We start from the raw sequence: 230,686 nt of genomic DNA on the forward strand, positions 1-230,686 counted from the left end.
TATAGGTCAATGTTATGGCTCCTTTGGCCATAAGATCATCGATTAGAAACTCATCCCTTAAGGCTGTGGTATCGTATTTTTTTACTGCTTCTGGGCTAGAAGCATAGCGTGTTTGATATGTCGTGGACATAATATTTGGATTATTATATTAATACTAATTTTTCGTAATCAACTTATGTACTTTAAAATTGTCGATGGTCATATGGTTCTTTACTGTCCTAAAACCAAAGTATCCTGATAAATATGGATTGGCGTCGTAAAGATCAACCATTAGTACATCGTCCCTATAATATTGAATGATATTGTTATGGGCTATTATTTTTATATGGTATACCTTATTGGGCGTCAATAAAAAGTCAGGTTTTGTATAATCATATTCGGGTAACAGAGGTCTTTCCCCATTACCTACATAACGCCTAAAACGGGTTTTCGAATTATCGTGCCCACCAACTCCCATATAATAAAGTCTTAGGCTATCGTAATTCGAAAATTTTCCACCTCGTTTTCCTGAATTCTCAAACAGATTATCAGGGTGCTCCATATCCTTAGCCATCCAAAAACAGTTCATATCGGAAACACGGTCGTAAGGCCCTCCATTACTGATTATATAGGTATCGTATTCAATAAGAATGGAACCTTCCAATTTTTTTTTAAACCAAATGGTGCACCCCGCGGCATCGGTAATTTCCAATTTGCCATTCTTGATTTCGGTTTTACCACCTTCCATCTGCTCTACAACCCAGTTGTCCCAGTCGTTTGTATCAAAATCCTCTTCATGGATCAACTTGGGAATGACCTTAACGGAATCATTTAAAACGATAACCTTACCCTGTGCACAGGAAATAGCACTAAGGGTAATAGTAAATAGAAGTAAAAAAGTAAATGCACGGGTGACTGACATATATTTTTTCATTAAGATCGATATGTTTTCGTAATCCTTAATCGTTTGAAGAACTAAGGCATACGCAAGTTGGCAAAAAGTATGGTTGGCCACTATAAATCATAGTTCCAAAATTATAAACGATGATTCATTTGAAGAGTAAGGGTTCATATGCAAGTACAAAACCTTGAACCCAGTGAAAAACCAAAATAGAAATAAAAGGTGGATATTATAACTTTTCAATCCTTTAAAAACTTCCTCATGGGAACGACCCTATTAAACTCTTTGATCTTGATGTTACGGTAATAAATCTCGGCCGTTTCAGATTGAAATCCTATAACCCCCTCACTCACTGAAAGATCGGTCGCCATGTTTACGATTTCACCGTTTAGTTTATGGATCACATATTTATTGCCCATAACAATGATCTCGCATTCATTCCATTCTTCGTTGAGTGCATTGTATTTGGCTTTGCCCGACCCATGAAGTTCATTTTTCTTTTGTTCAAATTTCTTACCTCCTTCACTGGGCAAAAGAAAGGTTTTGCCATCTCCCGAATACCAATCCAAAGTGGTCCCAGCGGCCCAAAAATCCCCTGTATGGTTTTTATTGGCAATGTGGTTATATCGAATTTGGTATTCATTACCCTTTGGCCATATCTTATCGTCATAAACATGATAATAACATCCAGCATCATATTGCCATTGATCGAAGTTGTTTGCTATTTTTTTACCCCATTTGTACTCGAATCTAAGTATGTATTTACCGTATTTCTTTTTAGTAAAAAACAGCCCGTGTGTCCCATTTTCACCCGTATTCAAATTCAAACTATCAGGAAAATCCTTGAACACATGAACAATACCATCTTCAATGGCATACACTTTTTTTGCCATTTCCGAATCGCCATTCCTTAGCTTAAGATTCCACCCATCCCAGTTTTCACCATTGAATAAATACACAAAACCATCCTCCTTTAATGTTGTGTCCTGTGCTAATGCAATGTTTGAAGAAAGGCCGAAAAAGATAATTATTAAGCCGGTAATCCAGAGTTGATTTTTCATTTTTTTGTTTATCAATCGATTATTTCAAATTTTCCTTTTAAATGTATGTTTTCCGAAGAACTGCCCACCAAAACTTGGAAAAAACCAGGTTCAACGGTCCAATTCATATGCCTGTCGAGTAACTCCAAATCATCGGGATGCAAAGTAAAATGCATGGTTTTAGTTTCATTGGGTAGCAAAAGCACCCTTTCGAATCCGCGTAATTGACTTTCATACGTCGTAACACTACTCACCTCATCCTTTACATAAAGCTGCACTACTTCATCCCCCTCCCGCTTTCCGGTATTCTTGATTTTGAACGACACCTGGATGTCACTTTCGGAATGCTTGGTTTTTTGATTTATTTTCAGGTCACTATACTCAAAAGTGGTATAACTTAACCCATATCCAAAGGGGTATAACGATCCCAGCACCCTGGTACGGCCAAATCCGTTGGGGCCGACCTCGGGTTGGCTTGCTTGGGAACCGGGTTTAAAAGGAAAGTTCAAAGGAATCTGGCCCACGCTCTTTGGGAAAGTGGTCGTAAGCTTCCCTCCCGGATTATAATCCCCAAACAAGGTTTCGGCAATGACCTCCCCTGCCGAGACACTGGGAAACCATGCCTCAAGAATTGCCGGTATGTATTTATTTTCCCAGTTGATCGTTAACGGTTGCCCGTTTATAAGTACGAGTACTACAGGTTTACCCGTTGCATACAAGGCCTGGACCAATTGAAGTTGCCTACCGGGAAGCCCTAAACCTGTGCGTGACATACTCTCCCCCACTCTTTTATCATCTTCACCGACCACTGCGATGATAATATCGGCGTTTTGGGCTTTTTCCACTGCAGCATCAATCCCTGCCTGTTCTTCCTTTGTCAAAGGAGTCGGGATGATCTCGGTTACAGGCCAATCAGGATCTACTACCTCGCAACCTTTTTCATACACAACGTTCATTCTTCCGTCCCCATAATTTTTTATCCCCTCATACACCGTTACTGCCGGGTTATCCGAAGGACCGTATCGGCTATACATGAAATTCACCTCTTTGGCCAACGGACCAGTTACCAAAACATTCTTGATTTTATCGCTATCCAACGGAAGTAGATTTCCCTCATTTTTTAGAAGAACGAGCGATTCCCTATTGATTTGTTTGGCAAAAACCCCATCGTCTTGGGTATGCACCGTTGTATCGGCTGCTTTCGTATTTTCAACAAAAGGACTATCGAACAACCCCAATTCAAATTTCACCCGTAATATTTCAGAAACCCTAAGATCAATGGTCTTCATCGATATTTTACCTTCATTGATCAACTCCCTTAAGGGTTCTATAAAGGATTCGGGGGTCCTAAAAGTAGTACGTACATTCAAGCCAGCTTCGACTACCTGCCTAACGGCTTCTTTATAATCCTCTGCCACATGGTGTTTGTCGGAAACATATTCCACTGCCTCGCTATCGGAAACAACATATCCCTTAAATCCATATTTTTCACGAAGCAACTCCGTCAAGAAATAATGACTTGCCGTAACTGGCACCCCATCATAATCGTTATAACTGCTCATAACCCCCAAGGGTGATGCTTCTTGAACAACCCTTTTAAAAGGGTACAGATACATTTGGTGCATTTCCCTTGGTGCTACGTGCGGATCGGTTCGGGCGGCCCCGTCACGTGCCCCTTTGGGAACACTATAAACTGCAAAATGCTTTAAGGTCGATGCAACGCCTTCCGATTGGATTCCCAAGGTCATTTGCTTACCCATTTCCGCAATATGGAAAGGATCTTCCCCATAACATTCTAGCACCCTTCCCCAGCGAGGATCACGGGCAACATCCAAAATAGGGGCATAAACATTGGTGTATCCCAAAGCCTTTGCTTCTCGACCTACTATCTGCCCGGCTTTATAAACCAACTCCTTGTTCCAGGTACTCCCGATACCGATTGGCGCTGGGAGCGGCGTGGCTTTTTTATGACAAAGGCCATGTATGCCCTCATTGGTGAAATCCACAGGAATTCCCATACGGGTCTCCTCAACAAACCATTTCTGTACTTTGTTGATGGCATCTGCATGGGAACTGAAAGGGAAGGAATATTGCGTATGTGTTTTTTCCTGGTTCCAAATGGTATTCAAATGCTCATCAATATTACCGATACCGTCTTTCCATACCCTATTTTTCCATTCGGGTGTAGGCAACTCATCTTCCAATACCCTGGCATAACCATATAATGTGGCCATTTGACAGGTTTTTTCATCAACGTTCATCAAAGAAACCAGATTTTTCACCCTATTGGCTATGGGTGCTTTTGAATCCTCATAAACATCTTTGGTTCCATTCTTATTAAAATCGATCCAATCTTTATGGTATATGGGATTCTTCCCCGTTTTCATTCCTATGCATAGGATGAAAACCGTAAAAATCAATATTATTCTAAATTGCTTCATTTTAACAACATTATTCAGTGAAACTAGTATTAATATCTTCAAGACCTACCCCAAATACTTCTCTGGATATTATTTCCAATGCAGCATTATCTCCTTGAAAATGAATAGTGACTTGCTTATGAACCATGGTTTCCCCTGGAATTAGAGCTGCTGCCGGAGACGAGGTTTCCAATTCATAAAAAGGTCCCAATGGAGGAGTACCTGGTTTCGGTGAACCATCATTATAAGCATTGATAACATCCCCCGAATAGGGCTCATCCTGGTATTCCCATGAAGAATTCACAAATCCGTTTGGTGCGTCTTGAACATTATAAGTGACTACTGTTATTATTTTTTGGTCCGCATCATAACTTCCTGCTATGCCTTTTGTACGTTTTGGGTTGATACCGATTTTACTTCGTTTAGTCCCATCTCCTTTTAAAAAGAGAATATTATCATGTGCTCTTAAATATTCCTTGGGGACTTTTCCAAAGTAATCATCCTTTACTTTGGCTCCTAAAAGAGATGGATCACCATCTTTGAACGGAATCACAACTGTAGTTTTGGGAGACGGATTATACATTCCCAATAACCAAATAGATGGTAATCCTGTTTCTGCAATCCATGGGTCATCACCTACATTAGTTATTCTGTTATCCGTTTCATAGGCAACGTAATCAACCTCATCTGAAAGTTTCTCTTTGATGATGTTTTCCACATCGGTCTTATCCAATAGACGAATATTGCGCTCAATTTTCATGCTGAAAATAGTACCATTATAATTCAAAAGTTCACATTGATGTTCAAAACCCACCATATTCTCGGTACGTTTAACCAATTGAAAAGAATCAGTATCTATTGCCGCAGGAGTCTTCCACTCGGAAAAATCGAAGCTACTTCCCGGTTTAAAGAACAATGCGTACTGACCACCTTCAGGTCCCAGCCAAAATCTTTCTTCACCTCCAAAAATATATATTTGATCTTCCAGTTTACCTTTGCGTTCGTCTTCTGATAAAAAACCTGCCCTAACCACTTTTTTATTTATCCACCCAAAACCAATACCCTCAGAAGAATCTGTAGTACTCGTCATCACTCGCCCTTGGTACTGGGGTGCAATGGCAATAGCTCCATTTCCTTTACTCAATACTATGATTTCTGTATGATTTTTCAGAAACGACACGTCCTTTTTGAAACTGCCTTTCTCCTTACAAGCTCCTAACATAACGATACAAATAAAAAGTGATAAATTCTTCATTATTAAAGACTTGACCGATTCGCTTATCCCGAATGACCATATTGATTATTTATAAAGGACTAGTTCGTTTGTTCAATCAACACCAAACTCCAAGGGGCAATCTCATGTTCAATTACAAGTTCCCCTTTCGCATCGGCAAAAAGGAATTCCGTTTTCATGGTATTCGCATAATCTTTCATCACCTTGATCTGTTCCCTGGTCGGTGGTTCCGGTTTCCCCATGGCCTCCCAAAAATTATGGATGTTACCATGGTCTTTATCCATGATTTCGATTTTGAACAAAGTACCAGGGGCTAGGTCTGTAAATGACAATTCAAGCTTTTTGGAAGTACCCTCTTCCCTTTTGTTGGTCCCGGAAGGAACGGCATTGACGTATTCTTCCGGATAATTATATGCCAAGGCCACAATTTTATCATCAGAAGACTTTTTACTTACAAAAACGTGATCATCGTTGTATAACTTTTGATCCCCTAGTTGATGTAACATACGATATGCGTGATAGGAAGGCTTTACCAAGCCTTGAAAATTTATCATCCCGAATCCGCCATGGAAAATACTGGCTGCCCCGCCTTTTTCCTCAAAAATATCGGTAAACGTCCATAAGGACAAGGAATTCGTCAATCCGATACATTCCAAATTACTTCTAACAATATATGCCGCAGAAGGTAGTCGATCGTGCATATGATCCCTACTACTGGGGCTGGTGTTCCATTCGGTAAGATGGATCTCTACATCGGGATAGGCACTTTTGGCAATGGTATTTTTAAGCCATTGCAGGTCTTCTTTTAAAGAATATACGTAACGTGTGAGTCCTTTCCCTTTTCCTGTTTCCGGATTGAACGCATAATCGGTAGGATAAGGATGGGTACTCACAAAATCTACGGGAAGTTTCTCTTTCTTACAGTATTTTAGAAAGTCCTCGATCCATACTCCATGCCATTTTAGACTATTGACATCCTCTGCATTAAAAACAGCATCCGAAACGTCATTATTGGTTATTTCCCCATCAAAGCGTGTATCGGGTACAAAATTACTCGTAGAGGGACCACCGATTTTCAACCGTTCATCGACCGACTTAACGGCCAAGGCCGATTGCTTATACAATTCGAAATATTGCGACTTAGTGCCATCCCAAAAGAACGGATAAAGGTTGGGTTCATTCCATACTTCAAAATACCAGGTCAAAACTTCCTCAATGCCATAGCGGTCCAGACAATGTTGGGTGAACGCCTTGACCAAATCGTGCCATTTCCCAAAAGAATCGTCTGCCGGGGTAATATTGGCCTTCCACCAAAAAACCGTCTTGGAATTCTCGGCGGCCATACTTGTGGGGAAAAAAGCCAATTCAACAAAGGGTTTCACCTTTACATCCAACATCCTATCGAACAGATCATCAATATACTGCCAATTGTAAACGGTTTTCCCCCTTTCTTCAATTATGGGAAACATGTCATCGTGGAAAAGTCCGTGAAAACGAACATACTCAAAACCACAGTTTTCCTGCACCTGCTCCAATTGTTCGAGCCAACCGGCCCTTAAGCCCTCATTGGCACGGCCTGCCCCAACCATCTTGCTCCAATAATGATCAAACTTTTCGCCACTTTCATTGGCATTGATAACAATAGGTTGCTGTGCTACGGCAAACAGTCCGACGAACAGGACAAATGCCATAATCAAAATATTCTCTCTAATCTTACAATTCATTTCCAATGGATTTATTCGGTTATCAAAAGTGTGCTGATCGACTTGGGGTTGACATTCACGGCAAAACGCGCTTCGTTTATTATGATATTCAATGTCTCTTGGGTATCCTTGGGATTATTGACCAATACGGCAACACGCCCATCCTTCAATTTAAACACCGCATGGTTTTTACCTTCTGAGGATTTCAAGTAATGGTCGCCGGGTTGCACAAAATGCGATAGGTGCTTAAATAAATAAAACTCATCCGTATAGGTGACTTTTTTCGCAGTCCTATCCACAACCACCATAGAATTCTGTGGCCAGCCCCATGCACTTTTTCCCGTTTCATCCAAAACCATGTTCCAATACATATGGGACCCCGCTCCATTATTTAAAAAGTGTACAAGGGTGTTCCATGAACTTTCTAAGGAAGTCCAATCGTTTTCATGCTCTCCACACTTATTTTCGGTTTGCATCAATTTGATGCCAGGATACTCTTTATGAATAGTTGGTATGGCCTTTGACCCACCCCATTGGAAACCAATTCCTTTTATGTATTTGCTTGCATCCTTAAATTTTAAAACGGTTCTTACATAATTAGGGTCACCAGAATTAACCGTTCCCAACCATATTTCTGCATCCAGATTATCTGCCTTGAATTGTGGTCCTAAAAATTCACTTATAAAATATCCCATATCTTCTGGTCTCCATGTACAACTTGGCCAGTTAGGTTGATATGCAATTTCATTTTGGGGTTGAATGGAAAACAGTTCTATACCTTCTTTTTTATAAGCTTGTACAAATTTTGAAAAATATAGTGCGTACGCCTTTAAATAGCGCTCTTGCATTTTAAATGCCGTAGCGTTGTTCAAGATTTGGGCTTCTGGATTCATTTTATTCCCATCTAAAGCGTTTCCAAACTCGCCACTTCTCATAGCATAATGGTCATTCACTTTCATCCATGCCGGAGGGGTCCATGGTGATGCCCAAATTTTTAGTTCTGGGTTTACTTCTAATGCAGCTTCTAAATAGGGAATTAAAATGTAGCGGTCTCTATCTATATTAAAATCGCGCATTTCAAAATCTTCTGGAACATCATTGCTAGAATAATAACTCAAGGCATAGTCAGAAGCTCCCAACGGGATTCTGCACATCGAAAAGTTACATCCCTCATCGGAAAACAGATCCTTAAAGACCTGTTTTGAGGATGCTTTGGGCAAGGCCTCCAAAGCATCCCACCCCAATTCATTGAACGCTCCACCTATACCATCGATCTCCTGTAGTAGACTATCGGTATACACCACAATGTCGGTCGCATTGGCAGCCGTTTCTTTGGATAAAAACTTTTTGGCCTTGACCCATCGTTCGGAAGCCGTAGTATATACCATTTCCACTTTTTGGGAAAATGCCGGATTAAACGCAAAAAACATCAATAGTATGACACCATATTTTCCAATTCGCATTGTATTTCTTTTTATTTCCATTTTTTATGATCGGTTTAGCATTTGATACATTATTCCGTGGTAAAAACGGCCGCTGGAAGCCCTTCTTTATTGTATAGATTCGCTCCCTCCGGATAAGACGACCATGCATAACGGACATGGGTAGGATCTGTAATCTCAGGATAAGATACTTCAATCTTATTTTTGGAAATTATATGGGCTTCTGCAGGTTTCCAAACACCATCCACACCCTTGACCTCAAACCATTTTAAAGGCTTGTCTACAGCCACAGTAGCATTTAACAGCTGTTTCTCACCGACTATTAAACCAGAACCCACTTCCTTGAATTCTATTTGAATTTTATCCCCTATTACTTTATAAGAGTTGTAGAGTGGTCCACTTATGACAGGCACATTCATGCCGTAATCATTCTTTAAGGCCCAAAGTGCCAATCGTTTACCTGCATCCATTTTATTATGCGGGTGTACATCTTTTGCCTCCCCTAAATCATACAGCACCGCCATTCCCGTTTTCGGCATTTTGAGTGTCCTCCTTAAATGATCGTTTACCATTGCCCACCCTAAATCAGAGCGTCTATCCGGCACTTTATACGCTGCCAATTGCATCCAGTAAAAAGGCATGGTGCCCTGGCCCCATGCTTCCCTCCAACTTTTGATCAATGCGGTAAAATAAGCTTCATACCGTTCCTCGAAAAAATGTGAATTACTCTCTCCTTGATACCATAAAACACCTTTTACCTTATAAGGAATTATGGGATTGATCATACCATTGTACAGCGTTGTAGGGTTTTGCATATTATTCAACGGATGCTTGCTATTGGGTTTGGATCCCGGCCTGCCTTTGGCTATCCATTTTTCATATTTAACTTCGTACAAGGTATCACTGAAATTATCGGCATCCGCTTTTTTAATGGCGGACTTTAATTCGGACATAGTGGCCTCGTAGTACGCTTTTAGATTTTCATCGGCCAGATACACCTTTTCTGAAATCCATGGTTGAATACGGGTGCCTCCCCAAGAACATTCCACCAATCCTATGGGCACGTCCAGTGCCTTGCGTAATTCTTTTGCGAAAAAATAACCTGTAGCCGTTATTTTACCTATTTGTTCGGGGTTTGCACTGATCCAATGTCCTTCAATATTGGTTTGTGGTTTAAATAACGAGGTGGTTTGAAGAACTTCGATATGCCTAATATGATCATCATTGGCGGTAGCAACTTCATTTCTTATGTATTCCACCAAAGGTTGGTATTGAGGTTCCCTTGCATTGTTTACAAATTTGGAGAGTTCAAAATCCATATTCGATTGTCCCGTGCACAACCAAACCTCACCTGATAAAACATCGTTGATTTCAATGCGGTTTTTTCCTGAAATGGTAATTTTATAGGGTCCACCGGCCTTCGGGGTCTGTAGATCCACACGCCATTTACCGTCCTTGCCGGTTACAACGGTTGCCTTGTTTCCCCAACTGCCTACCACCTCTACTTGTTCCCCTGCATCTGCCCAACCCCAAATAGGGACTTCAGTTTCCCTTTGAATGACCATATGGTCAGAAAAAATGGCATTTAGGGTAACATCGGCTTTTGAAATTTGGGGCAAGAAGACCAATAATACAGTTACAATTTTATAAAATGATCGCCTCATTATTTTAATTTTATAATTATACATTACGCCCCTTGGCACAAAATATGAAGGACAAAGAAATAACTGCAATATGGTGAAAATCAATATTGAAATCGATAACTAATTGCCCATTGATCATAAATAATGGTTCATTGCCATGAATAATGGACCCAAGGCCTCACTACCCATTATGGCCCGTTTACAGGCTACTTGAAAATCATCCCCTAGGAAATGTTGCGTTGTCCATTATCCAATTTATAAATCCATCCAAGTAACCTGCTCCCAATTCCCCTTTACATAATCTTGGGGCGTGCCTGGGGTCGACCTTCCATTTTTTATGACCTCGGCGATCTTTTGTTTTAGTCGCGCTACAATTTCGGGATGCTCAAAATATTGGTTCTTCGTTTCCGAAGGATCTTTGGCTATGTTGTAAAGTTCATATACCGCTTCACCGGGTTCCACTTCTAGAAGAACCGGTTCTAATGAACCCCCGGAACCTCTGAGCAGGTTCAATTTCCAATCCCCTTCCCTGATCGAAAAATGACCGGTAAAAGAATGATGGATAACGGGTCTGTTTTCATCATAGTCGTCGGGACCTTCGTTATTCAATAAAGGGTATAAACTATAACTGTCCTCCCCGGCATTCTCAGGGATGTCGGCTCCGATAATATCGGCTATGGTAGCCAAATAATCGCTTTGGCAAACGGGATGGTAAATTTTTTGTCCCGCAGTGAATTTTTCCGGCCACCGCATTAAAAAGGGTACATGATGGCCACCTTCATAAATATCCCGTTTGCCCCCTTTGAAATTCAATGCACTGTAATGTTGAAAGGTATCCCTTTGATACACATAATTCGTTTCCGCCCCATTATCGGAAGAGAAAATGACCAGTGTATTGTCTTCAATACCATTTTCCTTTAAGGCATTAAGTACCTGCCCCACCCGATAATCCGTTTCCTCCATGAAATCGCCATAGTTACCACAATTGCTACGCCCTTGGAAATCGGGATGGGTACAATGCGGCAAATGGGGACTGGTCATTGGAAAATAAAGGAAAAAGGGCTTTCCGTTCTTGGCATCATCCGCTGATGTATTGATGTATTCCACCGCCTTATCCGCAAGGGTTTCGAGTACATATTCATCGTTGAAGGAAGGGGCTACCTCCACATATCCTCTCTGATGTTCTTCTTGGTAAGGAGGGGTCATCCGGTACGTACGGGGTGTTACATCCATTTTCTTTTTGGTATATAATACCGGTGGATCGATCACTTGGTCATTTTCCAAATAAGTAAGGATTCCATAGTTCATGGATGCCGCTATCCCGAAGAAGTAGTCGAACCCCTTTTCAATGGGCCCGTCTGTAAACGGTTTGGACCAATCCCGGTTCTTGCCGACTTTTCCTTCAAACTCCATTTGTAAATGCCATTTACCTACCATGGCCGTATTGTAACCATTTTCTTTGAGTAAGGAGGCAATGGTCATCCGGTCTTTTTCTATCAAGCAAGGGCCATCGGCTCTTAAGACCCCTTTTTTAAGACTTGTTCTCCAACTGTACCTTCCCGTCAACAACGAATATCTCGAAGGCGTACATACGGCATCACTACTATGTCCGTCAGTAAAAACAACACCCTCATTGGCGATCCTATCCATATTCGGGGTCTTGAATTTGGCATCGGGGTTGAGTGCCCCGACGTCGCCATACCCTTGGTCATCGGTATAAATAATAACGATATTGGGTTTGCTATTGGTTTTTTCGAGCTTAGAAGAACAAGAACAGAGACTAAACAAAGCCCCACAGAAAACAATGGCAATTGTGATTGAACGTAATTTTAACATACGGATTGGTATTAGCTTCATTATAGGAAAATATTTAATTTTTGTAAATCGATCATAAATTTTCAGCGATTATACGGGCCACTTCCTTTCCTTGCTCGGTGGATCCCAATTCATTGTAATGGACGTTCCCGGGTTCTTGGGCCCAAGCTTTACGCTGTGGCAGGGTAAACGCATAAAGGTCGTTTATCTCAATTTCCGGGTATTGCTCCAATACTTCCCTAGCGGCCGTATTGAATTTTATGCTATCGCCACTATATCTCCCTTTTGCATTTTCAGGGACCGGTGTTGTAGTTGCAAAAACCAATTTTGCTTCCGGATAGTTCGATTTCAGGTACTTGCAGATCTTATCAAGATTTTCTTTATAAACTCCAATGGATGACACTTGTTCACCATTTTTATCCAAGTGCTTCCCACTAAGATATTTTAGGTCATGTAGCCCTACATTGAAATGAATCAAGTCCCATTTAAAATTCCATCCTTTACGTAAGTAAGGTTGAAACATGGTGGCGTTCATTTTATCCATATTCGGTATGAATTGTTGACTGGACCCACCATTCTTGTACAAACGGAATACAGTGGCTTTTTCTTCCAAACTTTTCCTTACGGCTGGCGTATAGCCTATTGAAATTGAGTCTCCATATAATAGTACATTGGGTGTTTTCCTTACCGGATGCACATATTTAAAGGCATCTGTCTTATAGACCGTACCTATATCGCCGCATAAGTCGCCCCAAACCGATTTACAGGTTTCATAATCACTTTTCTTGGTATTCATTCCTGCATATGCGGCAGGTGCCATTCCCATTCCCAAAGCACCATACCCCAATAAACTTATAAACCTTTTACGCTCCATTTTCTTATGTGCTTTCTGTCATCATCAGCTTTAACGATGATCCTAACATTCCCTCGGCAATATCCAGTCCTTTTATATGGCCTAAAATCGCTCTATATTTGTTTTATTTTTATTTTCTTGCCCTCATTCCCGATAACCTTACCATCGGTTATGATTTCACAATTACTGGCCTTAGGACCAATTTTTATGGGCATTCCAGTTTCATTCCTTAACCGTAACCCAATGGTTTCCCCTTCGTCAAAAGGTGACATGGACTCACCATGCATAGGGTGTGTATACCCAATTAATATGGCCAGTTCTTTTTTCCTTCTTTTGCCTTGGGCAGATTTCAATACCACCTCGTTATTTGTTCCTTGAACAGTGACCAAGGCATGCACCAATCGGTCTGATTCCGCGGAATCGACAATTAATTCCACATCAACATTACTTCCTTCCACAAACAACAACGGGCCATAATTGGCATCTCCTTTGCAATTTTTCAAAACGGCGTCATCGCCCACCCAATAGGCCCTTTCGGTACCGATAGTCGTACAATTTTCAAGGCGTACCCCAGTGTTTGTCCGTAATTCGAAACCAGCCCGGGTATTTTTTGCCGTACAATTCTTAAAATGGATGTTTTTGATCGGTCCATAAGTACGGAAACCGTCCTCGCATAATGATTTCATATAGCCGGGCGTAACCACATATTTACCTTCACGGTTCTTTGTCCATGTTCGGAAGTTCACATCGTATGCAGGGCCCGATGTTTCTGCAAGAATATCGTCGGTAGAACGCACGACACCCTCTGCGTAGCAATCCTCGAAATACACATTCTCCGCATTTCGTTGCACAAAAAAACAATGTCCAAAAGAACGATTGTACAATTTGCACCTGTAGAGTTTGGTATCGCTCCCAGTGACCAAGAGACCACTGTGCTTTTTGTGGCGAATGACGGTTTCCTTCGCTTTCCCTTTACCGAATAAATCGCCATAACCGTAAGGAAATGAACCTGCAACATACAAGGTAATGTCATTTAGGGTATTCCCTTTTCCTGCCACCTGAAGTACCGTTCCCCCTGGTGAAGTTCCTTCGCCCTTACATCGTAATGTGAGTCCGTTGAAGGTATTATCGCTACCGGTTATCAAGAATTCATCACTATGGATGGGAGGTTTCAAGGCGGTACGCAATTTGGTATCCACCTCAATTTCCACCCCTTCCAAATGGAACACATTATTGTTCCCACTAAAGGTGATATACGAAAATTCGTTTCGCTCATGACGGCCCCACATTGAATCGATGGTCAAATAATCGGTTAACCGATAAACCCCGGGCGCCATTGTTATGACATTGCCGCTTTTGGATGCATATTCGGCCAACTCCCTTACGCTATTGATCTTTATATCCGTAGCATGTAAGGCTGTAGAAATACATAACAGTCCGATAATCAAAATGGTAAGCCGTTTTTTCATTTTAAAAAGTATTTGATACTAAATTTTCTTTTTTTGGGTGTGCTTCTTTTTTCCAAATTCCCTTATCATTAACAAGCCTTTTATGGCCTCAACGTCTGCGTTTCATAAAACCCATAGAAATAACTCCATCTGAATTCCTCCCCTGCTTCAACCTTTATCTCTATATGCGGTTCAGGACACAAGGTTCTGGCCGTACCCCAAAGTCTTAATCTGGATAGCGGTCGGTCCCCTGAGAGTTTTACTCCTGCACCGGTACGAAGATTTTCAATTTTAATATCAAAATCTTCAACACCATTCGTTAATCCCTCCAGATATTTGCACGCGATGGTCTCGTCTCCCTCTAAATCCCTTAAAAAAGTCAATTTATTCCCTTGTAGCTCAAAAGCATCCCCTAGCCCCCTTCCCGTGCCGGAAACATCAACTGGAAAAGTCATTTCAAAATCCTTACCAATAGGCTGATTGTCAATTACAAAGAAATTGTGGTTGAAACCTATGGTTTTAATACGCTTGCTCCCCGTGTTTTTTAAACGATGTTCGATCACCATCTTCGGTTGGCCCGGTATCAGCTGAACGATCTTGGTATACTCATAGGAATATGTTCCACTGTTTATACGCTGCACGAAGCGGACCTCATTCTTCTTTGTAATTAATTTCCATTTGCCGGGATCAACAATGGTATACTGTTTAAAAGGACTATATGCTTCATTAGTAGGTTTTTTAATTATACCTACGCCGAGCTTTACAAAATCGCTTCCCGGATCCACTTCATTATAATTGAAAGGGGAATACGCTTCCACAGGTCCCATAATCGTCGCAAAGGGGGGGGGATCATCATCATCGAACCATTGTCCGAAATACGTATGTCCCTTATATTCCAAACTGGAAATTATGCCCGACCAGTCAAATCTTGTCCCTTTATAGTACCCTATTTCGGCATCCGGCAGAAAAAGTCGGGCCGTAAGGATATCATTGGTGATTTCAGTCTGAGGGTATTTTTCCAACTGACAGTTTCCACTGAACACACCAAGGAACATAACAAAAACAATGCTAACCACCTTCTTGAAAAAACTGCCCATCTTCTTGACCTCTTTATTTCTAACCCGATATAAACCTGATTAATCTATTTCTATTATTTTAATATTCTCTCCTTGGTTACTATCGATTACTCCATTTGTAGTCACAACACAATTATTGGCTTTTTCACCAATAAGAACAGGAAGAAATGTCATATTCTTGATTTTTATGTTTTCTGCAGCTTTTGGAGGAATTGGAGATGCAATTTCCCCTGAACCTGGCATACCATAACCGAGCATGATCGGGATTGCTTTCTTACGATTATCCGTATCCGAGGTTTTAATCGATACTTCATGCCCGATTCCACAAATGGTTGCGACAGCATGGACTTTCATTTCTGATTCACCTGGCATCAAGGTTAAGTCTATCTTTGAAGGTTCGTCCCCAACAAGATAAATCAACGGGCCGTATTTCGCATCACCTTTACAGTCTTTGGTGACCGCATTATTCAAATAGTATCCACGTTCACATGCAATCGCTTCACAATTCATCAATGACACCTTTGCCAAGGCAAAGCCAACCCTCATGTTCTTTGCCACACAATTGACCACGGTCACCCTACCCGTACTATAGGTTCGAAATCCACATTCATTCAAGGACTTCATATAGTCTGGCTGAATTTTTTTCTCCCCCGTATAGCTTGTATAAATGGATGCAAAATTGTTTTCAAAAGCTGGACCCGAAGTCTCAGCAAGCATCTCATTGGTCGATCTAATCTCTCCTTCTGCGTAGCAGTCTTCAAAATAGGTATTATCACCACCTTGGATAAAAAAGGCATGACCGAATGAACGCATATAAACCTTACAGGCATATAATTTGGTATTGTACCCCGTAACCAAAAGTCCACTGTGTTTTTTATGCTTTATAATACTTTTTCGCCCTTTACCGAGGTAATCCCCATAACCATATGGGAATGACCCCTTTACATGAAGGGTGATATTTTTGAGTATATTATTTTTTCCGCCAACAACAAGAGAAGCGGCACCCAGGGCTGTACCCTCACCTATATATTTTATGGTAAGTCCCTGAAAAGTATTATCGCTTCCGGTTATTAAAAACTCACTATTGTGAAGTGGGGCATTTAGCGCTTCACGCAATGAATTATCAACCTCTAATTTTACTCCCTCAAGATTAAAGACATTATTATCCCCACTGAATGTGATAAAAGAATACAATTTACGTTCACTACGAACGCTCATGGAATCGATTGTTAAAAAATCGGTCAAGGGATAAACCCCAGGTGCCATTGTAACCTCATTCCCACTTTTGGATGCATAGGTAACCAGCTCCTGTATACTGTTGATCTTTATCTCTGTAGCATGTACGGCAACTGAAATAAACAACATTGTAATTACAAAAATATTCCGTTTTTTCCCCATTTTAAATATGCATTGACTCATTGCTCTTTTGTTTTCCTTTTACTGGTTTGAGAGACCGTATTGTTTCTTCATCATAGCCCATCAGTCCATGAGCATGTCCCAATTGCCACCAAAGTATGCTTTGTTGATTTTCTCAACATCCAAATTTTTATTTTCGGACATGGTTTTATGCATCAAATCCATATAGATGTAGAACTGTAACCAGTATCCATATTGGTATTTCTGATTTTCCGATTTCGGGTTTTTCATCAAAGCGTACCAAGAAGTATTCAATCCATACGCCTCTGCCACACGGATGGCTTTTTCTGCCTTTTTCCAGATGTCATTGGACATTGTCGTGTGTAGTTTCCTATAATCCCCATAACCCATTTTTGAGGTATTGATGATTTCACATTGGTCATCAATTCCCAGATCCTTGAGTAAAATCGTTCTTTCGAATCGTTTATCCCCATCAATATCCATTTCGATTTTATCCAAAAAACCATTGTTGTCGGTATCCTCATATTTGAATGTACCAAAAGGATGGAATTCTTTTTGCAAACGCTCCCATCTTGGGGTGTACTCATTGTAAAGACCTCCCCAGCCTTGATAGGAATAAGCCAATTGGTCAATACGCCAGCATCCCCATTCGGCACCATATAAATGTAGCCGTCCGTCGAATTTTGAAATATATAAATTCGCATTCCCACTATAATCCAAATCCCATTCGCCCCGATCACCGATGGCATCGGCCTGCTGATTATTGTCCAAACCGCCGTTATTCAGTCCGGTTTTAAAAGGATCAAGGGGGTCGTAAAATTCCACCCTTTCCCAGCGCTCACAATCGTCGTCTTCATCGTATACAAAATAGATCTCATCCCATTCGCCCCGATCATAGGTCAAATCCAATACGTTGTTATGATCCGGATATAATAATTCCGTGATCTTTCTCCAGCGCGAATCAATAAAAAACGAATCGGCCTCTACAACCCTACTGTTTTTAAATTCATGCACCTGATCCATATAATTGAACCCTTTGCCCGTAAAACGGAAGGACATGTCAAAATCAAATTCATTACCGGGAGCATTGTCATTATCCATGTCGTACGTAACTGCGACCAAGCCAGCGTTACCTGTTAAATGCAGCCCTTCCCCGGTGGGTTTATCACTGCCTCCTTTATATCTATCCAGAACACGTACGGCCATATCCGACAGGCCATCGTCATCTTGGTCGAAAAACAAGAAAGGGTTTTCCCAATTTAGACGTACATCATCCATGAAATATGTGGATGCATGTATTTTCAGGAAGGTACTTTGGCCATTATAGTCCTCCATGAAATTAGAACTTCCTTCATGCAACCAAGCCCGTAGTTTAAAGGTATTCCAATCGATATAATTAAAGACATTGTCGTTATCGGTATCCAAAACCCACATATAGTGCTGTCCGGGTCCGGACATCTTTGATACTTCCCGTTCCGAATTTTCCACTAAAACCTGCATGTCGGCTTTTCCATCCCCATCGGTATCGATCCAATCTACGGCCAGATCACCGTAATCCCCGTATTTACCGTCTTTATTTACATCAACCATAACGCAATCGCTATCCGTATCACCTTCAATATCCCCAACTTTTAAATCGTCGTCGTCATCAATCCACTGAACCGGTGTGTTATGAATGGTGATAGTACGGAGGATATCGGGATCACCATCTTGATCCAAATCGATATACGTTGGCTGATAACCTATGGGTGCCGGAGGTAGACGAAAGGGAACCAAGGGCGTATCATTATTCCAATAAGCGTTCTTCGACATTGAACCTTCTTTTTGATCATTGCGGTTTTGGGGTTGCAATGGAACATTCGTTTCCTTTAAATGGGAAAGGATAAACGTAGCAGCATGATCGTTAATTTCCTCCATGGAGGGTGAGATGTCCTGTCCTTTAAAAACATGCCCGGCATTTTTAACCGTCAATAACTGTACATCCGCATTTTTTTCGGCTGCCACATCTTTCATATAAATCGAGTTGATTATCGGAAGCGTTGTATCCTGATCACCATGAAGCAATAAAATAGGCGGACTACTTTCTTTTAAAAGTTCGGTTGGACTAAGCAATCGCGCCAATTCCGGTTTCTCATGTAACGGTGCCCCTAAAAGTCGAACAAAAAGCTTCCCGTCCTCAAAAATGGATCCGGGTCGAATGTCGGGATTCACACATGAGGTAAACGGAAAATACGAGGCCACACATTTAAATTTGGGAGAAACGCCCTTTAATAGTGGATCGCCTTGGAAATCAACATCGTTCCCTAAAGCGGTCACCAAGCTAAGATGCCCCCCTGCAGAGCCACCCCAAATGCCATACCGTTCCATATCCAATTTATATTTTTCAGCATTTTTCAAGAGAAACCGAGCGGCATCCTTAGCATCGACGACGGCATCATAAGCCGTTGAAGAGCCACGGGCTAAGCGGTATTCTATAGTGAAGCATATCACCCCATTATCAAGAAGGGATCGTAAAGTTCCCAAAAATGGCTTTTTCAATATATTGTATTTACTGCCACCTGCCCAACCACCCCCATGGACATGAAGCATCCAGGGATTTCTTTCCTGGATTTTGTCTGGATCTGGGTAGAAAACGGTCATGTTCAATTCCATGCCATCCACCGTTTTGTAGACCACGACCTCTTTATGGCCAAAGGTGTCAAGAATCCCTTGCTCCTTGGCAGTTTGGCTATAGACCATTGATTGACTGCCTATTAAAAACACACCTAATAGAAATATGCTATGTACGAACAGGGTTATTGTAGATTGAATGCGATTTTTCATAATAATGCTCTAAGATTACCGAATAGAATTGCTGTTTAGCCTTTACCTTTCTTCTTTACAATGGTTACGAAACCTATTCCGTTTGGTTCCACAACCTATAGGGATCATCATTTTCCTGCATTTGCTCAAGCAGCAAAGCTTCCATTTCCGCCAATTTATCGGCGTATTTGGGATTTTCAGCCAAATCGGTTTGCATTTCCCCAGTTTTGTGGTGTTCGGGTAAAAATTCATTTGGGTTTTCGGCTAAATTAAACAGTTGGGTTTCCCTAACCGCCCCATCCATGACATCATACTTTATGAGTTTCCAATCCCCTTTTTTCACCGCACGCATGCCCGGTTTGGTGCCACCAGCGTAAACCCCGTACATCACATCCCTTACCGCTTCTTTTTCGCCTTTTAAGACAGGTACAAAACTTTTACCTTCCACTGTTTTTGGAGCTTCAATTCCTGCCAAATCGCATAAAGTAGGTAAAATATCCAAAAGGTATATATTCCCTTTCGCCCTTTTTCCCGCTTCTATTCCCGGGCCTTTTATTATGAAAGGTACGCGCCAAGTATGCTCATAAAGGTTTTGCTTCCCTTGAAAACCATGCCTGCCGATGGCAATACCATGGTCGGAGGTATAAATGATATAGGTATTGTCAAGCTCGCCCATGGCCTCCAATTTCTTCAGGACTTTCCCTAATTGATTATCGATATTTTCGGAACAGGCATATTCCCTACCCAATTCGTTTCTTATGGTACGTTCATCCCTGTTTTTCCAGACCCCACTAACCCGTTCTTCATCCCGAAGATCGGGATGTCCATGAAAAAATGGTTGTTTTTCGAGGTGATTGGGTTGTAACTGCGGTTGCTTATCATTAGCTGGAGGTAGACTGTTTGGGTCTTTATGGTTTACCGCCCCATATTTGGCTAGCAATTCCGGTGTGCCGTTTCTCGTATCATGGGGATGTGAAAAGCCAAAATAAATAAAGAAAGGATCTTTTTCTTTGATGGAATCCCTATCCTGAAGATAATCGAGTACTTGTTCGGCATGCCATGCACTGCCACTTTCCGCTGTACCGCCACGCTTGGTGGCATCATGTACCACCGTAAACTGTTTGTTCGCCCCCGGATAGGAATTTCCCTTTTTACAGGTGCGCATGGTCTTATATCCGGCCCTATTGAATACGGCTCCGATGGTCTGATCATCCAATTCATGTGGATCGGTCTGTTTTTGAAATTCCGCACTTGGAGGCAAATGCCAAAGCGTACGCCCCGTCATGATCATATGGCGTGAAGGGGTACAAACGGCCCCATTCATGGACCCCATATGTCTTGCTTGATCAAAGACCATCCCCTCTTCCGACAGTTTACTGATATTGGGAGTCTCTAAAATGGAATTGGGGTCATAGGTCTGTAAATCGAATGGCGACTGATCATCTACGAGCACAAAAAGAAAATTCGGCCGTTTAGGTTCTTCAATGACCTTTTCCTTGTTTTTACAACTACTGAAAGCCAGCAAGATTACTAGTAAAATGATAAATAAGCCTTGGTTCTTTTTCAATTTAAGTGGATTTTGGTGTTAGTAATTTGAACAACTTCAATTGGTCTTTTAGCACTTTCCATAAGCTATCACCTCAAATACGCTTTGGAAATCTTTTACTTAATTTCCCCAAACCTTTATTTTGTTTTCTCCAACTTTAAGGTTTTGTAACGGTCCGACCATTGGGGTATCCGATTTTCTTATATCCCCAAAATAGTCATTGTCAATGGTAACCGGTGAACCATCCGGATTTTCGAACGGGGTTTCCGTTTGAAAAGCAGCTCCCAACAATGCCGTATTGACCATTTGGGTCTTCACTTTTCCAAAACTCCCATCAACCTTGATATTTAAGTAGTACCCATCGTCTTCTTGGGACAGGCTTATTTCGGGATCAAGTGTCCGGTTCTCAACAAAATTGGTTTCAATAACCGAAGGCAGCGCTTTATTCAAATACAGGTTAGCATCAATGAAAACAGGGAATTTCTGTTTTGTATACGCATTCATACCACCGGGGGATTTCCATTCGTAGGTTGCCGGTGGAAAATCGTCGTATGCATTCAGCCCATAAAATTGTTCGTTCGCCAATGCTTCGTTATTTGCGGCAAAAATATTATTGTAAAACCGGTCATCACCCTGTATGATCGTCATCATCCCCAACACTTGGGTGGAATGTGGGAAATGGTAATGTGTGAATCGATTACTGGCCGCCCGCATTTGTACATTTCCTGCTATTAGATTATTTACAAATGCGCTTCCCTGCGATGCATTGAGAATCCCTCTTTCGGACAATAATATGTTGTTGTCGACAATCATTGGTCCGTGGTTTACCTCCAAGAACAAATCTTGATCTTCATTGTTGAACAAAAGATTGCCGGTTACCCGTGCTCCTTGCGCCTGCCAATCGAGCCAAATTCCCCTATGGTTATCGTGTATGCAATTATTTGCAATAAGGACATCGATGGCCGCATGCAGTTTTATGCCCCCTATTTCCCAACCGGTAAATTGTTTCTTTACATTAATGTTATAGATGTGATTATTGCTTATTTCACTGAACACATTACCCAAATGGCCTATAATACCACCTTGCTCACAGTCCCTGATAGTGTTGTTCCAAACGATATGGGAACCAATATTCTCCTTGGACCAACCCAGTTGCAATGCTTTGAACACCACTTCCCTTTCCCTTTGGGTACCGTGTTTTTTACGGTCACGAGACCATAAGTTATGTCCAGAAGCCCGCTCTTTACCCAATACGATACCAGAACATTTGGAATCGGAAATCAAATTGTCTTCAATAATCCAACCTTTGCTCCAATTTGGACCGATCAAACCTATCTGTTCCGCAGTGGGCGGTGCCCATTGTGTTGCGGCATGGCACATTTTAAAACCGCGGACCGTAATGTAATTTATTCCTGTTTTCTTGGGCCAAAACACGGTAGGCCGCACATTTATTTCAACTAATTCCTTATTCGGATTCATTCCGTTGAAATTAGCATATATGGTCGTCGACTTTTGGTTACTTTCACAATACCATTTGTATTTGGAACCTTCGGTATCCATGGCCCTTTCCAATGGATTTTCAATAAACACTTTCGCCAAACTGTCAATCTCATATAAGGCCTTGCCATTTACATACACCTCTCCCAAGTGGTGGTCCCGACCATAGGTCTTCGTTATCCAGTCACCATAAAGGATTTCCTGATACGGATTAAAGTCCCCAAAAAGTGCATTGTCCAAAACAGCTTTCCATACCGTTCCTTTGTGCTTTTTCCACGTATTAATCACTTCGGAACCCTTGATCCAAACCTCTTCATTTTCGGCGGCGCGATATATTACCCTGTTTCTATCGTTCATTCCGCCATAAGCCGGATCCACCCATTCCCTATACACCCCTTCGTGTACGGTAATCATGTCTCCAGGTTGCGCTATTTTTGCCGCTTTAGATATGGTTTTAAAGGGTGCTTCGATACTTCCGTCATTAAAATCATTGCCTTTTTTTGAAACGTGGTATTCGTGGGCATTTACAAATAACGCCGACATAAGACATAAGACGAGTACTAAATATTTCATTATTGGATATTATTTTTTTGAGTTGTTCTTACCCCTTTGACAATTTTTCCACATTCACATAATACGCACCGATGTTAACTCCGTCATCCAGGGTAAACTCTGTTTTAAGTTTTGTTTCCCCTTTTTTTAAATCAACAGTGAATTCGACGTACTCAGCACTGGGGTCCACTTCTTTGGCGGACTCGTAATCCTGTATGACCAGTTTTGCTTCCCGGACCGTCAAGGATTTACTCTTCTTGCTTTCCGTTACGCTTGTTCCGGGTTTTGCAGGGCGTACAGGGGCTTCTGCATTCATTGGAAGATGTATTTCCTCTGGCCAACGACGTAGCTTAAATGTATAGGTTCCGCTTTCTTCCACTCTCACCAACCAGTAGCCATTATCGACATAACCCGTTCTGATATGCCTTTGATGCCATGGGCTCACCTTATCGGTATGCCAATCGTGGCAATATAAATTTACCGGGTTTTCTGCCTCGTGCCCTATAATGATATAAGGTTGGTCTTTATAACTCGGAGAAATTTCCTCCCACCAAGTATCATAGGCCTTTTTAAACCCTGCCATTTTATCGGGATGTTGATCTGCGATATCCACACGTTGCTCCGGATCGGTTTTCAGATCATACAGTTCGGTTCCATTGATTACCCGCCAATTCTTTTGCATTAAGGCCGTTCTTCGCCATGGTTCCGGATTTTCTATACGCTGTGAATTGGTAATCACGATCCTGTCCTCAAATTCTTCAGAGTTGCCATTGATCAAAGGGACCAAACTTTTTCCATCGAACTTTAAATCTTCTTTTACATTTAAACCACAAAGTTCAACCAAGGTCGGAAACACATCGTAGTGGGCAGTTAACTCATTGATGTCTTTCCCAGAGATGATTCCCCCATTTTTCCAATGGATGAACAACGGTACACGGTGTCCTCCTTCGTACATACTGGCTTTTATGCCACGCATTCCCGAATTGTATCCTTTGGCAATAAAGCCATCCAACCGATCTCCTCCTTTTTCGATTTTCGCCCCTGCTGCCGTACCATTGTCGGTGGTGAAGATGATTATGGTATTATCCATCAATTTTATGGACTCCAAATAATCCATCAGCTTTCCGATATTCTCATCGACATTGGCGATCAACCCATAAAAGGCCGCATTTGGAATATTTTCGTTGTCTTTATAAGGATCCGAATATTTATCGGCAACAAAATAAGGGGAATGTGCCGCATTGGTAGACAAATAACAAAAGAAAGGCTTGTCTTTATTTTCCTGTATATAGTTTTTGGCATTTTCGAACCATACATCGGTACAAAACCCTTTGTATTTCTCCAGTTTGCCATTGTGCATATAGGTATCATCAAAATAGTCATTGTCCCAATAATCCATGGTTTGTTCCTCTCCGCCCCCACCGTGGACCAAAACTTCGTCAAAACCTTTGTCTTGGGGTCGGAATGGGTAATTATCTCCTAAATGCCATTTTCCAAAAATCCCGGTACTATACCCATTTTCCTTAAAAACCTGTGCCATGGTGGTTTCCCGCTCTAAAATTAGGGAACGCCCATTCACGGTATGCCAAACCCCTGCCCTATTCGAATGATGCCCCGTAAGAATCGCGGCCCTTGTCGGGGCACAGGTCGGACTCACATGATAATCGGTAAAGCGGGCACTTTGTGCATGCAGACCATCGATATTCGGTGTTTTTATATATGGATTCCCCAGACTGGCGATATCCCCATACCCTTGGTCATCGACCATAATAAGAATCACATTGGGTTTTTCCTTAGTTTCAGTTTCAGATGAACAAGAAACTAATAAATGAACACAAACAATTAAGAATAAATAAGATGTATTTTTTAGTCTTTTCAAAATGACAATAATTTAATAAAATGAACTCAATAAAATAGAATTTTGAAAACAAGAAACCTTGTAAAATTTCTACCTTCCGAAATTAATTTTTTTGGACTCAATTAATTGTAACTTATAGTTCAATTCATATAAACTATTAACCTTTAGAAAGAGAGTTAACAACTCTAGAAATGGTTGAAGAATTTTATTAAAATTTAAATGTACAATTCATTTAAATATTCTTAGCGCAGGAGCAAACTTGGCTTTTTTCTCTTTTGAAATTCGAATAGTATTAATGACAATAATAGTAAAGTTAAAAATGTATAATACTATTGCAGGGAAATAAATTTTAAGAATACTTGCTGGGGATATAGGGTTCATTATCCCGCCAATAGCTCCTGAAAATATTAAAATCCAATAAGTGAATAATAAAATTGACCAAGTTAGCTCAAAATTTAAAATTGATTTACCAAGTTCATTCACGTTTTTCAGTTTATCTTTTTTTGATATCCAAAAAACTAAAGGAATAATAATTCCTAATATTGGGAAGAACAAAAAACCTAATGACGACAAACTCATTATAATTAAATAACTTTTGTCTTCTTGCATTTTCCAGTCAATTATTTCATCAGGTGTTGTATTCAAAGCAATTGCTAATCTTTTTAGAGAGTCACCTCTGGGTACAGTTTCATTGTTCTCAATTCGTTGAATTGTCCTTAAACTTAATCCTGAATTTTCAGCTAATAATTCTTGAGTCATTCCTTTTTGACGCCTTAAATCCTTTACTCTTTGTGATGAACTCGAACTTTCCATTTTTTTAAAATTTTAATTTAGAGTAAAAGTAGTTTTAGATTAAAGATTATTGTTGCGTCTTTAATACGTCATTTTTACGACATTTATGTCAGGCTGTTGTTTGTTCAAGAACAACAATAAATTATTGCTTTATGGTGTATAAAACTTATTTTAGTTCAAACGAGACTCCAATATCTGCTTAGCTTCCTCTGCTGTTGGGTCTTTGGCTAAAATAATTCCGTTATCATCAATAAGGAACATTCCCCCACCTCCGCCGTCAACGCCGTATTTTTGCCAAATGCCATTTTTCCTGTCGAGTTCCACTAAATTTAACCAATGCCATTTTTCCTTTTCAAGAAACTCAATCAGCCTTGTGGTATTTTTAAATTCTCCTGCTACCCCAACAATTGTAAATCCTTTGTCCTTAAATTCCTCAAATACAGGAACCATTTTTCTACTGTTTGCTATACAGGGGCTACACCATGTAGCCCATAAATCCAACAAAGCAACTTTCCCGTCTATTTTATCCGACAATTTAACCTCATTACCATTCAGGTCTGGAGCAGAAAAATCTATATATTTTTTGCCGACCTTTACATTTTCAATAGCATTAATCAAGGAAAAAGCTAAATCATTATAAGGATGATCAGGGTTAGCTTTTGAAAGTACACTATATGCGTTTTTTGTTGAATTAACATCCAAAGTTTCCTTGTAATAAATCAAGTTTTCCAGTAGAAAAGAATAAGAAACAATCGTTGGGTTATTTTCAATATATTCTTGTTGAAACTTGTTTATTTCATCATATATTGATTTTAATTTTTCTTCTAAAATTTGTGCTTTAGGACTTAAGTGTTGATTAACTTTTCTTAATTCATCAATTTTTTTATAGACAACTATTTTTTGCTCTTGATTTTTTATCTCTTGTAGTTTATCATATAATACTCTTACTTTATCACTATTATATTCATAATTAATATGTAGCGCACTTATGCTATCATTTAGAGGTTTTATCCTTTCAAAAAACCTATTCTTAAGATTTTGCTGATAATTTTTATACTCGGCATTTAAACTCCCGCCCTCAACAACATTTTTATCAAATTCTTCTTCTGGGTAAATGGTCAGATCAATGTTCTCATTTTCCAAAAATACCCGCATTGGCCTGAAAGCACCTTTTTTAACGGATTCGGCAAACGCAAGATTTACAACTTCAGGATTTTTGAGTTGTTCTGTGTAATGAAATGTGCCATTTTTAACCGGAATTTCAATCAATGAATCAAATCTTGAATCTTGATTTGGCTTCAATAATAAAATGGATTTGGTTTCACTATTTATTACTGTTCCATTGAGTTGCAAAACCTGCCTTTCTTTTGGTGAGCAATTGAATAATGAAACTAATATTGGAAAGAAAATTAATTTTGTTAATAAACGCATAACTTCTAGATTTATGAGATAATGATTTTTTCCTAATTTACATTGGATACGTAATTATAGTATACAGCACCATTTATTTCCCCAGAAACATCATAAAACCAGGTTTGGATAAATGCCGGGCCTTTGGGTAGCTCCTTAACCGTAAACCGAACGCCATCGGCATTAGTTGCTGCGTTCTTTGTTTTATCGACATAGACCTTATCACCATTCCATATTTTTATACGTGCACTTGCAATTTGCAAGGCTTTAGCCGACCCAGGTGAAGTCAATGTCGTTTCAGCTTCGATTTCTTTGGGCCAACGTCGAAGATCGAAAGTATAGGTACCTGGTTTATCAAATTCCACAGCGATAAATCCACTTCCTGTAGCTCCTTTTTTAACGTCGTCTTGATGCCAAATTACGGTACCATGAAAGTCATGGGCATGAAGGACCGTTATAGGCTCTTCGGGGTGGCCGATCCCAATGCGTGTATATTCATTGGATCGTTCATCAACAAGTTGCCACCATTTTTCATATGCTTCTTTTAAATCTGAAATAATGTCCTTGTTTTCTGGTTTATGGAATACATCCTTCTGCTGTTTTTCATCGACCAATACATCATAAAGCTCCCAGTCAGCATCCGCACTATTTCTAATTAAGCGCCATTTATGGGTAATTATATTACCTTCCCAAATATCCTTTTTTACGGAAAGTTTTTTATACTTTTCCGGAAATTCCGTCCACATGTCATTAATGGTAACCGTCCTATTCTTGTAATCTTCCGGATCGTTCGAGGGATCATCATCCAAAAAAGGCTTGAAACTTCGTCCTCGGATTTTCAGCTTTTCGGGCCGATCGGGGACATCGTTGAATCCTAGGACATCCATAAAGGTTGGAAGCCAGTCTATATGCGCTGTAAGTGGTACTATTTCCCTTCCTTTACCATCACCTCCAAGCCCTCCATCGGCCCACCGAATAAAGCAGGGCACCCTTGTACCCCCGTCATAATTGGAGCCCTTACCGCCGCGAAGGTAGGTGCCCCCACCATTATCCGTAGTAAAAACAAGTAGGGTATTATCCGCAATTCCACGATCATCCAGGAATTGGAGTAACCGCCCGAAGTTCTTGTCAATATTTTCGATCGTTCCCGTTTTGGCACTTACCCCGTCACGCGCATCCGGTGGCATTACGTGGGGGGCGTGGGCCGTACCCAATGGAATATAGGCAAAAAAGGGTTTTTCCCGCTTGATGTTTTCATCCATGAAATCCATGGCACGATTCATAAAAAAATTTGTCGTAAAGGCCCCTTTGATCCCATCATCCTCATCGGTCATTTCCACCAGAGTATCATTCACCCATATATGAGCGGCATTATTGGTGTTTCCCCAATAATCGGGCTGTTGCCCGGTACCTCCTCCCTTAATCCAAGCAACATATTCAAAACCCCTGTCTTTAGGTCGAAAAGGGTAATTATCCCCTAAATGCCATTTAAAGAACAATCCGGTAGCATAGCCATTGGCTTTAAAAATATCGGCCATGGTTATTTCATCGGCACGCATCATGTTTCGGCCATTGATCGTATGCCATACCCCCACTACATCACTGGGTCGCCCTGTTAAAAGTGCAGCCCGCGTTGGGGAACAACTTGGGGAAACATGAAAATCGGTCAATCGGACCGATTCTTTCGCAAAAGTGTCGATATTCGGAGTTTGAGGTCCATTGGGATTGTAATATGAAAACGCTTTATGACTTATATCGTCGGGCATTACAAAAATCACATTCGGTCGTTCCTGGGAAAATACCCAGCCTACCATAAATGAGAACACTATACCTATTCCAAATTTTTTCATTTCATTTTCTTATTATGGTTTCCTATCATGGGCCCTGTCCAACTTCGCCTCCAAATGGTTCTTAAGTTTGCTGACCAACTCTGGGTTCCCAGCGGCGATATTCTGGATTTCGGATGGGTCCACTCGATGATCATAGAGTTCAACTTCCCCACTACTATGATGTATAAAACGATAGTTATCCGTTCTTAGGGTCGTTGCTTCTGAAGTATAAGCCACTGCCGAATGTCCTTTCGATTGTGGATTTTGAATGTTCGATACAAGTGAACTGCCGTGTAAACATTCAGGTTTAGGGAGTTCGGTCAACTCGCACAACGTCGGGAATATATCCAGGGATTCCACAATCGCATTACTTTGTTTTCCGGGATTTCCCATTTCGGGATCATAAACGATAAGCGGTGAACGAAGCGATTCTTCAAACAGACTGTGTTTGCCCCAAATAGCATGTTCTCCCAAATGCCATCCATGATCACCCCATAAAACGACTACGGTATTTTTATCGGCACCGGTTTCTTTTAATTTTTTTAGAATATCCCCAACATGTTTGTCCGCATAACTTACACATGCGGCATAGTACTTCTTCAGTTCCAAAGCAAACTCCTTATCTTCCCTGGGATCTTTACCCCAACGATCATAAGCCATAAATTCGTTGGAACCATGCCAAGTTGTTTTCCCTTTGGGTTTTTCAGGGTGTAACGGTAAAGGAATGGTAACTCCATCATAGCGCTCCAGGTACTTTTTTGGAACCCCAAACGGCAAATGGGGTTTAATAAGGCCGATGGCCAAAAAGAAGGGTTCCCTTCCTGACGCCAATTCTTCGAGTTGTTTTAGTCCTTCCTCGGCAATAAGGCCATCTGGATAACTTGTGTCCTTGTCGTCCACCGCCTCCAAGACATCCCGTTGACCGGGCTTCCTTACTTTTCCATACGATAGACCATGCATTGCACCCCGGGGTGTTTTCCATGCACCAACCGGCATTAAATGCCTATCCCAAGCGTTGGGCATTTCAGGTAGGGTATCATTGTCCCAGTCGACTCCCCCACGCCCTCCTGGATGATGGGACACCTTGCCTACCGATACCGTGGTATACCCATTTTTACGAAACCATTCGGGCATACTGGGCATGACTTGATATGGGTTCTTGGCCATATCCATTGCACGGGAAAATAAGGCCTGGTTGGAATGCTTCCTATATTGAACCCCATATTGCCCTGTAAGCATGGTATAACGGGAAGGCCCACAACTAGGTGCACTTACATAATGACGGGAAAAAGGACGTCCTATGGATGCCAAATGATCTATATTGGGAGACTTCACATAAGAAGCTCCAAAGGAATTCAGTTCAGGGCGTAGATCATCAATACAGATAAGCAGTACATTCTTCCGCACCCTTTCCCCTATTTGTGTTTTATCGCCTTTCCCACCGTTGCAGGCTGTGAGAATAAACATAAATACAAAGGATAGATTCTGAACCCTGATTTTTATCATTTTTATTGTTTGGCTTTTTAAAAACTTCTTAGCCCTAAAATTAAACGTCATCCTTAAATTAAAATATAAACTATGGTTCAAGTTCGATAACTATAAAGTCATGTAAAGGAAGTCCTATTACAAAAAGAACCTTGATGGCTTAATAACCATCAAGGTTCAAAAAAAATCATAGGTCTGTTCGACCTGATGCGATAATAGGTTTTATGGTGACGTCAACTTAATTGACCTGTTCAATCAAAACCAAACTCCACGGAGAAAGCACCCTATCTATTTTCAACATTCCTTTTTCATCGGCAGTAAGTATTTCGGTCTTTAAATTTTCAGCGTATTGCTTCATCACTTTGATCTGTTCACGTGTCGGGGGTTCAGGTTTTCCCATTTTTTCCCAGTAATCGTAAATGTTACCGTGATCTTTATCCAAGGTTTCCAACTTAAATTGGGTACCTGGTTTTAAATCGGTCAGTTGCATGGTTAACCGGCGTGTTGAACCTTTCTCGAATTTATCTATCTTTTTAATACTTGAAGGTACTGCATTGTATTGGTCTTCCGGATAATTATAGGCCAAAGCCACGACTTTACCATCACCTGATTTACGGCTCACGAATACATAATCGTTCTTAAACAACTTTTCATCACCTAACTGGTGCAGCATTCGGTAAGCATGATACGATGGCTTTACCAATCCTTGGTAGTTGATCATACCAAAACCGCCGTGGAAGATACTTTCTCCGCCTCCTTTTTCCTCAAAAATATCAGTAAACGTCCAAAAGGCCAAAGAGTTTGCCAATCCAATACAGTCTAAATTCACTTTGGCAATATATGCTGCAGGTGGTAAAAAATCGTGCATGGCATCGCGACTGTTCGGACTCGTATTCCATTCGGTTAAATGAATTTCGGCATTTGGATAGGCACTATTTTCAATCACTTTGTTTAGCCATTCCATATCATCCTTTGTAGAATTCACGTAGCGTGAAAAGTCTTTTCCTTTTCCTGTGGTAGGATTGAAAGGATAATCGGTTGGATACGGATGTGTCGATACAAAATCCACCGGCAATTTCTCTTTTTCACAATACTTCAAAAAGTCTTCTATCCAAGAGCCTTTCCATTGCAAATCGTTGATATTATCCGCTGTAAACGTGATCAAATCCCCATCCCTACTTTCCACTTCGCCATCGTACCTTCCATCTGCCACGAAGTTACTGCTGGAAGGACCTCCTACCTTTAAACGCTTATCTACAGCGCGTACGGCCGACACCGATTGTTTGTACAGTTCAAAATATTGCGACTTGGTGCCATCGAAAAATCCATAATGCAGATTCGGCTCGTTCCAAACCTCAAAATACCATGTTAGCACCTCATCAATACCGTATCGGTCTACACAGTGTTGTGTAAAGGCCTTTACCAAATTGTGCCATTCATCGAATTTGGATTCGTCCGGGGTAATATTCGCTTTCCACCAAAACTGGGTCTTGCTGTTTTCGGCAGCCAATGGTTTTGGAAAAAATGCCAGTTCCACAAATGGCCGTACATTTAAATCGAGCATTCTATCGAATAGATCATCGATGTATTGCCAATTGTAGGTGTACGTGCCGTTTTTTTCAAAAACCGGGAACATATCATCGTGAAAAATCCCATGAAAACGCACAAATTCAAACCCACAGTTTTGTTGTACTTTTTCCAATTGCTCCAACCATCCCGCGCGTAACCCTTCGTTGGCACGCCCGGCCCCAACACTTTTGCTCCAGAAGTGCTCGAACTGTTCCCCTTTTTCTTTTGAACTCACTGAAATGCCCTGTGATACACCCACTTTTACCTGTGCCAACAGTAGTGCAAGTACTAATATTCTTTTCATATTTAGTATTTATAATTTAAAAATGCTTGTTCTTGTTTCGATTTTAAAACCTCTTAATTATTTCGGTTTAAATAGAATAAACTATATTCCTTTTTTACTTAAAATTTTCGCTTAACGTTTGGTACGATTACTTTCATTTACCACATTTTCCGATTTGGTAGCTTCACGTACTTTTCCAATACTTTTTACTTTTAAATGCTCCGTACCTTTAAACTTGATCACTTCTGCTGAAGTTTGATTATCCAATGTAATACCGGTAGCATGCATTTTCGCATTTTCATTGAAATTGCCATAGCCTTCCCATACCGACAACTTGATTGCCATAGTATCCGGGATATATTCCGAAGCCTTTGTTTTTATCACCACATGATGTCCGGTGCCATTTATTTTTGCCAATAAATCATTGGCCATTCCATTTCTACTATCCAGAATGGTCATTTCTACACGAGCATTTTTAGCATTGGTATAAGGAATACAAAACGCTTCGCCATATTTAGCATCGGCACTACAATTGATCAAAACGTCTTCATTTCCAACATTATAGCCTGTTGCCACACAGTCGCGCACCACGCAGTCAATGACCTTATCCCCTGACGTGCTCAACCCCGTACAAATCCCTCTTCGCATTTGGGTAACCGTACAGCCTTTAACGGTGGTATTTAGCGTTTTATGTCCATTATATTCTGGGTACATACGTATGCCGTCCTCGCTAAGGGAGATGATTTCGCCTGGCAAAATTTTACCATCTTCGGCAACTATGGTACCTTCTATATAATTGCCCTTACCTGCATAAAATTTCTTGTCGAACCCATACCCAGATGTTTCGGCAAGCATAGCATCGGTAGTTCGAAGGAGTCCATCGACCTGACAGTTTTCAATCAACGTATTTTCTGCGCCTTGTAAAAATATGGCATGCCCCATGGCTCTCATATGGACTTTACAACCTAGCAGTTTTACATTTTTTGCCGGATATCCTATGCGAATACCATTCATCTTCCGCACATCGTTGCCCCCTAGTCCGTATAAATACCCATACCCCCATGGACTTGAACCTGTTGTTCGCACCTCAACATCCTTTAAGGTCACATTTTCCCCAACTAGGTTGAAAATTTTGTTTTTGCTCTGTCTGCCTGGGGTATCCCCATAAGTTTCAATGTATAAGCCTTCCAAGGTTACGTTTTTCCCAGATATTTCGATGGCACAATACATGCTATTACCGTCATAACTTTTAATTAAATCCGGACGACTGAACAGTTTGGTATCTACCATAAACCTAGCCCCTCTCATATCGAAATAGGAATCATTCCCGGTAATTTCTATAAACCTGATTTTTTCGGCCGAATCGATTTGATAGTTCCCTTCCTTCAACTTTACGTTTACGTTATCTTGATCCAAATATTTTTTAAATTCGGATAGCGTATTTACCTCAATAATTGTTTTCTTATTGTCTGTCGATTGTGCTCGACATGAAAAAAACAACAACAAAACAGAAAACACAATAAGCATTTGTTTAATCATTAATATATATTTTTTAGAATTGTTTGAATTGAATATCCTTAACAATTTCGATTGAAATAACATTTTTCACCTCAACCTTTTTGCCTTCAGTTTTACCTGAGTTGCAGGCACGAATGCCGGCTTTACCAGTAGGTTACATTAGATTATAGACAGACTTAATTCAAAAATTAATTATCTATTCAACTCTAAACCAATCAAAATTGGTAAAGCCCTTACTTTGTTGTATGTTCGGATTCACACAGAATAAACCAACTTTTGCACCAATCCAAACACCTTCTTTAGTATTGAATTCATCACCAATTACCCTAAAGTTTTTATTATCCAGGCTGTATTCATATTGACCAATAGTGTTTCCAACAATCTTTACTCTTAAATAAACATCTTCATTATCTATAGCTATACTTGCGATTACTTCCGCAATTCCATCACACTTATTATTGTCACTTTTTGACATTTCCAATTTAAAACCGGTTTCATTTTTAGTAATATAAAGTGATGTCCAACTTCTACCCATAACAACTAAACCGCCCTTATCACCAACTAAATCACCTTTGAAAGAAACTTTTGTTGTTGCCATAAAATCAGGTCCTGGAAATTTTTGCAGTAATAAATTAGGTGCATAATACAAATTACCTTCCTTAGTAATATTCTGAACGGCATTAAGCCTGATATTCCCATTATCAGAAATTGAATACCACTCATTCTTTGGATTAGCTTGCCATTGCCACTGTAATCCAAACTTTTTTGTATTGAACTCATCAGTAGTTTGAGGTGTTTTTACGGGATATTTTTTACCAACATTCGGCATCTTGTATTCTATTTGTGGCTCACCAATACCGTCTTTATTTATATCTTTACCCATTAGCGGCCAACCATCAACCCATTCTACTTTATTCAGGTGTACAATTCTTCCATTAGGTTTTAATTCCTGAAAATGGGCAAACCATGACTCTCCCGAATCTAAATCAACAAGGCCTCCTTGATGTGGCCCATTGATTTCAGTATTTCCCTTGTGCAAAACCGTCTTTCTTTCATAGGGTCCATAAATATTTTTTGACCGAAGAGCGGTCTGCCAACCTTCTCCAACTCCTCCTGCAGGAGCCAAAATGTAGTAATAGCCATCTTTTTTAAAGAACTTTGGCCCTTCAATAATTGGGTCATTCTCTTTATCCCTATATATTAAAACCCCATTATCTAAAAGTTTTTTGCCATCCTTACTCATTTTATGCAGAATTAAATCATTACCGCATAGTTTACCACGCACCAAATAAGCGTTTCCATCATCGTCCCAAAGAGGACATGGATCTTCCCACATTTCAGAATCAACAACATGTGTTAACTCCCAATCATTTCGTGGATCATCTGTTGTAGCCATAAACAATCCATCGTAAGGAGTACAAAAATAGACATAGAACTTATTGTTATGATAACGGATAGAAGGGGCCCAAGCCCCTTGACCATGAGCCGTTTTATCATATTTTTCTAGAGGTAAACTCTGATAAACATGGTTCACTATCTCCCAGTTCACCATATCTTTTGAATGCAAAATAGGAATACCAGGCATGCAATTAAAACTTGATGCTACCATATAAAAATCGTCTCCAACTTTTACCATGTCAGGATCAGAATAATCTGCATAAATAATGGGATTTTTAAAATTACCATTTCCTAAATCCGGAGTCCATTGCTGGCCCGAAATAGAATTAATTAGCACCAGTTGAAATATAATTATTTGTGCTAGCTTTTTCATTTTCATTATTTTTTTAGTTAAATGCTTATCTATTTAATTCCGATTAAACCCATACTATCAGATTCGATTAAATCGACTATTCGGTCCATATCCTTTGTTTTATACTTATCAATTATTTAAATTGGATATTCTTAACAAACTCATTTGAGTTCACCTGTTTTGCTTGTACTTTTTTACCATCAAGCACTACATTGTCAAATACTATATTTTCAACCAAGTGTTCCTCATCAAACCCTACCAACTCCATACTTGCATGATCCTTAATGATATAGGGCTTCCAATCCAGACCATCTTGAAACCCCGTAAGTGTCGTATCAATAGGTGCTGAAGTTGCCACAATATTTTTAAAAAAGACGTTTTTAATATGGCCGCGCTCTTCTGTTTCTGTCCATCTGGTTTTTCCTATCCAACACGATATCAATCTACGTGCTTCTTCGATTCTTATATTATCAAACGTGACATCACTTATCACGGCATCATCACAATGATAGACTCTTAATGCAGTTTCTCGCCCTACATCGTGAATAACATCACAATCTTCAAAAAGTACATTAGTGATGTTTTCGTGTACTTCGGCACCAATACTTAAAGAATGGGCCAACTCATTCCAAACTACACATTTTCGAGTATGAACATTTTTCACTTCGCCATAACCTCCAAAAGATTTAATCACGACCGCGTCGTCAAAGGTTCTCATAAAACAGTTTTCCACCAAAACATCCCTGCTACTTGTAATATCAACCCCGTCGGCATTTCCTCTCCAACCTATAATTTTTATATTATCAACATGTACTTTGTCACAACTTTGGATAGGGATAGTCCAATGACTTGGGTCAAAAATGGTAACGCCTTCAATGGTCACATTTTTAGCTTTATGGGCTAAAATCGTATATCGTCTTATTTTTTTTGGAATACCACTTTGGTCAATAATTCCACGTCCACGTATGCTTACGTTTTTTCCTTCCAGAATAAAGGTTGGTTGTTTTCTTAAACGACCTCTTACTTCAATTTCTTCTTCATTATCCAGTGTACCACAACGTAAATACGCACCACCAGCAAGATAAATAGTTTGACCATCACTAATGGTTATGTTGGTTACATCATGGATACCTGGACCAAAATAGATGACATTGGGATCTTCGGGACTAGGGATATTTTCTTCAAAAGGATTGGCTAAAATATGTAATGATTCATGCCATTCCCCATTCACCTCAACTGTTACATGCCCTGGTTTGTTTATTTGAAAGGTGATTTTATTTCCTTCGAAATTTGGTTTAATGCCATAGGATGTCGGTAAAATTTTAACCGACTCCACTCTTTCAGGACAATCAATGGAAACGGTAACACTTTCATTCATGTCAAAAGATGCTACAGATACAAATCCATAATCACCTGCCGGTTTTAAGCGGGGAATAGGTTTAGAAGGTGGAATTTTAGTTTTGTATACAGGTACATACTGTTCTTCCACTTTTACAGTAAATGCCTTTGATAATTCAATACCTTCAGGGGCCGGATAAATATTAACCTTGGCTGTCTCTTGTTTGCAGGATGTGATAAGCAGTACCACCAAAATCATCATGAGACCTGGCAATGACACTTTCTTATGAACGGCATTTTGATCCTTAAATCCTGGATATTGATTTTGTTTTATTCTTGCTGACATAGCTATTTGGTTTTCTTATTGGTTTTTAGTTCCCAGCACTTAAATGATTGCTTCAAAATCGCGTAGTGGATATTGTCATGGAATTTCGTTTTCTTATAGGTTTATGCTCATGTCCGTACCGTTGTAAAGGACGCTTTCTGTTTTGCCCCCAATGACTTCGATAACCAAATCCGTAGGGTTATCCTTGAAATGGATAAAATCATCCTTACCATTCGCGATTTCAAGTGTTTTATCGGCTTCGGAATAATGCAGCTTAAGTTCTGAATATTCCCCTTTTTCGTAGTCATAGGATTCGCTATCATCAAAATAAAGGGTGTATTCAGCATCTTTACCGGGATATATTTTCAATCGTAGGGGTTCATCGGTTTCTTCTGTGGCATATTGTACTTTGGGGCCAAACGGAATGATACTTCCTGCCTTTACATACAGGGGCGTTTCATCAAGTTCCGCTTTTACCGTATTGATTTTTCCGCCCTCTATTTTTTCATTGGTCCAGAAATCATACCATTCGCCTTGTGGGAAATACATTTCCTTTTCACGTTTTTGGTATTCGGTCACAATACCGACCATCATGGATTCCCCAAAAAACAATTGGTCCTTGATCCCCCAGGTGTTCTTGTCATTCGGGTATTGATAGGCCAACGGACTCATCAACAGCGCACCTTCGTTAGTCACTTTCCTAGCTTCAGAATAGATATAAGGCATCAATTGATATCTTAAATCGATGAACTTCCGGGCCGTATTTTCAAACTCCTGTCCATACCTCCAAATTTCAGTTTCGGACACGTAACCGTGGATACGGAAAATAGGGCTGAACGTACCGAACTGGAACCAACGGGTCAATAATTCTATGAATTCCGGATTCGTATATTGGCTATCAAAGCTAGGGTTAATAGACTTTGAATCCCTGAAGAAACCTCCGATATCGTGGGTCCAATACGGTACCCCCGCCATGGTAAAATTAAGTCCGGCCGGAATCTGTTCTGAAAGTTGCTCCCAAGAAGCCTCCACATCACCAGACCATGAAGTGGCTCCATAGCGTTGTTGTCCGGAATAGGCAGAACGGGTCAGGTTAAAAACACGTTCGTTGGGAAATTCCGCCCTTCTTCCCTCGTACATCGCTTTGGTCACCAATAGTGAATAGGGGTTTTGAACTTTTGCATAAGGTCCGACAGCGGTATTGACTTTTGTATCCCGAACCCCTTCCGGTTCTGTTCCATCCAACCAAATAGCGCTTACCCCTTTGTGAAACATAGAATCACTTAACATACGGTAAAACCGTTCGCTAACCCCTTCATCATAAATATCCACATAGTTGCTACTTTTGATTTTTTTTAGGTCGTACTTCGCTTCCAAACGCTCGTTCTTTACCTCCGGCCACACAGAAACCATTAACTTCAAGTTCAACACTTTTAACTCATCAACCATGGCATCCGGGTCTGGATATTTAGCTTTATCCCACTCAGGACCTTTGGTTTTCTTTGGCCAATAAAACCAGTCTTGTACTATATTATCAAAAGGAATTTTCCTATTCCGCATCTCATGGGCATTCGCCAATAATTCTTCTTGGTTATGGTATCGCTCACGACATTGCCAAAAACCATAAGCACTTTTGGGAAACATAGGTGCTTTTCCGGTTAAGTTTTGGTATCGTGAAATGACTTCTGCTGGGTTATCTCCCCGCACCAAATAATAATCTATGGCATTCCCTGCCGTACTACTAAAAACGGTTTTGTTGTAATCGGGCTCGTTATAGAATAATTTTCCAGGTATTTTAGCCCCTGTATTCTGGAACACCACTTTATATTCCTTTCCTGCTTCCAAATATTTTTTGCCCGAATATCTTCGCGGCATCCATATGGTGGAGTAGTTGATAATACCATCCCCATCTATGGTCACGCTGATTTCCCCTCGCATACGACCATTGTTATCGCTTAGGGCCATAAAGGTATATTCACCTGTCTTAGTGGGCGTAAAAGTTGTTTCCCGGATGTTTTTCGCGGCCTCTTCCTTTGAAATATGAGCTGCAACATCTTCCTTTTCGCCATTTACGACAATTTCCTTAGTGTTGTTTTTGGTCTGAACATTGCCCAATGAAGCGAACTGGATCTCATTTTGAGGAGTATTGAAATCCGTTAGACTGTAATTATGCCAGTAGATACCATATCCTTTTGTGGAAACCAAGAATGGAATCGCGATCTCTTGATTGTATTGTTGTAGTCGCATGGGGACGTTTCTCCAATTCATGATACCACTTTGATATTGGCCTAAGCCATATAAGGCTTCATCATCGGCTACAAAGGCTTGGGATACGGTATGCCCATCTTCATTATTCGGTTCAATAAAGGTCATTTCATTGGTCTCTGACAGAAGGTTCGTATCCTCCTTGGATGTATACTCGATCGTACCATCGCTATGGATCAAGACTTTTAATGCCTCTGTACGTATGGTTATGCGATCTTCGCTTTCGTATAAATCCCAAGCAACATTTTGGGGCTCCAAGATGGTAACATAATCCGGAAGGGTTGATTCCTGCGTACCTTGTATCTCTTTTCTAACATGAATAATAGCTTTATCAACTATCTCGATATTGATTATCAGGCTATCTTGATGAATCGTTACGGCATGCTCTGATTTCTCAACATTATACTTGAATTTTGATTGACAGCCTACTGCCAATAACACTATTACAATAATACTTAGGGTCGATGTATATCTTACCATAGTTAATTTATTTTTTAGTTTTAAAATGCTTTTTTTCATTGAGGGTGTGTTTATTTTTTTGAGCATACTATCCTGCTTCTATGGTATATTTACATATATGTACCGTATGCGACATGCATGTCCATTACTTTGCTCTTCTTTTTCATTGGTTATTTTCAACTCCAATCGGTGCTTTTTCCCCGTTAACCCACTGGCTAATGTGTAATACCATGGCAAGTGATGCGACGTACTCCATGGGGTAAATAGATTCAATCTTTGCCACTTCCCCCTATCGATTCGGTAATCAATAATTCCGGCATCTGGCCCCGCCGCAATTGCAATTCCGACGGCATTACCTTCAAAAGTCAATTGTAACGTGCTTCCTGGCGATTCACTGATCAACATAGGTACATTCACATAATTGGGTCGAACGCTTTTGCCGTCATTAGGATTCCAATTGGGATCGATCTTCCATCCCTTTTTTAGTTTGATATCGGAAACATCGATGAAAACACCATTCGCGTATGCAAAAACATCCAAAGGGTTAGGTAATGCATGCGCTTTTATCTTATCATCATTGTCTATATGTCCCACAAATGCCTTATCAAGAAACTGAAGCATTGATCGGGCATAAACCCCTTGACCAAAAGGTGATGGATGAAGGTTTTCAAAGTCCTTTTCCCAGGTAAACTCGCCATGATCGATCCTTTCGGTGACTTCTTTTGCCAAGTTGATGGTCGGAATATCATAATGTTCTGCCACCCGATTATGGTTTTTTATCACCTCAGGCACTTTCCCGGCACGGTAGGTCTTCATTTTATCCGGATCTACAAAATGCATCATCACGATATCCATCATCGGGTTGGATTTGAGTAGATGTCTGACAATACCTTCCATTCCCCTTATTTGCTCTGTTTCGGTTCGTTTATTGGTGGCATCGTTTACAGCCGCCTCTTCAAATAACAAATCGATTTCCCCTTTTGACAACACATCCCTTTCCAATCTAAATGCAGCTGGTGTGGTTCCCATAGAAGGGATTCCGGCCGCTATGAACTCAAATTCGGTTTCAGGGAATCTCGTTTTTAAATACGTATAGATACTATCTCGCCAACCGCCATTATGTGTAATCGACCCACCAAGAAAAGCAACGCGACCTTTTTTATTACGCTCAAACTGAATCCTGCTATTATGAAGGCCATTTCCCATCCGATGGAATTTTGAAGCATCCAACAATTTATTTTCAGTACTATGCCTCATGATAAAATCAACCACCATTTTCGGATTGTCAATATCATAATGGTGCCCATTGGATTTTTGGATACCGGAACTACAAGGTGATACCGTTGCAGTCCCCCCTACATGGATGTAATTTTGAACGAGTAATAATGAATTCTCATCTGGGGGTACAACCCCATCTTTTAAACTAACGGTATGTAAAATCGGCACACCTGCTTTAGCCAGTGCATCCAAATTATCGATTGGGTTGTTTTTATAGGCTTTGGCTTCTGCATCTGAATCGAATCCGTATTCGGTCTTTAAAACTTGCCATTCCTTTTTACTTCCTTTGCTAGCTCCAAAACCTCCGGGCCAACTTTTAAAATCACATACTACCGCATCTCCATAAATACAAGCAACCTTTTCAGCGTTTTGTTTCGCCCAGTTGTAGATGAACAATCCTCCCCGACTATGCCCATGTAAAGCGACCTTGTCCTGCAACCCATAAGTCGTTGTTAGGTAATCGTAAAAACCATTCCAAACTTCTACCGCTTTAGGGCTACCAAATTGGTTATTGGTATTTACATAAGCGATATGAAAACCTTTAGTCAGGAGTACACTGTCTATTTCGGCATGATAATCGGGAAAACGGGCCCGCCATAACCATGGATTTCCGGGTAAAGGTTTTTCCGGACGCGTAAGATGTGCTTCCTTACCATCAAACATGAAATTTATACGTTCAAATCCTTTCCATGTGCCTACAGCCACTTCGTCAACGGTGGATTGCCCATAGCCCATTGATAAAGTGGAAAATATTGTAAAAAGAAATACAAATAAACCTCTATTCTTCATCTATTTTTTTACCATTACCTGAATTACATAATATTAGAATCACCCTATTCTACTGTTTAATTAGTACTGAAATATCATTACTCAATCGCCTTTTTATACAATTCCTCCGTTTTTTTTCTCAGTTTTTTCAATATTTCGAGATGCCCTGGGTCATTCACTAAATTATTCTGTTCCGAAGGGTCATTATCCATATCATACAACTCTTCAATCTTTGGATGGTGTTCGTAGTAAACAATATATTTCCAATGGTCTGTACGCACACCTCTGCTGCGATATGATTTATTCGATGCTATTAGATTCTGATTGATTTCGTCCACGTTACCAGTATACCGATTAGAGAACATTTCCGCTAAAAACAAGTCCTCCATAAACACGGCATCACGCCATACGGACATATCCTGTGTCTTGTTCAAAACACCACTAATGTCATTCCCCTGCATACTTACCGGTATTTCCAGACCTGCCATGGAGACTATCGTAGGTGCCATATCAACTGAAGAAATAAGCGCATCTTCACGCCGTTGACGTTTTGATGCCGACACTCGTCCATCGTATATGATAAGCGGAGCTTTTATCGATTCTTCGTATAACAGACATTTATCAAATAATCCGTGTGAACCTTGAAACCTTCCATTGTCGCTGGTATAGATTATGATCGTATTTTCCAATAGCCCCTTCTCTTTTAATTTTTTTACCAAAAAACCCACCTGTTCATCAACGCTGTACCCTTGGGTCGCGAAACGGCGCACTAGTTTCTGATGCATTTCTGGGGTAGACGATCTTTGGCGGTGCAAGTAGACTCCTCTGGCATTTTCTTTTACCACTTCAGGTAATTCAGGGTTATTGCCTTCTACCCAGTTATTTGGGACCGACATATCGGTATTTCTGAACCGTTCAAAATGCGGCATATACATATCCTTGTCCCTATCGTGCTTCACGGCATAAAAACTCACGGACAGGCAAAATGGTTGATCCGAAGGCTGTGTATCAATAAAACGCATCATGGCCTCTCCGGTCCTTAAAGTCCTTCCCGAATTTTCGCGTCCTCCCCTATATATTTCTTGTAGCCCAAGATCGTTTTCGGGCCAAATCACTAACCCTTTATCATCACGGGTTTCACTTCCCACAAAAAAGTCGAAGACCCCTCCCATATGATCCTTGTAGAAATGTTCTTTCGGTGTACTCGGCCGCATAGCTTCTTCTGTAACCGTAAATCCTACTTTTCCAATAAATCCAGTACGGTATCCCGCATTCTTAAGTAGTGCAGGGTAACTTTTTGCAAAATCCGCTTGGGACAAGGTATAATCGTCAGGAGCAACAAAACCAACCCTATGATTTGAATTATAGCGGCCTATCATCATCGTTACACGACTGGGCATGCAAATGGCCACCGCATAAAAAGCCTTATCAAAAGTAACCCCTTGTGCTGCCAACTTGTCGATATTGGGCGTATTGAACTCGGGTTTGCCATAGCATCCCATATTATCCCAACGTTGGTCGTCGGTCATCAAGAAAATAATATTGGGCGGTGTTGTATTCTTTTCTAGATGTGCTTTCCCAAGAACTGAATTAGATTTACATCCTGCTGCTATCGAAACAAGCATGAACAAAGAAATTACAGCAATTATCTTGGTACTATTCATAACTTATAATCTTAATATTACGTTTTCAAATATCAATTTTCAGGAAACCCCTTAAATAAAGGCGGTATGTTTAATAGCTCCTTCTTATTTGGATTCCAAATTTCCATATCCAAGGGTAATAAGCTACCAAATGGCTTAACATCCAAGGCACCTCCTGCTTACTTCACGCACCAAATCCCATGGTTTTAACTTAATGCGGTGCTCCCTCAATTCAATCTTCAAAAACCTGTTCCAATTTTATATAATCGATTGCCAAATCCCCCTGTGAAGGCTTCCAATTTCTCTTGAATATTCGTACCAGGTTATCACCCTCCTTTAACTCAACAATCCCAAAATCAATTTCACGGAAGACATCGGATTCTGGAAAAACAAACTCTCGATACTGATGGCTATTGATCAATATATCGTGGTTCGATTCACCATCGGGAGAAGCATATCGTACAATAAATCGATATTTTGTCGGTTTTGCGACCTGTGCGAGTATGGAAACATGATCGTAGGGGTTATCAAAATTGGTAACATATCCTTTACCACTATACCCTTCTATCCATGTATCCACAATCACATTGTACAATTCCCCTCCTGCGGCAAAGCCATTCTCGGCTTCAAGAAGGAGGGTGGTTTTGGTACGTTTTGCATTCCCCAAGCCTTTTTTTGAAGGAACAATCGGAATGATATCCCCATTTTTGTCATATTCAAGATAATCTGCCATCACCGACCGGGTTTCACTTAAACCACCGGAAAGCCATGCACTGTGATAGAACATGATATCCTTCCCCTTATAGGTGACCGTACCTCCGTGGTTGGTACCACTCTGCCCTTCAAAATCGTCGATGAACACGTCTTTGAATTCATAGGGGCCCAACGGTTTATCGGCTACAGCATAAAACATTTTTTCGGGCCATCTGCGGGGCGTTAAGCCGGGATAAGTCAAATAATACTTCCCTTGGTACTTATGTACCCACGGGCCTTCGAAAACATGGGTCAATTGGGAAGTCAAATCTACATAGGTCTCCGGTTTAATAGACATTAGGTCCTCATTCAATTCTGCGGCGAAACATTTACGGTCGTGTCCCCAAAACAGGTATGGAGTACCATCATCATCTATAAAAAGTGCAGGGTCTTGACCAAATTCCACCCCCTTAACATATCCGAGATCGGTAAAGGGCCCTTCGGGAACATCACTTCGGGCAATACCCGTTCTAAAGAGTCCGATCCCTGCTTCTTTCATACAATAAATAAGGTAGTATTTTCCCCGGTAATAGGCGGCATCCATGGCCCAAGCATGACTCTCTGCCCACTCTACATTCTCCAAATGCAAAATACGCCCGTAATCTGTCCAGTTTACCAAATCGGTAGTGGAAAATGCATGGTAGCCGGTCATTCCATAATGGTTATTGGAACCGGGTTCATCATGGGAGGTATATACCCATAGGCGATCGTCATTCGGCCAAACATGGGGAGAGGGATCGGCCGTAAACACATGTGTAAAAATCGGGTTTTGCGCATGCGTTGTGATCATGAATAACCCCATGATCAAATAGCTGATGATTTCCCTTTTCCTAATTAGTGATTCCATAATCATATCCTTTTATTTTTTTACCAAAACTATGGTTTGTCCCGCTTGGGTGGCTACATCATACAGGTAGGTATCCTTTACATCAAACCCCTTTAAATGGGCTTCTTCCGAAATGATCGGCGCTTTGATCTTTGGAACTTGATAAAATGGGTTTTCATTGTTTCCTTCGGCACTTTCCAATTTCTTTCCATCGTCGAAATCAAGTTCAGTATAGGAACGGATCCTACAAATGCCTCCTAAATTCGATTTTATCGCCGCCTTAACAACTTCTCCGTCTTTCCATTCCAGGGATTCCAATTCGAATCCCCCACGTGCGCGCAATCCGGTAACCTTCCCATCTTGCCATACATCGGGTAAGGCAGGGATCAAATGAATGGCCCCATCATGACTTTGCAGCAACATTTCCGTTAAACCGGAAGTAAATCCAAAATTACCATCAATTTGGAACGGAGGGTGGGCATCCAGCATGTTGGCATAGGTACCTCCTCCTTTTGAGCCCGGCCTGCCCACCAATTTAATCTGGTCGGTCATCATTTTATAGGCATGGTTGCCATCCAACAAACGCGCCCATTGGTTGATCTTCCAGTTCATACTCCAACCCGTTGAAGGGTCGCCGCGGTAAATCAATACGTTTCTTGTGGCTTCTACCAATTCCGGTGTACGGAAAGGCGAAAATTGATTGGAGGGGTGCATGGCATATAAATGGGAAATATGACGGTGTTTGTCATTCGGACTGTCCCAGTCATTGATCCATTCCTGAATTTGGGCATGCCGACCAATTTGGGTAGGGGCCAATTGAGGAAGGGTGGCTTCGATTTTTCGTATGAGTCCCGCATCGGTGTCCAATACTTTTGCCGCTGCTAACGTTTTCGTCAACATATCAAAAATCAATTGACTGTCCATCGTGGTCGCATAGGCAATGTTCACCATGTTGGGCATATGGGCCGGCCGGTTTTCAGGAGATGTCGATGGTGTAAAAACCAACCACCCATGATCCGGTTCCGGCGTTAAAAAGCTTAGGCAAAACTCAGCAGATCCTTTTAAGGCCGGATATACCTCTTGCAAATAACCCAGATCGCCATTATACAGGTACTTTTCCCACAAATGCTGGCTCAGCCACAACCCACCACTTGGCCACATGCCCCAAGTGGCACCGTCTACCGGACCGCAAATACGCCATAAATCGGTATTGTGATGACATACCCAACCTTCGGCCCCGTACATGACTTTTGCGGTTTCCTGACCGGCTACTGAAAGTTCCTTAACCATTTCAATCAATGGCTCATGCATCTCGGTTAAATTAGTTGCTTCCGCAGGCCAATAATTCATTTCGGTATTTATATTTACGGTGTAGGCACTTTTCCAAGGTGGGAAAAGTTCGTTTGCCCATATCCCTTGCAGGTTGGCTGCCTGCCCACCGGGCCGGGAAGAACAGATCAACAGGTAACGGCCATATTGAAAATAAAGGGCGGCCAAAGCGGGGTCGTTGGCCTGGCTAAACCGTTGAATGCGCACATCGGTTGGATGGTCCATCTCATCGGTTTTGCCCAAATCGAGACTGACCCGGTTAAAATAACTTTGAAAATAAGCCGAATGCCCTGCCTTTAACCGTTGGTAGTCTTTTCGTTCGGCATTGGCCATAAAGGCTACAGCGCGCTTATGCGCATTGCCACTGACATCCCGATAGTTGACAAAATTGGTCGCTATGGAAAGGTACATGATAACACTGTTCGCCCCTTCAACGCTTAAACTGTTTTCCGAAGCCTTCAAAGTGCCCCACTCGGGGACGATTTTCAATCTGGATTCGAACCTCACCTTGCCTTCAATGGGGTGCGCATCCTCGGGGGTCCGTTTACTTTTTCGATCGGAGCCCTTCCCGGTCATCACCAAAACATTATCATTTTCGATACCCACCTCAACCACTGCGGGTTCAGGGCGATCCATCGTAGCGTTGAAACTGATTTTACCTTTTCCATTGGCCGTTAATTTCATGACAATTACATCATCGGGAAAAGAAGTGAAAATTTCACGTCGATATTCTACACCATCAACTGTGTATTTTGTTGTATTAATGGCATTTTCAATATCCAACTCACGGTAATAGTTTGAGTAATTCCCATGATTTGCAAAATCCAACCGTAAATTCCCAACGGTTTCATAGGGCATCCCATGCGATGTTTTCGAGATGATCTTGGCATTGGCCAAGTCATGAGCCTCTTTGTAATCTCCGTCAAACAGCAGTTGGCGTATTTCGGTCAAAATTCCCTTCGCTTCCGGATTGTCATTTCGATGGGGGCCTCCTGCCCAAAGTGTACTTTCATTCAATTGAATATTTTCATTTACAGGGTTCCCAAAAACCATGGCACCCAAACGGCCGTTGCCCAAGGGTAAAGCCTCATTCCAATTGGTAGCGGGAGCATCGTACCAGAGTTTCAAATCAGAGGCCTGATTTGGTGTGGTTTGCGCATTGCCCACACGTGAAACCAATATACATAGGCATAGCGAAAGCAAGGTAAAACCGAATGGGTAAATTGTTTTGTTCATCATATCCACTACTTTCATTTAGTTGTTTCGGTTCGTACAATTTTATCTTTTACAACCTCATACAAGTGTACAGTAACATCCCCCTCCTTTAAATTACCAAGGGTTATGTGATGTTCTCTGCCATCTTTTAGATAAACCACGAATTCGTTGGAGTTTTTGGCTTCTATCTTGGAAATGGCACTTTCCCCTTTATAAGGTTCCAATACATGTAAAAACTCGGTTTCCTTTGCATTCACACGCACACCATAAGTCTTTCTATCCGGGTTATTTCTCATTGTCCGTTGTTTTCCCCCGATAGGATAATCGGCAATCAAGGCACTTGCTTTTTTGGGCCATAGCGTGATTACATCCAACTTGTTCCCTTCTTCATCAAATTCAACTATCGCACCTTTATTCAGGTTATACCATTGGGCATTGGCAAAGTATTTATAAGGCGAATCTTTTTTATGGCTCAAGGTATCCAACAACCTTCCTTTCTTTTTTACCCCTTTAATGGTCTGAAACCCAACAGGGTGAACCAACCAATCGTAGTTATGCTTTTTGTTCGAAGTGATGTAATCCGCTATAACTACATAATCATCCGTGACAATTGATAGTCGTCTTTGCAGAATGGGCTCAAAATCCCCATCATAATCGGTATCGTCCCAAGGCGGAAATTTTTCAGCATTCCACGTAGGGATCTTTCGCCATCGCGCCTTTGTTTCCACTACGGTAGCCTGCATCATTTCTCCTTTATAAAACAGCGTTTGCTTTGAAGGCACGGCTTCTTGTTGCAACCCATCCACGATGACCATGTTATGGGTGGCCGATGTCTGTACACATTCTTTATAGCCAGGGTTACCGTACCCAAACCAAACCATTTCAGCACCAAAATATTTATGCCCATTGCGGTCGAGCCCAATCATATTGGTTCTGTCGAAATGCCCATGCCAACCACCATGGGTTCCGTATTTAAAATACGCTTGAATTTGTTCTTCCGGGGTATTATTATTTGCATGAGATCTCAAGGCGACCAATCCCACATTCGGGGCAAATGCCGAAGCTGTTCTTGGATCCCCGACTTCAGGTAACTCTGGAACCCCATACATCAAAGACACCCATGAATCCCTTTTGGTTTTGCTTAAAACCCAAGCTAAATCGTTTAACTTGTAGGCCCTATAGGCCAATTCATAAAACGGATCAGGGGTTTTTAAATTGGAATCATTGGTGGCCACCACATTGGCATTTTCATCCATAAACGGAATGTATGGCGTAACCATATCCTCCAATCCGATCGTATTCTTGGTTACAGGTCCCCAGTTATCGAACTTCATACCTGTAAAACCTTCCCTAACGTTTTCAAAATCCTTACTTTTGAATTTTACGGGAAAACGTCTATGGTATAAATCCCATCCATAATTTTGGAATGCCTGGGCTACCAAACTATAACGTTGCACCACCAAATAGCAATAATTTGCAGTTCCTTCAAACCACCAACCATCATCCATAACCCCTTTTCCTATTTGGTCTGCCATTCCTCCATCGGCCTCGGTCAAATATTCCACCTCGGCTACATCTTGCAAAAACAATGCGGATAGGATCGCACCTGCATTGGCACTTGCTTGGTGATTCATAATGCCTAAAGGATCCATATGCTTTCGGTTCAATTCCAAATAATACCGAAAGGTTGCTTCTATATTTTCCCTGTCCTCAGCCGAGAATTCCGGTTCATTGAAGAGTATATCACAGGCTGCCGCCAAGTGCAAAAAGAAATTACCTTCATGAACTTGTACCCCATAGGTAGCAGCACCTATTGAAAGGTAGCCTTCATCCTTATCGCAAACCTCCTTGATAAATCGTATTGCTTTTTCTTTATAGCTCTCCTTTCCTGTTAATTTCCATGCCAGACACAATCGAAATACTTCTTCACTATCATTGGGCCTGTAATTAAAACTAGACCAGACTTTTACAGGTCTGGGTTTGGTGACAATTTTTCTTTCAGGGACTTTATAAACATCCAGTTCCTTAAGCATGGCATCTAAATTGGCTTTTGCCCAAGGGTAGTTTTTCACTTTCTCCTTAGTTTCGTTGATAATATCATTGGTAACCAATAAAAAAGGATGCTCTTTTGCCCTAACCGAGATAAATTCAAACGTTTCAACACGGTTTCCCAATTCATTTTCAATGGTGATAAAACAGGATTCTTTTCCGCCTTTTGGCATTCTATCACTAATGATAACCTGAAGTTTCCCGGAATAACTTTCCTGTGGCTTAAGGGTGACAATGCTATCCGATAGCATATATTGACATGCCAAGGTTCTTGGGTCATTTATTTTTAAATGAAAAATTTCCGCTACTTGATTCTCGTTTTTTATTTCGAAACCATAGTGAATGGTATCATTGGCCTTGGCCGATTTAGATTGGATGGTATACGTTACCTGTGCTCTTGGGGACTCTTTTGCAATACCCCAAAAGGTTGTCAACCCCATTAAAATCAGTAGATATTTTTTTATTTCAATCATTTAAGTTCTATTCCGTTCTGTTTTTACCATCATTACTTTTGAAAATGCTGTTGTATTAATGCGGAAAGCACGGCAGGATAATTTTGCCCGGTAACGGTACCTCTGTTTTTAGTTCCGGCCCCATGGGTAATCGAATCACCGAAACAGACCAACTTTTGACCCTTTTTCAATAGGGCGTTCATTTTCAAATAATCAAAAACCGTTTCAGCTATAAATCGATATCCTAGCGCCGTAGGATGAACCCCATCCTTGGCACCACTATTTCGCTCATTCCTAAAAAACAGATCCACGTTGTGTTCGGGCAGTCCCATATCACTGAAGATTTGGAAAAGATCAATACACCCTAAACCGTCTTTTCGGGCCAGTTTCTTGATAATTTGCCGCGTGGAATCCATTTTTACATTGGGTATTTCCCGATAAGCGTTTCTGTCGTGTCTTTGAAATAAATACATCGAATCAACGGGAGGGGGGGTCATTAAAACCACCTCTGCCCCCTTAACTTTTATTCTTTGAATGATTTCCTCCAAATTGTGCGCATAGTTTCTATAGTAAATCATTTTTTTGGAATTCAACATATCGTTGGTTCCTACCATTACAATAACCAGATCGGGATTATGTCGTAGCACATCGGCATCCAATCGTTCCAATAGATTTTTGGTATTGTTACCACCTATACCCGCATTGAATACCTGCGCATTAGTGGTTTTAGGTCCAAGCATGGTTAGTATCAAAAGCAAGCAATTTAGGCCTTGTTTCATTTTTCGGTATTTTCCGGTGCCTTATATTCCAAAATCTGACCATCTTCCCTAAGTTGCTTGTCCAAGGCCTCAAAAGGAACATCGTACAGGCTAATCTCCGCATCAAGCGCCATTGCCGCTAGAGTCCCTGCACTTTGTCCCAATATCATGAATACGGGCTCCATTCTAATGGAACCAAAGGCAATATGTGAACTGGAAACCGCTGCCGGGACCAAGAGGTTCTTACACTCTTCCTTTTTGGGCATAATGATGCCCAGGTGAATCTGATACGGCCCTGGTGGCTCTACCCCCAAATCACCTTCGTTCTGTACAAATCCCTCTTTGGTGATGTAACGTTGTGTATTGTGGGAGTCCATGGTATATGATCCCATCCCAATAGGCTTATCGACCTTGTTCTTTCCCAATATCTCATTCTCCGTCATGACGAATTCCCCTAGCATCCGCCTAGCTTCACGTACATAAATTTGATAAGGCCAGTGGCCGTTATCAACGAACTCATCTTTGGCAAGTCCCCACTTTTTAAAATCCTCACGCAGTTCTTTAGGCACGCTTTCATCATTACCCCAAAACCAAAGGAGACCTTTATGGTAATTGATATGCTCTTCCAGGATTTCTTTTCTCTTATCATAAGATGCTTCCGGGTATTCATAGTTCATCCCAATATTATCAGAACTAAACGGCCCCACGTTATTGACGTCCCGCTTTTTATTGGGTATTTTCCCACCACCGAACATGGAATGTCTTCCTCCCCTGAAAACACGTCTTAATAACTCATATTCGGCAGGGTCGTAGTTTTCGGGTTTCTCGAAAGGGACTACATTACCTTCTGCATTGGTCGTACATAATCTATAGTTATATGCCTGAACCCGATGATCACCTTCTCCATTTTCACCAGGATCTTCCGTTGATATGCGGGGAAGCACCCCACTGGTAGAGTCTCCAGGAATAACATAAGGACTAATATTCAATTGCTGAAAATTGTGACTGTGGTGATACTCTCCTTTCTGAACCCCGTTCCATTCTTCGCCATAAACACTATTCGCTTCCCTACCCACGTGATAGCTTACCCCGGCCGCAGCCATTAAGTCGCCTTCGTAAGTGGCATCTACAAATATTTTTGCCTTATAGGTGGTACCATCCAACATGGTAATCGAAGTGATTTTCCCATTTGATGTCTTAACCCCGTTTTCCCTATCCAACCATTTATCGCGTATTACTTTAATATTGTGCTCTTTAACGAAATTTTCAAATATCTGTTCCGCAACATGGGGTTCAAAAGTCCACATGGTTTTATATTCATCATCAATGGCGGTGGTACCTTGGCCTACATTACCATATTCATCTTTCGGCTGCCATCTCCATGCCTCCTCATTTTGATAATGTTTGTATACTTCTTCATAGAATTCTTTTGAAATACCGCCAATAACGCTTTTATTCCCTAGATCGGTGAATCCCAATCCACTAGCCGACAATCCTCCGATATGCTTATCAGGGCAGACAATCAATACCGATTTGTCCATTCGCACCAATTGAACGGCCGTCGAGATAGCGGCGGAAGTCCCCCCGTAAATAACAACGTCGGCATCAATAGTATCTTGTTTTTTTGTTGATGTACATGCTGTAAGCATTGCGCACAATATCAAGATGAAAATGTGTTTTGGTTTACATTGTAATTTTGATTGGTTGATTCTTTTTTTCATATTTATTAGCTTGGATTTAATGATATGGCGTAAACCTAACAGTTATACTCCCTGAACGTAAAGGAGCAACATAATCTATTCCAATGCGGTATGCAGTCTTACCACTTCTCAAATGTTTTACAGGGACTATTTCCGGTAAGATTCCCACAACTTCACCTTCAGCCATTATTTCAACCTTTATCTGCTGATTTTCAGTAGTAATAAGTATCGTATGGTCATCAAGAACTTCATAAGCATCCGAAACCATAACAGCCGTGCCGAAGGTCATGGGTTCGGATGCATTGAAACTGTCCGTGATAGTAATGGTTCCTTTTCCCTTTTTGTTGTTGACCAAGGTTCGTTCCAACTTCTGCAACCCCTCTACTTCATAGGCACGTCGTATGTCCATGATTACCTTATCCTGATCTATGCTGAATTCCGTTTCGGTAATCTTACCTGAAAATTCATTGCCATTGGATTGCAGTGACCCGGCCACTCTCGGTACCGGATGCCCCCAAGAACTACGGGCCTTATTATCTGGCGAAAAGGCACCTGCGGTATACGATGGCGCCCCGATATCCCCTGATATCAAATCGTTGTCGTAGACCAAAACATACGTACCTACATCGCTATGATTGTGATTTTCCGCATTATGTCCGGCCTTAACGGCAATAGAAAAGGGTTCTTGTTGTTTCCCCCTCGAAATCACCATACCAAAATCATCGAAATAGGAATGATCGGGTAATTCCGTTTTTCGTTCAATAAGATTTTCCTCAGGGGTAAAAGCTTTCGGATGTGCCCAGGCGACCAACTGTTCCGCAGCTTCTTCCATTCTAAACTCGGATGGCTTTATGGCCCCATAGTACATGGCGGAAAGCACATTGGCAAAATTGCTCCCTTTTTTTGATATCGTTGATACTCCGTCTGAAAAGGGGGCACACCTTTCGTTCTGTATTTCGAACTTTTCCGGAAAATTCCCAACGTTCTTTAGTTTTTCCGGATTATCGGCTGCAAATAAATTGATTTTACCCCCGGTATAATCATATAAAATCTGAGCCAAATACAGGTAATGTCCAAAACCGTATCCCCAATAACCCAATCCTTCGGAGCAATACCCATCCTCCCCGAAGCCACTGAGATAATATTTCATGCTATTCAAGGCACTACCCACGGCAGCTAGTCGTTCTTCCTCCTTATCGGAAGTTGCGATTGTAGTGAATATGGTGCCACTGGTACAAACGGAATTCCAGTTACTGGTACTTTTGATCCACTTATTGTTTTCATCCAAAATGGAGCAACTTTTTAGGTAAGTATCCACGATACGCCACTGAAGCTGCCCTGCAATTTCCTTCCTCAACGTATCACTGAGTTTATCCCTTAATAATACCTCGGCCATTGCCAGTACCATTCCGAATTTTCTGGCCCCTAAATCAATGGAGACACGCCTACCTTCAAGCACACCGTTGTCTTTATCGTCATGGTTCGGGTGCAGCCATGACTTCATTTCCATGATCGCTTGGATATATACCTTGATCTGCGGTAAAAAACGGCCTTTGTTTTCCAAACACTCCCCCAAAATAAAATGTTCGAGCCTATCCATGGTACGGTAATACCTTGGTTTGTATATGCCTCGGTTTCCTTCAAGATTGGCCCTTCTATAAATTTCATCGGTAATGGGCACTTCCGGTTGTTTGTCCAACACTTCAAGAGCTTCTTTTAAATACGCTTGGCCCGATGTACTGTTCGCAATTTTTTCCCAATACTCCCTGTTGGAAATAGCCGGTGCAGGTTGAAAGGGATGTTTGGGCATTACGGCTTTTAGCATCTCCATTTGCTTTGCCGAAGGATAAATTTTATCGCCATCGACATATTTGAGATATTCCCCAATATCCAAGGTATCAGTCTTTTGGTTTTCGTATCCAAAAGCGAAGGCAAAACTCAGCAAAAACCCGAAACTGATTAAAGACTTTATTTTTTTCCGAATATTCATTCTTGAAGCTTTCATTTAATACTGAAGCAATATATTTATTCCAAAGGGTATAGGTTTTAAATCATAGCCCATGGATTATAAATTATAACCATTATCGTCATTAATGGCCAAAACCTGAACAATTTATAGGATGATTGTACCAATGCAAAAGGTCCATTGGCCAAAAATGCCCTAGCCTTACCATCAGCATTGGGTAGCGATAAAAAAACCCCACTTTAATAAGCGGGGCTTTAGTTAGTATGACTTAGGTTCCAAAATGTCGGTATTATGCTCACGACAATTAAAAAGGGCATGTGTCAACCATAAAATGGGACCATGACATTCTCACCGATGGTACTGATGCTATTATTCTATAGATCGATAAGGCCCCACACCAAACTGCTTTTCTTCCTTATCACTTTTAAGCGTAACCGGGACTTCGTTGTGCAGATACAATTCCCCATTTTTGCGCTCAATAACAACATTCCCTTTTTCTGCGGCCTTAACCGAGAATCCATTGGTTTCCATCTTAGTCCCGTTGCCCATGAAAAGGATGAAATCCCCATTTTTTTGATTCCCGACCAATGCATATACTGCATCTGTAACAGTGCCTTTATATTTTGCCGTTTGATTCTGGGTCGATGAGAAAACCAAATCTTCCCTTCCTGATTTATGCTTTATGTGCAATCCAATGAAATCACTACTGCCATTTTCATCATCAAAGGACTTGATACTAACAATACTTTTCCCTTCACTGGCCGTAAACGGCTCGTATACCGATACAAAAGGATGCTCCCAAGCTTCCCCATGCTGCCTTGCCGCCAAGGTCAAATAAGGTGCCTTATCCACTTCGTAAGGCAAGCCATGATCACCTTTAAAAGCTTTGTTCGGTGGCGATTTTATGGAGAATACCTCCCGCCCCTCGGTGCCTTTCATCCATAGGTTCATATAGACATCGTCTTCCCCATCAGGCATATCGATCTTCCATTCGGCCTGATAGTCGTTCTGGGTACGCACCGACTTTTTATCCCACATATAATCAAAGGCATATAAATGTCCGCCCGCAAAGCCCATTTCCTCACTGGGCGTGAGTATTAGCGGATTTCCATTCGTGTCACTTATTTGCATACTTTGTCCTAGATTGTGATAGAAATAATCGTGGAATTTATCTCCTTTGCGTTGTTTTTTGGAACGGAAAATATCGACATAATACCCCATAGCCTCCCCGGTTTTTACGATACTCACCAATCGGGTTTGATCGCTTTGGGTCTCGGGTTCCAAAAAGTAAACATCGGAATACGTAATGTCTTTATAAAAACCTTGTTTTTTCTCTGACTTCGGGTATTGTCCCATTAGATCAAAGGCATGGTAGCTCAACATCTCGGTATAAGAGGAAACCCCATCGACCATGACGGTATTATGTGCAGGAAACTGAGAGTAAAACTCAAGATATATGGGTTGAAGATAGCCCGCTCCCTTACCCGGATCGGCACCTTGTACAAAACCTTTGCCGTACAGTTCCATATTGATGCCGTTGGCGTGCATGTGGTTACCGAGCGATGCGTTCAACGAAACCATCATTCCGTCTTTTCCTGTCCCCATTCGCTGTACATGCCAACTTACATTCGGTGCATAAAAGGTTTGGGTAATATAATCCTGTATATCTCCCTTTTTATATTTGGGATTCAATTCCAAGGGTTTGCTTGCAAAAAATGAAGAAATTTTCGCCTTTACCTTTCTCCCTTTTTCCGAACCTTCCTTATTTTGGTCAAATAACCGATACATACCGGTAAACTCTTCTTCGAGCTCCTTGTCATTGTTTTTTTGTGCAATACGAATCATATCGCTCATTGCTTCCGGATTCAGTGGTCCATAGTTGGAATCCCCAAATGCAACAGTCTGTCCGTTGGGAAATAAATATTGCGGAAGCATTTTAACCGCTTTGGGCATTACCGGGGTATAGGGTAAAAGATTATGATCGAACGTGTTGTCAAAATCCCTGATAAAATTGGTCAGGTCTTTGGTAACCCCTTGTGAGTAACCCGGACATTCCGCCCAAACCCCATTGGTTTCATCATAACCGTACTCTATAAATTTAGTAAGTGACCATTGTCTTGCCGAAGTAACGTTCAGGATATAATCGATATAATATTCGCGCCCTTTCCCATCTTCATATGCATCATTGTCACGCAGCACCATGGCCGCTTTTAGTATGACCTTTGCTTGATGAAGGTTCCAATTGTTTTGGGGTACACCATTTTTAATAATTTGGTCCGTCCACCTTTTAATGGTGTTGTCGTACATTTCGATTTCATCATTATGTTTCGCTTCAATGTAAGGATGCAAAAAATCATAAAGCTCTGCATTGTCCCGAAGAACACCTTCATGGATCACTTGAAAATTTGTAAACCCAACCAGAGTTTGAATATGGCCATTCAATAAATCGATAGGTTCGCTACGATACGACATGCCTTCCATATAGGTATGGAATATATCATATGATAATTTAGCAAAACGCTCATCATTCTCTAACCAATAGATAAAGGCAGCATCCCTAGCCAGGCCTATAATTTCTTCATTTATAGAATAGATAATACGCCCTGTTTTGGAAATTTCGACCCATTCAAAAGGGTTGCCTTCCTTACTCCTATTCGGTAAATATAGTCCACGGGGGTCATCCATATAAGGTAACACCTCTTCAAGTTTAGGTTTGCCATAAGGTGTCGTATAATCCCTTGAACCCACAAAGCGAACGGTAGGTACGGGTGCTTCCCCATCGGCATGGGAATAATTTATACCATTCACATAAATATTGGTCGACTTGGTCTTCCAATACATCTGTAAACGGGATACGATCCATTCCGGGTCGTCGACATGGCGTTCCACATACGCATCAATGCGCTTATGTATTCCGGCTAGGACTTCTTGGGCCCAAGCTTCCTTTTTTATCGTTTTTTGCAGGGCTTTTTTACCATCTTGGGTAATGTACAATCGAGGATACCCTTCCTCCTGATTTTCAGGAAGCGGAATATGGCTTTCAGATTGTGCTATGGTGAAAAAACCTGTTAGACAAAACAGTAGTAGTAATAGTCCATTTATGTTTTTTATAATCCCTTGCATTCTACCACTATTTTTGTTTTAACGCTTCTTTTATCGCTTCCTTAACCAAAGGTTCCATAACCGCATAACCATCTAGATTTGGATGCACCGTATCCCTACCATATTCCTTTTTCAATCCTTTTTCTTCATTGACCATGGGTGAATAATAATCTAAATACACTATATGGTTCTTTTTGGCGTAAGCTTTAATCAGTGCATTCAGTTCATTGATTTTTTCTATAGGTTCTATGGAAGGGCTCCATGAATAACTACTGGCGGGAAGCAAGGAAGCTAAAACCACTTTTATATTATTCGCTTTGGCCAATTCTGCCATTGAAAAAATATTATCTGCAATCTCGGGAACGGTAATAGGGCCTCTATTTCCTGCAATATCATTGGTACCTGCGTGAATAACGACAACTTCCGGGTTCAAATTGACCACATCGGGTTTAAACCTCACTAACATTTGTGAGGAAGTTTGCCCACTGATTCCACGACCTATATAATTGTTTTCAGTAAAAAATTCGCCATGGAACATCACCCATTTTTCGGTGATGGAGTTTCCCATAAAAACTACCCTATTTTCTTTCTTTCCAGGTGCTTTTAGTTCTTTATTCGCTTTTTTGTACCGTTTAAGATTGGCCCAATCTTCATTGGGCATCAATTGGATTTTAACAACTGAAACCTGAGCATCAGGGGCTTTCTCAGGTAATAAAACCGTTAATTCACCATCGATTAATCTTATTTTTATTTTCTTATCCGGCTCTGTAAGCAACCTTGCCTCCCTTGGTCTAATCGCCCTGTCTATAACCAATTTGCCATCTTCTGGCCACTTAATGACATGTGCCAATAAAAATCCTTCTTCTCCCTCCGTATACGCTCCCCATTCAGGTTTTTCATAAGGTATTGTTTGGGAAAACCCAATACCAATATTTAAAATGCAAACAATTGTAAAAATGACCAGTTTCCTAAAAACATTCATCTTTTTCCGTGGTTATAAATTATTTTGATATAAACGGACAAACAATTCAAAGACCGTCTGTCCGTTCATTCCTTTTATTAATTTGCCAATTCGATTTTTACAACGGAAACTGTAGCGTCCGGGGCCAACACGGGCACGTCAACCAATACTTCCCTTGATGTTGCCAAGGTCTCCAATTCGTTATTGGGATCCGTCAATAAAGTCGCCTTTTTGACCTTTATATCTTTGTGTAGTTTTAAAGTCCCTGTTTCAGGCCAATCGAAAACATGAGCATAAATAACATTTCCTTTTTTGGTATAACGGCCCCACTTTGGTTTTTCATACGGACTGGCAGAAGCCCCGTAAATAGCTTCCCCATTTTTTTTCGTCCACTCTCCCATAGCCTTTAAACGACGAATACTTTCTGAAGGGAACCTTCCAAAACCATCAGGACCGATGTTCAAAAGGAAATTACCTCCTTTAGATACGATATCAACCAACTTTTCAATTAAATCCTCACTACTTTTCCATTTGTTATCGGATGGTTTGTACCCCCAAGAACCGTTCATGGTCATACATGCCTCCCAGTCAGAATCGATACCCGTATCGGGTATTTCCTGTTCCGGGGTGCCAAAATCGCCTGCAAACTCCCCTTCCTTATCCATACCTTCCATTCCATTCCTACCCTTATCAACCCTATTGTTCACAATAATGTTCGGTTGGATTTTACGAATAAATTTATAAAGGTCTTTCCCCATTTCCGTAGTATAATCCGAAATCCAATCGCCATCAAACCAAACGACACCAACATCCCCATAATTCGTCAACAACTCTTCTATTTGGGGTTTCATATAGTTTTTATAATATTTAGGGAATTCCGGGTTAACGACCGATGGATCATCATGCTGTGAAATATTGTAGTTAGGATACAAATTACCCTGTGCCTGTGGATGGTGCCAATCAACGATTGAATAGTAAAAACAAAACTTAATGCCTTGTTTTTTACATGCTTCCGATAATTCTTTTATTATATCGCGCTTAAAAGGGGATTTATCCATTACATCATAATCGGACACTTTGGAATCCCATAATCCAAAACCTTCGTGGTGTTTGGAGGTAATTACGATATACTTCATTCCCGCATCCTTGGCCATGGTTACCCAAGCATCCGCATCGAACATTACAGGATTGAACATTTCAGGAAACTTCTCGTATTCCTCAATGGTATAATCCAGTTTATCCATGGCCCACTCGGCACCTCCACCGGCGATTTTCGTACCACGTTCCCCCCCGATTATGGAGTATGCCCCCCAATGGATGAACATACCGAATTTGGAGTCTCGCCACCATTCCATACGCTGATCGTCATTTAATTTTAAATCCTTTTTCCCTTGGGAATAAACGTTGCCAAATGTCAGCAGGGCAACAATTGCATACAATACCGGTTTAATTATTATTTTCATAGTTTCTTGTTTTGGTTATTTTGTATTTACAGATAATTTATGTTCCACTTGATTTCTCATTACAACAAGATCTAACTTGTCTTTTTCTTTGTTCTTTACGGCAATCGCAAAAAAGTCCTTGATATCCCGGACCTTTTCACCATCGGCCATTAGGATTACATCCCCTTTTTTCAATCCGTTGTTTTTCACTGCTGGACTATTACTCCAAACCGTAAGTACAATAACCCCTTGAGGACTGGTCAACCCATAGGCAGACTGTTCTTCCTGTGAGGAAACACTCTTGAGTTTATTGCGTAGCCAAGCTACAACCGGCTCCTTTGCCTTGCTGCTCTTTTTCGGTATATTGATCTTGGGTACTTCGGGAATTTTTGCAATGGCCTTTAGTTCATGTTTTTGAACCCCGAATTTGTCCATTGGAAAATTCTCAAAACCGATTTTTAACGCAGGGGAATCCTCGGCAACCTTAAAATCAAAAATCGAGGGGTCTATAAATTTCGGATTACCATAGAGGCTATTAAGGTCCCTATCATAAATCTGCGATTTCATCATTGTTTCCTCATTGGGGAATAAATTATAATCCAGTTGTTTTCCCCAACCTTTTAGACCTACATCTTGATACCCTAAAGCCACGATATTATATCTAAAAACATCTTCACTGTTCTGAAACCAAACATGGGGATGTAAGGAGTTGTTGACCATGATATTATTTTCCGCAACCCTATTGAACCCTTCACGCAATTTAAGTCCATTGTTCAACAACAGATTATTGTAGATATAATAGTTGGAAGACCCATCATCCAGGTCAATATCCCACCCATGGTCACAACGAAAACGATTATTTCGGATAATGGTCGTATGCACTGCATCCCACTGCCACATTTTCGGATTCGCCGTGGTAAGGCTATCCATAACTTTGCGGTTCGGATGCCAAAAACGATCCCTACCCCATGAATTGAACGATCCATGGTCACTGGTTTCCAAGACCGTATTGAACACGTCATTATATTCAAGAACATGACCTCCCCAGGTACCGTCCCCGATGTTTATGCCTGCCCTGGGTACATCATAAATACTGTTACGGCGTACCGTAATATCCATGGCCATGGAGATTTGCACTCCGGCCGTTTGCTTTTCCAATCGACCTATTCTGTGGATCAAATTATTTTCGACCAAACATTCCCTGGGGTACAATTCATTTTTGGGTCCGGTTACCGTATCCATTTCCGTCATTGGCACGAACTCCCTATAATTAAAAGAAGGGGACCGTACTGCTGAAGGATCTCCGATAAACGAAATGGCACTGGCCCCGCAGTCGTGAATATGGTTTCCCTTGATTTGTAGGCCTTTATTGTATTTACTGACCATAATTACGTTACCCCCTAAATTTGTGAATTCACTATCGGAAACGCTACAGTTTTCAGTACCTTCAAAGAAAAGGGCCCCACCCCGGTAAATGGTCCAGTCACTTCTTAAAAGAGGCTCGTAATCGTCCATAAACGTACGTTTTGAGCTTTCGAACCGAATTCCACTAATGGAAATGTTCTTAACCGGATTTTCCAAAGTACCGACTACCTGCACTAAATTTTTCAGGGCCGCCACCTCAACTTTAGAGGTATTGGGGGTTCCTTCTTGAGTTGGCCAATAATATAGTTTGTTTCCTTTCTTATCGAGATACCACTCTCCAGGGCTATCGAGCTCTTCAAAGACATTCTCTACCATTCGGAATTCTTCGTGGGGTTCAGAAGGCCTATTGTTTTGATGCCCTCCTTTTAGAATTGGAGTTCCGTCATCTTCCACACCTGTGACCTCAAAGTGAAAACCTCCCCATCTACCTTTGTGCAAAGCATGAAAATAGGTCCCCTCGGGTTGTTTCCAGGAAGCTATGCGCTCTTTTGACAAAGCATCCGCGGCATACCCCTGCCAATAATGGGCATTTTCATCATAGTTTGGATAACGTGCCAAAACTTGGGGTACTCCATCGACCATCAACTGATCGAAATCGGAATTTTCAGGAACGTGTGCTACATAAATATCCTGATTGTATTTTTCCCATTGCAACGATAAGGGTTTCGAACCTTTTATAATGACGTCCGATGCCTTGCTCCCTATTATGGCCAGACCACTTAATTGGGGGGAAAGTAGGATCGGTTCCGATAAATAATATTCCCCTGGAAGCAGTTGGATCACCACCTCGGCATTAAAATCCTTTTGTTTTAATCGACTTGCTTTTTGTATGGCCTCCGATATCGTCGCCAATGGCTCTTCTTTGGTTCTTACCCCCCCTGTCTGCACACTTTGGGAGACAAAAAGTGTTACCCTTTCTTCTTTTGGGGAACAGGATAACATAAGTACCATACTGAATATTAAAACAACTCTTATCTTCATTTTAAATCATATTACAAGGTGGGTTTCCCTTTTAAATAACCTATAGACCGTAAAAAGGCGTCAGCTTCCAACGTTGTTTCGACATAATATTTATCACCTTTTTGTTTCCCTCTATTAAAAAATCCGTGTTCCTGGTTTTCATAAATAAAAACATCACACCTACTCCCTACGGCTTCCATCTTTGCTTTGTAATCATAAGCCGTTGAAACAGGTATATATTTGTCTTTGTCCCCCATGAAAAAAATAGTGGGTGGAGCTCCTTTCTTTATGTTATGTAAGGGCGAAAACCCTAAATAACGGTCTCCGATCCTTTGGTAACCATAACCTTTTTCACTGTTGTCTATTACCGGATTATATAACACCAGGGCACTGGCCTTTGGGCTTATCGACAAATCATCGGTTTCTTCATTGATTCCGGGAAGCAAGGATGTTGCGGCAGCCAAGTGCCCCCCTGCCGAACCGCCAGACGCAACGATTTTATCGGTATCGATACCATATTCATCAGCTTTGGCCTTTAAAAAACGCATCGCGGATTTGGCATCTTTTACAGCTTCAAAGGGGGTGGTGGCATGTTTATTCTTTACCCTATAATCCACCAAAACGGAAATCATGCCTCTTGACGCAAAATATAAGGCTTGGTCCTTAAATTGGTAAATGGAACCTCCATTCCAACCGCCCCCAAAAAAGAACACTATGGTCGGATATTTTTTGTTGGCCCTAAAATCCGTTGGATTGTAAATTTGAAGCTTTAAAGTATCCTCGTTGACTACTTTATAAACAAGTTCATGCGCATATTCATCAATAACCTCCTTTTTCTTTTGGCCATTGACCATACCCACGACGAGCAATAAAAGTATTATATGGATTTTCGTTTTCATAATTCTACTGCGCTATTATAACTTTATCATAGTTTTTTTCCAGCTTAAAATATTGCAGATTCGAATTGTTCCTATTCAATACCGCATTCTTCGTAGCTACTATCCTTCCATCTTCGTATATCGAAATCGTAGCGCGCTTATCCCCTTGCTTATAAGGTAAATTAATGGTAACGGGTTTATTGTTCTGCACCTCATATCCTTCGCCCACCTTTTCAATGGATAAGGTAACGGGGGCACCGGAAGCTATGATTGTCCAGTCTTTGTAATCCATTTTGCTTACTCCGGACAAAAACATGAATTCCAATTTTCCATCGTTTTTTGATGTCCTAATGATCGATAATAATCCTTTTTGATACATCCCGTCAGTTTTGGCTATATCAAGTTCCGATGCATTTACAACTATTCTATCTGAAGATATTTTATCCGATAATGAAACATCTATGATCTGTGTATGTGGATAATCCTTTAAAGCCGAAAATGATACGTTTTCAACCGTATTTGCTTCCCCTTCGACATAGGGGTTAAAAACCACGGAAAAAGGGTTGGCCCAAGCGGCTTCATCCCTTTTTACGATTAAGGTTTGCAACGAATCCTTTAAGATGGACTTTGGTGCAGTCCCTTCGCTTAATGCATTTGAATTAGGTGCTTTTACCTTGTAAATGGTTTGGTTTTCACTTCCCTTAACCCATAACTTCATCACATTATTCGGTTTATCGTCCTCTTTTAACGTAAATACCGCGTTCACATCTTTTGAAGTACTTGCTTTCCTTTTATCCGAAAAGAAATCATAACCCTTTAAATCGCCATGTTCTGAGCTTAAGTCATTTGTTTTTTGAAATTCCAAACCATTGGAACCAACATCTTGAACATCCAATGTTTGCCCTATATTTCGATAAATATATTCATGCTTTTGCTTTCCACCATTTTGTTTCCGAGACCTGAAAACATCCACGACATAAGCTTTATCTGCATTCGTTTTTATTATGGCGGAAAAACGCTGCTGATCGGATACCGTTTCGGGTTCCACAAACGATACTTTTGAAAAGGTCACCTTGTCAAAAACAGTGGATTCACCCGATTTTGGAAAACTATCATCCAACGAAAATGGATGATAGGTACGCATGTTGTTATAATCGGATTTACCATCCACGATTACCGTATTATGGGCCGGCATCCTCGCATAATAATTTCTGAACGTCGGGTGCCAGTAACTTGGGCCTTTACCTGAATCTGGACCCAACACATAATTGTTGGCGAACAGTTCTATTGAAATACCATTGGCGTGTGCATGATTCCCATATGAACCTACAGTGGATAGCATGACCGCATTATTGCCTTGGCCCATTCTTTGGTTGAACATACTGATGTTCGGTGCATAAAATGTTGGCGTCGTTAGGGCCTCCAAATCGGCCTTACTGTCGACTATAGTATCTACATAAAAGAATAAATTGAAAAAATCCTTAGCTTTTCTTTCATATAATCCAGCAGACATAAACTCGGATAAGAACCCGGAGATCAACTTTTCTTTTTCTTTTTGGTGGTACTTTCTATAATTGGCTATTAAAAGTTCGAAATTTTCCGGAGGCAAAATCTTATGTCCACCATCACCTGCCCCTATCATATAACCCGAAGGGAACAAGTATTGGAATGATGATAATACCGCTTTTTCCAAAATAGGGTATTTCGATATTTCATTCCGGTTGGTACCATGATCCAACAAGGTGAATATTTTCAATAGCGTTGTGATAACATGCACAGAATACGTGGGGCATTCGGGCCAAATGCCGGTTTCCTGATCGTAGACGTTCAAAGATTCACTTACCGCTATTTGCCTATCGGTTGAAATCGTAAAAGTATAATCTAAATAATACTCACGTCCTTTTCCGTTTTCGTAAGTCGCATTACTTTCCAAAACCAATGCGATATAGGTTAAAAATCGGGCTTGAAACAAATTCCAGTTATTATCGGGAATACCATTTTTAATGATTTGATCGCCCCACTTTTGGAAAACCGCCGATGCAGTTGATAAGTCCCTGTTTTCAGCTTTAAAATACGCATACAGAAAATCGTAAGTGGTTACCAGCGGAATAACGACGCCTTCATGGATGACCTCAAAAGTGGCCAACCCTGAAATTTTTTGTTGGGTGGAATTTTCTAAATCGATGGGCGCATCCCTGTGATACATGCCATCGATGTACTTAAAAAATACGGGGGCCGCGAATTCCGCATATTTCCGCTCCCCTGTAAACCAATATAAGAAAGCAGCATCGGCTACCAAGCCCATAATCTCGTCATTGATTTTTTCAATGGCGAACCCTGCTTTGGATGGATGGATCCACTCCTTTTTCCCTGTGTCCTTATGTTCTAAGTAAAGGCCTCGGGGGTCATCAAAATAAGGTTCAACAGCTTCCAGTTTTGGCCTTTTGTAATCGGTTGCCCAATCCCTAGTCCCGGAATATCTAACGGTAGGCACCGGTGCCGAACCTTCGGAATGTGAAAAATCACCCCCCTTTAAATACACCTTATCATGCTTGGTCTTCCAGTTCATTTGCAGTCTGGATACCATCCATTCCGCATCTTTCTCCCAATATTGGATATATTTTTCCAACCGCTGCTTCTTATTATCTATCAGCTCTTTTTTCCATTCAACGGTCTTTACGGCCTTTACAAAAGCTTCTTTTTCCTCATTGGTAACATAGACCCTTGGATGCCCCAGCTCCTGCCCCAATAATGATTTTGAGCCCATTAAAAGACAAACCGTCAGTAGTATTGTTTTTATTATCCCTCTCATTTTGTCTATTTGATTTCCAAGTTATATCCTGCCGGATATTCTTTAGCCCCTTTTTTGTTGATTTGAATGATCACCGGCTTGTCCGATGAATAATAGTACTTACCGTCTTCGAATCGCAATGCTGCTGAAACCGCTTCATTGACCGCCTCGATCTTATACTTGCCGTTTTGAAGCAATTTTCCCTTGCCTAAGTATAAATAGTCAAACTTTCCGTTTTTTTTCGAAGTCACCCCTAAAGTCCCTTTGAACTTTAAATTTTTTGCTGGTTTATACACCTTGTTGCCATCAATCGAATTACAGATGACCTGAGTGCTGTGTGTCGACGTGACCTTTAAACTTACCATATCCCCAAAATCTCCGACTTTCGTAATCTTTTCAATTGATTTTTCACCTGTCGCATACGGCTCAAATACCGAAACAAACGGATGTGCCTTTCCATTTAATCCATTTTGGCGTACGATTAAGGTTGGTGTTGTTTCCGGACTTCTATTGATTTGCTTTGGTGTAATATCTTCCCGTAAGGTTGTTGGCGGAGCATCTACCACATAAAGTTCCCGGTTATCCTGGCCCATCATCCATAGGTTTACGTGCAATGCGGGCGATACCGAATTGATATCCCAAGTGGCATTAAAATCCCTGTCATACTCCACTTTACGTTGGTTTTCAAAGAAGCTGTAATGCTTATTGTGGGCCGTTCCCAAGTCATTTACCGCCATTAAAGACAACTCTTGGTCAGAGGCATCTTTAAGGGTAACCGCATTCCCCAGATTATGGTGTAAATAATCGCTGTCATCTTGATCGGACCTGAAGATATCGACATAATAACCAGAGGATTCCGAAGTGCGTACCATCGCTACCACGCGACGTTTTTCTTCGGCGGACACATCGGCAAAAGACACCAGTTCCGAGGTTACTTCGGTATTGTAAAAGCCGTTATCCGCCGTTTTTGGATCCATGGCATTTACCGTGATTTCCCCTGATTTATATCCTGGAATTATGGTATTGGACCCCGTAATCCCCCTGTGATATCCCGCATCCGGAGACCAGTACGATTCGTAAGCCGATGCATCCGGAGCCAAAGCCCACCCTTTACCGTAGAATTGAAACGCCAATCCGTTTTCCGCTAAATGCGACTTTTGGCGTCCGCCATAAAGTGTGAACATCAGGCCGTTTTCTTCATCGTTTCCATTCCTTAAGATCATATGTCTATGAAATTTTGAATAGGCCGATCTGTGATACGGTAACTCACTGCCCGATTCCGGTAAGGTTTGATTCAAGATAATATCCCGCCAATGGGATCCATTCCTATCGTATTGACCGTTCTCCATATTTTTCTTGATGACCGTTGCCATGGTCTTGGCGGTTTTCGTATCGCCTGTCCATGTCGAATAGGTCAATAGCGCTTCAAAAGCCGACATGTTGAATGCCCCACCGCGCATATCGCCAAAAACGACTAAATTCCCACGGGCATCCAACCAACCCAAATTTGCCAAAGCCGCTTTTTCGATAATTGGATTTCCTGCCAGCGTGTTCATGCCGGACTTATATAATAGTAAGCCCATGTCCAAAACCGTCGGGATCATGCCCGAAGCGTACCCTGGGGATTCTGGCCATAAGCCTGTTTCGGTATTGTAATTGGCCATGATCTCGGGTAAACCAGCATAATGATCTCCCGATTTTTCTGTATAAAACGGAATGTAGTACTCCCGCCCTTTACCATCTTCATAAAATTCATTGGACTCCAATACCAACATACTGCCTATGATATTCTTATACCGGTTTACATTCCAGTTTCCTTTCTTACCCCCGCGGACCAAACCGATTTCTATAAAACGTTTAAATACCTCACTGGCCACATCGACCGTTTTTTTGTTGATTTCCTTAAGATGTTCGTGCGGATGGGCGTTTAAGTAATCATATAGAAAATCATAGGTGGCCGCCATGGGAATCTGACGATCGTCGTGGATCACTTCATAATCATAATAACCCATAATCCCCCCAGGTTCATAGCCTCCCTGTCCGCCAGTTGATTCTTCGAGATCTAAGGGCGGATTCATATAATAGGTTCCCAATATCCAAAACCAAAAAATATCGGCCGAAAACTTGGCGTATTCTTCTTCTTGGGTGATGAAATATGCAAATGCGGATTTTTCCGCCAGTTTTAAAATTTCCATATTGTTGGCCCGGATCATATGCCCAGTTTCCTTATACGGGATTTTTACCGGAGTCTTATCGGCACTTGACCGACTGATCCCTAACATGTCGCCAGTTTCGTTGTACGGGATCCTATCTTCCAAGGGCACATTCACATAATCGTTCCATTTACGCATACCGGGCAGACGCACCGTGGGTACAGGGGCATTGCCTTCACCATAATTCCAATCCTGGCCTTTGATATAACATTGGGTATAGCGCTCGCCGTCTTTCCAATACATGGCCAATCGTGAGACAATCCATTCCGGGTCGGTAACATGTAGGTCTACATAGGGGTTTATTTCCTCCAAAAGCATGTGCCATGAGGCTTTGGCCCATGGTTCCGTTTCGATTTTGGCCAAAACCTCCTCCCGATCGCCATCGGCAACCAACAATCGTGGATGGTCTGATGCTTTTTGTGCCTGTATAGCGATGGCGACGATCAAACTAAAGAACAAGGTTATGGGTCTTATGGCTGTCATATTGTTTTTACGGTTAAGGATTATGCGTACTTATAAGGTGTTTTTTAATGCAGGGGAACGGTTTCTATATCGGGGTTTTCCATAGCTTCCAGATATTTTCGCAATATTTCTTGATCCAACTGCGAACTATCCCCATATTGCTTACGCATTTCAACTAGCTGTTCCTTCAACTGTTTTACCACATCGGCATAAGCAGGGTCATCGACCACATTCTTCATTTCATTGGGATCCTTTTTACGATCGTAAAGTTCCCACTCATCCACATCGTAATAAAAATGGGCCAATTTGTATTCTTGGGTAATGATCGCATAATGTCTTTTAACCATATGGATTCCCGGGTATTCATAATAATGGTAATACACGGCATCCCGGGTCCACTCCCCATCATTACCCAGCAATAAAGGAATCAAGCTTTCGCCTTGCATATCCGAAGGAGCTTCAATATGGGCCGCTTCCAAAATGGTTTGGGCAAAATCAAGATTTTGGACCATTTCGGTATTGGTCGTACCCGGTGTAATAACGTTCGGCCATTTGATCAACAGCGGTGTTTTAAATGACTCGTCATAAACAAAACGCTTGTCGAACCAACCATGCTCCCCTAAATAAAAGCCTTGGTCCGAAGTATACACGATGATCGTATTTTCGTCCAAACCGGTTTCCTCCAAATAATCCAATAATCGACCCACATTTTCGTCGACAGAGGCAATACAACCTAAATAATCCTGCATATAACGTTGATACCGCCATTTCATTAAAGCCTTGTCATCCATGGTTGGATATTTTGTCTTAAAATCTTCCATCATGGGTTTATAGACCGAGTCCCATACGGCGCGTTGCTCGGGGTTCATACGCCCCACTTCACGTTCAAAAGCTTCAAGATCCCAGCCCGATTTATCCTTTATGCCCAATTCGGCCATCATTTCAGGATACAATTTGGAATCGCCTGCCCAGTTCATATGCTCCAAAAGGTTCATTTCGGCTGTTTTTGCGGCAGTACCACGACCTTCGTAATCATCGAACAATGTTTCTGGCTCCACAAACGTCTTCTTGGTATATTCCTTAAAATGGCGCGGTGCGGGCAACCATTCCCTATGGGGTGCTTTCTGCATCGAGAATAACATGAATGGTTTATCTTCCTGCCTTCTGTTTTCCAACCAATCCAACGTCATATCCATGATGATGTCGGTAACATAACCTTCCACCGTAATTTGACCTTCATTGGTATTAAAATCGGGATTGTAATATTGACCTTGTCCTGGCAGAATTTTGAACTCATCGATTCCTTTTGGGTTATTCCCAAAATGCAATTTTCCGAACATCGCGGTTTGATATCCGGCCTCTTGCATGAGCTGCGGAAAGGTGGTTTGCGATTCATCGAACGGAAAAACATTATCCACTTTTCCGTGAATATGACAATGCTTACCGGTTAATATCGTGGCCCTTGAAGGCGCACAGATCGAGTTGGTTACCGTGGCATTGGTAAATAAAATCCCTTCATCCGCAATACGATCGATATTAGGCGTTTCGATTAAATGATCGCTATAGGCACTAATGGCCTGATAGGCATGATCATCGGACATCATGAAGATGATATTGGGCCGTTTGGCAGGCAATTCCTTTTTCTCCGCTTTCTGCGCTTCTTTTGACTTACAAGAAACCATTCCCAGTACAAGGAAAACGGACAACATTCTTAATAGATTTGACTTATTCATCTGTTCAATTTGAATTATAGTTTAGTGATCTGCATGGCAAAACCATTATTGCTTTTCACATCGAAATTTAATTTTGACTCGTTTGTTACTTCCATCTCCTCGATTCTGACCTGAGTTCTGGTTTTAACAGTCTCATCATCGGTATATACCTTGGCCATATATTTAGCGCCAGGCTCCAGAAATGAAAAATCAACCAACACTTTACGCTCCATGGGACCGTTGATGCCTCCAATAAACCAATCGTTGCCTTTTCTGCGGGCAATAACCCCCAGTGCTCCAATTTCTGCTTGCAACACTTTGGTCTCGTCCCATGTGGTTGGGACATTATTGAAAAATTCCAACTCAGGCTCATTTCCAATGGTATTGGTGTTGCCCCAAAGTGCATCGTCTTTTATGGGGGCTGCCGGAGCTTTGTCGTACCAGTATAAAAACTGTAATGGACTGAAAAGGCAAACCGTTTTCGCCAATTGAGAGGCATGGGAACCCATTTTATCCACTCTTTTGTTGAAATAACACACCGTATTATCGGCGGCTCCTGCCAACATCCTCGTGAACATGGTGATCAAAGTATGTTCGTTCGGCACGGTTTCCTCATCGCCACGAATACCTTCTTGTGTCAATAAATTAGGGTAAGTTCTAGAAAAGCCCGTAGGCCGGTATTCATCGTGCACATCTACAACCATTTTGTATTCAGCGGCTTTTTTTATGGCTTCATGCATCCAGGTAGTGGCATCTTGGTCCCCAACCCGTACAAAACCATATTTAATTCCGGAAACGCCCCATTCTTTAAATAAAGGCAATATCTCGTCCAACTGTTTTTCCAAAGCCCTACGGTTAACGTACAGCATGACCTTAATGCCTTTTTCTTTGGCATACGCGCAAATGGCCTCAATATCAAAAGGACCTTTGGAACGTTTGGGATCTAAGGTAACCGTTGTAGCATCGGAGGCATCGTCCATTTCGTTGCCATACCAACCGGCATCAAAATGCACATATTGCATATTATGGCTCGCTACAAAATCGATGGCCGCGAATCCACCTTGAGTTGTTAAGGTGCCTTCACGAAGCACCTTTCCAGGGGTTATCCAAGATTCATCTTCAATTTCCGAAGGAGGATTTAAATTTTGAACAATGTAATTGTTCTCTAGTAATTCGCCATAACTACTTCCCATCATGACCACACGCCATGGGGATTGGAAAGGTAGCTTTTTGTGCACCTTGGCCCCTTCAATTTTACTATCGGCTATTACAGCTCCGGTAATGGTGTCTTGTTTTTGCCGGCTTGTTTTACCTTCAAGGGAGGACACTATACTGTATTTCGATGAATTACCTTTGTTGAAACCCAATCGGGCATAATCGACCAATCGTGCTTCCGCCAAGGCAATTTTAACACTATCACCCATCTCAATCAGCAGTGGACGTTCTGCTCCTTCCTGTAACTCGGTCATAGGGATTTTCCGGTATTCCCCTTGTGCGGTAAGTACTCCTTTTTCACGTTTCGGGGTAGACCAAACGGGATAATCCTCCGAAAAATTATAATGGATATTTTCACTTATACCTATTTCCTTTATCGTATTTTGCTCAGGGATTTCATAGGCAAAAGCAACCCCTTCATTATAAGCCCTCGCAATAATATTCAGTTTCGTCTCTCCCTGCTTTAAAAATATTTTTGTTTGATTGTAATGGTTCGGTATGGTACTCAACTCATTGAACCTGGAATTCCAAGTCGTATTTTCCGAGGTATTTTCCATACCTATGACGGAAATTTTACCGGAAAAATCAAGATCTTCCGAAAGCAATTCCAAAACTGAGGTTTGAATGACCTGCTTATTATCATAATACACCGAAAAAGTAACGCTGTTCGTATTTTCATCATCCAAAAACACGATTTTTTTGGATGCGTCCGGTGATTTTATTTCCACTACTTCATGACCAGTGCACCCCAATATTATCGCAAAAAGCGTGCACAGTACTATGGTTTTATTAACAACATTTATATTCACCAATGTTTTCATTTTAATGATTTTTTCAAGTATTTCCATATCCTATCTACTTCAAATCTTACTGATTACGAACCCAAATATGGCTATCCTCCAATAATTCCTTATATCGTATTTCAAACTCTTTCTTCATACTTTCAAAAACCGTAGCCTCCCTTACCGACAAATCTTCGGATTCGTTGATATCTTCCTTCAGATTGAATAGGACAAAGTCGGTAAGCTTGGCACTTTTCACAAGGGCCTCATTCCCATCGTATAAATTATGGATATGGGGTAAGGTGTTATTGTCGACTTCCAAGCGCCCCATGATTTTCCAATCCCCTTTTCGCATGGCTACCCTACGTTCATTGATCGCATCGTAAAAAGCCCAGATCAAAGGTGTACTGCGTGCAAACTCCCCGGTATCCAAAAGGGACTTAAAGGATTCGCCATCCAATTCCCTATTGGGCAACTTGGCCCCTGATAATTCTGCAAATGTTGGTAAAAAATCCAAGGCCGACACTACGGCATCCTTTGTTCCGGAAACCTTGTTTTCCCCTACCCAACTTATAATTCCCGGCACCCTGAATCCGGCTTCATTCGTCCATAATTTCATTCCCTTCAACTCACCGGGAGATCCGTAAGAATGTTTGGCTTTTTCACCATATCGTAATAGGGTTTCAGGACCATTGTCCGAACTAAAGACAATCAGCGTATTACCACTATGGTTTTTTTCCAAATAAGCTATCAATCGGCCTACGGCCCTATCCACATTTTCAACGTTCGCAAAATATTCCGCCTGTTCCCGGGTTTCGGCATAGGGCATATATTTTTCCACCAATTCCTCGGGTGATGCAATGGGTTCATGGGGCTCATGAAAGGCAACTTCCAGAAAAAACGGGTTGTCCCCATCTTTCTTATCCAACCATTGAATGGCTTCATTGACCACAATTTGACTACTGAACCCTTCAATCTCACCCACCTCTTGCCCATTACGAACAAAATTCTTGGGGTTTTTATGACTCGGTGCCGCATTGTTATGGGTAGCCATCCAATGGTCAAAGCCAAAATCATTGGGTTGTGGCTGTTGGTCAGAATTGAACCTAGAGGAACAATGCCATTTACCCACTAAACACGTCGAGTATCCCACAGTTTTCAACATGGCCGGAATCGTTTCCTCATAAGCTTGAAGATGTACCAAATCCCTATTATCCTCACTTTTTTTAAGTCCGGGAATAAAATCATAGACTCCAGCTTTATTTGGACTCCTTCCCGTAAGCATTCCGACACGTGAAGGGGAACAAACCGGTGCGGTGGAATAGAAATTCGTCAGCCTGATCCCCGATGCAGCCAATTTATCCAAATTCTCGGTTTTAATAATTGGGTGACCAAAAGACGACAGATCGCCATACCCCAAATCGTCGCATAACAATACTACGATGTTCGGTTGCTTTGCAATCGTTTCCTTTTTGGATTGTTCCTCTTTTCTTGAAGTTGCACCATTTGGTTTACAAGATACACTCGCAATAACCGTCAGTAGTAAAAAAAACCTAATCAATCTGGGTTTCATATGTATTCGCTTTAAAAAAATCATTGAAAAATAACATTTGATACTTGATGGAATTTCTCCAATATGCCTTGGTATGCCCTCCTGGGCGTTCTATATAATCGTGTGGAATATTCCGTTCCACCAATTTTTCATGTAATCTTTTATTGGCATCGTAGAAAAAATCATCGACACCACAATCGAATAGGAATTTCAGGTTTTTACCGTTTAATAAATGCACCAGATTAATTACGGTATTGCTTTCCCAATTCCCAGGGTTTTCTGCATATGTACCCAATCTTTTAGAAATCTCCCATCGTAAGGGAAATGGTCGGATATCAACCCCTCCGCTCATACTGCCCGCAACACCCCAAATATCGTGATGTTTAAAAGCTAAATAGAGTGCCCCATGGCCACCCATACTCAATCCTGTTATAGCCCTATTTTCCTTATTGGACTTGGTATTGTACGAAGTATCCATTGCTGAAATGAGCTCTTTTGAAATATAGGTCTCATATTGCATTGTAGGATCGACCGGACTATCAAAATACCAGCTTGTTTTATATCCATCGGGACAAACGATTATCACATCGTAGAAATCAGCATAGGTTTTTATTTCCGGGGCTTTCTTCAGCCAATCCTTATGGTCCCCACCTGCACCATGTAAGATGTAGATTACCGAAAAGGCTTTCCCTTTTTCCGAATAGGAATCGGGGGTAATCACCACATTCTTTATGTCCTTGTCCATCACCGAACTATGGACCACAAGGGTGTCGATTCGTGAGGCATAAGAAAATGTCGATATACTTAAAAAAAAGATTAAGCCAATTGTTATCCTGATTTTCATTTTAAACCGTTCCGATTATTTTTTCGTTAAGATTATCTTTTCCAATTCCTCTAAGGTCTTCCCTTTGGTTTCCGGCATCATAAAGGCTACAAACAATAATTGCAACACCATCATAATGGCAAAACACAGGAATACGACTCCGGCCCCTATCATAGGGTGGTTGAATAAAAATGGAATCAAAGAGGGAATGAGAGCAGCTAAAATCCAATGGGTAGAACTACCGAAAGACTGTCCTGAAGCCCTTAAATGATTGGGGAATATTTCTGAAATAAATACCCAGATTACCGCACCTTGACCAACGGCATGTGCCGCTATGAACAAAAACAAAAAGATGGGAACGGCCATTCCTGACCAACCTAAAAAGAATGCCGTCGATACTAAACTTAGTGATATGATATAACCTACCGAACCTATATACATCAAAGTTTTCCTCCCTAGTTTATCAATAAGGAAAACCCCTAACAAGGTAAAAACAAGATTGGTTACACCAATACCCACACTACTTAACAAGGCCGTACTTTCCCCTAGGCCAGCTTCTTCAAAGATTCTTGGGGCGTAATATAAAAATGCATTGATCCCTGAAAATTGATTGAAAAATGCGATTAAAAAAGCTAATGTTAGGGGGAACCTATACTTTTTCATGAAAATGGTCTCCGTAGTATCCGTTTCATCACTATCACTATGAAAAGCCTTTAATTGCTCCTCTACAGGAATATCCGGATTGATCACCGCCAATACTTTTTTTGCTTCTTCAATTTTGTGCTTAGCGTACAACCATCGTGGACTTTTAGGTACTCTCAAAGCAAAAAGAATATAGAGTACTGCTGGTATGGCTTCGACACCTACCATCCAACGCCAGTCATTTTCCCCAATACCACTTAAAAGGTAATTGGACAAAAATGCGATCAAAATTCCAAAAACGATATTGAATTGGTACATCGCTACCAATCGGCCCCTATTTTTCGCCGGGGCTATTTCAGAGATATACGCCGGTGCCGCTATGGTCGATGCACCTACACCGATACCACCTATAAAACGGAATATTGCAAATACCCAAGGACCACTTGCCAGTCCAGAGCCCAAGGCCGAAATAGCAAATAAAATACCAATGACGATCAACGTGTTCTTTCGCCCAAACTTATTTGTTGGTATACCACCGAAAATTGCTCCTATTACCGTACCCCAAAGTGCCATACCCATGACCACCCAACCGTGAAATGCGTCCGATGACTCCCATAAGGCCTGCAATTTTTTATCCGCTCCGGAAATAACAACTACATCAAATCCGAATAAAAATCCTGCCAGTGCTGCGGTAATGGACCATAAAATTATTTTCTTGTTCATTTGTATATTGATCTTTATTGGTTTATAAGTGATTAAAGTTATTCTATTGTAATGGAACTACCATATTCCAAGTTTTTGTACCGTTACCAAAACCTCCAGGGCCATCCATGGTAGCAAAAAATATGTGTGTTGGCTTTCCTTTTTCAACCAAGACAAATGGCCGTTCCAATTGTCCTTGGCGTATGGTTTCACCATTATCCCACTGAATTGTTTTCGTATATGCTTTCGGATTTTCGTCTATGACCCAATCGATACCGTTTTTGGAATGTGCCAAAAGTCCATCGCCCTGCCCCCCGGTTATTTTACCCCGTTGGTCTTTTGCTATCATATGATACCCCGAATCATCGCTCCAAAGATGTGGATCCTCGATTTCCCCAAAACGTTCCATTGAGAATAAGGGTTCGTTTTTTACAACGGAATACTTTCCATCATATTTGGGCGCCGTAGCCACACCAATGGCCATATCACTGTGTTTTATACCATCTTCCTGATAGCTTCTTCCCTTAAAGAGTAAAACCACCGAGCCATCTTCCTTGATCAAGGGAGACGGATTTGAAGTTAAAAAACTATAGAAGGTATTCGGACTAACATCCAAAATAGGGGCATCCAAACGTTTCCATGGACCGTACGGGCTATCGGAAGTAGCCATTCCAACACGCTTTCCCCATCGGCCCGCACTACACCATTTACTGTTTAAATCGAATTCATCGATATTATCTTTTGTAATATCTTCAAAAGGATGCGTAGACCCCATATAATAAAGAATATAGACCCCTTTATATTTTACGATTTTAGGGTTATGGCAAGACCTGCCGTCCCAATATTGTGCTCCTCTCGCCCCTAGGGCCACATCTTGGAATTTATAAGGTCCTTCAGGAACATCCGAGGTGGCATGAACAATCTCTGAAGCGACCATCCAACCCGGATGAAAAGGCAACCATTTTGGCCAACGAGAGGCGTACATATGGTAGATACCGTCGTCCCCTTTAATCACAGAACTCCCCCAAACCCAATAATCTTCCATTTGGAATCCACCATTTATGGGGGCTTCTTTCAGATTAGCTTTAATAGGGTTTTGAGCCAAACATGATGATGTAAATGCTATGAGCACGGCAAAAATCATATGTTTAAAATATTCCCCCATTTTTATCTTATTAACTCTTTTTAAATTCTCTGACCGTTTTTAATATAAAACCACCCTATTCTTTTTTAGAAATACTTATTTCGAGCTTGGATCGTCTATAACCCCTTCTACCACTACTTTAACTACAGTTGCTAATGGATCTGGTGCTGAATTGGGTAACTTTATTACCAGTCCGTTATCTAAAGAATGGGTTTTTATTTGTTTTCCAGAATCCAACAAGCTGGATTTCATTACTTTATTATGTACCTCGGGAACAATCAACTCACCATTTTCAGGCCAGTTGAATACTGAAAAATACAATATAGTATTTCCATTTTCTTTCTTTTGGGTACAACGACCCCAAACGAATTTTTCGAATGGACTAAAGGTCGTTCCGTAAATGGCCTCGCCATTCACCTTGATCCAATCCCCAACCACTTTCAATCTCTCTGCAGATTCAGTGGGAATGACACCTTCTCCCGTAGGACCTACATTCAGTAAAAAATTACCTCCTTTACTGGCAATGTCGATTAAATGGTGTACTAACTCTTCACTTGTTCGCCAATTGTCATCGGCCTTGTTGTACCCCCAATGGTTATTCATGGTCATACAACTTTCCCAAGGTTTTATGGATATTCCTTCGGGTACTTCCTGCTCATTGACCGTATAATCCCCCAAACAAGGACCGACCCTACTATTGATGATACATTTAGGTTGCAATTCCCTAATTATATCCACTATTTTCTGCCCTTGCTGTTTACTTACCAACTCATAGGTATCGAACCACATGACCCCGATATCGCCATAATTGGTCAATAATTCCTTAATTTGGGGAATGGCTTTTCTATCTAGGTAACGCTGTAATTTCTTGTCTTTTTCAATCGGATAATCAATAAGGTTGCTTCTCCATGCAATATTGCCCGCATAACCCGTAGGACAATCCGGATCTTCCCAATCCCGACCCAAGGAATAATACACACAAAAACGCAAGCCCTGTTTTTTACACTCCTCTGCCAGTTCTTTTAGTGGATCCCGATGAAAGGAGGAACCCTTTATGATGTTATGATCGTTTACTTGGGAATTATACATGGCAAAACCATCATGGTGTTTTGAAGTGACCACAATATATTTCATTCCAGCATTTTTTGCGATAGACACCCATTCTTTGGCATCAAATTTTATCGGATTAAAGGTTTTTGCATATTCCTTATACTCTTGAAGGGGGATTTTAGCCGTAAACTGCAACCACTCCGCATGATTCGTTTCCCCCTTCCACTCACCGCCAGCTTTGGAATACACGCCCCAATGGATGAACATTCCGAAACGCGCATCTTGCCACCATTCCATTCGCTGTTCTTGAGTAATATCAGTGCTATCGGAAGTGTTTTGTGCTTTTACAGACCCAAACACTAAAACAAAAAGCAATATAAAGTTCTTTAATTTCTCCATTTGTTTAATTTCAACACTTTAGTTTGTAATTGCCCTTTGCTTTAAACTTCCATCAAAAGACCTTAAAAATAGTAAGTTAAGATGAAGCTATTAAACAAAAAGACATCTGGGCTTCTGTAGGTTATCCCCGAACCCGATGCTCAATAATTTCTTTGGCATCATTGGGACCTGTTTTTTGTTTCCCGGTCAATAAGTAAATCACCATTCCTGCATCCGAAGGATCAAATTCCCCTTTTTTAATACAGGTCAATTGACGTTGGTATAACCAATCCAATTGTTTTTCCTTTTGGGAGGAATCTTTTCGCACTGGCGATGTCTTGATCCAATCGAACATCTCGCGTGGTGCTTTCATGCCCTCGTAGTCCTTACCACCATTCTGATCCACTATACGATCTAAAACCAAACCCATGGGTTCGAATTTGTCTTTGATACCATCCCATGTCCACCCTGTATGTTGTTCCCAATCATAAGGTTTGTTGGCATGGTCATTATTCCAATTGGAATGTGATATAAGCCGAACAAATTTCAACTTGGAAGGATCTGACTTTTCAATGGCACTGCCAACCACATGCATTGGTCCGGCCGCAATAATATATAAAGGGCTATTTTGGTTCGATTTATTGATTTCATCGGTAATCGCGCGAATTGCCTTTTTAGGATGCTCCACTGCTTCGATAAAACTTGAATTCTCAAAGTTGAATACTTTTTTTCCCTCAAGGGCACTGATCAACATCTCTTCCTTTCCATTTGCCTTTTCATGGTTGCTGCCCCATATATGATCACTGAAAGTGTAAACGGTAAGACTATCCTGTAGTCCTTTAGCTTCAAGTAGCGCCAAGGAGAAAGGTGTTGCCGCCCAATCATCATGATCGTGCTCATTACCGTCCGAACTGATAACGATCCTACCTTGTGTATACGGTATCGTTTGTGCTTTTCCAATAAAACAGAACATCCCTAGCAGTATAAGAATAAGTTTATTATATGTTAGGTTCATATTCATATATAGTTATGATTTAGCTACAGCCTTACTTTCTTGAGTTTCGTTCAACTTTTTTAAACGCAATAAGGCTTCCATATAGTAATAATCTGCATAAACTATAGGAATGTCAATCTCCGAGTTTTTAGGATAATGCCCAGTGGAATGTAATAAAAGAGCTTGATTGGCATCTCCACTATAATACTTATCAGAAGATAATATAGTAACTAATTTCGTCGCTGCATCTATATATTTATTCTTTAACCCTTTATCTTCGACAAGGCCAGATAATTCGAGTAACCCACAAGCGGCGACTGCAGCGGCAGAAGCATCTTTCGGCGCATTTGGTATTTTTGGATCATCAAAATCCCAATAAGGTATTCCATCTTCGGGTAAACGGTTTAGGAAATGGTCGGCGACCTTTATCGAAGTATCGAGAAAATCTTTTCTACCTGTTTCCCTATATGCAACGGCAAAACCATAGATTCCCCACGTTTGCCCCCTGGCCCACATAGATTCATCTGCATAACCTTGATGTGTTTTACCTTCAATGAATTCACCTGTGACCTCATCAAAAGACCCGACATGGTAAATAGCACTGTCTGGTCTAACCAAATTTTTCATGGTTACATTGGCATGACTTTCCGCAATATCATATAAATCTTGACTGCCACCGTTCTTGGCCGCCCAAAAAAGCAACTCCAAGTTCATCATATTATCAATAATGGTATTATGCCTAAATTTGTTTACTTGGGAAGGCCATGAAAGTATACTACCTACATTAGGATTGTAAAGCGTGGCCAAAGTATCGGCGGCTGACAACAGTACCTCTTTATATTCAGGGTTACCGGTTAACCTATAACCATTGCCATAACTAAGATATACCATAAATCCTATATCATGGTTTCTTGCAGAGCTGTAGGCTATGGTCTTTAATGGGGCCGTAAATTTCTCAGCCTCTTCCTTTACATACTCATCACCGGAAGCTTCGAAGGCATACCACAAAACACCGGGCCAAAACCCACTGCACCAATCCTGTACATCAACAGTTGCCCAAGTCGTTTGTCCGTTCGGGATATTTCTGGGAAATTGATCAACATCCCCAAGGGCTTTCTCCGTTGTTTTAATCTTTAACACATTTTCGTGTAGTACTTTACTAGGAGAAAAACCTAAGTCCTCTTTTTTTTCAGAGGCACATGAAGAAATCAATAACGAAACAAACAAAATCAATGGCAGCCTTATTCTCATCTGAAATAATTTTCGAACCCTTATGGATTCATTAAAATTTATTAGTAATTAAAAAAGAAAATCGTTTAAACCTCGAGGGTAATTTGAAGCACCCGTAACAAAAAAATTTAAGTTGAAATTCTTGAATACAAGTTTACCGAGATTAGCCTACAGGTGAGATAAAATATCATTCATATCCTATAAAATATCATCCCACTTTATAAGATTTATGATTTAAAAGGACTTTGGAACAATGCAAAGGAATTTTTAGCTGATTCTAGTCAAAAAAATGGAATTGAACCAAAGAACCTTGATAAAATATCATTTTACAACTACATAAACCAGACAAAGGAACAACACCCTTTCAACAAGAAAAAATACCGGATGAAATGAATTAAAACAAAGCATAACACGAGAACTAAAAACCATTTAATATACTGTTTATCTGTTTATTAGATTCATTTTTACGTAATAAGCAATAAGAACTATAGATATATGCCCAGGATGATAAAAAGCCATCGGATTCAATATTGAAAATAAAAAAAGTCGGTGTATTTTAATGTTTTTTGACAAAGTAATCCCAAATGTCCCAAAAGTCTCTTTAACTATAATTTATTACCCGTTTTTATAAAAGAGATTATAATTTATACCCATTGAATGATAATTTATAGACCTTTCCCTTATTTCTAATTAACATTGCCTTAACAATTGTCAAATCAACAGTTCTAGAGCTGTTTTTTTTACAGTAAACTAACTTTATGAACCTTTAAATGAATAATTCTATGATTAAACTAATCTATCAAACAAAACTGAAGCTTTTCACAAAGTTATGCTTCATTGTAGGTTTTTTGGTTTTCGGGACGCACCAAATGCAAGCGGAAACTTTATTTTCCAATTTGGAAAATTCGGTCTTAACGAATGACGAACTACAAGAAACAAATGTAACAGGTACAATTATAAGTAGTGATGACGGAATGCCCTTACCAGGGGTCGCCGTAGTTGTAAAAGGTACAACCACTGGTACCGTAACGGATTTTGACGGTAATTATGCTTTAACCGTGCCCTCTTCCAATGCTATTTTGGTTTTCTCTTATTTGGGATATGTGACCCAAGAAATACAAGTGGGAACAAAAAGCCTGATTAATGTAAACCTGGCCCCTGATACTACTGCTTTGGACGAAGTTGTTGTTGTAGGTTACGGTACTGCAAAAAAGGAGACCTTAACCGGTTCTGTTGAACAGGTCAAGTCTGAAGTTTTTGCGGACATTGCAACAGGTAGTCCCGCCCTTGCCCTGCAAGGTAGAACACCAGGGTTGGTCATAACCCGTAATTCATCCAGGCCTGGTGACGAAAATGTTAATTTCCTTATTAGGGGGGCCTCTTCCGTTAATGGAATAGATCCTTTAATAGTTATTGATGGTATTCCAGCCATTAACACAACCTCATTCACCGATATGAACCCCAATGACATTGAAAATATCAGTGTATTAAAAGGTGGTTCTGCATCGGTTTATGGTTCTAGAGCAGCAGGAGGTGTTATTTTGGTGACCACCAAAAAAGGGAAAGGTGACATCAAGGTCGATATCAGTACGATAACGCGTATGGGTACGATAGGTATAAGACCACCGACACCGACCATGGAGGAATATGGACAATTATACCTTGAAGCGGTAGATGCAGATTTGGTAGCTGGTAAAGCCCCACGTTATTTCTTTTGGGACAACCATGAAACCTTAGAAAGAATTGCCAACGGGGAAGAAGGATATTATGATTTACCCATTAACGGACGAGTGTGGATAGCAGAAGGAAATAGGTTTGATGAAATGTTCGGTAACTCCTACTCCAGTCAACATAACTTTAGTTTATCTGGAGGTAATGAAAAAAGTAATTTCCGTATTTCCGCAGGTTATGATGAAAACGTAGGTGGTTTGAAAATTGCCGATGACTCTTCGGACAGATATAATTTCTCTTTAAATTATAATGTTAATGTTTCTGATAGATTAAGCTTAAATACAAATGTCTCTTATTTTCATAGACATATATCAGGACCTACAGGTGGTTTAGCAAGGGATGCCGCAACCTATGATGCTCCTTTGTTCCCTTCATATAACCAATACGGACAATATTATTCTGTCTTCGGGGGGGTTAATATCGCAGGTAGAAGAAACGCTGTAGCACAGGTAATAGATGGCGGTCGTTCAAATCAAATTGATGAACAGTTTAAAATAGCCGCTTTACTGGATTATAAATTAACCGATCATTTGAATATCACAGCTTCATATGCTATAAGTAAACAAAATAGCGAAGATCAAGAATACGCATTGTCGGTACCCCTATATGATTGGGATGGCAATCTTGCTACTACTATAACCGATGCAAGTAAAACCTATATTGAGGAAGAAACCGGTAACATCACCTATAAAAATTACAAATCCACATTAAATTACGACAATACCTTTGGCGACCATAGGCTTACTGGATTATTAGCTATTGAAGCTGAGAGAAATGAAAATAATGGACTAAGAGCTAAAAGATTTGGTTTTGTAGATTATGGAGTATATGATTTAAACCTCGGTGCCACAGATCAGAACATAGAAACAGAAGGTGGTGGAAACACCTGGGGCGCTTTTGGTTACATTGGCCGTTTAAATTATAATTTCAAAGAAAAATATCTTTTAGAGGTACAAGGTAGACGCGATGGGTCCTCCAGATTTGCGGATGGACAAAAATGGTCTAATTACTTTAGTGCTTCCGGAGGTTGGGTCATCAGTGCCGAAGATTTTCTAAAAGATAGTAATACCATTTCCTTCTTAAAACTACGTGGTGGTTATGGTGAATTGGGTAGTACATCCGGTTTCGGCAATTTTGGCTATTTATCAACAGTTGGTTTTGGAAATACTGTATTTGGACAAACCAATGCCGGACAACAAGTAACAACAAGAGCTAGTAGTTTGTTTAGTGATACTACGACCTGGGAACGTATAGTTACAAAAGAAATCGGTGTAGATTTCAGGTTATTCGACAACCATTTATTCGGTTCTGTAGATTTATATGAAAAAGATAACAGGGACATGTTAGTTAGTTTGGTTTACCCTGATTTACTAGGAACCGGCGCTCCTGTTACCAATTCCGGAACCTTGGAAACCAGGGGATGGGAAGTTCAATTGGGATGGAATGGAAAAGTAGGTGATCTGGATATAAGTGTAGGTGCCAATATGAGTGACTCAAGAAATAAAATTACGGAGTATGATGGTGCCGAAGCTATACAAGCTGGTTTAAATGATGTGGACGATGATGAAAATATTCTAGGAAAACCTATTAACTCCTTTTATTTATATGATACCGATGGTTATTTCCAAACACAAGCCGAAGTAGACGCGTATTATGCCCTATATGGAGGAAAAGATAACAGTATTCTATATGCTCAAGATAATGCTGCAGGATTAGTTCCTGGAGATACGAAAATCATAGATTCTAATGGGGACGGCGTTATCAACACTGATGATTTAACATATCATGGAGATAACAGCCCACATTATGTATATGGCTTTAATTTGGATTTAAAGTATAAGAATTGGGATTTTAGCACCTTTTTCCAAGGTGTATTGGATCAAAGTATACTTAGAACAGGATACTTTTCATCACCTTTCCAGCAAATATGGCAAAACCAAGCAACCACTTGGTTAGGTACCACTTGGACTCCAGAAAATCCTAATGCGGAATATCCAAGATCCACTACACAAAGAAATGTGACGAGTTGGAATTATATCAACAAAGATTTTATGCTACAAAATAACAGGTACATCAGATTAAAATCACTAGTGATAGGATATAACTTTAAAGATCTTAAAATCGGTAAAACACCTATTAACAACTTGCGGATTTATTTTTCAGGAAATGACCTTTTCGAGTTCACCAGTGTAAAGGACGGATATGATCCAGAATTCCAAGAGAGCACCAATAATAGCGTCTATCCATTTATGCGTACATGGGCTTTAGGTCTTAAAGTATCTTTATAAGTTATAGAAACATTTAAACTAAAAAATATACAAATGAAAAAACTAATATATATAATAGTACCATGTTTCATGGTATTCTTCACCTCATGTGAAGATGAATTTATAGACTTAACACCACCTGCTTCTATAACCGATGATGTGTATTACACAGAAGCTGAACACTTTTTAACGGGATCTAATAGGTTCTATCCGTACTTGATGGGTTGGGACGATCAAGGAATATATTCCGATCACGGTTCCGATTTAGTTGGTTATGAAGAAGGAAGTGATATGCAGGAATACGCAAGGGGCGAAACGATAGCATCAGTAGATGATGATTATTATACCGACACCTATGAATATATCCGGGACATAAACCTTTTATTGGAACGTGCAGAGTCTTATGATGGAGAAGAAAGTATCATGGAATATGTAGCTGCCACAAAAATGCATAGAGCTTGGCAGTATTTCTTTTTGGTACAACGTTTTGGAGGTGTACCATTGATAACTACATCTTTAGATGTGGATTCCGAAGAATTATATGCGCCGCGTAATAGTAGATATGAAGTTGTAGCGCAAATTATAGCTGATTTGGACGATGCCATCGCAGGATTACCCAATGAAGCAAATATAGGTTCAGAGGACAAAGGTAAATTTAGTAAAGAAGCTGCCATGGCCTTTAAGGCAAAAGTTTTATTGCATGAAGCTACCTGGATGAAGTATGTGGGAACTACCACTGATGGTGACGGCACTAGTACCGGAGCCGGCAGTGCAGGCTATGATGCCTCGAACATAATACCCTATCTACAGGAAGTGGTTTCCCTTACGCAATCTGTGATGAATTCAGGCACCTTTGAACTATGGGATTATAACGATGTTTTGGATGATTTAAGTTCCAATTTCTTGTTTAATTTAGAAGATGGTGGATCCAATCCTGGTGGATTGGACAAGGCTACGAACAAAGAATTCATTCTTTATGGCAAATATGATTTTACATTTAGGCAAGCTGGAGTTCTAGTAAGCCATGTTTACGAAGGTAGATTAAAGCCCAGTAGAAAAATGATGGATTTGTTTTTATGTGACAATGGTTTGCCCATTGACCAAACCGACAGATTCGGAGGGTATGCTAACACACCCGATGAGTTCGAAAATAGGGATTTACGAATGCGGGCGTATTTCACCTATCACCAAACCCTTGGCGAGATACCTCAGAATGGAGATGTTTTATTGAATGGAGGAACTAATTATGGTTATTTCAATTCAAAATTTATGAGCTGGAATTGGGGAACAACCGATGCCTATAGGGCCACAGAGACCGAATCTTATGACCTACCGTTAATTCGTCTAGCAGAAGTGTATTTAATGTATGCTGAAGCCCTGTATGAATTAAATGGTGGTTTAACTGATGCCGAAATGGATGCGTCGATAAACCTGATTAAGGCAAGGGCCGGATTACCACCAATATCCAATGCTTTTTTAGCCGAAAACAATATGGATATAAATACGGAAATCAGAAGGGAACGTGCTATTGAACTCTATGCAGAGAGCGGATCTAGATATTCCGACTTAAGACGTTGGGGAGTCGCCGAGGAAGAATTAGGTGAAGGCGTATATGGAGCCGTTATAGAAGGTACTATATATGAAGATAATGATGCTCTTTACTCTCCTGAAGATTATAATTATGCCCCTGAGGCTACCACAACTGGAGTTGGTGAAAGAGTTTGTCTTGTAGTGCAACCCGCATCCATACGTAACTTTACGAGGGATAATTATTTATTCCCATTACCTACCTCCCAGCTAAATTTAAATGATAGTCTATTACAAAACCCAGGATACTAAATACAAAAAGATATAGTATAGTTAGTTTGAGTTAGTCTAGTTTAAAGGTGGCTGTAGCACATACAGCCACCTTTTTTATTGGCTATATGTACTCTTTTTACAATTACCCCTTAAATTACCTTCATTTTACCCTTATATATTTTCACCTATTTAACACTCCGAGCTTTGTTCAAGAAATAAATAGCTTATTCATGATAATATACCTATGAATCTTACCACATGAAGGTTCATTGGCCTATTTATATATTACTTTACCAAAGGAATAGGTATTACCTGTAGCTATTTGAATTCCGCATCGGAAAACCCGTCTAAATCAGGGTATTTGTACTTCGCTTAGTCCGCTTTGATGGTACCTTTCTTTTCCTCGATGAATTCTGTTGGTGTAACCCCGAACAGTTCACGAAATGTCTTACTGAAATATGCGGTAGAGTTAAAACCTGACATATGGGTAACCTCTTTGATTGAATACGAGTTTTTGAGAAGTAATTCGGAAGCATAACGCAAGCGTATGGTACGAATAAAATGGCTCGGGTTCTTACCGGTCAAGGAGTTTATTTTTCTATAGAACTGTGATCTTCCTACCCCTATTTCCTTGATGATATCTTCTTGCCTAAAATCTGCATTATCGATATTATCCATTACGACTTTTGTAGCCTTGTCCAAAAATGCCTCATCTATATTATTCGATGTTACCTCACTTGAAGGGAATATTCCACCGATTTCAGAAAACCTTTTTCTAAGTCTTTTTTTAGCTTCGATCAAATTTTTAATTCTCGACCTTAAAACCCGTGTTACAAAAGGTTTGGACAAATAACCATCTGCTCCATTGTCGTAACCCTCAATACGGTCAACTTCAAGACTTCTTGCGGTCAACATGATTATGGGTATATGGCAGGTTTCAAAATCCGTTTTGATCATTTTGCACATTTCAAATCCATCCATAACGGGCATCATTACATCACTTATCACCAAATCGGGAAAATGTTTTTTCACCATTGCCAGGCCTTCTTCCCCATTTTTAGCCTGTAATACCTTGTATTTATCCTCCAAATCATTCTTGAGGTGCAATCTAAGCTCCTTGTTATCCTCAACAAGTAAAATTGTTGGTTTATCTACCTCACTAACTTCTTGTTCAACGGACTGGGCAATAACTTCATCGTCGGCGATATACATATCATATTCAACCGACTTCATTGAATTGATCAAAAATTCATTTTTTATATTCTCCACTTCAACCGGCGCAGCGTCACTGTTCATCGGTAGCCTTACGATGAATTTACTACCTAGATCGGGCTGGCTCTCAACAAAAATTTCGCCCCCATGCAACTCGACCAAAGCTTTGGTGAAGTTAAGCCCGATCCCCGTTCCAGATTTTGTAACATCAATATGGTAAAATCTGGAAAAAATATTTTTCAATTGTTCTTTGTTCAAACCTACCCCGGAATCTTTTACAACGATTTCTACAAAATCACCTAATTTGTTCTTTTTCATTAGACTACGTGGTGAAGTGTCACCATCTTCCATGACCTTTTCTATTGAGACCGAAATCTCCCCTCCGGAGTTGGTAAACTTAAGCGCATTCGATATTAGATTGGTAATTATTTTCTCCACCTTATCAAAATCGAAAAGCATGGGAATTTTATCGGATGGTGCTATAAACCTATAATCGATATCCTTTTTTGTGGCCAGACCAACGAACAAGGAATAGATATCCTCACTAAATTGCACTATGTCACCTTTCTCTAGCTGCAATGGAGCCATACCGACATCCATTTTCCTATAATCCAACAATTGGTTTACCAAGTGCAGTAACCTACGGGCACTTCTTTGAATGGATATCGCCGATTTTTTAACGATTTCAGGATTAGTATCAAGGTTTGATAATATTTTATCGACCGGGTTCAATATAAGTGTTAAAGGTGTTCGGAATTCATGGGATACGTTTATGAAAAACTGGAGTTTCATTTGATCCAGTTCGTGTTGTTGTGTTTCTTGCACCTTTAATGCATAATACCTCATAATACCCCAAATGACAAAAAGACCAAAAGCCAAATAAAGCGCATAGGCCCACCAAGTTTTCCAAGGTGGTGAAAGAATCTGGAACTGAACACTGGCAACCTCAGCTTGCTCCCAATTACCATCTACAGAGGCTTTGACCTCAAGGGTATAATCCCCTGGTTGTAAATTTGAATGGTTAACGACCCTGTTATTACCCATGTCCACGAATTCATTATCCAGTCCTTGCATTTTATAGGCATAATGCACTTGTTCCGGATTATCATAATAAAGGGCCACGAATTCAAAAGAAATATAATTCTCGTTATACTTTAACCTTAGTTTCTCTCCAGAATCCAACGGTTCTTTTATCAATACCCTGCCATTAACAGAGTCTCCTTGTACCACCCTTTTATTATTGAGTTTAAAGCTGGTTATCTGCGGATGTAGCTTTACCTCTGTTGGAAATTTTATATCGTCTGGATCAAAAATATTGAATCCATTGATTCCACCGACTATTATACGGCCATCACTTGTTTTTTCAATAGATTTACTTTGATATTCAGGACCTTGAAGACCATCATGGATATTAAAATTATTCAATTGCCCGGTTTTGGGGTTCAAAAGAGTAAGTCCACTTTTCGTTGTAATCCAAAAATTATAATTATCATCTTCTATTAATCCCACGACAAGATTGTTCGGAAGTCCATCCTTGGAAGAATACGATTTTACCAAATTCAATTCAGGATCCAATTTATAGACTCCGGTATCGGTACCCAGCCAAATGTTTCCCAAATGATCTTCTATGATATCGTTTATCAGGTTGTCCTCAATACCTTTTTCCTTTATCTCGGAAAAGACAATGTCTTCAGGTATTTTATCTTCATATAGGTTTAGGTCAATATAATTCAGACCTAAGGAAGTACCTACCAATAATCGATTTTTAGAATCTATAAACAGGAAAAACACGAAATTACTGGCCAGACCATCCGCTTCTCCCGTTATGTTCTTATAATTATGGAATTTCCTACTAACGGGATCATACAGACTTAATCCCTCCGTTCGTAATCCCAACCACAGTCTTTTGTTCTTGTCTTCCACCCCGGACCAAACCGAATTTTGCCCAAGGGAATAGGGATCTGAAGGCCGATGAAGAAAGCGTTTTACCTGGTGTGTAATAGGATCGAACTTATTTAAACCACCATCCAAGGTACAGACCCAGATGTTCCCATCTTCGGACTCGAAGGTATATAAAATCTTATTTGAACTTATGCTGTTCGCTTTAAAAGGATCGTGGCTGAAATGCTCAAACGAATTTTTTTCCTCATCCAAAAGGTTCAACCCTCCGTTATAGGCACTGATCCATATTTGCCCATGGGAATCTTGCAAAACCGATTGAACCGTCTTCTCATTAAGACCATCCGGAGTATCGGGTTGATAATAATAATGTCCGAACGCATTCTGCGATAAGTCTAATTTACTCACCCCTTTATCGTAACTCCCTATCCAAAAAATACCGTCGCTACCTTTATATATTTCAGAAGGTTTATTGTTGGGTAAAGAAAATGGATCTGAAAAATTATTCACTAAATTCTGTTCCACTTTCACCAAATCCTTATTCAATAAAAATAGCCCATAACCATCGGTTGATGCCCAAATGACCCCATTCCCATCTAGATAAAAATCCCTCACCGGTACATGGTCCTCAGTAAACGATTTGTGTATGAAACTATTATCCTTTCTGTTCCAAAGAATCATGTTAGAGAGGTCGTTCCCGATCCAAAAATCATTATCGGCATCTATAAATATGTTTTTGGGAATGTGGTTCAGCTCATAGGTTCCATCATTCTTTATAAGAATTCTTTCAAAATTATCATGAATGGGATCGTAGCGGTTTAAATGTGCTCCATTGGTACCTACCCATATCACGTTCCCTTTGTCTTTTAGGATAACGTTGACCACATTATTATCCAATGAATTTATGTTGGATGCATCATTGATGTAATAGGAAAATTTAAGGGTATCAACATCACCTTCGAAGTCTTTCAGCAGGATCTTAATGACCCCATTGTTCGTGGCCACCCATAAGGCATCACTTTTCGTATCGTACATGAGGCCATTAATGAATTTCCTTGGGTTGTTGGCCAAAGACAACTGTTTGTAAAGGTCTATACGTATAAAACTATTCTTCTCTTTATTAAAAAGATTGAGCCCATTATTGGTTCCGACCCATAAATTGCCCTTGACATCCTCGGCTATGGCATTGATCCTGTTGTTACTTATTGAGGTGGAATCATTTAGAATGGCTTTATATACCTCGAATTCGTACCCATTGTATTTATTAAGTCCGTCTATGGTCCCAAACCATAGGAAGCCTTCAGAATCCTGGAAAATGGTCAAACAAGTACTGCTCGAAAGACCATCGACCGTATCTAAATTTTCAAATTTGAAGTTGTTGAATTGCCCATGACATAGAAAGTTCGCCAAAAAAAAGAAGACAACTATATTAAATCTCACGCCCATTTATCGTTTGGTTATTGATTTATCAGAATAATCAGTTTTATACTATTATGATCAAAACCATTAAAACCTTAAAATAGCAAAAATTGACTTAAGAAATTGTAGGAAGCATAATAAAATTCAATTCACCCCCCTTAATTTCGAAATGAAACGACTATTCTTAGGTTTATTGCCATGATATATGTGGTTTCAACTATCTATAAATATTGTTTCATTAATAAGGCGGCACCAAGTGCACTGGCATTTCTTACGTTAGGAAATTTAATCTTTTGTTCAGGTAACATTTGGGAAAGACACTCAACGAAAATATCGTTTTTGTTAAAACCACCAGTAATATAAATACTTCTAAGGTTACTGTCCGAATCCAAAATGAGCTGTATACCTTCAAATACTAAATAGCTTATTTCATAAACCAGTTGATGGTATGCCTTTTCAAAACTATCATATCGCTTCAGTTGACCTAAATCGGCCATATAATCTTCTGGGACCTTATTTGGAAAAAATACCTGCCTACCCTCCCTTATGATGTCTTCACATAGTTTTTTGTTCAACCCGACATTCAGAAAGTAATTTTCAGGAAGATCATAATGATCGCAAAAAGCCTTGGTATTTACTTCATGCACATGTCCTAAAAATTGCATTGATGATTTTACTTGTTTCTTCAATGGGGTCATAAAACACAAGCAATTGTTCTTTAACTGATGTGCGGTCAAGGTTTCTTTACTGAACGGGTTCATCGCAATGATCCACGTTCCTGTCGAAAGTAAAACAAAATCATCATCCCCATTGCTTTCCAATATCGGAATCAAAGACGATGAACTATCATGTAAACCAGAGCCTATCGCAATAGGCTCCCCATTGACCTTTGCTTTTATGGCCTCTTTACCATTACAAGGTTCTGGTAACGCAATACCTTCATCTTTCAGCCATTTGTGGTATCGCATATGGTCAAAATCCCATATGGCCGTATGGGCCCCTATAGAGGTATAATCCGCTGTAATTTCTTTGGTGAACAGGTAGCTTAAATACTGGGGGTAATGCAAAATGTATTTCACATTCTTCCAAACATCGGGCTTTTTATTCTTTAGCCATATCATCTGCATACCAGCGTTCAACATACCATAAGCAGGTGAGGCCGTTTGTCTGGAAAATTCCCCAACACCTCCATTTGCATCATAAATAAAGGAATAATCGGCCAACTCCAAAGGTTTTAAATAATTATATAATGGCGTTAACCTTTCACCCTTTTCATTTAAATAAACCAACGAAGCCCCATGTGTAGAGAAGTTAATGGCCTTTATCTTATAGTTCCCTTCTGATTGAATCCTTCTTATTTCGCTTAAAATCCATTCTTCAATAGCATCCAGGTCATCGCAAGGAAAACCGTCATCGTCCTTAACTTCATTAAATTGCCTGTAATTTTGGGAAACCACATTAAAGGAATCATCGAATAAAAATATTTTTTTATTCGTTTTACCTATATCTACGACCGCTATTACCTTTTTCACGTTTTTAATACTTATTGATGAAAAGCCCCCCTTTAACCACTTTTGTGACCAAAGGGAAAGCTTTGTCATCGCTTATAGAATAATCCCGGTACTTAAAAACTAATTCAAACTAACAACTCAACAACGTACCTAGATTATCCCAAAACTTTTCATTCTTTAAAACCATATAATGGCCCGTAATTCTCGCAAGCCCTATAATCTGCGCCTTCAAGATTTTCACCGAAAGCAGACCATGCACTAGGCCTAAAAACATCATTTTCGTCTACATTGTGCATGTTTACGGGTATTCTCAACATAGCTGCCAATGAAATTAAATCGGCCCCTATATGCCCATGGGAAATGGCACCATGGTTTGCACCCCATTTGGCCATTACAGTATATACATCTTTGAAGAAGCCTTTTCCCGTAGTTCTTGGAACGAACCAAGTCGTAGGCCATGTAGGGTCAGTTCTTTCATTTAAAACGGTATGGATATCCTCAGGTAATTCCACACTCCATCCTTCAACCAATTGTAAAACCGGTCCGATTCCTTTTATTAGGTTAACGCGACACATGGTCAACGGCATGGTGCCCTTGGTCAAAAACTGGGATGAAAACCCACCTCCCCTAAAATATTCGGTAGTAGCAGGTGGCCATTTGGTATTATCCAAACATCTTTGAACATCATCTTCCGTAATATCCCAAAAAGCTTTCATGGTCGGGTTGCCTTCAGCATCCAATTGTTGGGCCGTAGCATCCAAGGTTGTGGAGCCAGAGTTAATCAAATGAATAATACCATTTTCAGCAAGACCGGTTAATTTTTTCCCTGTTACACGTTCAACAGATTCCGGACTCCAATAAGTACGTACATCGGAGAACAACTGTGCTTTATTCGTCAATAAATGACCGAACAACATGGATATTGCGTTTAGACAATCGTTTTCCGTTGCGAACACATAGGCCTGACGAATACCGTTCCAGTCAAAAGATGAGTTTAAAATAGACTCGGTAAAATCGGCATTGGGCTGGTAATCCGTCCATTGTCGTTGTCCTTGAAAACCGCCCATAATGGCGTTTCGTCCTTTGGATTCTTCACCGAACCCCATCTCTTTCAACTTGGGGTTGCCGTTCATTAGATCTTTACAGATCAAAGTCATTTTCACGACTTTCTCCCACTCTTCATCTTTTTGTTCACGCGATTTCTGACTTTCAGGACTATTTCTATCTTCACCTTCTTTACAATTTTCTTTGGTCCAAGCAAGTGCTTTTGCATACTCTTCCTGATCGAAAATATTATTTTCCATACGTCGCAAAAGCTCAACAGATTCCACAAACTCTGCTCGAACCCCGAGGTAATCCTGTAAAAAATTCACATCGACCATAGAACCCGCAATTCCCATAGAACTATAACCAATGGACAAATACGATTTCCCTTTCATTTGGGCAACCGCTAAAGCTCCCTTCACGAAACGAATGATTTTTTCCGAAACATCTTGGGGAATGGTTTTATCGCCTCCGTCTTGAACTTCTTTTCCATATATTCCGAAGGCCGGCAAGCCTTTTTGGGAATATCCTGCCAATGCAGCTGCCAAATAAACAGCCCCTGGTCTTTCGGTACCATTGAAGCCCCAAACCGCTTTCGGTATTAAGGGGTCGGTATCCATAACTTCGGTACCATAGCACCAACATGGTGTTACGGTCAATGATACCTCTACGCCTTCCCTTTTGAATTTGTCCGCACAAGCTGCTGCATCTGCAACACCACCGATAGTAGTATCCGCAATAACACATTCTATTTTTTCCCCACTGGGAAAACGCAATGTATCCTGAATTAATTTTGCGGCCGCTTTGGCCATATCCATACATTGAACCTCTAAAGATTCCCTAACTCCTAATTCACGTCCGTCAATTACAGGACGAATCCCTACTTTTGGCAATCTGCCTATTAGTCTACTCATATTCGGATAAGTTTTATGTTTTTTAGGTGAATTGTTCCAATTCAACCAATTGTTCGTTCGATAGTCCTGCTGGTTTAAAACCGGCCGCCCAACACATCATCAACAATTTTGCCCCTTTGTTGGCCACATCCAATAAATCCCAAGCTTTCATGACATCGGGAGCAGTAGCCGTAGCGCCATGTTTTTCCCAAAGTGATATATTCCTTGTTTTAAAAGCTTCTATGGTCACTTTTGCCAATGCCGCTGTGCTAGACAATGCATAAGGGGTACAGTGAATGCCTTTGGGCACGAATACTTTTACCTCAGGACACATCATCCAGATTTGCCTATTCAACTCTTCCTCATCATTGAACAACTCGTGGTGGCTCATACAAATCAATTCCAAAGGATGCGTATGCACTACCGCTAAGTTTTCGGGATGGTACTGTGAATTGAATAGATGAATACTGGCATGTGAAATCAATTCGCAAGTAGGTCCGAAATTATCCTGTTTTCCACCCCATATTATCGAATAAGCCGTTGCATCTTCATTGATATAAAGAATACAGGACACTTCATCAAGTTTATCGACCAAATCGCGTAGATAACATCCGGTACCCGTTATGTAAATAACGAACCCCGCTGCTTCTTTCGGAAAATCGAATGCCACTTCGGTACCGATACCCTGAACTTCTTCTTTTGTAAAAAAAGAGGTCAGATTCATAGATATATTACCGGCATTACGTTCTGCCCATTCGCGCTGCCATAAATAGCCGGCTACTTCTGACACTTTACTTAATTCTGCTTTTACCTGTTTTGGGAGATTCAAGGTTTTCATAATATATATTTAAACTATACACGAACAAAAATACCTTGACACTACCCTTCTTGAAATATGTAAAACACGTATTTTTGTATCTAATTTAAACATTGGGCCAAATGAAACTCGTTAGGGACATTAAATTAGGTGATCCATCGCCCAACAAGCAAAATTTCATCGGTCTTAAGTTGAATCTGTTATGCTGCAGATATTGGTTGTTGGATTTATGGGACTGCCATGATATGGTGTTTCCTTTTTGGAGACTCTATTGGAATAAAAATGAGGGTGGTGAATTAATTCACCAAAATAAGGTGTACACCATGACACCCAACTATATCTATATTATTCCCCCTTTTACATCATTCTCATCCCGGTTTACCAAAAACCATATGTACAATGAAGGAATACATGTTTCCGGAAAACACCTTACGACCAATTACAATGAGAAGGATTATGTGGACAAACATTTGTTTCACTTCTTTGTCCATTTTAACCTAGGGGTGCCTTTCGACAACGTATACCCAGGTGTTTTTAAGATAGAATTAACCGATTATCTTAGAGATAGACTATTGTATTTGACTGAAAGGTTGAAAGTTGAAAATTCTGATTTTAAACTGACCTTTAATATGAAATTGCAGGCTTTTATCAAGGAATCCTTAACCAATATCGGGCCTGAATTATGGAAAGCCATTAACATAGATGAACGGGTTTTAAAGGTTATTCGGTACATCGAAATCAATATTGATAAAAAATTGAGCAACCCCAAAATAGCTGAAATAGCAAATATGGCCCCAAACTCCTTCGCCCGATTATTTAAGGAAGAAATGAACATAACCATCCAAAATTTCATCCAGAACAGAAAAATCGCCAAAGCCTGCGATTTATTTGAGCAAACAAACGACTCAATCGAAGAAGTTTCTTTTAAACTTGGTTTTTCAGACAGATATCATTTCTCAAGGGTATTCAAGACGGTAATAGGCCTAACACCGGCCACTTATAGATCGGGAAGGTATACCTAACCCTGGTCTTTTTTACCTTTTCTTTGATTTTAAATTTGTCCGGAACATCCCATCCTAAAGTCAAATAAAAAGATTTTTTGAGACGAAAGACCATGAAATGAAATCGGCTTAAATCAAGCTCTTTTCAATATCAATGTTTAAATTATTCATATTATTGATTAATATAGATAAACACTCCCTTTATGTGATAAATTAAATTTGTTAAGACTTTTATTATCAAATATTTCAATATCCTCTATTTTATTGAAAATAACTATATCCAGAGATATTTGACAGATCTTTCCTAGAACCTGGTCATTAATTTTAAAACTTAACAAATGAAAGAATTCAAACAATTTATAAACGGAAAATTCGTAAAATCAACTTCAACAGAAACCATAGAGATATTAAATCCGTGTACTGAAGAGGTATTGTCCCTTATGCCCGTGGGTTCGGTAGCAGATGCTAACGAAGCTCTTGATGCAGCTCAGGGCGCACAACACAATTGGAAGTCCCTTACGGCCGTAGAAAGGGCCGGTTATTTACATAAAATGGCAGATGTCATTAGAGAAAACAGAGTGTCCTTGGCCAAAACATTGGCGTCGGAGCAAGCCAAGGTAATTGGCTTGGCACAAGTAGAAATTGACGTTACCGCAGATTACTTTGATTATAATGCGGGTTGGGCCAGAAGAATTGAAGGCGAGATCATTCAAAGCGACCGTAAAAAAGAACACATATTTCTTCATAAAGCACCCATTGGTGTCGCGGTTGGCATATTACCATGGAACTTCCCGTTTTTTGTAATGGCCCGAAAAATTGCCCCTTCATTGGTAACGGGCAATACATGTATAATAAACCCTAGCTCGGTAGCACCGAATACGGTTATGGAATTTGCCGAATTAATAAAAAATATCGGAGTTCCTGCCGGAGTATTGAACTTTGTCTGCGGTAAAGGCAGTATTGTCGGTAATGCCCTTTCAAAAAGCCCGATAACGGGTATTATCAGTTTAACCGGTAGTGTTGGTGCAGGTCAAAAGGTTATGGAAGCCGCGTCAGAAAACATTACTAAGGTTTCTTTGGAATTAGGGGGTAAAGCTCCCGCAATTGTTTGTGCAGATGCTGATTTGGATTTAGCCGTAAACGCTGTTGTTTCCTCCAGGGTCATATTCAGCGGACAAGTATGTAACTGTGCCGAACGGGCTTACGTTGAGGATAGTATCTATGATGAATTCATGGAAAAAGTAACTAAAAAAATGGCCGAACTTAAGGTCGAGGACGCTTTTGCCACGAATGATCCCGATATGAGCAGTATGGTTTCCAAGGATCAAATTGAAAAGGTCGCAGAAATGGTGGAATTTGCTAAAAAAGAAGGCGCGGAAGTTGTGGTCGGAGGCACTCGGTCAGATAAATTCGACAAAGGTTATTTCTATCAACCAACGTTACTTGCCAATGTTAAGCAAGACATGCAAATTATTCAAGAAGAAGTTTTCGGACCGGTATTACCTGTAATGAAATTCACTACCTTAGATGAGGCAATAGCTTTATCAAATGATTGTGAATACGGCCTAACGTCTTCGATATTTTCTGAGAATTTCAATAAGGTTATGCATGCCTGCGAACAATTGGAATTCGGGGAAACCTACGTAAACCGTGAACATTTTGAAGCAATTCAAGGTTTTCATGCTGGATGGAAAAAATCGGGTCTAGGCGGTGCTGATGGCAAACATGGAATGGAAGAATACCTACAGACCAAAGTCATATACGCACAATATAGATAAAAAGCATACCACCAAGCTAAGAAACAAAAAGCACTTGTTAAATTAGAGACCCCCCAATCTACTTTAAAGACAGTGCTTTTTGTCTTTTTGTTTTAGACCTAAATTTAAACCAATTTTAGAATGACCGATACCAATAAAATCCCTGTAGTATCCAAAGAGGTACTTTTGCCTTTTATCATCATTACCTCATTATTTGCTTTATGGGGATTTGCCAATGATATTACCAACCCTATGGTCGCTGCTTTTGGGACCGTGATGGAAATTTCGACCGCAAAAGCCGCATTGGTGCAGTTCGCCTTCTACGGAGGTTACGCGACAATGGCAATACCAGCTGCCCTGTTTGTTCGGAAATACAGCTATAAAAAAGGAATAATATTGGGACTAATACTCTATGCAACAGGAGCTTTGTTATTTTATCCTGCCGCCAAATTCGAGGTTTTCGGATACTTTTTGGTTTCCTTATATATCTTAACCTTCGGATTGGCCTTTTTAGAAACTACCGCAAACCCTTTTATCCTTTCAATGGGAGATGAGCAGACAGCAACAAGAAGATTGAACCTTGCACAGGCCTTTAACCCAATTGGATCTCTTTTCGGCATGTTCGTAGCTTCGAAATTTATTTTGACCGCATTGGATTCCGACAAAAGAAACGCAGCAGGTGAATTGATTTTCAACACCTTGGATTCTGTTGAAAAAGCTGCCATACGAACCCATGATTTGGCGATTATTAGAGACCCATACGTTATCCTTGGTTTTGTGGTTATTGGCATGTTGGTCATTATTTCTATTACCAAAATGCCAAAAAGAGCCCATAAAAAAAACCAAACAAGTGCCATTTCCTCTTTTAAAAGGTTATTTAAAAACGGTAAATACAAAGAAGGGGTAATAGCCCAATTGTTCTATGTGGCCGCTCAAATCATGTGTTGGACGTTCATCATCCAATATGCAGGAAATCTGGGTATTCCAAAAGCTGAAGCCCAGAACTACAATATCGTTGCCATGAGTATATTTCTAATGAGCCGTTTCATAAGCACGTTTCTTATGAAATATGTGAACTCAAGAAAATTACTCATGATATTTGCCCTCTGCGCCATGTGTACCATTACCGGTGTTATATTGATAGAAGGCATCCTGGGCTTGTATCTTTTAGTCGCCACTTCGGCTTTTATGTCTTTGATGTTCCCTACGATTTATGGTATTGCACTCAATGGCCTAAAGGAAGAAGATACGGCTTTAGGTGCCGCAGGGCTGGTAATGGCAATCGTAGGTGGTGCATTAATGCCCATTCTACAGGGAACACTTATAGACATGGGAACCATAGGGCCGTTTTCGGGGGTTAATTTTTCGTTCATACTACCTTTTTTGTGTTTTGCCTTTATTGCTATTTATGGGTATAGAACTTTCAAGGTGCATGATTAATCGCTAATTATCCAATATGAAAAAATATTGTTTGGCTTTAGATTTAAAAGATGACCCTGTATTGATCGATCAATACAAGGCACATCATAAAAAAGTTTGGCCAGAGATCACACAGAGTCTTATTGATTCAGGAATCGAAAATGCTGAAATCTATTGTGTCGGCAATCGACTGTTCATGATTTTGGAAGTAAACGATTCATTCTCATTTGAACAAAAGGAACAAATGGACAATGCCAATAGAAAGGTTCAGGAGTGGGAAGAGCTCATGTGGAAATATCAGCAAAAAATGCCTTGGTCCAAAGAAAATGAAAAATGGGTATTAATGGATAAGATTTACGAATTAAAAGATTGAAAATCAAATGAGAGTAGGCCTGTTCATACCATGTTATATTAACCAATTGTACCCTCAAGTGGGTATAGCTACGCTGGAAGTACTGGAAAAATTAGGAGTGGATGTTTATTATCCTTCCGGTCAAACCTGCTGTGGACAACCATTGGGCAATTCGGGTTACGAGGAAGATGCAAAAGGGGCCTGTCAGGTGTTCGTTGAAAATTTCAAGGAATACGATTACATCGTTGGCCCGTCCGGAAGTTGTATCTATCACGTTAAAAAACATTTCGATATCATAGAACAAACCCCAGATGTCATCAATGTAAGAAATAATGCTTTTGAACTATGTGAGTTTATCGTTAAGATATTGGGGATAACCGATTTAGGTGCCTCATTCCCATATAAGGTTGGTTTACATAAAAGCTGTCACGGTTTAAGGGGGCTTCACTTGGGATCTTGTTCCGAAAGAATGGACGACCATTATTCAACAGAAGAAGATTTATTGGCCCACGTTCAGGGGCTCGAGTTAATGTCCCTGACCCGAAAAGATGAATGTTGTGGTTTCGGAGGAACCTTTGCGGTTTTCGAAGAGGCTATATCAGTAAAAATGGGAAAAGACCGCATTCAAGATCATTTGAACAATGAGGTAGAAGTTATCACCGGTGCCGATCATTCCTGTTTAATGCATTTAGAAGGATTGATCAATAGAAACAAGCAACCAATAAGGGTAATGCATATTGCTGAAATTTTAAATAGCAGTATTTAATTATGAACCACGCACAAAAGGCCGAAATATTCAATAAGAACGAAGCTAAAGTAAATTGGCACGACAAAGCTTTGTGGTATGTTAGGGAAAAAAGGGACAATGCCGCACATGGTGTCAAAGGCTGGGAACAGTTAAGGGATTTGGCATCCGGAATCAAAGCCCATGTCCTATCTAACCTAGATGAACTTTTAATTGAATTTGAAACGAACGCACAAAAAAACGGCATTACCGTACATTGGGCGTCAAATGCTGAAGAACATAATAAGATCATCAATACAATTCTGACCGAAAAGAATGCCAAAAAGGTGGTTAAGAGCAAGTCAATGCTTACTGAGGAATGCCATTTAAATCCGTATTTGGAATCCAAAGGCTTTGAAGTTGTTGATACTGATTTGGGGGAATATATTGTGCAAATAGCAAAAGAAACACCCAGTCACATCGTTCTACCGGCCATTCACAAGACCAAAGAGGAAGTCGACACCTTGTTCCAAGAACATTTGGGCACAAAACCTAGTAATGGAAATCCGGAATACTTGACCAATGAAGCCCGAAAACACCTACGTACAAAATTCTTAACAGCCGATGTTGCCATTACAGGCGTTAATTTTGCCATAGCCGAAACAGGAGGTTTTGTGGTATGTACCAATGAAGGTAATGCTGATATGGGAGCCCATTTGGCAAAAACCCATATAGCATGTATGGGCATAGAAAAGCTTATCCCCAAAGAAGCCCATCTTGGTGTATTTTTACGTCTTTTGGCCAGAAGTGCCACAGGACAGCCCATTACGACCTATTCTTCCCATTTCAACAAACCATCGGAAGGTTCCGAAATGCACATCGTAATTGTGGATAATGGTAGAACGGAACAATTAAGCCGTGAAGATTTCCGATCTTCATTACATTGTATACGTTGTGGGGCCTGTATGAACACCTGCCCTATTTACAGGCGTAGTGGCGGCCATAGTTATGATGCCACCATCCCCGGTCCCATTGGGTCTATATTATCCCCAGGGAAAGATTTGACCAAACATAGCTCTTTGCCTTTTGCCTCAACTTTATGTGGATCATGTTCCAATGTTTGTCCCGTAAAAATCAATATACATGAACAACTGTACAAATGGAGACAGATAATCACTAAAGACATAGAACAACCTGTTGTCAAGAAAACAATTTTAAAGATGACCGGCAAGGTTTTTTCAAAACCCAAGTTTTATGGTCTCGCTGGTCGGTCTGTTCGGTTTATGCTCAAATATGCCCCTAGGTTTTTGGTTTATTCCAAATTGAATGCTTGGGGTAAGGCACGTGAACTCCCCCAAATAAAAAATGGGAATTTTGATCAATGGTATAAAGAAAAAAGAAGTAAATAATGGGCAGGGAAGAAATATTAAATTCGGTACGAAAAAACAAACCGGAATTGTTGCCATTACCAGAGATCAATGTTGATCTCTTTAATGAGGATATAGACCTTCTTAGCGGTTTTAAGGAAAAAGTGGCCCTTGTAGGGGGCACGATCAAGCAATTGACCTCTTCAAAGGATATTGATAATGAGATAATGATGATGTACCCTAATGCCACGAACATTGTAAATCGTACACAAGTGTCGTCTTTAGGAACGGTTTCCATTTCAGAAAAAACACAACCCAAGGATTTGGAGGATGTTGATTTGGCAATACTTCGCGGTACGTTCGGTGTAGCGGAAAACGGAGCCATTTGGATATCGGAAGAACAGCTTTACATTCGGGCCTTACCTTTTATAACCAATGACCTGTTGATTATTTTGGGCAAAAAAGACATTTGCCAAAATTTACATAAGGCCTATGAGCTTATTTCCAAAAGAAAACGCACTTTCGGTTTATTCATTTCCGGACCATCAAAGACAGCCGACATAGAACAATGTTTGGTCATTGGTGCCCAAGGAGCGTTAAGTTTAACCGTCTTGTTAATTTAGGATATAAAATATCATTCCACAGAAAGAAACCCCCAACGTTTTATTATAAAATCAGAACCCAACTCCTTTATGTAGAGTTTAGGAATAATAGGTTGTTTTATAAGATCGGCACATTAATTCCCTCTTAATTTATCTACTTTAGCGTTCGCGTTTTTAGCAATATGCCTATCATAATCCTGGGTATATAGCGTTGCTATGGTACTATATTCCCCTGCCAGTTTATTGTAGTTTGCCCAAGCCTTATCATACGCTTTGATCCACTTCTTAACTTCTTTACCATTACCATTGGCTTCGGCATGTTGCATGTAAACAAGGGTTCTATAAATGGTGTACAATCTTAAGCCGTACTCAGCCGATCCGATGGCATGGTTTTTCGTAGCCTCATTTTGCCAATCAATCGATTTGGCCAGCTTAACTATTTCTTTCCATTTGGCTACGGATTCGTCTTTTTGCGCCAAGTTCCTTTTTTGTTGTAATTCCCCTTTTACCACCATTGGCCAGGCAATGCCTTGATCTCTTGTCCACCAAGGGTTCATGTCCCTGAACGTACTATTCCTTCCCCTTACTACTGCTTGGGCAGAAAGCAAGGCCAATTTCCTGAATTTAGCGATATCATCACCCTTAAGGTGTAACCGTTCCATCGCATATCTATTAAAAATAAATTCCTCACTTTTATCGGTATGTAAGGCCCATTGTGCCATTACCCATGAATTCAAATCGCACCACATTTCATCTTTGATGTAAGGACCATTCCATCCTCCGCCCCTCGACCATGTCCAGATACCGGCATATAATCCAGGTTTTGTTTCAACAAATTCCCTAATACTATTGATTTGCCCTTCGGGCATTCTTGTATGCTCTTCAAAACCTTCAATAACCCCATTGGCGATATAGTTGGGATAGGCTCCTTTTCCTTCGTATTCGCGAGCGGATTGTACTTCTATGATTTGGGGATGGCGCCCTTGACCGATTACCTTACTGAACGCATTGGATCTATGAAAATCACCTTCACAGTGCTTAACACTGATAATCAAATTTTTATGGGGGGCTATGGCATCACTTACTTTTAGGTAATCTTCCAAATTAACATCGAACGCACCCCAAGTCCTAAAGATCAACTGCTTGTTCCTTTTTTCACAAATTTCTTCCTTAAGGATCTGCATTAAGGGAATGATCGTTTTTTCTGGGCTTTTTTTATTATCTATTGCGCCTAAATGATAGGGGGCATCATGCAAATACGTTTCACCGATACGCACTACCAAGCCGTCCAGATCCGGAAATTGATCGAACATTTCATTGATTTGCGCTCGTATCAACTTTTCGGTCAAAGGATCATTCGGGTTCCCAAAGGTTTCCTCGATACCGTATTTTGCTATTAATCGCTTCGGAAACAAAACCAAATCGGACATTGCAAAAATCTTCATATCCTGCGCTTTACAGGCCTTATGCATTTGTTTTATCTGTTTCGCCTTTGCATCTACCCATTTCCTATCTTCCGAACCTTTGGGTAAAATATCTAGATCTACCGATTCCCAATCAATGGCCAAGGCAGGGGATTCGAAAAGGAAATATACTTTCCCATTATAACCCATTTCCTTGATTACTTTTGGGTCGTTATAAACGGACTGATATGGGGCCTCTCCCGGGTTATGGTGTACCATATCCAAGACTAAAGGGGCTGAAATGGTATTCGTATCCTGACCCATTACTTTAGTACCAAAAACAGCTAAGAACACTAAAACCGATATTCCTATTTTTTTAATTTTCATATTTAATAATTTTAACAACTTATTTTCATTTCAGGTATAAAAGCATCATATCCCAACTTACGTATTTTCAACATCATTCTATTTCCAAGGTGTATTCAATTGGGACTATAGTCCCATCTTCTCGAAATGACATTTTTTCAAAACATGCAGATCTACGGTGAAATGAACCTTCATTTAAATCCCCACGATGGTAAAACAAATACCAGTCGCCTTTAAATTCTATCGCTGAAGTATGATTCGGTGCTTTCGGGGCATCTGGAGCTAATTCACCTTTTAATGTAGCATATTTTGGTAATGGCGTTTCTGCCATCCAATACTTCGTAACAGGGCCAACCCTAGCACTAAAATAATATATCCCGTTTCGTTTAAAAACATGCACTGCTTCACTCACTGTTTCTTCAGAAAGTCGAATCCAATCACCATCTAATTCAATCATATTATCTTTAAGCTTAGCTCCCATTATATGAGCCCCTGGATCTCCTATATTGACTTTATGATCATTGCCATAAATGTAAGCTTGCCCATCATCATCAACAAAAACGGTAGGGTCAAATATGGTTGTTATTTCCTTTGTAACAGCTTCTTCCCAAGGGCCAACCGGCGTTCGACTCTTTGCCACACCAATATGTGTTTTATCATATGGAAAGTAAAAATAATACCAACCCTCCCAGTAGGCCACATCCGGCGCATTCATTTGTCCATGAGCCCAGACATATTCCCGTGGTTTTAGTACCACACCGTGATTTTTCCAAGTTTTCATATCAGAAGACTCCAATATCGCATAATCTTGCATCGTACTAAATGAAACAGCACCCTCTACATCCCTGGAACAATACACATAAACTTTACCATTATAGACTTCGGCGGCTGGATCTGCTGCATAGATAAACCCAGCATCTTCCTTGTTTAAAATCGGATTTTGGGCGTTTAAAGCACATATTACTACTAAAAACAATGGGAGAATCATCGATTTCATTGACTAACTATTATATATTTTGTTCATTTCGATAATTTCTAATGTCCTGTAACTTCTGAATTAATGGAGTGTAGTTCTTCCCCCTGTAAACCATACCATGCATTTATTACCCTTGGGTTATCACTAGGCCTGTATTTAATAACTATGGGGTACCAACCCGATTTCAAGGCAACCTTTCCATACCGTTTTCTTGGACCGTGCCATCCACTATTGTCCACAACCAAAGTATCCCCGATATATAAATGATCACCACCATCCGATCGGGTTTCAAACTCATAAATACCATCCTCCTCGGCATGGAAATACCCGGAAAATACCATATTGAACCTTTTCCCTTCCTTATAGTCGGCCAGATCGATACTATCTACCTTTTGCCAAGCCTGACCCTTATTTAATTCTAAATCAGCAACTTTCTTGTATTTCCCTTTAAGGATGAATCTTTTCAATCCCTTTTCTGTTGGCGTTACCCCGACAGGATCCAAATACGATTTTTGGATCACTTTCGTTTTCTTGATGTCGTTATAAATATCCCCTTTATAGGCCCTTGCTTTGATTTCCACGGTATCGGTTACCACGAATGGCCCCGAATATCGCAATGATCCTTTTGTGGGTACAGACCCGTCAGTGGTATAATAAATCTCTACGCCTTCCAACGGATAGGCAAGATCCAACTTAACCTTTGTACTGTCTACCATGGCCAATTCCTTATCCAATCCCTTTACGATAGGGATGTAATAATAAACCCCCATTTCTTCCAATCTAGGGTATTGTTTTTCCACTCTAGTGTTAAATGCCATAAAGTCCTTGCTCTTCTTCGGAGCCCAAGCATTTTCCGCCACTGCGATCATTCTGGGAAAAGCTTGGTATTGCAACCTCTTAAAACTAGGTATCCATTCGGACCAAAGGTTGGCCTGTATACCTAGGACATTGGCTTCCTCCTTTTCTGTAAAACTTTTTGGGACGGGTTCATAGTTATAGATCTTTTCCAATGGATTCCCTTCGTTCAAATAATCGAAATAATAGGCATCGGTAGTAGTGATTATAACATCATTACCTTGCTCTGCTGCTTTCTTAGGCGCTTCCGGGCGCCACCCTCTCCACCACATCACTGTAGCGTCTTTTGTTAAACCACCTTCCACGATTTCGTCCCAACCCAATAATTTCTTCCCTTTGGAATGCAGAAATCGTTCTATATCCCTATTAAAAAAAGATTGTAGTTCATGCTCGTCTTTCAATCCATTATCTGCAATAACTTTTTGACAGTGTGGGCATACTTCCCATGATTTGATGTTGACCTCATCCCCTCCTATATGAATGTATTCCGTAGGAAATAATTCTACAACCTCACTCAAAACGTTCTTCATGAATTCGTAAGTAGTTTCTTTTCCCAAACAAGTTGGATAAGTAAATACGGTATCCCATCCGGATTCTTCATTACATGATAAAAACGGATAATTATCTATGGCCGATTTAAAGTGTCCAGGCATATCAACCTCTGGAATTACGGTGATACACCTATCATCTGCGTAAGAAATAATTTCCTTTATTTGTTCTTGGGTGAAAAATCCGCCATACTTGCGTTCACCATCCACTTCCTTGAATTTTGCCGGATCAATGGTGTACAGATCGTTTTCCACTGCCCTGGTATTGCAAATCGTATCCTGATTATTGGGAATTCTCCACGCCCCTTTTTCGGTCAATAGTGGATACTTTTTTATCTCCATACGCCAACCTTGATCATCGGTAAGGTGCATATGGTAGGTGTTCATTTTATAAAGCGCCAAATAATCCAAGAATTGCTTCACTTCATCCACATCAAAGAAATGGCGGCTAAAATCGTTATGCATACCGCGCCATTCAAACCTAGGTTCGTCCTGTATATCGACACTGGGAACATACCAATCCGTATCAACTAGCCCATTTTGCTCAATTTCCTTCGGCAAGAGTTGCCTTATGGTTTGTACCGCATTGAAAAAACCCGATGCTTCAGTGGCTTCAATAGTGATTTTATCCGGATTCACATGTAAACCATATCCGCCATTCTTAAAACCTTCCTTGGTAATGAAAACGATTCCTTTTTCCAGGATTCCCGAACTTTTTTCCAGTGTAAAACCAGCTGCTTTCCCCAACAGTCCGTTAAGAAAACCTACGGCCTTATCCGAAATACCGTCCGATTGTGCCAATGGTGTTTTCGCACTTATTTCAAAGGAACCCTCACCTAAGGTAAAATTCAAGGGTTTGGGAATAATGGCAATGTCATCTTCCGTAAAACCCGGGTTTGGGGTGTTACAGGAAATTATAAGGATCGTTACCCATAGGGGCAGTAACCTTTGCGCCATTCTTACTGTTGAAGTGATTGATTTTTTCATTTGCTCTAGTTATCGCTGTATAATATATTTTAAGTTCTTTTCCACGGAAGCATCAAAAGCCTCCTTTATGGCTTGAGTTATATTTGCCTTGTAAACACATGCCTAACAGATTATTATCTTATTTCCATTTTATAAATGGTATCTATACGGTCGGCATCCAATGCACCGGTATATAGAAAAAGTCCTTCTTTTACTTGCTTATACCTGATTTTGCTCCCTCCATCGAAACTGGTTACCGATTTAACCTTCTCCTTGAGCTCGGGAATAAAAACATAGGGTTCGGTAGGGGCATCCAGAACGTGCACATACAAGGTCTTGTCCTTTTTGGTAATGGTACCCCATTCCTGTGAGTTGATGACCCCTCCTCTGGTGCCATAGATACTTTCACCATAAGTACCGGTCCATTCCCCGATTTCACTTAAGGTATCAACAAATTCCGGTTGTATTTTACCGTTTGGCATGGGACCTATGTTCAACAGTAAGTTACCGTTTTTACCCGCCGCATTGACCAAAAAGTGGATCAATTTTTTCGTGCTCTTGAACTTTTTGTCATAGATGCTATACCCCCATTTCCCGGCCATGGTAGCACAAGACTCCAAGGGTAATTGGCTAACCTGTACCCCATCACTGTAACCGCCGTGGTTTTCCCCTGGCAGATCACGTTCAAAGGTCTGTACATCTTCCCCGGCAATGGGTTGAATATGATGGTTGTTGGCGATAAGGGTATTCGGACTCAGCTCATGGATCAAACTATAGATTTCGTTATACTTCCAATCTGCTTGCTTTTGGTCCCAATGTCCATCAAACCAAATCATTCCTATTTCCCCATAATTGGTAAGTAACTCCGTTAGTTGCTTTTTCATAAAGCTAACATACTTTTCCCAAGCTTCTTTATCTCCTTTTTTACCTGCTTTGTAATCTTCCCTTTTCCAATCGAGTAGCGAATAATAGAAATTCAGCTTTATACCTTCCTTTTTGCAGGCCTCTGCCAATGCTTTTAACGGGTCTTTTCCGTAAGGCGTAGCATCTACAATGTTAAAATCGCTCGCATCGGTATCGAACATACTAAAGCTATCATGGTGTCTAGTGGTAATCGTAATATATTTCATCCCGGCGGCCTTGGCCAACTTTACCCATTCTTCGGGATCATAATCCTGAGGGTTGAAAAAACCTGCCAAACGCTCGTAGTTGTCAGCTTTTATCTTTTTTATGAACATGACCCATTCACCATCTGCCAAAACGCTGTACACGCCCCAGTGGATGAACATCCCGAACTTCATGTCCTGAAATTCCTTTCGGGCCTGTAAATTACCTTCGGTGGGGGTATAATCCGGCATTGGGAAATCATAGTGTTTTTGGGCATTACTGGTAAATGTAAGTAAACCTAATAGGCAAATAATGGCTATCTTATTCATATTGATTTGTTTTTTTATTTTTCTTAATTAATAACTGGGCTTGGACCCATTTCAAATTCCAAAACACCACCTTTGGTGATTTCTTCGTGAGAAATCCAAAAGCGATTCAATGGTTTTCCATTCAATTTGATTGTTTGTATATAAATATTTTCTTTTGAATTGTTTTGGGCGATAATCCTGAATGTTTTTCCTGGATAATAGTTGCTGTCCAATTTAATTTCGACATCATTGAAAACCGGACTCGTGATTTGGTATTTATTATCCCCCGGATTTATGGGATGAATACCAATGGAAGCCAACACATACCACGCAGACATTTGACCTACATCCTCATTACCGCATAATCCGTACGCATCGGTACCGTAAGCCTTATCACAAATTTTACGGGTATATTTTTGGGTCAAGTGCGGTACACCGGCTTCATTGAACATAAACGGTACATGATGCACAGGTTCATTGGCATGGTTGTAATAATTATTCCAAAGAAAGTCTTCGGGCGTGTTTTCAAAAAAAGTGATCAATTCATTTTTAAAAGCTTCTTCACCACCCATCAAGGTCTTTAACCCATCGATATCGTGGGGTACAAACCAACCTTGTTGAAACGGATTGCTTTCAATACACCCTTGGCCATGAACGGTTTTCCCTTTCCATTCCAACCAAGTTCCGGTGCTATCCTTAGCCCTAAACCAGTTGACTTCATCGTTCCAGATATTCTTATAATTTTTACTTTTTTCGAAATAGGTTTCGGCAATCCCATTTTTGCCCAACGCTTGTGCAAAGGTTGCCAACGCCCAATCGGAATAGGCATATTCCAAGGTTTTGGAAATGTGCTTGTGTGAATACCCTAACTCACCATTTCCTGTGTTGTTCACCGTGTTCAATGAATACTCAAAGGCTTTTTCCACATCGTAGTTACGAATTCCTTTTTGGTAAGCATCGTTAATTACCGAAACTGCAGGATTCCCCAACATTACGCCCGAATAGGAATTCAGCATTTCCCAGCGTGGTAAATATTCGCGACCACTTAACGCTGCCATTTGTAATAGGGAATTGATTTCATCATCGACCAATGCAGGATTGATAATGGTTTGTAACGGAAATTGTGAACGAAACACATCCCAACCACTGAAAATAGTACGGTAAGTAAAATTATCGGTTTGGTGCACTTGTTTATCGGCCCCTATATAGTTTCCGTTTACATCTGAAAAAGCCCGAGGATCGATTAAGGTATGATGAAGTGCGGTGTAAAAAATGGTTTTTTCCCTATCGGTTGCACCGGATACCGCTATGTTTGAAATGGCCGTACTCCATAAGTCACGTGCTTCTTGCCTGGTTTTATCGAATTCCCAATGATCGATATCGTGCTCGAGATTTTCCTTGGCACCTGCGATACTCACGAATGAAATGCCGCTTTTCACCAACACCTGTTCTCCTTCTTTTGTGCTGAAATCGGTATAAAACCCTAAATGCTTGCCTTGCATTTCATTTCTACCTTTAAAAATTTCGGCATTTTTAACTGCATCTTGATAATTTTCCCTTCTGATAAAACGCATCTTTCTAGGCACGTCAGGAATATCGGCACTCCAAATACCATAGTCTTTTAACGGCTTGCTAAATTGGCAGTGGAAATACACCACATAATCGGCGTTACCGGCCCCAGCGCCCCAGCCACCACCTTCCGGGGGACATTTCATCCAGCCTTCAATCGTGTTTTCGTCAACTACCCTGATGTATTGTTCCGTTGATGTACCACCAACGCGACGTGATAAATCGATTTGAATTCGTGAACTGTCATTTTCCGGATAAGTGAATCTGATTATTCCTGCCCTTGGTGCCGCCGTCAATTCTGCCTTTACTCTATAATCGGCTAAAGTCACTGCGTAATAGCCTGCTTGGGTTACTTCGGTATCATGTGAAAACCGAGATCGGTAACCATCTTCCGGGTTTTCAGGAACACCTCTATTCGTATGTAATTTGCCGGTTGTGGGCGTCACTAAAAAGTTGCCCAAATCGCCAAACCAACCTACACCGCTCATATGTGTAAAACTGAAACCTTCGAGTGTTGGATGCTCGTACGAATAGCCCGAACCATTATCACCACCCGTAAAAGTATCCGGACTTAATTGTACCAAGCCAAAAGGGGTTGCGGCACCCGGAAATGTTTTTCCAAAACCATGGGCATCTTTGGATTTTTTCCCATAGGTAATGGCCCCAATAATAGGGTCTATATAATCTACCGGTTGCTTTTCCCCTTCTACGACTATTGCCGCCACTGTATCATCTTTATCCGTTTTTGAGGATGAGCAGGATACAGCAACTATCATACTTAGTATAAAGCAGAAATAAAGCAGCGATTTTCTTTTTTGGATTCCCATATATGCGTTGTGTTCTTTTAGGAACTTAATGTGCTCCCGATTTTTCGGCAACTCCCGACTTATAAATATCGACAGGAACGTCATTCTGTTGTAACTCCCCAGAGGTAGTTCTTCCGTTTTCAACAATTCGTTCTAATTCTTCCGTTAGCCTTTTAACTATTTTAGGATGCTTTTTATATACATTGGTGGTTTCCTCCCAATCCTTTTTCATGTTATACAGCTGTATCTGGGGCAAACCTTCCATTACGGCTTTTTTATCTGTTGGGGCACTCCATCCTCCGGAACCTGGAGTCAATTCCAATTTCCATTTTTTATTTCTAATGGAGAATTTCCCATTAATGGAATGGTGCACCACCAATTTATAATCCGTTTTGGCCTTATTGTTTTTCAATAGCGGAAGAATACTGTACGAATCCACACCATCATCGGCATCCAATTCCACACCGGTGATCGCTGCACAGGTTGCCATTAAACTCGTCTGGCAGATAAGCTGGCTATTGGTTGTATTGGGTTTGATCTTCCCGGGCCATTTGACGATAAACGGGATCCGATGGCCACCTTCCCAAATATCGGATTTGTATCCCCTAAAATCCGCACTGGGGTAATGACCGAATTCTTTTTCCAATTTCCCTGCTTTGGCAACAGGGGCCGAACAGCCATTATCACTGGTAAAGAAAACAAGTGTGTTTTTTTCCAACCCGTTTTCTTTTAGTGACTTTAATACTTTGCCTACCACGAAATCTGTTTCCATTACAAAATCCGCATAACTTCCCATGCCACTTTTTCCTTGCCATTCCTCTGAAGGTACAACGGGGCTATGAGGGGAATTCAGAGCCAAATACAAGAAAAACGGTTCTTTTTTCTTTGTACTTTCCTTGATATAATCTTTGGCATGTTCACCCAAAAACTGGAGCATTTTTATTGGGGCCATATGATCTATAACCTTGTCATCTTTTATAACCGTATTCATTGAGGCGGAGTGATGAAAACCTATATAACCATCAAAACCCCTACTCACTGGCCCATTGGGCACATTAGCTCCGATTGGCGCATTAACCAACTTTTTACCGTTATACATGTCAAAAGGTTTTCCATCATTATCCAAAAAACTAAATCCCAAATGCCATTTACCCATGGCCATGGTAGTATAGCCCGCTTTTTTTAATAAACCGGGCACTGTTGTCAATTCTTTGTCTATCAAAGGTTCAAACTCATTACCGCCTCGTAACACGCCATTTTGTAGTTTTGATCTCCAAGAATACCTACCGGTTAATAAGGAATATCTAGATGGAGTACAAACCGCAGAAGCAGAATGCGCATCTGTAAAAGTCATACCCTCTTTGGCAAAAGCATCAATTGCCGGGGTTAGGATTTTTCCCTTTTCAGGGTTTAAGGCCTGTACATCACCATACCCTAAATCATCACAAATGATATATACGATATTTGGTTTTTCTTGTGCCTTTAACAGTTGCACGCTTAATAACAACATTAAAATCAACCTACATGTATTCATAACTACAATTTTATTTCAATCTTAATTCTAAAATTTTTCCTTTTTGTTCCCCTTTGTCATTGAACAAGGCGGCTTTAAGTAGGCTTTTGGGTTCTGCCCTAAACGCCTTGGTATATACCGCACTATTAATATCAGGTTCCGAGCCATCCAAAGTGTATCTTATCCTATACCCCACGCTCTCCGTTTGCAGGTATACAATTGCTTCTCCATGCAATTGGTCTATAGCATAGGAAGGATATACACTGTACAAACTTTTAGAAACGTTAATACCTTTACGCTCCAATTTGTCAAAATGGTAATCTTCTAAAGCGGTTTGAAAACGTTCCCAATTCTTGGTTTCGGGCAAACTCCATGAAACCTCAGCACTGGCTATTGCCCTAGGGTATAGCATATACTCGCAATGTTCTTGGGTAGGTGTAAACTCCCCCCATAAACTTGCTTGGTTACCCAGTACCAATTCTTTTTGGGCTTCAGTAAGTTCGGCTGCGACCGGCTCATGGCCATAAACCTTTGAAAGCGGTAAAACGACCTTTGGCCCTTCCGGCTCTGTAATGGTCGGCCCCTGCACCTGACTTATATATGAATATTTATAGGATGTCATTATCGTGGGATAGCCTTCTTGGGGGGCGGTTATTTGCGGGTTATACTTTCCCCTTCTCCAAGCCATGATCGTAGCTCCCGGGGCTCCATTTCCACTTAAAATCTCATCCCAACCGATCATGGTCTTCTTTTGCTTTTTTACCAATTTGTGAATACGCTGGATAAAATAACTTTGTAATTCTTCCTCATCCTCCAATCCGTTTTCCGATTTTGCTTTTTGGCAATACGGACACTTTTTCCAGTTCTTTTTATTGCACTCATCACCTCCGATATGCAAATATTGGGAAGGGAACAATGCAGCGACTTCCTTAATAACGTCGTTCAGGAATCCATAAGAATATTCCTTACCTGGACAAACCGTATTGTCAGGGGCTTTACCGCCAACGGCCACCTCAAAATCGGCTTCTGGATCATCATAGCAAAACAGTTCAGGATAGGATGCCACAAGCGCTTTACTATGGCCGGGAACATCTATTTCAGGAATGACCTCGACATTCCTTACCTTGGCATAGGCGATAACTTCCTTGATTTCCTCTTGGGTATAAAACCCTCCAACGGTTTTGGGCTCTTCCGCTGTGGCTTTTTCCCTTTCCCACCATGCAACGCCACTTCTATCCGCTCTCCAAGCTCCTTTTTCCGTTAGCTTGGGATACTTTTTGATTTCGATACGCCACCCTTGGTCATCTGTTAAATGCCAGTGGAATTTGTTCACCTTATACGAAGAAAGAACGTCTATTTGTTTTAGGATAAATTCCTTGGGTTGAAAATGTCTGGAAACATCCAACATGATTCCGCGCCAATGAAACCTGGGGTTGTCCTTAACCTCCATAGCGGGTATATTTACTTCCCCGGTATTTTCCAATGGGAACGTTTGCCGTAAGGTCTGAAAGCCATTGAATAGTCCGGCATAGTCTTTGGCAATGACAACAATAGATTCGGGTGTTATTTCAAGTAGATAGCCTTCTTCTTTTAACGAAGCCTTTTTTTCCAGTTTAAATAGAATGTGTTTTTCCCCTTTATCGGGCCCGTTATAGGAATACACAAGGTTGAGACCTAGATCGGATTGTATCTTTTCAGCGACATAAGGTATGAGTTGTCCCCTGAATTTTTTGGGAACGAATACCTTAGTGGTTTGGTCGAGAACAAACACACCATCGAAAAACTGAACGGATTCGGGCTGTGGTATGAAATTCGGGGAATTCTTTTGTGCTTCCCCGGTTATGGAAATAAGAAATAATGATATAATGAGTACTATTCTGTTCATGATTACAAGTTTTCAGCAATAATTTTCGCAACTTCTTTCCCCTGTTCTTTTTTGCCTAAATCGTTATAATGTACGTTACGGGGTTTAATAAACCAGTCCTTGGCATTGGGTTTGGTAAAGCTGTACAAATCGTTGATGGCAATTGATGGATAATCTGCCAAAACCTCCAAAGCCGCTTTGTTGTACTTTACACTATCGCCCGCAACCCTGCCATCGGCACCTTCATCAGGAACTGCGGTGGTCGTAGCAAAAATCAATTTTGCTTTTGGATATTCCTTCATCAGATATGCACAAATCCCATGTAGGTTTTCCTTATACTTTTCAATGGTGTTTACCTGCTTTCCGTTTTCTAAATCGAGCTTACCGTTTTTTACATATTTTAAATCGTGCAACCCGACATTAAAATGAATAACATCCCAATCGAAATCCCAACCACCTTTCAAGTAAGGCTGAAACATGGTCGTTTTCATTTTTTCCATAAAAGGGATGAACTTATTACTTGATTGTCCGTTTTTATGAAACCTAAACACATTGGCTTTTCCTTCCAATTCGGTTCTTACTGTTGGGGTATAGCCTATTGAAATGGAATCGCCATAAATAAACACATTGGGAAGTTTCTTATCCGGATTTACATATGCAAAGGCTTCACCCTTGTTCGCAAGTTTGCCCCATGCTTCCCTACATACCCCTTCATCGTACTTCCTTCTAAAAAAACCTGTCGATGCGCAGGAAGAAACCCCAATATAAATGGAGGTGGCCCCTACATACTTTAAAAATTTCCTTCTTTCCAATTTAATTCCGTTATGTGTTTATTCCTTACTACTTAATTTTAAAAATGCCTCTTCGGTCGCCAGAGGCAACATATTCATTTTTCTAGCTCCTTTCGGCCCACCGCAACAATTCAATTTTTCAATAGGAACATTGTATAGGCTATCCACTTTTTTCGTATAAACAGGCTTTGCATCCCGATCAGGAAGACCATTCAATATACCTTCGAATTTTTCAAGTACCTGGGCCGATGCCCCTTCTCCAATCAGATTATGGGTTTCATAAGGGTCTGACTGTAAATCGAACACCCTTACAATGCGTTTTAAAGTATCGGTATACACCTTATATCGCCTATCACGAAGCACACGGTCCCTAAATCGGAACCAATTTTCCATTCGATCGTCCTCACCTATTTTTGCCGATAGTCCGCCCATAGCCAATATCCAATCCCGCTTACCGATTACACGCTCCCCTTTCAATACATCGGCAAATGAGTAGCCGCTCGTTTCGGCCTTATTCACGACATTCGCCAGATCAAGTAATGTCGGATATATGTCGGTAAAGTCGATAAGGGCATCGGTCGTGAAATGCATCTTATCGGGGGTCAAGACCAAAAAGGGTGCATTGATCCCGTTTTCGGTTAAAAACGATTTTCCTCCCCGAACATAAACCTCATCCCTTTTTCCGATGATGCCATTGGAGGTACCATTATCGGTGGTGAATATGAGGTAAGTATTATCCAGCAAACCATTAACTTCCAATGACTTCACTATTTTCCCGATAATGAAATCGGTATAACGTACCATCGCCTGATGCTTTTGGTATTTGGTTTTTGCCTCAGGTTCGTGGGGTGTATGCACAAAAGGGGCATGTGTTAAAACCATTGGATAATAAACACAAAGGGGCTTATCCTTGTTCTTTGACATAAAGTCGATGATAAAATCCGAAAAAATATCGGGTCCAAATTCACCTTCATAGGTCTTGCTGCCATTTTTCGTGAAGATATAAGGGTCCCAATACCGATTTTCACTGGGTTTATTACCCGACTCGTACCCCGTCCACATACAATATTCCTGAAAACCCGCATTTTCCATGGCTTTGGGTTCGATCCTAAAATCATTGATCTGCCATTTTCCCGCTATACAGGTGGCATATCCGTCATTTTGCACGGCTTTGGCAAAACTTGGATTTTTATCGGCATCAAAATTCACCCCATGCCCCCAACGGGGTACATCATAATGGTTTATCCACCCATTGGCAAACGGATATTGTCCTGTAATCAAGGCCACCCGACTGGGTGTACACTGTGGCATGGAGTAGGCATTGTCGAATGTAATTCCCGTTTCTGCCAACTTATTGATGTTAGGGGTTTCGATTTCCGTTGCCCCATACGATTCTATCCATTCTTTCCCCAGATCATCGACCATGATAAATACAAAGTTGGGTCTTTGAGGTACCTCCATCTGCTTACACCCTATCATTAGGGGAAGGAGCATTACCAACAACAACTTATATATCTTATTCATGATCGAACTATAATCTTTACCCTTTTGACTTACACCCAATAAAATGAGTGGGCCCCAAATACATTCATAACCCTTTAATTTCCATTTAAGGCTTAAGCATATTAAATCGAAACTACCAAGGTGTTGAACGATTTACCCTCAATGGCTGCCTTTACGACTTCCTCCCCTATGGTAACATTGAGTTCTTGCTTTTCATCCGTATCGTTATACGTCAAAAGGACTACGGTTTTATCGGCTTCATTGTAAAAAGCAATGGTATTGTCGACATCCCCGGCAGCCAATAACTTTACGGAGCCTGGAGCCACATAAGCGCTCAAATGTTTCATTAAGTAGAATTCAGGATTGTACACGATGGCCTTGGTCTTACTGTCTATAGAGATCATTGAATTTTGTTTCCAACCCCATTGGCTTTTGCCCGTTTCATCCAATACCATATTCCAATACATGTACGAATTCGCGCCGTTTTCAAAATAATGCTTCATTAAACCGAAGGTATGTTCAGCCGCCTTCCAATCGTTGGACCCATCACCGCATTCGGTCTCGGTCTGCATCAATCGCATTTCTGGATAAGTGGCATGAACCGCTTTTATCGCCCCTTTACCGGCCCACTGAAAACCGATTCCATCTACATACTCTTTTGCATTCTTATACTCAATAACATCGGTTACCCTTTCCAATTGTGGACGCTCGACGGTACCCAACCAAATCTCCGTATCCAAGTTCTCAGATTTGAATTTAGGCCCTAGATAATCAGCAATGAATATTCCTAAATCTTGAGGTTTCCAGACACAAGACGGGAAATTTTGAGCTGAATTGGGTTCATTCTGTACGTGTACCGCACTAATATCGATACCTGCTTCTTCGTAAGCTTTTACAAATTTCGCAAAGTATAATGCATACGCTTCAAAATATTCCGGTTCTGTAATAAATCGTGACACCAACTCTTCGGTTGAGCTCCATTCTTCTGGTAAATCGTTAAACTCAGGGTTCGACTTGCAGGCATAATGCTTACTGTGCTTCATCCAAGAAGGTGGACACCAGGGTGAAGCCCAAACTTCTACTTCAGGATTTATTTTTTGCGCTTCCTTGATGTATGGGATCAAACGTTCCTTATCCCTATCGATAGAGAAATTTTCCATGGCGAAATCCCCATCGGTTTCGTTATGGCTATACCAGTTAACCGCATAGTCATTGGCCCCTATCGGCATTCTACTAATGTTGAATTTGCAACCGGAATCAGTGTCAAAGAAATCATTTAGGATCTGTTGTTTTTCTTCCGGGGTTACCATATTTAAAGCTTCCCATCCCAATTCATTGAAACAACCTCCGAAACCATCTATAGTCTGTTGCTTTTTACTTAAATCTAAATTGATCGTAATTTTAGCCAACTCCCCTTCACTTGTTCCGGTATATACTTTGGTCTCCCAAAGGTCATCGTTTGTAGAACTTACCCAATCTACCTTTATTTCAGGCTCTTGTTTACATGAATAACTGGCCAATAGAACAAAAATAACTGCGATTTTAAATACTTTCATAACTTATTATTTTACGTTTAATATACCTCTTAGGCGAATATCCTTTGAAGATGCCCCGATCATAATCCTAAAATCCCCGGATTCCACTACCCGGTTCAAATCTTTATCCAGCATGGATAATTTTTCCGGATCCAGCTCAAATGTGATTTGCTTTTTCTCCCCCGCTTTCAATGAAATACGTTGAAACCCTTTCAATTCCTTTATAGGTCTTGACACTGAAGCCAATTCATCCCTGATATACAGTTGAACCACTTCATCCCCATCAAATTGACCGGTATTCTCCACTGTACAGGAAACTTGGACGGAATCATTCTTGGCGATATTGTTTTTACTAAACTCAAGGTCGGTATATTCAAAGGACGAATAGCTCAACCCATAACCGAATGGAAACAAAGGTTGCCCCGTAAGATTATGGTAGTTATCGCCCCTTCCCGTGGGTTTATTATTATAATACAGCGGACATTGGGCCGCATCAACAGGGAAGGTTATCGGTAAACGCCCTGCAGGACTTTCATCCCCGAACAACACATCGGCCAAGCCATTACCCCCATTTTCACCCGGATACCAAGCCATCAATATTCCATCGACATTTGGTTTCCAATCGGCCATGGTAATGGCACTACCTCCAACGAGAACAACTACTGTCGGTTTACCTGTTTTAGCAACGGCGTTAATTAATCTTTCTTGATTTTCCGGTAAATCCAATAGGGCCCTGTCCCTAAATTCGCCCTCATGTATACCGGCAACCACTACAGCCACATCGCTTTTTTTAGCTGCTGAAACTGCATCTGAAATTTGTTTGTCCAAATCATCCACTACGCCATGATCCCATATCATCTTGAACTTGGCATTCCCTGCGGATTCAAAATACTCCAATTTTATATCATATTCCTTACCTGCTTGGAACCTGAACGGTTTTACTACGGTGTTATAGGATTGTTTCTGCCAATTGTCAATAACCAACTCCCCGTCCAAGTAAAATCGATACCCGTCATTTCCTTCAATACCGATATGGACCAAACCTGATTTGGGCGCCTTTAATTTCCCTGTCCATCGCGCAGAAAACCAATCGTAGGGTAAATCCTCATGCGGGGAAAAGAGGGTCCATCCAAATTGGATCTTTTTATCGATTCGCTCCACTTTTGGCGTACCGCTAAGTTTGATATTATCAAAATACGATGCACTCAGGCCGGCCTTTTCTTCTCCATCTTCAACGGTAGAAAGGAATTCTGGGGCAACCACTTTATAGGATTCTTCTTTAAAGGTAACTCCTTCTGCATAGGAAACATTGGCCTCCCCAATTTTATTGACAACCCCATCATATATGGAGACTTTGTCGTTACCGGGACCGCTATACCCCCCTAAACGGGCAGCCTTGGCATCATACCCGATAAGGGCCACTTTGGCCGCCTTTTTCAACGGCAACACTTGATCTTGATTCTTTAACAATACCATGGATTTGGCCGCTGCTGTCCGGGCCAACTCCCTATGGTCTTTGTGACCGTTCCAAAGTGCAGCTTCCTCAACATCCACATATGGATCCTCGAACAATCCCAATTCGAATTTTGCCTTTAGGATACGACTTACCGCTTCGTCTATGGCGGCTAAGTCAACCATCCCTTTTTCATAGGCTTCCCAGAAAAGTGGATAGTGATTGTAATTGGTTTGAAACATGACATCCAATCCCCCTTCAACGGCGTCTTCGGTGGATTCTGCGTAGTTTGCCGCAGTAAAATGTAACACATTGGCCCCTCCCGTTGCTCCCGCATCAGAAATCACAAACCCGTCAAAGCCCCATTCTTCTTTCAACTTTTTTCGAAGTAACCATTCGTTTGAGGTACACGGACTACCATCAACAGAATTATAGGCCGTCATTACAGACCTTGCCCCGGTTTTTTGAAATACGGTTTTAAATGCCGGAAAATAGATTTCCTCCAACAGGCGTTCGTTAAAACTAATAGGGTAACTGTCCCTACCTCCTGCGCCCACATTGGCCACAAAATGTTTTGGCGTGGTAATGACATCCTCACGTTCAAAGGCCCCTATAAAAGCAGATGCCATTTGTGTGGTCAAATAGGGATCCTCCCCATAGGTCTCTTCAACACGCCCCCAACGTACATCCCTGGCGATATTCAGAACAGGTGAAAGTATTTGTCTAATACCCCTGGTCTTGGTTTCTTTTGTTATCGCTTTGGCCACATTCCCCACTAAAGTGGTATCCCAGGTGGCGGCCAAAGCTATAGCCTGTGGATAAGCAGTGGCTCCATCCCGGGCCAAACCATGCAAAGCTTCATTAAACGGGATGATAGGAATGCCCAAACGCGACTCCTCTATAAAGTAACGCTGTATCTCATTGATTTCCTCCGCCATTTGTTTGGTACTTCCCGTTGAACCGTAATCCATAATTTGTTCAGCAGCATTGTCATTCTTTCCTTTGGATGAAATCTGAAACCCGAAAATACCATGTTTCAATTTATCTTTTCCAATGCTTAAATCCCCAGGGATCATGAACATTTGCCAGAACTTTTCTTCCAACGTCATTCGACCCAATAAATCTTCAACACGTTCATCGACTGATAGGTTGGGATTCTTGTAAGCCGGATTTTCATCGTCCCGATTTTGGGAACATGACCAAATACATATTCCAAAAAGGGCGATCAGTGTTATATTAAATAGGTATTTCAACTTATATACTTTTAAATTAATTTGGAATTTATTTTATATGCTCCAACTGTGGCCAATCCTCAACGGTGTCATTCATTTGTTTTTCCCCCTCGGTACTTCTACCGTTATTGATGATTTGTAGTAAATCGGTCCTATATTCGGCGATCACTTCCGGAAATTCGGCTTGGAGGTTGTTCTGTTCTCCCATATCCTCTTTTACATTATAGAGCTGCACTTTGGGCAAAGTGTCCAAAATCGCTTTCTTTACATTCTTACTTGGGTAGCTCCAACCACCGGAACCTAAACAAAAATTGACTTTATAGTCTCCTTTTCTATAGGCGAACTCCCCATCAACGGAATGGTGTACAATACTTTTCCTTAAAGGTTTTTGCGATTTTATGTTCGTTGCCGCAAGGTGACTATAGCTATCAACAGCTACATCATCGGCAAAATCGGCCCCTATTAAATCGGCTACGGTCGCAAACAAATCCGTAGTACAAACCAATTGATCCGATTTGGTGGGTTCAATGGTTCCTTTCCAACTCATGATATACGGTACGCGATGGCCACCTTCATAAATATCGGATTTAAACCCCCTAAAGACATAACTTGGATTATGCCCTTTGGCCTTTAGTTGCTTATAATTGGCTGCGGGGGAGCAACCGTTATCACTGGTGAAAACGATCAATGTATTTTCGGAAATCCCATTTTGTTCCAATGCCTTTGTGACTTCACCAACCACCCAATCAACCATTAAAACAAAATCCCCATATGGGTTATCCAAGCCACTTTTCCCTTGAAACTCCTTGGTGGGAAGAATAGGGGTATGTGGTGCCGGTAACGGCATATAAATGAAAAACGGTTTATCCTTATTTGCATTTTCAGCAATAAAATTCACCGTGCGTTCCGTAATCTCCGGCAGGGCCTCTTCATGGGAAAAATCTTTGGATGTCGGTCCTTTTCTCCAGGTTGCCTGACCTTTTTTGCCCTTGGTGGTATCTGTCGGCACCCTAGTTGGCATGCCATTTTCAACCCATACATAAGGAGGCATATCCAAAGAACCACAAAAGCCATAACTATAATCGAATCCGTGGGTATTAGGTCCGTTTTTAACCGGTATGGTATAATCTACCTCGGGACGGGCCTTTAGATGGTCTATACCCAATGAGTCGGTATTTTCCAAGGTCCAATCCCACCCTAAGTGCCATTTGCCGATATATGCCGTAGCATACCCATTTTCATTCAAAAAATCGGCAACCGTGGTTTCCTCTTGTTGTATGAGTGATTTGGAATACCCGCTTAACACCCCTTTTTTAAGGGTGGTACGCCAATTATAACGTCCTGTCAAAACACCATAACGGGTGGGGGTACAAACCGAAGAACTGGTATGTGCATCGGTGAACATGACGCCTTCTGATGCCAGGTTATCGATGTACTGTGTCTTTATCTTGGAATTCTCATTATACGATGAAACATCGCCATACCCCAGATCATCGGCCAATATATAAATGATATTGGGTTGAACTGGCTCCTTTTTTGACTTGCACGAACATAGTACAACACTGAGTACCGCTATTTTCAGGATCGATTGTATTGACATTATTTCTTTAATAAATGTTCCTTATTCCTTTTGTTCCCTTGTAGCTCCTTATCAAACCCTTCCATCATTTTTTGCAATTTTTCAACGATTTTAGGATGTTCGGAGGCTATATTCCTACTTTCCGAAATGTCTTCCTTCAGGTTATATAAAGCGACCCCGTCTGTGGTAACCCTTAATTTCCAATCGCCTTTTCGCACGGCTTCCAAGGTTGATTCCTTATAGTAATAAAACCCTTCCTTGTAATGGGGTGATTTACTTTTCTTACCGGACAACAATTTCCAGATATTCTTGCCATCGATAGGTTTTTCGGGTAAATCACTATGGGTCAAATAGGCTAATGTAGGTAAGATATCAATCGTTGAAGCAAGCTCGTTGCAAACGGTATTCGCAGGTATTTTCCCCTTATATTGTGCGATCATGGGTTCACGCATGCCTCCTTCATAGGTGTCGAACTTATAACCTCGCAATGGATAGGCGCTACCGCCATGTCCGTTCTTTAAATCCCACGGCCCGTTATCCGAAGTAAAGATCACCAAAGTATTGTCGTCCAAGCCTAAAGTGTCCAAGGTTTTTAAAATTTCACCCACACTCCAATCAATTTCCTCGATTACGTCCCCATACAGACCTCGTTTACTCTTACCTTTAAATGCTTCTGAGGCATGTAAAGGAATATGGGGCATTGAGTGTGCCAGGTATAAAAAGAAAGGGCCTTCTTTATGCTCTTCAATAAACTTCACTGCCTTTTTGGTATAGCGCTGGGTCAATGTGTTTTGATCTACGGGATATTCGATGATTTCGTTTTGCTCGGTTAACGGAACTTTACCTTTCCGCCATTTCTCTTGCCTAAGGCTATCCATGGTCATCCCTTCCCTGAATAAAATGTGTTTTGAAACCTTTGCTTCTGGATAAACCGACATATCGTTGCTATATGGAATACCATAATACATATCGAACCCTTGAGCGGTCGGCATATATTGATCCCTATCCCCTAAATGCCATTTCCCGATACAAGCAGTGGCATACTCTTGGGTTTTAAGCATATCGGCTATCGTCAATTCCTCGTTCGACAATCCCCCGGGTATGTTGGGCCATAGCACTTCGGGCACTCCTATACGGGGAGGGTATGCCCCTGTTAACAACGCCGCCCTCGAGGGTGAACATACTGAGGAGGCAGAATAAAAATCGGTAAATTTCATCCCGTTTGATGCCATCGTATCCAGGTTTGGCGTACTGATCAAAGGGGACCCAAAAACCCCGACATCCTGATAGCCTTGATCGTCGGTGAAGATCAGTATCACGTTGGGTTTTTCTGTTTTCTTTTGGGCCAAGACCAAATGGCTCCAACCAAAAACAAGGGTCAAAAGGATTGCTAATTTTTTCATGTCTGCTATTTTATAATGATTGTAATGTACCATCAAAAGAATATGTTCCGCCCTTTTCAGTTTCAAATTCCATTTGCTTATCCCCATATACCAAAATACACTTGCCACCAGCTTTCGATAATACCTTGACGCCGGTCAGCCGCGAATCTTCCCAAGTAAAATCCAACTCAAAACCACTTCGGGCGCAAACGCCGGAAATACTTCCTTGTGGTAGTGCCTGCGGTAAAGCCGGTAGTAGTTCTATCTTCCCCAATTGACTTTGAATAAGCATTTCCAAGATACCCGAAGCCCCTCCGAAATTCCCGTCGATTTGAAACGGTGGATGTGCATCGAACAAATTGGAATACGAGCCACCCCCGACTTTACCATCCGGTTTTTCGGCAGGACTCAGTAGTTTATGCAATAGTTCATAAGCATGATCCCCATCTTTAAACCTCGACCAGAAATTGATTTTCCAAGCCAAACTCCATCCGGTGCCATTATCCCCTCTGAATCTTAAGGATTGTTTTGCCGCCTCCATGAATTCGGGAGTATCCTCATAGTTGATTTCATTCCAAGGGTGAACCCCCCATAAATGGGATACATGCCTATGATGTACCTCGGGATCGTCCTTATCTTCCAACCACTCTTGTAACTGCCCATGTTTACCAATTTGGTTTGGCGCTATTTGTGGAATAAGGGTTTTTAATTCCGCTGCAAAATCGGTATCCTCACCTAAAATAGCAGCTGCCTCAATAGTGATATCGAACAATGCCCTTATAATCTGATGGTCCATGGTCGGCCCGGCAACCAAACCTCCTATTTCCGGGGAATTGGATGGGGAACTTATTAAATATCCTGTTTGTGGGTCTTTGTATAAATATTGGGAATAGAACAAGGCCGCCTCCCGAATAAGCGGATATCTTTCTTTTAAAAACCCTTTGTCCTGTGTAAACAGATAGTGCTCCCAAATATGGGTACTTAGCCAACCTGCCCCTCCCAACCAAATACCATGGTGTGAAGCATTTACCGGGGCCGCACCACGCCAGATATCCACATTATGGTGTGCGATCCAACCGTCGGCATTGTAATGCGCCTTAGCAACCTTTGCCCCCGTAATCGATAGGTCTTCAATTAAATCGAACAAGGGTTCGTGGCATTCACTTAAATTATACATTTCTACCGGCCAGTAGTTCATTTCCAAATTAATATTCGTGGTGTAACTACTAAACCAAGGGGGAGTTAATTGATCATTCCAAATACCCTGAAGTGTAGCTGGTTTTGTTCCCGGACGACTACTGGCAATGGTCAAATAGCGTGCGTATTCCACATACAAGGCCACCAATTGCGGATCATTGGGATCTTTCCAGAAATCGTAAATCCTTTGGTTGGTCGGATTTGCCGATTTACCGTTATCCCCAAAACTGATCTCAAAACGGTTGAATAACGTTTGATAATCCGCAATGTGTTTCGACTTAACGGCTTCGTAATCGGTATTCGAAACCTTGGCCAAGGTTTCCGGAACTATTTTTTCAGGGTTACCCGACACATCTTCAAAATCGATATAATTCGTTGCAGCGGTCAAATAGACCGTCGCTTTTGAAGCTTCGGTTATTTGAAGTTTCCCTTCGGTGTTTTCAATATTCCCGTCGGTTACTATCTTCAAGGTTGAAACACCTCTTAAAACACCATCCTTCACCTTTACCACCAAGGTTTGCGAATCGTTTGTCGTCACTACGGATTTATCTTCATGGATGGCATCCAACCACAAGTCGAAATTAAGGGCTTTAGCCTTACTCGCCTTTAAGTGTATGGCAATAACTTGATCAGGAAAACTGGAGAATACCTCCCGCTTATAATCCACATCGTTAACCGTATAGGATACCGAACCAACGGCATTATTTAAATTTAGTTCGCGTTTATAGTTTTTGAAGTTGTCATGATCTTTAAAATCGATATAAATATCACCAAACGGCTGATAATGAATTTGTTTTATGGGATCGCTCATAAAATGGTCCTGAGCCAATTTTTGAGCTTCAAGCTGTTTACCCTCAGTTAATAATTCCCTGATTTCCCCTAGATATTCGCCTGCACCTTCGTGGGCATAATCGTGGGGCTGTCCACGCCAAAGGGTTTCTTCATTAAACTGGATATGTTCCTGGGCCACACCACCGTAGATCATTGCGCCTAAACTGCCATTTCCAACAGGTAGGGCTTCCGTCCATTTTGCCGCTGCTTCAGTGTATTGAAGATCAAGGTCTTCTTTTTGTTTTTCCCTATCCTTGGGTTTTGCACAAAAAGTCAACGTAACACATAAAAACAGTACTGGAAGCTTCTTAATCATATCGTTAATTTCAGTTTTCATTGCTTGAACCCTATTAGTTATCAACCATTTATTTCAACATAAAATGGATAGTAGAATTTTAATTCCCCTTCTTTCTCTACATACATTTTCGGCATAATGGTTATTTCACCTTTATTCAATTTTACATTCGGAAATTTTAAGCTGGTTTGCCCTTCACCCTTAAATTCGACGGTTTTGGTCTCATCCCCAATAATCAATTCCAATTTGCCATTCGTATCCATCTCACGATCTAAATGAACCGTAATATCAAAAGATTTAGAGGCATCGATGACGACATCCCAATACATCAATTGCTTTTTTGAACCTTCTTGTTTTTTAAAATGTGCATCGTTTTGATTTAACATTACGGGATTCTCGTACGCCGTACCTATGATAGGCTTAGGGGAATTTAGTATATGCTCGGAAGACTCCATGGAATCGAGCCAATTGTCCATTTCCGATTTTAGTTCGGTCACCATCCCACTATTGTTTTCAGAAATATCATTTTGTTCAAAGGGATCTTTACCCAAATCGAACAATTCGAACTTATCATTACCCTCATCGTCCTTGCCAACACCTACAAGTTTTAGATCTCCTTTTCTGGTAGATACGTTTCGGTACCTTACCGGAGCTGCCCTCGCCCAATATCTGCTGATGTACCGTTCTGGAAGATCTGCGTTAGACTTGGTCAATAAAGGCATTAGACTCCTTCCTTCTATATCCAAATCGGTCGGTATCTTGGCACCGGTCAATTCTGCTATGGTTGGCAAAATATCGTAATGGGCCGCAGGGGTCTTTATATCCCTGGCTTCTTTAAATGCTTTTGGATAGTACCAAAAACTCGGTACCCGTACCCCTCCTTGGAAGACTGAACCTTTTCTTCCCCGCATACCGGCAATATATCTTGGATGCTGCGGACCATTGTCCGTCATAAAAATGACCAACGTATTCTCCTCTAGACCCAAGGTTTCCAATTTATTGAAGAGCAAACGTAGGTTGTCATCGATATTGGTAACCATACCGTAAACCTTCCTGGCATTTTCACGACTTTGCTCCGTTACTTTTGGATATGGCATGCCTTGATCTATCAAGCCCGCATCGGGATCCGTATCCTTATACATATCATAGTACTTTTGTGGTAATTGTAACGGTCCGTGAGGAGCGTTGAACGATAGATAAAGAAAAAAAGGATTCTCTTTGTTATCCTCAACAAAATCCATGGCAGCTTCCGTAAAAACGTCTGAGCAATACCCTTTTGTTTGTACCTGCTTCCCGTTTTTCCAAAGAACGGGATCAAAGTAGCTGCTATCCCTTTTTAAGGTATTGGGCCAATCCCCGTACTGGCCTATGCCTCCTGACAAATGGTTCAAAGTATAATCGAACCCTTGATCTTGGGGACGCATGGGATAATTGTCTCCCAAATGCCATTTGCCGATCATACCTGTTTTATAGTCAGCTTCTTTTAATAACTCGGCAATCGTAACTTCTGAAGGTGCCATCATGGCCCCACCCATATAGGTGTCATGCACCCCAGTACTCATACAGTATTTACCGGTCATAATCGCCGAGCGGGTCGGGGCACAAACCGGATTTACCAAAAACTCATCAAAACGTACACTACGCTTGGCCAAACTATCCAAAACAGGGGTTTTGATATTGGGGTTCCCGTAATATCCCAAATCCCCAAAACCTTGATCATCGGTAATGATCAATATAACATTGGGTTTCGTTGGTGCTTCCTCTTTTTTGGCCTCGGAACAACTTCCAAAAGCCAACAGTAACGCCAAAAGGCATGCGTAAATAATCTGCTTCATGATTAATTATTTTTTGGTGGATATATATACATCTTCAGTCCAAGCTTTTAATTTTTCCAGCATTGTTCCAACCCTTTCAGGATGCTGCCCCGCTACATTATCATTTTCCCCGATATCTTCCTTTAGGTTGTACAATAAAGGCTCGGCATCCTTTTTTTGTAAAATGAGTTTCCAGTCGCCTTGTCGTATTGCTTTTCTACCGGCATACCCCCAAAATAAATCCCGTTGTGGCAAGGCTTCCCCTACAAGGAGGTTATTCTTGACACTAAGACCATCCAATCCTTTTGGGATTTCAGCTCCGACCAAACCCATAATAGTGGGGAAAAGATCCATGGTTAAAATAGTTTCATCATTAACCTGATTTGGGGCGATTTTACCCGGATACCATGCCATGGCGGATACCCGATGTCCCCCTTCCCATAAGGTGGATTTATAGCCTCTTAAATCGCCATTGCTCCCAACTTTTCTTGAAGCACCGTTATCCGAACAAAAGAACACCAAAGTGTTTTTATCAAGCTTCAGTTTTTTTAAGGTTTCCATAACCTCACCAATGCCTTCATCCATAACTTCGACCATTTCTTTATAAATGGCGTTAAGTTCTTCTTCGGATACTTTCTTTTTCTGTTTGGTTCCGTCTTTCCAACCTACATAGCGTTCAGCTTCCGATTTACGCCCTTGAAACGGTCCGTGAGGTGCTTCATGCGGAATGTAGAGTAAAAAAGGTTCGTCTTTATGGCGTTCAATAAAATCCACGGAATGTTTCGTGATCAAATCTGTTGAATACCCTTTTTCATTTTTTATGGTATCCCCTACCCACCAATCTTCGTACCCTTCCTGATCGATATGGGAATGATAGTCCACATTACCCGAAACATAACCGATATACTCATCGAAGCCTTGCTGTATGGGGTTGAATTTGGTTTGATACCCAACATGCCATTTCCCGAACATGCCGGTAACATACCCTGCTTCTTTTATCGCTTCAGCAAACGTTTTTTCACTGGGATCCAAACCTTTGTCACGATCATGTTTGGCCGTTACGACTCCATCTATACCAACACGTTGTTGATATTTCCCTGTCAAAAGGGCCGCCCGTGTAGGACTACAAACGGATCCGTTGGCATGAAAGTCGGTAAACCTGATTCCTTCAGCCGCTAAATTATCCAAGTTGGGCGTATTGATCAATGTACTCCCGTAACATGATAAATCGCCATACCCCATATCATCGGCCATAATAATGATGATATTCGGTTTTTCCTGTCTTTGTGCTGTACAATGGGTCATTGCCAAGGCAAAAAGGAAAAGGATGGGAAGTTTGATAAGTTTATCGATCATAACGGTTTTAGAAAATAGTTCGGCTTAAATCAATCGTTCCAATGTTTTTCAACAATCGCCAATATTTCCGGATTATCAAGATCCGTATCGCCCAAGTTTTCACGTTGTTTTAAAATCTCGGTTTTCATTTCGGCAATGATGTCTTTGTATTTTGGGTCGTTATAGGCGTTATGCAACTCATGGGGATCTTCTTGTAAATCATAGAAATCCCAGAATTGATCTTGTGCGGCCCCCTTAAATCCGTTGCCATAAAAGAATGCCAATTTGTAACGCTGGCCACGGATACCGAAATGCCCCGGTCTGTCTTTCGAATGGTCCCAGTACCGGTAATAGCCATAATCCCTCCAACCGACTGGAGTATTTCCTTTTAAATTCTCACGGAAGCTGCGTCCTTGCATGGTCTTTGGATAATCAATCTGCGCATAATCGGCAAACAGGGCCGAAAAATCGACATTTTCAATAAGGTCCTTATTTCTGGCACCGGCCCTAACTTCTTTTGGGTATCGGATCACAAATGGCATATGAATGGATTCTTCAAAAATCAGGCGCTTATCAAACCAGCCATGTTCCCCCAAGAAATAGCCTTGGTCCGCGGTGTAGATGACCACGGTATTTTCTGCCAGTCCGGATGCTTCCAAATAATCCAAAAGCTTACCGATATTATCATCCACGGCCGCACCCGAACGCATAAAGTCCTTCACCATTTTTTGATACGTCTTATACCTCGCTTCTTCTTGGGTCAATCCTTCCACGGAAAAAGGTAACCCCGGATAATTCATGAAATCTTTTCTTAAGGAAGTGTCTGCCGTAGCTTTTAAATATCGTTTCTTAAGGTTATCCATAGACTGACCTAAAAAAGAACGCCCTGTAGTAGATGCCCCATTATCATAAAAAGATTCGGGAGCAGGAATTTCCTGATCTTTGTACAAATGCGCAAAACGTTCCGGATAATCATAGGGTTCGTGTGTGGCCTTAAAATGGCACATGGCCATAAAAGGCTTTTCCTTATCCCGGTTTTCAATCCAATCAATGGTCATATCCGCAATGATATCGGTGCTATAGCCTTTGTATTGTTTACCACCCCCATAATAATCTTCCCAATTCTCCTTGGTTTTCAAAATAGGATCGTGGTACTCCCCTTGACCCGGAAGCACACAGTAGTAATCGAAACCGGCCGGCTCTTGCTTTAGGTGCCACTTGCCGATGATAGAGGTTTGATACCCCCCTTTTTGCATTTCCTTGGCAATATTGTTATACTGTGGAGATAAGCCCGCATCCAATATCCTGACCCCATTTACATGGCTGTATTGGCCAGTAAGTATGGTGGCCCTACTAGGGGTACAGATTGAATTTGAGACCAAGCAATTATTCAAAACGGTGCCTTCGTCGGCGAGACGATGAAGGTTCGGCGTATGTACATAATCCTCCAAAATACCCCCATATATCCCCCATGCCTGTGAGGTATGGTCATCGGCCATGATGAATAGGATATTAGGTCTTTCTTGTTCTTGTTTTTTTGATTCACCTTCTGTTTTACTTTTACAACTAGTTGCCGAAAAAGAAACCAAAAGCACTAAAGTATAAAGCCTTACCAATGTTTTCATTATTTATTATAAATTTATTCCGTTACTTCCAATTTAACTGTCGCAAAGTTGTCCGATGCGGCACCGATACCGATTTCAAATATTCCAGGTTCAACTACTTTTTCATGTTTTACCGTATCAAAAAAGGATAAATCCTCTGGGGTGATCTCAAAACTTACGGTAGTTGACTTTTTGGGCTTTAAGGAGATTCTTTTGATGCCCCTCAAACTTTTCAAGGGTCTCTTCACCGAACTTTCAACATCCTTGATATAAAGCTGAACCACTTCATCCCCCGTGTATTTGCCCACATTGGTTACTTTAACCGATACTGTGGTCGAACCTGTTGCAGTGATTTTATCTTTTGCTAATTTTAATGTGCCATAACTGAAATCGGTGTAGCTTAATCCGTACCCAAAAGGATAAAGAGCCTCCCCTTCAAAATACCGGTATGTCCTTCCTTTCATACTATAATTGACAAACGGAGACAATTCTTTGACCGTTTTATAAAAAGTAACCGGCAACCTTCCGGACGGGTTGTAATCCCCAAAAAGCACATCCGCTATTGCGGTACCTCCAAGTTCCCCAGGATACCAAGCCTCTACAATGGCAGGTAGGTTTTCATTCTCCCAGTTAACCGCCAACGCACTACCGTTCAATAATACCAAAACAACGGGTTTGCCTGTTGCATGTAGTGCCTTTAAAAGTTCTTTTTGAACCTCTGGCAATTCAATATCGGTTTTATCACCACCGTCAAACCCTTTGGAGTTGACCGGCATTTGCTCACCTTCCACACCTGGCGATATCCCCCCAACAAAAACTATCACTTCGGATTTTTCAGCCAATGCAATTGCTTTTTCAAAGGAAGTTTTATCGGGTGAAGCCCATAAGAACTTCAATTTAGCAGGATACCCTTCATGGAAATACTGAATTTTAACTTGATACGATTTCCCTTTTTCCAATTGAACGGTTTCTTTTACGACCCTTCTTTTTAAATCCTTGGTATTATCCACTAGCATCTTACCATCAATGGCCAAAGTATATCCCCTACTACTTTGTAGTCCTAGGTCGTATTCCCCAGAGACATCCACTTGAAGGCTGCCTGTATATTCCACGGCGAATTTAGCTTCGTTCAATCCTTCAATGGGGTAAAGGTTCCAATTTGAATTGATACCTTCCTCCACTCTGGTGACGACTGGAGTCCCTGAAAATTCGTGATTGTTATAATACTTGGCTTGTAATCCTTTTTTACTTTCAAAGCTTAGGAATGCGGCAGGGATCAATGACATGGCCGGCTCTTTGGAAATCAATTCCGTACCCGCTTCATAATACACTTGTGTGTTTTTGGAAACCTTATTTTGAATCCCTACCAAGGGGGTAAAATATTGTGACGGGAAGCCGTTGTAGTTTCCTAATAGCACTTCCAGATCATTGGCATTGGGACCTATGACCGCAATGGATTTCAAATCTTTCTCAAGGGGTAGGGTATTATTGTCGTTCTTTAAAAGTACCATGGACTTTCGGGCGGTTTCCAAGGCTAATGCCCTGTGTTTTTCCGAACTTACCACGCTCATGGGAATACTTGCATAGGGCACGGACTCCGGAGCATCGAACATTCCTAATTTGAATCGTGCCTTGAATATCCTTTTTAAAGACACATCGATCTCATCCTCAGTAATATCACCCCGTTCAACGGCGCTAATCAAATAGGAATAACGTGAACCACAATTTAAATCACAGCCCGCCTTAACAGCAACTGCAGCGGCTTCTTCTTTGGAGTCCACATAATTGTGGTAATCATGAATATCCCTTATGGCATTACAATCCGAAACAACATAGCCTTCAAAACCCCAATCTTTCCTTAGGATCTCATCAAGTAATTGATGGCTTGCACAGCAAGGCTTACCCATATACCTATTATAGGCCGCCATTATCGAATACGCTTTTCCTTCTACCACAGTAGCTTCAAAAGCCGGTAGATAGGTATCGTACAAATCACGTTCAGTAGTCGTGGCATCAAAAAAATGCCGCTCAGGTTCGGGACCGCTGTGTACGGCAAAATGTTTGGGTGTAGCGACCAATTTCAAATATTTTGGGTCGTTCCCTTGTAACCCTTTCACAAAATTAACCCCCATACGAGCGGTCAAATATGGATCTTCACCATAGGTTTCCTGTCCACGACCCCAACGAGGATCCCGAAAAATATTGACGTTTGGAGTCCAGTAGGTCAATCCTTCATAGCGTTCAAAAGAATTGTTTCGTAACGCTTCATGGTGCTTTGCCCTTGCTTCATCGGATATCACTACGGCCGAATTGTAAATTAGGTCGGTATCGAAAGTAGCGGCCAAACCAATAGCTTGGGGAAAAACGGTTGCTTTGCCGGCACGGGCCACCCCATGCAAACACTCATTCCAATATTCATACGCGGGAACATTCAAACGTGGAATGGCAGGGGCATCATTCATCATTTGTCCTACTTTTTCTTCCAAAGTCATTTTGGATACGAGATCGTCGACCCTTTCCTCAATACCTAGGTTTTCATCTAAAAAAGGATAAGGTGTCTGTTGCGCATTGAGGCCTAATGACCATACCGCTATTACCAAAAGACTAACTACTATCGGGGTTTTCATTTTTAAGGCTTTTTTTTTACTCGAATTGAATCTTTTTGAGTTTATTAGTTTTATTTATAATTCACTGCCACCACCGAAATGGTATTTGCTGGAATATCCACAACCTGCGCCTGGTCGTCTTTTAACCATAGGTCGAAGGTCTTTACGTCATCCGAATCGTTTTTAATGAACAGGTACACGTTTTTATCATCGGCAAGGGTAATGGTATCACCATACCAAGATGCCGATGCCACCCGTTTCATTCCTGGCCGCATGAATCTTCCAAAAAGGGCCATTGCCGCATAATCCGGATTATAGGTTACGGTTTTGTCTTGACGATCGATTTTTATTAGACTGTTTTGTTTCCAACCCCATCCACTCGAGGAATCTTCATTTAAGATCATATTCCAGTAACAGAAGTTGGGCACGCCATGATTAATGTAGGAAGCAACTTCATTAAATCGGGAAAATGCCTGATCAATACTGTTTTTTCCACCATAGCAATTGCCCTCGGTATGTAAGAATTTGATTTCCGGATAAATTGCCTGCATATTCTCAATCTGTCTTGAATTTATATACTGGACACCAATGCCATCAACAGCTTCCCTCCAACTTTTGTTGGCAACGAACTCCAATCCATCCAGTCGTTTGGCGGTACGGAAAGAACCTGCCCAAATTTCGGCCGGTGTATTGTCTTTTTCAAATTGGGGACGCAAATAATCGATTACGAATTCGCCCATTTGTTTTGGGGGCATGTTACAAGAAGGGTATTTAGTGGATATGTCCTGCTCGTTTTGAATGACGATTCTATTGACCGATATACCTTCTTTAGCATAAGCCTCAACATATTTTGAAAAATATTGTGCATAGGCCGCATAGATTATGGGGTCGTCTTTCAAGACATTCTTCTCCGGGAATTCTTCCCCCCTATCCATTAAACCGGATTCTTTCATCCAACCTGGAGGACTCCAAGGGGAAGCAAACAATTCCATATAAGGGTTATACTTATAGGCCATTTTAATGTAAGGGATCACGCTTGTTCTTTCCCTCTCAATGGAAAACCCCTTCATTTCAAAATCATTCGGCACTTCGCTGTAACTATAGGCATCAATTCCAAAGTCGCTGGCCCCTATTGCCGTTCTACAAACCGTGAAATTGGCACCGTTTTTATCGAACAGGTTTTTCATGACATCGTTTTGTTGATCTTCACTTAACGACATCAATGCTTCCCCTCCGATTTCATTGAACGCCCCACCGATACCTTCAATGGTTTGAAACGAAATATCAGGATACATACGAACTGAAATACCTTTTCCTTCAGACCTGGCCTCCATTTCCTTTATGGGGTTCGCAGCTATGTCCTGCCCCTCAATAAGCTCAACATAATAAACCTTAGCCTTGTTTTGGGCGTTGATTGAAAACGATATAATAAAAACCGTTATTACCGTAAAAACAAATTTTCCCATATCCCCGTATTTAATTTTTGAATTTCGCCTTTAATACCACAGGATAACTGTCTCCATTTACGGCCGGCATGGTAATGGTCAAACCTTCATTGGTTTGCTTAAAGTCCATTTTCCTGCCATCGTATAATTGGGTTAAACCTTTTAAAGTCCCCGGACTGACTTCGCTAGATTTTGCAAAAGAAGGAATCACAAACTCACCTCCTTTAGGGTTCATTACGATAATATAAAAATCTTCTCCTTTAGTGGTGTAGCGAACTTCATCATGGGCAAAAGCCGGTGTGGCCGTGGTTCGTTGGTTAAAATGTTCGCCTTTCTTTTGGGCTGCTACGGCATTACTAAGTTCCCCTTCAACGGTTTCCACTTCCTCTCCCCTAACACTTTTCCCGTCACCGAAAACCTTCCATGGGCGTGTGCCATAAATGGCTTCCCCATTGATTTTCAACCAATCGCCAACAATTTTAACGCTCTTTTTAATTTCGTGGGGAATGGTTCCATCAGGATTTAACTCCATACTCAAAAGCAAGTTACCATTTTTACTTACGGCTTCAATGAGCATTTCCAAAATGGTGCGTGCATTGTGTGTTAAATGGCGGTCTTTTTTATAAAACCAATCGGTAAACGTAATTTCTGATTGCCATGGGTCTTCCCTCAAGGTATTACTACCTCCCGATTCCACCTCATTGACCGTACCTTTTTCTTTTCTCTTTAAAAGCATTACGGCATCTATGGTTCCGTTTTCTTCTAGACTATTGTTGTATAATTCCCGCGCTACTTCTTTCCCATATTCCCCATAGGTGAAGTTAAATCCATCATTATACAATAAATCGGGTTTGTAATTCGTAACCAATTCAATATGGCGTTGCAACCAGTTTTTCTTGATATCCTCAATCATTTCGGGAGTGCGGTCTTCCGGTGCCGGACCATATAAATCTTTCGGGTCCAAGCCTTCCCACCATTTGCCTTTACCGTCTTCCTTGGTCAACCGCCCGTCATAAGGTACACCTGCTTTGTCCCCATCCTTATCCGAACCGAATGCCGGTTTCCACCAATTCAAAAAACGATCATCGTGACTGGTAACCCCGAATTTTAAACCGGCTTTTCGGGTTGCCGCCTCAAACTCCCCGATAATGTCTTTTTTAGGACCCACATCCACGGAGTTCCATGGGTGGTGCGAAGAGTCGAACAAATCGAAATGGTCATGGTGGTTCGCCAAAGCCACAATATATTTTGCCCCGTTTTCTTTTGAAAAATCGATTAGTGCCTGCGCATCGAAATTTTCGGCTTTCCATTCATTGATTACATCCTTAAAGCCAAATTCCGAAGGATGGCCGTAGGTTTGTAAGTGATAAGGATAAGCCATTTTACCGAACTTTTGGCGGCCTACATCCTGCATATACATATGGCGGGCATACCAACCGCCCCCTTGTTCGGGAACGGCTTGCGGACCCCAATGGAACCAAATACCGAATTTGGCATCCCTGAACCATTCCGGACATTCGTATTGCTCTGCCAGTTCATCCCATGGCAATTCTTTTTGTTGTGCCATGACCGAACCTGATACGGCCATTAAAAAAAGAAAACCAAAAAACTTAATTCGACTCATAAGTTATAGTTTACTCTTTTGACTTTTTCTTGAAATTGTAATCTTCCGGACTATCGAACAACCCGAATTCGTTTTTATCCAATTGGGCAGGATCACCTGTTTCTTTAATAAGAACCTCCAATTCTTTCAACAAATTTTCCTTGACCGATGCATATTCTTCATTTTCACTTAAATTGGCCAACTCCCACGGGTCATTTTTCAAATTGAACAATTGATAAGTGAAAACTTCATGTTTTGCACTAACTATTAATTTGTAATCCCCCTTTCGAACGGCTCTATGTCCGCCCCAGTTATTTATTTTAGGTTTAAAATTTTCACCAGGCCAAGAATTATAGGCATATAACATACTGCTTCTCACTTCTTTTGCATTCCCTTCGATTATGGGGGTCAAATCTTCTGTCTCAACAGATTCTGGTATTTCGAGTCCTGTTAATCCGCAAAGTGTTGGAAAAACGTCATGTAAATAGGCAAAAGCACTTGTTTTTACGTTTTCAGGAATATTTGGCCCACAAAAAATCAATGGCACGCTAACACTGTGCTCGTATACGTTCTGTTTACCCAATAATCCGTGCTGCCCTAAGGCCAAACCGTTATCACCTGCAAAAACAATAATGGTATTGTCCCCTTTACCAGAAGCTTCCAGGGCTTTTAAAATCCTACCGATTTGGGCATCGGTTGCAGTAATCATTCCATAATAATCGGAAATTTCCTTTTGAACCGCTTCAGGAGTTCTTGGGAAGGGCAATAACACTTCATCCCTAATTCTTTCATCCGCAATCTCAAAAGGGTGTTCTGGCATAAAGTTTTTAGGCAACTCTATATTTTCATTAGGATACATTTCCTTATATTCACTAGGAGGAGTACGTGGATCATGAGGTGCCGTAAAAGCAACATACATTAAAAAAGGATTTTCTTTTTGGTATGTATTTAAAAAGTCGACCGCAGCATCGGCAAATACCTCACTACTGAATTTTTCTTTCTGCTGATAAGGTTCTGACCAACCTGATTCAGGATTATAGTCCTTTACTTTGGTTCCGAAGTGTGTTGTCATACCTCCTAAAAAGGCAGATTTAATTTGATTAAAACCACGTTCTAACCAAATTTCACCATTATGTTGTTTTCCTGTCGCAAAAGTTTCATACCCGTTTTTTTTAAAGTATTCGGGAAAGGTTATTTTGTTACTCTTTCCCCTTTCCTCTTTTGGGAATGCGAATTGCGCATATACATTTGGTTCTATATTGAAATAGTGGCGCCCGGTCATTAACATGGCCCTACTTGGGGAACATACGGCCGCCGTCGTAGCCCCTAAAATATATGAATTCGTAAAAGAAGTACCCCTTTGGACCAAAGCATCCATATTAGGAGTCTCAACATCATATTTATCCATAGCCCCGATGGTTCCACCACGTTGGTCATCGGTAAAAAGGAACAGGATGTTGGGCTTTTCCGCCTCCTTTTTTAGTACAGCCTTTTCTTTACATCCAAAAGACAGTACCACTACCAATGCAGCTACGATCTTAATGGAATACTTAAACAAATTCCCCATTTTTATTTCCCGATTTTTAAATTGCTAATCTTATTTAGAATTTTCCTCCCTGATCATCTTACCCACTTCCAATAAAATCTTTGCCGATTCCTCAGGTACGACCCCATTACCGTCGGGCCCTACGTTGAGCAGGAAATTGCCACCTTTTCCGTTGGTGTCCTTTAATTTTCCATAGACTTCTTCAGGGGATTTCCATAATGTGTCTTTCTTTTTAAAGCCCCAGGAATCATTCATGGTATAACAGGCTTCCCAATTATATTTTACAATGGAATCCAAATGGAATTGCTCTGGGGTCCCAAAATCTTTTTTAAAGAGCTTTCTTTTTGAAACACGGTTATTGATAATGATACTGGGTTTTAATTCCCTTATATATTGATATAAATCGTTTCCGTCTTCAACGGTCCACCAATCAACCCAATCACCATCAAACCAAAGGATATTCGTATCATAGTTTTCTATTAATTCCTTGATTTGGTTTTTCATGTAGGCTACGTATTTCCCTTTTTGCCCCTCATGCATTTTCATCATTCCCCAACCTTTTCCTTCTTCTACGTACTGTGATCCTTCATGCCAATCGGTAATACTATAATACGTACCAAAAACGATACCTTCTTTTTTACAGGCATCTGCCAATTCCTGAACAAAATCCCTACCTTTCATAGGGGTGCTCGCTATGTCGAAATCGGTGTATTTGGAATCGTACAAACAAAAGCCTTCATGGTGCTTGGTTGTAATCACCAAATATTTCATTTGCGCATCTTTGGCCAATTTTACGATTTTATCGGCATCAAAATTTTCCGGCTTCCAAGTGTCCAATAACTTTACATATTCTTCGGACGGGATATTCTGGTTCCCCTGGATCCATTCTGCATAACGGCCTTCGTCATTTCCTTTGTAAATTCCTCCCAACTGGCTATAAAGCCCAAAATGGATGAACATGCCATATTTGGCATCATTGAACCATTGCATACGTTTTTGAAAGTCCTCTTCGGATTCTTCCAGGTAATTTACTTTTTCTATTTTGGATATAGTTTTTTCTTGCTTACAACTACCCAATATCAACACCGTTAGCATAACCAACAGCACGGAGAAAACTCCTTTTATTATATTCATTATCAGTGATTTATATATTATGATTAGGACTATTTGCTCAATCCTTTGGCTTTTAAGAAACGATTTAAGTTCTCTTGGTCCATTGCATCGCTATCCCCATATTTTGAGCGCATAACCTTTAATTGGTCATGCATTTCTTTCCTTACCGCGGTATACGCCGGATCGTTGTAGACGTTATGCATTTCGGAAGGGTCTTCTTCCAAATCATACAGCTCCCATTCATCTATATCGTAGTAAAAATGAATCAATTTATACCTATCCGTTCTAACCCCATAGTGGCGTTTTACACGATGTTCCCCAGGAAATTCATAAAACGTGTAGTACAGGGCGTCCCTCCATTCACTGGCATCGCCTTTCACTAATTTCCTTAAAGACTCCCCTTGTATACTTTCTTCAATATCAACCCCCGCATAATCCAAGAACGTTGGGGCAAAATCTATATTCTGAACCAACTCATCAACGACCGTTCCCGGCTTGATCTCTTTAGGGTATTTCATCAAGATAGGCGTTCTAAAAGACTCTTCGTACATAAAACGTTTATCGAACCAACCATGTTCCCCTAAGTAAAATCCTTGATCCGAGGTATACACTACAATCGTATTCTCCTCCAAACCATTTTCCTTTAAATAATCGAGTATTTGTCCAACACCATCATCCACGGACTGGATGGTACGAAGGTAATCTTGCATATATCTATTATACTTCCATAGTGCCAAATCTTTCCCCTGTGGGTTTTCGGCTTTGAATTCTTTAATGATAGGGTCGTAATAAGCGTCCCAAGCTGCTTTTTGCTCCTCGGTCATCCTATCATACTGTCTTTGGAACATGCCCCTGTACTTGGTCTTGATTTCTTTTTCCTTATCAAGCATTTTCAGGTCATATACCACATCCATATCTTTATAAACCCCCATTTCTTGCGCTGCGGCAGCTGGCCTACCTTGGTAATCGTCAAAGAAATTAGCTGGCGGGGTAAACGTTTTATCATCAAACAATGTGAAGTATTTTTCTTCCGGCATCCATGTTCTATGGGGTGCTTTTTGATGGTAAAGCAATAGAAAGGGTTTATCTTTTTCCCTTTTATTATCCAACCAATTCAACGCAATATCAGTGGTAACATGGGTTACATATCCCGGATATGTCTTTTGTACCCCGTTTTCTATAAAATCCGGAGCATAATATTGCCCTTGACCGGGAAGCACATTGGAATAATCAAAACCTTGGGGTAAACCGTCCAAATGAATTTTACCGACCAATGCTGTTTGGTAACCGTTTCTTTGCAAGGCTTTAGCGAAATTTTCTTGGTTCCAATCATAGGCCCGCACATTATCTACCTTTCCATTGACAAAACTATGCTTACCCGTGAGCATTGCCGCACGGCTTGGTGCACAAATGGAGTTGTTAACGAACCCATTATTAAAAATAACCCCCTCATTACCTATCCTATCGATATTAGGGGTATTATTCAACCCATGCCCATAAGCACTAATGGCCTGGTAAGCATGGTCATCGCTCATGATAAAAACAATATTCGGTTTTATCGGCTTTTCTTCGGCTACATCATTACAGCTTGCCAAGATCGCCATAAACAAGAATAACACGTAATATTTAAAATCAGGGCTTGAAATATGAAACTTATTAAGTCGTTTTATTATACTCATTCTCAACTTTATTAAAGCTTAACATTTATGATACTCGGAACTATGTCCTTTAACAAGAACAACTACCCTTAAACTTCTTAAGAATTTTCAAAGAAATGAAGTTTGTTCGACCAACAACTGATTTGAAAAGATGTTGGGTAGTGGATTCTGATAATGGCTCGGTATTTTATCCCATTAATTCAAATGGCTAAAAAATGATTGAAATTTCTTTATTTAGGCTAAGTTAAAAAGGGAGGATTAACCTCCCTTTATGGAAATCAAAAAAAACTAACAAAAAACTTTCTATTGACCGGTCACTTATCAATATTACCAGCCTGGGTTTTGACTGATATTCGGATTAAGTGACAATTCATCTAAAGGTATCGGTTGTAAATAAGCCTTACTTTCGTCAAAATTATAATCTCCTGTACTTGCAAATGGTAATATATAACCATCAGCGTCCAAACTGGCATCAGCGGCATCCAATGTGGTGTTTACAATACCATCTTCCAGGTAAGCACCCCTAGGTTGATCACCATCGAACAAGCTATGGGCCCTCCATCTATATAAATCATCAGCTCTGAATCCTTCTGCCATTAACTCCACGGAGCGCTCCCTACGTACCTCATACAAGATATCGGTTAATGTATAGCCATAATTTGGCCATTCGAGATCAGTTGTAATAGCGCCCAAAGTCATATGTGGCATACCTACCCTATCTCTTAATAAATTAATGGATCTGTCCAAATCGGATTGTGTTATTGTACCTAATTCAGCTTTTGCTTCAGCAAAGATCAATAAAGCCTCAGCATATCTGAAGATGATCCTGGACGTATCTTCAGTGAAATCGCCGTAATCAGCATTATATTGAGCATTTCTGTATTTTTCAGATTCATAACCGGTTAATCCAGTGTTCGTTGAACTGAAATCGGGATACGACCAATAATTTTCAATACCATCAGCATCTATTTCAACCAAATCACCAGGAACCATTATCGTAGCGGCCAATCTGGGGTCTCTATTGATTTCAATAGTTGATAAATCTTTGTTGCCCATATAATTTGTACTAACAGAAATTGGATCCCCATCTGTACATAAATAGCTATCTACCGCAAATAAAGTATAACCACATCTGTTGGGCCATTGTTGTTGTATAACGTTGGCAATATTCAATGTAATGGAGTTATAATCCCTCCATAACATTACCTCGCTATTACCACTATAACCCACTTGATTAAATAACGTTTGGTAATCACTATATAAAGAGAATACACCACCGTTCATTACATCTTCGGCTGCTTCGGCAGCAATTTGCAAGAAAGCGGTACCATCAGAACCATCAACACCAAAATCGGTTCCTCTATGATACCTTTCCCAAGTACCTTCATACAAGGCAACCCTCGCTTTAAACAATTGGGCGACTTCTTTACTTATTCTCGGGTGACCGGAAATATCGGGGAAAGACTGTAATAATGAAATAGCCGTATCTAGATCTGAAATCATAAAATCTACAACTTCATTTCTTGAATCCCTTGCAGCATAGATATAATCTTCATCGGTATTATCGAAATATTCTGGAAAAATAGGTAAATCACCATATTTTTTCAATAATTCAAAATAGTAATAGGCCCTAAAAAAATAAGCCTCACCTGTATATTGCCCAATTAGGGTTTCATCACCTTCAGCCTGGTCAACATGGTCCAATAGCCAGTTAGCTTCCCTTACTTCGTCCCAACTCCAAACAGAACCCGAGGCGGAAGTAGGAACTTCATAACTCAATCCACTTAACCTATTACTTGGTTCCTGCGCAGTTCCCATATCGGAATACATATCCGGAAGAATATTGAATCCAATTGAAAGGGCCGACCAACCTGGTAAGTCATTGTAAAAGCCATTTACGCCAGCTTGCAAATCTGAAGGAGTACTATAAAAAGTAACTTCAGAAACTGAATCTAAGGGTGTTCTATCCAAATAATCTTCACATGAAGTTGAAAATAGAATAGTACCTAGAATAAGTATTTTATATATATTTTTCATGATTATTTAATTTTTAGTTAGAATGATAGATTTACCCCTAAAGAAAGTATTCTTGATAACGGATAGGATTGCGCACTACCGGTTAGACCTGATGTATTCGTTTCAGGATCAAAGAACATTAAATCGGTAAAGGTGAATAGGTTTTCCCCTGTAGCATAAATCCTCAATTTGTCTACATGGAACCTACTCGTAACATCATTCGGAAGGGTAAAACCAATTTGAAGGCTTTTTAGCCTAGTATAGGCTGCATTTTGCAATAACCTATCGGTATTATAACTGTAATTCTTGTTATTTCTACCACCACCGTTCAGATAAGGTGTTGGGAAATAACCATCTGTGTTCGGACCCAATGGACTTGTGGTGTCCTCAGGTCTAAAATAATCCAAGTGACCTTCCCAAACAAAAGCGTGGAACGGACCATTAGCCGGACCTCTAAAACGTTGTTGGCTTCCAAAAGCCAAATCACGCTTACCAACACCTTGAATCAATGCATTAAAATCCCAATTTTTATAATTCATACCAAGGTTTACCGAATATTGGTATCGTGGTGTGGAATTACCGATTACGCCAAAATCACCTGTATCACCATAAACATATTCCCCTCTATCGATTACATTATCCCCGTTTACATCTTTGTATTCGATATCTCCGGCAACACGTGCCCAACCGGTAATAAATGAATAATCAATATTTGAAGTCACCTCTGTTGCGGCTTCGTCCGTTAAGAATAGACCTTCTGTCTGGAAGCCCCATATATCTCCTAAATCCTGACCTGCAAAATAGTTTGTCAAGGCTTTGGTGTCATTAGGGTATTCTACAATAGACCTTTTGTAATCACTTAAAACGGCCCTTACACTATAGCCAAAATCCCCTAATTTTTGTCTCCAGGTGGTTTCAACTTCCCATCCTTGTACCCTGGATGTTCCTATATTGGTCAAAGGGGCATTGGTACCTAATTGGGCGGGTAAATCAGCTCCCTGGGCAGCCATACCTTCTATGTCGGTTCGGTACCAAGAAAAACCTAAATCAAGTTTACTGTTAAAAGCACTTAAATCAAATCCAATATCCGTTGTTTTAACTTTTTCCCAAGTTAAATTCTCACTAGAAATATCTGGTGTTTGTGAAAAAGTCAATCGTTCCCCATCAAACAAATAAGAGGTTCCTCCCGTATTCAACTCTATGGTTGAAAGGTATAGGTAATTATCAACATTTTGGTTTCCAAGCGTACCATATGAACCCCTTAGTTTAAAAGTGTTAATGGCATCAATAGGCCAAAATTCCTCTTTAGCTATATTATATCCTGCGGAGAAACTTGGGAACCCTGCCCATCGGTTATCCGGTTCAAATCTTGAAGAACCATCCCTACGGTAACTGAATTCAAACAGGTATTTTTCTTTGTAATTATATCTAAACCTACTAAAAAGACCTACTGTTGACCAATGTGATATGGCCTCGGTAACTGTTTGATCATCATCCAATGATGCGTTAAGCGAAATGATGTTATTACTGATCAAGTAATCAGATGAGGCACCAAGTGCATAATAATTATTGACCTCACTTTGAAAACCGACCGTAGCATGAAGATTATGGTCCTTTATCGATTTATCATAGGTAGCAAAAATATTAGGGGAAAAATACTCATTGATAGATACAATGGGACTGTATGAAGTCGATGCTTGTGAAACCTTGTCAACTAGTCCGTTGGGTACAACGGTTTGACTGGCCAAGATGCTTATCTCTTGGAAATTATTGTCCCTTTTATAATTAAAATTGGCATTTATCTTAAGTCCATCGAAAGGCTCGATAATAATTCTTGGTGAAAGAACAATTTGATTGTTTTCCGTTTTAACCCTTTGGTCATCCCAAAACGGGTAGTAGGTATGTTGTAATAATTCCAGGCCATAAATTGGGTCATACTGTGGTAAGGTTGGCTTTATTTTCGTAATCAAATCCAACACCCTTGATTTGTTCCAAAATGTAGTGTTACTGTTAGCTTCCGTTGGGAAATCTGTGTAGCTTTTCCTGTATTTACTTAACAATTCCAAGGTTAACCAATCATTTACTTTGCTGGAAATCTTGGCATCTAAATTATACCTTTGATAAGATTCATCCCCAACCTTGAGCAACCCTTCTTCATCATAAAGACCAGCGGATAAATAAAAATTCATTTTTTCATTTCCGCCAGTAATATTTACGCTATGTTTTACTCTTTGCGCCCATTTTTTCATGATGATATCATCCCAATCAGTAGCAGCTGTACCTTCGATACCAATTGTTCCATAATCCCAGCCATTTCCTGAAGCGTTGGAGACAATTGTCGGTGCACTACCTGGATTTTCCATATTGGCCATGATATTTGCTAAATCCGTTTCATCATAATAAGCCCCTTGATTATTATTTGTTCGGGCATCGTTGATGGTATATGCAAAGTTTATGGGACTGGCACTTTCAGGCCAAATAGAAGGTTGGGTAATGGAATAGCTACTATTGTAATTTACTTTAATCTGCCCTTGCGAATTTTGACCACTTCTAGTGGTTACGATTACCGCACCGGCTGCGGCTTGAGAACCATAAATAGAAGCTGCCGCAGCATCTTTAAGAATGGAAACCGATTCAATATCCTCAGGATCAATATCATTTAGGCTCATTTCTATACCATCGATAAGTACCAATGGCTCAGCATCGCCGATATCTCCCGTGCCGCCACTTGTGACGAAACCACGAATATTTATATCTGAAGAAGCACCTGGCTCACCACCTGAAGAAGAGTTGGATATTACAAGACCGGGGGTCGTACCTTGTAACGATCTAAAAGCATTTGCGGTAGGTCTATTTTCAAAAACCTCTGAACCAACTTGTGATACTGCTGCTGTTAAGTTTATTTTTTTCTGCGTACCATAACCAACAACTACAACTTCTTCCAAAGCTGCTGCGTTTTCTTTCAATACTATTTGCAGATCCGTTTTACCTGCAACAACGATCTCTTTTGTAGTATACCCAAGATAAGATACTTGTAAAACAGCGGCATCATTTACAACCTGTATGATGAATTTACCGTCAAAATCTGCGATTACTCCATTTTTAGTACCTTTTTCGACTATAGTCGCCCCTGCTAACAGGTTGCCATTTTCATCCATGACAACACCTGAAACTTGAAGCTTTTGATCGCTTTGTTCTTTGATCACAGGTGCCGGTTTTGGTTTCGGTGGCTTCTTTGTAGAGGTCTTCAGGACTATATGCCTATCAACGATCGTATACTCAAGATTACTGTTAGAGAAAATTTGATTTAAGATAAATTCAATTTTCTTATTTTCTACCTTTAAAGTGATTTCATTATCATTTTTCAAATCACTTTTGCGGTAAAAAAAGCTAAATTCCGAAATAGATTCGATTTCATGGATAATCTCCAAAAATGAGGCTTTCTCTACATTTAATGAAAGTTTCTTTTTTTGGGCATACCCCATGTTTGCCTGAAGCTGAAAAAGGGCAGTGAATAAAAAGAGTAATGAAAGCTTCATTTTTAAATTAAGTTTTGGAAAGATATACGTATTCGTACATCTTTCCCTAGAGTTCTCTAGTTTTTTCATAATTTTGGAATGGTTTTAGTTAGTTACTACTGGAATCATTAATACGCCGGAAAGTGCTGCAACACTTTTCGGTTTTTTTTGTGACCTTTTTTATGTCATACGTTAAATATTTATTTCATTTATTATTGGTAACCTAGAATTCAATTTTATTTAAACACTAGGTTTTATATTCACAATTATAATTTTACCATCCTCTTTATAAAATTCGAATGGTGTATGTTCTTGGCAGACTTCCAAAATCTTTTCCAAAGATTCATTTTCAAACGTGCCCGTGAATTTTTTCAAACCCAGCTCTTGGTATTCATTTTCAATCTCGACATTAAAATGGCGTTCTAATTCTTTCAACATCAAATCAAAACTATCATCAACGAACAATAATTTATTATCCTTCCAAGCTATATACTTATTTATATTGGCCTTTTCTACCAATATCGCCTCTTCATTATATATTGCTCGCTGTCCCGGTTTTATCTTAATGGGCTTACCGGCTTCCCCGTTATTTGATTTGTATACACTTACACTACCCTCGACCAATACCGTAGAGGTATTGTTTTCATCCTTGTAACTGGACATATTGAATTCTGTGCCATACACTCGAGTATTCATATCGTCAGTAATAACCGTAAAAGGGCGGGACTCATCTTTTTCAACCGAAAAATAGGCCTCCCCATCTAAATAAACATTCCGCGGTGCATCCTTCAAAAAATTGATTGGATAGCGTAATTTTGTACCTGAATTTAAGTAAACCTCAGAACCATCAGATAATACGATTCCGAACTTCTTTCCATAGGGTACGGTAAGTACATTGTATTCCAAAGACCCTGATTCTTTATTTGCCTTATCATACTGCAACTTGTTTTTTTCTTGACTCACCACTTTCTTTCCCGAAGCGTCAGTAACAACCTTTGAAGAGGTCTCATCCAAGACAGCTACCGTGCCATCTTCGAGCTCAAGTGTTATTTGCGGTTGTACCACGACTGATTCAACAGGTGCCGCATCAAAAACACCTTGTGTATAGCTCACTATTCCTAAAGCAACCAACCCTACAAAAACAGCGGCCACCTTTAAGAAAACCCTGGATTTTGATTTTTGTGTTAACTGTATTTCTTTTTGTATATCATTTCTTTTTTCGATAATATGTCTCCACATACCATCAAAATCTTTTTCAGAAAGCTTATCATTGTCAAAATCCATCAACAATACCAACCTTCTTGCTTTTTCAACCAATTCCCTTTTATTCGGATGGTCAGCCAACCAATTCTCCCAAAAACCATTGGTCATGGCATCACTGTCCAGCACCCATTTCTGGAAGTATTCATCCTTCACAAAATCTTCCAAAATGTAATTGACATATTTCATTATTACCCAGAAAAAAATTGATAATCGTTATTATTTTATAACAAGAGGGGAAAAAAGTATTATTACTTAAAAAAATTTAATTTTTTTTAACAATACATCTAAAATAATTAGTTTTTGGCTATTAATACCTTTATAAATAACCGAGGACAAAATATAGGAAGGTGTTCTTGCTTTAAGAAAAAAATGAAGCTTGTATAGGGGATATTTTACTTGGAAAATAGATTTAATTGGTTTTTAAGAAGCTTTAGGGTATGCGCCATTAAATTGTAAATCCCTTTTTTATCAAGTGCCATGATTTCAGATATTTCATCATAACTTAAGCGACAATAATACTTTAAATGAATTATTTCCCTTTGCTTACCACTTAACTTTTGTAACTCCTTTGACAATGCTGCCCTTTCATTATCAAACCGTTGTTTTTCTATAAGGCTTTTTTCTATTGACGCCGTTGTTTCAGTGACTTTCTCCAATTCAGTGGAACAATTGGTTTTTCTTTTTTTGGAAACTTGTGAAAGTAACTTTCTTCGTATAGATTTATATAGGTATGATTTTATAGATCTGACCAGACCTAACTTGTGTTTAGTATCCCATAATTCTATAAAAAGATCCTGAATACAATCTTTTACCAATTCATGGTCCCTAACAAGTTTCAATCCATAACTATACAATTTTTCAACATGCAGTTCATATATAGTTGAAAAAGCAAGCTCACTACCTGCTTGAAATTCTTGCCATAATTGTATATCGGAAACTTCGCCTCTTTTTTCTAAGGGCCTAGATTCAAATACGGTATTAACCTTATCTTCAATATCATTCGTCTTATGCAGGTGACTATTCGAAGGCAAAACAAAAAGGTTTATATGGTTGGTTTACGATCTAAAGATACATAAATATTATTTTAACCCTTTTACTAATTGAGAAATCGAAAAAAATCAAGAAAAAAATTATTTAAACAACAATGGTGCTATATCCCTTAAATCTTGTCGCCAAACTTTCCAGGTATGCCCACCAGGTCTTTCACTGTAATTGAATTTTATTCCAGCTTCCTTAAAGATCTTCATGGTCTCCATTCCGTTTTTATAAGCGATATCTTCAGGACCACCTTGGGTAAAATACATTAGCTTAACAGATGTATTGAAATCTTTTGCTATTTTATTCATTTGATCAATTCGTTGCTTTTTGTCGTCCATCCAACCTTTACCGCGTTTCGCCTCCCAATCCTTACTTATCCACCAACCTGAACTTAATGCAACTATATATTCAAACATATCGTGATGGTCTACCGCTACTTCCAAAGTTTCCAATCCGCCAAAAGACAAGCCCATAATAGCCCTATGTTTTGCATTGGTATGAACATTATATGCCGATTCGATAAATGGAATAATACCGGTCATTAAATCCTCTTTAAAAATCGGGACTTTATTCAACATTGTTTCTGTTTCTTGATCAATAGAACCGTTAGGCATTACCACAAGCATTGGCTCAATTTTGCCTTCTGCCAACAAATTATCTAAAATATTACCTGCGCAGCCGACCGTTGCCCAAGCATTATCTACATCGCCACCTCCGTGAATCAGGTATAAAACAGGTAATTTATTTTTTAATTTTTCGTAACCTGCTGGAGTCCACACATGCATTCGACGGGTTTTCCCTATGGTTTCGGAAAAATAATATCTTTGTGATATCGCTCCATGAGGAATATCATCCTTCATGGCAAAAAACTCTTTTCCCGAAGTCATCATAAAAACAGGAACAGTTTCTTTGTTGGATGGATTCTTTGATTCAAAAACAGGTACACCATCTACCATGAAACGATAGCGATAAGCACCAGGCTCAACATTAAACCAAAAGCCCTCCCAAACGCCGTTGTCCCTTTTTTCTAAATTGATCTTATCCCATTTATCATCACTTTTTAGGGTAACATGATGTGCGTTAGGCGCATATATACGAAATGCAACCTTTTTATCAGAAAGAACTTCAGGTGAAACCATAGTCTTGGAATCGAGTTTTGGCGACGAAACAGTATCACCTTCTAATTCAATCATTTTTTCGGCATATCTTTTTCCCAATTCGCGAACTCCGGCCGAATTAAAATGTACATTATCTTCCCTTACCCCACAGCCTTTGGATGAGACAACATAAGCCGTAGAAATGGCTTCCGGCAATTTGTCGATAATAGTATTCATACTGGCACATTTGCCATTTTGTTCGGCATGTGCCACTTCTCCCGCCAAAAGGGGTACATCTTCCGCATTCAAAGAAAGATCGGCCAATATATTTTCATAAACCTTTTTTACATACAATGGCCATTCCCCGTTGCCTTCATTCGTTTCGCCTTGATGCAAAATAATTCCTTTGACCACACCATCTTTCTGGGCCAGCTTCGCAAGTTCAATTAGGCGTTGGTAAGGATTGCCTCCGTAGGCTTTTATCTTATCTGTAAACCAATCACCATACATCTCATCATAATCCATGTAAAGATCTTTATCGAACAATCGTATATCACACCCGCCTATGGCAACACTAACAACCCCTACTTTAATATTTTTCTGAAGTTTATCTATCATGGTCCTTCCAAAATAATCAGCTGGTGATAGCCCTACCCCACATTGACTCAAGGGTGGTTCCGCTGCATACCATTTCCCTTTTATTTTTCCTAAGTCGGGACAATTCATAGACGACATCATCTTAAACCGACTATCAACAGTTTTATCCTGTTCTTCTATAGTTGCCGAGCCCTCCATATTTGATTGCCCAAAACAAAGATAAATATGAAAATCAGGGTCTTGGGAAAAAAGGGTTGTACTTAAGAACATAACTCCTAACGTAAATAAAAACCTTAAACAAAATCTTAAATTCTTCATGGTTCTTTTTTTTATTATCGAATCTTCATCTATACTACCAGATCAGCAAAAAAATATCCCTAAATAAATATTAAGTACATTGTAAAACAGGCAACCACCAATAGTAATGACAATACCCTGTAATTTTTAAACCATGGCACTCCTTTTAATTCTTCTGTCTCTTCTTTCCATATTTTCACCGTCCATGTATTTTGAGCAACTTTTTCGGCATCTGGTTCTTCTGTCATAAAGCTGACCACAATGTTCACCAACATACTAAATAACATTACCACAGGTGCAATAAGTAGAAAATGATACGGAATGGTGATGTCCAGAACATACTTTGACACCATTAATGCAATTGCTACCAAAATACCTGAAATAAGTCCCCAAAGTGCTCCGTTTCCGTTTGAACGTCTCCAGAACAAGCCTAAAAAGAAGGTACCTACTATTGGTGGTGCCAAATAAGAAACAACTTCTTGATAATAAGATACCAAAGAATCGAAACTTGCAATGAAAGGCGCCCAGATAACAGCAAAAACCAAAACAACAAGAGAGGTGATCCTACCAACCCTAACTTGCTCCTTACTATCGGCATTTTTATCAATCCTTGAATAAAAATCCATAGTAAACAATGTTGAGACCGAGCTAAGTGTGGCACTTAGAGTAGATGTCAGCGCAGAAATCATGGCAGCTAAAATCAAACCAATTAATCCTACGGGCAAAAGTTTCACGATCAATCTTGGGTATACTTCATCTGTATTGATGCCATACTGGGATTTTAAAGTACTCCCATCAATTAATTCGGTCGGAAGGTTTTCTACCCCGAATAAATCAATGCCACGACCTATTAGTCCCGGAAGAATGAAAATAAAGAGCGTGAACAAGTAAAGAAACCCAACGAACAATACCCCTTTACGACCATGGTCAATGGACTTGGCCGATAAGACCCGTTGTACCATCACTTGGTTATTGGCCCAAAAATAAAAGCCGAGAATCGGAATACCGACCCACATTCCCAACCATGGTACCGTTGGGTCATTCATTGATCGGGTGAGTTTCAACCATACTCCTTCCCCAAAACGATTGTACAGCTCATCCCATCCTCCAATTTCATTTAGGGCATAGAAATAAAGTATCCCGGAACCGATGATAAGTATTGTTGCCTGTATCATATCGGCGTTGATAGCGGATGACAATCCTCCAATAATGGTATAACTACCTGCTACAATTGCCATAATCAAAATAATCCAAAACAGATCGACTTCAGGGAAAATCAATTTTATTATCAGTGCCCCTGTGTATAAAGTTGCTGCGGCATCCAAAAAAACGTTCCCAAAAATAGTTATGAACGAAAAATAATATCTAGAGCGTTTGTCAAAACGTTTTTCTAAAAATTCAGGCATAGTAAAAATGCCCGATTTAATGTAAAATGGCAGAAAGAACAATGCAAAAAAGACCATTACCAATACCGATATCCAGTTGTAATTAAAAACCGCGATTCCCGTAATGAAACCTTCCCCTGAATGCCCCATCAAAGTGGAACTGGATACACTGGCCGCAAATAAGGACAAACCCACTACCGGCCATGTCATGTTTCTACCTGCAAGAAAATATGAGGTTGAATCTGAACTTTTTCCATTTCTCAAAGCCCACCATACAATCCCAACAATAAAAAGTACGAGAATGGTAATATCTATTATGCTAATGCTCATTTATTTAATATTTTAATGTTGTGAGCAATACGAATGCGTTTGCCGGCACGTTCAATTCTTTAATTTCCACAGGATTTATGTCGGTTGATATAGGCACAGGGAACCCTTCTGCATCAACCAAACTCTTACCTTCCTCATAAATAAATTTCTGCATGTTCTTTTCCGTAGGAACCGCAAGTGAAATCGTATTTGGAACATTTGAATTATTAACAACTGCAACCGTTACCCCATCATTGAAAACCGCTGCTGTTAAACGTAATCCTTCAACACCTGTACTATCTGTTTTTACTATGGTACTCCCAACTGGATAATAACGACACATCAAAGACCAAGGAAAAAACCAAGGACGAATTTTTTCATCGTTGGGATCATTGCAGATCTCTTTTCCAAGACTGTTCCACATACCCCATCTTTTCAATTCGTTTTTGTTCCCCAGATCCCCTAAAGTATGCATAGCATCGTCTAACGCCCATGCCGCAGCTCCTGAAAAACCTGCATTCATACTTTGGATAATGGCATCGGCCATATAAATCCCATAACTATGGTCATAGACTTCCATTTGACTATCTTCACTGGCAAATGGATCTGCTTTTACCCTGTCTTGGTTGCGTTGACCATTTCTGGTCATACCCAATTCCCCAAAGATTATTTGCTTGTTCATTTCAACGGCAATATCGGCAGCTTTTTGATGAAATTCCCTAAAACCACCACTTTTTACCAATTCATGATCCGTATAGTCATGTATCTCATAAATCCCGATAATACTATCAATCTGTTTTGCGGATTCTTCTACCCAACCCAATCCCGGATATGTTGATCTTGGATTATCATATCGTGTTACCGCATCTGGCCCTGCTATCGATATCTTCTTGTCCAATCCCTTATCTCTCAAGGTCTTCACCAGTAATTTTACACCATCGCGCCATTCGTTGAAATCTCCTTTCGTACTTGCCCAATCACCATTGGGCTCATTTACGAAATTATAATACTTAATACAGGAATAACCTTTGGTGTTGATCAGATAATCCAAATAACTTGCAATGGCGTTTATCCATTTAGGGTCTTTGGCTCCACTGAATTTATCCGAATGGCCTTTATCCGTATCGTGCATTTTGAAAGGGGTCCCCCACTCTCCTATCATCACTGTTATACTGTTCTTCTGGGCATAATCCAAAATCTTTTCAACAGCTTTTATTTCTGGGGTATTAAAATCCAGAATGGGATTACCTTCTTTGTCAAAATCGACCAAATATCTCCAATTTGCCTGATCCAACACCCTGAAAAGCTTGGGTTGCATATAGTCCAGTCTCTTATAATTCATTTCCCACTTTTCATCGGTCATAAGCTTACCCCATTCGGCCATTTCGGTATCGGCATGGGGATATGCGGACCATTGCACCCCATTTCCGATAAAATTGTGTGAGATAGATTGCTCTGGATATATATGGATTGTATTATCTGCCTTAGGGGCACATCCAAAATTCAACAAGACGATTGAGGCCAACGCCCACCAAAATACTTTCATGCTAACATTTTTTAAGGTAATCTAAAAGCTCTCTCACATTATATGTTGCCAATCCTATGTATTTATCGGCTCCACCATAATAGACATACAAAGTACCGTCAACTATTACATTTCCGGAAGGAAAAACACAACCATTATAATAACCTTCAATCTCGTAATCAAATTCGGGCTCCATTACAAAATTCTTGGCTCTCGCTATTACTTTGGTTGGATCTTCCAAATCCAATAAAGCGACGCCAACACGATAATGACCTTCACCGCCATTTTCCACTCCATGATAGATTATCAACCATCCTTCTTCGGTTCTCAAGGGTGGAGTAGAACCACCTATTTTTTCTTCCCAAGTACCTAAGCGACCGGCCATCAACAATTTACTTGGTCCTTTCCAAACCAAAAGGTCATCGGAAGACTGAATCCAAATGGCAGCGTTCTCGGTACCATATGCCTCTCCTACCCATTGTTTGGGGCGGTGCAACAACCAATACTTGCCATTTATCATTTCAGGAAAAAGAATTACATCCCTATCATCTAAATTAGCCTGTGTAATACGTCCTAAACGACGCCAATGCCTAAAATCCTTTGTGACGGCCAATCCCGTATTCGCAATATTCCCCTTGATAACCGCTGGTGAATGTTCTCCCGATTCCGGAAGTAGGATAACATCATGTGCAAACTTCCAATACTGGCCAGGGTAATGCGGACGATATGCATAAGTTACATAATACTCATCACCGAACTTCACGATTCTTGGGTCTTCTACCCCTCCCTGATCTGGGCCATCTACACTTGGGCCAAAAACGGGCTCCTTATACATTCTCTTGAAATTGATTCCGTCAGTGCTTTCTGCCAAGCCAAATCTAATGTAATGCTCCTCATCATCCCCAGCAGCCCTATATAACATCGTGAACTTTCCGTTTTCATACCAGACCCCTGGATTACATACTACTAAATCTTCCCATTCATTCTCCGGATTTGGTTTTAAAATTGGATTCGCTTCGTGTTTTTTAAGACGTAAAACATCTGTTCCTATCTTATTTATAGAATTCATTCTGTTCCTGTTTTCCTGATTTATATTGTTTTTCTAATTTTTCTATTCTACTTAATCCATATTGGTATACAGAACAAATGACTCTCCTTCCAAGGTAAGTTTTACACCTTCAACAAAATCGAGTGTAACATCATTTTCTGCAGGTGCCGCAAATCCGTCTTCATCGATATTTCCTTCAAAAGTACCATCAGAATTGGATTTATACATATACTTGTCAGCTGTTAGATTGCTCATTAAGTTTGATTTCAATACTACATCATATGTTGTATAATGTGAATTTACAATTGCCACTGTGTACTTTCCGTTATGCTCACCCACTATTGCGCGAACACCTTTTTTGTCGGGCAAACCAACATTATATATATTGCTTCCAGAAGGGAAGTAACGTGACAACAAGGAAACCGGGTAGAAATAGGGTCTTATATCCTCATCGGAAGCATCCCCTACGAGCTCTTCGCCTAAAATGTTCCAAAAGCCCCATCGTTTTAATTTAGTAGATTGGTAATCCCCGTTATCAGGACTGTTGTACATGGCATCATCCATATTCCAGATTACAGAACCGGAAAAACCTTCTCTCATGGTCTGTATCAATGCATCTGCCATATCAATACCATAAAAGGCTTTATATACCATCATATTCGAATCTTCGCCCGCAAAAGGATCATTGGCTATGGCCGCTAGATTTTCAGATTGAAGTTCGGCATCCACTTCAGTATATTTAAAACCGAGCTCACCAAGAACTATTTGCTTTTCTGCTGGAGTCACCTTTTTGTATGCCCGAAGCATATTTGCATATTCACCTTCCCTGACCAATTGTTGCTTTGGATAAACATGAATATCATACAACCCCATAGCATCGCTTAAATCATTGGTAGCACTTGTAAACCAATCCGTTTGATTGGCCGTATTGAAAATGGCGATATCGGGTCCCATCAATTTAATGTGCCCCAAAGAATAATTGCCCATTTCAGTAAGGTAAGCCTGCTGTACAGATTCCCAAACTTCGTAACTACCCTGTGTTGTAGCCCAATCACCGTTTGGTTCATTAATGATATTCGCTGTCTTTATCACGGTATATCCTTTTTCATTTACCAAATGGTTCAAAAACTTAACGGAGTTAGCGACCCAATCCATATCAATATTGCTGATATCACCGTCATAACTATGCCCCCATTCACCAAAGGTCACCTCAATGTTTCTACTTTGAGCATAGTCCAACATTTTAAACAATGAAATCGTTTTTGTTGTTTCATCATATACGCCATCATTGTCATATGCCCAACCTGAGCTGATCATTATCCTTAAAAATGGAGGACGTAAGTAATCGATTCTCTTGAATAGTTTATTCCAGTCGGCCTCACTAAGTGTTTGGTCCCCTAACCATGTAGGCACCAAGTCATAGCCTCCCCATTGCACTCCATTCCCCCTAAAATCGGAAGAAACCAAGTCACTGGTCAAAGTGATTTCCCTATTTTTTTCTATTGCCTCTTGCAAAGCATCATTGTTATCATCCTCACAACCAATCAACCAAAATAATAGTGCAAAAAAGACAGGTATCATATTTTTAATTTTCATTGTAAACTTTTTTAATGAAGTGTGGAATTACATACTTATGTTGAGCTTCCCTCTTATTGAAAACAAAAGGGAAGCATAATTCACCTTTATTCAGATTTTTTTATTGTTTAGTAAGACTGTACCACATCTTTTTAGACATATGTGCAGTTTCCTCATAACTATAGTTTTGGGTATCCCAATCGAATAAATCGGCTAAATACTCCAACTCCGAAGTCAGTGCTATGTCCGTTTCGGTTTGAATTTCTAGGGTTAAAACAAAATCTGTTCCCCCTGCATCGGTAATGGTGACCGTTTCTCCATTCAACACCCAAGTACCCGATCCGGTCGGCACTTTTCTATACCTACTATTGAAATCAGATTCTGGCCAACTGGCATCATCGGAAACAAAGTTACCGTTGACCCCATCAGCACCTGAATTGTTTTCGTAGGTACCATAAGGCAATCCATCACTATTTACCCCTTCTACAGAGAAAGTGATTGTATTATCCAACTCTGCAGCGGCATTCGGCAAATAATTATCAAGTAGTTCATTCTTCTCCCAACCCCAGCTTTCCCAGGTAAAAAGGTCACTATAAATACCAATTTCCCCTATAGTCCAAGTTCCTGCAATTGAAACATCGCTCACATCAATATCTATTTGAAGGTTAATGGTCCATGTTGAAGATTCACCTGCTTCTGAAGATACCGTTATTAAGGAGGTATATCCGTTAGAAAAATCCAGTCTATCCCCGACCGCCCTATTTGCATTGGCGCCATAAGATACGTTAAGACCTGTTATTTCAATAGCGGTTAAATCGGCCCCATTATCCTCTATAACAACGGTAACCTCTTTATTGTCTGCATCGATTACCGCATCACCTACTTGGTCAATAACAGTTAACGATGCAATGTCATTTCCTGTTTGAAGTACTTTGTTCCTTGTAAGCTTATACCACATGGATTTTGACATATGTGCCAATTCCTCATAAGTCCATGCCTGCACATCCCAATCAAAAAGTTCTGAATAGTAATCCACATCCGATTTAAGCGACACTTCCCCACTTTCTGCAAACAACTCAAGGGAAAGTTCGTGTTCCACCTTATCAGCATCTGTAATGATTACAACATTGCGTTCAAAATCACGCAACCAGGTTCCGGTACCTGTAGGGATATTTCGGAATCTGTCATTAAAGTCCCACCCTTGGGCGGCGTCACTAAAACTACCATACCCTCCGTCATTACCGGAAATATGCTCATAATCACCAAATGGGTTGCCGTTTTCATCCGCACCCTCCACCGTGAAAGTGAACACATCATCAAGCTCTGGGCTCAACTCGGGTAAGTAGTTTGTAATCAACTCATACTTCTCCCAACCCCAGGATTCCCAAGACCACATATCGGCATAAAGACCAATTTCACGTATATACCAAGTCCCTTCCAAGTCCGAAGAAAATGGGAGTAGTGATACCTTCCAAGTTAACGTTTCACCAGATCCGGATACCACTGAAATCGATGAAGTGCCTGATGTAAAATCCAATGTAGTCCCAACCCCGTTCAAGGTTGTTGACCCATAAGACAAATCAAGATTCTTAATCTTTACTTTAGAAATATCGGCGATATTACCATATTTGGCGTAAATAGTTATTTGCGCATCATCAAAATCGCGTTCTATAACCGCTGTACCAATTTGACCTTCAACCAAAATGGAGTTGATATTCCTCTCTTTCTGCCATCCCGTACCCTCCAAATCCTCAAAAGGATCGTCGGTACAGCCCACTGCTAGCAGTGTTGCAACAATTAGATATATATTAAGTATTTTTTTCATTTCTATCGGTTTAATCAATGTTAGGATTTAAATCTATTTCACGCTGGGGAATAGGATAAAACGCAGCGGCGGATGGTGAAAGGCCAGCGGCCTCTGTCACTTCTTGTTGCACAATATTCTTGCGTCTTAAATCCCACAAACGGTCTCCTTCGTAAGCCAATTCCCGCTGACGTTCTTCTATAACCAAATCCCTAAACCCGTCCTTGGACAAACCGCCAAGACTTGGGAGCTCATCAACGCCTGCCCTTCTTCTGATTTGGTTGTACTGCTCTAAACCATCATTATCAGCTTTCGCTTCGGCATACACTAATTGTATATCGGAATAACGAATAAGATAAGGTCTTGTACTTGTTTTATCACCTTCAAAATTTGGATCAATATACTTTCTGGTAAATGCATATTGTACCGTACCATCACTAACGGTTCCTAATGAGTTTCCGGTCTCATCAAATACCTCCGATACGATCAACTCCGTTCTTCGCTTATCAGCAGGATCAAATGAGGAATAAAGTTTATCCGTGGTTTGAAAAACACCCCAACCATCATGGGTCGGTAAAAAAGTATCATCATTGTTCTTTAAATAAACGGTGGCCCCTCCCAACCATGGAAGAAAGTATTTGGATAATTTTGAATAATCACCTTCTGAAGTCCCCGAACGATCCATTGACATAATAAAAATATGTTCTGGGCCATTTGGCTTTTCTACGTCATAAATGTTCTGTAGGTCAAGATCATGGGAATATTCACTTTGGCCGTTTAGCACATAACCCGAATATTCCGCAGCTTTTGCATAAAGATCATCAACACTTCCTGTTAGCGAACTATATTCAGGAACACCACTTTCCTTTGCTGATGCAGCGAACAAGTAGACCTTTGACAGCAACGCTTGGGCGGCCACTTTATCTGCCAGGCCCGGCTCTCTATTTATGTCTAGATAATCAACAGCCCTAGTTAGGTCATCAATTAAAAAGGAATAAACCTGATCCATATTTTCTGGTAAACTGGCAGTGGTCTCATTCAACTGATCGATCAAGGAAGTTTGCAATGGAGCCAATCCGAATGCTTTTACCGCATTAAAGTGACTATACGCCCTTAGGAACAAAGCCTCGCCTAGCAAGCGCTTTTCATCAGTTTCGTTAAATCCCCTGCCCTCTACATTTTCAATTACGGCATTTGCCCTATTGATGGCAATGTAGCATGATCTGTAAAATTGGGTCAACAACTCATTCTGTGATGTAACCTCCCAATTAACAAAAGCCTGGGCATCTGCCCCTTCATCAGGTTTAACCAAACAGTTATCTGTTGACAACTCTGCCAAATAAAAAGTTACCGGTGCGTAACTTACCAATGTTAGGGCATCATAAGCATAGTATAAAGAGGCTTGGGCATCTTCAACCGAATTATAAAAATTATCTTCTGAATAAAATCCCTCGGGTTCTACCTCCAAGCTCTCACAGGATGCTAATCCTATCGTGATCACGAATCCCATTATTATATTTTTAAACTGTCTCATTTTCAATTCATTTAATATTGTAAATGCTTTTTTCATCTGGATTAAAAAGTTAATTCAACTCCTAATGTCCAGTTTCGCAACTTAGGGTAGCCACCCCAGTATATCCCATTTTCGCCCAATTCTGGATCATAACCATCAAAATCGGTTATGGTGAACAGATTGGTCGCGTTCACAAAAATCCTTGCGCGTTTTAGCCAAACCGGCTCTATATCTTCTATGTTGCATCCGACAGAAAGGTTTTGTAGACGTAGGTAACTTCCTTTTTGAATGTACCAGTCGGACATATAATAGTTACGGCCATCACGCAAACTAGGATAGTCATTGGTTAAGTTATCCTGTGTCCAACGTAAAGGCATATTATTTGGTTCTCCAAAAGCTTTGGTATTGAAAACATCCTGACCGAAACTACCATTGAAGAACAGGGAAAGATCAAAGTTCTTATAATGTGCCATCAGATTTAAACTAGCTACGAAATCCGGATTAGGGTCACCAATAATCGTACGGTCATCTTCATCAATGACTCCATCCTCATTTAAATCAACATACATGAATTCCCCTGGTTGTGCCAAATCACCAATCAAACCTGAGGCCAAACCTTCAGCTTCTGACTGAATAATCCCGTCGACTTTATATCCATAGAAAACATTCACAGGTTGCCCCTCGGCAAGAATATTAGGTACTGAACGGAAAGCTTCGACCGTACTGCCAGAGAACTCATATTTCATTCCTGTTAACGCATCGGTACTAAGACCTGATGCCAAGGCATTACCAAGACTAACCACCTCATTTTCATTTTTAGAGAAGATAAACACCCCATCTAACCCCCAATCTTCTTGATTCACGATTTTACCATCGAAAGTAAGTTCAAATCCTTTATTTTCAATTTCCCCATCATTGACCCACATTCTATCATAGGAAGAAGAAGGTGACAACAATCGTTCACGAAGTAGATCGTTCGTGTATTTATTGTAATAATCCACTGTGACCTTCAGCCTTCTATCAAAAAATGCCAAATCAGCACCGATGTTGAGTTGTCTTGTAGTTTCCCATTTTAAATCGGGATTCGGAATACCTCCCCAAGTCTTTTTACCGGTTTGGCTATCCCAACCAACGATGTAACCAGGACCGATGGCCGTTTGCCAACTTCCGTCCACATAATATTGATCTTGCCCATATCTACTATTTATCAGGTAAGGTGAAATACCTTGGTTACCCGATATACCGAAACTTCCACGTAATTTCAATTCATCAAAAACACCAAGTTGCCGTATAAATTCCTCATTATGCATTTTCCATCCTATTGCCCCTGAAGGGAAATATGCCCATTGATTGTTCTCACCGAATTTTGATGACCCATCGGCACGCATAGTGAAGGTGAACAAGTATTTATCGTCATAGGTATAATTGAATCTGCCTAAACCTGAATACATAACCGTTTCGGTAGAGTTGTTAGACACTGATTGTTGTTCTGGGTTACCTGCGGCAAGATTCCCATTTCCCAATGACTCATTTAAGAAATCATAAGCTTTTAAATCTGATGACCTACTATCATAATATTGATAGGAGAACCCCCCCATTGCGGTGAACTTATGCTTATCATTATATAATTTATCAAAAGTCAAGAAAGTCTCCGCAACCGTTTCATTGCTATCCCAATTGTTTATTCCGCCAGAACCATTATTAAAGGTTCCGTCTTCGGTATAGATCTTTGGATTATAATAATCTGTAATGGAATGTCCCAGCTTATAGTTCAACTGCGATTTCAAGGTTAAAGAAGGTAAAAGTTTTGCTTCAATGAATGCAGAGCCAATAAAATCCTGGAACTCGTTATCATTGGTCCTGTTTTCAACCAAGGCTATTGGATGGGAATAATCCTGAGACCCTATCAAATAATACCCTTGTGTTGGATCATTGTTCTGATAAATGGGAAAAATAGGATTTCTCCAATAGGCCAAATCACTGTTGTTTTCCCTTGTTCCTTTTGAGTAGATAATATTGGCCCCTATGGTAACCTTATCATCGAATATCTTGTGTACAACATTAAGGTTCGTATTCAGTTTTTCATAATCATCTTGTATATACACCCCTTTTTGGGTAAAATAGGTAGTACTTAAACTAAATTGTATCCTTTCTGACTGGCTACGTATTGCTATGTTGGTATTGTTCGAAACCGGGTTACGGAAAACAACATCATCCCAATTGGTCTGGTAAGGCCAACTTCCTTGTTTTAATTCCTGAACAGAAGGGTAGTATACCCCATTGGCATCCTCAGCTCCAATATAAAGGGGAACAAAACCGCCATTTACCCTGCCTTCATTACTAAGTTCTGCCATTAAAACCGGGTCTCTCCAAAGATTTAACCCTGAAGTGAACCCTGAATAGGTGTTCTGCTGGGAAACCGTGATCTCCGTTCTGTTCTTTGAGCCTTTTTTAGTTGTTATCATGATAACACCATTAGCTCCCCTAGAACCATAAATTGCAGATGCTGAAGCATCTTTTAAGACTTCCATTGATTCAATATCCTGGGGGGAAATCTGTTTTAGATCACCAGCGCTCCCGATCGGAAAACCGTCTACAACCACTAAAGGATCATTACCTCCATTAAGGGAACTACCTCCCCTGATCCTAATAGTTGAACTCGCCCCTGGAGCATCTGAAGAAGTCACCACCTGTACACCTGCCACTTGTCCCTGTAAGAGTCCATCAATGGAGTTCGATGGTTTCAGCGGAATATTATCCATCGCTACTGAAGAAACAGAGCCTGTAAGATCACTTTTCTTCATAGAACCATAGCCAACTAGCACAACCTCATCTAACTCAGATACGTTTTCGATTAGCGTAATATCAATTTGGTTTCTGTTCGCTATAGGAATAGTCTGCGTAACAAATCCTATGTACGAAAACTCCAAAGTTGCCGAATTGTTGACTACCTGAATTTGGTAATTGCCATTAAAATCGGTGGAAACACCATTAGTGGTTCCTTTTTCTACAATGTTCACTCCTGGAACCGGAGTCTTATCTTGATCTACAACAGTACCTTTCACAATTGTTTGAGAGTATGTTTTTGAGAAAAAGAAAAATAACACCAGAGCCAATGTAAATCTGACAAAAGATTTTTTTTCCATTTTTTAAGTTATGAGTTAATTTATGATGTAAAATTATTGTAAAGTTCAGTCTTGAAATGACACAATTAGGCTAGATAATTTGCGTTTAATGAATCTATCATAAAAAAACACCTTATAAATTATTGATTTCATATATTTATACTATTGAAAAATGATATTTGAAAATTATTGACAATTGTATTTTCATCACCCCTTTATTAAAAAAAGAATACACATACATCTATAATGGTTTGATTTTCAGTATTTTAGAAAATATTACTTATTTATTATTAATTTCAAAAAAATTGAACATGAAGGTATATTCTGAAATTACCCCATTGAGGGAAGATGATATTTTTGTGATCTTAGACCATCCCAATGCGAAGTTTGACTATCCCGTACATTTACACCCTGAATTTGAACTGAATTTGGTTACAAATTGTTCTGGAAGTAGAATTGTAGGTGATTCGGTTATGGATTTTTCAGAAACAGATTTGGTTTTGATAGGTCCAAATACATACCATTGTTGGGAAAGAACCGATGATGGCAAGGCAAATTCGCATGTGATCACCATCCAATTTGAAGATGCCTTCGTTGAGAATAGTTTTCTCTCCAAAAAATCCATGGTACATATTAAAAAGCTATTACAAAAATCTGCCAGAGGTATAGAGTTCTACGGTGAAGCAAGAAACAAAACGGTAAAATTAATGGAAAGCTTATCAGGTTTACATGGGTTCAATTCCACGATTACCTTTTTACAAATTTTAAATGAGTTGGCCTCTAGCCAAGATTACAACACCTTAGCAAGTGATGGATTTAATTTAAAATTGGAGCATAATACCAGTAAAAAGATAAACATGGTCTATGATTATGTTCTTAAGAACTATAATGATGTTGACCTTAGACTTAGTAAAGTTGCTGAAATTGTAAATATGAGCGATTCGGCTTTCAGCCATTTCTTTAAAAAAAGAACGAACAAAAGTTTTACCCAATTTATCATTGATTTAAAGATCGGTCAGGCATCCAAACTTCTATTGGAAACCCATGACAGTATTTCTGAGATTTGTTACACCTGTGGCTTTAACAATATTTCCAATTTTAACCGAACATTCAAAAAAAATAAAGGAATCACCCCTAGCGGATATAGAAGTAAATTTACCCAAAACAACAAACTTGAAGAGTACACTTTAGCCAAGGAATAATCTAAAATCATCTACAAAGGACTGCAGTTTTTTAAAAAATGGATTAAAAACGAAAACATCTTATTTGATATAGGGTATAAAACCTTCTATAATAAAACCGATATTTATGTGTAGGTAAACCCGAAAGATATTTCGACCCAAGTTATTTAAAACAAAAAATCCGACCATTTACATGATCGGATTCTCATTTGTCGGGGTGGCAGGATTATACCCTTTCCCCATAATATTATAGTTATCAGCCTTTTACAGATTCCGAAACTTAACTGTTAGCCGATTTGTTGACGATATTATAAATGAACTTAAAGTAATATGCTTTACTTTCTGATGGTGCAAATATATAATTTGTATTATTTCAAAACAACATAAAAAGTCATTTATTTTATGACATTTAATACTGCCTCAAATTACGTTTTTTTCAACCTTATTATCCTCATAATATCTTTTCAGCTTTGCATTAGTAATACACCAAAAACCAAGTAATTAACTATTAATTATAGGTCTATTTCGTGGCTAACTTCAATACATATTTTAGGTAGAGAGTATTCATACAATATTACCGAAATATAAACGTCGCAAAATATTTTTCGGAAAAGGGACGGCATAAAGCCAACACTTCTTCCCTAGCTTATTTATTCCGTTTCCTTTCCACTCTAAAATTTTGTCTCTCGTTTGGGTTTTGCTCAAATATTGTTTAATCTAAAATCATTTAATTATGGAAACAAAAGTAAAATCAAACGGAACAGCAAAAAAAGTAAATGCAACCGTTAAAAAGGATGTTCAAAAAAAGTTAACTGAAGAAGCTGTTGGAAAGACCGTTGTACCTGAAAAAACTAAAACGGTAGAGAAGCCTACAATCAATTTAGATGACAGAATCCAAAAGTTTGAAAAATTGAGAGGCCTGGCCAATCAACGTGAACGGCTTACTGAAACCTTGAGTGAGCTTACCAAGTTCAATTACAATCAGGATGGTTCCAGTTCCTTTCATATTAGGGACTCACGTAATCTGGAATTTAAGACTACCAACACGAATTTGATAAAGTTGGTAACTACACATTTACAGTCCACATTGGAACAACGTAAATCAGAAATTGAAGAACAGATTGTTCAATTTGAACTTTAAAGAAGCCAATGTCTTCAAATGTGAAAGCCTGCTCGCAAGAGTAGGCTTTCTTTTTTTAATCATATCTGTCGCCAGACAGGTTTAAAATCTAATATTATGTATTTAAATCGTTTACAACAAGATGAAATTTTCGTTTCTAATGAAATGAAATCTTTAAAAAGTATTACTGGTATAAAGTCTCGACGAGGACTCGAAAATGCGATAATCTCAAATGGCAAAATTGTCAATGTGGTCTCGAACAGCTATGGCCATATTCCAAATGAACTGTTTTTCAATAAAGCCGAACAGCTATTAGTGGATGCCAATTTGAAATATCATAAACGCACCATCAACAGAAATGACAGGTCTTTCATTACCGATTTTATAATCGAGGACGATAATCAGTTTTCTTTAAAAGAAGGACAGGACAAGATTCTGCCAATGTTACGTTTCAAAAATTCTTATGATGGAAGCGAGAAAACTTCCGGACATTTCGGTTTTTATAGGGAAATATGCACCAATGGATTACACGTTGCACAAGCAGAAATCGCATTTTCGATAAAGCACAGCAAGAACAATACAGATTTAATAATGCCAAAATTGAACTTGCTATTTGATAAGTTTCTAAATAATGAATACTACGAAATCACAAGGAAATTCAGGGAAATGGAAGAAATCGAACTTATCGATACCAAGGCATTTGTAAAGGACATATTGGAAAAAACGAAATTGTTCCGATATGAATGTAGCGACAAAAACGATGACCCATCAAAAAAATCCCGTGAGGTTATGGAGCTTATCAACGATGAACCGTTTCCAGCTTATTCAAAACCTAATTTATGGGTAGGTTACAACGCCTTTAATTGGATGCTTCACAATACCTTGAAAAAGACCTTTTCACAACAAGAAAAGTTGGATAAGGTTTTGTTCGATAAAATATATGCAATGGTTTAAAGAAACATTGTAAAAGGTTTATCCAGTACCTAACTAAACTGGATTTTTAATTTTACTTCCGTCATATCATTCCGTTTAGCACATTTCCCTACATTCCGTTGCTCTACATTTCGGAAAAAGAGCTGCACTCAAAAAGGGTCTTGGACACAACTTCAAAGATTCCGATTTCCATTCCACTTGCCCACTCATTCCCGAGAAAATTCGGGAAGTGGTCAAACTCTATTACAATCTACATCTTTAAAGTTAAGTCCGCTTTAAATCCTACTTCAAAAGAATAATCCGTTTTATAAACCGTTCAGCACTTTACCGCTTCATTTCGCGAAAAGCTACATTTCGGGCAAAGAGCTTCTCTATAAAAAAGTCTTGAACCCAATTCACCGTTTTGGCTTTCCATTCCGCTTCCCCTTCCCGCTACGCTGGGAAGGAACGCTACATTCCCAAGCCAAAACCGTGAATTGGGTTCGCTTGTAATCGGAAAGTCAAAGCCTCGATTTTCTTAACAGAATTAACGGCAAAGCCTACTTTGGTCTTTGCTCGATAATTCTTAAAAATCAAACCTTTGCCTTACACATTTTAAGGGGTTTATAATGGATGAAGCCTTTATTGTTTTTCGGGTCGTCGAAAAACAGGCAGTGCATAACCAATTCTAAATTAAACCCATCCGCTCATTTCGCTTAACTGTCGGTACGCTCAAATCGCAACCGGATTTAAAAGAATTGCTAATGCCCTTATGGAACTTGTCAAGACTATACAAGTTTTTGTGAAAAATAAGGTTTCTACTTCCTTGAAAATCCAAGGATTTTACTACGTCGCAAACACACCTGATTTATTCCCTAAAAGTCTTGACAAAACCCACTTCATCCATTGTGCGGAGCACGAAAGAAATCATACAAACACCCCTTAAAATTTAATTCAGTTTAAACCTAAAAGGGAAATTATTAATCTTTTAAATCTTTTATTATGAGTACCATTAAAAATCACGTACAGTTAATTGGAAATGTTGGGCAAGAACCAACTATTACGAACCTTGAAAGCGGTAAGAAAGTAGCCCGTTTATCATTGGCAACCAATGAATACTACAAAAACGGCAAGGGCGAAAAGCAAACGGATACCAATTGGCACACCGTTGTCGCTTGGGGCAAAACTGCTGAAATTATCGAAAAGTATGCCGAAAAGGGCAAAGAAATCGGAGTTGTTGGAAAACTAAAGACCCGAACCTATACCACGGACGATGGCAACCAACGCTATGTTACCGAAGTGATAGCCGATGAAATCCTATTATTAGGTAGTAAGTAAAAAGTAAAGAGGGCACTAATACCAGTTTTCAATTAGTTTGTGCCCTCTTCTTTTCATCATTAAATCTAAAAAAGACATTACAATGAAAGCACAAGTTAACGAAATAAAAGAAGGATTGCAACATTTTCACGGTTCTGAAATGTTATATCAAATCCCATTGATACGCACCCGATTTACGAACGGATTGAAATATTTAGCCAATGTAGCAGAATGTTTTTGGCTCATTACTGATGTTTCAGTAATCGCCAAAAGTTTGCTGAACCGAAGCCATTTTATCACAATAGATTTTAAAAGGCTGTCGGAAGAAAAACAAGATTATACAGGCTATGAAGCTGAAATAATTTACAGCGATGGAAATGGAAATGTTTTTGAAACGCATCAATACAACTTTACTGATTTTCCTTTAGATGAATTGCGTTTATATTTTGTGGATAATACGCTGATGTTACCAAGTGAATACTAAAAACAAAGGCGATGATTTATCTAAATTATAACAATCTCGATGACGAAACCCAACAGCATCTACTTTCCGTTTCAAAAGAAGATATAGAAAGTAAATTTGGGAACGACCTTAAAGCCTACGCCAATAAACACCACATAGATTATGATAAAATATTGGACGAAGAAGCGATAAAAAACCTATACACTTATACCTATGTTTTTAATATCTAAATTGAAAACAAGAAATTGGACCTTTGAACTTTCAGAGGTCTATTTTTGTGCCTTATTTTTTCAAAATTTCAAGAGCCAATATTCCAAAACTCGACGTCCTAAATTTACATTTTCATAAAAATCCTATTTTTTGGTATCAAAACCTACCATTTGAAAACAATCCGTATTTGAATATTATTTGCAAATAGAATATCTTTAAAAGGCTTTTAAGCAGTACCATTTTAAGTATCGTTATCCCATTTTGATTTGACTTTCGCAGATAATGATACCCATCAAAAATTAAACATATCGGAATTTTTTAATTCCGAAAAAAAGCAACTGACTTTTTAGTCAGGTTGTTTGAAAAATTTTGTCCCTGCGGGACGAATTTGGAGAAGCAAGAGGGTAACACGCCAAGGCGGTGTTAACGATTGGTTTTTAGTTGTAATTATTTGATATTCAAATAATTACTGTTTATATGAAATAGAGAAACAATAAAGTTTTACAGTAAATCCTTTTGAAACCCCTATAAAACGGCAATTTTTTACAGTAAATGAGTTCAAACCATCAAAAGAAATACAGTTTTTCTGCCATTAGTATCAAACCTAATGTGGCAACTCGTTTTCGGAAATTTTCCAAAAGAATTTCACGTTCGCATACCGATACGCTGGAAACAATGATGAACTTTTTTGATGTGAACGAGCTATCCCCAAATGAATCTTTGGGTGCGAATATGAGAACTTTGGAGAATAGCTTAAAAAAACGAATCAATGCCCTTGTAGCCATTATTAGGGATATTGAAAAAAACCAGACCAAGCCCACCAATGCAATGTTGGAATTGCTTTTCCAAGAAAACCCAAATGAGGAAGAACCCCAAGAAGAACTATATGAATTTGAGCAACAGGAACTGATTACGGAAAACGAGGAACTGAACCATTACCGAAATCGGTACGAAGAAGTTCGGCAACAATTCCATTCGGTAAAATATGATTTAGAAAAAATCATCAGTAAGACCACTTATGTAAAAGGCAGTTTTGGAGGAGGCTATTTAAAAGTGGATTTGAGCAAAGATGAATTTGAAAACATTAAACAAAAAATATAAAATGTATATCACGGTAACCAAACAGACATTAGACGGTAATTATGCACAGAGCGCTTCCGATTTTGTCGCATATCTCGAAAAAGAGAATGACGGAAAATCCATTGATGAAATGGAACATTTTTTCAATCAATATGGCGAAGAAATATCAGGAAAGGAAGTCGTCAAAGAAATCGACGGAAATACCGCTAAACTCAAAAAGACCGAACCCAAGTTTTATTCCATCACGGTTAATCCAAGTGCTTATGAATTGAAGCGATTGCAAAATCATTCCGAAGAACTAAAACAGTACACCCGAGAATTGATGAAAGAGTACGCTAAATCTTTTAATCGGGAAATAAACGGACGAGCTGTAACCGTAGATGACATTAAATATTACGCGAAGATTGAACATCAACGCACCTATAAAGGAACGGACAAGAAAATTCAGGAGAACCAACCTTATGCCACCAAGATACTTCAAATTAAGAACGATATCCGAAAAATTGAAAGTGGCGAATTAGAGGGAAATATTAAAAAATTACAGCAAACGATGTCCCGATTGGAGAAAGAAGCACCACATCAACAAGACGGAAAACGCATTGTTAGAGGGATGCCAAAAGATGGCTCTCAAAGCCATATTCATATTATTGTGAGCAGAAAGGATATGTCTAATAAATACAGTTTATCCCCAGGAAGCAGGTACAAGGCTTCGGAAACAGTTTTTAATGGCAAACCTGTAAAACGTGGTTTTGATAGGGACAAATTCTTTAAGGCATCCGAAAAGACCTTTGACACTTTATTTCAATACAAAAGAAATTATGTTGAAACCTATAAGGCACGCAAAACATTCCTTAAAAATCCAAAATTGTATTTCTCAATTCTTTCGGGATTGCCAACAAATGAAAAAGCTACAGCCTATAAAATACTTGCTAAAGCAGGTGTGCCCATAATGAATATTCCAACGAACAAAGTACAGTTAGCATTGAAGATAATTAACAAGTTTAAAAAAGGGATTGACCGAGCCATACAGTCGGGTTCTATTGGGATATGAGTATGTCAATACCACATATCATCCTTTTTATTGTTGTTCCGGTATTGTTTATCAGTACGGTTTTATATGTGTTTCTTCATCAAGAAGAGCCCAAAAACGGAGATAAGAAATATCAGGTACGCTTTAAACTTCGTCGTGGAAAATTTCAAATCGAAAATATCAAGCGAGGTGCATCGATTATTGGCTCTGCGGGAAGCGGTAAAACAGAAAGTGTTATCTATAATTTTTTACAGCATTTTAGTACCCATCAATTTTGTGGTATCATACACGATTACAAGGATTTTGAGCTTACGGAAATTGCCTATCCATTATTTAAAGAAAAGGATATTAAATTCTACACCATTGCCTTTGACCAAATCCATTATCGTGTAAACCCAATTGCCCCAAGATATTTGCCCAATGAGGAAAGTGTGAATGAATTATCCAAGGTACTCATTGAAAATCTTTTGGAGTTTAACGAATCCGATACAAACAGTACCACAAAATTCTTTAGTGATGCTGTTGAAGGTTTGATGGGTGGAATGATTTGGAAACTTAAAACGTCCTATCCTCAATATTGCACTCTGCCCCATTTGATTGCTATTTTTCAATCGATGACCACCAAGCAATTGATTTCTTTTTTGAGCTCAAATATCACATCCAAAAGTATGGCAAGTGCTTTTATCAATGGAATGGACTCTGACAAGCAAACAGCAGGTGTAAAAAGCACATTGGCCAATGCTTTTAAAAAAATAAGTTCACAGCAGTTGTTTATGGCGTTGTCAAAAGATGAAGTACCATTAAATATAAATAATCAGGAAAATTCAGCGGTAATTTCGATTGTAAATCATCCCAAATATGAATCGGCTTATTCGCCTATAATCGCAGCAATTATGCACACAGTCATCAAACAAATGAGCGTCAGAGATCAGCAGTCGTCATTTTTAATGATGGAAGAAGCCCCAACCATTAAACTACTCAATATGCATCGCATTCCAGCAACTTTACGAAGCTATGATATTGCCACAATTTACGTGATGCAAGATAAAATCCAGAATGATATGCTATATGGCGATAAAGCGAGTAAGGCTATTTTAAGCAATCTTTCCTATCAGTTTTTTGGTAAAGTTAATGACCCAGATACCGCCAAATACTATGAACGATTTTTTGAGATTGTCCGCAAGGAAACAACAAGTATCAACCGTGGCCATAACCTGAATTTTGATACAAGGATTACTACAGGCGAAAAAGAGGTTTCCAAACGTAGAGCAGATGTATTTTTCCGTTTAAAACAGGGCGAATTTATCACTTTTGCAGATGGTAAGGATAAAAGAGTTCAATTTAAACTACAGTATATTAAAAGGGAGATTCCTAAAATACAGCAACAATACACAGAGAATGAATTGAAACTGAACTTTGAAAGAATCTATCGAGAAGTTAAATCCCATTTCAAACTGAACTAAATTTCGATTTAACAAATTTTTTAACATAAATTATTTGAATTTATTTAACTTTGCAAAATTGATGAAACAAGCATTTTATAAAATATCATCCTTTTTAATGGCGATTGTAGTCCTGTTTTCTACGTTGTCATTTACTGTTGATATGCATTATTGTGGAGACACTTTAGTTGATACTTCAATTTTCCATAAAACAAAAGGTTGTGGAATGGAAATGCAAAACCCTTCCACCGAAGATTGTTCAGTTAAGGTAAAAGATTGTTGTTCGGATGAACAGCTTGTTGTTCAAGGTCAGGACGATTTGAAACTATCTTTTGACAAACTTACCTTTGACCAACAATTGTTTGTTGCATCATTTGTTTACACTTATATTAACCTTTTTGAAGGTTTAGAAGAAAATGTAACTTCATACAGAGATTACGTCCCCCCACTCGTCATAAGGCACATCTACAAACTTGACGAGAGTTATTTAATTTGATTTTTAAACAGTAAAATTTTTGCCCTGCGGTACTTCCGTGTTGGGCTTGTTTTGTTGTGTTCAATTTCTTGAATTCAAACTAAACAATCATTTTCATAACTGTTTAATTATCATAGTTTATGCTAAATAAAAGCATCAAATTTCTTATAGAGAACAAACTCGTTGCCGTTATATTGCTCGTCGTATTTGTGGGTTTTGGAACGGTGTACGCACCTTTTAAATGGGACACTGGTTTTTTACCGACAGACCCCGTGGCAGTTGATGCCATTCCCGATATTGGCGAGAACCAACAAATCGTTTTTACCAAATGGGACGGTAGGTCGCCACAGGATATTGAGGACCAAATAACATATCCGCTAACTACGACCTTATTAGGTATTCCAGGCGTGAAAACTATCCGCAGTTCTTCAATGTTTGGCTTTTCGAGCATTTACATCATTTTTGATGAGGATATTGAATTTTACTGGAGCCGAAGTCGGATTCTGGAAAAACTCAATTCCTTGCCAAGTGGTCTTTTACCTGAAGGTGTTAACCCAGCTTTGGGTCCCGATGCTACGGGATTGGGTCAAATATTTTGGTACACGCTTGAAGGTCGCGATAAGGACGGCAACGTCACGGGCGGATGGGATTTGCAAGAACTGCGAAGCATTCAGGATTATTACGTGAAATATGCCCTTGCTTCTGCGAGTGGCGTTTCCGAGGTGGCATCGATTGGTGGTTATGTAAAGGAATATCAAATAGATGTAAATCCAGAATTGATGCGCCAGTACAACATAGGTCTCAATCAAGTTGTAAAGGCGGTTAAGGAAAGTAATAAGGATATTGGTGCACAGACTTTGGAAATCAACCAAGCGGAATATCTCGTGCGTGGCTTGGGTTACGTAAAGTCCATTGAAGATATTGAAAATGCCGTAGTTACTTCCGAAAATTATACATCCATTAGATTAAAGGACATAGGAAAAGTGTCTTTGGGCCCAGCCACACGCAGGGGAATTTTGGACAAGGAAGGTGCGGAAGTAGTGGGCGCAGTTGTGGTCGCCCGATATGGCGCAAATCCATTAGAGGTCATAAATAATGTGAAGGAAAAAATTGCCGAGTTGAGCAAAGGGCTACCTTCCAAAGTGTTGAGTGATGGCAGGACTTCGCAATTGACAATCGTCCCTTTTTATGACCGAACAGAACTGATACAAGAAACCTTGGGAACGCTCAACGAGGCGTTAACCTTGGAAATCCTTATTACCATTTTGGTCATTATCGTAATGGTATTTAATCTTCGGGCATCCATACTTATATCTGGGTTATTGCCAGTTGCGGTGCTGATGGTCTTTATTGCAATGAAATTTTTTGGTGTGGATGCCAACATCGTGGCACTTTCGGGAATTGCAATTGCCATTGGTACTATGGTAGATGTGGGTATCATACTTGCCGAGAACATCATCAGGCATTTGGACGAAGACGATAAAAAAACACCAATAAATACCGTAGTGTACAATGCCACTGCGGAAGTTTCGGGGGCAATTGTTACCGCAGTAATGACCACCATCATCAGCTTTATACCTGTATTTACAATGATAGGTGCAGAAGGCAAATTGTTCAGACCCTTGGCGTTTACAAAAACCTTCGCATTGACGGCATCCATAATTATAGCTCTTTTCTTAATTCCACCGTTTGCGGCATTTTTCTTTAAAAACAGAAATATCCGAAAATCCACAAATTATGGTATCAGCAGTTTGTTGATTTTAGCTGGTTTTATTGCAGTCATTTTTGGCCATTGGATTGGTCTTATCCTTATTGGCTTTGGTTTTGTGGCTTTGGCGGTACTTAAGGAAAAACTTTCAAAAGAAAGGTCAAACAAATTCAATATTTATCTTTCCGCAGCTGCCATTGTCTTTCTATTAGCAGAATATTGGCGACCATTAGGTGTTGATAAAAGCGTTATCTGGAACCTTATTTTTGTGGGCATAATCTGTTTTGGCTTATTGGCAAGTTTTTCTCTTTTCAAAAACTATTACACCCAAATATTAAAATGGGCATTGGCAAATAAACTTCTGTTTTTGACCATTCCCACAGCCTTGCTAATTTCAGGTTTCATCATCTATAAAAATACCGGCAAGGAATTTATGCCTTCGTTGAATGAAGGCTCATTCCTCTTGATGCCCACTTCAATGCCACACGCTGGTATTGAGGAAAACAAAAGAGTGTTGCAACAGCTGGATATGGCCGTGGCAAGTATTCCCGAAATAGAAACTGTAGTCGGAAAATCAGGTAGAACGGAATCTGCCTTGGACCCAGCGCCACTTTCAATGTATGAAAATGTCATTCAGTATAAATCTGAATATATGTTGAACAGCGATGGAAAACGGCAACGCTTTCAAGTTGATGACAATGGATTTTTTATTCGGAAGGATAGCACGTATATCGCTAATCCAAGTACAGAAATAAGTTCAAGCACCATCGAGAACTACCGTGAAGATGGTAAAAAAGTTGTAGAAACCGTGGATGTTCCTTCCGAAAAATTAATTCCCAATGATGATGGCGAATTTTTTAGGAACTGGCGACCCGAAGTCAATTCGCCCGACGATATTTGGAACGAAATCGTAAAGGTTACCAAATTGCCTGGCGTTACCTCTGCCCCAAAATTGCAGCCCATTGAAACCCGTTTGGTTATGTTACAAACCGGAATGCGCGCACCAATGGGCATCAAGGTCAAAGGTCAGGATTTAAAACAGATTGAGGCGTTTGGCGTAGAATTGGAAACCATTCTAAAACAAGCGGAAGGCGTAAAACAGGAAGCCGTTTTTGCTGACCGAATTGTGGGAAAACCTTATTTGCTTATTGATATCAATAGGGAAAAATTGGCACGTTATGGCGTGACCATTGAGGAAGTTCAAAATGTACTGAAAGTGGCCGTGGGCGGAATGGTGTTGACCCAAACCGTTGAAGGTAGGGAACGTTATGGCGTTCGGGTACGCTATCCAAGGGAATTGCGGGGCGACCCATCCGATTTACAGAATATTTATGTTCCAGTTGAAAAAGGCAGTCCTGTACCATTGAGCGAGCTGGCAACCATCCGTTACGAACAAGGTCCGCAAGTGATAAAAAGCGAGGACACCTTTTTGGTAGGCTATGTATTGTTCGATAAACTTGACGGTTTTGCAGAAGTGAATGTGGTGGAAAACGCACAGGCACTCATTCAACAAAAAATTGACAGTGGCGAATTAATCGTTCCAAAAGGCATCAGTTATAAATTCACGGGAACCTATGAGAATCAATTACGTGCCGAAAAAACACTGTCTATTATCGTGCCTTTGGCCTTGTTGGTTATTTTCCTGATTCTATACTTCCAGTTCCGTTCTGTGTCCACAACGTTTATGGTATTTACGGGAATTGCCGTTGCCTTTGCAGGTGGTTTTGTAATGATTTGGCTGTATGGCCAAGATTGGTTCTTGAATTTCAATTTCTTTGGCGAAAACCTGCGAGACCTATTCAATATGCGGACGGTCAATTTGAGCGTTGCAGTTTGGGTGGGTTTTATTGCACTCTTTGGTATTGCAACGGACGATGGCGTTGTAATGGCAACCTATCTCACACAAACATTCGATAAAAACGACCCAACGGATAAAAATGAAATCCGCAAATCAACTTTAGAAGCTGCATCCAAAAGAATCCGCCCTTGTTTGATGACTACGGTTACGACTATTTTGGCATTATTGCCAGTATTGACATCCACTGGAAAAGGAAGTGATATTATGATACCAATGTCCATTCCAATCTTTGGCGGAATGCTACTCGATACCACATCCTATTTCCTCGTTCCTGTGCTTTACAGTTGGCGAAAAGAACGACTTGCAAAAAGAAGGTTAAAGCAAGAATCACAAACCATAACTATTGAGCAATGAAAAATAAGAAATCAGTTATAAAATATATCGTGTTTGTTGGGATTTACATCTTAAGTGTCAACAGCTATGGTCAGGATTTACAGACCTATATTGACGAAGCCATTTCCAACAGTCCGGAAATCCAGAAATTTCAATTGCGATATGATATTTCTTCTGAAAAGGTCAATGAAGCCAACTGGATTCCCAACACAGAAATCAGCGCAGGATATTTTGTAAGTGAGCCCGAAACACGAACAGGAGCACAACGAGCACGATTCTCATTAAAACAGATGTTACCTTGGTTTGGTACCATCACGGCAAGGGAAAATTATGCAAGTTCAATGGCGGAAGCGGACTATGTGGAAGTTACCATTGCCAAACGTAAACTTGCACTTTCAGTATCCCAATTCTATTATCAACTATATGAAATCAACACAAAACAGCTTGTACTTGACCAAAACATTGAGTTGTTGAAAACCTACGAACGCCTTGCCCTCACTTCCGTGGAAGTTGGTAAAGCATCGGCTGTGGATGTGCTTCGGTTGCAGATTAGACAGAATGAACTGCAACAGGAAAAAGAGGTGTTGACACAACAATCAAAGGGTTTCCAAGCTGCTGTGAACAGTTTATTGAATCGTGATTTTGATAATGACATTGTAGTGGTTGACACATTGGAAATGCCCATTGAAGATATTCAGTTTTCTTATGATGCACTTTCACTAAACCCTGAATTGTTGAAATATGACAGACTATACGAATCGGTTACGCAATCTGAACTGCTCAATCTTCGAGAAGCCCAGCCAATGTTTGGCTTTGGGTTGGATTACATTCCCGTTTCGGAACGCCCGGAAATGAATTTTTCTGACAATGGAAAGGATATTATAATGCCGATGATTTCAATTACAATTCCCATTTTCAACAACCGCTATAAGTCCATTACCAAACAGAACGATTTGCGTCAACAGGAAATCAAATCCCAAAAAGACGAACGCTTGAATATTTTGGAATCAGAATTGGCAAAAGCTATTTCACAACGAAACCAAGCAAGAATCAAATTCAACACCCAACAGAAAAATCTTGAACAGGCCGAGGATGCAGAGGAAATCCTGATAAAAAATTACGAAACGGGAACGATTGATTTTAATGATGTGCTGGACATTCAGGAACTGCAATTAAAATTCCAGATGAGCCAAATAGAATCGGTCAAGAGTTATTATGTACAATCGGCATTAATCAATTATCTAATCAATTAACGATGGAAAAAACTTTTTACATAAAAAATATGGTCTGTGATAGGTGTATCAAAGTAGTGACGGACGAATTAAAAGATAAGAATATCGATTTGCTCGAAATTGAATTGGGAAGAATAAAATTGAATATCGAAGATGCCAAATATCGAGAAACCTTGGTTTCGATTTTAGAGAAAAACGGATTTTCCTTGATAGAAAGCCCAGAAAAACAATTGGTGGAACAAGTAAAAATTGAGTTGATTAAGCTATTGAAAAATTTACCGTTGGATATAAACAGGAAACTTTCCAAGTATCTCGAAGAAAAACTAAATAGGGAATATTCCAAAACGAGCAAATTGTTCTCAATAACGGAAGGTATTACAATAGAAAAATATTTTATCAAATTGAAAATCGAAAAAGTAAAAGAGCTCATTCAAAACCAAGAATTCAATTTCACTGAAATTGGCCAGATTCTAAATTATAGCAACATAAACCATTTAAGCAGGCAATTTAAAACCGAAACAGGAATGAGCCTTACCATTTATAAATCACAACAAATAAATGACCGCACATCGTTAGACCGAATTATATAACTATGAACCAAGATTATGACACAAGCTGCTGAATATCAATATTAATTTTGAAAAAAATGAATAATCCAATGAAGAAAATATGTTATGCTTTTATGCTCGTATTCTTTTACGTCAATACAGCATTCACACAAAATGAAGGTAATACAAATAATTTGCCAGTTCACGAATACACATTGACCATCAAGGAAGAAATGGTCAATAAGTCTGGTAAAGAGGTTAAGGGAATGACCGTAAACGGAACGATTCCAGGACCAACTCTGGAATTTACCGAAGGCGAATATGCCGTCATTTATGTAAAAAATGAAATGAGCGTTGAGACTTCCGTCCATTGGCACGGAATCTTATTGCCCAATTTTCAAGATGGCGTTCCTTATTTATCCACGCCACCCATTAAGCCAGGAACCACTTTCAAATATGAATTCCCCATCAAGCAATCCGGAACCTATTGGTATCATTCCCATACGATGCTACAGGAACAAAGTGGAGTTTTCGGTTCATTATTGATAAACCCCAAAGAGAAAACTTTGGATTACGATAAGGATTTGGTCTTGATGTTATCCGATTGGACGAACGAGAAACCAGTAAATGTAATGCGTAACCTAAAACGAGGTAATGAATGGTATGGCATAAAAAAAGGAACATCTACGCCGCTCAATCAAGTGATTGGACGTGGTGCATTTGGCGCACAGCTCGATTTTTGGCGACAACGGATGGAAGGTGCCGATATAGCGGATGTCTATTATCCGGCATTTCTGGTCAACGGGAAGCAAAAGCCTGAATATCCAGAATTTAAGGCGGGCGAAAAAGTCCGGCTACGTGTAATTAACGGCTCATCTTCCACACAATTTTGGATGACATTTGGAGGTGGAATACCAACCTTGGTTTCTGCCGATGGAAAAGATGTTGTGCCAGTAGAGCATAATAAAACCTTCATTGCCACCGCCGAAACGTATGATTTTATCGTGACAATTCCTGATAGCGGTAAAATTGAGTTTAGGGCAATGGCACAGGATGGTTCGGGAACTGCGATGGCTTACATTGGTAACGGAGAAATCCTTCCTGCTGAAATTGTACCACGGCCAGATAAAATAAAGATGATGCAGCAAATGGCAAAAATGGATATGAAAATGGGTGCACACGCCCTAAAATTTCAACCCAAAAAAGATGAACGATTTGAAATGAAGGAAGAATATGGTATGCAGATGGACGGAATGAACCCGCCTGCTGGACGGGCAGGAATGGATGGGATGAATGGAATGAAGATGAACAATGAAAAGATGAATATGCCAAAGGATTCAATGATGAACAAAAAAATGGACCACTCTAAAATGGACCATTCAAAGATGGAAATGAAGAAGGATTCAACTGCAACTATGGATGAAATGAATATGAAGAATGATGATATGAAAATGAACCATTCAAAAATGGAAGGAATGAAAATGGACGATATGCAAATGGATGGAATGGATATGAATGCGGAATACAATTACGATTATTTGAAATCGCCAGAGAAAACAAGTTATGATAAGAGTCTTCCAGTAAAGGAAATATTGCTCAATCTTACCGGAAATATGCAACGTTATATTTGGAGTATGAATGGTGTCCCATTAAATGAGGCAGACAAAATAAAAATCAAAAAAGGAGAAATTACAAGAATTACCCTCAATAATCTCACGATGATGCACCATCCAATGCACCTTCACGGACATTTCTTTAGGGTTATCAATAAGAATGGGGAGTATTCGCCTTTAAAACACACCGTGAATGTTCCACCAATGAAAGAAGTAACCATAGAATTCAGCGGTAACGAAGGGGATGAATCTGGAGATTGGTTCTTTCACTGCCATATACTTTACCATATGATGAGCGGAATGGCCCGAATTTATAGTTACGATACCCCACGCGACCCAAGAATGGCAAATTATCCCGTTTCAAAGTTAATTAATGAGGGCGACAAATTTTACGCTTGGTCAATGGTTGATGCCGCTTCGCATATGACGGAATTTAATTTTGTGGCTTCGAATATTCGAAATCAATTTAATGTGATGGCAGAATACGGATGGAACCAAAATCTGGAAGCCGAAGTAACCTACGAACGCTACCTGCACGATTATTTAAGGGTTTTTGGTGGTGTGAACATTGAAAATGAAATGGAAGATAGTTTAGATGAAATTTCTACCACAGCCATTGCGGGTGTACGATTCTTAACCCCATATTTATTCAATCTCGATGTGCGAATGGATAGCAAATTACGGCCGCAAATAAGTTTGAGCCGTGAAATCATGATTTTCCCAAGAACGGCAATTTTTGGGATGTACGAGTACCAAGCAGATTTCGGGTGGGTAGATGACCTTCCAATGGGAGATAATTTCAGCAAGGAAGTCACTTGGAACGCAGGAATCGAATATTTTTTATCAAGAAACTTCTCATTGATGGCAAGCTACGACAACCGTTTTGGTGCAGGTGGTGGGCTTTCTGTGAGATTTTAAAAATAAGTTAAACACAAATATTAATCTTAAATGTAAATCAAAATGAAAAAAGTACGAGTAACAACAGTAATTATGCTAATGGCTTTTGTAAGCCTAACAGCAATGTCCTGTAAGGACAGTAAAAAAGAAGATTCGCAAGATGCAATGCATTCGGAAATGAATGAAGACGCACATCACGATGATTCGGCAATGGACCACGATAAAATGAGTGCGTCCGATGGTATGATGGATTCTAATGCACAGACTTCTGATGCAAAACAAGTATTGACAGATTATATGGCACTTAAAAATGCATTGGTGGCAACCAATAAAGAAGATGCCGCAAAAGCCGGAACGAAATTGGAAAGCACTTTGAACGGTTTTAATATGAGCAGCTATACTTCCGAAGAACAGAAAGAATTGAAAGACATTATTGCAGATGCAAAGGAACACGCAGAACACATAGGCAAAAGCGAAATGGACCACCAGCGCGAACATTTCAAAACATTGAGCAAGGATATAACCGATATGGTTGCCATTACTGGAACAGAAAATACGTTGTACCAACAATTTTGTCCAATGTATGATAAAGGCAGTGCGTGGTTAAGTATGGAAAAAGAAATCAGAAACCCCTATTATGGAAGCAAAATGATGGCTTGCGGAAAAGTGCAAAAGGAAATCAACTAAATGAAAATTGTAAAAATCATAGCATTGGTTTTATTGGTGGTCTTTGTGGGCATACAGTTTGTGACCACAGAGCGTAACCAAAGTGATGTCATACCAAAATCAGATTTTGTGATGGTCAACAAACCACCAAAAAATGTCAGTATGATATTGCAAGAATCCTGTTATGATTGCCACAGTAACAATACAGATTATCCTTGGTACAATAAAATTCAACCTGTTGCTTGGTTTTTGGAAGACCACATTAAAGAAGGCAAGGCCGAACTTAATTTTAACGAATGGGACTCGCTTTCAAGCCGAAGAAAATCAAGTAAACTTCGTTCAATTATCAAACAGATAGAAAGCGGAGAAATGCCTTTGTATTCTTACACTTTGATTCACAGGGATGCCATTTTATCAACATCTGAAAAAGAATTGGTTATAAACTATATGAAGCAAATAAAAGACAGTTTACAATAAAGTCCTGATGTGGGAAGGGAATGATTTTTTTTTCATTGATTGGTTAGTTAAAACCCTTCCCAAGTCAGGCACAAAAAAAATAACGATATGGACAATTTTCTCAAACAATGGGCAGAAGCGGCATTTACCACCACAGGCTTTTTTTGGATGGCACTTTGGGCATTTGCACTTGGTTATATCATTAGTAGTATGATTCAGGTTTTTGTGACCGAAAAAAAGATGCAGGAAACAATGGGCGAAAATGAAGGCAAGGGTGTTTTGCTCGGTACATTTTTTGGCTTTATAAGCAGTTCGTGCAGTTTTGCCGCACTGGCATCCACAAAATCCCTATTTAAAAAAGGAGCAAGCTTTGTATCTTCCATTGCGTTTCTTTTGGCGTCAACCAATTTGGTCATCGAACTCGGAATTATCATTTCAATTTTCCTCGGATGGCAGTTCGTTGTTGGCGAATACGTTGGCGGCATATTGTTGATACTGATTTCTTGGCTATTGATACGGTTGATAAATCCAAAAAAACTTATAGAAAAAGCAAGAAAGAATTTAAAGGACAAGGATGATGATGAATTGGACGATTCCAAATCGTGGAAAAGGAAAATCCAATCAGAAAAAGGCTGGGCAAAGGTTTCCAAACAATACGGTATGGAATGGAAAATGGTGTGGAAGGACGTAACGGTAGGTTTTACGATTGCCGGAATTGTGGCAGCGTTTGTGCCAGATTCCTTCTTTCAAACCTTGTTCATCAATAGCGGTAACGGCAATACAGATTTCACTTTTTTTGAAATCCTCGAACATATAATCGTTGGACCTATCGCAGCATTTTTGACCTTTATTGGCTCAATGGGAAATATCCCGTTGGCAGCTTTGCTTTTTGGGAAAGGCGTAAGCTTTGCAGGTGTAATGGCATTTATCTTTAGCGATTTGGTCGTCTTTCCAATCCTACGTATCAATGCAAAATATTACGGTTGGAAAATGTCACTATTTATCCTCTTTTTGCTTTTTATTGCACTTATAGGAGCATCCTTGATTTTGCATTATTCTTTTGATTTGTTGAGCATTCTGCCCGACCCATCACAGGTAAAAATTCAGGATAGCGAATACTTTAAGTTGGACTATACATTCTATTTGAACATTGCCTTTTTAGCACTTTCTGGGTTTTTGATTTACCTCGGATTTTTCAAAAGAAAGGATGTAAAACAAATGAAGGAAATGGCACCAAAAAGCCAACTGTTGGAAAACATTTTAAAATACGCTGCATTGACGTGTTATGTGTGGCTTGCTGGTGGATTGATTGTTAAATTTTTTGTGAATTAATAACATAAGAAATGAAAAATTATGATACGCTTTCAGAAGCAATCACAGGATTACAGGCTGATGGCTACGTTTACGATTTTAACCTAAAATCGCATTGTTTGGAATGTGCAACATTAAAGCTTGAATTGAATCCAGAAGATTTTGAGGTCGATGGTATGTTTCGATTTGAAGGAATGAGCAGTACCGATGACAACAGTGTACTATATGCCATTTCTTCCAAAAACGGAATAAAAGGTTTATTGGTGGATGCTTACGGAGTTTACGCCGAAAATATTTCTGAAGCAATGCGAAAAAAATTAAGATAAAATGAAACACACATATCATATTCATGGAATGACCTGCAACGGATGTCGCAGTCACGTAGAAGCCACACTTTCTAAAGTTGAAGGTGTACAGAATGCATCTGTAGATTTGGAAAAAGCCAACGCAGCTATTGAGATGAAAACCCATATTCCCATAGAAAAATTTCAAGAAGCCTTAAAAAAGGATGGTGGAAATTATAGCATCCACAATATGGGCGAACATCATCACGATTCAGAGGTAAAAGTAAAAGAAAAGCCTAAAGGGAAAGGAACTGGCACTTTCTATTGCCCAATGCACTGTGAAGGCGACAAGACCTACGACAAACCCGGCGATTGCCCAGTTTGCGGTATGGATTTGGTTGAGGAACAAAGTATTTCTTCGGGAGCATCACACCAATGGACTTGCCCAATGCACCCAGAAATTGTTCGCGATGAAGCTGGAAGCTGTCCCATCTGCGGAATGGATTTGGTGCCTATGCAACCAGACCTATCCGCAGAGGAAAAAACATATAAAAAACTATTAAAGAAGTTTTGGATAGCGGTTGCCTTTACCTTGCCCATTTTCCTGATGGCAATGAGCGAGATGATTCCGAACAATCCGTTGTACACTTTGATGGAACAAAAATATTGGAATTGGGTACAGTTTGCACTTTCAATTCCCGTTGTTTTTTATGCTACTTGGATGTTTTTTGAACGTGCCTACCGTAGCATCAAAACTTGGAACCTTAATATGTTCACACTTATCGGAATAGGTGCAGGTGCAGCGTGGCTTTTCAGTGTATTTGGAATGTTTTTCCCTGATTTTTTTCCACAGCAGTTTAAAACAGAATCAGGTGCTGTGCACGTTTATTTTGAAGCTGCCACAGTAATCCTAACTTTGGTTTTATTGGGACAAGTATTGGAAGCGCGTGCCCACAGCAAAACAAATTCCGCAGTTAAGGAATTGTTGAAGCTCGCACCCAATAAAGCAATTCTTGTAAAGGATGGCAAAGAGGAAGAAGTAATGATTGATACGATTCAAAAAGGCGATATTTTACGGGTAAAACCAGGCGATAAAATTCCCGTCGATGGAATAATAACCGAAGGCCAAACTACTGTTGATGAATCGATGATTACTGGAGAACCCATTCCTGTAAATAAAAGTATGAATGACAAAGTAAGCAGCGGAACAATCAACGGCAATCAATCCTTTTTAATGAAAGCCGAAAAGGTAGGTTCAGACACCTTGCTGTCGCAAATCATCCAAATGGTCAACAATGCGAGCCGCAGTCGTGCGCCAATTCAAAAGTTGGCCGATACTGTTTCGGGTTATTTCGTTCCCATTGTAGTGCTTGTTTCTGTAATCACATTTGTTGTATGGGCTATTTTTGGCCCAGAACCCGTTTATGTATATGCCTTTGTAAATGCCATTGCAGTCTTGATTATCGCCTGTCCGTGCGCCTTGGGATTGGCAACGCCAATGTCCGTGATGGTAGGTGTTGGCAAAGGCGCGCAAAATGGTGTGCTAATCAAAAATGCAGAGGCTTTGGAAAAAATGGATAAGGTGGACACACTTATTATTGATAAGACGGGTACAATAACCGAAGGAAAACCAACGGTTGAAAAAGTTGGTGCTTTTGGTACTGATTTTTCTGAAAATGAGGTTCTGCAATATATAGTGTCCCTAAACAAATCAAGCGAGCATCCACTTGCCGAAGCGACCGTCAAATATGGTAAAGAGCAAAAAATAGATTTTTTAGATGCTAAAAATTTTAGTGCCGTAACAGGAAAGGGTGTTGAAGGAACTATCAACGGAAAAAAAGTGGATTTGGGTAACGCCAAAATGATGGAATATGCCAAGGCTAAATTGACTTCAGAAATGGAAACTGAAGCACAAGCTTTTCAAAAGCAAGGGAAAACAGTTTCCTATTTATCCATCGATTCAAAAGTTGCAGGCTATGTTGTAATTGGCGATAAAATAAAAGCCACAAGTGCTAAAGCAATTAGAGAACTTCAAGATAAAGGTATCGCAGTGATTATGCTTACAGGCGATAATCACGACACCGCCCAAGCGGTAGCAAAGGAACTTAACCTTGCCGATTTCAAAGCAGGAATGTTGCCCGAAAACAAACTTCAGGAAGTAGAAAAATTACAGAACAGCGGAAAAGTTGTGGCAATGGCTGGCGATGGCATCAATGATGCACCAGCTTTGGCAAAAAGTGATGTGGGTATCGCAATGGGAACAGGAACTGATGTCGCCATAGAAAGTGCAATGATAACCTTGGTAAAAGGCGATTTGCACGGTATTGTAAAAGCTCGAAATTTAAGTGATGACGTAATGAAAAATATTAAGCAAAATTTATTTTTTGCTTTGGCATACAATGTTCTGGGAATACCAATAGCTGCGGGAGTATTATTTCCCGTTTTCGGATTGTTATTATCCCCAATGATTGCAGCCTTGGCAATGAGTTTTAGTTCCGTTTCAGTAATTATGAACTCATTAAGATTAAGAAATGTAAAAATTTAACCAACAAAAAATAAAAAAAATGGAACATTCAAATCAACACACAGGAAAAGGCAATTACACAAAATTTATTTTGATGCTCGCCGCATCATTTATTGCAATGTACATCACGATGTACCTCAATACATATTCAATCGACCACGTATATTTCAGTTTAACACGGTTTTATATGAGTTGTTTGGGCATCGCAGCAATGGCAGTAATAATGTGGTTTTTTATGCGAAAAATGTATCAGAATAAGAAAAAGAACATCGCCATTTTATTGGGAAGTTTGGTGCTTTTTGTTAGTGCACTTGGTTTGGTTAGGGCGCAAAGCCCAATCATTGGCGACATACTTTGGATGAAAGCAATGATTCCACACCATTCTATTGCTATTCTAACAAGTGAAAGAGCCGATATAAAAGACCCGGAAGTACGAAAATTAGCTGATGATATTATCGAAGCACAACGAAAAGAAATCGGCGAAATGAAAGAAATGATAAAGCGTTTGGAAGCAGCTAAATAATATTGAAAATCAATCCTGCAAGGTGTTTCCGCCGCAGCGGACACTTTGTAGGTTTAAACAAGTTAATTATGAAAAAATATATCATCTATATCGCCATATTGGTATTGGGCTTAATCTTGGGCTACGTGTTTTTCGGCAGTTCTACTGATAGTCTCGAAAACACCAAAAACGTTTCCGATATGAGCGAGAATTCAGCGACCCAAAAACAAATGTGGACCTGCTCAATGCATCCACAGATTATGCAACCCGAACCAGGCGATTGCCCTATTTGTGGTATGGATTTGATTCCTGCGGAAACAGGCGCAGACGGATTGGCAATGAACGAAATAAAAATGTCCGAAAACGCAATGGCATTGGCAAATATCCAAACAACAATCGTTGGGAATGTTTCCGGAACAGATGACAATACAATGCAACTTTCAGGAAAGATTATGGCAAACGAAGAAGCCAACGCAGTACAGGCAAGTTATTTTGAAGGCCGTATTGAAAAGCTGAATGTCAATTTCACGGGAGAAGAAGTTCGCAAAGGGCAATTGTTGGCAACTATTTATGCACCCACACTTGTTGCTGCACAACAAGAATTATTGACGGCAGCCTCAATGAAGGAATCCCAACCTGCACTTTACAATGCTGTTAGGAATAAGTTGAAACTATGGAAACTCTCTGAAAGCCAAATCAACCAAATTGAAAGCTCTGGGAAAGTGCGGGAAAATTTTCCCATTTACGCCACAGTTTCGGGCACGGTTTCGCAAAAAATGGCAGAGGAAGGTGACTACGTAAAGCAAGGACAACCCATCGTAAAAGTAAGCGATTTGGGAACGGTATGGGCAATGTTCGATGCCTATGAAAACCAAATTTCACAACTCAAGGAAGGTCAAAAAATAAAAGTGGCCACCAATGCCTACCTTAATAAAGAATTTGAGGCAACGGTATCGTTTATAGACCCAACCTTAAACACAAAATCAAGAACAGTTGCGGTTCGTGCCACATTGAACAACAAAGAAGATTTGTTGAAACCCGGAATGTTCGTTACTGCGAAAGTGCAGATGTCAAAAGGCAATGCCAACCAATCACAGATAACAGTTCCAGCCACAGCGGTTATGTGGACAGGCGAACGTTCATTGGTGTACGTAAAGACCAATCCCAACGAACCCGTTTTCGAAATGCGAGAAGTAACCTTGGGAACAAAAAACGGAAATGTTTACACCATTGATGAAGGATTGAACAACGGCGAAGAAGTAGTGACCAATGGTACATTTACAGTGGATGCAGCTGCACAGTTACAGGGCAAAAAAAGTATGATGAATGCCAGTGGTGGCAAGACAATGACAGGCCACGAAGGGCATTTGGGTATGGAAAATACAAATGACAGTACATCAAAAGACCATTCCTCAATGAACAAAAGACTGGAAGTTTCCAAAAAATTCAAGGAACAGCTCAACACTGTTTTTGAAAACTATGTTTTAATTGACCAAGCACTTGTAAATGATGATGCAGAAAAAGCGAAAAAATCTGCAAATGGGTTGCAGAAAAGTTTGGAAAAAATGGATATGAAGTTATTAAAGGGCGATGCGCACAACCATTGGATGACCCTTGAAAAGGAATTAAAAGCATCCACAAACGCAATGGCCAACACTTCTGACATCAAAAAACAACGGGGACATTTTGTCCATCTTTCGGCACATTTCATTAACACATTAAAAACTTTTGGCATCAACGAAAAAGTGTATGTGAATTTCTGCCCAATGGCAAACAATAATGTAGGAGCTTATTGGTTGAGCAAAGAAAGGGAAATTCGCAATCCGTATTTTGGAAAAGAAATGCTCGATTGTGGGAGTGTAACTGATGAAATTGAATAGACCTATCTTTGCACAACCTGTGCATCGATTAATTTGTATCTTTGTGAAACTTTATGAAAATATTCTTTTCCATATCAATGTCGTTTCTATCCTTTTTTCAAGGAATTAGCATTGATATGGATTTTTGTGGGCCAATTAAAGAAATTTCAAGCATTATTACCCATTATCAAGACCATAAAGTTTATGGAGACTCTTTCCTTGAATATGTAGTTGAAGATTACATTGACAATGATGCAAAAAATGAAGGGCATCATAATAACCCAGATAAGGAGAATACACCAGTCCATTCCCATCATCAATGTTGTCACCCTCTAGTATTAATTATTGCGAACAACAATTCGGCTTTAACCAATCAACTAAAGTTTGAAGGGAAAAAACAGTTTACCTTACATAAAGTAAACTTCACTTCCAGATATCTGGAATCGCTTTTCCAACCCCCTAAAGTATAATTCAGTTTTTTAAGGATAGCTATATCCTTACGTGATGCTTTTCAAAGTAAGCATCCCATTATAAACGCATTGCATCTAATTGCATTGCGAGGTTTAAACTGAATTAATACTTTTTCTATGATTAACAAAATCATTTCATTTTCCATTAATAACAAGTTTATTATTGGGCTCTTTATAGTGGCACTTGTAGGTACGGGCATTTGGTCTATGGCCACTATAAATCTGGGTTCTGTACCCGATATTACCAACAACCAAGTACAGGTTATTACAGTTGCCCCAAATTTAGGTACTGAAGATATTGAGCAATTTGTTACCTATCCGGTAGAATTGGCAATGGCAAACCTTCCTGATGTTATCGAGCTGCGTTCAGTATCCCGTTTTGGGCTGTCCGTGGTTACCATTGTATTTAAGGACGAGGCAGGCACATATCTTCCCCGGCAATTGGTACAAGAGAAATTAACCGAAGTTGCTGGAGAAATCCCCGAAGGCTTCGGCACGCCATTTATGGCACCAATAACTACAGGGCTTGGCGAAATCTACCAATACACCTTAAAATTAAAAGAGGGCTACGAAGATAAGTACGATGCAATGGAGCTTCGTACCATCCAAGATTGGATTGTAAAACGTCAAATGGCATTAGTCCCCGGAGTGGTCGAGGTCAATGCTTTTGGAGGTTATGTAAAACAGTATGAAGTTGCAATAAATCCTAATAAGCTGAAAAGTTTCGGTATTACAATGAATCAGGTCTTTGAAGCCTTGAAAGTCAACAATGCCAATACTGGTGGTGCTTACATTGAAAAAAACCACCAAGCCAATTTTATCCGTGGCGAAGGATTGGCACGAAGTATCGAGGATTTGGAAAACACAGTTGTGACGACTCAAAATGGAAGTCCTGTTTTAATCCGGGATGTCGCCGAAAAAGTAGGCTTTGGTAATCAGGTACGTTATGGTGCGTTTACCCAAGATGGACACGAAACTGTTGGTGGACAAATTTTAATGCTGAAAGGCGAAAGCCCAGGCAACGTAGTCGAAAATGTGGAGAAGCGCATTGTAGAAATACAAAAATCCCTACCCGAAGGCGTTTACATAGATACATTTTTAAGCCGAAGTGAACTCATTGGAAGAACCACAAGCACCGTTGAAAAAAACCTTATTGAAGGTTCATTGATTGTGATTTTTGTGCTTGTCTTGCTTTTGGGAAGTTTCCGTGGTGGCTTGATTACCGCTTCGGTAATCCCTTTATCATTACTCTTTGCATTTATCTTGATGAAACAATTTGGTGTATGGGCAAACTTAATGTCCTTGGGTGCAATCGATTTTGGAATCATCGTGGATGGTGCTGTAATCATTGTAGAAGGAATGGTATTCCACATTCATCAACGGATGAAAAAAACCACAACCGCCATAGACCAGTCTGAAATGGATGAAATAGCCTATGAATCGGCAAGTACGATGATGAATTCGGCATTTTTCGGACAATTGATTATCCTTATTGTATTTACCCCCATTTTGTTCTTAACAGGTGTTGAAGGAAAAATGTTCCGTCCAATGGCATTTACCTTCGGATTTGCAGTTTTAGGAGCGATTATCCTTTGTCTTACTTATGTTCCAATGATTTCTGCAATGTTCCTAAAACCTGCTAAAAATCAGAATAGTTGGTTTGCCAAATTTGAAAACAAGATTGATAGGTTCAGTGATAAAATAATGTCCGGTTTAAACAGAGGGTATGTACCATTGCTCAATTTTGCACTTCGCTTTCGAGCTGGTGTCGTGATTGGCGCAGTTGCTCTATTACTGATTGCAGGATTTATTTTCAGCAATATGGGTGGCGAATTCATACCTAAATTTGATGAGGGCGATATTGCGTTTCAAGCGTTGATAAAACCGGGGAGCAGTCTTACAGAATCCATTGAGGCTTCAAAAAAACTTCAAAATTTAATCAATGAATTTCCAGAGGTAAAAACGGTAATTTCAAGGATTGGTGTGGCCGAAATCCCAACAGACCCAATGCCTATGGACATTGCGGATAGTTACATTATTCTTGAAAAAGATAAGAGTAAATGGACTTCCGCAGAGAGTAAAGAAGAACTCATAGAAAAAATCCAAGAAAAAATTTCAGTCGTTCCCGGCGTAAATTTCGTGTTTACCCAACCCGTAGAACTTCGTTTTAATGAATTGCTTACCGGTGTTCGTGAGGACGTGGCAATTAAATTGTACGGCGAGGATTTAGAAGTGTTAGCCGACAAGGTACAGGAAATCGCAGCGGTCATCAGAACCGTTCCCGGAGCGGCTGACCTCAATGTGGAAGCTACAAGCGGTTTACCTCAAATGACGGTGGAATATAACCGTGCAAAAATGGCCCAATATGGTGTAACCGTTGACAAGTTGAACGATTATGTAAGTGCATCATTTGCAGGCGAACAGGCAAGTGTGATTTTTGAGGGCGAAAAACGATTCGATGTGGTCATTCGTTTGGCAAAGGAATTTAGACAGGACATCAACAGCCTTAAAAATCTTTATATCGATTTGCCAAACGGAGCGCAAGTGCCTTTAAAGGAAGTGGCAGATATCAGCTACAAACCCGGGCCAATGCAGATTTCAAGGGACAATACCTCTCGTCGTATTTCGGTTGGTGTAAATGTTCGTGGGCGCGATGTGAAATCGATGGTCGAGGAAATACAGCAAAAATTGGAAACGGACGTGAAACTACCGCCAGGTTATTTTGTAACCTACGGAGGTTCGTTTGAAAACCTTCAACGTGCTTCAGACCGATTGATGATTGTAGTGCCTATTGCACTTTTCCTAATATTCATATTGCTCTATTTTGCATTGAGTTCGTTCTCACAATCCCTAATGATTTATATGGCAGTGCCCTTGGCGGCTATTGGTGGCGTGTTTGCCCTTTGGATAAGGGGAATGCCTTTTAGTATTTCTGCCGGAGTAGGTTTTATTGTGCTCTTTGGAGTTGCGGTTTTAAACGGGTTGGTACTGATAAACAAATTCAATGAACTAAAAGAAAGTGGAATGACAGACTTAAAAAAACGAATATACGAAGCAACGCACGAACGTTTACGACCAATTCTGCTGACGGCAACGGCGGCCATTATGGGCTTTATCCCGATGGCGATTTCTACCTCTGGCGGTGCGGAAGTGCAACGGCCTTTGGCAACAGTGGTTATTGGCGGTTTGATAACCGCAACATTTTTAACGCTTGTGGTCCTTCCTGTATTGTATTATTGGCTCGAATCGAGAAAGAAACGAAACAATAACGATGGAGATGTAAGTTATGTCAACAAATCAACGAACATTGTAACTGTATTATTGATGGTTGGAGGTTTGATGGCTTCTGGAACTGCGTTTGCTCAAGACATTAATCAAGATGGTACAATTCCAAAGACATTGACCATTGATGAGGCCATTGCTCTGGCAAAACAGAATTATCCATCCCTTAAAGAGAGCCAAGCTTTTATTGAACGGGAAAAAGCACTAAAGGGAACGAGTTTTGACCTTGGTAGCACCCAAGTTTTCACAGGCAAAGAAGAATATGGTAATAATCTTCCTGGAGTACAAACAACCGTTGGTGTGCAACAGGGCAATATTGATTTGCTATCCGGATTTTCAAAATCGAAGTTTTATAAAGAGCGTATTGCCTTGGGAGAAAAGTTTTATGTGGCCAGTGAACAACAATTGGTGCGTAATGTGATGCAAGCGTATGACCAAATAAATTATTATAAGGCGCAGTTGCGCTTTGCAGACCAACTGGACAGTATTTATGCCAATTTTAAGACCGCTGCCCAACTTCGGTATGATACGGGAGAAACAGGCAAATTGGAATTTATTTCAGCCTCTTCCGAATTTCAACAGATTCAAGTATTAAGGCAACAAGCCTTTGATGATATTGAAATAGCCAAACGTGCCTTAAAACAATATTTGGGAACGGATGAATCCATTGAAACGATTAGTGAACCATACAAAACATTGGATTTTATGGCGACATTAGATTCCACTTCGGTAGCGAATAACCCAATGTTGCAATATGCCTTGCAAAATGCCGAAGTAAGTAAAGCAAACGTGGGCGTTGAGAAATCACAATTCCTACCGAAATTCAGCTTATCGTATGGCAGACAGGTTGTGGATGAAGTGTCAGGCTTCAACACCTATCAGGCAGGTATTAGCATTCCGTTATGGTTTTTTCCCCAGAAGTCGAGGGTCAAGGCAGCCAAGGCAGACGCAATGGTAGCAGAGAATCAATATTTGGAACAAAAGGCGGTCACGGAAAGTCGTGTGTCGCAATTGACCAAATCCCTTGAAAAAACAAAGAAGATTTTGCAATATTACGAAGAAGGCGCACTACTCTTGGCAGAAGAACAAATTACCACCGCACAATTGGCATCTAAAGAAGGCGAAATAGATTACGTCAATTACATCACGATTCTCAATAGTGCCATCCGCATTAAACAAAACCATTTACAATACATCAATCAGTTTAACCAGCAGACCATTGATATGCAATATCAATTGGGCAATTTATAACCTTAAAAAAAGAGAAATGAAGAATATACTATTAGTAAGTACCGTATTATTTACACTTATGTTTATGAGTTGTAATGATGCCCCAAAATCTGAACTTGGGCATAACGAAGCCGAAGGCGTATCAAAAACCAATGAAGCTGGAGAAGATGCACACGGCGAGGAAGGCCACAGTGAAGGAGAAGAAGAAGGTCACAGCGAGGAAGAAGGCGTTGTGGAACTCACAAAGCAACAGGCCGAAACCATAGGTTTGGAAATGAAACTTTTGGAGGAACGCAATTTAGGGAACAACATTAAGGTAACAGGAACGCTGGAACTTTTCCCACAGGACAAGGCGAACATAAGTCCTTTTGTTGGTGGAAATGTGAGTTCCATAAAAGTAATACCCGGAGATAACGTAAGCAAAGGACAGGTGTTGGCATATATAGAACACCCTGATATCATTGCAATGCAACAAGATTATCAGGAAAAAAATGATGAATTGGTCTTTTTGAAACAGGATTTTGAGCGCAAGCAGACTCTTTATGATAAAGGTGTTTCTTCTGGCAAGGAATTTCAAATGGCACAGTCAAAATTTCGTTCTACAACATCCAGCGTCAATGGTTTGCGGTCCCAATTAAGACTGTTGAGCATTAACCCGGACAAAGTGGCGGAAGGACAGATATATTCCGCTGTTCCCATTACCTCGCCTATAAGTGGGTATGTGGATGAAGTAATGATTAGCCTTGGCGATTACGTGGCACAACAATCCAAAATGTTCTCGATAAGCGACAACTCAAAAATTTATGTCAACTTCAAAGTATATGAGAAGGACATAAAGCAAATCAAGCAAGGGCAACAGATATATTTTTCCACGGCCTCTCGTCCAGATGAACTGCTTAAAGCAACCGTTCGGTCTGTTGGTAAAACCTTCAATACAGACCCAAAAGCTTTGGAAGTTCTGGCAGATATTGAAAACAAGGATAAAAACCTATTGCCGGGTATGTATGTGGAAGGGCGAATAGTGCAAGGCGAGAAAAAGGGTTTTGCCGTACCGGAAGCTGCCATTATAAAAGAAGGCGAGCAATCCTTTATTTTTATTTTGGATGAAGATGAAGAAATGGAAGCGGACAAAATGAAATTTAAAATGATACCCGTAACGGTTGGTATTACTGATTTAGGCTTTGTTGAAGTCAACCTGCCTGCCGAAGTTTCAAAGGATGCCAAAGTCGTGATAAACGGAGCTTATAACCTGTCTTCGGAAATGGTCAAGGGCGAACTGGAACACGGACATTAATTCAATAACAATCAAAGATTTTGATTCCGAGTTTGTTTATCGTCTTAATTAGTTAGTTAAAAATTAAAAAACAGGCTCGGTTCAAAATCGATTAAAAATTTAAAAATATGAAATGAGCTATAACAATGTGGATACCAACCACAATGTTGATTGGGGAATTACATATGACCATTAAAAAACAAATAAATATCAACAGATGAAAGAAATAAAAGCATTTATAAAACCAAACCGAATCCAAAGAGTCATTGAAGCACTTTCTGACAATGGATTTGAAAGTATGACCCTTTCACAAGCAGAAGGCACGGGCGCATTCAAGGCAAAAGGTGCAAGACCGTCGCTAGATTTTCACGTAACAGATAGTCCTGTGGTAAAATTGGAATTGGTCTGTCAAAATGAGGAAGCCCAAGCGGCCATTGAAACAATTATAGCCAACGCCAAAACCGACGGGCCTGGAGATGGTATTATTTATATAGCAAATATTGAAGATGCCTTTCAGATTAAAACAGGAGATTCCTTAAAACGGCACGACCTGTAAATCTCTTTTTAAACAAATGGAAAAAATAGTTCAATTTTTAGAAAGCAAAGGAATACGACCTACAGCTATGCGCCTTATGACATATAAGCGGTTGGCAGAGTTGAATGTGGCCATCAGCCTTGGCGACTTGGAAAAGGATTTTAAGGTCAGTGAAAGAAGTACCCTATTTAGGACTATGAAAGCGTTTGAAGAAAAAGGTATTGTGCATCAAATCGAGGATGGTACGGGAGTTATAAAATACGCCCTTTGCGAAGAAAATTGTGAATGCGAGGTCGGCAACGACCTTCATTTGCACTTTCATTGCAACAATTGTAATGAAACGGTCTGTTTAACAGAGCATAAAATCCCTCACATCAACTTACCTGATGGTTATATTACCGAGGATATCAACTTGGTGGTAAAGGGCATTTGCGAAAAATGCAGTGGCAATTAGGATTAAACGTTTGGTTTTTAAATTTAATTATCATTTATAAATAGTGAGTAATGATGTCAATCTATAAAAAAGAAGCTACTGTATATATGGTGGCAGAGAAAAAGCTGGATGCCAAGGATTATGAAAACTTGATACCAGTCTTAACAGAACATATAACTGCCCATCCGGAAGTTTTCTGGTACATCGAGATGGAAAATTTTGAAGGTTGGACAGCAGAGGCACATTGGAAGGGAATTGAATTAGACCTTCCGAATGAAAAGCATTTAAAGCGTGTTGCTTTGGTGGGTAGCGTTAAATGGCAGGAGCAATTTACCGAGGTATTGCTTCCTTTTTCAGAAGCTCATATAAAATTTTATAAGACCGAAGAAAAAGACGATGCCAAAGAGTGGATAAAATAAAAATAAAAAATGGAAAAACTACAACTAAAAATACCGGTCATCCTTCCGCAAGTTCCTAACGAAAAAGATTCTTGTGTTGAAAGGCTTATTCAAAAACTACAAGCTAAAGAGGGCATCGAAAAAGTGCACATTGCCGATGCAAACGGAGATGATGTGCCGCAGCTCTGTTTTCATTATGACCCAGATATCATTTCCATTGACCGCATTCAATCCCTCGCCGAAAGTACTGGTGCCGAGATTACCGAAAAATACGGGCATTTGCTCATTGAAGTTAAAGGAATCAGACACACAAGGCAGGCTCGTTCCATAGAGAAAAGCCTTTTGACAATCAATGGAGTTTTGGAAGTTTCCGTTTCAGGCTCTGGAATGGTACGACTTGAATTTGATAAAAAGCAAACGAATTTTGATGAAATAAGTAAACAAATTGAAAAAGAAGAGCTTCAGATTCAGCGGAGTTCTTCAAACGAAAATGATTACACCAAAGCATCCAAAAAACAGGAGCGTTCAAAGAAGGAAGATACTAAAGAACAAACTTCCACAGAGGGCGAGACCCACGATGAAGGAGAAGATCACGCCCACGGTGGTATTTTCGGTAAAAATACGGAGCTCATTTTTTCCATTATCTGTGGGGCACTTCTCGGAATAGGTTTCGGACTTTCCTATGTAGAATCCATCCCAGATTGGGTCAGTCTTACTTTATATATTGGTGCTTACTTTTTCGGTGGTTTCTTTACGGCCAAGGAAGCAGTACAGACCGTCGCCAAAGGCGGTTTTGAAATTGACTTCTTAATGCTTGTTGCAGCCATTGGGGCAGCCATTTTGGGAGAATGGGCAGAAGGTGCCTTGTTGCTGTTCCTGTTTAGTTTGGGTCACGCCCTTGAACATTATGCAATGGAAAAGGCCCGAAAGTCCATTGCGGCACTGGCAGATTTAGCACCAAAAACGGCATTGCTCAAAAAAGATGGCAAGACCGAAGAAGTTGGAATTGAGGAATTGAGTATTGGCGATATTATAGTGGTCAAGCCCAATAGTAAAATATCCGCAGATGGCGTCGTGGTCAATGGAAAAAGCAGCGTCAACCAGGCACCTATTACCGGGGAAAGTGTACCCGTGGACAAAATTCCCGTGGAAGATACGAGCAGGGACTATTCCGCAGATGATGATATAAATGATGAAAACCGCGTGTTCGCCGGAACTATCAACGGTAATAACACGCTGGAAATAAAGGTAATCAAAGAAGCCAAAGACTCTACGCTGTCCCGACTGGTCAAATTGGTCAACGAGGCACAGACCCAGAAATCCCCAACCCAACTGTTGACCGACAAGTTTGAAAAATACTTTGTACCATCCGTACTGATATTGGTGGGTATCCTACTCTTTGCCTTTTTGGTCATCGACGAGCCATTTAGTGCCAGCTTTTATAGGGCGATGGCGGTATTGGTCGCAGCAAGTCCCTGTGCATTGGCCATTTCAACACCAAGCGCCGTATTGAGCGGTGTGGCACGGGCAGCACGGGGCGGTGTACTTATTAAAGGTGGGCGACCTCTGGAAGACTTGGGCGAATTGACCGCCCTTGCTTTTGACAAAACAGGCACGCTTACCGAAGGAAAGCCTAAACTTACCCAAGTTGTTCCACTTGGGGATATAGAAGAAAATGAACTTATAAAAATAGCCGTAGCTGTTGAAAATTTGAGCGACCACCCTTTGGCAAAAGCCGTTGTAAGGGATGGAAAAGAACGTCTGGAAGGCACTTCAATACCCGATGCGACCGATTTGGAAGCTGTTCTTGGAAAAGGTATCAAAGCTTCTTTGGGCAAGGATAAAATCTATATTGGAAACCTTGACTTGTACGAAGACCTCGATGAAGCAAAACCACCCGAAGAAATATCGAATAAAGTAAAAGAACTTGAAGGTGGTGGAAATACCACAATGCTCATAAGAAGGAACAAAGAATATATCGGTATCATCGCCCTGATGGATACCCCACGGGAAGCGGCCAAGGAAACACTGAAAAAATTAAAGGAAATCGGCATCAAACGGATGATAATGCTAACCGGGGATAATCAAAAGGTTGCCGATGCCGTTGCTAAAGAAATTGGGTTGACCGATGCCTGGGGAAGCCTGTTGCCAGAGGAAAAGGTTGATGCCATTAAAAAATTAAAAGAACAGGAATCCAAAGTCGCAATGGTAGGCGACGGTGTGAACGATGCCCCTGCAATGGCAAACAGCACCGTAGGAATCGCAATGGGTGCTGCGGGCAGTGATGTAGCATTGGAAACAGCTGACATTGCCCTAATGGCCGATAAACTGGAAACCCTGCCCTTTGCCATAGGTTTGAGCAGGAAGGCAAAAACCATTATTAAGCAAAACCTTTGGGTAAGCCTCGGTATTGTGGCATTGCTCATACCATCGACCATTATGGGTTGGGCCAATATCGGTATTGCAGTGGTCATCCACGAAGGCTCAACGTTACTTGTGGTTTTTAATGCGTTAAGGCTTTTGGCTTATAAAAAATAAATTTAATAAAAAAGGGTTGCTTTTGAAAAGGTTAAAATGACCAAAACGGAAAAGATACTATCATATCACGGGATTCGACCTACTAAAATGAGGTCGAAGATATACAAGTTCCTAAAAAGGAAACAAAGTGCCGTGTCCTTTTCCGATTTGAAAAAGGCCTTTGTTCAAAAGAGCGAAACCAATAAAACAGCAAACAGAACGACCTTTTATCGCAATCTCAAGATTTTTGAGGATAAAGGGTTGATTCATCAGATTAATGATGGGGTCGGAGTGGCAAAATATGCGATTTCTGATGAAAACGCCAAAGGTAAATACGGTACAGATTTACATATGCACTTTCATTGTACCGATTGTAGGAAAACAATCTGTTTACCAAATAAAATATCGGAAGAGAGCTTGCCAGACGATTATGAAGTGAACGATGTGAACCTAGTATTGAAAGGAATATGTGAAAAATGCAGGAAAAAATAACAGGTGGGAGTACTTGAACCTTGAACCTTTGCGCCCAATGGTCCAGTTCAGGTTTTTTCCACCCTCTTTAACTAAAAAATATGGCAGAACTAAAAAAATCTTTGGGTACGCTTCGACTTACCTTTTATGGCGTTGGCACGATTGTGGGTGCAGGAATCTATACCGTGATTGGTGCAGCTGCTGGACAAGCGGGCACAGACCTTTGGTTGAGTTTTATTTTTGCAGCAATTGCGGCTAGTGTCTCTGCAATGTCCTATGCAGAGTTGTCCTCTACCTATCCCAATGCTGGTGCGGAATTTATTTTTGTACGCAAGGCATTTCCAAAAATTGATATTCCGTCTTTTCTCACGGGTTGGACGATTGCGTTTCATAGTTCGGCCACCATTGCAGCCGTGTTACTTGCCTTTTCGGGGTATTTCAATACGTTTTTTAATATGCCCTCTCTTCTAATAAGTTATGGCATTTTATTGGTGTTGTCATTAATTAGTATTACAGGCATCACAAAATCGTCGACAGCAAATATTATTATGGTCAGCATTCAACTTTTGGGATTGTTATTATTGATAGTATTTGGACTTTTGGAAACTGGTCCACCCAAAGCAGAATTTTTTAAAATTGAATCGATTTCTGGAACTTTGGCGGCCACAGCTACACTGTTCTTTATCTATACTGGTTTTGAACATATGGCAGCTTTGGGTTCGGAAGTTAAGAACCCAGGGAAAACAATTCCCCGTGCATTTTTAATGACTATGGTAATAACTACAATAATTTATTTATTTATTGCTTTTACGGTTTTGAATATTGCAGACCCTTCCGCTTTGGCAAACGTGGATTCGCCACTTTCTCTTGCAGCTTCCAATCTCAACAATTGGTTGCCTGTGGTATTGGCTATCGCTGCACTTTTTGCTACGGCTAATGCTGCTTTTAGTGGTATCATATCCATAAGTAGGCTGCTTTTTGGAATGGCCAGTGTCGGAGAACTTCCAAAGTTTATGACCAAAACCAATGCACAGAAAGTACCGTGGGTTACTACTATTGTAGTTATGGCAGCAGTTGCGGGATTTTTATTGTTGGGCGATATTAAGATTGTAGCAGGTATGTCTTCTTTAGGCGCTTTACTTGTTTTTGTTGCCGTAAATGTCGCACTTATCGTGCTTCGGTTTAAAGCACCAGAGCAAGAACGACCATTTAAAGTTCCTTTGGCTATAGGACGAGTGCCGATTTTACCCATTTTGGCGATACTTATAAGTCTATCATTGATAATCCAATTTAATTGGCAGGTTTATTCAGCGTTCGTAGGTGCTGTTATCGTGGGTATTGTGCTTGATTATTTTTTGGACAAAAAGTCAAAAGATGAAATAGACCCTGAAAAAGAAAAGGAACTTTTTAACCATTAAAATGAAGCTATGGACTGGATGTTTGAAGATTTTAAAACTGACCTAGATACCTTAAATCCTATTGTACGAGAAAAAGCCCTGTCCATAGCAAAAGAACTAATTGAAAAAAAAGATATTTCAGCAAAAGAAGCTTTATCAGAAGGCATCATAAGGGCGGAAGAATGGTTTTACGATTTAGAAGGATAATTATTAATTAAAAACTATATAAAATGTTACAGATAATCGAATTAAAAGAAAAAAATATTGTTGCAACAAAAGCTTCGGGCAAATTGAGAAAAGAAGATATAGAAAAAATCCATCCACTTATCCACGCCATACTGGACAAAGGAATGAAAGTCCGGTGGTATTTTGAGATGGTCAACTTTACAGGTTGGGATTTACCTGGTTTATGGGAAGACCTAAAAATGGACACAGCCCACGCCACGGACTATGAAAAAATAGCAATGGTAGGAGATAAAAAATGGCAGAATTGGATAACCCAATTTATGAAGCCTTTTACCAATGCCGATATTAAGTATTTCAATATAGACCAAAAGGAAGATGCCAAAAATTGGATTGAGAGCCAGTAAGCTTACTTCCGTAAAAGACAGACGATGAATAAAAAAAGCATTCTTATTACCATTTTAATTGGGTTTGCCATAGGTGTTTTTATCCTTCAACCTTTTGGGATAACAATTTTCACGTTTAGCAGCCAGAATTACGAAATCAATTGATGGCAATATTTAATAAATAATTTCATTGAAATTTTAAATATCAATGGGAATCAAATTTTTGAGAACACTCTGTTTGGCTTATTAGGTGCAAGTGTTGCGCTAATTTATTATTTCGGTAAACGAGAAAAGGATATAGATAACAAGTAGCGGTAAATCGTTATAGGAATGAGCGAAATTTTTTATTTAAATAAGTTAAGTGAAAACTTAATTAATAGCAGGCAGCTTTTATGATGCTTTTTAAAGCAAAATGATTAATAGTATTAAAAGCAAAAGTAGAAGCTGCTTTTTTAAATTATACAAGTAAAGATGCGCATTATGAATATTAAACATTGTTTTTTAATAATCTTGTTGGTTAGTTATTATAAGGTAAATGCCCAAAAAGTTTATACAACTGAAGAAGGTCATATTATGATGATGACTTTGGTTGATGATAAACCCATCAAGGCAGAAAGCCATAAATTGGCACTATATCTTGATTATGATTCCAAAGTGGTCAATGGTGTACTCGACCTTAAGACTTTATCAACATATAGTCCTAAAATCAATGCCCTTTTAGAACAGCGGGAAGACCCTTTAATACTTCGGTTTACTGGCACTATTCCATCACAGGATTTTTTATCAAAACGGCACGACCCTATCAACTTTAATTGGCTGATAGATGTTACTTATCAAGGGAAATCCTTTAAATCACAATTTAAAGCAACCATTACCCATATAGAACAAGGAGTAAGTATGTCCTGCCTGATAAGTGCAACCGGACAATTATTGGTTTCAAATACTGGTTTGGATTCCTTAATAGAGGGTATCGATGATACCATAGAGGTGCAGTTTGCCCAATTGGTGTTGAGATTGGAATGACTGTGAATTTAAATAAAATTATAATTGATATAAATGAAAAAAAAGAAACTGAATTTAAGAGATTTAAATAAAACTTCATCCGATAATCACAAGCGCAATGATGGCCACAACCATAGCAGTCCGGAAAGTATAGGGAAATTTAAAATTTATGTACCAGCAATTTTCAGCTTTGTAATGCTGATTATTGGTATTGCGATGGATTATTTTGACGTAGCTTTTTTTAAAGATTGGATACGTATTGTCTGGTATGCAGTCGCATATCTTCCAGTAGGTTTTCCTGTGATAAAGGAAGGTTGGAACAGCATCAAAAATGGCGATTTCTTTACCGAGTTTTTATTGATGTCCATCGCAACCATAGGTGCATTCGCCATTGGCGAATATCCCGAAGGTGTGGCAGTAATGTTGTTTTATGCGGTAGGCGAATTGTTCCAAAGTGCCGCCGTTAAAAGAGCCAAGAGAAGCATCAAGGCATTACTAGATGTAAGACCTAATGAAGCCTTGGTCTATAGGAACAACAATTATGTTTCTGTAAATCCCGAAATCGTTGCTATTGGCGAAAAAGTGCAAGTCCGTGTGGGCGAAAAAATTCCTTTGGATGGTATTTTATTGTCCGAAAAAGGCTCGTTCAATACCGCAGCATTAACGGGCGAAAGCAAACCTGACACCATTGCAAAAGGAGAAAAAGTATTTGCAGGAAGCATCAACCTTGATGGCGTTATTGAAATCGAAACCACCAAGGAATTTAAAGACAGTTCCATTGCCCGAATCCTTGATATGGTCCAGAATGCCACGGCTCGTAAATCAAAAACCGAATTGTTCATTAGAAAATTTGCAAGAATCTATACACCTATTGTGGTATTCTTGGCGATTGGATTAACATTTTTGCCCTACTTTTTTGTGGATGATTATGTGTTTAACGATTGGTTATATAGAGCATTGATATTCTTGGTAATTTCCTGTCCGTGTGCCTTGGTTATCTCTATTCCGTTGGGTTATTTTGGTGGATTGGGAGCAGCTTCAAAAAATGGAATTCTCTTTAAGGGAGCATCTTTTTTAGATGAAATGACAAGGATAACCACAGTGGTAATGGACAAAACCGGAACCGTGACCAAAGGTGTTTTCAAAATCAAGGAAATAAAAACCATTGATTGGGATGAACCCGAATTTATGAAATACCTAATGGCAATGGAAGAACAATCCACCCATCCCATTGCCAAGGCCATAATGGAATATAAAGCCGATGGCGAAGATTTTCAGGCAAAAGAAGTAACCGAAGTCGCAGGAAAAGGATTAAGGGGAATGGTCAATGGCAAAACTGTTTTAGTTGGGAATAAACCATTGATGACTTCAAATAATATCGAAGTTCCATCTGAAACCGACAACATTGTAGAATCCATCGTAATGGTTTCCATTGATGGTAAATTCGCTGGCTATGTCATCATTGCAGACGAATTGAAAGAAGATGCCCACGAAGCCATCAAACAAATTAGAGAATCTGGAATTTCCAAAATCATAATGCTTTCCGGCGATAAGGATTCCATAACCCAACAAGTGGCAAAAGAAATGGGTATTGATACTGCAAAAGGCGGTTTGTTACCAGAAGATAAGCTCAACGAAGTTGAGCATTTGAAAAAACAATTTAATACTAAAGTAGCCTTTATAGGCGATGGCATCAACGATGCACCGGTTTTGGCAGCGAGCGATGTTGGCATTGCAATGGGTGGTTTGGGCAGCGATGTGGCGATAGAGACCGCAGATGTAATCATCCAAACAGACCAACCAAGTAAAATAGCTAGAGCCATAAAAATAGGACGTTCTACAAGACGCATCGTTTGGCAGAATATTGGGTTGGCCTTTGGTGTAAAAGCAGTGGTTTTGGTTTTGGGCGCAGGTGGTCTGGCAACGATGTGGGAAGCAGTTTTTGCCGATGTAGGCGTGGCCTTGTTAGCCATTCTGAATGCGGTTCGATTACAGAAGATGAATTGGAAATAGTATAAAAGAATGTCTCAAAAAAGAAGAAATAGAAGAAACAAAAAAAATCGGAAATCATCGAATACCGACATCACAAAAAGAGATAAGGTCAAAGGTATTCTTATGATAATCCTTATGGTAATAGCCGCATTTCTGCTTTATTTTTTTGTGCTAAAAGGAAATATTCATAAGCATTAATGAATTAAGATAATAAAATATTCCAAGTGGTTTGTGTGGCTACAAAAATTGAAGTGGAAATGATTGATATATAGTAAAAATGATATTCTATGTCGGAAAATAGACGGAATAGACGAAATAAAAAAAGCAATAAAGTACCCTCTGTAAAAAATAGTATTACCAAAAAAGTTAAAATAATTTGGATTAGTATTCTAATCGTTGTTATTGTGTTAATCTTCTTTGTACTGTTCTTGCAATTCCTAAAGTACTTTATATCTATTTAATTAATTACAATTTTAAATGCAACGCTATTGCAGAAGATTAAGTGAAAATAATGATACCCAGAATGAATGACGACAAATTACGACGATATATTAAAAAAATTAGACAATAAATTAGATATTCTTGAAATAGAAGAACAAGATATTTTACTCAAAGCTGAAAAAGGGATTAAACTTGCAAAACAGACCCTTAAATCAGTTAGAAGTATCGTAGTTGATTATGAATTTGAAACCAAATTAGAGGAAATTCATTTCTTTAAATGTACTAAACCAAAAATTTATAGCAAACTTATTTATTACGTAAAATTATTTAACATTGAAAGTAAAAGACCCAGGGGAAGCAATAAATCGCAAGTAAAGTATTTGAACAATTATATTGAGAAACTTCAAACCTACTTTAACGACAATCTTGATTTTTACCATTATTACCGCAGGGAAGCTACTGTATTTGATGAGCAATATTTTTTAAGAGGCAAGGCAGATATTCGGTTGTTCCCAGACTCATTTCACTTTTTTGTTGATGAAGAATTTGCAACAAGCCACGATAGTACCGTGGCCTCAATTTTAGCCTACGACCTTTTGATTGTACACTTAAAACGGGAAATTGATAAATTGGAGAATAATGGAAATTATGCAAGTTTAAGATTGTTACAAAGTAAAACCAAAATTACCTGGACAGCCCACAAAATATATTTAATTGAACTGATATACGCTTTGCACAGTACAGATGTCATTAATAATGGTACTGTTGACATTAAAGATATTGCCTATTTTGTTGAAAAAACATTTAAAGTGGACTTGGGCGATTATTACAGAGCTTTTTTGGAAATACGGATGCGTAAAAATGGCAGAACCAAATTTTTGGATATTCTGAAAAAGCAGTTGACCAAACGGATGGATGATACTGATAACGTAAAATAAAACACCCAAGATGCTTCAACTTGGGTGTTTCTTGTTTTATGGAAAATCTCATTTTATTTGGTGGTTTTTAGATAGGGTATTTTTTCTGAAGAAGTACCAAAACCCTCTATTGTATTACATTGAAAATGAGAGAAGAAAAACACCCAAGTAGGCCTAACTTGTGAATAAAATCCAGCAAACTACCCCAATTTTGTAGAACGAAAGTCAAATCAGGTCAGGGGCTATCATTTTAGATGAAAGCAAAACGGTAGTCCCTTTCTTTTAATCCGTTCTATTATGCCCACAAGTATTATTACCACAGACGACCTTCGAGAATTCAAAATGGAACTGCTCGATGATATCAAGGAACTACTCAATAGCCAATCTGGTCATATTACCAAAAGGTGGCTAAAATCCCCTGAAGTAAAAAAGCTTTTGGGAATCTCTTCTGGCACGTTACAGAATTTAAGAATTAATGGCACATTGCCCTACACCAAAGTAGGGGGTGTACTCTATTACGATTACGAAGAAATAATTAGCGTAATGGAAAATAATAAAGTTCATAACAAATTCTAAATCGTTTTGGAGCAGGTCAATTACATTAAGCACCTAAACGCTGTATTCTTACAATTCTCAAAGGATAGCCGTTTAAATCCCACGCACATAAGTTTGTACGTGGCATTGTTTCAATTATGGAACAACTATCACTTTCCGACAGAATTCTATATCAATCGAGAAGAAGCGATGCGGTTTTCCAAGATTGGTTCAAAAACTACCTACCATCGCTGCATCAAAGAACTACATCATTGGAAATACCTATTATACGAACCCTCACATAATCCATTTAAAGGCAGCAGAATCAAGATGTTCAATTTTGGGACAAGTGATGGACAAGCTCTGTACCCAAACCCTACCAATATCGGGACAAGCAATGGACAAGCGGTGGTATCTATAAACAAACATATACAAACAGGAAAAAACAAAGCAAATGATACTAAACTTGACAAGCCAAAAAATGAAAATGAAGTCATTGATTTTTTTGAAAAGGAAAATTGGCCAGAATTGGAAGCCAAAAAATTTTACAACCACTACCAAGGCATCGGTTGGAAAGTAGGTGGAAAAACAAAAATTGTCGATTGGCACGCCACAGCTCGAAACTGGATGATAAAGGCCGAAGAGCTAAAAGAAGAAAAAACAATGGTTGCAGTTAGCCAAAATACGGACAACCTAAAGACAAGTTCCAACAAAAATTATAATGAACCATTATGAATCCCCACAAACCACATATCATTACCGAGGGTAGCGTTCAATACACCTTGGGAGAACTGAAAGACAATCAAATGCTTTATGATTTTGATAAAATGCTAATTTATCTCAATGCCAAAGGAAAACTACTTTTTGGCAAGAAATTCAAAATTTTTGAAGAAGACCGTGATATTATATTCAAGCTCTGTAATTATTTTATCAGGGATGAAGCTAATTGCAAAAAATTAGACATCGACCGCGATAAAGGGATTTTGCTTTCTGGTCCTGTTGGTTGTGGAAAAACCAGTTTAATGAAACTGTTACGCCATATTGTGCCACATCAGAAATCGTATGAGGTTATACCCACACGAAACATTGCCTTTGCCTTTAATAATATTGGGTACACCATCATTGAAAATTACGGCGACAAAAAGTTTTATTGTTTTGATGATTTGGGTGTAGAACCCACCGGAAGGCATTTTGGAAAAGATTGTAATGTAATGGGCGAAATCTTACTTTCACGTTATGATTTATTTTTAAGTCATAAAACTAAAACACACGCAACTACAAACCTCAATGCTAAAGAACTGGAGGAACGTTATGGGAATAGGGTACGTTCAAGGATGCGACAACTGTTCAATTTAATTGCCTTTGATAAAAGCAGTCGTGATAAAAGGGATTAAATCTAATTTTGGTTTTCTTCCTCTAAAAGAAGTAGTTCGTGTATCATATCGCTTTCATCCAAATATTGAGCCAACCATTCTTGTTGGGAAAGCCAATTGATATACTCTTTATCAGATTCCCAAATAGCTTCAACATATTCCCCTCTATATTTACCGAAACTAAATTTCGTTCCAGAATCTTGTCCCTCAACTTCAGTATCGAACAATTTGTAATAGGTTTCTAATAAACCTTCTTCTCTACACCTGTAATACAGCCATTGTTTTTTATAGCCTTTGTATTGCCTTCTTTTTTCAAGATATTTTACCATTTCAACATCAGATAAGGCCTTAAATGAATTTCGTTTGGTTTTTGGTTTAAACAACCATCCAAAAGTCATCCCCAAAGTATTTTGAAGTACGTTCAAAAAGAAAATTGCAATTGCTCTCATTTTATTTGCACTAGAGTTTATAACACTCTAATTAGGCTTAATTTACGAAAAAAAACCAAAATTTTGACTTCCAGAAGTAAAGATATATTCTTAATAAAATTTTAACAATTTGTAGGAAACCGTAAGAATTTAAAAAGACATTTCAGTATATTTATAGGCGATTACGCTTAAAATATTAATGTTTAAAAAGCTAATGGGAAATCATTGGCTTTTTTATTGTTTCAAAATAATTATTATGCATATAAGTTCACTATCCATTAGGAATTTTAGAAATTTCTATAAATCAAAATTCATTTTTAAAAAAGGTATAAATACTATTTTAGGAGAAAACGGTTCAGGTAAAACCAATCTCTTTTTTGCTTTACGAGTTTTAATTGATGATAAACTTCCAAGATATATAAGATTTAATGAGTCTGACTTTAACCGAGGTCTGGGTAAATGGGCTGGACATTGGATAATTTTATCGGTTACTTTTGACGAACTGGATGCGAGTGAAGAAGCACAGGTACTGGCAGTACAATCTTCGGGAGATATGGAAGGCAGCAAAAAGACTGGAAGTTACTCGGTGTACTTTAGACCAAAATATCAGTTTAGAAAAGAATTATATGATTATTCACAAACCGCAGGTAAAAGTGTAGCAGGGCTTCAGCTTTTTTTTGATAAACTTACGATTGATGATTATGAAACGTCTTACTTATGCAGAGGCTCTGGAGATTTTAGTGATGACACTACCTATAAAAAGTATGTTGGCGATTTTGATGCTGTTGAATTCCCAAACCCAGATGATAAAGAAGAATTGATTTTTGGAACGTTTCTGCCGAGGGAAATAAGTGTGCACAACGAGGTTTCTTGTACGTTCATTAAAGCACTTCGAGATGTCGAAAGCGACTTACGTTCCTATTCTACTAATCCATTGATTAATTTATTACGAGGAAAGGAAAAAACTATTGAAGTTTCAAAACAAACGGACATCATTGATAGCGTTAACAAACTTAACGACCAAATTAGTTCTCTCAAAGAAGTAAAGGATGTGAAAGATGGAATTGACAAAAGTATTAAGGAAGCTGTGGGTACTACTTACGGCCCTAATATAGATGTCAAATCAGAACTTCCAAATGATATGGAAAAACTACTGCAATCACTCAAACTATGGGTTGGCGACCCAGATGAAGAAGGTTATATGGGTAAAATATGGGAGTTGAGTTTGGGAGGTGCAAATATGATTTACCTATCACTAAAGCTATTGGAGTATGAAAAAATCAGAACGGATAGAATTGCAAATTTTCTTTTAATAGAAGAACCAGAAGCACATATTCATACGCATATTCAAAAAACCCTTTTTGATAATGTGCAAACCAATAAAACACAGGTTATTATTTCAACGCATTCTACTCACATTTCATCTGTAAGCCGAATAAGTTCAGTAAATATTTTAAGCCGAGGAAATATGCAGACTTTGGTATATCAACCATCTAACAATCTTGATGATGATTATATAACAAGAGCCGAAAGGTACTTGGACGCCATAAGAAGCAACTTGCTTTTCGCGAAAGGCGTTGTTTTGGTTGAAGGCGATGCAGAACAGATTCTCATTCCTCAAATGTTTAAAAAAGTCTTTGGAATTTCGCTCGATGAAATTGGGATAAGTCTCGTAAACATTGGAAGTACAGGTTTTAAAAATGTTGCAAGGCTTTTCCATAAGGATAGAATTCAGAAAAACTGTGCCATACTAACTGACTTGGATGCCAGTATTGTCAATTTACCTGCAAATGAAGTTGATGATTCTGCTTATGAAAAACATTGTAGGGCATCGCAAATTAGTGGAGCTGAAAGAAAAAAGGAATTGGATAAATTTTGTGACAAAAACGACTTCTTGATTCCTTTTTACTCTAAATACACCTTTGAAGTTGATTTCCTTTTGAATGGGAATAGCCACGAATACGTACAATCACTTCCTGAAATTTTCAAACAACAAGCAGCTATTGATTCTTCAAAGAAAAAGTTAGAAGAAAAATCAGTTTCGATTGCAGGTGTAGAAGTTTTACGATTGGCTGATAAAAAAGGCAAAGGTTGGCTGGCGTTGGTTGTTGCAGATAATTTAGTTTACAATACTTATATTCCTGAATATATTTTGAAAGCCGTTGCTTTTGCATCTTCGCATTTAAATAATGCCTCTAAAGCTAAAACCGCTAAATACAGGTTACGAAAAATTAGTCGTAGTAAAAATGATAGTTATTACGATGTAGCAACAAAAATTAGTTTTAAGGATAAAGAAGACCAACAGGTTATTGATGACTATATAGCCAACTTTCCTAATGACCAATTTACTAAATTTTTATCGTTTATATGATTTTAGATACTTTAAGCGACCAACAAAAAGATGCCGTTGTTAAAGATGGAAATGTACTTCTTACAGCTTGCCCAGGAAGTGGAAAAACACGAGTGATTATTCATAAACTCGCTTATGCTCTAAAAAATATTGATGTAAACAGTAAACAAAGGATTGTCGCTCTAACTTTTACCGTAAGGGCTTCCGAAGAAATATATCGCAGATTAAACGCAATGGGAATTAATAGTAATCGGGTTTGGTCTGGCACTTTGCATTCATTTTGTCTCGAATGGATTATAAAACCCTATTCCTGTTATTTACCTGAACTTGAAAACGGCTATTTAATTGCCGATGAAACTTATGCCTCGGATATCATAAGTGAACTTAAAGAAAAGCATAAGTTAAAACCTATTGACCCGATTAATTTCAGATTCAATAGGGACGGCACATTTGCCGAACCAAAAACAATTCAAAAAAGAGTCCTTAAGGATTATCACGAAAGGCTACAAACAGAGAAGTTAATTGATTTTGAGCTTCTACTATACTATTCATACAAACTCTTAACCAAGCATCCTAAAATAAAAAAAACGTTATCGAACATTTTTAGCCTTATATGTGTTGATGAATATCAAGACACGCAAGATTTGCTTTACGCAATTATTTCGTCGATTGTAACAACTGGGGAAGGTAGCTCAAATCTATTTTTAGTAGGAGATACAGACCAAGCAATTTATGCATCTTTGGGTGGCATTGCCAAAAGTTTGGAAGAAATACAGGAAGAGTTAAACACTTTACCTATTGAGCAACTTACGCTTTCTGGAAATTATAGGTCCACACAAAGAATTATCGACTTTTACTCTATATTCCAGACAAACCCAATTAAAATTGAAGCTATTGGTACTAATAAAGACGTTGATAGTATAATAACGTACAATAACACCATTGACAAAGGATATTTAGTAGATGAAATTGGACGACTTATAGAGCATAGTTTAGATAATGGAATTCCAGAAGATGAAATATGCGTATTGGTTCCGCAATGGTGGTTAATAACTACTATCACAAAACAGTTGAGAGCTAAACTACCAGATGTAAATTTTGATGCTTCAGGTTTAGCACCAATGTCAAAAAATCGAAATAACATTTGGTATAAGTTATCGAGGTTGTTCTTAACGCAGCCACAACCAAAAATATATTCATTGCGATACAAATGGTGTTCTGAAGTAATTGAAAACTTTAAAGAACATACCAATACTGAATTCAGCGAACAATATCAAACAGAGCGAAATGTATTGAAATTGATTAACTCGATAACATCCAATGAAACTGAAGGTATCGATTATCTTAATGATTGTTTTGACCAGTTTTTAGAGGCTGTTGGGATTGACCAAACTATTTACGCACAACTTCTTATAAATAGGAAGACCTTTTTCGATGTAATAAAGAGCCGTCTTGAAGACCCAACGTTTCAAGTTCCAAGTGACATAGCATCATTTATGAGTTTTTATAGAGAAATGTCAGGCGTCGTCATCAATACTTGCGTTGGTGTTAAAGGAGAAGAATTTGAAACCGTTATTGCTTATGGTTTGCTAAATGGGTATATCCCACATTGGAATGACATTTTTACTGGAGACCCTGTTGCCGCTTCAAAAAAACTACTTTATGTTATCTGTTCAAGAGCCAAAACCAATTTACACTTGATATCAGAAACTGGCAGACAAACCAAAAAAGGAAACCCGTTAGAGATTACCCCAGAATTGCAAAATCTTAATTTTGAATTTGATGAAATATAAAAAATGTTGTAATCCATTTGTAACGATTTGAAAAATTAAGGATAGTGTTTTTAGGATAAAATGAAGAAAATAGATTTAGAGAAAAAATCATTAGAAATTCAAAAAATAATCTCTCGTTATACAAAAGAGAGCTTTGTATGTTTTTTTGCTGATTTTATTAGACACCATCCAGAAAGAAGCAATATTGGATTTTCAAAAAAATTCAAGTCAAAATTAAAAGATTCTTTATATCTGATAATGTTAAGACTCTCTACACCATTGGCAGGCAAGGAAGAACTTCATTATTCAGAAAAAAATGATTTAGTACTTCAGCAAGTTGCTGACATTCTTTTAGAGATAGTTAGTTTCTATTTATCAGAAAATTATGAGGGAAATGAATTTGATGAGATTTCTGATAAAAGACAAAAATTACTTGTTCACGAATTAGCATTCAAAAATTACTTTCAAAACGGAATATTAAATTATAGAGAACAAGAGGTAAATAAGGTTATTAGGATGTTTAAACCTTATCAAGATAAAATACAGGAAAGATTAGAAATCGATTTAAAAACCTTAATTAATTTATGCAATCATTCTGAATTAATTTATCGTGCAAAGTCAATAAATTCAAAGTCATTTATTTTAGACAAAGGCTTTGACAAACTGGCTCGACAATCTGCAAATGGATTATTAGCAGAGAATGAGTTTACAGATAAGCTGTTAGAACTTTCGAATGAGACCCAAGAAAGTTTTTTGAATTTTTTTGAGAAACCCCACCAATGTTTACTTTTTGCCAAACAAGATTTTCACCTCTCTTTTGAAGAAAAACATATTGATATTTTCTGTGGCTTATTTTCAATTGATATTAAAGATAATCATAGTAATTTATTTTATTCCCAACAAAATCCTTTAGAAAATAAACCGATTATAAGAATTAGTGATAATCAGTATTTAAACGTATATCAAAAACAATTGCCTTCAGCTCTATATGATTTACTTTATACCACGCTTACTCAAACAAAAAAGGAAAAAGAACAAGTAAATTTCCGTAGAGGAAAAGTTGTTTTGGAAAGCCATACTTTGGATATATTTAAAAAATTCTTCAAAAAATCAAAAAGGATTAAAATTTTCACCAACTATTACATAAACAACGAGCCAGAAGAAAAAGATATATTAATCCTTGTGGATAATAACGCCTATATCATTGAATGTAAGGCTTCAAGATATAGAGAACCACGAAGGGTTACGGAACAAGCATACCAAAGAATTAAATCTGACTTTAACGACTGTATTCAAAAAGGTTATGACCAATGCTATCAGGTTGAACAGGAATTGTTAAACAATGAAAAGGTTATTGTTAGCTTGAAAAATAAATCGGAGGTAATTATCACGAATGAAATTCACGAGATTTTTTGCATTGTAGTTACTTCAGAAAGATTTGCTTCCATACAAACCGATTTAGGATTAATGCTTAAAAGGAAAAATAATGAAGACCCTTACCCTTGGTCAATATATGTCGATGATTTAGAAACTTTTTTGAAAGTGCTTTACAATAGTTTCAGTAATCCATCCAGAAAGATTTTTAACTTTTTGGAGCATAGAGAATTACTACACGGAAGATTAATAACCAATGATGAATTGGATGTATGTGCTATGTTCCTAAAAGACCCAAAGAACTTCAAAGAAATATGTGAAAGTGAATATGTTGTTTTTACTGACCCAACCCTACAAAATTATTTTGACAAGTTATATTTTGACAAAAAACTAAAATTTAGGATTGAGGATTTTTAGTTTTAATTATCTCTTTGAAGATAGTTATAATAATCTTTCTAATGCTTTTTACAATTTCCATAAATATTTCCTTCATAACCCAACATTTAAATAGTTATACAATCCCATTAAAATGGCCAATGCCATTGCTCTTATATTTTTGGGCTTTAAAAAATAATCTGCTTCATCGGTGCTCGAAATAAAGCCCATTTCGATGAGTATAGCAGGGCGAATTTCGATATTTTCACGTAGCACTTGAAAATTTGCGAATCGAACTGCTCGTTTTTTAAAGTCCAATTTCAGAGTGCTTTCTTCCAAAATGGACAATCCCATTCCGATAGATTTCTTTATAAGTACTTCTTCATCGTTGGTATTATGCACGTAAATGTCCATTCCTTTTGCCGATGTGTTAGAGGCATTGCAATGTAACGATACAAACACATCAGCCTTTAAGCTTTCAGCTAATCGACTTCTATCGGATAAAGAAATTAAAGTGTCCATATATCTGGTCGAATACATATCAAACTCGTTATTTAAGAGGGTTTCATTTAGCCTTATAATCTCTTTGGCAATACTTAACGATACATCCTTTTCTTGAATACTATTTGTACCGATTGCACCAGTATCTTTTCCACCGTGTCCAGGGTCGATGATAATGACTTTTTGTTGACCGAAAATCACACAGAATTGTAGCATCAAAATCACAAAACTGACGTTTTTGGGCGTTACCCACTTCCAAAATTTTAGAGTTATCAACATCGCACTTTTCAATTTTCATAAAATTTGATACCAATTCGCATCAAATAAAAACAATTGACATCAAAACTTATTTTATTCACAATTTACTGATTATCAGTTCTTTGTATTGCAATATACACTATTTTTCAAATATCAAAATTGACGTAAAATCTAAATCACTTTGATTATGAAAAAATCACATTATGTAACCATCTTATCATTACTTATTTCAAGTACAACTTTTGCACAAATTGGAGGTATCGAAGATTCCGTAAACGATGTTTCAGATACTATCCGAACCATTTTCCCCATTATTTTGGGCGTTATCTTTTTAATTGGATTCCTATTTAATGCTGGACATTTCTTTGGCGAAAATGCCGATTTAAAAAAAGGGATTACCCGCGTACTGGTCTTTGTATTGATTGCGGGAGCAGTCGTGGGCATCTTTACGTACCTCATTAGCATCGTAGTGTAATGAAACGATTCGAGGTCTATAAAAACATACGCAAGCGAGCCGTGATAATGGGTCTGCCCATATCATTGTTCGCTTTAATGATGACCGTTGTTATCGGTTCATTGCTGTTCATCATCTTTTCGTTCAGCTTTACTGTTATCATTTCAGTATTTCTATTGAACGGTGCACTGTATATCGTATTGACTCACATTACCAAAAACCCTGCATTGATGCACATCAAAAAGGTATTCCCACAAACAATTAGTAACAAAAAAGGAAGTCGTCTGTACTATGAAGAAAATTAACCTATCGGCATATCATCCTATTTTGGATATTCAAGACCATATCGTGTTCGCTAATAACGGCAATGTGGTATTGGGCTATCAAGTGGACAATCCTGAAATCTATTCCCTCGCGGAAAAAGATTTTGAGGATATTCACGGTTCGTGGTTTCAAGCGTTTAAATCATTGCCTATTGCCACGGTTATCCACAAACAGGACATCTATCAGAAAGCTGAATATTTGGCGGAAGAACTTCCGAACAAAAGCTTTTTGCAACGTGCCACACACGATTATTTTAAAGGTCGGGAATTCATTAAACATTCTTCTTACCTATTCTTTATACTTCCGCACAACAAAGCTTTGAACGCACCGAAGTTTACCAACCCATTCCGCAAGGTCGAAAAGGGTATTCATAAGCAAATGGACCATAACGTTCAGGAATTTATTGCTTCTGTTAACGATGCCGTTTCCTTTGTAAATAACAGCCGGAAAGTGTCATTGATGCCTTTGGGTATCGATAAAGTCCTGTCATTGACCAATGCTTATTTTAATGGATTCAACGAAGGATTTGATACCGACATTCTATTGAAAAAATCAAATATTGAAATTGGCGACCATCATTTTGATGTGCTGGCAGTTAATAGCGAACTGTGTTTTGGCGATGTGGTTCAGAGTAGCAAGACCAATGATAAATTTACTTCGGACGACTTTGTATTCCACCAAGGATTTATTGACGGATTAGGGTTGAATCTCAATGAAAATCATATTGTCAACCAAATCATTTATTTGGATGATAAGCACAAATGGCGAAAGCTGTTGGACAAGAAAATTGAAGAACTCAAAAAGAGTTCCAATTTTGGAACACAGAACAAAGTCATCTTAAAGAAGATTGAAGACATTGTTACCAAAATCAATGAGGACGATAGTTCAAGAATTATTAGGGGTCATCTAAATATTATATTCTGGGATAAAGATGAAGCACAATTAGAAAGAATTGCTTCCAAAATAAAAACCGAATTCAAAGAATTGGATATAGTGCCTTATTATCCAAAAGGCGAAGAACGCAAGCAATATTTCTTAAACTCATATTGCTGTTTTACTTCCAATTTTTCTAATGAGGATTTATACGTAACCGATTTAAAACACGCTCTTTGCCTGTACATTAACAATACCAACTATCAGTCAGATGCCACAGGTGTCATCTTTAATGACAGACAACATAACATTCCGGTATTGAAAGATGTCTGGGATGAAAAGAAGAAACGCATCAAGGCAAGGAACTTTGCCATTTTCGCACCTACTGGAGAGGGAAAATCTTTTTTGGCAAACAATATTCTACGCCAATATTTTGAACAAAATGTTCGATTGGTCATTATTGATTTAGGTGGTTCATATTCAAAATTTGCCAAGCTCTATCCAGACGACCATATCATCCTTCGCTATGAACAGGGAAAAAATTTGGGTATCAATCCATTCTATATCTCTGATGTCAATGATTTGACACCAGAGCGATTGGAAGATTTGGCAATCTTCCTTTTAGAGCTCTTGGCTTCGGGCAAAGCAACGACTAAAGCTGAAGAAGTGGCGGTCAAAAAAGTACTTCGGTACTACTATCTACAAAATGTGGGTGGTACACATTCTTTGGAAAATTTATACCAGTTCGTTGATACAAAAAAAGACACCCTTTTAGAAGAACTACATATTCAAGAGCAACATTTCAACATCTACGATTTTCTGCACATTCTCTCTGAATATGTGGATGATGGCTTGTACAGCTTCCTGTTCAATGTAAGTGAAGACCAGACCTATAAAATTGAGGATAAAAGACTGATTGTTTTTGAACTTGATGAAGTAAAGGACAATAAGGAAATCCTTTCCGTAATGTTGAAGCTGATTAAATCTGCCATTCAAAGAACCATTTGGAGAAATAAAGCCGAGAGGGGAATCATCCTATTCGACGAGTTTGCCAAACAGCTCAAATTTGGAAATGTACTCGAAAGTGTAGAATTCTATTATCAAGCCATTAGAAAACAAAATGGAGCGATTGGGATTATACTGCAATCCATTAACCAATTGCCCAACAATTCCACATCGGCGAGTATTCTTGAAAACACCCAAGTAATTTACAGCCTTCGTAATGAAAAAGGCTATGCCGAATTAAAAAACAGGCTCAACCTTACCAGTCACGATTTAAACCAGTTAAAATCCATTCGTAACAACCTTACAGGAACACGAAAATATACCGAAATGTTCATCAAAATCGGAAAGGAAAGCAACATTTTCCGATTGGAAGTACCGCCCGAAGTCTTTGCTGCTTACCTCACGGATGGCAAAGAAAACGAAGACATTATGAAACATTTTGAAGAACACCAAAATATGGAGAAAGCCATTAAAATATTTATTAATTCTTAAAAATAAAAATTATGAGACACACTATCAGAAATCTAATGTTATCCGCACTATTTGTAGTGCTAATTGGAAGTAAGGCTTCGGCCCAGGGGATGCCTGTGTATGACAACACAAACTTTATCTCTTTTGTAAAATCATTATTGGAATCAGGTAAACAAACCGCCAATTTAATGAAGACGGTAAAATTCCTTAAAACGCAAAAGGAAAATATCGATAAGGTAAACGATGTCATCAAACAACTTAAAGCGGTCAGGGAATTGGCAAGAAATAACCAACGATTGTTTGATGTTGTACAGGATGATTTGAGGGAAATCCTCAATTCCCCTTTTATTAAACCAAATGAAGTCACTCGTATTTCAGATTCCTTTGATGCCATCCTTCAGAACTCTATGGCAGGTATGGAATATATTGACCAAATACTGTCCAGCGACAATATGAAGATGACCGATGGCGAACGTGCCGAAGTCCTCAAAGAAAAGGAATTGGAATCCAAGGAAATGGTAGCGGAAATTGAGGCGAAAACCAGACGCTATCGGGAGATTATTCAATTTCGGGAAATGCAGCACAAAATCAATAATCGAGAAACCAATTACTAATGTCAGGTATTTTTTTAGGCATAGGGTTAGAATATGTGGACACTATTTTTCAAACGATAAAAAATAGTGATTTTTCGCAATACACTATTGCGGGGATGAAGACCCTTGCCATATTGTTCTTTCTCATCAACATCCTAAAAAAATACAATGAAGGCGTTGCCAACAATGAGGGCTACACTTGGGGATTAACACCTGCGGAGTTGGCCAAAAACTTTGCAATAGTAATTTTAGTGATTTTTTCCACACAGGTATTGGGTGTTTTCGACACTATTTTGGTGGCCATTGAAAACCAATATCGGGACACGGCACCCGCACTTCTTCCGTTGCAGATGCAAGATATTGACATCGAACAGGATGTAAGTGCTTGGGATGCCGCCACTAAAGCAATGGCAATGCTCTACGAAGCACTGGTTACACCTTTATATGGTTTAAAGATACTATCCTTTATTGTCGGAATATTTCTGTGGCTTTTGGATTTGTTTATCTACCCATTATTCCTTGCAGAGCGATTCTTTTTGCTGGGCATAATGCAAGCCTTTTTCCCTTTGGTCATCAGCTTGGCGGTTTTTGAAAAATTCAGGTCGTTGGCCTACAACTTTTTCAAACTTTACGCTGGTGTATATATGTTAGTGCCTGCCTTCTTTCTGGTCAATGTATTCGTGAATAATCTTTATACCGAAATCAACACCAATTTCTGGAGCGACTTATTTGGTACAGATTGGGGCAGTAATTTTTTCGCACCACTTTTACAGTTAGGGTCTATTGGATTTATTGTGCTGCTGAAATTCAAATTATATAAACGGGCAACTTCGTTCACTTTCAGGCTCTTTGCAGGCTGATAAAGCATAAATCAATAATTAAATGAAAACACCATATAAAAACATTTATAACATCTTAAAACTCAATCGATTTATCGTATTAGCGGTTGTTATCGGAGCAGTGCTCACGTGCGTCATTTCCGTTTTGATGGTCATAAAGCTGCATAAAGAAACAGTTAATAATGCTTTTGTAGTCAATTCGGACGGAAGTGTTATTCCCTTGAAACTGGTATCTCAACAAGAAAATTTAAAAGTAGAAGTCTTGGCACAATTGGAGTTGTTTCACACTTATTTCTATAACATTGATGCCAGCAATTACGAAAAGAACTTGGAGAAAGCCCTTTGGTTGGGTAATAGTTCTGTAGATGCTCTGTACCGACAGAAAAAAGCCGATGGAGTTTATAACCGTTTGTTGCAATACTCGTTGGTTCAAAAAGTATTGAATATCGAATCCAAAGTTGATATTCAAAACGAACCCTACAAGTTTGAAACGAAAACCATTTTTGAAATCAATAGAGGTACTATCACAGATACTTATGAGTTGACCACTATTGGAAATTTGATTCACGTAGATAGAAACTTTCCAAACAATACCCACGGACTGCTAATTACCAACTTTTTTGAAAGCACATTACGAAAATTAGAAAATTATGAAAGTAGAAAAAAATAAAATAGTCTTTGCCATCGTGTTGGTATGCATCCTGCTTTTTATAGGTGGCTATGCAATGCTTATATTGGGCGAGGACGAAGAACCGACCATTGAGAACAACCAGATTCCTGTACCGGAACTGGAAGACGACCAAAAGGAATACGATTCCAAATTGGATGCCCTAAACGACTTAAAGGAAGTTAGGGAAACCAACGCACCCAGCATTTATGATGAACGGCTGTTGGATTCCACAGGCGTATATGACCCTGATTTATTGGACAAGAAAAAAATGCAGATGGTAGATAGCATTTACCAACAAGGGCAGATTCGATATTCAGATAGAACGTTTGAAAATATTAATCCAAGATACTATCCACCAAAACCACCTGTTAAGAAGGAAAAAGACACAACGGATGCTATTGAAGAGCAAGAAACGAACGTGGAAGCCAAAGAACGTGCTTTGGAGCATCAACTCTTTTTTGCTTCGCATCCTATTGAAAATGAGGATTTGAATTCAAAAAATACCGATGATTTCATTTATGTACGAGTAGATGGCACACAAACAGTTAAAACCAATTATCGCTTACAAATGCGGTTGATAAAAGATGCTACCATTTATGGACAACGCTATTCCAAGAATACGCCTATTTATGGATTTGTCAATTTTAAACCCAATCGCACCATCATAGACATTGAGAATATCAATCATCAACCAGTAAAATTGAAAGCCTATGATTTTCAGGATGGTAGCGAAGGAATTTATGTTGAAAACAGTTTTAGAGCCGAAGTTACCAATGAAATCGTTGGCGATATGGTGGACGATATCAACATTACAGGTGTACCACAGGTAAGCGGTTTCAAAAAAATATTCCAACGTAACCACAAAAACGTAAAGGTTACGATAACCGACAATTACAAACTCATTTTAAGACTTCCTAAAACCAAATATCAAGGTAAGCCAATAACGGGCAATTACTAAACTTACTATTATGAAGACATATATCACATTACTACTATTTATTTGTACAATGTCAATAGTTGCACAACAACCCCTCGACACCATTTATGCCAACGACAAGAAAAATGTCGCCCTGTTTTTCCCAAATCCCATACGACAGGGAATTACTGGAGCTTCCCACTTTGTGTTCACTTACAACCGTGAAAAAGAGCAGTATTTCGGTTTGTTACAGGCGAAGCCTGGAACAGAAAGCAACCTATTGACCGTTACAAGTGATGGTCGCGTTTATTCTTATATTTTGAAATATTCTGAAAAACTTCCAGAACTGAATTATTTTATCAATGAAAATGAAAGCATTGGCAGTGAACTTCCGGAAAAGATTAAGCAGAAGCCAGAAGTTAAACCGTTGAACGAATATGCAAATAGAATAACACATTTTCAAAAATTCAGCGAGTATTTATTAAAATCCAACTTTGAGCGTATTGAAACCAAACGCAAAAAAGGAATTAAAGTCCAATTACAAAAAATAGCGTATGATGCTTCTGAAGTGTATTTGGTTATAGAGGTCAAGAACAGGTCTGGAATCGATTTTGAAATTGACTACATTAAAGTTTATAGAACCAACGGAAACAAAAAGCGTAAAGCCTCTTACCAAAGATTACAACAAGAAGTTATTTACAAACACAAAATGCCATATTCCATTACTGATGGAGAAAGTCAATGCTTTGTGTATGTAGTTCCAAAGTTTGTTTTAGGCGACAACGAAAAGTTAATGCTGGAGCTGAAGGAGCTAAAAGGGAGCAGAAAAATGATTTTGGAAACCAAAATTTAAGAGGTGTTTATCACCTCTTTTTTTTGTGATTAAAAAAGTATCTTTGTTATAAATATAACAAATTTATTGACAACTAAAATTAGAATGAATAACGAACAAACCGCAATACGAACAACTTATTTCAGCATAATTGGGAATACTGCTTTAGCCTTAATTAAAGGACTTGCGGGATTTTTTGGAAATTCTTATGCTTTAATTGCAGATGCGATTGAATCGACAACGGATATTTTTGCTTCATTTTTAGTTTTATTAGGTTTTAAATATGCAAAACGACCAGCGGACGAAAATCATCCCTATGGACACGGCAAAATTGAGCCATTAATTACCTTTGGAGTTGTTACATTCCTTGTTGTTTCTGCCACAATAATCGCCTATGAAAGTATTCAAAACATTCAAACACCTCATAAAATCCCGAAATCTTGGACTTTGATTGTGCTAGGTCTAATAATAGCTTGGAAAGAAATCTCATTTCAAATTGTAATTAAAAAAAGTAAACAAACAAATAGTTCATCATTAAAAGCAGATGCTTGGCATCATAGAAGTGATGCCATAACTTCGGTAATGGCCTTTATCGGTATTTCGATAGCAATCATATATGGAAAAGGTTATGAAACAGCAGATGATTGGGCTGCCTTATTCGCTTCTGGATTCATTTTATATAATAGTTATTTAATATTACGTCCAGCTTTAGGAGAAGTTATGGACGAACAACTTTATGACGAACTGATAATTGAAATTAGAGAAAAATCAACAGAAGTTCAAGGTGTTTTAGGAACAGAGAAATGTTTTATTAGAAAATCCGGAATGAAATTCCACGTGGATTTACACGCAATTGTGAATAATGAAATTTCGGTAAAATCTGGTCACGACATTGCTCATAAGTTAAAAGACCATTTACAAAAAGAAATACCGAATTTAGGACACATACTAATTCATATTGAACCGAATTAATAAAAGCAATATATTCATAAAAATTGTCTATTCTGATAAGCAAAGAAAAGTTACTAATCTTTCCTATCCGTTTTAAAACCAATTCGTTCCCTGTTATGCTGTTCAATCTGTACCTTGTCCTTTTGCAGTAAATAATTCAAAGCCTGATGAATGTCCTTAAATTTGATATTCATTTCTTTTTCAAGTTGGGCTATATGTTCTTTAAGGTTGCTATAATCTGTAAGATGCTGCCGTAACGCTACAAATGCACGCATAATAGATATATTTACGTCAATGGCCTTGTCGCTGTTAAGTACGCTAGAAAGCATTGCCACGCCCTGTTCGGTAAAGGCAAACGGAGTGGCAGGACTAAATTTAATGTTCTCTGGAAGGTTGTCACAATTTGTGATAACCTCTTTCCACTCATCTTTTGAAAGCTGAAACATAAAATCATCGGGGAAACGTTTAAGATTACGTCTAACCGCTTGTTTTAGTACTCTAGTTTCTACTTCATAGAGTTCAGCAAGGTCAAAATCAAGAATAACTTTGTTTCCTTGAATATTATGGATTTTATTTTTTATTATAGATAGTTCCATTGTATTTTTAATTAACTGGAATTATGAATTTTGAGAAACCACTTTAGAGATAGATTCATTTTCTATCTCATTGAATTGAGCCCTTAATTTTTGCATATCATCACTTACTTTACGTTCAATGACTTTAGCATAAATTTGGGTTGTAGATATTCGGGAGTGACCCAACAATTTTGAAACCGTCTCAATGGGCATACCATTACTTAATGTAACCGTTGTAGCAAATGTATGTCGGGCAATGTGGAAAGTAAGGTTCTTTTTAATACCACAAACATCAGCAATTTCCTTTAAATAAGAATTTAGTTTTTGATTTGAGATTTTAGGAAATATACTTCCTTGTGATATTGATTTACGGTTGCTCTTGTATTTTTCAACAATTTGCATCGCCTTTGGCAACAAAGGTATTCGTATGGGCTTTGTCGTCTTTTCCCGTTTGTAATAAATCCAAAGTTCGCCATCGATGCCAATACAGATATTATCCGCAGTTAAATGGATGACATCGATATAACTTAAACTGGTATAGCAACTAAAAACAAACAAATCCTTTACCAATTCCAATCTTGGAATGCTAAATTGTTTATTTTCTATCTCTTGAAGCTCTTCGAGACTTAAAAAGCCTCTTTCGTTTTTAATGAATTTAGATTTGAAATTGATAAATGGGTCGCGTTGAATCCAACCCAATTTAAACGATAAATTTATCATCTTTCTAAAACGCTCGATATGCTTCATTACGGTATTGTTGCCCATTGGCTTTTGATGGTCTTCTGGTATGTAGTCCCGGAGATATTTCTCAAACTTTATGATAAAGTGATAATCAAGTTCCCGTAAATAAAGGTCTGTGGTCTTATAGGATTTCGATAAAAATTTGGAGATATAACTCTGTGTAGTGTAATAATTTTTTTGTGTTCCCCACTTTAATTTGTTTACCATATCTTCATTATGGTAATTGATAATATCTGTAATGGAACGATTATTTTCGTCATTACCGAAATATCGAGCCTTAACGACCTGTGCGGTAATCAATTTATGCTCATTCATTAAATCGCGATAACATTTAAACAGATGATTGTAAGTTTCATCTAAATAACTGTTTAGAATTCTTGATTTCTGATTTGTTCCCCGAGCTCTGTTTTTATGGACATCCCAATCAGACACTAAAACTTTTCGTTTTAGACTGATGGTAGCTCGCTTGCCATTTACCGTAATTCTTGCGTAAATAGATGCTTGGTCATTTTTTGCCCTGGAGAAGTCCGCCCAGAACAAAATACTGAAGGTGGTAGATGTTTTCATTATTTCGTCTTTTAGTTAACAATAATTCGTTGTTATCAGACGAAAGTCAAATCACTTATAAAGATACATTTATTTATTGATTAGCAGACCGTTGGTCATAAATCTGGTCAACACTTTTTGAAATTTTAATTTGTTATCCGATTTGTTGACATTTTTAATCAAAACATATCAATTCTTATGATATTCTTAAAAACAGAAAAACCTGAAAATCATACGATTAACAGGTTTTTGTTATAGATTGATACTATAATTTGTCGGGGTGGCAGGATTCGAACCTGCGACCTCCGCGTCCCAAACGCGGCGCGATAACCGGGCTACGCTACACCCCGATAGGTTATCTTTTCAAAAAAATTGCGGAGAGAATGGGACTCGAACCCATGCGACACTTGCGCGTCGACAGATTAGCAATCTGCTCCGTTACCACTCCGGCACCTCTCCTGAATATATTTTAATGAACTTTGCTTTAAAGCGGTTGCAAATGTACATTTTTCCAATACTAAAAAGCAACTATTTTACTACTTTTTTTCAATCAATTTTATAATTGCCTTATTCTGGGTATTCTACCCTCAAATGATAGATGTTCGTCAACCTATGTTTAAAGATTTTCTTTATGGTCTCTATCTCCCTAAAGGTAATGTTCGCATTCAAAAACTGATTGGCCGCCATTTGCCCACCGATAATTTTATCAACAAACTCATCCAATACCATAAATGTCGGGTTCTTTAAGCTTTTAGAGGCCGCCTCTACTGAATCTGCCATCATTAATATAGCCGTTTCCCTTGAAAAAGGTGTAGGACCGGGATATTTAAAATCTTCTTGCTTTACCTCACCTCCCAATTCCTTTTGTTTTTTATAAAAATAATAGACCAAGGTCGTACCATGGTGCGAACGTATAAAATCTATGACCCGATCGGGTAAATTGTTTTTTCTTGCAATTTCAATTCCTTCGATCACATGATTGATAATAATACGGGCACTATCGCGCGGTTCCAAATCATCATGAGGATTCGCATTCGTAATTTGATTCTCCGTAAAATACGTGGGGTTGCTTAATTTACCTATATCATGATAAAGGGCCCCAACACGCACCAACATGGCATTTGCCCCTATCTCATTGGCAGCCGCTTCCGCAAGATTTGCGACTTGTAACGAATGATTGAACGTACCTGGCGCCCTGTTCGATAGTTCTTTCAATAACTTTGAATTGGTATCTGACAATTCCAACAGGGATACATCGGAAACCAACCCGAAAATCTTTTCATAGATATATATCAAGGGCTGCACAAACAGTGTAATCATTCCATTCAATAAAAACAGACCCAATGTCAACCAAATGATATTATCTAAATTTCCTTCGTGAATTATATGGAATGCCAAATAACCAACGATATAAATTAAGGTGATCTGCCCTACGGAAATAAAAAGATTGGCCCTTTTGTACAACTCGGACACCGTAAGTATGGTTACAATACCGGCAATAATCTGAATAAAGATATATTCAAAACTATTCGGCACCACAAAACCTAAGATCAATACGGTAAGAACATGAACGAACAAGCCCAACCTGGCATCAAAAAAAGTTTTTAAGATAAGAGGCAGAATACATAAGGGAACAACAAACACAAAGGCTTCATTGTATTTGACCACTAAGGTGGTCACGAACACCATAATAAGTATGTTTATAAAAATAAACGTGACCTTAGTCCCGTTTTCAAAGATTTCGTTCCTATACTTTTTCAAGAACAGAAAAAGCATCATCAATACCAATGCAACAAGCACTGTATAACCCGCAAGAATGTAATAGTAATTGTTAGAGGCCCAGAGTTCTGATTCAAATTCACCTTTTAAGGACTCCAATATCATATAATTATCAGACTCTACCACTTCACCTTTTGCGATGATCAATTTACCTTCATCAATGGTACCCCTGGTTAAGGACAACTTGGAAAGTTCTTCTTCCAAGGCCATTTTCGAAAGATTTTCATCATACTCGACATTTGGCTTAATTAAATTGAAAAAGACCGATTGAAATGCATTGGTATAGGACCCGAGCCGTTTCTTTTCCAATACCCTTTGCATAAGTCCTTCAACATCACGAACCCTATAAAGATCGTCATAGTTGATTTGGTAAGCTTCATTCTGTTTTATAAGATAAACCTGCTTACCTATTTCGTTAGAATTTGATTTTTGCAAGATCCCATTTTCATATACCCTATCTAGAATATCTTGGCCGGTTTTCTTCAACATGGCCAATTCTGCAGTACTATGTTCTTCGGGTTTGAATGTTTTTACAAATTCGGTATCATATTCACCGAATACTTCTTTTGCCGTTGCCTCATTAAATCTATAATAGTTCAATTGCCCATCTATGACCTTTTGTTTTTCTGCCGATATCTCCTCTTGGGTCTTCTTTACTGAAAAATCAAACGGGGCATAAAGATTCTCATATTGCCATGGTTTTCCTTTTTGGAATTCATATTTGAACTTACCCCCTTTCGGGAAAAAGAACACAATACAAAAGATGGATACTACGTAAAGGAAGTATTTATATAGAAGGGATTGGTTTTTGTAAAGTCTGTCCAACAATAGTGTTTCAAATTCTTAACTACCATCAAAAATAGAAAATATAATAGACCTTTTGTTACATCACCCCTATTGATTGCACTTTAATTTATTAATTTCGCAAGAATAAAAACATTTAAATATGCATGATGTTGTCATTGTTTCCGCTGTTAGAACGCCAATAGGAAGTTTTATGGGTGGCTTATCCACAATTCCTGCACCCAAATTAGGAGCCATAGCCATTAAAGGGGCTTTGGAGAAAATCAACCTGAACCCCAACTTGGTCGATGAAGTTTTAATGGGCAATGTAGTACAAGCAGGTACCGGTCAGGCCCCGGCAAGGCAAGCTGCCATTTATGCGGGTATTCCCAACACTGTACCATGTACCACGGTGAACAAAGTCTGTGCATCCGGAATGAAGTCCGTAATGCAAGCTGCGCAAGCTATTGCTTTGGGCGACATATCAATTGCAGTTGCAGGTGGTATGGAAAACATGAGCCTTATACCACACTATGCAAATCTTAGAACCGGGGTAAAATTCGGACCAACTACTTTTGTAGATGGCATGCAAAAAGACGGTCTGGTAGATGCTTATGACCAAAATGCCATGGGCGTTTGTGCAGATGCCTGTGCAACTGAATATGGGTTCTCCCGTGAAGATCAGGACAACTTTGCATTAAAGTCTTACCAAAGATCGGCAGAAGCTTGGAAAGCCGGTAAATTCTCAAAAGAGGTTATCCCTGTAGAAGTTCCCCAAAGAAGAGGCGAGCCCGTTATAGTTTCCGAAGATGAGGAATTCAAGAATGTGAAAATAGAAAAAATACCCAGTCTACGTCCTGCTTTCACCAAGGACGGAACGGTTACCGCTGCCAATGCCTCTACTATAAACGATGGAGCTGCTGCCTTGGTTCTTATGAGTCTGGAAAAAGCCAATGAATTGAATATTACCCCATTGGCAACTATAAAAAGTTATGCCGATGCCGCACAAGCACCGGAATGGTTCACCACAGCCCCAGCTAAGGCTTTACCTAAAGCTCTGGATAAAGCGGGTATAAGTCTGGATGATGTCGATTTTTTTGAATTCAACGAAGCTTTTTCCGTCGTAGGGTTGGCTAATATGAAATTACTGGGATTAAGTGATTCTAAAGTAAACATTAATGGCGGTGCGGTATCTTTGGGACATCCACTTGGGTGTTCGGGAGCCCGAATACTAATAACCCTTTTAAACATATTGGAACAGAATAATGCTAAAATCGGTGCTGCCGCCATTTGCAATGGAGGTGGTGGAGCTTCGGCCATGATTTTAGAGCGAATTTAAATTATCACTGCTATAATACTATGCAATACGGTATTTGTCATTTAAGCATCGTTCCTATTCGATCCAGTGCAGAAGAATCAGCGGAGATGGTTTCCCAATTATTATATGGTGAACATTATAAGGTTCTTGAACAGCGCAAACATTGGAGTAAAATTCGTGCGGCTTTTGACAAATGTGAAGGTTGGATTCAAAATTTACAACTTACCTTGATCGATGAACCCCTATATAATGAATTGGATTGCGATCAACATCCAAAGTACACCACGGATTTGGTTTCTTATATAGAGATGGACAAAAACAATCTTTTACCCGTTGTACTTGGTTCTGTCTTCAACGATAGCTCTAACCATGTTCATGAAGGTGGACTAACCAGCCTGATGCAAGAAAAACCAAATTTGGTAAATAGTGCCCTCCAATATTTGAACACTCCATATTTATGGGGTGGTAAAACCCCCTTTGGAATAGATGCTTCCGGTTTTACACAAATGGTGTACAAAATAAACGGTCACAAACTACTCAGAAGTGCAACCCAACAGGCCACCCAAGGCAATGCTTTAAGTTTTATTGAGGAAAGTGAAGCTGGGGACCTAGCTTTTTTTGACAATAATGAAGGGATTATCGATCATGTAGGCATAATCATGGACAACAACTATATTATCCATGTTCACGGGAAGGTACGAATAGACCGTTTGGACCATACTGGAATTTTCAATAACGATTCCAAAACCTATACCCACAAGCTCAGGGTAATAAAACAGATCGTATAAAAAAAGTCCTGATTAGATAATCAGGACTTTTTCATATAATCTGCGGATAAATTACTACTCACCCAAAAGTTTTTTCAATCTCATGAAATTTTCATTGTCTCCCATTGCACCATAGATATTCTTCAATTGTGTTAAGATACCTTGGTTGTCAGGATTTGTTTTTAGAGCTTCTTCCAAAACGTCTGCACCTTCTTGGAACAAATCGTCTTTTTTCTTCTTCAACTCATCATACCTTGCAATATCAGCCCTAGAATTACCCAAACTATTCATTTCATCAATCAAACCATTACCTTCATTTACATAAGTTGTGGAAAGGTTCAATTGAGCGTTGGTGTATCCTGGGTTAATCTCAAGTGCCTTTCTATATGATTCCCTAGCTTCTTCCAAATTACCTTGCTCCATATTGATCACACCGATGTTGTAGTGCAAATCTGGATTGTCAGGAGCCACACTTGCAGCTTCAGCCATTAATTCTTTGAACTTTTCCTTATCACCTAATTTATAGTGTAAATTCGCCTCGTTCAAAATCAAGTTAACATCCTTAGGATTGTTTATACGAGCTTCTTTGTAGGCATCCAATGCCTTATCGTCTTGTCCCAATTGGGTGTAGATCAAAGCTACATTCTTAACGATTTCTGCTTTTTTAGAAGGAGATTTTTCATCAACAGGATCTTTGTAAGTACCTGATTTTACCATCAAATCCCTCTGAACCTTGTCCATCACCTCTTGTTCGCCTGTAGCAACGTTGGTTGCTTTATACTCAATGGTACCACCATCATAATCTAAATCCTTAAGTTCGTTATAATACGTTAAGGCTTGCTCATATTCACCTCCGTTTACCGCGCTACTTGCAGCATAATAAAGATAAACCGTATCCTTAGGACTAAGCTTATAGCTCATATATAGCTTTTCGCCTGCTTCTTTGAACTTTTTGTTATTGTTATCCTCAACGGCCGAATTCACCATATCACCCGCAAGGACCGCCAATTCTTGCTCGATCATCTTACCATATTTGGCCTTACCACTGGTAGTTTCTACCTCATCAGCTTTTTTATAGGAAGTTATAGCTGTTTCAAATGCACTGTTGTCACCTTTTTTCGCTAAATCAGCATAAATTTTACCCCGTAGGTAATAATAATGCGCCTGGGTTTTGGCATCAGCCCCGGAAATTGAACCGGCCGCT

155 protein-coding genes and 2 tRNA genes (1 of these 157 cut by a window edge) are annotated in these 230,686 nt (G+C 39.5%); 61 read left to right on the forward strand and 96 right to left on the reverse strand.

Annotated elements, in window-relative coordinates; translation table 11 throughout:
• Positions 1–154: 154 nt before the first annotated feature.
• The 49 genes from R3X28_RS09495 to R3X28_RS09735 all read right to left on the reverse strand — a co-directional run bounded on the left by R3X28_RS09495 (position 155) and on the right by R3X28_RS09735 (position 81,425).
• Complete coding sequence (locus R3X28_RS09495; RefSeq protein ID WP_317664088.1) at positions 155–901, reverse strand: DUF6250 domain-containing protein; 747 nt, start codon at positions 899–901, stop codon at positions 155–157.
• 218 nt (positions 902–1,119) lie between these two features.
• Positions 1,120–1,941, reverse strand: coding sequence for a DUF1080 domain-containing protein (locus R3X28_RS09500; RefSeq protein WP_317664089.1), 822 nt, complete (start codon positions 1,939–1,941; stop codon positions 1,120–1,122).
• Between the two features lie 11 nt (positions 1,942–1,952).
• Positions 1,953–4,361 carry a glycoside hydrolase family 3 N-terminal domain-containing protein gene (locus R3X28_RS09505; RefSeq protein WP_317664090.1) on the reverse strand — a complete coding sequence of 803 codons (2,409 nt, stop codon included), beginning with the start codon at positions 4,359–4,361 and terminating at the stop codon, positions 1,953–1,955.
• Between the two features lie 10 nt (positions 4,362–4,371).
• On the reverse strand, positions 4,372–5,595 hold the full coding sequence (locus R3X28_RS09510) for a DUF6786 family protein (RefSeq protein WP_317664091.1): 1,224 nt from the start codon (positions 5,593–5,595) through the stop codon (positions 4,372–4,374).
• Positions 5,596–5,654: 59 nt separating this feature from the next.
• The gene (locus tag R3X28_RS09515; protein WP_317664092.1) at positions 5,655–7,298 is read right to left on the reverse strand and encodes a GH39 family glycosyl hydrolase; all 1,644 of its coding nucleotides are present in this window, start codon (positions 7,296–7,298) and stop codon (positions 5,655–5,657) included.
• A gap of 11 nt (positions 7,299–7,309) precedes the next feature.
• A complete protein-coding gene (locus R3X28_RS09520) occupies positions 7,310–8,740 on the reverse strand; it encodes a hypothetical protein (RefSeq protein ID WP_317664093.1) in 1,431 nt (476 codons plus the stop codon).
• Positions 8,741–8,790: 50 nt separating this feature from the next.
• Positions 8,791–10,383 (reverse strand): sialate O-acetylesterase, encoded by a 1,593-nt coding sequence (locus tag R3X28_RS09525; RefSeq protein ID WP_317664094.1) that lies wholly within the window; start codon positions 10,381–10,383, stop codon positions 8,791–8,793.
• Between the two features lie 234 nt (positions 10,384–10,617).
• The gene (locus tag R3X28_RS09530; RefSeq protein WP_317664095.1) at positions 10,618–12,219 is read right to left on the reverse strand and encodes an arylsulfatase; all 1,602 of its coding nucleotides are present in this window, start codon (positions 12,217–12,219) and stop codon (positions 10,618–10,620) included.
• 31 nt (positions 12,220–12,250) lie between these two features.
• On the reverse strand, positions 12,251–13,051 hold the full coding sequence (locus tag R3X28_RS09535) for an SGNH/GDSL hydrolase family protein (protein ID WP_317664096.1): 801 nt from the start codon (positions 13,049–13,051) through the stop codon (positions 12,251–12,253).
• Positions 13,052–13,143: 92 nt separating this feature from the next.
• Entirely contained in the window at positions 13,144–14,499 is a 1,356-nt protein-coding gene (locus R3X28_RS09540) for a hypothetical protein (RefSeq protein ID WP_317664097.1), read from the reverse strand.
• Positions 14,500–14,579: 80 nt separating this feature from the next.
• The gene (locus R3X28_RS09545) at positions 14,580–15,575 is read right to left on the reverse strand and encodes a hypothetical protein (RefSeq protein WP_154367995.1); all 996 of its coding nucleotides are present in this window, start codon (positions 15,573–15,575) and stop codon (positions 14,580–14,582) included.
• 39 nt (positions 15,576–15,614) lie between these two features.
• Positions 15,615–16,973, reverse strand: a complete 1,359-nt coding sequence (locus R3X28_RS09550) for a hypothetical protein (RefSeq protein WP_154367997.1) — start codon at positions 16,971–16,973, stop codon at positions 15,615–15,617.
• Between the two features lie 60 nt (positions 16,974–17,033).
• On the reverse strand, positions 17,034–19,754 hold the full coding sequence (locus R3X28_RS09555; protein ID WP_317664098.1) for an alpha/beta hydrolase: 2,721 nt from the start codon (positions 19,752–19,754) through the stop codon (positions 17,034–17,036).
• A 73-nt stretch (positions 19,755–19,827) separates the two neighbouring features.
• Positions 19,828–21,300 (reverse strand): sulfatase-like hydrolase/transferase, encoded by a 1,473-nt coding sequence (locus tag R3X28_RS09560; protein WP_317664099.1) that lies wholly within the window; start codon positions 21,298–21,300, stop codon positions 19,828–19,830.
• Between the two features lie 99 nt (positions 21,301–21,399).
• A complete protein-coding gene (locus tag R3X28_RS09565; protein ID WP_317664100.1) occupies positions 21,400–23,349 on the reverse strand; it encodes a NosD domain-containing protein in 1,950 nt (649 codons plus the stop codon).
• Positions 23,350–23,377: 28 nt separating this feature from the next.
• Positions 23,378–25,207 (reverse strand): arylsulfatase, encoded by a 1,830-nt coding sequence (locus R3X28_RS09570; protein ID WP_317664101.1) that lies wholly within the window; start codon positions 25,205–25,207, stop codon positions 23,378–23,380.
• Positions 25,208–25,414: 207 nt separating this feature from the next.
• Entirely contained in the window at positions 25,415–25,999 is a 585-nt protein-coding gene (locus tag R3X28_RS09575) for a helix-turn-helix domain-containing protein (protein ID WP_317664102.1), read from the reverse strand.
• Positions 26,000–26,149: 150 nt separating this feature from the next.
• Positions 26,150–27,409 (reverse strand): TlpA disulfide reductase family protein, encoded by a 1,260-nt coding sequence (locus R3X28_RS09580; protein ID WP_317664103.1) that lies wholly within the window; start codon positions 27,407–27,409, stop codon positions 26,150–26,152.
• Positions 27,410–27,441: 32 nt separating this feature from the next.
• On the reverse strand, positions 27,442–29,238 hold the full coding sequence (locus tag R3X28_RS09585; RefSeq protein ID WP_317664104.1) for a sulfatase-like hydrolase/transferase: 1,797 nt from the start codon (positions 29,236–29,238) through the stop codon (positions 27,442–27,444).
• Positions 29,239–29,250: 12 nt separating this feature from the next.
• Positions 29,251–30,684 (reverse strand): sulfatase, encoded by a 1,434-nt coding sequence (locus tag R3X28_RS09590; RefSeq protein ID WP_317664105.1) that lies wholly within the window; start codon positions 30,682–30,684, stop codon positions 29,251–29,253.
• 256 nt (positions 30,685–30,940) lie between these two features.
• Entirely contained in the window at positions 30,941–32,575 is a 1,635-nt protein-coding gene (locus tag R3X28_RS09595; RefSeq protein ID WP_317664106.1) for a GH39 family glycosyl hydrolase, read from the reverse strand.
• Between the two features lie 111 nt (positions 32,576–32,686).
• Positions 32,687–34,093, reverse strand: a complete 1,407-nt coding sequence (locus tag R3X28_RS09600; protein ID WP_317664107.1) for a hypothetical protein — start codon at positions 34,091–34,093, stop codon at positions 32,687–32,689.
• A gap of 175 nt (positions 34,094–34,268) precedes the next feature.
• Positions 34,269–35,843: a glycoside hydrolase 43 family protein gene (locus tag R3X28_RS09605; protein ID WP_317664108.1), complete on the reverse strand. Its 1,575-nt coding sequence runs from the start codon at positions 35,841–35,843 to the stop codon at positions 34,269–34,271.
• A gap of 112 nt (positions 35,844–35,955) precedes the next feature.
• On the reverse strand, positions 35,956–37,506 hold the full coding sequence (locus tag R3X28_RS09610) for a glycosyl hydrolase family 28 protein (RefSeq protein ID WP_317664109.1): 1,551 nt from the start codon (positions 37,504–37,506) through the stop codon (positions 35,956–35,958).
• A 93-nt stretch (positions 37,507–37,599) separates the two neighbouring features.
• Complete coding sequence (locus R3X28_RS09615) at positions 37,600–40,269, reverse strand: TIM-barrel domain-containing protein (protein WP_317664110.1); 2,670 nt, start codon at positions 40,267–40,269, stop codon at positions 37,600–37,602.
• Positions 40,270–40,308: 39 nt separating this feature from the next.
• Positions 40,309–42,276, reverse strand: a complete 1,968-nt coding sequence (locus R3X28_RS09620) for a GDSL-type esterase/lipase family protein (RefSeq protein WP_317664111.1) — start codon at positions 42,274–42,276, stop codon at positions 40,309–40,311.
• Between the two features lie 77 nt (positions 42,277–42,353).
• Positions 42,354–43,919 (reverse strand): sulfatase-like hydrolase/transferase, encoded by a 1,566-nt coding sequence (locus R3X28_RS09625; RefSeq protein WP_317664112.1) that lies wholly within the window; start codon positions 43,917–43,919, stop codon positions 42,354–42,356.
• A 211-nt stretch (positions 43,920–44,130) separates the two neighbouring features.
• Positions 44,131–45,498 (reverse strand): family 43 glycosylhydrolase, encoded by a 1,368-nt coding sequence (locus R3X28_RS09630; protein WP_317664113.1) that lies wholly within the window; start codon positions 45,496–45,498, stop codon positions 44,131–44,133.
• Between the two features lie 12 nt (positions 45,499–45,510).
• On the reverse strand, positions 45,511–48,060 hold the full coding sequence (locus tag R3X28_RS09635) for a glycoside hydrolase family 95 protein (protein WP_317664114.1): 2,550 nt from the start codon (positions 48,058–48,060) through the stop codon (positions 45,511–45,513).
• Positions 48,057–50,543 (reverse strand): alginate lyase family protein, encoded by a 2,487-nt coding sequence (locus R3X28_RS09640; protein ID WP_317664115.1) that lies wholly within the window; start codon positions 50,541–50,543, stop codon positions 48,057–48,059. Before R3X28_RS09640 ends, R3X28_RS09635 begins: the two co-directional genes overlap by 4 nt.
• 32 nt (positions 50,544–50,575) lie before the next feature.
• On the reverse strand, positions 50,576–51,301 hold the full coding sequence (locus tag R3X28_RS09645) for a GDSL-type esterase/lipase family protein (protein WP_317664116.1): 726 nt from the start codon (positions 51,299–51,301) through the stop codon (positions 50,576–50,578).
• Positions 51,298–53,001 carry an FAD-dependent oxidoreductase gene (locus R3X28_RS09650; protein WP_218944454.1) on the reverse strand — a complete coding sequence of 568 codons (1,704 nt, stop codon included), beginning with the start codon at positions 52,999–53,001 and terminating at the stop codon, positions 51,298–51,300. Before R3X28_RS09650 ends, R3X28_RS09645 begins: the two co-directional genes overlap by 4 nt.
• Positions 53,002–53,017: 16 nt before the next feature.
• Positions 53,018–54,970 (reverse strand): heparinase II/III family protein, encoded by a 1,953-nt coding sequence (locus R3X28_RS09655; protein WP_317664117.1) that lies wholly within the window; start codon positions 54,968–54,970, stop codon positions 53,018–53,020.
• Between the two features lie 345 nt (positions 54,971–55,315).
• Complete coding sequence (locus R3X28_RS09660; RefSeq protein ID WP_317664118.1) at positions 55,316–58,069, reverse strand: six-hairpin glycosidase; 2,754 nt, start codon at positions 58,067–58,069, stop codon at positions 55,316–55,318.
• 7 nt (positions 58,070–58,076) lie between these two features.
• Positions 58,077–59,030: an SGNH/GDSL hydrolase family protein gene (locus R3X28_RS09665; protein ID WP_317664119.1), complete on the reverse strand. Its 954-nt coding sequence runs from the start codon at positions 59,028–59,030 to the stop codon at positions 58,077–58,079.
• Positions 59,031–59,107: 77 nt separating this feature from the next.
• On the reverse strand, positions 59,108–60,472 hold the full coding sequence (locus R3X28_RS09670; protein WP_317664120.1) for an alpha-L-fucosidase: 1,365 nt from the start codon (positions 60,470–60,472) through the stop codon (positions 59,108–59,110).
• A gap of 15 nt (positions 60,473–60,487) precedes the next feature.
• On the reverse strand, positions 60,488–62,857 hold the full coding sequence (locus tag R3X28_RS09675; RefSeq protein WP_317664121.1) for a PDZ domain-containing protein: 2,370 nt from the start codon (positions 62,855–62,857) through the stop codon (positions 60,488–60,490).
• A gap of 11 nt (positions 62,858–62,868) precedes the next feature.
• A complete protein-coding gene (locus tag R3X28_RS09680; protein WP_317664122.1) occupies positions 62,869–63,735 on the reverse strand; it encodes an alpha/beta hydrolase in 867 nt (288 codons plus the stop codon).
• Positions 63,736–63,739: 4 nt separating this feature from the next.
• Positions 63,740–66,526, reverse strand: coding sequence for a heparinase II/III family protein (locus R3X28_RS09685; RefSeq protein WP_317664123.1), 2,787 nt, complete (start codon positions 66,524–66,526; stop codon positions 63,740–63,742).
• A 5-nt stretch (positions 66,527–66,531) separates the two neighbouring features.
• Complete coding sequence (locus tag R3X28_RS09690; RefSeq protein ID WP_317664124.1) at positions 66,532–69,201, reverse strand: hypothetical protein; 2,670 nt, start codon at positions 69,199–69,201, stop codon at positions 66,532–66,534.
• Positions 69,202–69,245: 44 nt separating this feature from the next.
• A complete protein-coding gene (locus tag R3X28_RS09695; RefSeq protein WP_317664125.1) occupies positions 69,246–70,913 on the reverse strand; it encodes a sulfatase in 1,668 nt (555 codons plus the stop codon).
• 14 nt (positions 70,914–70,927) lie between these two features.
• Positions 70,928–72,955: a glycoside hydrolase family 97 protein gene (locus R3X28_RS09700; protein WP_317664126.1), complete on the reverse strand. Its 2,028-nt coding sequence runs from the start codon at positions 72,953–72,955 to the stop codon at positions 70,928–70,930.
• A gap of 19 nt (positions 72,956–72,974) precedes the next feature.
• The gene (locus R3X28_RS09705) at positions 72,975–74,462 is read right to left on the reverse strand and encodes a sulfatase (protein WP_317664127.1); all 1,488 of its coding nucleotides are present in this window, start codon (positions 74,460–74,462) and stop codon (positions 72,975–72,977) included.
• A complete protein-coding gene (locus R3X28_RS09710; RefSeq protein WP_317664128.1) occupies positions 74,443–75,285 on the reverse strand; it encodes an alpha/beta hydrolase family protein in 843 nt (280 codons plus the stop codon). Before R3X28_RS09710 ends, R3X28_RS09705 begins: the two co-directional genes overlap by 20 nt.
• 15 nt (positions 75,286–75,300) lie before the next feature.
• Positions 75,301–76,629, reverse strand: a complete 1,329-nt coding sequence (locus tag R3X28_RS09715; protein ID WP_317664129.1) for a sugar porter family MFS transporter — start codon at positions 76,627–76,629, stop codon at positions 75,301–75,303.
• A gap of 43 nt (positions 76,630–76,672) precedes the next feature.
• Complete coding sequence (locus R3X28_RS09720) at positions 76,673–77,773, reverse strand: glycoside hydrolase family protein (protein ID WP_317664130.1); 1,101 nt, start codon at positions 77,771–77,773, stop codon at positions 76,673–76,675.
• A gap of 75 nt (positions 77,774–77,848) precedes the next feature.
• The gene (locus R3X28_RS09725; RefSeq protein WP_317664131.1) at positions 77,849–79,201 is read right to left on the reverse strand and encodes an alpha-L-fucosidase; all 1,353 of its coding nucleotides are present in this window, start codon (positions 79,199–79,201) and stop codon (positions 77,849–77,851) included.
• 121 nt (positions 79,202–79,322) lie between these two features.
• Complete coding sequence (locus tag R3X28_RS09730) at positions 79,323–80,201, reverse strand: hypothetical protein (protein WP_317664132.1); 879 nt, start codon at positions 80,199–80,201, stop codon at positions 79,323–79,325.
• Between the two features lie 6 nt (positions 80,202–80,207).
• Entirely contained in the window at positions 80,208–81,425 is a 1,218-nt protein-coding gene (locus R3X28_RS09735; RefSeq protein ID WP_317664133.1) for a glycoside hydrolase family 88 protein, read from the reverse strand.
• A 761-nt stretch (positions 81,426–82,186) separates the two neighbouring features.
• Between R3X28_RS09735 and R3X28_RS09740 the strand changes: the two genes are divergently transcribed.
• Together R3X28_RS09740 and R3X28_RS09745 are read left to right on the forward strand one after the other, a co-directional pair.
• The gene (locus R3X28_RS09740) at positions 82,187–85,423 is read left to right on the forward strand and encodes a TonB-dependent receptor (protein WP_317664134.1); all 3,237 of its coding nucleotides are present in this window, start codon (positions 82,187–82,189) and stop codon (positions 85,421–85,423) included.
• Positions 85,424–85,456: 33 nt separating this feature from the next.
• Positions 85,457–87,241 carry a RagB/SusD family nutrient uptake outer membrane protein gene (locus tag R3X28_RS09745; protein ID WP_317664135.1) on the forward strand — a complete coding sequence of 595 codons (1,785 nt, stop codon included), beginning with the start codon at positions 85,457–85,459 and terminating at the stop codon, positions 87,239–87,241.
• Positions 87,242–87,574: 333 nt separating this feature from the next.
• Here the strand turns inward: R3X28_RS09745 and R3X28_RS09750 are convergent, their stop codons facing one another.
• From R3X28_RS09750 to rhaD, 4 genes are all read right to left on the reverse strand, one after another.
• A complete protein-coding gene (locus R3X28_RS09750) occupies positions 87,575–91,753 on the reverse strand; it encodes a two-component regulator propeller domain-containing protein (RefSeq protein WP_317664136.1) in 4,179 nt (1,392 codons plus the stop codon).
• 200 nt (positions 91,754–91,953) lie between these two features.
• Positions 91,954–93,264, reverse strand: a complete 1,311-nt coding sequence (locus tag R3X28_RS09755) for an FGGY-family carbohydrate kinase (protein WP_317664137.1) — start codon at positions 93,262–93,264, stop codon at positions 91,954–91,956.
• Positions 93,265–93,413: 149 nt separating this feature from the next.
• Positions 93,414–95,201, reverse strand: a complete 1,788-nt coding sequence (locus tag R3X28_RS09760; RefSeq protein ID WP_317664138.1) for an L-fucose isomerase — start codon at positions 95,199–95,201, stop codon at positions 93,414–93,416.
• Positions 95,202–95,223: 22 nt separating this feature from the next.
• The gene (rhaD, locus tag R3X28_RS09765; RefSeq protein ID WP_317664139.1) at positions 95,224–96,018 is read right to left on the reverse strand and encodes a rhamnulose-1-phosphate aldolase; all 795 of its coding nucleotides are present in this window, start codon (positions 96,016–96,018) and stop codon (positions 95,224–95,226) included.
• A 101-nt stretch (positions 96,019–96,119) separates the two neighbouring features.
• Between rhaD and R3X28_RS09770 the strand changes: the two genes are divergently transcribed.
• The 7 genes from R3X28_RS09770 (at position 96,120) to R3X28_RS09800 (ending at position 103,240) form a co-directional block, all read left to right on the forward strand.
• Positions 96,120–97,019, forward strand: coding sequence for a helix-turn-helix domain-containing protein (locus R3X28_RS09770; protein ID WP_154368074.1), 900 nt, complete (start codon positions 96,120–96,122; stop codon positions 97,017–97,019).
• Positions 97,020–97,336: 317 nt separating this feature from the next.
• On the forward strand, positions 97,337–98,776 hold the full coding sequence (aldA, locus tag R3X28_RS09775) for an aldehyde dehydrogenase (RefSeq protein WP_154368076.1): 1,440 nt from the start codon (positions 97,337–97,339) through the stop codon (positions 98,774–98,776).
• A gap of 120 nt (positions 98,777–98,896) precedes the next feature.
• Complete coding sequence (fucP, locus tag R3X28_RS09780; protein ID WP_317664140.1) at positions 98,897–100,195, forward strand: L-fucose:H+ symporter permease; 1,299 nt, start codon at positions 98,897–98,899, stop codon at positions 100,193–100,195.
• A 16-nt stretch (positions 100,196–100,211) separates the two neighbouring features.
• Positions 100,212–100,547 (forward strand): L-rhamnose mutarotase, encoded by a 336-nt coding sequence (locus R3X28_RS09785; RefSeq protein ID WP_317664141.1) that lies wholly within the window; start codon positions 100,212–100,214, stop codon positions 100,545–100,547.
• Between the two features lie 7 nt (positions 100,548–100,554).
• Complete coding sequence (locus tag R3X28_RS09790) at positions 100,555–101,292, forward strand: (Fe-S)-binding protein (RefSeq protein ID WP_317664142.1); 738 nt, start codon at positions 100,555–100,557, stop codon at positions 101,290–101,292.
• 2 nt (positions 101,293–101,294) lie between these two features.
• Positions 101,295–102,659: a lactate utilization protein B gene (locus R3X28_RS09795; RefSeq protein WP_317664143.1), complete on the forward strand. Its 1,365-nt coding sequence runs from the start codon at positions 101,295–101,297 to the stop codon at positions 102,657–102,659.
• Positions 102,659–103,240 carry a lactate utilization protein C gene (locus tag R3X28_RS09800; RefSeq protein ID WP_317664144.1) on the forward strand — a complete coding sequence of 194 codons (582 nt, stop codon included), beginning with the start codon at positions 102,659–102,661 and terminating at the stop codon, positions 103,238–103,240. The genes R3X28_RS09795 and R3X28_RS09800 overlap by 1 nt, the downstream gene beginning before the upstream one ends.
• Before the next feature lie 113 nt (positions 103,241–103,353).
• Here R3X28_RS09800 and R3X28_RS09805 read toward each other — a convergent pair whose 3' ends face one another.
• The 35 genes from R3X28_RS09805 to R3X28_RS09975 form a co-directional block, all read right to left on the reverse strand.
• Entirely contained in the window at positions 103,354–105,009 is a 1,656-nt protein-coding gene (locus R3X28_RS09805; protein ID WP_317664145.1) for a hypothetical protein, read from the reverse strand.
• A 73-nt stretch (positions 105,010–105,082) separates the two neighbouring features.
• Positions 105,083–105,985, reverse strand: coding sequence for a family 43 glycosylhydrolase (locus tag R3X28_RS09810; RefSeq protein ID WP_317664146.1), 903 nt, complete (start codon positions 105,983–105,985; stop codon positions 105,083–105,085).
• A gap of 38 nt (positions 105,986–106,023) precedes the next feature.
• On the reverse strand, positions 106,024–108,354 hold the full coding sequence (locus R3X28_RS09815) for a family 20 glycosylhydrolase (RefSeq protein ID WP_317664147.1): 2,331 nt from the start codon (positions 108,352–108,354) through the stop codon (positions 106,024–106,026).
• Positions 108,355–108,467: 113 nt separating this feature from the next.
• Positions 108,468–109,769 (reverse strand): alpha-L-fucosidase, encoded by a 1,302-nt coding sequence (locus tag R3X28_RS09820; RefSeq protein ID WP_317664148.1) that lies wholly within the window; start codon positions 109,767–109,769, stop codon positions 108,468–108,470.
• Positions 109,770–109,792: 23 nt separating this feature from the next.
• Complete coding sequence (locus tag R3X28_RS09825) at positions 109,793–112,093, reverse strand: GH92 family glycosyl hydrolase (protein WP_317664149.1); 2,301 nt, start codon at positions 112,091–112,093, stop codon at positions 109,793–109,795.
• A 76-nt stretch (positions 112,094–112,169) separates the two neighbouring features.
• A complete protein-coding gene (locus R3X28_RS09830) occupies positions 112,170–113,657 on the reverse strand; it encodes an arylsulfatase (protein ID WP_317664150.1) in 1,488 nt (495 codons plus the stop codon).
• A 10-nt stretch (positions 113,658–113,667) separates the two neighbouring features.
• The gene (locus R3X28_RS09835) at positions 113,668–115,521 is read right to left on the reverse strand and encodes a beta-N-acetylhexosaminidase (protein ID WP_317664151.1); all 1,854 of its coding nucleotides are present in this window, start codon (positions 115,519–115,521) and stop codon (positions 113,668–113,670) included.
• Positions 115,522–115,523: 2 nt separating this feature from the next.
• On the reverse strand, positions 115,524–116,312 hold the full coding sequence (locus R3X28_RS09840; protein WP_317664152.1) for an SGNH/GDSL hydrolase family protein: 789 nt from the start codon (positions 116,310–116,312) through the stop codon (positions 115,524–115,526).
• A gap of 18 nt (positions 116,313–116,330) precedes the next feature.
• Positions 116,331–117,815: a sulfatase-like hydrolase/transferase gene (locus tag R3X28_RS09845; RefSeq protein ID WP_317664153.1), complete on the reverse strand. Its 1,485-nt coding sequence runs from the start codon at positions 117,813–117,815 to the stop codon at positions 116,331–116,333.
• Between the two features lie 101 nt (positions 117,816–117,916).
• The gene (locus R3X28_RS09850; protein WP_317664154.1) at positions 117,917–119,350 is read right to left on the reverse strand and encodes a hypothetical protein; all 1,434 of its coding nucleotides are present in this window, start codon (positions 119,348–119,350) and stop codon (positions 117,917–117,919) included.
• Between the two features lie 6 nt (positions 119,351–119,356).
• Entirely contained in the window at positions 119,357–122,035 is a 2,679-nt protein-coding gene (locus R3X28_RS09855; protein ID WP_317664155.1) for a glycoside hydrolase family 3 C-terminal domain-containing protein, read from the reverse strand.
• A 28-nt stretch (positions 122,036–122,063) separates the two neighbouring features.
• A complete protein-coding gene (locus R3X28_RS09860; protein WP_317664156.1) occupies positions 122,064–123,614 on the reverse strand; it encodes an arylsulfatase in 1,551 nt (516 codons plus the stop codon).
• Positions 123,614–124,996: a sulfatase gene (locus tag R3X28_RS09865; RefSeq protein ID WP_317664157.1), complete on the reverse strand. Its 1,383-nt coding sequence runs from the start codon at positions 124,994–124,996 to the stop codon at positions 123,614–123,616. The genes R3X28_RS09860 and R3X28_RS09865 overlap by 1 nt, the downstream gene beginning before the upstream one ends.
• A 10-nt stretch (positions 124,997–125,006) precedes the next feature.
• Positions 125,007–127,340: a glycoside hydrolase family 95 protein gene (locus R3X28_RS09870; protein WP_317664158.1), complete on the reverse strand. Its 2,334-nt coding sequence runs from the start codon at positions 127,338–127,340 to the stop codon at positions 125,007–125,009.
• Positions 127,341–127,360: 20 nt separating this feature from the next.
• Positions 127,361–129,133: an arylsulfatase gene (locus tag R3X28_RS09875; RefSeq protein ID WP_317664159.1), complete on the reverse strand. Its 1,773-nt coding sequence runs from the start codon at positions 129,131–129,133 to the stop codon at positions 127,361–127,363.
• Positions 129,134–129,139: 6 nt separating this feature from the next.
• Entirely contained in the window at positions 129,140–130,468 is a 1,329-nt protein-coding gene (locus R3X28_RS09880; protein ID WP_317664160.1) for a sulfatase, read from the reverse strand.
• 29 nt (positions 130,469–130,497) lie between these two features.
• The gene (locus R3X28_RS09885) at positions 130,498–132,072 is read right to left on the reverse strand and encodes a sulfatase (RefSeq protein ID WP_317664161.1); all 1,575 of its coding nucleotides are present in this window, start codon (positions 132,070–132,072) and stop codon (positions 130,498–130,500) included.
• Between the two features lie 14 nt (positions 132,073–132,086).
• A complete protein-coding gene (locus R3X28_RS09890; RefSeq protein ID WP_317664162.1) occupies positions 132,087–134,678 on the reverse strand; it encodes a beta-glucosidase in 2,592 nt (863 codons plus the stop codon).
• Positions 134,679–134,728: 50 nt separating this feature from the next.
• Positions 134,729–136,123 carry a hypothetical protein gene (locus R3X28_RS09895; protein WP_317664163.1) on the reverse strand — a complete coding sequence of 465 codons (1,395 nt, stop codon included), beginning with the start codon at positions 136,121–136,123 and terminating at the stop codon, positions 134,729–134,731.
• 10 nt (positions 136,124–136,133) lie between these two features.
• Positions 136,134–137,726 carry an alpha-L-fucosidase gene (locus R3X28_RS09900; RefSeq protein WP_317664164.1) on the reverse strand — a complete coding sequence of 531 codons (1,593 nt, stop codon included), beginning with the start codon at positions 137,724–137,726 and terminating at the stop codon, positions 136,134–136,136.
• A gap of 10 nt (positions 137,727–137,736) precedes the next feature.
• A complete protein-coding gene (locus tag R3X28_RS09905; RefSeq protein ID WP_317664165.1) occupies positions 137,737–139,272 on the reverse strand; it encodes a sulfatase-like hydrolase/transferase in 1,536 nt (511 codons plus the stop codon).
• Positions 139,273–139,302: 30 nt separating this feature from the next.
• The gene (locus R3X28_RS09910) at positions 139,303–140,385 is read right to left on the reverse strand and encodes an alpha-L-fucosidase (RefSeq protein ID WP_317664166.1); all 1,083 of its coding nucleotides are present in this window, start codon (positions 140,383–140,385) and stop codon (positions 139,303–139,305) included.
• Positions 140,386–140,414: 29 nt separating this feature from the next.
• A complete protein-coding gene (locus tag R3X28_RS09915) occupies positions 140,415–142,043 on the reverse strand; it encodes a sulfatase (protein ID WP_317664167.1) in 1,629 nt (542 codons plus the stop codon).
• A gap of 306 nt (positions 142,044–142,349) precedes the next feature.
• On the reverse strand, positions 142,350–144,059 hold the full coding sequence (locus R3X28_RS09920) for a RagB/SusD family nutrient uptake outer membrane protein (RefSeq protein WP_154368126.1): 1,710 nt from the start codon (positions 144,057–144,059) through the stop codon (positions 142,350–142,352).
• 17 nt (positions 144,060–144,076) lie between these two features.
• Positions 144,077–147,646: a TonB-dependent receptor gene (locus tag R3X28_RS09925; protein WP_317664168.1), complete on the reverse strand. Its 3,570-nt coding sequence runs from the start codon at positions 147,644–147,646 to the stop codon at positions 144,077–144,079.
• Positions 147,647–147,796: 150 nt separating this feature from the next.
• A complete protein-coding gene (locus R3X28_RS09930; RefSeq protein WP_317664169.1) occupies positions 147,797–149,005 on the reverse strand; it encodes a FecR family protein in 1,209 nt (402 codons plus the stop codon).
• 206 nt (positions 149,006–149,211) lie between these two features.
• Entirely contained in the window at positions 149,212–149,850 is a 639-nt protein-coding gene (locus R3X28_RS09935) for a sigma-70 family RNA polymerase sigma factor (protein ID WP_317664170.1), read from the reverse strand.
• A 99-nt stretch (positions 149,851–149,949) separates the two neighbouring features.
• Complete coding sequence (locus R3X28_RS09940; RefSeq protein ID WP_282056285.1) at positions 149,950–151,869, reverse strand: sialate O-acetylesterase; 1,920 nt, start codon at positions 151,867–151,869, stop codon at positions 149,950–149,952.
• Between the two features lie 59 nt (positions 151,870–151,928).
• A complete protein-coding gene (locus R3X28_RS09945; RefSeq protein ID WP_317664171.1) occupies positions 151,929–153,563 on the reverse strand; it encodes a sodium:solute symporter in 1,635 nt (544 codons plus the stop codon).
• A gap of 4 nt (positions 153,564–153,567) precedes the next feature.
• Complete coding sequence (locus tag R3X28_RS09950; RefSeq protein ID WP_317664172.1) at positions 153,568–155,088, reverse strand: cellulase family glycosylhydrolase; 1,521 nt, start codon at positions 155,086–155,088, stop codon at positions 153,568–153,570.
• A 1-nt stretch (position 155,089) separates the two neighbouring features.
• Positions 155,090–156,136 (reverse strand): glycosidase, encoded by a 1,047-nt coding sequence (locus tag R3X28_RS09955; RefSeq protein ID WP_317664173.1) that lies wholly within the window; start codon positions 156,134–156,136, stop codon positions 155,090–155,092.
• Positions 156,137–156,187: 51 nt separating this feature from the next.
• Positions 156,188–157,711 carry a hypothetical protein gene (locus R3X28_RS09960; RefSeq protein ID WP_317664174.1) on the reverse strand — a complete coding sequence of 508 codons (1,524 nt, stop codon included), beginning with the start codon at positions 157,709–157,711 and terminating at the stop codon, positions 156,188–156,190.
• A 100-nt stretch (positions 157,712–157,811) separates the two neighbouring features.
• Positions 157,812–159,515: a hypothetical protein gene (locus R3X28_RS09965; RefSeq protein WP_317664175.1), complete on the reverse strand. Its 1,704-nt coding sequence runs from the start codon at positions 159,513–159,515 to the stop codon at positions 157,812–157,814.
• A gap of 10 nt (positions 159,516–159,525) precedes the next feature.
• Complete coding sequence (locus R3X28_RS09970; RefSeq protein ID WP_282056277.1) at positions 159,526–161,028, reverse strand: RagB/SusD family nutrient uptake outer membrane protein; 1,503 nt, start codon at positions 161,026–161,028, stop codon at positions 159,526–159,528.
• Between the two features lie 41 nt (positions 161,029–161,069).
• Positions 161,070–164,153: a TonB-dependent receptor gene (locus R3X28_RS09975; protein WP_317664176.1), complete on the reverse strand. Its 3,084-nt coding sequence runs from the start codon at positions 164,151–164,153 to the stop codon at positions 161,070–161,072.
• Between the two features lie 290 nt (positions 164,154–164,443).
• On the opposite strand from R3X28_RS09975, the gene R3X28_RS09980 reads away from it, so the two are divergent.
• The 38 genes from R3X28_RS09980 to R3X28_RS10165 all read left to right on the forward strand — a co-directional run bounded on the left by R3X28_RS09980 (position 164,444) and on the right by R3X28_RS10165 (position 208,008).
• Positions 164,444–165,334 (forward strand): AraC family transcriptional regulator, encoded by an 891-nt coding sequence (locus tag R3X28_RS09980; protein ID WP_317664177.1) that lies wholly within the window; start codon positions 164,444–164,446, stop codon positions 165,332–165,334.
• Positions 165,335–166,046: 712 nt separating this feature from the next.
• A complete protein-coding gene (locus R3X28_RS09985; RefSeq protein ID WP_317664178.1) occupies positions 166,047–166,454 on the forward strand; it encodes a hypothetical protein in 408 nt (135 codons plus the stop codon).
• A gap of 96 nt (positions 166,455–166,550) precedes the next feature.
• Complete coding sequence (locus R3X28_RS09990) at positions 166,551–167,387, forward strand: DUF932 domain-containing protein (RefSeq protein WP_317664179.1); 837 nt, start codon at positions 166,551–166,553, stop codon at positions 167,385–167,387.
• Positions 167,388–168,347: 960 nt separating this feature from the next.
• Complete coding sequence (locus R3X28_RS09995) at positions 168,348–168,683, forward strand: single-stranded DNA-binding protein (protein WP_008992779.1); 336 nt, start codon at positions 168,348–168,350, stop codon at positions 168,681–168,683.
• 82 nt (positions 168,684–168,765) lie between these two features.
• Entirely contained in the window at positions 168,766–169,146 is a 381-nt protein-coding gene (locus R3X28_RS10000) for a DUF6876 family protein (RefSeq protein ID WP_317664180.1), read from the forward strand.
• Between the two features lie 11 nt (positions 169,147–169,157).
• Positions 169,158–169,355: a hypothetical protein gene (locus R3X28_RS10005; RefSeq protein ID WP_044403675.1), complete on the forward strand. Its 198-nt coding sequence runs from the start codon at positions 169,158–169,160 to the stop codon at positions 169,353–169,355.
• A 532-nt stretch (positions 169,356–169,887) separates the two neighbouring features.
• Positions 169,888–170,436 carry a BfmA/BtgA family mobilization protein gene (locus R3X28_RS10010; protein ID WP_044403673.1) on the forward strand — a complete coding sequence of 183 codons (549 nt, stop codon included), beginning with the start codon at positions 169,888–169,890 and terminating at the stop codon, positions 170,434–170,436.
• A gap of 1 nt (position 170,437) precedes the next feature.
• Positions 170,438–171,466 (forward strand): MobB family relaxase, encoded by a 1,029-nt coding sequence (mobB, locus tag R3X28_RS10015; protein ID WP_044405205.1) that lies wholly within the window; start codon positions 170,438–170,440, stop codon positions 171,464–171,466.
• 2 nt (positions 171,467–171,468) lie between these two features.
• Positions 171,469–172,908 (forward strand): type IV secretory system conjugative DNA transfer family protein, encoded by a 1,440-nt coding sequence (locus R3X28_RS10020; RefSeq protein ID WP_369793450.1) that lies wholly within the window; start codon positions 171,469–171,471, stop codon positions 172,906–172,908.
• 61 nt (positions 172,909–172,969) lie between these two features.
• On the forward strand, positions 172,970–173,383 hold the full coding sequence (locus tag R3X28_RS10025) for an HYC_CC_PP family protein (RefSeq protein WP_317664181.1): 414 nt from the start codon (positions 172,970–172,972) through the stop codon (positions 173,381–173,383).
• Between the two features lie 119 nt (positions 173,384–173,502).
• A complete protein-coding gene (locus tag R3X28_RS10030) occupies positions 173,503–177,282 on the forward strand; it encodes an efflux RND transporter permease subunit (protein WP_044403667.1) in 3,780 nt (1,259 codons plus the stop codon).
• Positions 177,279–178,514: a TolC family protein gene (locus R3X28_RS10035; RefSeq protein WP_044403665.1), complete on the forward strand. Its 1,236-nt coding sequence runs from the start codon at positions 177,279–177,281 to the stop codon at positions 178,512–178,514. Before R3X28_RS10030 ends, R3X28_RS10035 begins: the two co-directional genes overlap by 4 nt.
• A gap of 2 nt (positions 178,515–178,516) precedes the next feature.
• Positions 178,517–179,083: an AraC family transcriptional regulator gene (locus tag R3X28_RS10040; RefSeq protein WP_317664182.1), complete on the forward strand. Its 567-nt coding sequence runs from the start codon at positions 178,517–178,519 to the stop codon at positions 179,081–179,083.
• Positions 179,084–179,151: 68 nt separating this feature from the next.
• Positions 179,152–181,572 carry a multicopper oxidase domain-containing protein gene (locus R3X28_RS10045; RefSeq protein ID WP_317664183.1) on the forward strand — a complete coding sequence of 807 codons (2,421 nt, stop codon included), beginning with the start codon at positions 179,152–179,154 and terminating at the stop codon, positions 181,570–181,572.
• A 42-nt stretch (positions 181,573–181,614) separates the two neighbouring features.
• The gene (locus R3X28_RS10050) at positions 181,615–182,238 is read left to right on the forward strand and encodes a DUF3347 domain-containing protein (RefSeq protein WP_044403663.1); all 624 of its coding nucleotides are present in this window, start codon (positions 181,615–181,617) and stop codon (positions 182,236–182,238) included.
• Complete coding sequence (locus R3X28_RS10055) at positions 182,239–182,694, forward strand: heme-binding domain-containing protein (protein ID WP_044403662.1); 456 nt, start codon at positions 182,239–182,241, stop codon at positions 182,692–182,694.
• 87 nt (positions 182,695–182,781) lie between these two features.
• On the forward strand, positions 182,782–184,005 hold the full coding sequence (locus tag R3X28_RS10060) for a permease (RefSeq protein WP_317664184.1): 1,224 nt from the start codon (positions 182,782–182,784) through the stop codon (positions 184,003–184,005).
• Between the two features lie 11 nt (positions 184,006–184,016).
• Positions 184,017–184,310 (forward strand): hypothetical protein, encoded by a 294-nt coding sequence (locus tag R3X28_RS10065; RefSeq protein ID WP_044403661.1) that lies wholly within the window; start codon positions 184,017–184,019, stop codon positions 184,308–184,310.
• Between the two features lies 1 nt (position 184,311).
• The gene (locus R3X28_RS10070; RefSeq protein ID WP_317664185.1) at positions 184,312–186,813 is read left to right on the forward strand and encodes a heavy metal translocating P-type ATPase; all 2,502 of its coding nucleotides are present in this window, start codon (positions 184,312–184,314) and stop codon (positions 186,811–186,813) included.
• Between the two features lie 19 nt (positions 186,814–186,832).
• Entirely contained in the window at positions 186,833–187,315 is a 483-nt protein-coding gene (locus R3X28_RS10075) for a DUF305 domain-containing protein (RefSeq protein ID WP_044403659.1), read from the forward strand.
• Positions 187,316–187,383: 68 nt separating this feature from the next.
• A complete protein-coding gene (locus R3X28_RS10080) occupies positions 187,384–189,174 on the forward strand; it encodes an efflux RND transporter periplasmic adaptor subunit (RefSeq protein ID WP_044403658.1) in 1,791 nt (596 codons plus the stop codon).
• A gap of 53 nt (positions 189,175–189,227) precedes the next feature.
• Complete coding sequence (locus tag R3X28_RS10085) at positions 189,228–189,623, forward strand: hypothetical protein (RefSeq protein ID WP_258364803.1); 396 nt, start codon at positions 189,228–189,230, stop codon at positions 189,621–189,623.
• 117 nt (positions 189,624–189,740) lie between these two features.
• A complete protein-coding gene (locus R3X28_RS10090) occupies positions 189,741–194,156 on the forward strand; it encodes a CusA/CzcA family heavy metal efflux RND transporter (RefSeq protein ID WP_317664186.1) in 4,416 nt (1,471 codons plus the stop codon).
• A 16-nt stretch (positions 194,157–194,172) separates the two neighbouring features.
• Positions 194,173–195,429, forward strand: coding sequence for an efflux RND transporter periplasmic adaptor subunit (locus R3X28_RS10095; protein ID WP_026775393.1), 1,257 nt, complete (start codon positions 194,173–194,175; stop codon positions 195,427–195,429).
• Positions 195,430–195,625: 196 nt separating this feature from the next.
• Entirely contained in the window at positions 195,626–195,964 is a 339-nt protein-coding gene (locus R3X28_RS10100; RefSeq protein ID WP_026775392.1) for a P-II family nitrogen regulator, read from the forward strand.
• A gap of 16 nt (positions 195,965–195,980) precedes the next feature.
• Positions 195,981–196,397, forward strand: a complete 417-nt coding sequence (locus tag R3X28_RS10105; RefSeq protein ID WP_026775391.1) for a Fur family transcriptional regulator — start codon at positions 195,981–195,983, stop codon at positions 196,395–196,397.
• 50 nt (positions 196,398–196,447) lie between these two features.
• Positions 196,448–196,795: an STAS/SEC14 domain-containing protein gene (locus tag R3X28_RS10110; RefSeq protein ID WP_028281653.1), complete on the forward strand. Its 348-nt coding sequence runs from the start codon at positions 196,448–196,450 to the stop codon at positions 196,793–196,795.
• 9 nt (positions 196,796–196,804) lie between these two features.
• Positions 196,805–199,312 (forward strand): heavy metal translocating P-type ATPase, encoded by a 2,508-nt coding sequence (locus tag R3X28_RS10115; RefSeq protein WP_044403645.1) that lies wholly within the window; start codon positions 196,805–196,807, stop codon positions 199,310–199,312.
• Positions 199,313–199,348: 36 nt separating this feature from the next.
• Complete coding sequence (locus tag R3X28_RS10120; protein WP_026753622.1) at positions 199,349–199,783, forward strand: Fur family transcriptional regulator; 435 nt, start codon at positions 199,349–199,351, stop codon at positions 199,781–199,783.
• A gap of 80 nt (positions 199,784–199,863) precedes the next feature.
• Positions 199,864–201,180: an APC family permease gene (locus tag R3X28_RS10125; protein ID WP_027126743.1), complete on the forward strand. Its 1,317-nt coding sequence runs from the start codon at positions 199,864–199,866 to the stop codon at positions 201,178–201,180.
• A gap of 9 nt (positions 201,181–201,189) precedes the next feature.
• Positions 201,190–201,366, forward strand: coding sequence for a hypothetical protein (locus tag R3X28_RS10130; protein WP_164674149.1), 177 nt, complete (start codon positions 201,190–201,192; stop codon positions 201,364–201,366).
• Between the two features lie 23 nt (positions 201,367–201,389).
• Positions 201,390–201,749, forward strand: coding sequence for an STAS/SEC14 domain-containing protein (locus R3X28_RS10135; protein WP_027126742.1), 360 nt, complete (start codon positions 201,390–201,392; stop codon positions 201,747–201,749).
• Between the two features lie 459 nt (positions 201,750–202,208).
• Positions 202,209–202,751 carry a hypothetical protein gene (locus R3X28_RS10140; protein WP_027126741.1) on the forward strand — a complete coding sequence of 181 codons (543 nt, stop codon included), beginning with the start codon at positions 202,209–202,211 and terminating at the stop codon, positions 202,749–202,751.
• A gap of 33 nt (positions 202,752–202,784) precedes the next feature.
• Positions 202,785–204,743 (forward strand): heavy metal translocating P-type ATPase, encoded by a 1,959-nt coding sequence (locus R3X28_RS10145; protein ID WP_027126740.1) that lies wholly within the window; start codon positions 202,785–202,787, stop codon positions 204,741–204,743.
• Positions 204,744–205,249: 506 nt separating this feature from the next.
• The gene (locus tag R3X28_RS10150) at positions 205,250–206,101 is read left to right on the forward strand and encodes an RteC domain-containing protein (RefSeq protein ID WP_027126739.1); all 852 of its coding nucleotides are present in this window, start codon (positions 205,250–205,252) and stop codon (positions 206,099–206,101) included.
• 276 nt (positions 206,102–206,377) lie between these two features.
• A complete protein-coding gene (locus tag R3X28_RS10155; protein ID WP_025743375.1) occupies positions 206,378–206,656 on the forward strand; it encodes a helix-turn-helix domain-containing protein in 279 nt (92 codons plus the stop codon).
• 6 nt (positions 206,657–206,662) lie between these two features.
• On the forward strand, positions 206,663–207,349 hold the full coding sequence (locus R3X28_RS10160) for a hypothetical protein (RefSeq protein ID WP_025743374.1): 687 nt from the start codon (positions 206,663–206,665) through the stop codon (positions 207,347–207,349).
• Positions 207,346–208,008 carry an ATPase gene (locus R3X28_RS10165; RefSeq protein WP_110355858.1) on the forward strand — a complete coding sequence of 221 codons (663 nt, stop codon included), beginning with the start codon at positions 207,346–207,348 and terminating at the stop codon, positions 208,006–208,008. Before R3X28_RS10160 ends, R3X28_RS10165 begins: the two co-directional genes overlap by 4 nt.
• 2 nt (positions 208,009–208,010) lie before the next feature.
• Here the strand turns inward: R3X28_RS10165 and R3X28_RS10170 are convergent, their stop codons facing one another.
• Complete coding sequence (locus R3X28_RS10170; protein ID WP_027126737.1) at positions 208,011–208,436, reverse strand: hypothetical protein; 426 nt, start codon at positions 208,434–208,436, stop codon at positions 208,011–208,013.
• Positions 208,437–208,671: 235 nt separating this feature from the next.
• On the opposite strand from R3X28_RS10170, the gene R3X28_RS10175 reads away from it, so the two are divergent.
• Genes R3X28_RS10175 through R3X28_RS10185 form a run of 3 tightly spaced genes read left to right on the forward strand, consistent with a single transcriptional unit; the run spans position 208,672 to position 214,328 of the window.
• Positions 208,672–210,786 carry an ATP-dependent nuclease gene (locus tag R3X28_RS10175; RefSeq protein WP_027126736.1) on the forward strand — a complete coding sequence of 705 codons (2,115 nt, stop codon included), beginning with the start codon at positions 208,672–208,674 and terminating at the stop codon, positions 210,784–210,786.
• Entirely contained in the window at positions 210,783–212,558 is a 1,776-nt protein-coding gene (locus R3X28_RS10180) for an ATP-dependent helicase (protein WP_027126735.1), read from the forward strand. The genes R3X28_RS10175 and R3X28_RS10180 overlap by 4 nt, the downstream gene beginning before the upstream one ends.
• 60 nt (positions 212,559–212,618) lie before the next feature.
• Positions 212,619–214,328 (forward strand): hypothetical protein, encoded by a 1,710-nt coding sequence (locus R3X28_RS10185; RefSeq protein WP_027126734.1) that lies wholly within the window; start codon positions 212,619–212,621, stop codon positions 214,326–214,328.
• 72 nt (positions 214,329–214,400) lie between these two features.
• On the opposite strand, the gene R3X28_RS10190 is transcribed toward R3X28_RS10185, so the two are convergent.
• Complete coding sequence (locus R3X28_RS10190) at positions 214,401–215,003, reverse strand: N-acetylmuramoyl-L-alanine amidase (RefSeq protein ID WP_231567375.1); 603 nt, start codon at positions 215,001–215,003, stop codon at positions 214,401–214,403.
• Positions 215,004–215,232: 229 nt separating this feature from the next.
• Here R3X28_RS10190 and R3X28_RS10195 point away from each other — a divergent pair, with 229 nt between their 5' ends.
• The 9 genes from R3X28_RS10195 (at position 215,233) to R3X28_RS10235 (ending at position 222,994) form a co-directional block, all read left to right on the forward strand.
• A complete protein-coding gene (locus R3X28_RS10195; RefSeq protein ID WP_025743366.1) occupies positions 215,233–215,520 on the forward strand; it encodes a hypothetical protein in 288 nt (95 codons plus the stop codon).
• Entirely contained in the window at positions 215,520–215,804 is a 285-nt protein-coding gene (locus tag R3X28_RS10200) for a hypothetical protein (RefSeq protein ID WP_027126732.1), read from the forward strand. The genes R3X28_RS10195 and R3X28_RS10200 overlap by 1 nt, the downstream gene beginning before the upstream one ends.
• The gene (locus tag R3X28_RS10205) at positions 215,791–218,193 is read left to right on the forward strand and encodes a TraG family conjugative transposon ATPase (protein WP_317664187.1); all 2,403 of its coding nucleotides are present in this window, start codon (positions 215,791–215,793) and stop codon (positions 218,191–218,193) included. Before R3X28_RS10200 ends, R3X28_RS10205 begins: the two co-directional genes overlap by 14 nt.
• A gap of 35 nt (positions 218,194–218,228) precedes the next feature.
• Entirely contained in the window at positions 218,229–218,786 is a 558-nt protein-coding gene (locus R3X28_RS10210; protein WP_411556607.1) for a conjugal transfer protein, read from the forward strand.
• On the forward strand, positions 218,786–219,625 hold the full coding sequence (locus tag R3X28_RS10215) for a hypothetical protein (RefSeq protein WP_317664189.1): 840 nt from the start codon (positions 218,786–218,788) through the stop codon (positions 219,623–219,625). Before R3X28_RS10210 ends, R3X28_RS10215 begins: the two co-directional genes overlap by 1 nt.
• A 22-nt stretch (positions 219,626–219,647) precedes the next feature.
• Positions 219,648–220,274: a conjugal transfer protein TraK gene (locus tag R3X28_RS10220; RefSeq protein WP_317664190.1), complete on the forward strand. Its 627-nt coding sequence runs from the start codon at positions 219,648–219,650 to the stop codon at positions 220,272–220,274.
• Positions 220,255–221,232, forward strand: coding sequence for a conjugative transposon protein TraM (gene traM, locus R3X28_RS10225; RefSeq protein ID WP_317664191.1), 978 nt, complete (start codon positions 220,255–220,257; stop codon positions 221,230–221,232). The genes R3X28_RS10220 and traM overlap by 20 nt, the downstream gene beginning before the upstream one ends.
• Positions 221,233–221,242: 10 nt before the next feature.
• Complete coding sequence (locus tag R3X28_RS10230; protein WP_317664192.1) at positions 221,243–222,043, forward strand: DUF4138 domain-containing protein; 801 nt, start codon at positions 221,243–221,245, stop codon at positions 222,041–222,043.
• A gap of 84 nt (positions 222,044–222,127) precedes the next feature.
• Positions 222,128–222,994 (forward strand): cation diffusion facilitator family transporter, encoded by an 867-nt coding sequence (locus R3X28_RS10235; RefSeq protein WP_025743359.1) that lies wholly within the window; start codon positions 222,128–222,130, stop codon positions 222,992–222,994.
• Positions 222,995–223,047: 53 nt separating this feature from the next.
• Here the strand turns inward: R3X28_RS10235 and R3X28_RS10240 are convergent, their stop codons facing one another.
• From R3X28_RS10240 to R3X28_RS10260, 5 genes are all read right to left on the reverse strand, one after another.
• Positions 223,048–223,569, reverse strand: coding sequence for an ORF6N domain-containing protein (locus R3X28_RS10240; protein ID WP_025743358.1), 522 nt, complete (start codon positions 223,567–223,569; stop codon positions 223,048–223,050).
• 21 nt (positions 223,570–223,590) lie between these two features.
• Positions 223,591–224,856, reverse strand: a complete 1,266-nt coding sequence (locus R3X28_RS10245) for a site-specific integrase (RefSeq protein WP_025743357.1) — start codon at positions 224,854–224,856, stop codon at positions 223,591–223,593.
• Positions 224,857–225,110: 254 nt separating this feature from the next.
• Positions 225,111–225,185, reverse strand: a tRNA-Pro gene (locus R3X28_RS10250).
• A gap of 25 nt (positions 225,186–225,210) precedes the next feature.
• Positions 225,211–225,294 (reverse strand) — tRNA-Ser (locus tag R3X28_RS10255).
• Positions 225,295–225,402: 108 nt separating this feature from the next.
• Complete coding sequence (locus tag R3X28_RS10260) at positions 225,403–227,439, reverse strand: HD family phosphohydrolase (RefSeq protein ID WP_282056272.1); 2,037 nt, start codon at positions 227,437–227,439, stop codon at positions 225,403–225,405.
• A gap of 121 nt (positions 227,440–227,560) precedes the next feature.
• Here R3X28_RS10260 and R3X28_RS10265 point away from each other — a divergent pair, with 121 nt between their 5' ends.
• Together R3X28_RS10265 and R3X28_RS10270 are read left to right on the forward strand one after the other, a co-directional pair.
• The gene (locus tag R3X28_RS10265) at positions 227,561–228,736 is read left to right on the forward strand and encodes an acetyl-CoA C-acyltransferase (RefSeq protein ID WP_317664193.1); all 1,176 of its coding nucleotides are present in this window, start codon (positions 227,561–227,563) and stop codon (positions 228,734–228,736) included.
• 20 nt (positions 228,737–228,756) lie between these two features.
• Positions 228,757–229,503, forward strand: coding sequence for a C40 family peptidase (locus R3X28_RS10270; RefSeq protein ID WP_154368249.1), 747 nt, complete (start codon positions 228,757–228,759; stop codon positions 229,501–229,503).
• Between the two features lie 54 nt (positions 229,504–229,557).
• Here R3X28_RS10270 and R3X28_RS10275 read toward each other — a convergent pair whose 3' ends face one another.
• Positions 229,558–230,686, reverse strand: the 3' portion of a protein-coding gene (locus R3X28_RS10275) for a tetratricopeptide repeat protein (RefSeq protein WP_317664194.1). 134 nt of this gene lie beyond the right edge of the window; the window shows 1,129 of its 1,263 coding nt (coding positions 135–1,263); the start codon falls outside the window, past its right edge — the gene reads right to left on this strand; it ends in the stop codon at positions 229,558–229,560.

The sequence above is a fragment of the Maribacter sp. TH_r10 genome (assembly GCF_033101095.1).
GTDB lineage: Bacteria > Bacteroidota > Bacteroidia > Flavobacteriales > Flavobacteriaceae > Maribacter_A > Maribacter_A luteus.

Excerpts from the sequence above, each read along its gene's own strand:
- R3X28_RS09845 (WP_317664153.1), bottom strand. The coding sequence starts at position 117,815 with ATGAATAAGATATATAAGTTGTTGTTGGTAATGCTCCTTCCCCTAATG.
- R3X28_RS10220 (WP_317664190.1), top strand. The coding sequence starts at position 219,648 with ATGAAAACACCATATAAAAACATTTATAACATCTTAAAACTCAATCGA.
- R3X28_RS09960 (WP_317664174.1), bottom strand. The coding sequence starts at position 157,711 with ATGAAAATTAAAAATATGATACCTGTCTTTTTTGCACTATTATTTTGG.
- R3X28_RS09995 (WP_008992779.1), top strand. The coding sequence starts at position 168,348 with ATGAGTACCATTAAAAATCACGTACAGTTAATTGGAAATGTTGGGCAA.
- R3X28_RS10075 (WP_044403659.1), top strand. The coding sequence starts at position 186,833 with ATGGAACATTCAAATCAACACACAGGAAAAGGCAATTACACAAAATTT.
- R3X28_RS09520 (WP_317664093.1), bottom strand. The coding sequence starts at position 8,740 with ATGCGAATTGGAAAATATGGTGTCATACTATTGATGTTTTTTGCGTTT.
- R3X28_RS09525 (WP_317664094.1), bottom strand. The coding sequence starts at position 10,383 with ATGAGGCGATCATTTTATAAAATTGTAACTGTATTATTGGTCTTCTTG.
- R3X28_RS09850 (WP_317664154.1), bottom strand. The coding sequence starts at position 119,350 with ATGAAAGTATTTAAAATCGCAGTTATTTTTGTTCTATTGGCCAGTTAT.
- R3X28_RS09580 (WP_317664103.1), bottom strand. The coding sequence starts at position 27,409 with ATGCGTTTATTAACAAAATTAATTTTCTTTCCAATATTAGTTTCATTA.
- R3X28_RS10175 (WP_027126736.1), top strand. The coding sequence starts at position 208,672 with ATGCATATAAGTTCACTATCCATTAGGAATTTTAGAAATTTCTATAAA.
- R3X28_RS09795 (WP_317664143.1), top strand. The coding sequence starts at position 101,295 with ATGAACCACGCACAAAAGGCCGAAATATTCAATAAGAACGAAGCTAAA.
- R3X28_RS10240 (WP_025743358.1), bottom strand. The coding sequence starts at position 223,569 with ATGGAACTATCTATAATAAAAAATAAAATCCATAATATTCAAGGAAAC.
- R3X28_RS09770 (WP_154368074.1), top strand. The coding sequence starts at position 96,120 with ATGAAACTCGTTAGGGACATTAAATTAGGTGATCCATCGCCCAACAAG.
- R3X28_RS10155 (WP_025743375.1), top strand. The coding sequence starts at position 206,378 with ATGCCCACAAGTATTATTACCACAGACGACCTTCGAGAATTCAAAATG.
- R3X28_RS09605 (WP_317664108.1), bottom strand. The coding sequence starts at position 35,843 with ATGAAAAAGCTAGCACAAATAATTATATTTCAACTGGTGCTAATTAAT.
- R3X28_RS09690 (WP_317664124.1), bottom strand. The coding sequence starts at position 69,201 with ATGACAGCCATAAGACCCATAACCTTGTTCTTTAGTTTGATCGTCGCC.
- R3X28_RS10100 (WP_026775392.1), top strand. The coding sequence starts at position 195,626 with ATGAAAGAAATAAAAGCATTTATAAAACCAAACCGAATCCAAAGAGTC.
- R3X28_RS09865 (WP_317664157.1), bottom strand. The coding sequence starts at position 124,996 with ATGAAAAAATTAGCAATCCTTTTGACCCTTGTTTTTGGTTGGAGCCAT.
- R3X28_RS09915 (WP_317664167.1), bottom strand. The coding sequence starts at position 142,043 with ATGAGTATAATAAAACGACTTAATAAGTTTCATATTTCAAGCCCTGAT.
- R3X28_RS09965 (WP_317664175.1), bottom strand. The coding sequence starts at position 159,515 with ATGAAAAAAATACTTAATATATATCTAATTGTTGCAACACTGCTAGCA.
- R3X28_RS10115 (WP_044403645.1), top strand. The coding sequence starts at position 196,805 with ATGGAAAAACTACAACTAAAAATACCGGTCATCCTTCCGCAAGTTCCT.
- R3X28_RS10135 (WP_027126742.1), top strand. The coding sequence starts at position 201,390 with ATGTTACAGATAATCGAATTAAAAGAAAAAAATATTGTTGCAACAAAA.
- R3X28_RS10230 (WP_317664192.1), top strand. The coding sequence starts at position 221,243 with ATGAAGACATATATCACATTACTACTATTTATTTGTACAATGTCAATA.
- R3X28_RS10265 (WP_317664193.1), top strand. The coding sequence starts at position 227,561 with ATGCATGATGTTGTCATTGTTTCCGCTGTTAGAACGCCAATAGGAAGT.
- R3X28_RS09630 (WP_317664113.1), bottom strand. The coding sequence starts at position 45,498 with ATGGAATCACTAATTAGGAAAAGGGAAATCATCAGCTATTTGATCATG.
- R3X28_RS09680 (WP_317664122.1), bottom strand. The coding sequence starts at position 63,735 with ATGAAAACGAAAATCCATATAATACTTTTATTGCTCGTCGTGGGTATG.
- R3X28_RS09650 (WP_218944454.1), bottom strand. The coding sequence starts at position 53,001 with ATGAAAAAAAGAATCAACCAATCAAAATTACAATGTAAACCAAAACAC.
- R3X28_RS09600 (WP_317664107.1), bottom strand. The coding sequence starts at position 34,093 with ATGATTAAACAAATGCTTATTGTGTTTTCTGTTTTGTTGTTGTTTTTT.
- R3X28_RS10210 (WP_411556607.1), top strand. The coding sequence starts at position 218,229 with ATGTTATCCGCACTATTTGTAGTGCTAATTGGAAGTAAGGCTTCGGCC.
- R3X28_RS09790 (WP_317664142.1), top strand. The coding sequence starts at position 100,555 with ATGAGAGTAGGCCTGTTCATACCATGTTATATTAACCAATTGTACCCT.
- fucP (WP_317664140.1), top strand. The coding sequence starts at position 98,897 with ATGACCGATACCAATAAAATCCCTGTAGTATCCAAAGAGGTACTTTTG.
- R3X28_RS09515 (WP_317664092.1), bottom strand. The coding sequence starts at position 7,298 with ATGAATTGTAAGATTAGAGAGAATATTTTGATTATGGCATTTGTCCTG.
- R3X28_RS10180 (WP_027126735.1), top strand. The coding sequence starts at position 210,783 with ATGATTTTAGATACTTTAAGCGACCAACAAAAAGATGCCGTTGTTAAA.
- R3X28_RS09700 (WP_317664126.1), bottom strand. The coding sequence starts at position 72,955 with ATGGAAATACTTGAAAAAATCATTAAAATGAAAACATTGGTGAATATA.
- R3X28_RS09925 (WP_317664168.1), bottom strand. The coding sequence starts at position 147,646 with ATGAAAAAACTAGAGAACTCTAGGGAAAGATGTACGAATACGTATATC.
- R3X28_RS09575 (WP_317664102.1), bottom strand. The coding sequence starts at position 25,999 with ATGGAAAGTTCGAGTTCATCACAAAGAGTAAAGGATTTAAGGCGTCAA.
- R3X28_RS10005 (WP_044403675.1), top strand. The coding sequence starts at position 169,158 with ATGATTTATCTAAATTATAACAATCTCGATGACGAAACCCAACAGCAT.
- R3X28_RS10270 (WP_154368249.1), top strand. The coding sequence starts at position 228,757 with ATGCAATACGGTATTTGTCATTTAAGCATCGTTCCTATTCGATCCAGT.
- R3X28_RS09980 (WP_317664177.1), top strand. The coding sequence starts at position 164,444 with ATGAAGGTATATTCTGAAATTACCCCATTGAGGGAAGATGATATTTTT.
- R3X28_RS09885 (WP_317664161.1), bottom strand. The coding sequence starts at position 132,072 with ATGAAAACATTGGTAAGGCTTTATACTTTAGTGCTTTTGGTTTCTTTT.
- R3X28_RS10020 (WP_369793450.1), top strand. The coding sequence starts at position 171,469 with ATGTCAATACCACATATCATCCTTTTTATTGTTGTTCCGGTATTGTTT.
- R3X28_RS09830 (WP_317664150.1), bottom strand. The coding sequence starts at position 113,657 with ATGAATACATGTAGGTTGATTTTAATGTTGTTATTAAGCGTGCAACTG.
- R3X28_RS10050 (WP_044403663.1), top strand. The coding sequence starts at position 181,615 with ATGAAAAAAGTACGAGTAACAACAGTAATTATGCTAATGGCTTTTGTA.
- R3X28_RS09670 (WP_317664120.1), bottom strand. The coding sequence starts at position 60,472 with ATGAAAATAATAATTAAACCGGTATTGTATGCAATTGTTGCCCTGCTG.
- R3X28_RS09615 (WP_317664110.1), bottom strand. The coding sequence starts at position 40,269 with ATGAAAAAAAGCATTTTAAAACTAAAAAATAAATTAACTATGGTAAGA.
- R3X28_RS09535 (WP_317664096.1), bottom strand. The coding sequence starts at position 13,051 with ATGGAGCGTAAAAGGTTTATAAGTTTATTGGGGTATGGTGCTTTGGGA.
- R3X28_RS09890 (WP_317664162.1), bottom strand. The coding sequence starts at position 134,678 with ATGAAAACCCCGATAGTAGTTAGTCTTTTGGTAATAGCGGTATGGTCA.
- traM (WP_317664191.1), top strand. The coding sequence starts at position 220,255 with ATGAAAGTAGAAAAAAATAAAATAGTCTTTGCCATCGTGTTGGTATGC.
- R3X28_RS09940 (WP_282056285.1), bottom strand. The coding sequence starts at position 151,869 with ATGAAGAATTTAAGATTTTGTTTAAGGTTTTTATTTACGTTAGGAGTT.
- R3X28_RS09875 (WP_317664159.1), bottom strand. The coding sequence starts at position 129,133 with ATGAAGCAGATTATTTACGCATGCCTTTTGGCGTTACTGTTGGCTTTT.
- R3X28_RS09955 (WP_317664173.1), bottom strand. The coding sequence starts at position 156,136 with ATGAATTCTATAAATAAGATAGGAACAGATGTTTTACGTCTTAAAAAA.
- R3X28_RS09705 (WP_317664127.1), bottom strand. The coding sequence starts at position 74,462 with ATGAAACCCAGATTGATTAGGTTTTTTTTACTACTGACGGTTATTGCG.
- R3X28_RS09635 (WP_317664114.1), bottom strand. The coding sequence starts at position 48,060 with ATGAAAGTAGTGGATATGATGAACAAAACAATTTACCCATTCGGTTTT.
- R3X28_RS09835 (WP_317664151.1), bottom strand. The coding sequence starts at position 115,521 with ATGAACAGAATAGTACTCATTATATCATTATTTCTTATTTCCATAACC.
- R3X28_RS09825 (WP_317664149.1), bottom strand. The coding sequence starts at position 112,093 with ATGATAGTTGCTGTATCCTGCTCATCCTCAAAAACGGATAAAGATGAT.
- R3X28_RS09900 (WP_317664164.1), bottom strand. The coding sequence starts at position 137,726 with ATGAGTCGAATTAAGTTTTTTGGTTTTCTTTTTTTAATGGCCGTATCA.
- R3X28_RS09975 (WP_317664176.1), bottom strand. The coding sequence starts at position 164,153 with ATGGAAAAAAAATCTTTTGTCAGATTTACATTGGCTCTGGTGTTATTT.
- R3X28_RS09785 (WP_317664141.1), top strand. The coding sequence starts at position 100,212 with ATGAAAAAATATTGTTTGGCTTTAGATTTAAAAGATGACCCTGTATTG.
- R3X28_RS10030 (WP_044403667.1), top strand. The coding sequence starts at position 173,503 with ATGCTAAATAAAAGCATCAAATTTCTTATAGAGAACAAACTCGTTGCC.
- R3X28_RS09655 (WP_317664117.1), bottom strand. The coding sequence starts at position 54,970 with ATGAATATTCGGAAAAAAATAAAGTCTTTAATCAGTTTCGGGTTTTTG.
- R3X28_RS10130 (WP_164674149.1), top strand. The coding sequence starts at position 201,190 with ATGGACTGGATGTTTGAAGATTTTAAAACTGACCTAGATACCTTAAAT.
- R3X28_RS09510 (WP_317664091.1), bottom strand. The coding sequence starts at position 5,595 with ATGAAGAATTTATCACTTTTTATTTGTATCGTTATGTTAGGAGCTTGT.
- R3X28_RS10165 (WP_110355858.1), top strand. The coding sequence starts at position 207,346 with ATGAATCCCCACAAACCACATATCATTACCGAGGGTAGCGTTCAATAC.
- R3X28_RS10055 (WP_044403662.1), top strand. The coding sequence starts at position 182,239 with ATGAAAATTGTAAAAATCATAGCATTGGTTTTATTGGTGGTCTTTGTG.
- R3X28_RS10060 (WP_317664184.1), top strand. The coding sequence starts at position 182,782 with ATGGACAATTTTCTCAAACAATGGGCAGAAGCGGCATTTACCACCACA.
- R3X28_RS10200 (WP_027126732.1), top strand. The coding sequence starts at position 215,520 with ATGAAACGATTCGAGGTCTATAAAAACATACGCAAGCGAGCCGTGATA.
- R3X28_RS09590 (WP_317664105.1), bottom strand. The coding sequence starts at position 30,684 with ATGTTTATTCTCACAGCCTGCAACGGTGGGAAAGGCGATAAAACACAA.
- R3X28_RS10090 (WP_317664186.1), top strand. The coding sequence starts at position 189,741 with ATGATTAACAAAATCATTTCATTTTCCATTAATAACAAGTTTATTATT.
- R3X28_RS09810 (WP_317664146.1), bottom strand. The coding sequence starts at position 105,985 with ATGAAATCGATGATTCTCCCATTGTTTTTAGTAGTAATATGTGCTTTA.
- R3X28_RS09880 (WP_317664160.1), bottom strand. The coding sequence starts at position 130,468 with ATGATCGATAAACTTATCAAACTTCCCATCCTTTTCCTTTTTGCCTTG.
- R3X28_RS09685 (WP_317664123.1), bottom strand. The coding sequence starts at position 66,526 with ATGAGAGGGATAATAAAAACAATACTACTGACGGTTTGTCTTTTAATG.
- R3X28_RS09930 (WP_317664169.1), bottom strand. The coding sequence starts at position 149,005 with ATGAAATATGTCAATTACATTTTGGAAGATTTTGTGAAGGATGAATAC.
- R3X28_RS09745 (WP_317664135.1), top strand. The coding sequence starts at position 85,457 with ATGAAAAAACTAATATATATAATAGTACCATGTTTCATGGTATTCTTC.
- R3X28_RS10095 (WP_026775393.1), top strand. The coding sequence starts at position 194,173 with ATGAAGAATATACTATTAGTAAGTACCGTATTATTTACACTTATGTTT.
- R3X28_RS09815 (WP_317664147.1), bottom strand. The coding sequence starts at position 108,354 with ATGAAAAAATCAATCACTTCAACAGTAAGAATGGCGCAAAGGTTACTG.
- R3X28_RS10235 (WP_025743359.1), top strand. The coding sequence starts at position 222,128 with ATGAATAACGAACAAACCGCAATACGAACAACTTATTTCAGCATAATT.
- R3X28_RS09820 (WP_317664148.1), bottom strand. The coding sequence starts at position 109,769 with ATGAATAAGATAGCCATTATTTGCCTATTAGGTTTACTTACATTTACC.
- R3X28_RS09715 (WP_317664129.1), bottom strand. The coding sequence starts at position 76,629 with ATGAACAAGAAAATAATTTTATGGTCCATTACCGCAGCACTGGCAGGA.
- R3X28_RS09860 (WP_317664156.1), bottom strand. The coding sequence starts at position 123,614 with ATGTCAATACAATCGATCCTGAAAATAGCGGTACTCAGTGTTGTACTA.
- R3X28_RS09730 (WP_317664132.1), bottom strand. The coding sequence starts at position 80,201 with ATGAATATGAACCTAACATATAATAAACTTATTCTTATACTGCTAGGG.
- R3X28_RS09505 (WP_317664090.1), bottom strand. The coding sequence starts at position 4,361 with ATGAAGCAATTTAGAATAATATTGATTTTTACGGTTTTCATCCTATGC.
- R3X28_RS09540 (WP_317664097.1), bottom strand. The coding sequence starts at position 14,499 with ATGAAAAAACGGCTTACCATTTTGATTATCGGACTGTTATGTATTTCT.
- R3X28_RS10120 (WP_026753622.1), top strand. The coding sequence starts at position 199,349 with ATGACCAAAACGGAAAAGATACTATCATATCACGGGATTCGACCTACT.
- rhaD (WP_317664139.1), bottom strand. The coding sequence starts at position 96,018 with ATGAAAACCTTGAATCTCCCAAAACAGGTAAAAGCAGAATTAAGTAAA.
- aldA (WP_154368076.1), top strand. The coding sequence starts at position 97,337 with ATGAAAGAATTCAAACAATTTATAAACGGAAAATTCGTAAAATCAACT.
- R3X28_RS10070 (WP_317664185.1), top strand. The coding sequence starts at position 184,312 with ATGAAACACACATATCATATTCATGGAATGACCTGCAACGGATGTCGC.
- R3X28_RS09710 (WP_317664128.1), bottom strand. The coding sequence starts at position 75,285 with ATGAAAATCAGGATAACAATTGGCTTAATCTTTTTTTTAAGTATATCG.
- R3X28_RS10045 (WP_317664183.1), top strand. The coding sequence starts at position 179,152 with ATGAAGAAAATATGTTATGCTTTTATGCTCGTATTCTTTTACGTCAAT.
- R3X28_RS09805 (WP_317664145.1), bottom strand. The coding sequence starts at position 105,009 with ATGAAAATTAAAAAAATAGGAATATCGGTTTTAGTGTTCTTAGCTGTT.
- R3X28_RS10035 (WP_044403665.1), top strand. The coding sequence starts at position 177,279 with ATGAAAAATAAGAAATCAGTTATAAAATATATCGTGTTTGTTGGGATT.
- R3X28_RS09760 (WP_317664138.1), bottom strand. The coding sequence starts at position 95,201 with ATGAGTAGACTAATAGGCAGATTGCCAAAAGTAGGGATTCGTCCTGTA.
- R3X28_RS09945 (WP_317664171.1), bottom strand. The coding sequence starts at position 153,563 with ATGAGCATTAGCATAATAGATATTACCATTCTCGTACTTTTTATTGTT.
- R3X28_RS09725 (WP_317664131.1), bottom strand. The coding sequence starts at position 79,201 with ATGGAGAAATTAAAGAACTTTATATTGCTTTTTGTTTTAGTGTTTGGG.
- R3X28_RS09645 (WP_317664116.1), bottom strand. The coding sequence starts at position 51,301 with ATGAAACAAGGCCTAAATTGCTTGCTTTTGATACTAACCATGCTTGGA.
- R3X28_RS10000 (WP_317664180.1), top strand. The coding sequence starts at position 168,766 with ATGAAAGCACAAGTTAACGAAATAAAAGAAGGATTGCAACATTTTCAC.
- R3X28_RS10185 (WP_027126734.1), top strand. The coding sequence starts at position 212,619 with ATGAAGAAAATAGATTTAGAGAAAAAATCATTAGAAATTCAAAAAATA.
- R3X28_RS09920 (WP_154368126.1), bottom strand. The coding sequence starts at position 144,059 with ATGAAAAATATATATAAAATACTTATTCTAGGTACTATTCTATTTTCA.
- R3X28_RS09735 (WP_317664133.1), bottom strand. The coding sequence starts at position 81,425 with ATGAGAATAAGGCTGCCATTGATTTTGTTTGTTTCGTTATTGATTTCT.
- R3X28_RS09695 (WP_317664125.1), bottom strand. The coding sequence starts at position 70,913 with ATGAATAAGTCAAATCTATTAAGAATGTTGTCCGTTTTCCTTGTACTG.
- R3X28_RS09985 (WP_317664178.1), top strand. The coding sequence starts at position 166,047 with ATGGAAACAAAAGTAAAATCAAACGGAACAGCAAAAAAAGTAAATGCA.
- R3X28_RS10065 (WP_044403661.1), top strand. The coding sequence starts at position 184,017 with ATGAAAAATTATGATACGCTTTCAGAAGCAATCACAGGATTACAGGCT.
- R3X28_RS09895 (WP_317664163.1), bottom strand. The coding sequence starts at position 136,123 with ATGGGAAAATTTGTTTTTACGGTAATAACGGTTTTTATTATATCGTTT.
- mobB (WP_044405205.1), top strand. The coding sequence starts at position 170,438 with ATGTATATCACGGTAACCAAACAGACATTAGACGGTAATTATGCACAG.
- R3X28_RS09905 (WP_317664165.1), bottom strand. The coding sequence starts at position 139,272 with ATGGGGAATTTGTTTAAGTATTCCATTAAGATCGTAGCTGCATTGGTA.
- R3X28_RS10195 (WP_025743366.1), top strand. The coding sequence starts at position 215,233 with ATGAAAAAATCACATTATGTAACCATCTTATCATTACTTATTTCAAGT.
- R3X28_RS09565 (WP_317664100.1), bottom strand. The coding sequence starts at position 23,349 with ATGAAATATTTAGTACTCGTCTTATGTCTTATGTCGGCGTTATTTGTA.
- R3X28_RS10145 (WP_027126740.1), top strand. The coding sequence starts at position 202,785 with ATGAAAAAAAAGAAACTGAATTTAAGAGATTTAAATAAAACTTCATCC.
- R3X28_RS09625 (WP_317664112.1), bottom strand. The coding sequence starts at position 43,919 with ATGAATAGTACCAAGATAATTGCTGTAATTTCTTTGTTCATGCTTGTT.
- R3X28_RS09665 (WP_317664119.1), bottom strand. The coding sequence starts at position 59,030 with ATGAATGTTTTTAGGAAACTGGTCATTTTTACAATTGTTTGCATTTTA.
- R3X28_RS10110 (WP_028281653.1), top strand. The coding sequence starts at position 196,448 with ATGATGTCAATCTATAAAAAAGAAGCTACTGTATATATGGTGGCAGAG.
- R3X28_RS09660 (WP_317664118.1), bottom strand. The coding sequence starts at position 58,069 with ATGCAAGGGATTATAAAAAACATAAATGGACTATTACTACTACTGTTT.
- R3X28_RS09500 (WP_317664089.1), bottom strand. The coding sequence starts at position 1,941 with ATGAAAAATCAACTCTGGATTACCGGCTTAATAATTATCTTTTTCGGC.
- R3X28_RS09800 (WP_317664144.1), top strand. The coding sequence starts at position 102,659 with ATGGGCAGGGAAGAAATATTAAATTCGGTACGAAAAAACAAACCGGAA.
- R3X28_RS09950 (WP_317664172.1), bottom strand. The coding sequence starts at position 155,088 with ATGAAAGTATTTTGGTGGGCGTTGGCCTCAATCGTCTTGTTGAATTTT.
- R3X28_RS10010 (WP_044403673.1), top strand. The coding sequence starts at position 169,888 with ATGAGTTCAAACCATCAAAAGAAATACAGTTTTTCTGCCATTAGTATC.
- R3X28_RS10125 (WP_027126743.1), top strand. The coding sequence starts at position 199,864 with ATGGCAGAACTAAAAAAATCTTTGGGTACGCTTCGACTTACCTTTTAT.
- R3X28_RS09640 (WP_317664115.1), bottom strand. The coding sequence starts at position 50,543 with ATGATTGAAATAAAAAAATATCTACTGATTTTAATGGGGTTGACAACC.
- R3X28_RS09990 (WP_317664179.1), top strand. The coding sequence starts at position 166,551 with ATGTATTTAAATCGTTTACAACAAGATGAAATTTTCGTTTCTAATGAA.
- R3X28_RS10205 (WP_317664187.1), top strand. The coding sequence starts at position 215,791 with ATGAAGAAAATTAACCTATCGGCATATCATCCTATTTTGGATATTCAA.
- R3X28_RS09610 (WP_317664109.1), bottom strand. The coding sequence starts at position 37,506 with ATGTCAGCAAGAATAAAACAAAATCAATATCCAGGATTTAAGGATCAA.
- R3X28_RS10170 (WP_027126737.1), bottom strand. The coding sequence starts at position 208,436 with ATGAGAGCAATTGCAATTTTCTTTTTGAACGTACTTCAAAATACTTTG.
- R3X28_RS09550 (WP_154367997.1), bottom strand. The coding sequence starts at position 16,973 with ATGAGTCAATGCATATTTAAAATGGGGAAAAAACGGAATATTTTTGTA.
- R3X28_RS10245 (WP_025743357.1), bottom strand. The coding sequence starts at position 224,856 with ATGAAAACATCTACCACCTTCAGTATTTTGTTCTGGGCGGACTTCTCC.
- R3X28_RS10085 (WP_258364803.1), top strand. The coding sequence starts at position 189,228 with ATGAAAATATTCTTTTCCATATCAATGTCGTTTCTATCCTTTTTTCAA.
- R3X28_RS10150 (WP_027126739.1), top strand. The coding sequence starts at position 205,250 with ATGACGACAAATTACGACGATATATTAAAAAAATTAGACAATAAATTA.
- R3X28_RS10140 (WP_027126741.1), top strand. The coding sequence starts at position 202,209 with ATGAATATTAAACATTGTTTTTTAATAATCTTGTTGGTTAGTTATTAT.
- R3X28_RS10190 (WP_231567375.1), bottom strand. The coding sequence starts at position 215,003 with ATGCTACAATTCTGTGTGATTTTCGGTCAACAAAAAGTCATTATCATC.
- R3X28_RS09495 (WP_317664088.1), bottom strand. The coding sequence starts at position 901 with ATGTCAGTCACCCGTGCATTTACTTTTTTACTTCTATTTACTATTACC.
- R3X28_RS10025 (WP_317664181.1), top strand. The coding sequence starts at position 172,970 with ATGAAACAAGCATTTTATAAAATATCATCCTTTTTAATGGCGATTGTA.
- R3X28_RS09530 (WP_317664095.1), bottom strand. The coding sequence starts at position 12,219 with ATGAAGCTAATACCAATCCGTATGTTAAAATTACGTTCAATCACAATT.
- R3X28_RS10105 (WP_026775391.1), top strand. The coding sequence starts at position 195,981 with ATGGAAAAAATAGTTCAATTTTTAGAAAGCAAAGGAATACGACCTACA.
- R3X28_RS09545 (WP_154367995.1), bottom strand. The coding sequence starts at position 15,575 with ATGGGCAGTTTTTTCAAGAAGGTGGTTAGCATTGTTTTTGTTATGTTC.
- R3X28_RS09585 (WP_317664104.1), bottom strand. The coding sequence starts at position 29,238 with ATGAAAAAATTTGGAATAGGTATAGTGTTCTCATTTATGGTAGGCTGG.
- R3X28_RS10215 (WP_317664189.1), top strand. The coding sequence starts at position 218,786 with ATGTCAGGTATTTTTTTAGGCATAGGGTTAGAATATGTGGACACTATT.
- R3X28_RS09720 (WP_317664130.1), bottom strand. The coding sequence starts at position 77,773 with ATGGGGGAATATTTTAAACATATGATTTTTGCCGTGCTCATAGCATTT.
- R3X28_RS09620 (WP_317664111.1), bottom strand. The coding sequence starts at position 42,276 with ATGAAGAATAGAGGTTTATTTGTATTTCTTTTTACAATATTTTCCACT.
- R3X28_RS10080 (WP_044403658.1), top strand. The coding sequence starts at position 187,384 with ATGAAAAAATATATCATCTATATCGCCATATTGGTATTGGGCTTAATC.
- R3X28_RS09675 (WP_317664121.1), bottom strand. The coding sequence starts at position 62,857 with ATGAAGATAAGAGTTGTTTTAATATTCAGTATGGTACTTATGTTATCC.
- R3X28_RS09740 (WP_317664134.1), top strand. The coding sequence starts at position 82,187 with ATGATTAAACTAATCTATCAAACAAAACTGAAGCTTTTCACAAAGTTA.
- R3X28_RS10040 (WP_317664182.1), top strand. The coding sequence starts at position 178,517 with ATGGAAAAAACTTTTTACATAAAAAATATGGTCTGTGATAGGTGTATC.
- R3X28_RS09555 (WP_317664098.1), bottom strand. The coding sequence starts at position 19,754 with ATGAAAAATCGCATTCAATCTACAATAACCCTGTTCGTACATAGCATA.
- R3X28_RS09970 (WP_282056277.1), bottom strand. The coding sequence starts at position 161,028 with ATGAGACAGTTTAAAAATATAATAATGGGATTCGTGATCACGATAGGA.
- R3X28_RS09910 (WP_317664166.1), bottom strand. The coding sequence starts at position 140,385 with ATGAATATAATAAAAGGAGTTTTCTCCGTGCTGTTGGTTATGCTAACG.
- R3X28_RS09870 (WP_317664158.1), bottom strand. The coding sequence starts at position 127,340 with ATGAAAACTGAAATTAACGATATGATTAAGAAGCTTCCAGTACTGTTT.
- R3X28_RS09595 (WP_317664106.1), bottom strand. The coding sequence starts at position 32,575 with ATGAAAAGAATATTAGTACTTGCACTACTGTTGGCACAGGTAAAAGTG.